General features: G+C 42.3%; 199 protein-coding genes, 1 tRNA gene and 3 pseudogenes (2 of these 203 running past the window's edge). 99 read left to right on the top strand and 104 right to left on the bottom strand.

Going from position 1 to position 230,686, the window contains the following annotated elements; all coding sequences use genetic code 11:
- Positions 1–554, top strand: partial view of a 3-deoxy-8-phosphooctulonate synthase gene (kdsA, locus tag K6V26_RS05715; protein WP_007652920.1) — the 3' portion only. Its footprint begins 250 nt before the window's first position; 554 of the gene's 804 nt are visible here — the last part of the coding sequence; its start codon lies off the left edge, out of view; the stop codon is at positions 552–554.
- An 80-nt stretch (positions 555–634) separates the two neighbouring features.
- Here kdsA and K6V26_RS05710 read toward each other — a convergent pair whose 3' ends face one another.
- Positions 635–1,273, bottom strand: a complete 639-nt coding sequence (locus K6V26_RS05710) for a Crp/Fnr family transcriptional regulator (protein WP_154278289.1) — start codon at positions 1,271–1,273, stop codon at positions 635–637.
- Between the two features lie 123 nt (positions 1,274–1,396).
- Between K6V26_RS05710 and K6V26_RS05705 the strand changes: the two genes are divergently transcribed.
- A complete protein-coding gene (locus tag K6V26_RS05705) occupies positions 1,397–3,676 on the top strand; it encodes a DUF5686 family protein (RefSeq protein WP_224264821.1) in 2,280 nt (759 codons plus the stop codon).
- Here the strand turns inward: K6V26_RS05705 and K6V26_RS05700 are convergent.
- From K6V26_RS05700 to K6V26_RS05670, 7 genes are all read right to left on the bottom strand, one after another.
- The gene (locus K6V26_RS05700; protein WP_122329250.1) at positions 3,673–4,524 is read right to left on the bottom strand and encodes an N-acetylmuramoyl-L-alanine amidase-like domain-containing protein; all 852 of its coding nucleotides are present in this window, start codon (positions 4,522–4,524) and stop codon (positions 3,673–3,675) included. The two genes, K6V26_RS05705 and K6V26_RS05700, sit on opposite strands and share 4 nt — an antisense overlap.
- A 61-nt stretch (positions 4,525–4,585) precedes the next feature.
- On the bottom strand, positions 4,586–6,613 hold the full coding sequence (gene uvrB, locus K6V26_RS05695) for an excinuclease ABC subunit UvrB (protein ID WP_007652915.1): 2,028 nt from the start codon (positions 6,611–6,613) through the stop codon (positions 4,586–4,588).
- Complete coding sequence (locus tag K6V26_RS05690) at positions 6,613–6,819, bottom strand: PspC domain-containing protein (RefSeq protein ID WP_007652914.1); 207 nt, start codon at positions 6,817–6,819, stop codon at positions 6,613–6,615. Before K6V26_RS05690 ends, uvrB begins: the two co-directional genes overlap by 1 nt.
- A gap of 61 nt (positions 6,820–6,880) precedes the next feature.
- Complete coding sequence (locus K6V26_RS05685) at positions 6,881–9,538, bottom strand: DUF5916 domain-containing protein (protein ID WP_224264820.1); 2,658 nt, start codon at positions 9,536–9,538, stop codon at positions 6,881–6,883.
- Positions 9,539–9,546: 8 nt separating this feature from the next.
- A complete protein-coding gene (locus K6V26_RS05680) occupies positions 9,547–10,284 on the bottom strand; it encodes a copper homeostasis protein CutC (RefSeq protein ID WP_224264819.1) in 738 nt (245 codons plus the stop codon).
- Between the two features lie 19 nt (positions 10,285–10,303).
- Positions 10,304–11,776, bottom strand: coding sequence for a Fic family protein (locus K6V26_RS05675; protein ID WP_010799870.1), 1,473 nt, complete (start codon positions 11,774–11,776; stop codon positions 10,304–10,306).
- Between the two features lie 253 nt (positions 11,777–12,029).
- The gene (locus K6V26_RS05670; protein WP_224264818.1) at positions 12,030–12,803 is read right to left on the bottom strand and encodes a DNA-binding domain-containing protein; all 774 of its coding nucleotides are present in this window, start codon (positions 12,801–12,803) and stop codon (positions 12,030–12,032) included.
- Between the two features lie 390 nt (positions 12,804–13,193).
- On the opposite strand from K6V26_RS05670, the gene K6V26_RS05665 reads away from it, so the two are divergent.
- The 6 genes from K6V26_RS05665 to thrC all read left to right on the top strand — a co-directional run bounded on the left by K6V26_RS05665 (position 13,194) and on the right by thrC (position 22,121).
- The gene (locus tag K6V26_RS05665) at positions 13,194–14,114 is read left to right on the top strand and encodes a DMT family transporter (protein WP_224264817.1); all 921 of its coding nucleotides are present in this window, start codon (positions 13,194–13,196) and stop codon (positions 14,112–14,114) included.
- 133 nt (positions 14,115–14,247) lie between these two features.
- Entirely contained in the window at positions 14,248–15,225 is a 978-nt protein-coding gene (locus K6V26_RS05660) for an HlyD family secretion protein (RefSeq protein WP_224264816.1), read from the top strand.
- Positions 15,225–16,787 (top strand): DHA2 family efflux MFS transporter permease subunit, encoded by a 1,563-nt coding sequence (locus tag K6V26_RS05655; protein ID WP_007652898.1) that lies wholly within the window; start codon positions 15,225–15,227, stop codon positions 16,785–16,787. Before K6V26_RS05660 ends, K6V26_RS05655 begins: the two co-directional genes overlap by 1 nt.
- A gap of 351 nt (positions 16,788–17,138) precedes the next feature.
- On the top strand, positions 17,139–19,580 hold the full coding sequence (thrA, locus tag K6V26_RS05650) for a bifunctional aspartate kinase/homoserine dehydrogenase I (protein WP_007652897.1): 2,442 nt from the start codon (positions 17,139–17,141) through the stop codon (positions 19,578–19,580).
- Positions 19,581–19,608: 28 nt separating this feature from the next.
- Complete coding sequence (locus K6V26_RS05645; RefSeq protein WP_224264815.1) at positions 19,609–20,811, top strand: cofactor-independent phosphoglycerate mutase; 1,203 nt, start codon at positions 19,609–19,611, stop codon at positions 20,809–20,811.
- A complete protein-coding gene (thrC, locus tag K6V26_RS05640) occupies positions 20,808–22,121 on the top strand; it encodes a threonine synthase (protein ID WP_007652894.1) in 1,314 nt (437 codons plus the stop codon). Before K6V26_RS05645 ends, thrC begins: the two co-directional genes overlap by 4 nt.
- Before the next feature lie 166 nt (positions 22,122–22,287).
- Here thrC and K6V26_RS05635 read toward each other — a convergent pair whose 3' ends face one another.
- Positions 22,288–22,656, bottom strand: coding sequence for a DUF488 domain-containing protein (locus K6V26_RS05635; RefSeq protein WP_007652892.1), 369 nt, complete (start codon positions 22,654–22,656; stop codon positions 22,288–22,290).
- 144 nt (positions 22,657–22,800) lie between these two features.
- On the opposite strand from K6V26_RS05635, the gene K6V26_RS05630 reads away from it, so the two are divergent.
- Both K6V26_RS05630 and K6V26_RS05625 read left to right on the top strand, forming a co-directional pair.
- Complete coding sequence (locus K6V26_RS05630) at positions 22,801–23,214, top strand: DUF5856 family protein (RefSeq protein WP_007652890.1); 414 nt, start codon at positions 22,801–22,803, stop codon at positions 23,212–23,214.
- Positions 23,215–23,349: 135 nt separating this feature from the next.
- Positions 23,350–24,663, top strand: coding sequence for a MutS-related protein (locus tag K6V26_RS05625; protein WP_224264814.1), 1,314 nt, complete (start codon positions 23,350–23,352; stop codon positions 24,661–24,663).
- Here the strand turns inward: K6V26_RS05625 and K6V26_RS05620 are convergent.
- The 5 genes from K6V26_RS05620 to K6V26_RS05600 form a co-directional block, all read right to left on the bottom strand.
- A complete protein-coding gene (locus K6V26_RS05620; protein ID WP_046146749.1) occupies positions 24,660–25,097 on the bottom strand; it encodes a DUF695 domain-containing protein in 438 nt (145 codons plus the stop codon). The genes K6V26_RS05625 and K6V26_RS05620 overlap by 4 nt on opposite strands.
- A gap of 19 nt (positions 25,098–25,116) precedes the next feature.
- Positions 25,117–26,070, bottom strand: a complete 954-nt coding sequence (locus K6V26_RS05615) for a hypothetical protein (protein WP_007652882.1) — start codon at positions 26,068–26,070, stop codon at positions 25,117–25,119.
- 93 nt (positions 26,071–26,163) lie between these two features.
- A complete protein-coding gene (gcvT, locus tag K6V26_RS05610) occupies positions 26,164–27,249 on the bottom strand; it encodes a glycine cleavage system aminomethyltransferase GcvT (protein WP_010799876.1) in 1,086 nt (361 codons plus the stop codon).
- A 13-nt stretch (positions 27,250–27,262) separates the two neighbouring features.
- Positions 27,263–28,483, bottom strand: a complete 1,221-nt coding sequence (gene pepT / locus K6V26_RS05605) for a peptidase T (RefSeq protein WP_048315901.1) — start codon at positions 28,481–28,483, stop codon at positions 27,263–27,265.
- Between the two features lie 262 nt (positions 28,484–28,745).
- Positions 28,746–30,149 (bottom strand): amidophosphoribosyltransferase, encoded by a 1,404-nt coding sequence (locus tag K6V26_RS05600; RefSeq protein WP_010799878.1) that lies wholly within the window; start codon positions 30,147–30,149, stop codon positions 28,746–28,748.
- 527 nt (positions 30,150–30,676) lie between these two features.
- On the opposite strand from K6V26_RS05600, the gene K6V26_RS05595 reads away from it, so the two are divergent.
- The 4 genes from K6V26_RS05595 to K6V26_RS05580 all read left to right on the top strand — a co-directional run bounded on the left by K6V26_RS05595 (position 30,677) and on the right by K6V26_RS05580 (position 32,999).
- A tRNA-Thr gene (locus K6V26_RS05595) sits at positions 30,677–30,750 on the top strand.
- Positions 30,751–30,906: 156 nt separating this feature from the next.
- Positions 30,907–31,437: a DUF4199 domain-containing protein gene (locus K6V26_RS05590; RefSeq protein WP_010799879.1), complete on the top strand. Its 531-nt coding sequence runs from the start codon at positions 30,907–30,909 to the stop codon at positions 31,435–31,437.
- 18 nt (positions 31,438–31,455) lie between these two features.
- Positions 31,456–32,406, top strand: a complete 951-nt coding sequence (locus tag K6V26_RS05585) for a glycosyltransferase family 2 protein (RefSeq protein WP_007652876.1) — start codon at positions 31,456–31,458, stop codon at positions 32,404–32,406.
- A gap of 29 nt (positions 32,407–32,435) precedes the next feature.
- On the top strand, positions 32,436–32,999 hold the full coding sequence (locus K6V26_RS05580) for a manganese efflux pump MntP (RefSeq protein ID WP_122329263.1): 564 nt from the start codon (positions 32,436–32,438) through the stop codon (positions 32,997–32,999).
- Positions 33,000–33,113: 114 nt separating this feature from the next.
- Here the strand turns inward: K6V26_RS05580 and K6V26_RS05575 are convergent, their stop codons facing one another.
- Entirely contained in the window at positions 33,114–33,305 is a 192-nt protein-coding gene (locus K6V26_RS05575; protein ID WP_195439808.1) for a hypothetical protein, read from the bottom strand.
- Between the two features lies 1 nt (position 33,306).
- Positions 33,307–34,221, bottom strand: a complete 915-nt coding sequence (locus K6V26_RS05570; protein WP_195439810.1) for an IS1595 family transposase — start codon at positions 34,219–34,221, stop codon at positions 33,307–33,309.
- Between the two features lie 165 nt (positions 34,222–34,386).
- Between K6V26_RS05570 and K6V26_RS05565 the strand changes: the two genes are divergently transcribed.
- Complete coding sequence (locus K6V26_RS05565; protein ID WP_224264813.1) at positions 34,387–34,659, top strand: hypothetical protein; 273 nt, start codon at positions 34,387–34,389, stop codon at positions 34,657–34,659.
- A 23-nt stretch (positions 34,660–34,682) separates the two neighbouring features.
- Here the strand turns inward: K6V26_RS05565 and K6V26_RS05560 are convergent, their stop codons facing one another.
- The 3 genes from K6V26_RS05560 to K6V26_RS05550 form a co-directional block, all read right to left on the bottom strand.
- The gene (locus K6V26_RS05560; protein WP_224264812.1) at positions 34,683–34,868 is read right to left on the bottom strand and encodes a hypothetical protein; all 186 of its coding nucleotides are present in this window, start codon (positions 34,866–34,868) and stop codon (positions 34,683–34,685) included.
- Positions 34,869–34,969: 101 nt separating this feature from the next.
- Positions 34,970–35,356, bottom strand: a complete 387-nt coding sequence (locus K6V26_RS05555) for a hypothetical protein (RefSeq protein ID WP_224264811.1) — start codon at positions 35,354–35,356, stop codon at positions 34,970–34,972.
- A gap of 756 nt (positions 35,357–36,112) precedes the next feature.
- On the bottom strand, positions 36,113–36,460 hold the full coding sequence (locus K6V26_RS05550) for a hypothetical protein (protein ID WP_224264810.1): 348 nt from the start codon (positions 36,458–36,460) through the stop codon (positions 36,113–36,115).
- Between the two features lie 125 nt (positions 36,461–36,585).
- Here K6V26_RS05550 and ilvD point away from each other — a divergent pair, with 125 nt between their 5' ends.
- The 3 genes from ilvD to K6V26_RS05535 all read left to right on the top strand — a co-directional run bounded on the left by ilvD (position 36,586) and on the right by K6V26_RS05535 (position 39,788).
- Complete coding sequence (ilvD, locus tag K6V26_RS05545; protein ID WP_224264809.1) at positions 36,586–38,313, top strand: dihydroxy-acid dehydratase; 1,728 nt, start codon at positions 36,586–36,588, stop codon at positions 38,311–38,313.
- A gap of 62 nt (positions 38,314–38,375) precedes the next feature.
- Positions 38,376–39,401 carry an FAD:protein FMN transferase gene (locus K6V26_RS05540; RefSeq protein WP_046146746.1) on the top strand — a complete coding sequence of 342 codons (1,026 nt, stop codon included), beginning with the start codon at positions 38,376–38,378 and terminating at the stop codon, positions 39,399–39,401.
- Between the two features lie 9 nt (positions 39,402–39,410).
- Positions 39,411–39,788 carry a cyclic nucleotide-binding domain-containing protein gene (locus K6V26_RS05535; RefSeq protein WP_007652871.1) on the top strand — a complete coding sequence of 126 codons (378 nt, stop codon included), beginning with the start codon at positions 39,411–39,413 and terminating at the stop codon, positions 39,786–39,788.
- A gap of 30 nt (positions 39,789–39,818) precedes the next feature.
- On the opposite strand, the gene K6V26_RS05530 is transcribed toward K6V26_RS05535, so the two are convergent.
- Positions 39,819–41,072, bottom strand: coding sequence for a hypothetical protein (locus K6V26_RS05530; RefSeq protein WP_224264808.1), 1,254 nt, complete (start codon positions 41,070–41,072; stop codon positions 39,819–39,821).
- 106 nt (positions 41,073–41,178) lie between these two features.
- The gene (locus K6V26_RS05525; RefSeq protein ID WP_007652869.1) at positions 41,179–41,424 is read right to left on the bottom strand and encodes an RNA recognition motif domain-containing protein; all 246 of its coding nucleotides are present in this window, start codon (positions 41,422–41,424) and stop codon (positions 41,179–41,181) included.
- A 432-nt stretch (positions 41,425–41,856) separates the two neighbouring features.
- Here K6V26_RS05525 and K6V26_RS05520 point away from each other — a divergent pair, with 432 nt between their 5' ends.
- From K6V26_RS05520 to K6V26_RS05360, 33 genes are all read left to right on the top strand, one after another.
- Positions 41,857–43,149 (top strand): inositol-3-phosphate synthase, encoded by a 1,293-nt coding sequence (locus K6V26_RS05520; protein WP_007652868.1) that lies wholly within the window; start codon positions 41,857–41,859, stop codon positions 43,147–43,149.
- A 112-nt stretch (positions 43,150–43,261) separates the two neighbouring features.
- Positions 43,262–43,963, top strand: coding sequence for a nucleotidyltransferase family protein (locus tag K6V26_RS05515; RefSeq protein WP_224264807.1), 702 nt, complete (start codon positions 43,262–43,264; stop codon positions 43,961–43,963).
- Between the two features lie 32 nt (positions 43,964–43,995).
- Positions 43,996–44,853, top strand: a complete 858-nt coding sequence (locus tag K6V26_RS05510; RefSeq protein ID WP_046146743.1) for an ATP-grasp domain-containing protein — start codon at positions 43,996–43,998, stop codon at positions 44,851–44,853.
- Positions 44,853–45,770 (top strand): CDP-alcohol phosphatidyltransferase family protein, encoded by a 918-nt coding sequence (locus tag K6V26_RS05505; protein WP_046146742.1) that lies wholly within the window; start codon positions 44,853–44,855, stop codon positions 45,768–45,770. Before K6V26_RS05510 ends, K6V26_RS05505 begins: the two co-directional genes overlap by 1 nt.
- Before the next feature lie 4 nt (positions 45,771–45,774).
- A complete protein-coding gene (locus tag K6V26_RS05500) occupies positions 45,775–46,497 on the top strand; it encodes an HAD family hydrolase (RefSeq protein ID WP_007652863.1) in 723 nt (240 codons plus the stop codon).
- A gap of 87 nt (positions 46,498–46,584) precedes the next feature.
- Positions 46,585–47,415, top strand: a complete 831-nt coding sequence (locus K6V26_RS05495) for a metallophosphoesterase family protein (protein WP_046146741.1) — start codon at positions 46,585–46,587, stop codon at positions 47,413–47,415.
- Positions 47,396–48,067, top strand: coding sequence for a hypothetical protein (locus tag K6V26_RS05490; RefSeq protein ID WP_046146740.1), 672 nt, complete (start codon positions 47,396–47,398; stop codon positions 48,065–48,067). The genes K6V26_RS05495 and K6V26_RS05490 overlap by 20 nt, the downstream gene beginning before the upstream one ends.
- A 471-nt stretch (positions 48,068–48,538) precedes the next feature.
- Positions 48,539–49,669 carry an MraY family glycosyltransferase gene (locus K6V26_RS05485; protein ID WP_046146739.1) on the top strand — a complete coding sequence of 377 codons (1,131 nt, stop codon included), beginning with the start codon at positions 48,539–48,541 and terminating at the stop codon, positions 49,667–49,669.
- A 229-nt stretch (positions 49,670–49,898) separates the two neighbouring features.
- The gene (locus K6V26_RS05480; RefSeq protein ID WP_224264806.1) at positions 49,899–50,309 is read left to right on the top strand and encodes a sugar 3,4-ketoisomerase; all 411 of its coding nucleotides are present in this window, start codon (positions 49,899–49,901) and stop codon (positions 50,307–50,309) included.
- Positions 50,302–50,718 carry a sugar 3,4-ketoisomerase gene (locus K6V26_RS05475; RefSeq protein ID WP_046146737.1) on the top strand — a complete coding sequence of 139 codons (417 nt, stop codon included), beginning with the start codon at positions 50,302–50,304 and terminating at the stop codon, positions 50,716–50,718. The genes K6V26_RS05480 and K6V26_RS05475 overlap by 8 nt, the downstream gene beginning before the upstream one ends.
- The gene (locus K6V26_RS05470) at positions 50,715–51,242 is read left to right on the top strand and encodes a hypothetical protein (RefSeq protein WP_046146736.1); all 528 of its coding nucleotides are present in this window, start codon (positions 50,715–50,717) and stop codon (positions 51,240–51,242) included. Before K6V26_RS05475 ends, K6V26_RS05470 begins: the two co-directional genes overlap by 4 nt.
- A complete protein-coding gene (locus K6V26_RS05465; RefSeq protein WP_046146735.1) occupies positions 51,242–52,237 on the top strand; it encodes a beta-ketoacyl-ACP synthase III in 996 nt (331 codons plus the stop codon). Before K6V26_RS05470 ends, K6V26_RS05465 begins: the two co-directional genes overlap by 1 nt.
- Positions 52,228–52,962 (top strand): 3-oxoacyl-ACP reductase FabG, encoded by a 735-nt coding sequence (fabG, locus tag K6V26_RS05460; RefSeq protein ID WP_082207548.1) that lies wholly within the window; start codon positions 52,228–52,230, stop codon positions 52,960–52,962. The genes K6V26_RS05465 and fabG overlap by 10 nt, the downstream gene beginning before the upstream one ends.
- 2 nt (positions 52,963–52,964) lie before the next feature.
- On the top strand, positions 52,965–53,660 hold the full coding sequence (locus K6V26_RS05455) for an enoyl-CoA hydratase/isomerase family protein (RefSeq protein ID WP_046146733.1): 696 nt from the start codon (positions 52,965–52,967) through the stop codon (positions 53,658–53,660).
- The gene (locus K6V26_RS05450) at positions 53,660–54,760 is read left to right on the top strand and encodes a DegT/DnrJ/EryC1/StrS family aminotransferase (protein ID WP_046147566.1); all 1,101 of its coding nucleotides are present in this window, start codon (positions 53,660–53,662) and stop codon (positions 54,758–54,760) included. The genes K6V26_RS05455 and K6V26_RS05450 overlap by 1 nt, the downstream gene beginning before the upstream one ends.
- A 5-nt stretch (positions 54,761–54,765) precedes the next feature.
- Complete coding sequence (locus K6V26_RS05445) at positions 54,766–55,746, top strand: glycosyltransferase family 2 protein (RefSeq protein ID WP_046146732.1); 981 nt, start codon at positions 54,766–54,768, stop codon at positions 55,744–55,746.
- Positions 55,747–55,749: 3 nt separating this feature from the next.
- Positions 55,750–57,060, top strand: coding sequence for an O-antigen translocase (locus tag K6V26_RS05440; protein WP_046146731.1), 1,311 nt, complete (start codon positions 55,750–55,752; stop codon positions 57,058–57,060).
- Positions 57,057–57,998, top strand: coding sequence for a glycosyltransferase family 2 protein (locus K6V26_RS05435; protein ID WP_046146730.1), 942 nt, complete (start codon positions 57,057–57,059; stop codon positions 57,996–57,998). Before K6V26_RS05440 ends, K6V26_RS05435 begins: the two co-directional genes overlap by 4 nt.
- Entirely contained in the window at positions 57,998–59,230 is a 1,233-nt protein-coding gene (locus K6V26_RS05430) for a glycosyltransferase (RefSeq protein ID WP_224264805.1), read from the top strand. The genes K6V26_RS05435 and K6V26_RS05430 overlap by 1 nt, the downstream gene beginning before the upstream one ends.
- On the top strand, positions 59,227–60,348 hold the full coding sequence (gene wecB / locus K6V26_RS05425; protein ID WP_046146729.1) for a non-hydrolyzing UDP-N-acetylglucosamine 2-epimerase: 1,122 nt from the start codon (positions 59,227–59,229) through the stop codon (positions 60,346–60,348). Before K6V26_RS05430 ends, wecB begins: the two co-directional genes overlap by 4 nt.
- Positions 60,349–60,351: 3 nt before the next feature.
- Positions 60,352–61,605: an O-antigen ligase family protein gene (locus tag K6V26_RS05420; protein WP_046146728.1), complete on the top strand. Its 1,254-nt coding sequence runs from the start codon at positions 60,352–60,354 to the stop codon at positions 61,603–61,605.
- A 208-nt stretch (positions 61,606–61,813) separates the two neighbouring features.
- Positions 61,814–62,914, top strand: coding sequence for a glycosyltransferase family 4 protein (locus tag K6V26_RS05415; RefSeq protein ID WP_046146727.1), 1,101 nt, complete (start codon positions 61,814–61,816; stop codon positions 62,912–62,914).
- The gene (locus K6V26_RS05410; protein ID WP_224264804.1) at positions 62,898–63,995 is read left to right on the top strand and encodes a DUF1972 domain-containing protein; all 1,098 of its coding nucleotides are present in this window, start codon (positions 62,898–62,900) and stop codon (positions 63,993–63,995) included. The genes K6V26_RS05415 and K6V26_RS05410 overlap by 17 nt, the downstream gene beginning before the upstream one ends.
- A 36-nt stretch (positions 63,996–64,031) precedes the next feature.
- Positions 64,032–64,919, top strand: a complete 888-nt coding sequence (rfbA, locus tag K6V26_RS05405) for a glucose-1-phosphate thymidylyltransferase RfbA (RefSeq protein WP_046146725.1) — start codon at positions 64,032–64,034, stop codon at positions 64,917–64,919.
- Entirely contained in the window at positions 64,919–65,491 is a 573-nt protein-coding gene (gene rfbC, locus K6V26_RS05400; protein WP_046146724.1) for a dTDP-4-dehydrorhamnose 3,5-epimerase, read from the top strand. The genes rfbA and rfbC overlap by 1 nt, the downstream gene beginning before the upstream one ends.
- Positions 65,484–66,344, top strand: coding sequence for a dTDP-4-dehydrorhamnose reductase (gene rfbD, locus K6V26_RS05395; RefSeq protein ID WP_046146723.1), 861 nt, complete (start codon positions 65,484–65,486; stop codon positions 66,342–66,344). Before rfbC ends, rfbD begins: the two co-directional genes overlap by 8 nt.
- 6 nt (positions 66,345–66,350) lie before the next feature.
- On the top strand, positions 66,351–67,412 hold the full coding sequence (rfbB, locus tag K6V26_RS05390) for a dTDP-glucose 4,6-dehydratase (RefSeq protein ID WP_046146722.1): 1,062 nt from the start codon (positions 66,351–66,353) through the stop codon (positions 67,410–67,412).
- Positions 67,413–67,745: 333 nt separating this feature from the next.
- Positions 67,746–68,177, top strand: a complete 432-nt coding sequence (locus tag K6V26_RS05385; protein ID WP_010799906.1) for a hypothetical protein — start codon at positions 67,746–67,748, stop codon at positions 68,175–68,177.
- 460 nt (positions 68,178–68,637) lie between these two features.
- Positions 68,638–70,101 (top strand): capsule assembly Wzi family protein, encoded by a 1,464-nt coding sequence (locus K6V26_RS05380; RefSeq protein WP_046147563.1) that lies wholly within the window; start codon positions 68,638–68,640, stop codon positions 70,099–70,101.
- Positions 70,089–70,478, top strand: coding sequence for a lipocalin-like domain-containing protein (locus K6V26_RS05375; RefSeq protein WP_052716719.1), 390 nt, complete (start codon positions 70,089–70,091; stop codon positions 70,476–70,478). Before K6V26_RS05380 ends, K6V26_RS05375 begins: the two co-directional genes overlap by 13 nt.
- Before the next feature lie 43 nt (positions 70,479–70,521).
- Positions 70,522–72,918 (top strand): SLBB domain-containing protein, encoded by a 2,397-nt coding sequence (locus tag K6V26_RS05370; RefSeq protein WP_224264803.1) that lies wholly within the window; start codon positions 70,522–70,524, stop codon positions 72,916–72,918.
- A gap of 42 nt (positions 72,919–72,960) precedes the next feature.
- Positions 72,961–74,067, top strand: coding sequence for a Wzz/FepE/Etk N-terminal domain-containing protein (locus tag K6V26_RS05365; RefSeq protein ID WP_082207547.1), 1,107 nt, complete (start codon positions 72,961–72,963; stop codon positions 74,065–74,067).
- Between the two features lie 25 nt (positions 74,068–74,092).
- Positions 74,093–76,354 carry a Helicase associated domain protein gene (locus K6V26_RS05360; RefSeq protein ID WP_224264802.1) on the top strand — a complete coding sequence of 754 codons (2,262 nt, stop codon included), beginning with the start codon at positions 74,093–74,095 and terminating at the stop codon, positions 76,352–76,354.
- A gap of 76 nt (positions 76,355–76,430) precedes the next feature.
- Here K6V26_RS05360 and K6V26_RS05355 read toward each other — a convergent pair whose 3' ends face one another.
- The 6 genes from K6V26_RS05355 to clpB all read right to left on the bottom strand — a co-directional run bounded on the left by K6V26_RS05355 (position 76,431) and on the right by clpB (position 82,132).
- Positions 76,431–77,060 carry an outer membrane beta-barrel protein gene (locus tag K6V26_RS05355; protein ID WP_007652833.1) on the bottom strand — a complete coding sequence of 210 codons (630 nt, stop codon included), beginning with the start codon at positions 77,058–77,060 and terminating at the stop codon, positions 76,431–76,433.
- A gap of 30 nt (positions 77,061–77,090) precedes the next feature.
- Positions 77,091–77,756 (bottom strand): DUF4136 domain-containing protein, encoded by a 666-nt coding sequence (locus tag K6V26_RS05350; protein ID WP_224264801.1) that lies wholly within the window; start codon positions 77,754–77,756, stop codon positions 77,091–77,093.
- Between the two features lie 224 nt (positions 77,757–77,980).
- Positions 77,981–78,661: an OmpA family protein gene (locus K6V26_RS05345; protein WP_224264800.1), complete on the bottom strand. Its 681-nt coding sequence runs from the start codon at positions 78,659–78,661 to the stop codon at positions 77,981–77,983.
- 42 nt (positions 78,662–78,703) lie between these two features.
- Positions 78,704–79,030 (bottom strand): hypothetical protein, encoded by a 327-nt coding sequence (locus K6V26_RS05340; RefSeq protein ID WP_007652830.1) that lies wholly within the window; start codon positions 79,028–79,030, stop codon positions 78,704–78,706.
- Between the two features lie 74 nt (positions 79,031–79,104).
- A complete protein-coding gene (locus tag K6V26_RS05335) occupies positions 79,105–79,446 on the bottom strand; it encodes a DUF6565 domain-containing protein (RefSeq protein WP_224264799.1) in 342 nt (113 codons plus the stop codon).
- Between the two features lie 97 nt (positions 79,447–79,543).
- Positions 79,544–82,132, bottom strand: a complete 2,589-nt coding sequence (gene clpB, locus K6V26_RS05330; protein WP_224264798.1) for an ATP-dependent chaperone ClpB — start codon at positions 82,130–82,132, stop codon at positions 79,544–79,546.
- A gap of 297 nt (positions 82,133–82,429) precedes the next feature.
- Between clpB and K6V26_RS05325 the strand changes: the two genes are divergently transcribed.
- Positions 82,430–82,930: an RNA polymerase sigma factor gene (locus K6V26_RS05325; RefSeq protein WP_046147561.1), complete on the top strand. Its 501-nt coding sequence runs from the start codon at positions 82,430–82,432 to the stop codon at positions 82,928–82,930.
- 6 nt (positions 82,931–82,936) lie between these two features.
- The gene (locus tag K6V26_RS05320; RefSeq protein WP_224264797.1) at positions 82,937–83,530 is read left to right on the top strand and encodes a hypothetical protein; all 594 of its coding nucleotides are present in this window, start codon (positions 82,937–82,939) and stop codon (positions 83,528–83,530) included.
- A 21-nt stretch (positions 83,531–83,551) separates the two neighbouring features.
- Here K6V26_RS05320 and K6V26_RS05315 read toward each other — a convergent pair whose 3' ends face one another.
- The gene (locus K6V26_RS05315; protein WP_449590473.1) at positions 83,552–85,480 is read right to left on the bottom strand and encodes an endonuclease MutS2; all 1,929 of its coding nucleotides are present in this window, start codon (positions 85,478–85,480) and stop codon (positions 83,552–83,554) included.
- A gap of 450 nt (positions 85,481–85,930) precedes the next feature.
- Here K6V26_RS05315 and K6V26_RS05310 point away from each other — a divergent pair, with 450 nt between their 5' ends.
- Positions 85,931–86,722 carry a hypothetical protein gene (locus tag K6V26_RS05310; protein ID WP_224264795.1) on the top strand — a complete coding sequence of 264 codons (792 nt, stop codon included), beginning with the start codon at positions 85,931–85,933 and terminating at the stop codon, positions 86,720–86,722.
- A gap of 56 nt (positions 86,723–86,778) precedes the next feature.
- On the opposite strand, the gene K6V26_RS05305 is transcribed toward K6V26_RS05310, so the two are convergent.
- From K6V26_RS05305 to K6V26_RS05275, 7 genes are all read right to left on the bottom strand, one after another.
- Complete coding sequence (locus tag K6V26_RS05305; protein WP_224264794.1) at positions 86,779–87,312, bottom strand: GNAT family N-acetyltransferase; 534 nt, start codon at positions 87,310–87,312, stop codon at positions 86,779–86,781.
- A 4-nt stretch (positions 87,313–87,316) separates the two neighbouring features.
- Positions 87,317–87,475: a hypothetical protein gene (locus K6V26_RS05300; RefSeq protein ID WP_158579651.1), complete on the bottom strand. Its 159-nt coding sequence runs from the start codon at positions 87,473–87,475 to the stop codon at positions 87,317–87,319.
- 27 nt (positions 87,476–87,502) lie between these two features.
- Positions 87,503–88,282, bottom strand: a complete 780-nt coding sequence (locus K6V26_RS05295; protein WP_224264793.1) for an ADP-ribosylglycohydrolase family protein — start codon at positions 88,280–88,282, stop codon at positions 87,503–87,505.
- Between the two features lie 30 nt (positions 88,283–88,312).
- Positions 88,313–88,831: a phospholipase D-like domain-containing protein gene (locus K6V26_RS05290; protein WP_010799918.1), complete on the bottom strand. Its 519-nt coding sequence runs from the start codon at positions 88,829–88,831 to the stop codon at positions 88,313–88,315.
- Positions 88,832–89,019: 188 nt separating this feature from the next.
- Positions 89,020–90,351, bottom strand: a complete 1,332-nt coding sequence (locus K6V26_RS05285) for a PL29 family lyase N-terminal domain-containing protein (RefSeq protein ID WP_224264792.1) — start codon at positions 90,349–90,351, stop codon at positions 89,020–89,022.
- A gap of 371 nt (positions 90,352–90,722) precedes the next feature.
- Entirely contained in the window at positions 90,723–91,361 is a 639-nt protein-coding gene (locus tag K6V26_RS05280; RefSeq protein ID WP_129698942.1) for an HU family DNA-binding protein, read from the bottom strand.
- A 223-nt stretch (positions 91,362–91,584) separates the two neighbouring features.
- Positions 91,585–92,943, bottom strand: a complete 1,359-nt coding sequence (locus K6V26_RS05275) for a DUF4886 domain-containing protein (protein WP_224264791.1) — start codon at positions 92,941–92,943, stop codon at positions 91,585–91,587.
- Positions 92,944–93,101: 158 nt separating this feature from the next.
- Between K6V26_RS05275 and yaaA the strand changes: the two genes are divergently transcribed.
- From yaaA to K6V26_RS05255, 4 genes are all read left to right on the top strand, one after another.
- Entirely contained in the window at positions 93,102–93,866 is a 765-nt protein-coding gene (gene yaaA, locus K6V26_RS05270; protein WP_007652812.1) for a peroxide stress protein YaaA, read from the top strand.
- 80 nt (positions 93,867–93,946) lie between these two features.
- The gene (locus K6V26_RS05265; protein ID WP_007652808.1) at positions 93,947–94,993 is read left to right on the top strand and encodes a 6-bladed beta-propeller; all 1,047 of its coding nucleotides are present in this window, start codon (positions 93,947–93,949) and stop codon (positions 94,991–94,993) included.
- Between the two features lie 115 nt (positions 94,994–95,108).
- Positions 95,109–95,306, top strand: a complete 198-nt coding sequence (locus tag K6V26_RS05260) for a hypothetical protein (RefSeq protein WP_007652805.1) — start codon at positions 95,109–95,111, stop codon at positions 95,304–95,306.
- Positions 95,294–95,575 carry a virulence protein gene (locus K6V26_RS05255; RefSeq protein ID WP_007652803.1) on the top strand — a complete coding sequence of 94 codons (282 nt, stop codon included), beginning with the start codon at positions 95,294–95,296 and terminating at the stop codon, positions 95,573–95,575. Before K6V26_RS05260 ends, K6V26_RS05255 begins: the two co-directional genes overlap by 13 nt.
- Positions 95,576–95,655: 80 nt before the next feature.
- On the opposite strand, the pseudogene K6V26_RS28695 reads toward K6V26_RS05255, so the two are convergent.
- From K6V26_RS28695 to pheT, 3 genes and pseudogenes are all read right to left on the bottom strand, one after another.
- Positions 95,656–96,396, bottom strand: a pseudogene (locus K6V26_RS28695) (hypothetical protein).
- Positions 96,397–96,527: 131 nt separating this feature from the next.
- A complete protein-coding gene (locus tag K6V26_RS05240) occupies positions 96,528–97,259 on the bottom strand; it encodes a YebC/PmpR family DNA-binding transcriptional regulator (RefSeq protein WP_007652801.1) in 732 nt (243 codons plus the stop codon).
- Positions 97,260–97,294: 35 nt separating this feature from the next.
- The gene (pheT, locus tag K6V26_RS05235; protein ID WP_224264788.1) at positions 97,295–99,757 is read right to left on the bottom strand and encodes a phenylalanine--tRNA ligase subunit beta; all 2,463 of its coding nucleotides are present in this window, start codon (positions 99,755–99,757) and stop codon (positions 97,295–97,297) included.
- A 280-nt stretch (positions 99,758–100,037) separates the two neighbouring features.
- Between pheT and K6V26_RS05230 the strand changes: the two genes are divergently transcribed.
- Positions 100,038–102,320 carry a sensor histidine kinase gene (locus tag K6V26_RS05230; protein WP_224264787.1) on the top strand — a complete coding sequence of 761 codons (2,283 nt, stop codon included), beginning with the start codon at positions 100,038–100,040 and terminating at the stop codon, positions 102,318–102,320.
- Here the strand turns inward: K6V26_RS05230 and nrfA are convergent.
- The gene (nrfA, locus tag K6V26_RS05225) at positions 102,292–103,779 is read right to left on the bottom strand and encodes an ammonia-forming cytochrome c nitrite reductase (RefSeq protein ID WP_224264786.1); all 1,488 of its coding nucleotides are present in this window, start codon (positions 103,777–103,779) and stop codon (positions 102,292–102,294) included. The two genes, K6V26_RS05230 and nrfA, sit on opposite strands and share 29 nt — an antisense overlap.
- Positions 103,780–103,949: 170 nt before the next feature.
- Here nrfA and trmD point away from each other — a divergent pair, with 170 nt between their 5' ends.
- On the top strand, positions 103,950–104,630 hold the full coding sequence (gene trmD / locus K6V26_RS05220; RefSeq protein ID WP_007652796.1) for a tRNA (guanosine(37)-N1)-methyltransferase TrmD: 681 nt from the start codon (positions 103,950–103,952) through the stop codon (positions 104,628–104,630).
- 150 nt (positions 104,631–104,780) lie between these two features.
- Here the strand turns inward: trmD and K6V26_RS05215 are convergent, their stop codons facing one another.
- The 11 genes from K6V26_RS05215 to K6V26_RS05170 form a co-directional block, all read right to left on the bottom strand.
- The gene (locus tag K6V26_RS05215; protein WP_224264785.1) at positions 104,781–106,337 is read right to left on the bottom strand and encodes a hypothetical protein; all 1,557 of its coding nucleotides are present in this window, start codon (positions 106,335–106,337) and stop codon (positions 104,781–104,783) included.
- Positions 106,338–106,344: 7 nt separating this feature from the next.
- The gene (locus tag K6V26_RS05210) at positions 106,345–110,334 is read right to left on the bottom strand and encodes an SUMF1/EgtB/PvdO family nonheme iron enzyme (protein ID WP_224264784.1); all 3,990 of its coding nucleotides are present in this window, start codon (positions 110,332–110,334) and stop codon (positions 106,345–106,347) included.
- Positions 110,335–110,555: 221 nt separating this feature from the next.
- A complete protein-coding gene (locus K6V26_RS05205) occupies positions 110,556–112,031 on the bottom strand; it encodes a RagB/SusD family nutrient uptake outer membrane protein (protein ID WP_129698934.1) in 1,476 nt (491 codons plus the stop codon).
- Between the two features lie 24 nt (positions 112,032–112,055).
- Positions 112,056–115,193, bottom strand: a complete 3,138-nt coding sequence (locus tag K6V26_RS05200; protein ID WP_010799929.1) for a SusC/RagA family TonB-linked outer membrane protein — start codon at positions 115,191–115,193, stop codon at positions 112,056–112,058.
- Positions 115,194–115,352: 159 nt separating this feature from the next.
- The gene (locus K6V26_RS05195; RefSeq protein ID WP_317197528.1) at positions 115,353–118,952 is read right to left on the bottom strand and encodes a hybrid sensor histidine kinase/response regulator transcription factor; all 3,600 of its coding nucleotides are present in this window, start codon (positions 118,950–118,952) and stop codon (positions 115,353–115,355) included.
- Positions 118,953–119,027: 75 nt separating this feature from the next.
- Entirely contained in the window at positions 119,028–119,468 is a 441-nt protein-coding gene (locus tag K6V26_RS28635; RefSeq protein WP_317197527.1) for a ligand-binding sensor domain-containing protein, read from the bottom strand.
- A gap of 83 nt (positions 119,469–119,551) precedes the next feature.
- On the bottom strand, positions 119,552–122,020 hold the full coding sequence (locus tag K6V26_RS05190) for a glycoside hydrolase family 2 TIM barrel-domain containing protein (protein ID WP_224264783.1): 2,469 nt from the start codon (positions 122,018–122,020) through the stop codon (positions 119,552–119,554).
- 26 nt (positions 122,021–122,046) lie between these two features.
- A complete protein-coding gene (locus K6V26_RS05185) occupies positions 122,047–123,291 on the bottom strand; it encodes a glycoside hydrolase family protein (protein WP_224264782.1) in 1,245 nt (414 codons plus the stop codon).
- A 48-nt stretch (positions 123,292–123,339) separates the two neighbouring features.
- Positions 123,340–124,506 (bottom strand): alginate lyase family protein, encoded by a 1,167-nt coding sequence (locus K6V26_RS05180; protein ID WP_224264781.1) that lies wholly within the window; start codon positions 124,504–124,506, stop codon positions 123,340–123,342.
- Between the two features lie 149 nt (positions 124,507–124,655).
- The gene (locus K6V26_RS05175) at positions 124,656–125,495 is read right to left on the bottom strand and encodes a DUF5032 domain-containing protein (RefSeq protein ID WP_007652781.1); all 840 of its coding nucleotides are present in this window, start codon (positions 125,493–125,495) and stop codon (positions 124,656–124,658) included.
- Between the two features lie 103 nt (positions 125,496–125,598).
- Positions 125,599–127,860 (bottom strand): cation:proton antiporter domain-containing protein, encoded by a 2,262-nt coding sequence (locus K6V26_RS05170; RefSeq protein ID WP_224264780.1) that lies wholly within the window; start codon positions 127,858–127,860, stop codon positions 125,599–125,601.
- A gap of 137 nt (positions 127,861–127,997) precedes the next feature.
- On the opposite strand from K6V26_RS05170, the gene K6V26_RS05165 reads away from it, so the two are divergent.
- Positions 127,998–128,861, top strand: coding sequence for an alpha/beta hydrolase (locus tag K6V26_RS05165; RefSeq protein ID WP_224264779.1), 864 nt, complete (start codon positions 127,998–128,000; stop codon positions 128,859–128,861).
- 293 nt (positions 128,862–129,154) lie between these two features.
- Here the strand turns inward: K6V26_RS05165 and K6V26_RS05160 are convergent, their stop codons facing one another.
- From K6V26_RS05160 to K6V26_RS05150, 3 genes are all read right to left on the bottom strand, one after another.
- Positions 129,155–131,371, bottom strand: coding sequence for a GH92 family glycosyl hydrolase (locus K6V26_RS05160; protein WP_224264778.1), 2,217 nt, complete (start codon positions 131,369–131,371; stop codon positions 129,155–129,157).
- A 103-nt stretch (positions 131,372–131,474) separates the two neighbouring features.
- Positions 131,475–132,332, bottom strand: coding sequence for a twin-arginine translocase subunit TatC (gene tatC, locus K6V26_RS05155; protein ID WP_010799940.1), 858 nt, complete (start codon positions 132,330–132,332; stop codon positions 131,475–131,477).
- A 5-nt stretch (positions 132,333–132,337) separates the two neighbouring features.
- Complete coding sequence (locus K6V26_RS05150; protein WP_007652767.1) at positions 132,338–132,532, bottom strand: Sec-independent protein translocase subunit TatA/TatB; 195 nt, start codon at positions 132,530–132,532, stop codon at positions 132,338–132,340.
- A 140-nt stretch (positions 132,533–132,672) separates the two neighbouring features.
- Between K6V26_RS05150 and fabD the strand changes: the two genes are divergently transcribed.
- Positions 132,673–133,554: an ACP S-malonyltransferase gene (gene fabD / locus K6V26_RS05145; RefSeq protein WP_224264777.1), complete on the top strand. Its 882-nt coding sequence runs from the start codon at positions 132,673–132,675 to the stop codon at positions 133,552–133,554.
- Positions 133,555–133,625: 71 nt separating this feature from the next.
- Here the strand turns inward: fabD and K6V26_RS05140 are convergent, their stop codons facing one another.
- The 8 genes from K6V26_RS05140 to K6V26_RS05105 all read right to left on the bottom strand — a co-directional run bounded on the left by K6V26_RS05140 (position 133,626) and on the right by K6V26_RS05105 (position 136,997).
- Positions 133,626–134,033: a type II toxin-antitoxin system VapC family toxin gene (locus K6V26_RS05140; protein WP_007652764.1), complete on the bottom strand. Its 408-nt coding sequence runs from the start codon at positions 134,031–134,033 to the stop codon at positions 133,626–133,628.
- The gene (locus K6V26_RS05135) at positions 134,030–134,281 is read right to left on the bottom strand and encodes a DUF6364 family protein (RefSeq protein ID WP_007652757.1); all 252 of its coding nucleotides are present in this window, start codon (positions 134,279–134,281) and stop codon (positions 134,030–134,032) included. Before K6V26_RS05135 ends, K6V26_RS05140 begins: the two co-directional genes overlap by 4 nt.
- Before the next feature lie 40 nt (positions 134,282–134,321).
- Positions 134,322–134,798 (bottom strand): hypothetical protein, encoded by a 477-nt coding sequence (locus tag K6V26_RS05130; RefSeq protein ID WP_224264776.1) that lies wholly within the window; start codon positions 134,796–134,798, stop codon positions 134,322–134,324.
- Complete coding sequence (locus K6V26_RS05125) at positions 134,782–135,015, bottom strand: hypothetical protein (RefSeq protein ID WP_086004272.1); 234 nt, start codon at positions 135,013–135,015, stop codon at positions 134,782–134,784. Before K6V26_RS05125 ends, K6V26_RS05130 begins: the two co-directional genes overlap by 17 nt.
- Positions 135,002–135,451 carry an N-acetylmuramoyl-L-alanine amidase gene (locus K6V26_RS05120; protein WP_224264775.1) on the bottom strand — a complete coding sequence of 150 codons (450 nt, stop codon included), beginning with the start codon at positions 135,449–135,451 and terminating at the stop codon, positions 135,002–135,004. The genes K6V26_RS05125 and K6V26_RS05120 overlap by 14 nt, the downstream gene beginning before the upstream one ends.
- A gap of 188 nt (positions 135,452–135,639) precedes the next feature.
- Complete coding sequence (locus K6V26_RS05115) at positions 135,640–135,867, bottom strand: DUF4248 domain-containing protein (protein ID WP_128135553.1); 228 nt, start codon at positions 135,865–135,867, stop codon at positions 135,640–135,642.
- Entirely contained in the window at positions 135,860–136,474 is a 615-nt protein-coding gene (locus K6V26_RS05110) for a DUF6633 family protein (RefSeq protein WP_224264774.1), read from the bottom strand. Before K6V26_RS05110 ends, K6V26_RS05115 begins: the two co-directional genes overlap by 8 nt.
- Positions 136,386–136,997 (bottom strand): DUF4373 domain-containing protein, encoded by a 612-nt coding sequence (locus K6V26_RS05105; RefSeq protein ID WP_048315280.1) that lies wholly within the window; start codon positions 136,995–136,997, stop codon positions 136,386–136,388. The genes K6V26_RS05110 and K6V26_RS05105 overlap by 89 nt, the downstream gene beginning before the upstream one ends.
- Before the next feature lie 281 nt (positions 136,998–137,278).
- Here K6V26_RS05105 and K6V26_RS05100 point away from each other — a divergent pair.
- Together K6V26_RS05100 and K6V26_RS05095 are read left to right on the top strand one after the other, a co-directional pair.
- Positions 137,279–137,617: pseudogene (locus tag K6V26_RS05100) on the top strand (PD-(D/E)XK nuclease family transposase); the annotation flags it as partial.
- A gap of 118 nt (positions 137,618–137,735) precedes the next feature.
- Complete coding sequence (locus tag K6V26_RS05095) at positions 137,736–138,581, top strand: toll/interleukin-1 receptor domain-containing protein (protein WP_224264773.1); 846 nt, start codon at positions 137,736–137,738, stop codon at positions 138,579–138,581.
- A gap of 84 nt (positions 138,582–138,665) precedes the next feature.
- Here the strand turns inward: K6V26_RS05095 and K6V26_RS05090 are convergent, their stop codons facing one another.
- The 13 genes from K6V26_RS05090 to K6V26_RS05030 form a co-directional block, all read right to left on the bottom strand.
- Positions 138,666–139,142, bottom strand: a complete 477-nt coding sequence (locus tag K6V26_RS05090; protein ID WP_224264772.1) for a hypothetical protein — start codon at positions 139,140–139,142, stop codon at positions 138,666–138,668.
- Positions 139,143–139,163: 21 nt separating this feature from the next.
- Positions 139,164–142,973, bottom strand: a complete 3,810-nt coding sequence (locus K6V26_RS05085; RefSeq protein WP_224264771.1) for a coiled-coil domain-containing protein — start codon at positions 142,971–142,973, stop codon at positions 139,164–139,166.
- On the bottom strand, positions 142,957–150,153 hold the full coding sequence (locus K6V26_RS05080; protein ID WP_224264770.1) for a LamG-like jellyroll fold domain-containing protein: 7,197 nt from the start codon (positions 150,151–150,153) through the stop codon (positions 142,957–142,959). Before K6V26_RS05080 ends, K6V26_RS05085 begins: the two co-directional genes overlap by 17 nt.
- Positions 150,150–151,073 carry a hypothetical protein gene (locus K6V26_RS05075; RefSeq protein WP_224264769.1) on the bottom strand — a complete coding sequence of 308 codons (924 nt, stop codon included), beginning with the start codon at positions 151,071–151,073 and terminating at the stop codon, positions 150,150–150,152. Before K6V26_RS05075 ends, K6V26_RS05080 begins: the two co-directional genes overlap by 4 nt.
- On the bottom strand, positions 151,070–155,044 hold the full coding sequence (locus K6V26_RS05070; RefSeq protein ID WP_224264768.1) for a hypothetical protein: 3,975 nt from the start codon (positions 155,042–155,044) through the stop codon (positions 151,070–151,072). Before K6V26_RS05070 ends, K6V26_RS05075 begins: the two co-directional genes overlap by 4 nt.
- Positions 155,044–155,193, bottom strand: a complete 150-nt coding sequence (locus tag K6V26_RS05065) for a hypothetical protein (RefSeq protein WP_224264767.1) — start codon at positions 155,191–155,193, stop codon at positions 155,044–155,046. The genes K6V26_RS05070 and K6V26_RS05065 overlap by 1 nt, the downstream gene beginning before the upstream one ends.
- A gap of 71 nt (positions 155,194–155,264) precedes the next feature.
- On the bottom strand, positions 155,265–155,744 hold the full coding sequence (locus K6V26_RS05060) for a hypothetical protein (RefSeq protein ID WP_224264766.1): 480 nt from the start codon (positions 155,742–155,744) through the stop codon (positions 155,265–155,267).
- Positions 155,741–156,301 (bottom strand): hypothetical protein, encoded by a 561-nt coding sequence (locus K6V26_RS05055; RefSeq protein ID WP_224264765.1) that lies wholly within the window; start codon positions 156,299–156,301, stop codon positions 155,741–155,743. Before K6V26_RS05055 ends, K6V26_RS05060 begins: the two co-directional genes overlap by 4 nt.
- Positions 156,285–156,812 carry a hypothetical protein gene (locus tag K6V26_RS05050; protein WP_224264764.1) on the bottom strand — a complete coding sequence of 176 codons (528 nt, stop codon included), beginning with the start codon at positions 156,810–156,812 and terminating at the stop codon, positions 156,285–156,287. The genes K6V26_RS05055 and K6V26_RS05050 overlap by 17 nt, the downstream gene beginning before the upstream one ends.
- 180 nt (positions 156,813–156,992) lie before the next feature.
- Complete coding sequence (locus K6V26_RS05045) at positions 156,993–157,418, bottom strand: lysozyme (RefSeq protein ID WP_224264763.1); 426 nt, start codon at positions 157,416–157,418, stop codon at positions 156,993–156,995.
- Positions 157,415–157,750 carry a hypothetical protein gene (locus K6V26_RS05040; RefSeq protein WP_224264762.1) on the bottom strand — a complete coding sequence of 112 codons (336 nt, stop codon included), beginning with the start codon at positions 157,748–157,750 and terminating at the stop codon, positions 157,415–157,417. Before K6V26_RS05040 ends, K6V26_RS05045 begins: the two co-directional genes overlap by 4 nt.
- A 36-nt stretch (positions 157,751–157,786) precedes the next feature.
- Entirely contained in the window at positions 157,787–158,812 is a 1,026-nt protein-coding gene (locus K6V26_RS05035) for a hypothetical protein (RefSeq protein WP_224264761.1), read from the bottom strand.
- Between the two features lie 25 nt (positions 158,813–158,837).
- Positions 158,838–159,839, bottom strand: a complete 1,002-nt coding sequence (locus K6V26_RS05030; protein ID WP_224264760.1) for a peptidase — start codon at positions 159,837–159,839, stop codon at positions 158,838–158,840.
- A gap of 175 nt (positions 159,840–160,014) precedes the next feature.
- Between K6V26_RS05030 and K6V26_RS05025 the strand changes: the two genes are divergently transcribed.
- The 6 genes from K6V26_RS05025 (at position 160,015) to K6V26_RS05000 (ending at position 166,320) form a co-directional block, all read left to right on the top strand.
- Entirely contained in the window at positions 160,015–160,464 is a 450-nt protein-coding gene (locus tag K6V26_RS05025) for a DDE transposase family protein (RefSeq protein ID WP_224264759.1), read from the top strand.
- Positions 160,461–162,077 carry a hypothetical protein gene (locus K6V26_RS05020; RefSeq protein WP_224264758.1) on the top strand — a complete coding sequence of 539 codons (1,617 nt, stop codon included), beginning with the start codon at positions 160,461–160,463 and terminating at the stop codon, positions 162,075–162,077. The genes K6V26_RS05025 and K6V26_RS05020 overlap by 4 nt, the downstream gene beginning before the upstream one ends.
- Before the next feature lie 16 nt (positions 162,078–162,093).
- Positions 162,094–162,522, top strand: coding sequence for a phage protein Gp36 family protein (locus tag K6V26_RS05015; protein WP_224264757.1), 429 nt, complete (start codon positions 162,094–162,096; stop codon positions 162,520–162,522).
- Between the two features lie 60 nt (positions 162,523–162,582).
- Positions 162,583–165,171 carry a phage portal protein family protein gene (locus tag K6V26_RS05010; RefSeq protein ID WP_224264756.1) on the top strand — a complete coding sequence of 863 codons (2,589 nt, stop codon included), beginning with the start codon at positions 162,583–162,585 and terminating at the stop codon, positions 165,169–165,171.
- A 228-nt stretch (positions 165,172–165,399) separates the two neighbouring features.
- On the top strand, positions 165,400–165,873 hold the full coding sequence (locus K6V26_RS05005; protein WP_224264755.1) for a phage virion morphogenesis protein: 474 nt from the start codon (positions 165,400–165,402) through the stop codon (positions 165,871–165,873).
- A 6-nt stretch (positions 165,874–165,879) separates the two neighbouring features.
- The gene (locus K6V26_RS05000) at positions 165,880–166,320 is read left to right on the top strand and encodes a hypothetical protein (protein WP_224264754.1); all 441 of its coding nucleotides are present in this window, start codon (positions 165,880–165,882) and stop codon (positions 166,318–166,320) included.
- Between the two features lie 25 nt (positions 166,321–166,345).
- On the opposite strand, the gene K6V26_RS04995 is transcribed toward K6V26_RS05000, so the two are convergent.
- From K6V26_RS04995 to K6V26_RS04920, 16 genes are all read right to left on the bottom strand, one after another.
- Entirely contained in the window at positions 166,346–166,705 is a 360-nt protein-coding gene (locus tag K6V26_RS04995; RefSeq protein ID WP_394373132.1) for a hypothetical protein, read from the bottom strand.
- A gap of 521 nt (positions 166,706–167,226) precedes the next feature.
- Positions 167,227–167,556, bottom strand: coding sequence for a hypothetical protein (locus tag K6V26_RS04990; protein WP_224264753.1), 330 nt, complete (start codon positions 167,554–167,556; stop codon positions 167,227–167,229).
- Positions 167,557–167,561: 5 nt separating this feature from the next.
- Positions 167,562–167,897 carry a hypothetical protein gene (locus tag K6V26_RS04985; protein WP_224264752.1) on the bottom strand — a complete coding sequence of 112 codons (336 nt, stop codon included), beginning with the start codon at positions 167,895–167,897 and terminating at the stop codon, positions 167,562–167,564.
- Positions 167,863–168,576, bottom strand: coding sequence for a hypothetical protein (locus tag K6V26_RS04980; RefSeq protein ID WP_224264751.1), 714 nt, complete (start codon positions 168,574–168,576; stop codon positions 167,863–167,865). The genes K6V26_RS04985 and K6V26_RS04980 overlap by 35 nt, the downstream gene beginning before the upstream one ends.
- Positions 168,566–168,793, bottom strand: coding sequence for a hypothetical protein (locus K6V26_RS04975; protein ID WP_224264750.1), 228 nt, complete (start codon positions 168,791–168,793; stop codon positions 168,566–168,568). The genes K6V26_RS04980 and K6V26_RS04975 overlap by 11 nt, the downstream gene beginning before the upstream one ends.
- Before the next feature lie 155 nt (positions 168,794–168,948).
- The gene (locus K6V26_RS04970; protein WP_224264749.1) at positions 168,949–169,422 is read right to left on the bottom strand and encodes a DUF4494 domain-containing protein; all 474 of its coding nucleotides are present in this window, start codon (positions 169,420–169,422) and stop codon (positions 168,949–168,951) included.
- A gap of 3 nt (positions 169,423–169,425) precedes the next feature.
- On the bottom strand, positions 169,426–169,830 hold the full coding sequence (locus K6V26_RS04965; RefSeq protein ID WP_224264748.1) for an ASCH domain-containing protein: 405 nt from the start codon (positions 169,828–169,830) through the stop codon (positions 169,426–169,428).
- A 105-nt stretch (positions 169,831–169,935) separates the two neighbouring features.
- Positions 169,936–170,097, bottom strand: coding sequence for a hypothetical protein (locus tag K6V26_RS04960; RefSeq protein WP_224264747.1), 162 nt, complete (start codon positions 170,095–170,097; stop codon positions 169,936–169,938).
- Positions 170,094–170,618 carry a host-nuclease inhibitor Gam family protein gene (locus K6V26_RS04955; protein ID WP_224264746.1) on the bottom strand — a complete coding sequence of 175 codons (525 nt, stop codon included), beginning with the start codon at positions 170,616–170,618 and terminating at the stop codon, positions 170,094–170,096. The genes K6V26_RS04960 and K6V26_RS04955 overlap by 4 nt, the downstream gene beginning before the upstream one ends.
- A gap of 18 nt (positions 170,619–170,636) precedes the next feature.
- Entirely contained in the window at positions 170,637–170,840 is a 204-nt protein-coding gene (locus K6V26_RS04950) for a hypothetical protein (RefSeq protein WP_224264745.1), read from the bottom strand.
- Between the two features lie 2 nt (positions 170,841–170,842).
- Positions 170,843–171,421 carry a hypothetical protein gene (locus tag K6V26_RS04945; protein ID WP_224264744.1) on the bottom strand — a complete coding sequence of 193 codons (579 nt, stop codon included), beginning with the start codon at positions 171,419–171,421 and terminating at the stop codon, positions 170,843–170,845.
- Complete coding sequence (locus K6V26_RS04940) at positions 171,384–172,031, bottom strand: P-loop NTPase family protein (protein ID WP_224264743.1); 648 nt, start codon at positions 172,029–172,031, stop codon at positions 171,384–171,386. The genes K6V26_RS04945 and K6V26_RS04940 overlap by 38 nt, the downstream gene beginning before the upstream one ends.
- A gap of 3 nt (positions 172,032–172,034) precedes the next feature.
- Positions 172,035–172,934: an ATP-binding protein gene (locus K6V26_RS04935; protein ID WP_224264742.1), complete on the bottom strand. Its 900-nt coding sequence runs from the start codon at positions 172,932–172,934 to the stop codon at positions 172,035–172,037.
- A gap of 20 nt (positions 172,935–172,954) precedes the next feature.
- Complete coding sequence (locus tag K6V26_RS04930) at positions 172,955–175,015, bottom strand: hypothetical protein (RefSeq protein ID WP_224264741.1); 2,061 nt, start codon at positions 175,013–175,015, stop codon at positions 172,955–172,957.
- 132 nt (positions 175,016–175,147) lie between these two features.
- A complete protein-coding gene (locus tag K6V26_RS04925; protein ID WP_224264740.1) occupies positions 175,148–175,369 on the bottom strand; it encodes a hypothetical protein in 222 nt (73 codons plus the stop codon).
- Between the two features lie 11 nt (positions 175,370–175,380).
- Positions 175,381–175,605: a hypothetical protein gene (locus K6V26_RS04920; protein ID WP_224264739.1), complete on the bottom strand. Its 225-nt coding sequence runs from the start codon at positions 175,603–175,605 to the stop codon at positions 175,381–175,383.
- Between the two features lie 144 nt (positions 175,606–175,749).
- On the opposite strand from K6V26_RS04920, the gene K6V26_RS04915 reads away from it, so the two are divergent.
- Positions 175,750–176,247: an XRE family transcriptional regulator gene (locus K6V26_RS04915; RefSeq protein WP_224264738.1), complete on the top strand. Its 498-nt coding sequence runs from the start codon at positions 175,750–175,752 to the stop codon at positions 176,245–176,247.
- 50 nt (positions 176,248–176,297) lie between these two features.
- Positions 176,298–176,714 (top strand): hypothetical protein, encoded by a 417-nt coding sequence (locus K6V26_RS04910; protein WP_224264737.1) that lies wholly within the window; start codon positions 176,298–176,300, stop codon positions 176,712–176,714.
- Between the two features lie 38 nt (positions 176,715–176,752).
- Here the strand turns inward: K6V26_RS04910 and K6V26_RS04905 are convergent, their stop codons facing one another.
- On the bottom strand, positions 176,753–176,953 hold the full coding sequence (locus tag K6V26_RS04905; RefSeq protein ID WP_224264736.1) for a hypothetical protein: 201 nt from the start codon (positions 176,951–176,953) through the stop codon (positions 176,753–176,755).
- A 662-nt stretch (positions 176,954–177,615) separates the two neighbouring features.
- On the opposite strand from K6V26_RS04905, the pseudogene K6V26_RS04900 reads away from it, so the two are divergent.
- Positions 177,616–178,215 (top strand): annotated as a pseudogene (locus K6V26_RS04900) (hypothetical protein); the annotation flags it as partial.
- Between the two features lie 172 nt (positions 178,216–178,387).
- On the opposite strand, the gene K6V26_RS04895 reads toward K6V26_RS04900, so the two are convergent.
- A complete protein-coding gene (locus K6V26_RS04895; protein WP_048318006.1) occupies positions 178,388–179,638 on the bottom strand; it encodes a hypothetical protein in 1,251 nt (416 codons plus the stop codon).
- Between the two features lie 213 nt (positions 179,639–179,851).
- Between K6V26_RS04895 and K6V26_RS04890 the strand changes: the two genes are divergently transcribed.
- The 13 genes from K6V26_RS04890 to K6V26_RS04830 all read left to right on the top strand — a co-directional run bounded on the left by K6V26_RS04890 (position 179,852) and on the right by K6V26_RS04830 (position 194,988).
- Positions 179,852–180,088 carry an NVEALA domain-containing protein gene (locus K6V26_RS04890; RefSeq protein ID WP_048318004.1) on the top strand — a complete coding sequence of 79 codons (237 nt, stop codon included), beginning with the start codon at positions 179,852–179,854 and terminating at the stop codon, positions 180,086–180,088.
- Positions 180,089–180,091: 3 nt separating this feature from the next.
- Positions 180,092–181,150, top strand: a complete 1,059-nt coding sequence (locus K6V26_RS04885; RefSeq protein WP_048318003.1) for a BF3164 family lipoprotein — start codon at positions 180,092–180,094, stop codon at positions 181,148–181,150.
- A gap of 8 nt (positions 181,151–181,158) precedes the next feature.
- The gene (locus tag K6V26_RS04880; RefSeq protein WP_048318001.1) at positions 181,159–182,040 is read left to right on the top strand and encodes a DUF1573 domain-containing protein; all 882 of its coding nucleotides are present in this window, start codon (positions 181,159–181,161) and stop codon (positions 182,038–182,040) included.
- A 207-nt stretch (positions 182,041–182,247) separates the two neighbouring features.
- A complete protein-coding gene (locus tag K6V26_RS04875) occupies positions 182,248–182,502 on the top strand; it encodes an NVEALA domain-containing protein (RefSeq protein ID WP_048317999.1) in 255 nt (84 codons plus the stop codon).
- Positions 182,503–182,641: 139 nt separating this feature from the next.
- Positions 182,642–183,655: a BF3164 family lipoprotein gene (locus K6V26_RS04870; RefSeq protein WP_048317998.1), complete on the top strand. Its 1,014-nt coding sequence runs from the start codon at positions 182,642–182,644 to the stop codon at positions 183,653–183,655.
- Between the two features lie 14 nt (positions 183,656–183,669).
- Positions 183,670–184,764, top strand: coding sequence for a 6-bladed beta-propeller (locus K6V26_RS04865; RefSeq protein ID WP_048317996.1), 1,095 nt, complete (start codon positions 183,670–183,672; stop codon positions 184,762–184,764).
- Between the two features lie 24 nt (positions 184,765–184,788).
- Positions 184,789–186,285 (top strand): transglutaminase-like domain-containing protein, encoded by a 1,497-nt coding sequence (locus K6V26_RS04860; protein WP_224264735.1) that lies wholly within the window; start codon positions 184,789–184,791, stop codon positions 186,283–186,285.
- A 7-nt stretch (positions 186,286–186,292) separates the two neighbouring features.
- Positions 186,293–187,162, top strand: coding sequence for a signal peptidase I (lepB, locus tag K6V26_RS04855; RefSeq protein ID WP_224264734.1), 870 nt, complete (start codon positions 186,293–186,295; stop codon positions 187,160–187,162).
- A gap of 52 nt (positions 187,163–187,214) precedes the next feature.
- The gene (locus K6V26_RS04850; RefSeq protein WP_224264733.1) at positions 187,215–189,173 is read left to right on the top strand and encodes a transglutaminase-like domain-containing protein; all 1,959 of its coding nucleotides are present in this window, start codon (positions 187,215–187,217) and stop codon (positions 189,171–189,173) included.
- A 115-nt stretch (positions 189,174–189,288) separates the two neighbouring features.
- On the top strand, positions 189,289–191,211 hold the full coding sequence (locus tag K6V26_RS04845; RefSeq protein ID WP_224265809.1) for a discoidin domain-containing protein: 1,923 nt from the start codon (positions 189,289–189,291) through the stop codon (positions 191,209–191,211).
- Positions 191,208–193,058 carry an O-antigen ligase family protein gene (locus tag K6V26_RS04840; RefSeq protein WP_224264732.1) on the top strand — a complete coding sequence of 617 codons (1,851 nt, stop codon included), beginning with the start codon at positions 191,208–191,210 and terminating at the stop codon, positions 193,056–193,058. Before K6V26_RS04845 ends, K6V26_RS04840 begins: the two co-directional genes overlap by 4 nt.
- A gap of 152 nt (positions 193,059–193,210) precedes the next feature.
- Complete coding sequence (locus tag K6V26_RS04835) at positions 193,211–194,404, top strand: 6-bladed beta-propeller (RefSeq protein ID WP_449590464.1); 1,194 nt, start codon at positions 193,211–193,213, stop codon at positions 194,402–194,404.
- A gap of 137 nt (positions 194,405–194,541) precedes the next feature.
- Positions 194,542–194,988 carry an HU family DNA-binding protein gene (locus tag K6V26_RS04830; RefSeq protein ID WP_007652717.1) on the top strand — a complete coding sequence of 149 codons (447 nt, stop codon included), beginning with the start codon at positions 194,542–194,544 and terminating at the stop codon, positions 194,986–194,988.
- 68 nt (positions 194,989–195,056) lie between these two features.
- Here K6V26_RS04830 and K6V26_RS04825 read toward each other — a convergent pair whose 3' ends face one another.
- The gene (locus tag K6V26_RS04825; RefSeq protein ID WP_224264730.1) at positions 195,057–195,827 is read right to left on the bottom strand and encodes a hypothetical protein; all 771 of its coding nucleotides are present in this window, start codon (positions 195,825–195,827) and stop codon (positions 195,057–195,059) included.
- A 177-nt stretch (positions 195,828–196,004) separates the two neighbouring features.
- On the opposite strand from K6V26_RS04825, the gene K6V26_RS04820 reads away from it, so the two are divergent.
- From K6V26_RS04820 to K6V26_RS04805, 4 genes are all read left to right on the top strand, one after another.
- Positions 196,005–197,957 (top strand): hypothetical protein, encoded by a 1,953-nt coding sequence (locus K6V26_RS04820; RefSeq protein WP_224264729.1) that lies wholly within the window; start codon positions 196,005–196,007, stop codon positions 197,955–197,957.
- Positions 197,958–197,989: 32 nt separating this feature from the next.
- Entirely contained in the window at positions 197,990–199,528 is a 1,539-nt protein-coding gene (locus K6V26_RS04815) for an alpha-N-arabinofuranosidase (protein ID WP_224264728.1), read from the top strand.
- 133 nt (positions 199,529–199,661) lie between these two features.
- The gene (locus K6V26_RS04810) at positions 199,662–200,573 is read left to right on the top strand and encodes a glycosyltransferase family protein (protein ID WP_224264727.1); all 912 of its coding nucleotides are present in this window, start codon (positions 199,662–199,664) and stop codon (positions 200,571–200,573) included.
- 119 nt (positions 200,574–200,692) lie between these two features.
- Complete coding sequence (locus K6V26_RS04805) at positions 200,693–201,289, top strand: RNA polymerase sigma-70 factor (protein WP_007652692.1); 597 nt, start codon at positions 200,693–200,695, stop codon at positions 201,287–201,289.
- A gap of 3 nt (positions 201,290–201,292) precedes the next feature.
- On the opposite strand, the gene K6V26_RS04800 is transcribed toward K6V26_RS04805, so the two are convergent.
- From K6V26_RS04800 to K6V26_RS04765, 8 genes are all read right to left on the bottom strand, one after another.
- Positions 201,293–202,633 (bottom strand): sulfatase family protein, encoded by a 1,341-nt coding sequence (locus K6V26_RS04800; protein WP_224264726.1) that lies wholly within the window; start codon positions 202,631–202,633, stop codon positions 201,293–201,295.
- A 34-nt stretch (positions 202,634–202,667) separates the two neighbouring features.
- On the bottom strand, positions 202,668–203,570 hold the full coding sequence (locus tag K6V26_RS04795) for an alkaline phosphatase (RefSeq protein ID WP_224264725.1): 903 nt from the start codon (positions 203,568–203,570) through the stop codon (positions 202,668–202,670).
- An 80-nt stretch (positions 203,571–203,650) separates the two neighbouring features.
- The gene (locus tag K6V26_RS04790) at positions 203,651–205,471 is read right to left on the bottom strand and encodes a RagB/SusD family nutrient uptake outer membrane protein (protein ID WP_122327580.1); all 1,821 of its coding nucleotides are present in this window, start codon (positions 205,469–205,471) and stop codon (positions 203,651–203,653) included.
- 36 nt (positions 205,472–205,507) lie between these two features.
- Positions 205,508–208,969 carry a TonB-dependent receptor gene (locus tag K6V26_RS04785; RefSeq protein ID WP_122327581.1) on the bottom strand — a complete coding sequence of 1,154 codons (3,462 nt, stop codon included), beginning with the start codon at positions 208,967–208,969 and terminating at the stop codon, positions 205,508–205,510.
- 194 nt (positions 208,970–209,163) lie between these two features.
- Entirely contained in the window at positions 209,164–210,183 is a 1,020-nt protein-coding gene (locus tag K6V26_RS04780) for a FecR family protein (RefSeq protein ID WP_046146674.1), read from the bottom strand.
- A gap of 105 nt (positions 210,184–210,288) precedes the next feature.
- A complete protein-coding gene (locus K6V26_RS04775) occupies positions 210,289–211,890 on the bottom strand; it encodes a SusD/RagB family nutrient-binding outer membrane lipoprotein (protein ID WP_048315987.1) in 1,602 nt (533 codons plus the stop codon).
- A 15-nt stretch (positions 211,891–211,905) separates the two neighbouring features.
- Entirely contained in the window at positions 211,906–215,010 is a 3,105-nt protein-coding gene (locus K6V26_RS04770; protein WP_224264724.1) for a SusC/RagA family TonB-linked outer membrane protein, read from the bottom strand.
- Between the two features lie 96 nt (positions 215,011–215,106).
- Positions 215,107–216,390, bottom strand: coding sequence for a DcaP family trimeric outer membrane transporter (locus K6V26_RS04765; RefSeq protein ID WP_224264723.1), 1,284 nt, complete (start codon positions 216,388–216,390; stop codon positions 215,107–215,109).
- Between the two features lie 126 nt (positions 216,391–216,516).
- On the opposite strand from K6V26_RS04765, the gene K6V26_RS04760 reads away from it, so the two are divergent.
- The 3 genes from K6V26_RS04760 to K6V26_RS04750 all read left to right on the top strand — a co-directional run bounded on the left by K6V26_RS04760 (position 216,517) and on the right by K6V26_RS04750 (position 219,503).
- The gene (locus tag K6V26_RS04760; RefSeq protein ID WP_007652665.1) at positions 216,517–217,188 is read left to right on the top strand and encodes a peptidylprolyl isomerase; all 672 of its coding nucleotides are present in this window, start codon (positions 216,517–216,519) and stop codon (positions 217,186–217,188) included.
- Between the two features lie 19 nt (positions 217,189–217,207).
- Positions 217,208–217,966, top strand: coding sequence for a peptidylprolyl isomerase (locus K6V26_RS04755; protein ID WP_048315960.1), 759 nt, complete (start codon positions 217,208–217,210; stop codon positions 217,964–217,966).
- Between the two features lie 202 nt (positions 217,967–218,168).
- Positions 218,169–219,503: an MATE family efflux transporter gene (locus tag K6V26_RS04750; RefSeq protein ID WP_224264722.1), complete on the top strand. Its 1,335-nt coding sequence runs from the start codon at positions 218,169–218,171 to the stop codon at positions 219,501–219,503.
- 83 nt (positions 219,504–219,586) lie between these two features.
- Here the strand turns inward: K6V26_RS04750 and K6V26_RS04745 are convergent, their stop codons facing one another.
- Positions 219,587–221,692 (bottom strand): dipeptidyl-peptidase 5, encoded by a 2,106-nt coding sequence (locus tag K6V26_RS04745; protein ID WP_195584669.1) that lies wholly within the window; start codon positions 221,690–221,692, stop codon positions 219,587–219,589.
- Positions 221,693–221,777: 85 nt separating this feature from the next.
- Between K6V26_RS04745 and K6V26_RS04740 the strand changes: the two genes are divergently transcribed.
- Complete coding sequence (locus tag K6V26_RS04740) at positions 221,778–222,269, top strand: SPOR domain-containing protein (protein ID WP_007652658.1); 492 nt, start codon at positions 221,778–221,780, stop codon at positions 222,267–222,269.
- Between the two features lie 234 nt (positions 222,270–222,503).
- On the opposite strand, the gene K6V26_RS04735 is transcribed toward K6V26_RS04740, so the two are convergent.
- Positions 222,504–223,382, bottom strand: coding sequence for a carbohydrate kinase family protein (locus K6V26_RS04735; RefSeq protein ID WP_007652657.1), 879 nt, complete (start codon positions 223,380–223,382; stop codon positions 222,504–222,506).
- A 172-nt stretch (positions 223,383–223,554) separates the two neighbouring features.
- Positions 223,555–226,287: a hybrid sensor histidine kinase/response regulator transcription factor gene (locus tag K6V26_RS04730; protein ID WP_224264721.1), complete on the bottom strand. Its 2,733-nt coding sequence runs from the start codon at positions 226,285–226,287 to the stop codon at positions 223,555–223,557.
- A 101-nt stretch (positions 226,288–226,388) separates the two neighbouring features.
- Here K6V26_RS04730 and K6V26_RS04725 point away from each other — a divergent pair, with 101 nt between their 5' ends.
- The 5 genes from K6V26_RS04725 to K6V26_RS04705 all read left to right on the top strand — a co-directional run.
- Positions 226,389–226,856, top strand: coding sequence for a WbuC family cupin fold metalloprotein (locus tag K6V26_RS04725; protein ID WP_224264720.1), 468 nt, complete (start codon positions 226,389–226,391; stop codon positions 226,854–226,856).
- Positions 226,857–226,859: 3 nt separating this feature from the next.
- Positions 226,860–227,372, top strand: a complete 513-nt coding sequence (locus K6V26_RS04720) for a DUF4833 domain-containing protein (protein WP_007652654.1) — start codon at positions 226,860–226,862, stop codon at positions 227,370–227,372.
- Positions 227,373–227,512: 140 nt separating this feature from the next.
- The gene (locus K6V26_RS04715; protein WP_224264719.1) at positions 227,513–229,132 is read left to right on the top strand and encodes an ATP-binding protein; all 1,620 of its coding nucleotides are present in this window, start codon (positions 227,513–227,515) and stop codon (positions 229,130–229,132) included.
- A gap of 232 nt (positions 229,133–229,364) precedes the next feature.
- Positions 229,365–230,114 carry a DNA-binding domain-containing protein gene (locus K6V26_RS04710; protein ID WP_224264718.1) on the top strand — a complete coding sequence of 250 codons (750 nt, stop codon included), beginning with the start codon at positions 229,365–229,367 and terminating at the stop codon, positions 230,112–230,114.
- Between the two features lie 133 nt (positions 230,115–230,247).
- Positions 230,248–230,686, top strand: the 5' end (the start) of a protein-coding gene (locus tag K6V26_RS04705; protein WP_224264717.1) for an InlB B-repeat-containing protein. The gene runs 3,134 nt beyond the window's last position; the window shows 439 of its 3,573 coding nt (coding positions 1–439); the start codon lies at positions 230,248–230,250; its stop codon lies off the right edge, out of view.

The raw sequence follows: 230,686 nt of genomic DNA, 5'->3' as shown, positions 1-230,686 counted from the left end.
TCCCGACCGTTACGGATATACACGAAACCCATGAAGCCGCCATGGCTGCCGAATATGTAGATGTCCTGCAAATCCCGGCTTTCCTTTGCCGTCAAACGGACCTGCTTGTCGCCGCCGCACAAACCGGAAAGATCGTCAACATCAAGAAAGGACAGTTCCTTTCTCCCGGAGCCATGCAATTCGCCGTACAAAAGGTTGCCGATGCAGGGAATGACAACGTCATGATCACCGAGCGGGGAACTACATTCGGTTATACAGACCTGGTTGTCGATTACCGGGGCATCCCGCAAATGCAGGATTTCGGCTATCCGGTCATCATGGATGTAACCCACTCATTACAACAGCCCAACCAGACATCCGGCGTAACAGGCGGTCTGCCGGCATTGATAGAAACAATAGCCAAAGCCGCTATTGCTGTCGGCACCGACGGTCTCTTCATCGAAACCCATCCGGAACCTTCCAAAGCGAAATCCGACGGAGCCAATATGCTACAATTAGATTTGCTCGAAGGCTTATTGACACGTTTAGTCCGCATCCGTGAAGCAATCAAATAAATGTCATGACTTTTGAAAACAAAAGAAGGGACCTTCGCAAATGAAAGTCCCTTCTTTTGTTTTCAAAAGTCATATCTTCGTTATCCCATCTTACTTATCTTTCTCAGCTTATCCTCATCTATCAACTTGATCTTTCTACCGTCGATAGCGATGATACGCTCAGTTACAAATGTCGATAAGGTACGGATAGCATTGGAAGTAGTCATATTCGACAAGTTTGCCAAATCTTCACGAGACAGGTAAATACTCAATGTAGCCCCGTCTTCTTCCAGACCGTAACTATCTTTCAGGAATAATAAAGATTCCGCCAGACGACCCCGGATATGTTTCTGGGTAAGATTAACGGTACGTTCATCCGCCACTCCCAAATCAAACGATAACTGACGAATAAAAAACATTGCCAGATTAGGATTACCCATCAGCAAGTCCGTAACTATTGTCATCGGTATCAGACAAACAACAGATGCTTCAAACGCCGAGGCATTTGTCAGGTAATTTTCCTGAGCGAAATTAGCACGGTAACCAAAATACTGCACGGGTTTGATCATGCGGATGATTTGGCTGCGACCGCCGACACCTTCCTTAAAAATCTTTACCTTACCTCTCAGCAAACACATCATGTCCCTTGGTTCGTCGCCCTCGCAATAGATCAACTCGTTACGTTTGAAATGCTGGATCGTCGAATTATTACGGAGAACTTCCCGCTCTTTGTCGGTCAGTACTCTCCATACTTCTGCTAAACTGGCCGATAGATCGACCTCTTCTTTTTGTTGCTTAACCACGACTGTTTTATAACATACTTATGAAGCACAAATGTACAACTTTTCTTTTGAAATAATAAAATGTTTAATACGATAAATTGTATTTATAATTACATTTTACTTTCTTTTACTACTAATTTGAATTTTATTCGTTACGTTTGTAGCAAAAGGGGTGATATTTTGTTGAAAAGGTACGTTTTGATATTTGCTCTGATTTTATTGACTATAAATGCTGCCGCCAAACAGGAAAGCACTTATAGAAGTAAAGTGTTGCCTGATTTAAAAGAAAAAACAGAATCGTCCGTAAAGGCCGATTCCATTATGAAAGAGGTAATTAAAAACGCCGAAAAATACCAGCATGTCCTTTCAAAGTACGAAGCGGAAATATATATAAAAGGGCGTACGGAAATACTGAAACAGAACTTTCTGATACGTTTCGCACATCATCTCTTCCCGGTCGACAGGAAAAACAAGGATATGATCTTCGAAATGGTAAGTGAGTCGAAATTCAATGCTCCCAACAATTTCCTGCACAACTTCCAGGCCGTAAACGGAAATAGTATCCCCAACAACAAGAAACAGCAGGAAGCATTGAGTTTTCTGAACCTCAATGTCTATTCTTCTACCATATATAATGAAGGTATCATCACTCCTATGACCAACCAGGCTTCCAAATTCTATACATTCGACCTGGAAAGTGTCAATGACACCAGCGGGCTCAAGATCTATAAGATACGGTTCATGCCCAAATTATGGAGCCAGAAGCTAATCTGCGGCGACCTGTATATCCGAGACCAATCGTGGATCATCGACAAGATAGATGTGAACGGACGTTTCGATTTTGCAGAATTCAACCTGATCATGACTTTCGGACGCGATTACCGCCGCTTTATCCTTCCGGATAAAGCCAGCCTGTATCTGCGCTACCATGTCCTGGGGAATGCCATTGCCACCAGCTACCATTCTTCTTTCAAATACAAAGCGGTGGAATGGGTGGAAGAAGATAACGAAACGCAAAGAAAAAGATCACTGGACCTGACCGGATATTATAAATTATCCTCAGATACGGTTCCCATCATTTCAGACACGACATTCTGGAACAAAAAACGCGATATTCCTTTGACAAAAGAAGAAGAGAAGTTATATCATGTCGCCAACAATACGAATGAACAGAAAATAGATTCTGCGAATATCACCAAATACCTGAAACTGACAGAAAAGTTCACGAATACCATCAGCATGGACTATAAAACGACCCGCCTCAAATATTCGGGAATATTCAACCCGTTCCAACTGGGATATTCAGGGCATAACGGAATAACGTACAGGCAACGTCTGCGCATCAGCAAAACTTTCGACAAAGATCGCCAGCTCCGTTTCCGTCCGGACGTCGGTTTTGTATTTAAGCGGAAAGAAATCTTTTTCACCGTGTCCGGAGACTGGGAATATCTGCCGGAGAAAAAAGGCATATTGAGCCTCTCGATCGGTAATGGTAACCAGAGTTATTCTTCAGCCATTATGAAAGAGATAAACGAGCAGTTGAAAGACTCTACATTTAATTTCGATGACCTAAATCTGGAATATTTCAAACACTACTATGCTGAAATACGCAACAACATCGAACTGTTCAACGGATTCCAACTATGGACCGGCGTTTCCTACCACCGCCGGATACCGGTAAAAAAGAAAAGTGATATTTCAAATCCCGGAGAAGGGATAGAAGAAATCATCAATGATAACTATCATGACTTTACTCCCGTCGTCGGCTTTTCCTATACGCCGCGCCAGTATTACTGGATGGACGGATATCGCAAAGAATATCTGTATTCCTATTATCCGACCATTTCAGTCGAATTTGCCCGTGCAATCCCCGGAGTAGGTAAAAGTTCCGGTGATTACGGACGAATCGAAGCGGATATTCACCAAAGCATCGCACTCGGTTTGTCCAGAAAACTCAATTATCACATCAGCGGAGGCATTTACCTGAATCCCAAATCTATTTACTTTGCCGATTTCCGTTATTTCTCACGCCGCCAGTTCCCTGAATCGTGGGGAGATGAATTCGGAGGAGTCTTCAACCAACTAAGGAGTTTCTGGTTCAATGCATCCGACAAATATGTGCAAGGACATATTATGTACGAAAGTCCCTTCATCCTGTCACAACTTTTCAAGAAGAAAACATCTAAGTACATTCTGTCTGAACGCTTTTATTTCAGTCAACTGTGGACACCCGTTTTGCCGAGTTACACAGAGGTAGGATATGGTTTCGGTAACCATATTTTCAATGTTGCCGCCTTTGCCGGATTCGATAGATGGAAATACCAGAATATCGGCCTCAAGTTTGCCTTCGAACTATTTTAATAGGACATTTGTGGGCGAACGATCATTATACCGCTGTTACGCTTGATACTTTCCACATATTCCTGTAAAGGAGCTTCGTTGACTATCACTTTCTTTTGCGTAGTAGAGGCATGGATAAAAGTCAGTTTATCCCCTACCCGGCAAACGACACCGACATGAGATATATCCAGACCTTTGATTGTTGTGACAAAACAAACGATATCTCCGTCTTTTATGCCTGTTGCGTTCCGGTTTATCTCGGTTTCCGGTATATAATAATAAGGACGGGCGTTGATCTCTTTCTCTTTCGCGGCAATCCGGGCTGTCAATTCCGGATTTTCTTTCAATGGCTTATAACTATCGGGATGCGTCGACATAAAAGAGACATTCACCGGCAGGGAGATGCCTCCGGCCGCTGAAGTAACATCCTCCACTATTCCTTTGCGCTGGTTCTCGAAAATCCAGTCGGTGGTATAATGCAAGCGATCGGTATAGTCATGAATCTCTCCATTCCGGTAACGAAGTGCCTGTAAATTCTTACAAAAGGTTTCAAACGAAGGGTTCTCACTTTGAATTGTCCGTGTCAGGGCAACTACATTCTCCACCAATGTCATGCAATCCATCTCACGCAGGTTGACAACCAACCTTTCCGGCTCCATCTCTAATGTTGCAGCCACATAAGGAGTGCCTAAAAAGAAACGTGCCGTTTTAACCATCAATTCACCGGTGGGCAAAGATTTATTTGCTTTCATCTCTGAAACATACTGGTCAAAGACAACCCGGTCAGCCTCTGTATAAGAAACCTTATCCGCCGCTTGCCCACAGAAACAAATTAAACAGACTAAGAATGTCAAGAAAATCGTTTTCATAAATTCAATATTTATCAGATTTGAATATTACTTTTCTCTTGATAGAAAAGTAACCAAAAGATCAAGGTTGCACTTTCGTTTTCAACAATTCCTCCAACTTAATCAACTCGTCCCTGAACTGAGCGGCCTCAATAAAGTCTAACTTCTTGGCAGCTTCCGTCATTTGCTTTTTGGTACGTTCGATTGCTTTTTCCAGCTGCGGACGAGTCATATACTTAACAACAGGATCGGCAACCAGACTTGGTTCCGGTTCGACATAAGCATACGGTTCGGCTGTAGCCGGCTGTTTCTCACCCAGAAGAGAGACGCTGGTCTTGACAACCTGCCGGGGAGTAATGCCATGCTTTTCGTTATAGGCAAGCTGCTTTTCTCTGCGACGGGTCGTTTCGTCCATTGTCAGTTGCATACTGGCGGTTATCTTATCTGCATAGAAAATAACCTTTCCATTCACATTACGGGCAGCACGTCCGGCAGTCTGCGTCAGGGAACGGTGAGAACGAAGGAAGCCTTCTTTGTCTGCATCCAGAATAGCCACCAGAGAGACTTCCGGTAAATCCAGTCCCTCACGAAGCAAGTTTACCCCAATCAGCACATCAAACAAACCTTTCCGCAAATCATCCATAATCTGGATACGTTCCAGAGTATCCACATCACTATGGATATAATTACAACGTATTCCCATCCGGGTCAGATAAGCGGTCAACTCTTCCGCCATACGTTTAGTCAGCGTCGTGACCAGGACACGTTCATCTTTAGCCGAACGCTGCGTTATCTCTTCCATCAGGTCATCGATCTGATTCAATGTCGGACGAACCTCGATAACCGGATCGAGCAATCCGGTCGGACGAATCACCTGGTCGACAACAATCCCCTCGCTCTTCTCCAGTTCGTAATCGGCCGGAGTCGCACTGACATAAATAGCTAACGGGGTCATCGATTCAAATTCATCAAACATTAGCGGACGATTATCCATCGCCGCCGGCAGACGGAAACCATATTCTACCAGGTTCTTTTTACGGGAATAATCTCCCCCGTACATGGCCCGTATCTGTGGGATCGTGACATGGCTTTCATCGACTACCAACATAAAATCTTTCGGGAAATAATCGAGCAGGCAGTAAGGACGTTCACCGGCCATCCGGCCGTCAAAATAACGGGAATAGTTTTCTATACCCGAGCAATGTCCCAACTCGCGAATCATCTCCAGGTCGAAGGTTACACGTTCATACAAACGCTTCGCCTCATAATGCTTGCCAATCTCTTTCAGGAAATTCACCTGCGTACCGAGGTCGACATCGATCTGGCCGATAGCCATATTTATACGTTCCTGGGTGGTGACAAATAAATTGGTCGGATAAATATTCAGTTCATCCTGCTCGTCAATCTCCTGTCCGGTCTTCGGGTCGAAAGAAGACAGACGGTCTATTTCATCGCCCCAGAACTCGATACGGTAAGCCACTCCGTCAAACGATTCGATTGCCGGAAATATATCGACCGTATCTCCGTTTACCCGGAAACATCCACTGTTAAACTCTAACTTATTGTTTACATATAAAGCATCGACAAAGCGGCGTAACAACTTGTCGCGGTCAATCTGCATTCCTTTTTCCAGATGGGTCACCTTTTCGGCAAACGCCGTCGGATCGGCCATACCATACAGGCAGGATACGGAAGAAACAACAATCACATCCCTTCTCCCCGACAACAAAGAAGCTGTCGTACGAAGACGGAGTTTATCTATCTCTTCATTAATCTGCAAATCCTTCTCGATATAGGTATCCGTAGTAGGCAGATAAGCCTCCGGCTGATAATAATCGTAATAGGAAACGAAATATTCTACGGCATTATTCGGAAAAAAGGCTTTGAACTCGCTATACAACTGCGCAGCCAGCGTTTTGTTATGACTTAATATTAAAGTAGGACGTTGTACCTCCTTAATCACATTGGCAATAGTAAACGTCTTTCCCGAACCTGTTACTCCGAGGAGCGTCTGGAAAGGCACACCACTCTGAATGCCCTCCGAAAGAGCCGCTATTGCTTCCGGCTGATCTCCCGTTGGGCTGAATGGTGATGATAACTCAAAATTCATTATTCGTATAGTCCTTTTTTAGGTATAACTATCCAGAGTATCAAATAAGCTATAACCCCGGAAAACACAGTAAATATACTCAACAGTATATAGCCGACACGTACCAGCGTCGGGTCCCAACCAAAGTAATCCGCAATACCGCCGCATACTCCGGCAATCATTCCATTATTCGAACGATAAAGTCTTCTTGGTGCTTCTTCTTCCATGATGTCTTATTTTTTGTTTCGTAAAGATAGTATATATATCTATATGGCAGAAGTAATCCGGTTACAAATTGAACCAGTAATTCATCTTCAGCATAAAAGTATTCGTTGCCGGAAGGCCGAACATACGGTCCAGGTTATTCCCCCAGCCTGTCACCCGGTGGTTGTCCTGGTTGGACATGCGATGTTCCCAGACAAAATAGATCGTAGAACCCGGCAAATATTCCCAACGGGCCACCAGGTTGGAACGGAACTCATTAAAACTAAAGTCCGGATTCCTGAAGGATGCTTCCCGTCCCCCACTTTTTAGATGATAGCTTCCGTCCGAATAACCGATTTCATCTCCGGAAAAGACATGGAAACGTTTGTCATATGTACGGGATTCCGTATCCGCGGCCTCTTTAAAATCAGAGAACTTCGCGGTCGAGGTAAACGGGGAACCATAGAACTGTATGGAGATATCCGGAGTGAGATTGACCTGCAAACGCATTGTCAGGCCATACGTTTTCTGGTCCATGTGCCCCATCAGATAGATAAGCGAAGGGTCTGTCTGGGCGGGAGATGCCGATGCCGTTAATGTTCCGACATACTGCATATTGTCCGTATTCCAGGCATAATCCACCTGCCCAGACAAATACACATGATTTCCCAAACGGAAAGTCAGGCTGGGCGACAATGTATTAAAACGGTTATACCCGTCCAGATTATGATTTCCTTCATATTTCAACATGAACATCATCCGCTTTGCCTTATCCGTATTCACTTTAACCGAAGTCTGGAAATAAGGATTCAACCGCATATCCCAGCCTCCGCGAAGCAAACGGCTATCCAACCGGTTCCAGACGAAAGTTTCCTTCATATCCATTTCATAACGGCTCATTGTCATACTCTGCCAGCGAAGAGCGACATCGTTGCTGAAAGGAGTTCCCCCATAATCCCACTGGTTTTTCTGGGTAAGCGTAAAGGCATTATAACGGAATAACTTCCAGATATCCGTTTGGCGGTACACCACTTCCGTTTCATTCGTCCGGTTATCCGCTTCTTTCATATACCCCATGTCATTCAAGTCGAAACCGGGAGACGACCAGCTAAAAGTTTCCGAGAAAGCCCACTTGGCATTTCCCTTCCGTCCGACTTTCACATAACCACCGGTTCCGTTCAGAGAACGACGATCAGGGTCCACTCCCAGATAACCGGATGCCGATGCACGCTGATAATAATGAACCGGACTGGTTTGCCGGACAACTATCGCCTCTTTGCTTCCGTTCAGGGAACTGACCATTCCCTTTACATCTATATAATAAAGACGGTTCTTGAAATACTGGGTAAAATCTATTCCTGCCGTAAAAGCGTTACGAACCATAAAATCTTCCAGATAAGGCTGGTCCAATGCCCGGTTGACGGATGTGACCATTCCTCCAAGCAGGCTATTTCCTTTCCAGTTTTTCTGTACGCGGGCTACTGTATAATTTGTCAGCGGCTCCACGACTTCAACATCTTCAACCCCGTTACGGGTCACGTTGGCGGAAGAACGAGCCGTTACGCTCTGCACCACGCCTACTGTCACTCCGCGTCTGTTTGTCCCGGTCAGCTTCAGGGCACCGATGATAGGAACATTGTCTTTGCTGTCTGCAAAACTGTTGATATTGTCGATTCCCTGTGGAGTATATGAGGGAGCGGCACCGATACGACGGGTATAAAACATCATGTCACTGCCATTGGCAAAATCAAGGATATGTTTTCCCTCCAGGAAGAAAGGACGTTTCTCGTCATAAAATGTTTCGTAAGCCGTAAGATTCATTACCGAAGGGTCCAGCTCCACCTGACCGTAGTCCGGATTGACCGTCAGGTCCAGCGTAAAATCCGAAAGGGCGAACTTCGCATCCAGGCCGACATTTCCACCCCAGCTATGTCCTTTCTGATAAGGACTTCCGGCAACCTTCGGTTCATTCCGGTATTTTCCCATCACATACGGAAGAAATTCAATGCCACGAGGTTTCGGCAAATCGTCCATCCCGTGCATCTCTCCGAAAGAAAAGACATGTCCGTTATTCTTCAGAGGAATCATGCTCCAGTTCTGAACCTCATTATTCTGACGTCTGATACGGCGGACATGAAGTCCCCAGATGCCATCACCGGAATGCTGGTTATATCGTAATTGGCTGAACGGGATACGCAATTCCGCCGTCCAACAGGAATCGGCCATGTCGATATAGGTCTTTCCTTCCCATACGGCATTCCAGCTTAAATTGACATTCAGCTTATCGGTCACGACCAGGTCAGTCTTGTTTCCCCCCAGATTGATATTAAACTCCGGAGCGGCCCGGTAATCATGATACGTATCAAAGGCAACACTGATAAGGTCGCCCATGCTGTTATCGTCGCGGTTGCCGATAAAGCGGTTCATCTTTTCCGGATGGCTTTCCTTACAATAGACACCGACATAGATATACTTATTGTCATAGAATAGTTTCACACGGGTAGGCGCATCCGGCATTTGCCGTTCATAAGGAATAATCTGAACAAAACGGTCGGACCACTCGCCCTGCTTCGTCCAGAAATCTTCATCCAGGCGCCCATCCATAACCGGCTTCGCCCCTGTCACTTTCGTTATATTATAAACACGTTTGTATGCCGCTTCAAAAGGGACAATAGAATCTTGTTGCGCCTTACCCAGGGCACAAGACAACAACAAGGCAACAAAGGACAATCGGTATTTCATCTCATCAGTTACAAATAAGCAGCCACTTTATTCCGGTCGGTTTCTACCGTTTCAAACTCCGAAGAGACAATACTGCTTCCCATCGGCACATTTTCATTCCGGTACTCCATTTTACTGTAAACGATGCTACGGGCGGAAGTATGAAACTCCTTCGCTCCTGTTTCCGCTTCGAGTTTCGCGATATTGCTTTCACGGACACCGCATCCCGGCATGATAATGATGCGTCCGTCAGCACGCCTCACCAATTCGGCAATCAGAGGAATACCTTTAACGGCATCCGATTGCTGGCCGGAAGTCAGGATACGGTCGCATCCGAGTTCAATCAGTTGTTCCAGTGCCGCAAACGGGTCACGGCAGACATCAAATGCCCGGTGGCAGGTTACCGACAACGGTTTGGCAGCCTCCATCAGTCTGCGCATCAACGGAACATCCATATCTCCCTCTTTAGTGAGGCATCCGAAAACGACGCCGTGTACTTTCAGTTGTTTACATAATTCAATATCCAGCAGCATAGCATCTATCTCCGCCGGAGTATACAGAAAATCGCCGCCACGCGGACGGATAATGACATTTATATCAATGGTAGAAGTCAATGCCTGCGCTGTTTTAATCTCACCATAACTGGGAGTCGTTCCCCCTTCAGGGATACCGGCACAAAGTTCCACACGCTTAGCTCCTCCGGCTTCGGCCTCTACACAACTTTGTGCCGAGTTGGCACATATCTCGATTATACGGGTTGGTTTCATATCTATTTCTCTATGTTTGTTATTTTACTAATAATTTACCTTTCTCTGTAAGCCGATATTTCTGTGTCGGGCTATTCGGACTATCCGGTTGTGTCATTTCAATAACGCCTAATTCTAGTGCCTTTCGAATATATTCGGTTTTAAAGTGAGCTTTATTTTTTAAATTAAGAATATTCATCAGTTCCGTTCTAGACATTTCACCTTGAAACACTCCTAACAGTTCTTCCACAGGCATAGTTAGTGGTACGGTTACTGGTACGGTTACTGGTATGGTTACCTGTTCGGTCGTTTCCGAATTTGCAGCCTTACATTCATTAACTACAACTTCAAACACTGTTAATTTATTTACATCAAACTGTGCTTGCGGACTGCCATTATCCAATAACATACGCTGTACACGATCTATTCCACGATTAAACTTATTGACATACCCCATTACTTTCATTGCTTCAGAAATAATCGGATTACGATAGTCATTTACCGTCGGAAAGTTTTCCGGGCGCGCCTTGCCATACAAGCCTCCTGGGTTCATTATTTCAATCCTATCATTATACTGGTATAATCTCACCGGCATATTCGTTTGAAAGTCCCGGTGCATCAGAGCATTCATCATCAATTCACGAATAGCCCAGTAAGGATAGTTCGACACCATTTTCTCCCTAAGTACAGACACCGGAACCGGACGCTTCTTTACTATGGAGTATTCAATAAAAACATCCAACTGCGGCAACAACTCGGCAAAACATTTATTGAAAGCTCGTTCATCCTCTATTTCAGCCGCTTTATCCAGTCCTTTAAACTTGACAAATTGAATATAATCACCCGGCAAAAAACGTTTCGGAGTTTTACCAAACAATACGATAGCCGCATAGGTCGGACAATCATGTTCTATATCATAGAGGCATAAAGAAGCCATCTGCTCTTTAATATCTCTTGTGTCTGAAGCCAGAATTTCTGCATCTATGGCTTTGGGAAGATAGTCTTGCTTTATTTTATCAACAAGAATATCCTCTATGGAAGCCTGAATACAAGGTGTAATATCAAAAGTCGCCATATTGGCAGTACGTCTTTCTGTCAATATACGTTCCTCGGCTTCAGAGGCTATATCTTTCCGGGGGCCGATCCTGATAAATGTCCTGCCACGGTATCTGACAGGCGGAAAAAAAGAAGGCTGCACTTCAGCGACCAACAAGTCGCCTCCGGGAAATTCGAAACGATCTACATTCATCACAGGCAACGGTAATATATTTCCATCAGAACGAATAGCAGCAATCTTCTTTAATAAAGCATCGTCTACTTTGAGCCCTGATAAAGAACCATCATCATTCGCTCCAAGAATGAGATAACCATTTTGCCTGGAATCAGGGATATCATTGGAGAAAGCGCAAATAGCTTCGCAGAATTTATCCATATTGTTTGTTGACACAGTCCGCTCCACCCGAAAAGTTTCGGTACTCATCAACAATTGTTGCAATTCTTCTTTAGTAATCATATTCCTCTTTGATTTCAGAATCTTTTTTAAGTCTCACAAAATTATAAAATAATACGGCATCACCAAACCCTACTGTGCGCTTGTTACCTCTTTGGTTTCGCCTGCGGGAGTTGCTTTTTTTCACAAGGTCGTTGTGACGCCTTGCACAACGCCCTTTTGACGCCCGTCACAACGATCTTGTGACGTACAGCACAAAGGCCTTGTGACGGGCGCCACAAAGCCTTTGTGCAAATTTTCTCATAAAGAGAGGACGCTATTCTATTTCGGGCCTGTCGCCGCCTCCCCCGTCGCCGGAAGTAGTAAGCGGGCGTTCGAATTCGATGGTACGGGGTTCTTTCAGCAGGCCGGTACCCGTAGTGTACTGTGTCACAATGCGCAACGTATATTGCGTGCCTTTCGACAGGGTGGCGGGAACCTGTATCTGTACGAATTTCGGATCGTTGCGGCGCAGGCGTCCGGTGGCCTGTGTAACGGCGCCGGAAACGTCGATAAAGAAAACGCCTACTCCTTCCGCATCACCGGCTATGCGAACTTTATCTCCTTCGATATCGATCGTGTCGCCGATAGTGATCGTGCTGTCTACTGCGCCTGTCGCACCGTCGGTAACGCGGTTGATACCGGCTCCGCTGTCTTTTACGCCCAGCACTTCGACGCCGACTTTTGTCAACGCTTCGCGCATCTGGCTGGAAAGCGTTATGTCGAGCGTTATTTTATGGCGGGCCGGGTCGAACTGGTCTTTTGCCGTGATCCAGCTGCCAGCGACGCGGGGAGTGAACTGGCAGGTTTCGGTCAGTACGCTGTAGCCTTGCTGTACCTTTTCGCGGATAATACGGTCGTGTTGATTGATGATCGACAACATGGTGTCGAATTTGATTTCACTGCCTTCCACAACGATGGCACGGGCGATGTCTTCGTTGCGAAAGGTGTTTTTCATGGTGGAAACTTCGGCTGTATAGTCGTTATCCACATCTTTGGTAAGAAGATTGAGCCGTAGCCAGATCTTCCAGAAAAATTCGTAAACTGCCATTCTGATTTAAGTTTAAATATTAATAATAGTATGCTACTGCTAAAAAACAGTCAGCAGAAACAAAGATATTCAAATCTTCGGTTCCGCTGCTATGTATTGCCGTTTATTTTACTTGGCAGGGAGGTCTTTGATGCAACGGGCACCATATTTGGATTGCGGGCAACCTGTTTCCATGGCCGGCTGCGGTGTACTGTAACTTGTGGTATTTGCATTATCCGGCCAACCCTATTGTTTTACTTATGTATTCCCGGTTTTATCAATTTCCTTGATAAGATAAAAAAACATATAGCCACATAATTTAAAAACTGGCTTGTTTTACATATGTATGTCCAATAATAATGGCTGTGTAAGTATTATGATTACATTTGCGTTCAGTAAAGCAGCAAGACGATGAACTCAGAAAAACTAAAGGGCCATATACTGATTTTGATAACAAATATATTGTTTGCTATCAATATGCCCATATCCAAATATCTGTTACCTTCCCATGTGCAACCCGAGGCGCTTACCATCATGCGGATGGGATCTGCCTGCCTGTTGTTTTGGTTAACTTCGTTATTTATCAAACGGGAAAAGGTGACGATAAAAGACCTGGGACTGCTTTTTATCTGCGCCATGTGCGGGGTAGGCATCAATCAGGGACTATTTATTGTAGGGTTGAACCGGACCTCGCCGGTAGATGCTTCCATCATCGCAACAGGCGTCCCTATCTTCGTCATGCTACTGGCAGCCGTTATCCTGAAAGAGCCGATCACCAAGATGAAAGCCTTCGGCGTATTGATGGGATGCACCGGGGGGATTTCTTTGATCTTGGCATCCACACATGCTACGGGGCAAGCCAGCAGTCTGGAAGGTAATCTGATGATCATCGTCAGTGCTTTCGTATATTCCATCTACCTCGTTTTATCCAAACCGTTGAGTTTACGTTATTCAGCGGTAACGATGATGAAATGGATGTTTCTTTTTTCCACGTTGGTATTATTGCCTTTTACTTATCGACATGTTCTCGATACCCCTGCTTTCCAGCGGGAAACACTCAATATGCAAGAGCTTGGAGCCATCAGTTTCGTACTGATCGGTGCGACATTCATTCCTTATTTATTAATACCTATGTCGCTGAAACGCATCCGTCCGACAACGGTGAGCATGTATAATTATATACAACCGATTATCGCTTCACTGATTGCGGTCATGATCGGGCAAGACACATTCTCTTTACAAAAAGTATTATCGGCAGTCCTTGTTTTTACCGGGGTTTATCTGGTTACTCAAAGTAAGAGCCGGGCAGATTTGGAAAAGGAAAGCCGTTGAAAAAGCTTTTGTACAAACTTGTTAATCACCTTTATAGCCAGAACCTTTATATATTTTATTTGTTTTAAGCAGAAAAATATACGTCACAACTATGGATAGTGTAAGTACTTCTAACAAAACACCCAACAAAAGTATGATATGGCTTATTGCCATATTGGTTATCGCCGTCATTATCGCCTTTCTATGGTGGTGGAACTATCGCAAATATATTTCGACTGATGACGCCAACCTTGACAGTTACCGGGTAAGCGTCGCATCACAGGTCATGGGACCGATGGTCAGGCAATATGCCTGGGAAGGCGATACGGTCAAAGCCGGCATGCTCCTTGCCGAACTTGACAGCAGTGGTATCGTTGCAGAGTTACAGGAAACCATTGCCCGCCGTGAACAGACGATAGCCAACCTGAAACTGGAAAAAGAGAATCTCAACACTGCCATCAAGAACCTCCAACTGGCAGAAATCGCTTACCATCAGGCAGAAGTGAACTACCAACGCGACAAAAAACTATACAGCACCAATGCCGTTTCGCAGGAAACATTCCAGGATGCGGAAGACTCCTGGAAAAGTACAGGCATAAAAGTAGAAGTAGCCAAAGATCAGATCAAGGTCTCACGGGCACAGATCACATCCGGTGAAGCTGCAATCGCCTCAGCTGATGCAGCGATAGAATCCACCCGTGTTTCATTGGGATATTATCGCATCACAGCTCCGGTCGACGGCGTGATTGCCAAACGGTGGTCGCTTCCGGGTGACATGGTTCAGCCCGGGCAGACACTCTTTACAATCAATGAAGGGAAAGACCTTTGGGTAGCCGTTTATCTGGAGGAGACCAAGTTCCGGACGCTCCGCCTCGGACAGAAAGCCGATTTCACGCTGGACGCCTACCCCGGACTCACCTTTTCCGGAAAGATATTCTATATAGGTACAAACACAGCTTCGGAGTTTTCATTGATCCCTCCTAATAATGCTTCCGGCAATTATACCAAAGTTGCCCAGCGCATCCCGATAAAAGTCTCCGTCGACCAGGTAAAAAAAGGAAAAGAAAATACCCGGATGCCGAAACTGGTATCAGGCATGTCTGCAACCGTTAAGATTATCAAGAAGCAATAATGGGTAAGAACGGAAATACAAATGATAATGCCTACAAATGGCTGGTGTTGGGCAACATCATGATCGGGACATTTATGGCCGTGCTCGACTCCACCGTCGTGAACACCGGACTTCCGGCTATCATGGGGACGCTCGGTGCCAGTATCAACACTGCCGAATGGGTTCTGACAGGATATATGCTGGCTATTGCGAGCATCCTTCCCGCAGCCGCCTGGCTGTCCGACCGGTTCGGATACAAACGGATTTATTTCCTTTCTTTATTGGTATTTACTTTCGGTTCGTTCATGTGCGGAAACTCCACCTCGATCGAAGAACTTATTTTCTGGCGTGTAATCGAAGGCCTTGGATGCGGAGCAATCATGCCTGTCGGAATGGCGATTGTCAGCAATGTTTTTCCTCCGGAGCAGCGGGGAACGGCACTCGGTTTCTGGGCCATCGCTTCGGCAGCATCCGTCTCGTTCGGTCCTTCCATCGGCGGTTATCTGGTCGACAATCTGAACTGGAACTATATATTTTATGTAAATGTACCGGTCGGGGCTCTCGCTCTCTTTGTAACAGCCATCCTGCAAAAAGAATATAAGGCGGAGACAGTACAGCCTTTCGATATTCCGGGATTCATCACTTCCGGCATCTTCCTGCCTCTGTTCATGTACGGGTTATCGGAAGTCAATTCGTCTACCAACACACAAGGCTGGAACAGTCCTGTCGTATTAGGCTCGATGTGGATTTCCGCACTTATGTTCATACTCTTTATTTATATCGAACTGACGGTGAAGCATCCGTTAATCAACCTGCGTATATTCAAAGACCGCAATTTCACCCTGGCAAACGTGATGATGTTCATCTTCGGGGTCGGCATGTTCGGAAGCACTTTCCTGATCCCCCTTTATTTGCAGAACAATCTGGGATATTCAGCCCTCCAGGCCGGCATGTTCTTTATTCCCGTAGGAATCATCCAGGGATTTTGTTCTCCCACTGCCGGAGCATTGGGGCAGAAGATAAACCCTAAAATACTGATTGCAGGCGGACTGATCCTGATGGCACTCAGTTTCTATCTCAACATCTTCCTCTCCTTCCTGACCGAAAAATGGTATATCATGATGAGCCTCTATCTTCGCGGCATCGGCATGGGAATACTTTTCACCCCATTATTAACTTTATCATTAGCCCGTATCAGTGTCGTACAAATGGCACAAGCATCGAGTATCACCAATATCGTCCGCCAAATGGGCGGCAGTTTCGGTGTCGCCATCTTCAGCCATATGCTTACCCAACGCACCAGTTACCATACCCAACGCTACAGCGAAGCATTAAATTATACTGGTGAGATATATCACCAGACAATAGATAAACTGAGTTTCTTCGCCTTACAGACAACCGGCACCACCGAAGAGACAGCCAAATCACTCGCCGAACAGCTAATAATCAAACGTCTCGAACTAGAAGCATACATAGGCGGCATCAACGATGATTTCTATATCGCATTCATCGTCACCTTGCTTTGTCTGCTCCCGGTGTTCTGGTTACGGCAGGTGAAAAAGGGCAAAATAAATAAACAATAGTAATCATCATACCCTCTTTTCCTATCAACTTTCCACTATTTTATCACTTTCTACTGAAAAAATGCTTGCATTTGAAAAATAATGTGTAATATTGCCCCTGCAATAAGATATGAAAACTAGAAAAGTAAAAGAATGATTGCAGGTATAGCATATTATACATGGGCATTGATGACCCCTTGGGGGGTTAGAATTTACAAATAAACAAAAGCAGCGGCCACGTCCTGCATTGTTGCAATCATTTGTATTGCATCCTTTATGCCGGTTCTTTCCGGTTCTTTTTATCAATTAATTTAGTTACAAATATATTGTCAGTTGTCAACCGTCAGCTGTCAATTAAAATAATACATACCGATGAAAGTATTGAAATTCGGCGGAACATCCGTAGGTTCCGTGAATAGTATTTTGAGTGTTAAGAAGATAGTAGAGGCTATTGAAGAGCCTGTAATCGTTGTCGTATCTGCATTGGGCGGCATCACGGATAAGTTGCTGGCAACCTCATCCATGGCTGCCAAAGGGGATGTCGGATACGAAAGGGAGTTCTCCGAAATCATAACACGTCACCTGGATGTGATTCAGGGTGTTATCCCCGACAAGATGCAGCGCATCGAAGTGCAGAAAAAGGTCATGAGCCTGCTGGACGAACTGGGTAATATCTTCAAAGGTGTGTACCTTATCAACGACCTGTCTGCCAAGACTTCCGACACAATCGTCAGTTACGGCGAACGCATTTCTTCACTCATCGTGTCGAATGTCATCGAAGATGCCAAGCTGTTCGATTCCCGTAAGTTTATCAAAACGCTCAAGCAGTTCAACAAACATATCGTTGATTTCGAACAGACAAACCAGCTCATTAAAGAGACTTTCAACCCGCTACCTAAAGTATCGCTGGTTCCCGGCTTTATCTCTTCCAGTACGGAAAACGGAGAAGTAACGAACCTGGGACGTGGCGGTTCCGACTATACTGCCTCTATCCTGGCTACTGCGCTTGATGCCAACGTTTTGGAAATATGGACGGACGTAGACGGTTTCATGACTGCCGACCCGCGCGTCATCAGTTCAGCCTATGTAATCGACCGGCTGACGTTTACCGAAGCGATGGAGTTATGTAACTTCGGAGCCAAGGTCATCTATCCGCCGACAATTTATCCGGTATATCATAAGAATATTCCGATCCGTATCCTGAACACATTCAATCCGGAAGCGCCGGGTACTTATATTTCCAAGGAAAAGGTAAAAGAAGAAGGGAAAGCCATCATCAAAGGTATTTCCTCTATCAACGACACCTGCCTGATTACCGTTCAGGGACTGGGCATGGTTGGTGTGATCGGTGTAAACTACCGTATCTTTAAGACATTGGCAAAAAGCGGTATCAGCGTATTTATGGTATCACAGGCCAGTTCCGAAAACAATACGACTTTCGCTGTCCGCAATGCCGATGCCGACCTGGCCGTGCAGGTGCTGGATGAAGAGTTCGCATTGGAACGCGCCCAGGGTGATATGAACGATACGGTGGCCGAAAAAGACCTGGCAACAGTCGCCATCGTCGGTGAAAACATGAAACGTACGCCAGGTATTGCCGGTAAGCTGTTCGGTACGCTGGGCAGTGCCGGTATCAGCGTGATTGCCTGTGCACAAGGTGCTTCCGAAACAAACATATCATTTGTTATCAAGCACAAATATCTGCGCAAGGCACTGAACTCTATCCATGATTCATTTTTTCTGTCACAATATAAGGTGTTGAACCTGTTCATTGCAGGTGTCGGAACGGTAGGCGGTAACTTACTGGAACAAATCCGTATCCAGCAACCTAAACTGATGGAACAAAACGGCCTGAAACTAAATGTTGTCGGTATCGCCAACAGTAAACGTGCCCTTTTCCTGCGTGAAGGACTAAACCTGGAAAACTGTATCGACGAACTGAAAAAGAACGGCGAAGAGAGTTCTCCCGAACATCTGAAAGAAGAGATTCTGAAAATGAATATCTTCAACTCCGTATTTGTGGATTGTACGGCAACCCCGGCTGTCTCCGACCTGTATGAAACGCTGCTCAACAACAACGTTTCAGTGGTAGCCGCCAATAAAGTAGCCGCCTCGTCCTCTTACAGCAATTATATCAAACTGAAAGAAACGGCCCGCCACCGTGGCGTCAAGTTCCTGTTCGAAACGAACGTCGGAGCCGGACTGCCTATCATCAATACGATGAACGACCTGAGAAACAGTGGCGATCATATCCTGAAACTGGAAGCTGTTCTTTCCGGTACATTAAATTATATATTCAATACGCTCAGTGCCGATATACCTTTCAGCAAGGCAATCCTGATGGCAAAAGAGGAAGGTTACTCGGAACCCGACCCCCGCATCGACCTGAGTGGAAAAGACGTATTGCGTAAACTCGTCATCCTGGCACGTGAAGCCGGTTACAAAGTGGAGCAGGAAGATGTAAAACGCAACTTGTTCGTGCCGGATAAATATTTCGAAGGTTCGCTCGACGATTTCTGGTGCAAAGTGAAAGAACTGGATGCCGAATTTGAAAACAAACGCCAGCAACTGGAAGCCGAAGGCAAACGTTTCCGCTTCGTTGCCAAAATGGATAAAGGCGTTTGCGAAATCGGCCTGCAAACAGTCGACAGCCACCATCCGTTCTACGAACTGGAAGGCAGCAACAACATCATCATGATTTCCACCGAAAGATACCACGAGTATCCCATGATAATAAAAGGCTACGGAGCCGGAGCCGATGTAACGGCTGCTGGTGTATTCGCAGATATAATCTCTATAGCCAATATTCGGTAAAAAAAGGAATGAATTAAGTTAATACGAAATGAAAAGTATAATAATCCTAGGCGACGGCATGGCCGATGAACCCATTGAGGCACTTGGAGGTAAGACTCCCATGCAATATGCAGATACTCCTTATATGGATAAGCTGGCTGCATTGGGTGTTACCGGACAAATGAAAACGGTTGCCGACGGGTTCCATCCGGGCAGCGAAGTTGCCAACATGGCCGTATTAGGATACGACCTGCCGAAAGTATACGAAGGACGTGGCGTACTGGAAGCTGCAAGCATCGGTGTCACCCTTCAACCGGGTGAAATGGCGATGCGCTGCAACCTTATTTGTGTTGAAGGAGATATCCTGAAAAACCATTCGGCCGGCCATATATCCACCGAAGAAGCCGACGAGTTAATACAATTCCTCAACGAGAAATTAGGCTCCGACAAAGTAAAATTCTACACTGGTGTCTCCTACCGTCACCTTTTGGTTATCAAAGGAGGCGACAAACAGCTGGATTGCACGCCGCCCCACGATGTTCCCCTCCACCCCTTCCGCCCGCTGATGATCAAACCGGAAGTGCCGGAAGCACAAGAGACTGCCGACTTATTGAATGACTTGATTCTGAAATCCCAGGAAATATTGAAAGACCATCCCGTCAACCGCAAACGTATGGCAGCCGGAAAGGACTCGGCAAACAGTATCTGGCCCTGGTCGCCCGGTTATCGTCCTGCCATGCAGACCATGCAGGAGATGTACGGTTTCAATAAAGGGGCCGTTATTTCGGCCGTCGACCTGATTCGCGGCATCGGCGTTTATGCCGGTCTTGAAGTTATCAGCGTGGAAGGCGCCACCGGATTATATGATACCAACTACGAAGGCAAAGCGCATGCCGCCCTCGAAGCACTGAAAACAAATGATTTCGTCTACCTCCACGTCGAAGCCAGTGATGAAGCCGGACACGAAGGAGACGTAGACCTCAAAATAAAAACAATCGAATATCTGGATAAACGGGCCATTCGCATTATCTATGAAGAGTTGCAGACATGGGACGAACCGGTTGCCATTGCCGTACTTCCCGACCACCCGACTCCCTGTTCGATTCGTACACACACCAATACCCCCGTCCCCTTCCTGATCTACAAACCCGGACAGGAGCCTGATGCAGTGACCTGCTTCGACGAATTCAGTGTCCTGAACGGTAAATATGGAGTATTGGAAAAAGATGAATTTATAAAAGAATTATTATGAAATATTACAGCACAAACAAACAAGCTCCCCTCGCCACCCTGGAAGAAGCCGTAGTAAAAGGCCTTGCCGGTGACAAGGGATTGTATATGCCCGAACGTATCGTCCGTCTGGATGAGGGCACAATCAACAATATGAAAAATCAGTCTTTCCACGAAATAGCTTGTACGGTTGCACAGGCTTTTTTCGGTGAAGACATCGAAACGGAAACGTTGAATGAAATCGTAAAAGATACTTTATCGTTCGATACCCCTGTGGTAAACGTCTCTGAAAATATTTACAGCCTTGAACTTTTCCACGGTCCGACACTGGCCTTTAAGGATGTCGGCGGACGCTTCATGGCTCGCCTGCTGGGATATTTCATCCAAAAAGAAGGACTGAAACAGGTTAACGTACTGGTTGCCACTTCGGGAGATACGGGAAGTGCCGTTGCCAACGGTTTTCTAGGTGTACCGGGTATCCACGTGTATGTTCTTTATCCCAAGGGAAAAGTCAGTCCTATCCAGGAATGCCAGTTCACAACACTGGGACAGAATATCACCGCCCTTGAGATAGACGGGACTTTCGACGATTGCCAGGCGTTGGTAAAATCGGCTTTCATGGATGACGAACTGAACCGCCACATGAAACTGACATCAGCCAATTCCATCAACGTGGCCCGCTTCCTCCCGCAATCATTCTATTATTTCAATGCCTACGCACAACTGGATAAGCTCGGCAAAGCCGATAACCTGGTCATCTCCGTTCCCAGCGGGAACTTCGGAAATATCACCGCCGGTCTTTTTGCCAACTGGATGGGACTGCCCGTTAAACGCTTCATCGCTGCCAACAACCGCAACGACGTATTCCTTGAATATCTGAGAACAGGCGTTTACACCCCGCGTCCTTCCGTAGCCACGATAGCTAACGCGATGGATGTCGGCGACCCAAGCAACTTTGCCCGCATCATGGATTTATTCGATATCTACGGCGACAAACATCATGAAATATGCCAACACATCACCGGCTACCGTTTCACCGACGAAGAAATCGAATACACCATCAGATATGTATATGAAAACGATGGCTATCTACTTGACCCGCACGGTGCCTGCGGCTATCAGGCTTTGATACAATATGCACTCGAATCTGACGAAACCGGCCTCTTCCTTGAAACTGCCCATCCGGCGAAGTTCAAAGGAACCGTCGACCGTATCCTCGATGCAGACATTGAAATTCCGGCCAAGTTACAATCCTTTATGAAAGGGACGAAACAAAGTGTCGAACTCAGCAAAGACTTCAAAGCGTTCAAGGCTTACCTGATCACACAGTAATCATAGCCTATTCCGTCCGGTATAGAGATTGTCCCTAGCGGTAGGTACGTTGCGTCCCTATCCCTAGGGACAACCTGTACTTACCGCTAGGTATGATCTGTCCCTACTGGTAGGGAGCATCCCGATGTAGCACGCTTCCTACCCTCCGTACAGTACAGATGACACATTACCTATCGCCAACCATCAGTTCCCCCAGGTACTTTTTCAAAATAAGTGCATGATTATGGTCCGGACTCTTAGAAGCATATAGCAACGTGACGACCGGATATTGCCTGATCTTCTCCACAAATACCCTTGCTGCCTCCGAACCGTTCAGCTCTTTGCTATACAATGCGGCAAACTCATTCCACCTTTCATCGGGTGCCTGATGAAACCACTTTCGAAGTTCTGGAGAGGGAGTTACATCTTTTTCCCACAAATCGAAATGTGCCGCTTCCTTTTTCATACCTCTGGGCCATAGCCGATCCACAAAGACCCTGTAACCATCCGTTGGCTCCGGATCTTCATATATCCGTTTCAATTTTATCTGTGTCATAATTATTTATCCATATTCCATTTATAAACAGCTTTTATAACCTTATTGTTACCATAAATCATCTTCAAATATTTTCTAATATTCCCGTAAACTTTCCTGTTGCCTATGATGTTTATTAAGTACAAAACATAAATAAACAAAATTATGAGTACAACAGTAAAATCAGAACAAAAAGAAAAAGCGACCCGCACTTCCAATAAAGAGATCGCAACATTTATCGGAGAACTTTTCTCATTCAACAGTAGTCTCAAACTTTTTCACTGGAGCGTAACCGGAACCGGCAGTTATGCTAAACATATGGCATTAGATGAAGCCATCGCCTCCTTGCTGGACGTGATCGACAGAATCACCGAAACAACATTCGCCTTGGTAGGCGACCTCCAGATTGCCATCCCGGAAACCAAAACTCCGAAAGACATCGTAAAACATGCATCAGATTTCTACAACTACGTAGAAAAACACAGAGATTTGTTCCCTGAAGCATTCTCACAATCCATTATCGACGACTATCAGGAAGCAATCCAGCAATTGCTTTACAGATTAGTCAGATTGCAATAGCATTACCTGGTGATCTGCCAGTTATTTTTTAGAGTTTATATATTTACACGGAGGAGTTGTTTTCAAAGACAACTCCTTTTGTATTTTTTTACCCCGGAGTATCTTTAGTTTCATAAACAAAACTATCTTTGTCCAATGGGACAGACAGGAACAAAGAAACTCGAAACAGATATACAGACCCGTAATGACTTATGCGTTACGCAAAATCCCTACGGAGAATTTGATCTGACCGGTATTTATACCGAGACTCAGTCTAAAGGCGGCCGTAACGTACTCCAAAACTGGGTTACCCATCCTGTTAACAATATCCAAACACTCCACTACCGCATCGAATCCATTCGCGCCGGTGGAATACCCAGCTTCGAAATAGACGGGAACACCCTGGACTTCATCGAATATTACCTGAATTATAATGAGCCGTCCCCCACAACCGTATTAGGCGTCCTCTCCTACTACCAATGGTTAAAAAACAAATTGCAGAAAAATCCGTGGAACTATATTAAAAGCCGTGGATGCTTATATTTATGTGAATTGATCCGGGAATTACGCCAGATCTCATCTCCCATAGAAGAGTCCGCACAACCGGACATTATCAAACAAACGCTCCGGATGATACGTTCCTATGTGGACAGCAATGTTTTTGCTTCAATCCCGAACAGGGAAACCAGATTAACTTGTTACGAAATCGACCAGTTCGACTACATTTTCCGCAATAGGGGAAAAATCGCTGTACGAGGGATACTTGATATTGTATACGAATTGGACGCCTTTCGTTCCGCGCATCAAATAGCTAAAGAGAAAGGATTTTGTTACCCGGAATTACACTCCGGCGACACAGAGCTGGTCATACACAACTTTTTCCATCCGGCTTTGCCGCAAGCCGTACGTAATGACTGGCATTTGGAGGAAAAACATATCAATATTTTCACTGGTTCCAATATGGCTGGCAAATCGACGACTCTGAAAGCGTTATCGTCGGTTATTTGGTTGGCTCACGCCGGATTACCGGTACCGGCAACTTATATGCGTTGCCCGGTATACAAGGGTATTTTTACTTCCATCAATTTACCGGATTCTTTAAAAAGAGGAGAAAGCCATTTCTATGCGGAAGTATTACGTATCAAAAGCATACTGGAAAAAGTCAAGGAAGAAGATGCTTATTTCATCGTGTTCGACGAACTCTTCCGGGGAACAAATGCCCGCGATGCTTATGAGGCTTCGGTCATCGTTCTCAATCTGCTGAAAAAATATCCGCAAAGCAAATTCCTTATCTCCACCCATATCATAGAACTTGCGGAAGCCTTTTATACAGAAAAAACATGTCAGTTCAACTACATGGAATCTGAAATAAAAGACGACCGTTTCATTTGTAGCTATCGGTTGAAAGAAGGAATTTCCGAATCGCGCATCGGCAGCTGGTTAGTCAGAAAAGAGCTAAACACGCCTTAATCGAGTGCCCACTGCTTCATCTCATACATATCCAGATACTCTTCCCATTCGGGATCGACTTCCGTATAAATAGAAATAGGTAACAGATCGAACGGAGCGAGTGCCTCATTCAGACGTTCGCCGAAAACGCGGACTGTACGGGTGTAGAAAACCCATATCTTCTCTCCTGCCCCGGTATAAACAGCGGTAAGGATGGAGAGTTTATCTTTTTCCATGGCTTTGCGTAAAGTTTCCTGTACATTCTCCATCTGTTCGGCAAGTACGTCTATGGGCATTCCTTTCTCATCCCCTTCATATTTCCAGGTTATTTCAACACGTTCCTTGAATTTACCGGACTGGATAAATTCCGTCAGTTCATCGCGTCCGCTTACTGTTACCAAATGCCCGTCTTCGTCTTCCGACAAAGCTGTGAACCATTCATTACTTAATCTCATATATTTTATTCTTTGTTATTTACATTTTAGAATCATTTTTCCGTTTCTTCCACAGCTGCCAGCTATTAAATATATTCTGCCACAACACATAAGAACCCGGACCGACCGAAGAAACCGGGTCGAGATAAGTATAAGACATCCAGATGGCGAGCACCGTGTTCTTTTGTCCCAGGGCCTGACCGGCACTGATGCGGTCTTTATAAATAGTTCCGATCCGTTTTCCGAGAAAGAATTGAAGGGCGCAAGTGACAAAACCGGCCAATGCGATCAATATCTCGACCTCTACCGGAATCGTACTGTGGGCAAGCGATTTCACGGTCTGAGCCGTTACGATGGCCAGCGCCATCCCCCACATATAAAAAGCCAGGTCATGGAAACCTAACAAAAAATGATGTATCTTCGGAAGACAATACCGGAAGAACAATGCCAGAAAAAACGGGAAAAGCAACAACGGAAATACTTTACTCAAAATCTTCAGAAAAGCGGTGAAGAAAGTAACGTCCGTATGAGGCTCGACCAAAGGAAATATCAACGGCACAGCTACCGCCGCCAGAATATTCGATAACAGGGTATAAGTAGTCAGACTGGAAGCACTCCCGCCCAACTTACCCGTAATAACTGCCGCCGCTGTCGCCGTCGGACAGATCAGACAAACCATCGCTGCTTCAAAAACCTCCCGATAGGAACCTCCCATAGGTACAAAAATCAACAAAGCTGCCAGGGCACATGAAGAAACAATCTGAAACAGCAACAACCATCCGTGCCACGGAGACGGCATCAACTCCCGCCAATCCACTTTACAAAAAGTAAGTAATAACTGACCAAAGATCAATAAAGGAGTAAGATACGCAATAAGCGTGTTCATAAACGGTTTTGTCGGCTCCAGAAAGGTGAAGTTGGCAAACATCAAATAACCCAATACACCGGTCAGCATTGCAACAGGCAATGTCCAGTTCTTCAGAAAGTTCAACATGAGACCTATCTTTATATTTTCGGCGCAAAGATATATAAAAAAGCCCCATCCGGTAACGAATGAGGCTTCTTATTTACATATGCCTGTTTTTCATTATTTTCTGAACGGCGCTTTGACCACCTGTGCTTTTAGATTACGGTTACGTACTTTCACAAAGAATTCTGAACCGGCTTTTGCATATTCAGGCTTCACATATCCCATACCGATACCTTTCTTCAACACCGGCGACATCGTTCCGGATGTTACAACACCGATAACCTGATCCTCTGCATCCACAATTTCATAACCATGACGGGGAATACCCTTGTCTACCAATTCAAACGCACACAATTTACGGGTAACGCCTTCTTTCTTCTGGCGTTCCAGTTCTGCCCGGTTTGTAAATTCTTTCCCGTCCGCGAACTTAGTGATCCAACCCAGTCCGGCTTCGATCGGAGAAGTCGTATCATCCAGATCATTGCCATACAGGCAGAATCCCATTTCCAGACGAAGTGTGTCGCGGGCACCTAAACCAATCGGCTTGATACCTTCCGGCTTGCCGGCTTCAAAGATTGCATTCCAGATAGTCATTGCATCATCCGGATAGAAATACAATTCAAAACCACCCGCACCGGTATAGCCCGTATTGGAAATGATTACATTCTTACAACCGGCAAACTCTCCGGTCACAAAAGAATAATAAGGGATAGACGAAAGATCGACCGGAGTCAGGCGTTGCAACACTTCAGTTGCTTTCGGTCCCTGGATAGCCAGCTGGGCAGTACGGTCGGAAGAGTTTTCAAGCTCTGCCCCCACTGTGTTGTGACTGACACACCAATCCCAGTCTTTTGCAATATTTCCTGCATTTACGACCAACAGATATTTTTCCGGTTCATAGTGATAAACCAGCAGGTCATCCACAATACCACCTTTATCATTCGGGAAGCAAGTATATTGCGCCTTACCCAATGGCAAAACAGATGCATCATTGGAAGTGATACTCTGGATAAAAGCCAGCGCATTCGGGCCTTTTACCCAAAACTCTCCCATATGAGATACATCGAATACACCTACACCATTCACAACGGTCATGTGTTCATCGATTATGCCGGTATATTCGATCGGCATATTATAACCTGCAAATTCATGCATTTTTGCTCCCAATGCGATATGTACATCGGTAAACGGAGTCGTTTTCATGTTATTATTACGTTTAAGATTTTTGAGCCAGAAGCTCGGTTATTTTTATAATTGTTTGCATACTCTTTTCCAATGAGTTGACCGGAAGGAACTCATAACGTCCATGGAAATTCAACCCGCCGGCAAATATATTCGGGCAGGGCAATCCCATAAATGACAAACGGGCACCGTCCGTTCCGCCGCGAATCGGTTTAACCAGCGGTTTAACACCGACAGACTCCATGGCTTCAAAGGCCAGGTCTACGATATATTTCTTCGGTTCAACCACTTCACGCATATTATAATATTGGTCGCGAAGTTCCAGCGTCGTACTGCCCGGATGGATTTCGTTCATACGTTTTACCCACATCTTCAACTGTGCTTTCTTTTCTTCAAACAAAGTGCGCACATGGTCGCGGATGATATAGGACAAGGAGGCTTCCTCTACCGTACCCGACATATTGGTCAGATGATAGAAACCTTCGTACCCCTGCGTATGTTCCGGACGTTGTGAAGCCGGCAGCCACGAAGCGAACTCGATAGCCAGCAACGAAGCATTCAGCATCTTGTTCTTCGCATAACCCGGATGAACGTTCAAACCTTTAAAAGTTATTTTGGCAGCTGCCGCATTGAAGTTTTCATATTCCAGTTCGCCAATCTGCCCGCCGTCGATCGTATAAGCCCATTCACAACCGAATTTCTCCACGTCAAAATGGTTGGCCCCTTCCCCGATCTCCTCGTCCGGAGTAAAACCGATACGTATCTTGCCATGTTCGATTTCCGGGTGATCCTTCAGATATTTCATAGCAGCGATGATGGCTGCCACACCGCCTTTATCGTCGGCTCCCAGCAAGGTCTTACCGTTGGTTACAATAATATCCTGGTCTTTATAATCATTCAGTTCAGGAAACATCTGAGGAGAAAGAACTACATTCTCTTCGGCGCACAGGACGATATCTCCTCCTTTATAATTTACAATCCGTGGAGTCACATCTTTTCCCGACATATCCGGACTGGTATCCAGATGGGCGATAAAGCCGATAGCCGGAATCTTCTTATCGGTATTTGCCGGAAGTGTTGCCATCAGATAGCTGTTTTCATCCAGCGTGATGTCTTCCAGACCTATTTCTTCCAGTTCCTTTACCAATTCTTCTGCAAACACCCGCTGTCCCGGAGTACTTGGTGTCGTCCCGGTCTCTTCACTCGATTGTGTTTCAAACGTTACATACTTTAAAAATCTATCTAATACTGTCATAAGGTATACTTTTATATTTAAAGCATAAAAGTAGGTAAAGAGCGACGAATAACAAAATAATAAAGAGAAATAATTACCCAACGATTGTTTTGTAATTATTTCTCTTTTTATCTGGTTTGAACTATCTTGTCCCCGTGCTTGACACGGGGACGCAAGAGAACTGGCGGTATCAAAAGATATTATAGGATACGGTCTGTGCCTTTGCGATCCCGTGTCAAGCACGGGAACGGGATAGTTCAATTCTTTCTATAATTAACCCCTCTTAAAAACAGCCATTGCCATTATAACAATGTGTACAAACACATTCCTTCGGCAGGCCGATCGAAGCGATCAGGTCTTCTACTGTATTGAATTTAAGTGTAGTGATATTCAGCTGCTCACGGATACGTTCCACCAACATATTATATTGCTCGGTACCTGTTGTAGCATATTTATCCAGATCTTTTGCATCATCCCCTTCCAGTTCCTTGACAATCCGGCGGGCAATCAGTTCCAGGTGGGACTTGGAAGCAGAAAAACCGACAAACGGACAAGCATGCAGGATCGGAGGACATCCGATTCTCATATGCACCTCTTTCGCTCCATATCCATATAATATATTTACATTATCGCGAAGCTGTGTTCCGCGAACAATCGAGTCGTCACAGAAAATCACCCGTTTCCCTTTCAGAAGGGCACGGTTCGGGATCAGTTTCATTTTAGCAACCAGGTCACGTACGGACTGGTTGGCCGGGGTAAAGCTACGGGGCCATGTCGGTGTATATTTAACGATAGCACGACGGTAAGGAATCCCTTTACCTTCAGCATATCCCAGCGCCATACCAATACCGGAGTCAGGGATACCCGATACAAAATCAGCATCCACCTCATCCTTCTTCGCCATAGCCAGACCGCTGGCATAGCGGGAAGCATCTACGTTCACCCCTTCATATTCAGAGACCGGATAACCATAGTACACCCATAAGAAAGAGCAAACCTGCATTTTCTTATTCGGCTTACGCAACTGCGTCATCTTGTCTGCCGTAAGCATAACCACTTCGCCTGGGCCTACATTATAATCTATTTCATATCCCAGATTCGGGAAGCTACAAGGTTCGCTTGATGCCGCATAGGCACCTTCTTTCTTACCGATCAGGATCGGAGTACGCCCCCATTTGTCGCGTGCGGCAATAATGCCTTCCTCTGTCAGAATAAGCATCGAGCAGGAACCTTTAATCTTTTCGAAAACAATTTCCACACCTTCAACAAACGTCTTACCCTGAGAGATCAGTAATGAAATCAATTCAGTCTGATTGATCTGGCCGGAACTCATTTCTGAAAAGTGACATCCCTTATCCAGCAATTCATTCTGTAGTTCCTCCAGATTGTTCACCTTGGCTACGGTCACAACGGCATATTTACCTAAGTGAGAATTAATGAAGATTGGTTGAGGATCTGTATCACTGATGATACCTATACCTGAATTCCCCTGGAATTTCTCCAGTTCACTTTCAAAACGAGTACGGAAATAAGAATTTTCCAGATTATGGATAGAGCGTTTGAAGACGCCTTCGTGTAGGGTTGCCATACCGCCTCTGCGGGTTCCCAGGTGAGAATTGTAGTCTGTGCCGTAAAATAAGTCAGTTGCACAAGACGAATTAGAAATAGTTCCGAAAAAACCACCCATTGTTCTTAGTGTTTTTGATTTTTGAATTAGGGTACAAATGTACAAGAATATTTATACATATACCAAATGTAAAGTTGAATCTATAGAAAAAAAGATAACCGCCGAAACAATTGATAAAATACCTCCTTCCGAAAATCTGTTTCATCCTATTGAAACATTTGTTTCATTAGGTAGAAACACTTGTTTCATTACAATGAAACACTATCTATACTGTGTTAATGTTTTTAGTTGATTACTTTCAGCCTCATCTATAATAGAGGTTGACTCGATATAGAGTTTACCGGTAAGACAAATCAAGCCGGCAACAAAGAATAAACACTTTTTAACCACAACTAAAATAAAAGGTTTACAGCCACTTAGAAACAAATATCACCTGTAATGCATAAAAACGCTTGCATTGTAAAAAATAATATCTACTTTTGCACCCGGGTAAGTCCTACACGGCATGCTCCCTCGGAATCCCCCAGGGCTTGACCGCAGCAAGGGTACTTGGTTGTAGCGGCGCGATGTAGTAAGCTTACCCACCTGCCTCTTTAGCTCAGTTGGCCAGAGCACGTGATTTGTAATCTCGGGGTCGTTGGTTCGAATCCGACAAGAGGCTCAGAAGAATTGAAAATTGATAATTAACAATTGAAAATTCAAAAATTTGGAAGAGGAGGTTTATGACAATAAACTTCCTCTTTTTTTATTGTTATACATTGCATATTATAACAAAAGGATTAATTTTGCTGATAGAAACTTTAAAACAGCAGCACAAATGGAAGAAAATAAAGGTCTACTATTAAAAAGCGCGATGACTTATGGTTTAGCCATGGGAATTTTCTGGGTGATCAAGTACCTGTTCTTTATTTTCAGCAATACGGTTCCTGCCCTAAACATTATATATATAGTGCTTACACTGACAGTACCGTTCATCGCTTATTATCTGACAAAACGATACAAACAGGACATCGGCGGAAAGATCAGTTTCTTTCATGCCTGGCGCTTCGGCACAATGCTTTACTTTTTTGCCGCATTGATCTTCGCCCTCGAACATTTCGTGTTCTTCCAGTTTATCGCTCCGGCCGATTTTCTGGCAAACTCCGTAAACCAGATGATCGAAGTGCTGAAAGACTCACAGGTAAGCACCGAAGTCATAGAAGCAATCGGAAAAACCAATTTCACTCCTATCCATATGGCTATTCAGGGTGTTTTCAATAATATATTTTATGGTATTATACTTTCGATACCGGTAGCAGCCATTCTGTGCAGGAACAATGAAACCGGTGCGATCAGACAAGAACAATAAGGAGAAACAATACAAATAATGGATATATCAGTAGTTATTCCGTTGTACAACGAAGCCGAGTCTCTACCGGAACTGGAAGCATGGATAGAGCGGGTGATGAAAGAACATAACTTTACTTACGAAATTATATTTGTAAACGACGGCAGTACGGACAATTCATGGGAAGTGATCGAGGGTTTACAGCAAAAGAATCCTTGTATCAGAGCCATCAAGTTCCGTCGCAATTACGGCAAATCACCCGGACTGCATTGCGGTTTCGAGCGTGCCCAGGGAGATGTAGTCATCACCATGGACGCCGACCTCCAGGACAGTCCGGACGAAATCCCGGAACTCTTCCGCATGATCACGGAAGACGGATACGACCTCGTTTCAGGATGGAAAAAGAAACGGTACGACCCGTTATCCAAGACGATCCCTACGAAACTATTCAATGCCACGGCCCGCAAATTCTCCGGCATAAACAACCTGCACGATTTCAATTGCGGCCTGAAGGCTTACAAAAATGTCGTTATCAAAAATATCGAAGTGTACAACGATATGCACCGGTATATTCCGTACCTGGCAAAGATTGCCGGTTTCCATAAGATCGGTGAAAAAGTCGTACAGCATCAGGCACGCAAATACGGAACAACCAAATTCGGGCTAAACCGTTTTGTCAACGGCTATCTGGATTTGATCACGTTATGGTTTACTTCCAAATTCGGAAAAAAGCCGATGCATTTCTTCGGTCTGTGGGGAAGCGTGATGTTCTTTATCGGTTTTATCGCATTGGTATTCGTATTAAGCATGAAACTGATCTCCATGTTCTCCGGCGATTTACGTCCGTTGGTAACAAACTCTCCATATTTCTATATATCGCTTACTGCGATGATCCTCGGAACGCAAATGTTCTTAGCCGGATTCATCGGCGAGTTGATTTCCAGGAATTCATCCAATAGAAACAACTATAAGATAGAATCAGAAATATGAGTACACCCGGGGTGGAAACTTTTTAATTTATGTCAATTATAGAAATAGTGTTACTAGCCATCGGATTATCGATGGATAGTTTGGCCGTGTCCGTAACCGGCGGAGCAGTAATCCGGAATTGCACTGTGTGCAATATGGTTAAGATCGGCTCTTTTATGGGTATCACACAGGCCACAATGACAGTTCTGGGCTATCTGGCCGGTGTCGGATTCCAGAAATACATTACAGCCTTCGACCACTGGATCGCTTTCATCCTGTTGCTTTACCTGGGAGGTAAAATGATATACGACAGTACGCAGGAAGAAGATGAAGACTGCAAAACAAATCCGCTCTGCAACAAAACATTGTTCGGACTGTCCATAGCAACAAGCATCGACGCACTGGCTATCGGTATCTCGCTGGCTATCCTGAAATCGGATATCATCATCCAGGCTTCCCTGATCGGAATCATCACATTCCTTATGTCTGTTTCAGGCGTTTATTTCGGAAGTCGTTTCGGACGTAAGGTGGATTTGAAACTCGACCTGATCGGCGGACTGATACTAATCGGTATCGGAGCAAAAATATTGATAGAGCACCTGTTCTTCTGCTAATAAAATAAATGTAGGTAATTATATACAATACTACACCACTGTTGTAAAAAATAATAAGAGGTACAATGAATATTATCATTTATACCTCTTATTATATCTTTTTCTTTGGTGTAGTCATTTTTCTTTTTTTTTAATTAATTTACTACCAGCTATTTTTCTTAGAGCATCTGTCATATTGACTTCTTTGTAATCTTTATGTTCTTGGATGATTATATCATCTTTGAATCGTGACGATACTGAGCTTCTCATATGAGCTTTTACTTTTATTCCAAACTGTTTTCTATTTTCTTTCTTATTTATATTCATATTAACTAGCTATTAAATCTTTGTATGTGAATGTATGATAGACATTCTGCAAAAATACATCGAATCTTTTACAATCGGAAAGATGTTTGGTATTATATCTAAAAGTTTCTGCATCGACATACCCTTGTAAGTGTTTTGGAGATACCCAATGGTAGGTGCTTTTTAATACCCGTTTAAGATGTCCCCAGAAGCCCTCTATTGTGTTTGTTGATGTTTTACCTATTACATAAGCACCTTTTTTATGATAAACAATACTATGATTATATCTTTGCTTGTCTAGCTTTTTATATGCTCTCCATTCGTCTGAATATATTGCAGATCCAGGACAAACAGTGTCATTTATTATAGGTAGCAATGTTTTTGACTTAGTATCTTCTACTACGAAAGCCAAAATGAAACCGCCTCTTTGAACCATACCAAAAACAGGCGTCTTGCCTTTAGTACTTCTTCCTTTCGCGTTTTTGATTTTCTTATTGCTGTGTTTAAACCTTTCTGTACCTCCTATATATGTTTCGTCAACTTCAACTTCTCCTTCTAATGCTTGCGATGTATTAAAATCTAAACAACTGTGTATTTTTTGTATCATTTTCCAAGCTGTTTTTTGAGTTACGCCAATGTTTCTAGCAAGCTGGCAAGAAGATATCCCCTTTTTGTTTCCTAAAATAACATAGATTGCGTAAAACCATTTACGCAAAGATAATTTAGAACCTTCAAAGATTGTACCAGTTCGAGCATTAAAATACTTCCCTGTATTCTTACATTTGTATTTGTTGTTTCCACACTTATACACTTTTGATTGGGGATCATATGGAGACACAACATTACCGTTCCATCTTACCTCTTCCCAATAATCAATGCAAGATTGTTCATCACGGAAGTAATCTAAAAATTGATCTATTGACCTAAACGAAAACATATCTTTATATCTTTAGTTATGTAAATATACAAAAATACTCTTACATAACCAACTGAAAAACAATCAAATTCGTTGAATCTCGGATTCTATAGGATTTTTTTGTTGTTGTATTTCCCATATTTATTGCTATTTTTGGGTATTGTCTAACTTAATTTTAATAATATCATGGAAGCAACACCTATCCCTCAAGATTGCACTTTGGATACATACCTTGAGATTATGAATAAAGATATGACTGATTTTCAAAATGAATTAAGGCAAGAAAGAAAAAAGTTATCTAAAAACCAATTTTTTATTTGGTTTTTAGATAATAATAATATTCTTAGAACTTATATCATTGCAGAAGATACACTGGTGTTAAAAACTGAAGAAGAAACTCGTAAGGCAAAAATTTCTACATACAATAAACATGTGGAAACAATGATTCTTTTTTTATGAATTATGGTTTGGATATAATCCATTCAAATAACACCAATATCTTTTAGATATTCTTCAGAAAATCCTTTATCTTTTGAAACCATCTGTATTTCAAAAGGTAAATTGATAGCTAAAAGATTAAGATCAAAAACAATTTCATGTAAAAGTCTAATTTGTGCTTCTACTGGAATCATAGGAGGATAACCCGGTTTTAATTCTTCTTTTTTCATAACTGTAATTTTTAAAAGTGAATAATTAATTGATTTATAAAAAGAAAGCGGTGATAAACTAAGTTACCACCGCTTTCGTGTATTTTATTGATGTACTTTACTTACTGTCTAAATAGAACAAAGGTTTCATTGTTTCTTTTGTTTGTTAGTATCAACATATTTTCTGATAGCTTTACAGAGAAAACTCTATATCCTATAAAAACATCTTCATGTCCTATATGTTCATAGTCAGCTATATCAGTTGTTATTTCCATTTTGTCTTTATTAAAACTGTATGTGAAATGATCTACATGACCACTTTCTTGCTCGAGAAAATAGATAGCTGTGTTGTCATCAAAAAAAGTAAAAACAAATGTTTCATATTTATCTGGCTTTTGACTCCAAGTTCCAATTAATAGATCATTATCGTTTTCGCTGTCTTCTTTGTTGCAGCTTGTAAATAAAGAAATGATTGTTAGAAACAGTAGTGTGTTAATAATATGCTTCATAATGATTTACTATTTTTTTCTTACACATCTTACTGAATACGAATCGTTATCTTTACCTTCGTTCTCGTAGTTCTTTACCATTGCTTCTACATATGTTTTCTCACCGCATATAGGAATTATGTCAGGAGTATTCCAATTCTCGTATGTTATGGTACATTCATAACACATGTTACCATCATCACCATCATCGTCTTTGCCACAAGATAGACATACAGAACACATACACATAATGATAAAAACTTTAGCAATTTGTTTCATAATACTAATGTTTGCCCTCCCTGTCTCCTTCGTTCGGTGTTCTTAAATAAAAAGAAGCGTGGAGACTATTGGATATTATTGACATTGAGGCTCTGGACTGCCCACTACACAATAACAAACAATAGTCCCACGCCTTATGTTGGTATATGACTTGCCCTCTTGTATAATCAGAACGGGTATACAACAACATAGGCGCAGAAACTGTATGTCTATTATCCGTGTAGTCGAAATTGTCCAGATTTCAATGTCGGATAATATCTTAACGCTTCTACGTCTTTATTCTAATACGTGAGGGCAAAGATAGTTATTCTATCTAATATTTTAAAACGGCTTAAAAGGATTTAATTTGATGTAAAATGAATATTGGGAATTTTAACAGTTCGTATTTTTGCATAAACAACAAAATATCTAAGATCATGAACAAATGCAAAAAGCCATCAAGAAAAACAGCCAGTAAAGCAGGCAAGTTATTAAGAAAGAAGATATCTTCCAAAGATGTTAAAACTCTTGCAGGTTACACTTTACAAGCCGCTTCCCGTCGTGGAAAAAGTAAGAGTGGTTGCCAAAAGAAAGGAAAATAAGTTCTTTAATACAAGCTTTTGGTATGGTCATTATACCAGAAGCTTGTTCTAATGTATTGGAATTACCAACAGCATAATGACCAGCTACAGATATAGATCTTTCATTTTCATGTACAACAATACCATAGCTCTCTATTTCTGATATATCTGTTTCGTAATCCTCCAGATCTACCCATGTTCTTTCTGATAGGTTGGAATCTATCCATTTGACTAATATCCGCTTATTTAAAAGTGATTCTTTTCTTTTATGTCTATTCTTTTTCATAACTTATTATATTGATTTTATTTAATAAACTAAAAAGGTTACATCAAAATAATGACATAACCTTTTTATATAGGAATAATACTATAAGGTGGGGTGTAAAGTGGTATATAATTACCTAAATGTATATGAAAAGTCAGGAATTACGTAAATTGGCACCGGAACTCGATTCACTCCGCCTCGGTAGTGGTTGGAGCATTGAAGATCTCAGCAAACCGCAAATCATCGTTGAGAGCAGTTACGGACACAGCCATCCCGGAAGTGCCCATCTGAACAAGCTGGTGGAAGAAGCCGGCAAAGGTATCAGCGATGCCGGAGGACGGGCTGCCAATTACTACGTCACTGACATTTGCGACGGCGAAGCACAGGGCCACGACGGAATGAACTATTCGCTCGTATCCCGCGATATCATGGCAGCCATGATGGAGATACACGTAAAAGCAACGCCTTTCGATGCGGGAATATTCATTACCAGTTGCGACAAATCGGTACCTGCCCACCTGATGGCGATCGCCCGGCTGAATATGCCGGCCCTGCTCCTGCCGGGAGGTATTATGAAAGCCGGCCCCAACCTGCTGACTTTAGAACAAATCGGAACATACAGTGCACAATACGAACGGAAAGAAATAAGCGAAGAGCAATTCCTCGCTTATAAAAAAGATGCCTGCCCGACTTGCGGAGCCTGTTCATTTATGGGAACAGCCTCCACAATGCAGGTAATGGCCGAAGCGCTGGGTATCGCACTGCCGGGTTCGGCCTTAATCCCTACGCACGTACATTATATAAAAGAGATATCCCGGTACGCCGGACAGCGTTCCGTCGAATTAGGAAAAGAAGAGTTACTGCCTTCCGATATCCTGACAATCGACGCTTTCAGAAATGCTATCATAGTGCACGCCGCGATAGCTGGCTCCAGCAACAGCCTGCTACATCTGCCGGCCATTGCGCATGAACTAGGCATCGACCTGCCGCCTGAATTATTTGATGAAATCCATCGCCAAATTCCTTTTTTACTGAATATCCGTCCAAGCGGATTCTGGCCGGGCGAATATTTCTGGTATGCCGGCGGCGTTCCCGCCATTCTGGAAGAACTGAAAGACGTACTTAACCTGGACGTCCGGACAGTAACAGGCAAAAGCCTGGGAGAAAATCTTGAAACACTCCGCACAAACGGATTTTATGAAGGATGCCGCAAATACTTGTCCCCGCTTGGAGTAAAAGTCAGCGACATTATCAAACCTTTTAAAAGTCCGATCCGGAAACAAGGAGCGATTGCCATATTAAAAGGGAATCTCGCCCCGGAAGGAGCCGTTGTCAAACATGCCGCCATCTCCCCCAACCTGATGCAGGCAACATTAACGGCCCGTGTATTCGATAGCGAAGAAGAAGCATTGCAAGCTGTATTGCAGAAAAATATCCATCCGGGAGAAGCCGTCTTTATCCGTTACGAAGGCCCGAAAGGCAGCGGAATGCCGGAAATGTTTTACACGACCGAAGCCATCGCCTCCGACCCGGAACTGGCAGAAAGCATTGCCCTCATTACCGACGGACGTTTTTCCGGAGCCACCCGCGGCCCGGCCGTCGGACACGTCTCGCCGGAAGCATACGACGGCGGTCCTATCGCCCTGGTTGAAGACAATGACCTGATCCGTATCGACATTCCTGCCCGTAAGCTCGAGATCATCGGAACCAACGGCTTCCAACAATCACCGGAGGAAATAGACCGGATTCTGTCGGAGCGTCGTAAACAATGGACACAGCCTGTATCCCGCCATAGCCGCGGTATCCTGGATATTTTTACACGCAACTGCGCATCTCCCATGAAAGGGGCTTATATGGAAAACAAAAAGGCTTGACAACTGACATTGATTGAATTACAATAAATTTTAGTATCTTTGCTGCGCTAAAATTTAAAGAGATGTACAAGAAGATCATTCTGGCGGCCGGTTTATGGATACTTATGTTCACTGCCTGTACAAAACAGAAACAATATTTCGAAGAAAGCGGTTCCGTTTTTCATACTATCTATCATATTAAATATGAAGGTTCTGAAATACTGACAGAAAAGATTGATGCCGAATTTCAAAAGTTCAATCTTTCGTTAAATCCGTTCAATCCGAACTCTATCATATCAAAAGTGAACCGGAATGAGGCGGTCGAAGCAGATGACTGGTTTATCGAGGTGTTCAACAAAGCAAAAGAGGTATCCGACCATTCGGAAGGCATTTTCGATATCACCTGTGCTCCTCTGGTCAATCTTTGGGGATTCGGATTCAGTAAAATGGACAGTGTGACTCCCCAAATGATCGACAGTATCAAACAATTCGTCGGTTATCAGAAAGTCAGACTGGACGGACGGAAAGTAGTAAAAGATGATTCCCGTATCCTGTTGAATTGCTCCGCGATTGCCAAAGGATATGCAAGCGATATCATAGCACGTCTGCTCGAACGTGAAGGCATTGAAAATTATATGGTCGAAATTGGTGGCGAAGTAACGATGAAAGGCGTCAACCAGAACGGGAAATGCTGGCGTATAGGAATCAATAAACCGGAAGACGATTCAACCGGAGTAAAAAACGATATAGAAGAAGTAGTCCAGTTATGCAAAAAAGGAGGCGTTGCCACATCCGGCAACTACCGTAACTACTACGTCAAAGATGGAAAAAAGTACGCCCATACGATTGACCCGCGTACCGGATACCCATCCGAACAAAGCATATTAAGCGCAACAATTGTAGCTGAAGATTGTATCACCGCCGATGCTTATGCGACAGCCTTCATGGCAATGGGGCTGGAAAAAGCACGTGAAGCGGCAAAAAATATTCCCGGTATTGAATATTATGTAATCTACTCCGATGAAAACGGTAAACATCAGATAGAATACTCTACCGGTATGCTTCAATATCTGCCAAACAGGCCGATTGAAGCAATGCTGAACGAGTAGCAATTTTTTATGAAGAATTTTATTAATCAATTTGAATGCAAAGAAGTAAAAGCCGGTGAAGTAGTATATGACACAGAACAAATGGGAAACATATTACTTTTTGTCACTACAGGCAAACTTCTCATCTGTTCGAAAACGGCAACCCCGGTAGTAGAAGTCGATGAAGGGTATTTCGTTTTATTGCCTACGGAAAAACGTCATATCATAACGGCTATCACAGATGCACAGACAGTACTCATGCATGCGGGAACTTTATCCACAATGATCACGGAAGATCCGGAGTGGAATCCGGAACGCCCGGTCGTTCTACCGACTTTCCCGTCATTAGCAAAAACACTATTTTTGCTTGAATCCTATCAGAAAGAAAAAAGGTCTAATATAAATTAGACCTTTATTTACTTTCATTATTTTCTCCTTTTAAAACTTCTTGATCAGGAACGATGGATTGATCCGGAAATAAATCCCTGCCGAAAAACTGGTAGCACTGCCGGATTTACCGACTTCACCAGCCCCCGGTCCAAACTTATCGACAGACAGATGCTGATATACATCCACATCTACCCCCAGGGAAAAACCTTTCCCGAAACTCTTTGAGTATTCCAACCCCAGATAAACCATATTTTGCCCGTCAAAAGAAACACCTTCATCCGATGTCGATACCGCTCCATAAAACGGACTGCCGAACATGGAGATGAATTTATTACTGTTCCAATAAGATGTTTTCACCCGAAAATCGTAAATATCCGCAGATGCCCGGACATAAAAACCGGAGCCGCTACCATATGGCCATAACTTACCGGCCTGCTGATAATAACCAGCGACATCAAATTCAAGATTTACATTCCGGAATATCGGATTACCTGTGTTCCAAACCGTACCGACTCCCACAGCGCCATTCATCAATGTCTGTACAGAGTTAGTAAATATCGTATCGATCTCCCCTCCCCGATGTTGGGCCAATCCCTGCACCGGTGCATAAAAATGAAAACGCGCATCCGGATCATTCAGTTTATAACGCCCCGACAACCCGACAGTAAAAGCCTCCTGATGCGTATCTTCCCGGAAAATAAAACTTTCCCAGTTCACCCAGACATCCAGGTCAAATCTGCGGGAGTCATACAACAACTGAAGTCCGGCTTCCGGATCAGCCGTCAGGTTCAACTCCGGATTATATAAAGGTTCGATCAGGTTATGATTAGCACCGCCATAAATATCGCCAAGAACAATATTCACATGATCGGACAAAGCCATCTGCGCCCGAAAAAAAGGAAGGACATGGAAGCCATGCTGGTACTGGTCGCCTTTCCATTCGGCAATATCCTGATAAGCCAGGCTCGGATATTTCTTTGCACCCCAATAACGGAGCATATGCACCCCCAACTCAAGTTTTATATTACCCAGCGGATAAAAAACAGCCTTCGGTTGTATCCAGAATCCCGGCAAAGAATATCCTTTCATAATCGAACCGGTATATTCATTATCTTTAAAGAAACTTATATTATCCAACTCGACAGATAATTGCCCTTTCTTTTCCGGATCGATCCGGTGGTCCGACTTAAACACCCGGTCGGAAATTTGTGCCTGGGCCGAACATACAACAAATAGATTTGCAATCAGAAAGCAAATACCCGGCAAAAGCAGACGGGTAGATTTCAAGGGAAGAGTTTTCATTTATTTCAAAATTTGCAACAAACGTAAGAAATTATCAGCAATAAAAAAAGGGATACGGATGTTTAGCTTCCGTACCCCTTCTCTTATACTATTTGTTAAAACTAACTCAACGTCTTGGAGTAGCTTCTTTAACAACCATCTGACGGCCTTCGTATTCAGCACCGTTCAATTCATTGATTGCATTTCTTGCTTCGCTTTCATTTGTAAATTCTGCGAATGCAAAACCTTTTGATCTGTTAGTGTCGCGATCAATGATTAACTTTACTGATTCTACAACTCCATACTCTTCTAAAACCTGCTGTAAGTCAGATTCTCTAACCCGATAGTTCAGGTTACCAATGTAAATATTCATACAAAAATGATATAAAATAATTAATAAAAAAACTGTAACAAATAATCTTGGAAAGGTCCATTACTACAAAATAAATTCACTTGTTGAATATTACATCGGAGATAAAAGAGCAATTTCTGAAAACTATGTTGTTCACATGCCACAAAGGAAAGTATTTTTATTCGATAAACAACTATATTCGTCAAAATTATTTGTGAAACCAATCTATTTTTATAGTTTTGTAACAAAATAGTTCAAGAGATAGATATTTTTTATCTTACGTACAACTCAAAAAACAAGCCTTTAGTACGAAGAGAATAGTACTTTTGTACAGAAAGACTGGCAAGTTATTGGAAATTATAGTATTTTTGACCAATTATATCGCATATTTATCCTTTTTAATTCAATTAAGAAGGCCTAAATTTGCACAATTATTTTTGAACTTAAATTGACATGGAAAAAATCGAAGTAAAAGAAGCTAAAGGGAAACTTGGCATTCTCGTTGTGGGTGTAGGTGGAGCAGTATCAACCACCATGATTACAGGTACTCTGGCTGCTCGTAAAGGAGTAGCGAAACCAATCGGCTCAATCGCCCAGATGGCGACTATGCGATTGGAAAGCGGAGAAGAGAAAGCAATCAAAGACATTGTGCCTTTGGCTGATCTGAACGATATTGTATTCGGCGGTTGGGATATATTCCCTGATAATGCATACGAAGCTGCCATGTATGCTGAAGTATTAAAGGAAAAAGACCTGAACAATGTGAAAGAAGAATTGCAGGCCATCAAACCGATGCCGGCTGCATTCGATCACAACTGGGCTAAACGCTTAAACGGAACGCACATCAAACAGGCTGCCACCCGTTGGGAAATGGTAGAACAACTGCGCCAGGACATCCGCGATTTCAAGGCTGCCAACAACTGCGAACGTATCGCTGTTTTATGGGCTGCAAGTACTGAAATCTACATTCCTCTGTCAGATGAACACATGTCGCTTGCCGCATTGGAAAAAGCGATGAAGGAAAACAATACGGAAGCTGTTTCCCCGAGTATGTGTTATGCTTACGCTGCTATCGCAGAAGGTGCTCCGTTCATTATGGGTGCTCCTAACCTGTGCGTAGACACGCCGGCTATGTGGGAATTCTCCAAACAGATGAATGTTCCTATCTCCGGAAAGGACTTCAAGAGCGGACAGACATTGATGAAGACTGTATTGGCTCCGATGTTCAAAACACGTATGCTGGGTGTAAGCGGCTGGTTCTCCACCAACATCTTAGGAAACCGCGACGGCGAAGTATTGGATGATCCTGCAAACTTCAAGACAAAAGAAGTTAGTAAACTGTCTGTGATCGACAATATCTTTGAACCTGAAAAATATCCGGACCTTTATGGTGACGTATATCATAAGGTACGTATCAACTATTATCCTCCCCGCAAGGATAACAAGGAAGCATGGGACAACATCGACATCTTCGGATGGATGGGCTATCCGATGGAAATCAAGGTAAACTTCCTTTGCCGTGACTCTATCCTCGCCGCTCCTATCGCTCTCGACCTGGTATTGTTCAGCGACTTGGCTATGCGTGCCGGTATGTCCGGTATCCAGACTTGGTTGTCATTCTTCTGCAAGAGCCCGATGCACGATTTCGAACACCAGCCTGTTCACGACCTGTTCCAGCAGTGGAGAATGGTTAAACAGACTTTGCGTGATATGATCGGAGAAAAAGCACCTAGCTATCTGGATTAATACACACATATAAAAAGACTTCTTCTATCCGTCCAAAAACGATTTTTTCCTCGGATAGAAGAATTTCTTTTTCATATATCAATCATCTTAATTCAATTAGTTTCTGACAAATATGGATTATGCAATCATTGCAGCTGGCGAGGGTTCCCGCTTGGTGCAAGAAGGAGTAAAATGGCCCAAACCACTGGTACAACTAAACGGTACGGCGTTAATTGATCGTTTGATCAATGTTTTTCTGAAAAACGATGCGTCATCTATCAGTATTATTGTAAATGAAGAAATGACGGAAGTGCAGGAGCACTTGCGAAAACTGGAACTACCTGTTCCTTTTTATCTGCTGGTTAAATCCACGCCCAGTTCCATGCATAGCTTTTATGAGCTCAGCCATCATCTGGACAGCGATCATATCTGCCTGACAACCGTCGACACGATTTTCAAAGAAGAAGAGTTCGGCGGATACATCCAGGCGTTCCTGAAAGATAGTCAATTGGACGGGTTAATGGCAGTAACCGATTTTATAGATGACGAAAAACCTTTATACGTAGATACAGACAACGATTTAGTAATCCGGGGCTTTCTGGATAAACAAGGAGAACCGCCATGTTCTTATATCTCTGGCGGTATTTACTGCCTGCGACGTTCCGGACTGAAAGTTCTGAATAATGCAATCGGACAAGGCATGTCACGTATGCGCAACTACCAACGTCAGCTTATTGCTGAAGGATTAAAGCTGAAAGCTTATCCATTCAGCAAAATCGTAGACGTCGATCATGCCGAAGATATCAAAAAGGCCGAAGATTTTTTAAACAGTTGATAGTTGACAAGTGACAACTAAATAAAAAAGTAATGAGTAAACTAACAATAGCAGGCATCCGCCGGGAAAATCAATTTTCCCCCAACCATATTGGTAACGATGCCGCCATCTTCTCTCTGACCGTCCAACATCTGCGCGATCTGGGATGTGAAGTAAACGAATACATAGAGTCAGATCTGATAATCCATCACTTTGAAGAGACAGCCATCTTCAATATGGTCAGAAACTGGACTTCTATCCATAAACTACAGCAGATGGAAGATCAGGGTTATACCGTTATCAACTCCGGCTATGGAATAGAAAACTGTACACGCGAGAAAATGACCCGCCTGTTAATGTCGAACAACATCTCCCATCCGGCCAGCTTGATCCTTCCCACCGATGAAGACCCGACAGCCGCACTGGAAAAAGCCGGATTTTATAACTGCTGGATCAAACGAGGCGACTTTCACGCCATCCACCGGGAAGATGTCACCTACGTCAGGAATCCGGAAGAAGCCAAAACAATCCTGAAAGAATACGCCATCCGCGGAATCAAGACTGCCGTAGTCAACGAACATCTGGTTGGCGACCTGGTTAAGTTCTATGGCGTGACCGGAACTGATTTCTTTTATTGGTTCTACCCCTCCAACCAACATCACAGTAAATTCGGGTTAGAACAGATAAACGGAACGGCCAAAGGCATTCCGTTTGACGATTCAAAGTTGCAGCAACTTTGCAGCCAGGCGGCAGAAGTACTGAACATTCATATTTACGGTGGTGACTGTATTATTTCAGATGACGGATCGATCCGGCTGATCGATTTCAATGACTGGCCCAGTTTTGCTCCCTGCCGGAACGAAGCTGCTCCCCAAATTGCCCGCCGCATCTATAATTTAATCAGCAAGTAATGGAAGAAACAAAAAAGAAACCCGATATAGAGTCTACACTCAAATCCCTGGATACCGAAGAGTTCATCGATATCCACTTCTATCGCCCGATCGGTTATCGTTGGGCTTTATTCTTCAATAAGCTGGGAGTATCCCCCAATGCAATTACCGTAGCCAGTATATTTATAGGTATTGCAGCCGGTATTTGTTTCTATTACCAGAGCCTGACAATAAATATCATCGGTATGTTATTGCTTATCTGGGCAAACTCATACGACAGTGCCGACGGACAGCTGGCCCGCATGACCGGTAAGAAAACGCCATTGGGCCGTATTCTGGACGGAACAGCCGGCGACTGCTGGTTTATTGCTATCTATGCCGCCATCTGCCTCCGGTTGACACCGGAATGGGGTATCTGGATCTGGATATTTGCCGCTATCACCGGATTTTTCCACAGCAAACAAGCCGCCATGGCTGATTATTACCGGAATATCCACCTGTTATTCCTGAAAGGAAAAGCCGGAAGCGAACTCTCCCACTCTCCCGCCCTGAAAGAGAAATATAAGACGATGAGTTGGAAAAAAGATTTTATCTACAAACTTTTTGAAACATTTTATATCAACTATACCGTCGGGCAGGAAGCATTGTCGCCGAAGTTTCAGAAAATGATGAACATCATCCGGACCAAGTATCACGATGAAGCTCCGGAATGGTTCCGGAAAGCCTTCCGTGAAAAGAGCCTTCCGATGATGAAATACACGAATATGCTGTCATTCAACACACGTGTCATTGCTTTATTCGTCAGTCTTTTCATCGATATGCCCTGGTTGTATTTCGTATTTGAAATGACAGTATTGAATATCATGCTGGCATATATGATCGTAACACACGAACGTTTCTGTGCTCAATTCACTAAAGAACTCGAATCAAAATCATAAATATATGTTCGAATCAGACAAGATAAAAGGAATCATATTCGATTATGGCGGTACCATCGACAGCAATGGCATGCACTGGGCCGAAGTGATTTGGATGGCTTATCAGGCCGAAGAAGTACCGGTGAGCAAAGAGATCTTCCGGAATGCCTATGTGCACGGCGAACGGACGTTAGGTAAAAATCCGATCGTAAAGCCCCATCACACTTTCCTCGACATGCTGCGCCTGAAGACAGACATACAGATCGAATGGCTCAAAGCCGGCGATTTTATCCCCGAAGCGTATGCCACTCCCGGATTAAAACAGCGGCTGGCCGACTGGTGCTATGCTTATGCACGGAAGTCGATCGACACAGCCCGTCCCATACTGGAGGCATTGTCTCAAAAATACCCGCTGGTACTGGTCTCCAATTTCTATGGGAACATCGAATCCGTACTAAAAGATTTTCATCTGGATACTTATTTTAAATCGATTGTCGAATCAGCAGTTGTCGGTATCCGCAAACCCGATCCGGCTATATTCGGGTTAGGTGTAAAAGAATTATCATTACCGGCAGAAACGATCGTCGTAATCGGAGATTCTCACGATAAAGACATTATCCCCGCTACGTCTATCGGCTGCAAAACAATCTGGCTGAAAAGTATCGGCTGGAGCGATTACCGGGGGGATGAATCGGCCGACCTGGTTATTACCGATTTCACAGAACTGGAACAGGCATTCAGCCTATAGACTTTCTGACCATCAATAATTCAATAGAAACCTTTCCAATCATAAAAGTAGTCCTATCTTTGTTACCAAAAAGACAGGACTACTTTTATGATAAAAAAATATGCACTAGTACTATTCGTACTACTCACATCATGTGACCTGATAGACTACCATCCATACGACGGCAGAATCACGTACAAGGAAGACAAAGATATCAATGAAATGAATATTTTTAAAATCCGGAACGCCTGCCAGGATAAAGACACCATCCGTTTTATCTTTACAGGCGACACTCAGCGCTGGCTGGATGAAACGAATGACTTCGTGAAGCATGTCAACCAACAGGACTCTATCGATTTTGTCATTCACGGAGGTGACCTGACCGATTTTGGTATCAAAAAAGAATATATCTGGCAACATTCAATTTTATCCAAGCTAAAAATACCTTATGTTGCCCTGATCGGCAATCATGACATTATCGGCAACGGGGAATTGGTATACGAGGATATGTACGGTCCTAAAAACTTCTCATTCAGCGTCGGCCCCTCACAGTATTATGGTGGAGGTGGTGCAATCCGTTTCATCTGCCTGAATACGAATGCGCTTGAATACGATTACTCTATTCCTGTACCCGATTTCTCCTTTATAAAGGGCATACTGAACAGTACAACAGAAGATGATAAATGCACGATCTTTGTTATGCATGTGCCGCCCGGAAGCGAGCAATTCAATAACAATGTGGCAGATATCTTCCAAGAAAAGATACGGGAATTTCCCAATCCTCTTTTCTGCTTGCATGCCCACGATCATAACATTGCCGCCCGCGACCTGTTCGATGACGGGATCATTTATTATTGCTGCGACAATATCGGCAAACGTACTTATTTACTCTTTACCGTAACACCTGATGACTACTCATATGAAATCGTTAAATTTTAAATTACTACTGCTCTTAACCTTGCTTTTTCCGTTTTATACAAATGCTCAGGACAGTATCCCTGCCCCGACTTTGTATGACAGACATATAGAAAGATATACCTCACTATGGGAAAATCTTATCCCCCGGTACAGTAAAATACAATTTGCCGGTTCCATGGGCATGTTCTCTTTCGGCATCGGATGGGACTACTACCGCCATCACTGGGAAACAGACCTTCTCTTCGGATTTGTTCCCAAAACCACCCGTAACCTGAAAGCTGAAAGTTCAAAAAAACGTCACACCATGGCAACATTCACGATAAAGCAAAATTATATCCCCTGGAGAGTCCCTTTGCATAAAAACATTGATTTTGAACCGTTAACAACAGGGTTATACATTAACACCCTGCTTGACAGAGATTTTTGGGTACAAAGCCCTGATAAATACCCTAAAGGTTATTACTTCTTTTCAACAAGAATACGAACCCATATTTTTCTTGGTGAACGTGTCACCTTTAAATTCAATAATCCGGGAAGATGGCATAAATCAGTCACGCTGTTTTACGAACTCAGCTCATGCGATCTGTATATCCTTAACAAATTTGGAAACAAATATCTGAAGCCGAAAGACTATCTCAGCCTGTCATTTGGCCTGAAGTTTCAGATATTGTGATAAGAAATATTATACTTCCATAAGAGATTACTCATCACTACATTATAATAAATACAAATATTTGTATATGCCACAGACTATATTTATTATTTTTAACCAGCAACCGCACACTGCTTATTGTACAGTTTAACACATAAAAACAATCTTCGAAAAAACTGCAAGACAAGAGGCTGAACCACCTTTCACAACACATAATAACAAGCTATAACCCACAGACATACCATAAAAAGTAATGACTAAAAAAAACGATCGTTTTAAGTAGTCATTATTTTGTCTATTTTAACAATTGAAGCAATTTCTATATAAGTTTTGAAAATTAAAATCTAAATATTTTTTCTTTGTTGTAGATATGAATAAAATGCATACCTTTGCGGTGACTAAAAAAAACGATCGTTTTAGCTAGTCATTGTTTTTCGTGAGCTCACTTCTGTGACTGACGAACTTTGTTGTGTCAATACCTTATAGTTTGTTATGATTTATATATTCATTGCTATTTCTCTATTTATATCAATAGTTCTATCAGCGCTTATTATTCCAAGGATTCTCGTCGTAGCTTTCCGAAAAAAGTTATTCGACATCCCCGACGAACGAAAAGTCCATAGCGGAATAATTCCCCGTCTGGGCGGCATATCATTTGTCCCCACCATCCTATTTTCATTGGCTTTCACCACCGGATTAAGGTATCTTATCGGTTATGAAATCGCCATTGACAGCCTTCATTTCATAGTTCCTGAATTTTATTTCTTAGTCTGTGGCTTAACGTTATTGTATTTATCAGGCATAAAAGATGACTTGGTCGGACTGCGTTACCGAAGCAAATTCGTTATACAGATCATAGCAGCCTCCCTTATCCCCCTGTCCGGCCTATGGATCAACAATTTATATGGTCTTTTCGGTATTGAAGAACTGACTCCCTGGCTAGGAATTCCTTTTACAATCCTATTAACAGTATTCATTGTCAATGCGATCAATCTGATAGATGGCATTGACGGATTAGCATCCGGGTTAAGTAGTATATCACTGTTAACTCTCGGCAGCTTATATATCTATTATGGCCAGTGGATTTATGCCATGCTCGCTTTTTCTACACTGGGAGTACTACTTCCCTTCTTCTATTATAATGTTTTTGGTAATGTAGATCGCTGTAAAAAGATATTTATGGGGGATACTGGGAGTTTGACACTAGGATATATATTAGCTTTTTTGGCCATTTCCTACACCAATAATAATCCAGAAAGAGCTCCATATTCAGAGGGGGCTATCGTTATTGCCTTTTCTACTTTAATAGTTCCTATGTTTGATGTGATCCGGGTTATATTGGTGCGTGCCCGAAATCACAAAGGGTTATTTGACGCAGACAGAAATCATATACATCACAAATTTTTGGATATGGGTTTCAGTTCTCGTAAAACTATGATCTGTATATTGGCAATGGCGTTGTCTTTTAGTATTGTCAATATTATATTAGCATCTGTCATAAATAACAATATATTGCTTTTGGCTGATATAACTATTTGGATTGGACTGAATTTATGGTTTGATAAAATTCGTGATCGTAAAAAGAAAAAAATATACGCAAAGAGTACTATTGACAGAGGCTAATTGGAATGAAATTGTCTCTATCCTCGAAAGTCAGCTGTAAAAGAGCTCTAAATGAAGGAGAAGAATGATTGAATATTGTATTAAGTTATTATTAATGGATTAAACAAATATATTTCAATTTATCTCACACATGCAAACGTAAAAAAAGAAGTGTTTTCCAAATTACGAACGTCCAAATAAGACGCAAACAACTAAAAGAAATAAAAATATTAATCTATAATTAGATTAAATGAATAAAATGCAAAGTAAAATTATCAATTTGCCTAAAATATTCGACAGACGAGGTAATCTTTCTTTTATTGAGGTTAATAATCATATTCCATTTGGAATAAAAAGAACTTACTGGATTTACGATGTACCTGGTGGAGAAACACGTGGAGGACATGCTTACCGAGAAAATGAAGAATTCATTGTTGCCTTAAGCGGTAGCTTTGATGTTGTATTAAATGATGGGACACATGAACAGCATTATCATTTAAATCGCTCTTACAATGGAATTTACGTACCCAAAATGATATGGCGATCTATGGAAAATTTTTCAACTAATTCATTGGCGCTTGTTTTGTCTTCAAAAGATTATTCCATAAATGATTATATACGTGATTTCGATCAGTTTAAAAAGGAGGTTCGTCATGTCTAAATCTTCAACGGCTTATGATTGCACGTTAGTCTATTTTGATAAGCATCATAGTGAAAAAGGAAATATAAGCGTAGCCCAGAATATGAAAGATATTCCTTTTGAAGTTAAACGGGTTTATTATTTGTATGATGTTCCGGGAGGAGAGAGCCGGGGAGGACACGCTCATTATGAATTAAAACAATTGATTATTGCTGCGAGCGGTAGTTTCGATGTTATGATAGATGACGGTAATGTTAAACGTACATTTACTTTAAATCGTCCTTACCAGGGGTTGCTTATTTCTCCGGGATTATGGCGGGAACTGAATAATTTCAGTAGTGGTTCGGTATGTCTGGTGCTTGCTTCAATGGAATATGACGAAGCGGATTACATACGTAATTATGAAGAATTTATAGCGTATAAGAAATGAAAGAAAAGAAATTAAGATCAATAGAGATAAGTGAGCCCTGGCAGGTTGAAATAATGCGGCATATTTATAATGATAATTTGGATATGTTATCAACCAGACCGCTTCAAGCGAATGATTATTATACCCAGCAAAAATGGTGGAATGAAAATAAAGATAAATTATGTGGGTATTTGTATGAACCTCTTGATCGGCCGGGAAAATTCGTAGCCTTCTTGGTTTTGACCGATAGGGGCAATTTCGATACGCCGATCATTGCAATTCAAAAAGAAGAATGGGGAGCGGGGTATGGTCAAGAAATTATTAATGATTACATAGAGAAAGCCAATAGACCATTAGCTGGATCACAGTTGCAGTCTAATGGGGCAATATGTCATATAAATAAAAAAGTAGGATGGCAAATTGTAGGACATAGAATACTTGAAAATGGACAAATTGTTGATTTGTTGTATCATAAAGGAATAAATCCTTCCATTGAAAATCCAGAGAAAATATATCAAGAAATTATTAAATACCATTCGTTATAATGAGACAGGTTGTAAAAAATGTAAAAATAATAGGGACGGGATCATACATTCCTGAAACAATCTACACGAATCAATATCTTGAAACAATAATCCCGACTAACGATGCCTGGATTCGTGAGAATCTTGGAATTAAAGAACGGCATATTGTTGCTGATAATGAAACAACGAGTGACCTGGCTGCACAAGCTGCAATACGTGCTGTTCAGGATGCCAGATTGACTGTTGACGATATCGATTTGATAATCGTCGCTACTGCGACTCCTGACAGAAAAGCTCCTTCAACTGCGGCAATTGTTCAGGATAAAATAAAGGCATATAATGCCGCTGCATTTGATATTTCTGCTGTGTGCAGCGGTTTTTTATTTGCTATGTCGGTTGGTTCGCAATATATAGCAAGCGGTGTGTATAATCATGTATTGGTGATCGGTGCCGATACGTTTTCTCGAATTATTGATTGGGAAAGACGTGATGCTGTGTTCTTTGGTGATGGGGCGGGTGCTGCTGTTCTGTCTGCTGCTAATGTGACGGAAGGTTTTCTGGCATATCGGTTATATACGGATAGCAGCAATAAAAAATTTGGTTTTACAGTTCCGGCAGGAGGTTCCGAGATGCCTATAAATGAAGAGGCGCTTGCTAAAAGGTTACAGTATTTTCAAATGGATGGTAGAGCTGTTTTTGATTCGGCCGTTTCTGTATTGCCTAAAGCTATTTCACAGGTTCTTGCCGATACTGGATTATCGATTGAGGATATTGACTTGATGATTCCTCACCAGCCCAGTATAAAAATTCTTCGAAAAACTGCGGAAATAATAGGTTTGCCTTTTGAGAAGGTGATGACAAATATGGATAAGTATGCCAATACTTCCGGTGGAACCATTCCTATATTATTGGATGAAGTTAGAAAGTCCGGTAAAATAAAATCAGGAAACATTATATTGTTTGCAGCTGTTGGTAGTGGTTGGACATATGGAGCTGCAATAATTAAATGGGAATGATGGAAAATAAAATAGTTTTTATAACAGGTGGCGATAAGGGCATCGGTAAGGCAATCGTATGCCGTTTTGCTGAACTTTATAAAACGGTTATTTTTACATATAATAAAAATGTAGAGGGGGCGAAGGAAGTTGGCGAGGCTTTTTCTAATGTATTTTTTTATCAATGTGATCTTGCTAATGCCGGTCAGTGTGAAAATCTTGCTAAAGATATAATCCGGACTTATGGGAAAGTAGATATTCTAATTAATAATGCCGGATATGATAATGATTCCACTTTTCTAAAAATGGAGAAAGATCAATGGGATACTGTTATTGATATAAATTTACGCTCTATATATTATTTTACACAGTCTTTTAGCCGCATTATGTCTGAGTGTAAGTGGGGAAGGATTATTAATCTTACGTCTATTGCGGGGTTTACCGGCGCATTTGGAAAATCGAATTATGCAGCAGCAAAAGCTGGAGTGGTCGGGTTTACAAAATCTTTGGCAATGGAGTTGGGTAAAAAAGGAGTGACGGTGAATGCAATAGCTCCCGGTGCGATTAAGACTGAAATGCTCATGCGTATTCCGGAAAAATACAGAGAGGGAATTATTGGAAATATTCCTGCCGGAAGATTTGGCGAACCGGAGGAAGTTGCTGATTTAGCGGAATTTTTAGTTAGTGATAAAGCTAAATATATTAATGGACAGACCATCCATATCAATGGGGGATCTTATTTATAGGAATGATACATTCTAACCTTATAGATCATATTAAGTATATAAAATTATCATCTGGAAAGGGTAATTTGCTCACTTCTTCCGACGTTGAAGTTTTACGTGAAATTTTGCGTGAAAGTGCTCAGAATAAAGACATTTCAGGATTGGTCATTTCCGGAGAAAGGCATTGTTTTTGTACAGGTTTTAATGTGGGTGGTACTGGAAATACAGATTTGCATTTTTCTAATTTCGATGGCTTTTTAATCGAACTATTCTCTTTTCCGAAACCGGTTGTGGTTGCCATTGACGGTCATTCGATAGGAGGTGGGCTATTACTGCAATGCTGTGCGGATTACGTTGTTGCATCAGATAGTAAAATGACAAAAATAGGTCTTCCGGAACTGAAGCTCGGTCTTACTGTTGATAAATTAATGATAAGTCTTTTAAATTATAATTTAAGGAGGCCGAGGCTATTGCAGAAACTGTTATATAGTGGAGACTATATAACGATACAACAGGCAAAAGAAATGGATATTGTAGATGACATTATAGAGGGAAGCGTTCTTGAAACGGAAGCCCGGAAGGCTTGTTTGAAACTCTGTGAATATGCCCCGGTAGCTTTTGGAATAACAAAATTGAAGCTGCGTGAACATACGCTTCAACAAATGCAGGCTTCGTTAAATGATAAATGTTATAAGGTATTTAATGATTTGATGAAATGATGATAAAATTTTTAGACCTACAAAAGATAAATGCTCAATATGCGGAAGAATTAAAGTCTGCTGCTGCTGACGTGATAGATTCCGGTTGGTATTTACAGGGAAAACAGAATGAAGAATTTGAAAAAAATATCTGTCATTTAACGGGTTCTCCGTATGCTGTTGCAGTTGCCAACGGGCTTGATGCTTTAAGGTTGGTTTTACGTGCCTATATAGAAAAGGGTGTAATGAAAGAAGGGGATGAAGTTATTGTTCCTGCGAATACATATATTGCGACTATTTTGGCGATCACAGATAATAAATTGAAACCTGTTTTAGTAGAGCCTTTAATTGAAACCTATAATATCGATATCAATAAAATAGAAAGTGCCATAACCTCCCGTACGCGGGCGATAATGGTTGTGCATTTATATGGGCGGGTGGTTTGGAGTAAAAAGCTGGAATCGATAGCTCAAAAATATAATTTGAAAGTAATTGAGGATAATGCACAGGCTATAGGGGCAGAATATGAAGGAGTGAGGACAGGACACCTCGGGGATGCTGCAGGTTTTAGTTTTTATCCTGGTAAAAATTTGGGAGCATTAGGAGATAGTGGTGCGGTGACTACGAAAGATCCGGAAGTTGCCAGAATTGTTCGTGCTGTTGCAAATTATGGATCTGAAAAGAAATATGTCAATACATATATGGGTTTAAATAGTCGAATGGATGAAATTCAGGCTGCATTTCTTAATGTTAAAATAAAACATGTTTTACAAGAGAATGCTTGTCGTCGGGAGATTGCAAATTATTATTGTAGTCACATAAAGAATTCTAAGATTATTTTACCCGAACAACCAGTCGATCCCATGGAAAATGTGTATCATATTTTTGCTGTGCGTACGGCAGATCGTGATGCGCTACAGAGTTATCTTGCAGAGAATGGAATTCAAACATTAATCCATTATCCATTGCCTCCACATAAACAGATTTGTTATAAAGATTGGAATAATCGATCTTATCCTATTACTGAAAAAATACATAGGGAAGTATTATCGCTGCCAATGAGTGCAGTACTGACAGAGGATGAGGTTAAAGCCGTCGTGGAGATTATTAATAAATTTTGACCCGTATGCCGAGGATTTCTGTGGTTATGCCAGTCTATAACGGAGAATCCTATCTTGAAGAGACTCTCGATTCCTTGTTAGCTCAAAGTTTTCAGGATTATGAGGTTGTGTGTGTGAATGATTCATCGACAGATCGTTCCCTTCAAATTCTTGAACGGTATGCCCAACTTGATTTACGTATTAAAGTTTATACAAAACCGAATCAAGGATTAGCTTCTTTTTCTGTAGCTTACGGATTAGAACGTGCGAGAGGTCAATATTATATGTATTCCTCGCAAGACGATCTTTATGATGTAGATTTGTTAAAAAAGGGGATTGAGCTTGCAGATAAAATGAAAGCAGATGTGGTGATCCCTAATTTAGTATGTTATTCTGGCAATAAAGATGATATTTCAATAAGGACTTTTTGGCGGGAAACAGTCCCCGATTTTGAACATGTGACCCCACATGATGCGTTTGTTTTAAGTCTTGATTGGAGAATTCATGGATTTGGTTTATATCGTACGGAAATAGTTAAGCGTGTAGGGATCGAAACATTTAATTATAATAGTGACGAATATACTACACGTAAATTATTACTTAATTGTTCTAAGATTGTATTTAGCGATGCAATTTTTTATTATAGAATAAATAATCCCAATGCGATTACTAAAAAAATGTCATTTAAACTATTTGATGTTTTTTATACAAATCAAAAATTAGAGGAATTAGCCCTTGAACAAAAGGTTCCTATGGAGGCAATCATAAAATTGAGAGAATTAGCTCTTAATGATGTTGCAATCAGGCAAAAGCTTTTATTTATCTATGGAGATAGCCTTTCTGGATATGAACGTCGCGAAGCTGCCTTGAAAGTGAAAAACGCCTATCGGAACATCCGGGATAAAAAAGAATTGTATAAAAATGATAAATTCAGGCGTCTGCTGTTTACTCATGGTTTTAAATTATTGAAGTTCTCAATGAGAGTACGTGCTTTTATCAGTAAATAAGCTATGAGAGAAAAGATAAAAAAAATATTTTTTTCAGCTTTAAAAAATGATTTGATAAAAGTATTTTCACTCACAGCGTTATCGACTTCAGTAAAAATGGTAACGGCTTTGATTACAACCAAAGTTGTAGCTATTATTGTTGGTCCTTCCGGAGTGGCTTTGTTAGGTCAGCTTACCAATTTTGTAACCATAATATTGAATCTTGCTTCAGGCGGTATTAATAATGCTATTACTAAATATATAGCAGAATATAAAGAATCCGATTCGAAGATTACAGCATTATTATCTACGGCATTTCGTATCATCGCTGTTTGTTCTGTTGTAACAGCAGTTATTATGGTGTTGTTTAACGAACGTATAAGTCGGTGGATCCTGTTTTCTGAAGAATATGGTTTTGTATTTGTTGTTTTTGGCTTGACTGTAATCTTTTATGCAATAAATAATATGTTGATTTCTGCAGTAAATGGTTTTAAATGTTTTCGTTTATATACCATTCTAAATATTGCAGGAAGCATATTAGGGGTGATTTTTTCTGTGATTTTTGTTTTAACGATGGGGCTTAGTGGGGCGATGATTGCAACTGTTACGTATCAAAGTATTGTATTGGGGGTTACCTTTGTTTTATTGCGTAAAGAATTATGGTTTAAAATTAGCCGTTTTACAGATAAATTAAACAAAAAAATATTTTGGCAGTTTTTAAAGTTTTCGTTGGCTTCTATTGTATTTATTGTTTCGGCACCTATTTCTCAGATGTTACTTAGAGGTTATGTTATTGCAGATATATCAGAATCTCAAGCTGGGATATGGGAAGGGATGAACCGAATTTCAATGATGTATATGATGGTTATAAGCATGTCTCTAACGGTGTATTACATCCCCCGATTGTCGGAATTACAAACAAAGGAAGAAATCAGAGAAGAAATTATAAAAGCTTATAAATTTCTTGTTCCTCTTCTTTTGGTTGGTTTTATTTTAGTCTATTTCTTGCGTCATATTATTATCTGGATTTTATATACTCCTGATTTTGTATCGATGGAAAGGTTGTTTGGGTGGCAATTGCTTCTCGATATGGTAAAGGCTGTCAGTTTTGTTGTTGCTTATTTACTTATAGCTAAAGCTAAAGTATTTATATATACTGTCACAACCCTTGTTTTTTCTGCATTGTATTTATCTGTAGGTTATATTTTATTGAGAATTCAAAACGATGTAGTTGGAATAATACAGGGGGAGTTATTAACACAAACACTTTACTTCGTAACTATTGTTTTTATATTGCGCAAAACGTTGTTTAGACGTTATTATAAATTTTCATGATGAATCCCCGGCATACTATATTACTAATTACTTACCGTCAAGCTTCTACCATCGAAGCATGTTTGGATTCTATTTTTTCACAATCCGTTGCTCCTTACGAGGTTGTGATTGCTGATGATTGTTCTCCTGACAATACATGGGATATCATTCAACACTATGCCTCTAAATTTCCGACTATAATAAAAGCTATTAGACATCCTCAGAATCTTGGTGTTTTCGGGAATTTTAATGAATTGATAAAATGTGTTTCTGGAGATTTTGTAAATATTGTGGCTGGGGATGATCTTTTACCTCAGGGTATTCTTGAAAAATATAATTATTTTATAGAAAAACATCATTTGAATTGTAATGATTCATTTGTAATTTATACGAATAGCCTTGTTCTTAAACCTGATGGAGAAATGATTTTTAAAAATAATAGAATCAATTTTAAAGAAGATATGTTTGAGGCCGGAGTGGAACAAGGTATGTGGAGTTGGGATACAGGAATGAGTGCAGGGCTTATGCGTAGGATGCAGGAAGGTATTCGTACAGATTTGGGATATCAGGCGGATTTACTATGGCATTTAAAAAAGGCCGTAAATAGCGATAATAGTTATTTTATGGATGAGATCGGATATATTTACCGGGCTAATATTGGTGTTTCTGTCGGTACAAAATATCAAAAACATTTGGAAAGTAAGCGTCTTGTCGTTGCTGAAATTATGAGGCAATTTCCAGACCGAATTACCCCTAAAGTAAAACGGTATTTTGAATTTGATGATTCATGGATGCTTTATAATGCTCAACCTTCGTTTAGAACTTATTGTAATTTTGTCAAACATTACTTCAATTATGGACGATTTCCTCAGGGGAATATTCATCATAATCCCTTCAAAGTCTTGTTGCCTATATGGGCAAAAAACATAATTAAAAAATTGATTAGACGTAGTTATTAATGCATATTGCTATTGTGACTCCACAGATGATCGTCGGTGGAGCTGAAACTTATATTATTATTAAAAGTCGTTGGCTGATTGCTCATGGTCATCAGGTAACTGTCGTATCTGCTGGGGGATGTAATGTGAGTAATTTACCATCACAGGTTGAACATGTTGAATTTATTACAGAAATTTCTCCCGGTGCTTTTAGTTGTAATGAATATGAGGATTATTTAAAAAAACTGGCAAATATATTGATCGCTCGGAAGATCGAGGTTATTGAAGCGCATAATACTTCTCCTGCAATTCATGTCGCTCAGGCTTATAAATATCATAAAATTCCATTTTTAATTAATATCCTCAATGAGCGGACTTATTTGTATAACCCTTTTCTTAAGATATTGACAAAACGACTTGCAATGACAGGAGTATTATATACTCTCACGAAACAAATGGTCGTTTTTATTGAATCTCAGTTGAAAAGAAAGATAAAGGCTAATATAATACCGATTCCCGTAGAGAGGGTTCCGCTCATGGAACAAATGGAAGGGAAAGAACAGAAAGAAATGTATATTTTGTCTGTATGTCGGATGGAGGCTGATAAAATGTATGTTAAATATCTTATACAGGAATTTGGGGTATTATTACAAACTCGACGTTTACCTATAACTTGTAAACTCCATCTTGTGGGAGAAGGGAAATTACTTGATACTGTAAAAAAACTGGTTCAAAGGGTGAATGAGAATGTAGGTGCTGAAGTTATTACGATGTTAGGAACTTTAGTAGGGGAAAAGTTATGGCAGGAGTATCGTGGAGCGAGCCTATATGTAGGGACAGGTACTTCATTGCTTTTGGCTGCATCCTGTGGAAAGCCTGCATTGATACCGGGATATACCATAAAGTCTATGCCTTATGCATGGGGGGTATGGGGAGAACGTGAGAGCGATGTAGAAGTTTTAGCGACAACAGAAAAACAAAATAATCCCCGAAGTAAATATTGCGACATTATTGAAGAATTATTGGTGAAATGTCCGTCGAGGGCAATTGAGGCTGGTCGTAATGCCCATAGAATTTATAATGCTTATTATAGTATAGAACCTATAATGGAGCGCTGGCAAAAAGAATATGGAAACATTGTTATGATTTTTTCTAAAAAAGCAGTTGAAATAGAGAAAGCTATAGATATCACGTTCCATGTGAAACTATACCGTATTGTCTGGAAATGTTATAATATAATTCGCAAACGATGAAAAAAATATTACTTGTTTTTGGTACACGTCCGGAAGCAATAAAAATGGCTCCGTTAGTTAAAGCTTTTAAAGCAGATACTGACTTATTTGACTGTAGGGTTTGCGTTACAGCTCAGCATCGGGAAATGTTAGATCAAGTGTTGGAATTTTTTGATATACATCCTGATTATGATTTAAATTTGATGAAGCCTAATCAGACATTAAATGGTATTTGGGCTGATATTTTACTTCATATGAAGCCTATTTTGGATACTTGGCGACCTGATTGGGTGCTTGTTCATGGTGATACAGCTACTTCGACTGCGGGGGCATTGGCCGCTTATTTTAGTGGTTGCAAGGTTGGACATGTTGAGGCGGGGTTAAGAACGTTTGATAAATGGTCTCCTTTCCCTGAAGAAATGAATCGCCAATTGACAGGAAGGTTGGCAGATATACATTTTGCTCCAACTTTACAATCTAAATGTAACTTGCTTAGAGAGGCTATAGATGAAAATAACATTGTGGTTACTGGAAATACGGTAATAGATGCTTTACATCAGAGTGTTGATAAAGTCAATTCATTGAACTATACCAATTCTGAAATTGATAATTTGAAAAAAATTCTCGATCCCCAGAAAGATTTTGTTTTAGTTACAGGACACCGCCGGGAAAATTTTGGGCAAGGATTTATCAATATATGTAATGCACTGAAAGATATAGTTGAAAAACGTCCTGCTACACAGATCGTTTATCCGGTACATCTTAATCCGAATGTAAAAGATGTAGTCAATAGTATTTTAATGGATGTTCCCAATATTCATTTAATCTTACCACTGAGTTATCCGAGTTTTGTATGGGCGATGGATAAAACGAAACTTGTAATAACCGATAGTGGAGGGGTACAGGAAGAGGCTCCTTCGCTTGGAAAACCGGTTCTTGTTATGCGCGATACAACTGAACGTCCTGAAGCTGTCGAGGCTGGTACTGTGGTATTGGTTGGAACGAATCGGGATAAAATTGTGAGTGAAGCTCTTGATCTATTGAATAATACTTTACGATATGAAACCATGAGTCGTATAGCTAACCCTTATGGTGATGGAAATGCCGCAAATAGAATAGTTGAAAAACTAAAATATTAAAAGTTGAAAATTACTATTGTGCGTCGATGGGCGTTATGGCTATTGACAGTATGGTTGATTTTTTTTATTAACCCTTTTGTCGATGCAATAACAGGATATATTGTTATGTCTGACAGTAGCGAAGTCGGAGGTATCGGATCTCCTTCTCAAATGTTTCGGTTGCTATTGTCAGGTCTTATGTTGGTGCAAATTCATAATTCCCGTCATTTGATTTTTATTTTGTTGTTTGTCTTTTATCTTGTTGTTCTGGAGTTATTTAATTTTATTTTCCACACAGACTTGATGGGGTTGACAATAGGAATAACTTATTCTTATAAGTTAGCCTTTGGGATACTGATGTATTTCGTAATAGATAAATATATCCAGAAAGGATGGTTAGAATTTAATAGATTGCTGGATTATACAATTTATTCTGGAGTTATCTATTGTGGATTGGTTTTGTTTGCCGATTTGTTAGGAATAAGCTATCCTTCATATAGTGGAGTAAATTTAGGTTCCCGGGGAATTTTTGCTTCTGCTAACGGGCTTGGTATATATGTAGGGGTATGTTCTTTATTGGTAATTTATAAGTATTATAAATCACCTCAAAAAATATATTTATTCTTTTATTTATTGATGGCTTATGTATTACTGGGATTAATGACTCGTGCTGCAATTGGTATTTTGCTTGTGGGAGTGACATTATGGTTTATCAATATGCCTTGGAAATATAAGCTCATGAGTTTAGGAGTTGGTTTTATTTTAATTGGGATATTTATAGAGCCTGTCTCTAAGGTGGTTCGTTCATCAACAGAAATGATCGTTTACCGTTTACAGGATGCAGATATATCATTTCAAGGTTTAGTCATAGGAGGACGGCAGGAATTATTTGATCGGGCGACGAAAAACTTTACAATAGAGAATGGATTGTGGTATAGGCTTGTTGTCGGTGGAGGATATTTTCTTTCTTACCGGAACCCGTTTAGTATGGCTTCTGAATACTCTCCAATACTGGAGGCGGATCTATGGGATGTCTTCTATATGTTTGGGATTGTTGGATTACTTGTATATGGTAGGCTATTTATCTATGGTTTGTGTATAAGTAAGCATGCAACATTATCTTATATATTAAAAATTGCCTGGATAATGCTTTTTTTCCATTCTGCTTTTGCCGGACATGTTATACAAAATGGAATGTCTGTAATGGTAATGGTGTGTTTGATGATATTATTGAAATACATCGGGTCGGAGAAAGTTCAAGGTCAATTGTGTTCTTGATGATTATAATTCCTTTCTAAATATTTTTTCATAATAAAGTAATGATAGGGAAACTTAGCTCTGTTGGCTTTATTAAACTTTTTATGTCAGTGTATATTCCTGTGTTTCTCAGGATGTTTTATGATGTAGGTTTTTACTCTATTATATATATCAGAAAATGATATTGTTTGTGTGTTATTTCTGATTATCCATAAAAGGAAAATTCAAAATGAAAGTTTTATTTCAGTCTAGAAAGACTCTTTTTTCTGCTCCTGGCGGAGATACAACGCAATTGTTAAAAACGAAAGAGTATCTTGAGAAATTAGGGATAGAAGTGGATATCTCACTTGAACTTGAACCGGATTTAAGAGAATATGATATTATACATGTCTTTAACCTAATGAGACCCCAAGACTTGTTTCTACAGGTTCGTAACGCTAAACGTCAGGGTAAGAAAATTGCATTGTCGACAATTTATGGTCCTTATACAGAATATGAAAAAAAAGCACGGGGTGGTATGCTGCAAGTCATGAATCAAGTGTTGAGTATCACTCAGATCGAATATCTTAAAGTAATTGCCCGGGCGATTTTGAACCGTGAGTTTAGCAAAGGAACATGTATTTATTTATTGAATGGACATAAAAGATTACAACGGAAAATCATAAAAATGGTGGATGTCTTCCTGCCAAATTCTCATTCAGAAATGAGACGTGTTGAAAATGATTTCCACTTGACTAATTTAAAATATGTTGCAATCCCTAATGCTGTGGATGTTAATAAATTTGATTATGATACAGTGGAAATTGCATCTGAAAATGAAAAATACCGGGATTGTGTTTTATGTGTGTCTAGAATAGAAGGGCGTAAAAATCAACTTAACGTAGTGCGAGCGGCAAAGCAATTACCTTACAAATTTGTTTTTATTGGTAAGGCCGGGGCTAATTTTATGAAGTATAGGAAGCAATGTGAAGAAGAAGGAGGAACAAATTGTGAGTTTATAGGACCTGTAGACCATGAACAATTACCTCAATTTTATAAGCTTTGTAAAGTTCATGTTTTAGCTTCATGGATGGAAACTCCTGGACTTTCGTCTTTGGAAGCGGCTGTTATGCGGAGCAATATTGTTGTGACCAAGAAGGGCGATACTGAAGATTATTTTGGGGATAGGGCATTTTATTGTGACCCTGATAATATTGATTCTATTCGAGAGGCCATTAATCGGGCTTATGATACTCCTTTTGTTGAGTCGTTAGAACAAAAAATAAAAATGGAGTATAAATGGGAAGATACTGCGCGTGAAACACTAAAAGGTTATGAAGCAATCATATAAGAGAGTTGCAATTATTGGAATTGTCGGAGTTCCTGCTTCTTATGGAGGATTTGAATCCTTAGTTGAGAATATTATTGGAGAAAATTCATCACAATTTATAGAATATACAATTTGTTGTAGTTCATTGAGCTATTCTCAAAAAAAAGATGTCTATAAAGGAGCTAAATTGAAGTATATACCTTTAAAAGCTAATGGTGTTCAAAGTATTTTTTATGATATAATATCAATTTTCAGAACTATCCTAAAAGTAGATGTATTGCTTATTTTAGGTGTTTCCGGATGTATTATTTTACCTGTCATTAAGTTGTTTTCTGCGAAGAAAATTATTGTTAATATTGATGGACTGGAGCATAAGCGCGACAAATGGAAACCTTTAGTAAGGCGTTTTCTAAAATGGTCGGAAAAACTTGCTGTAAATTATGCAGATGTTATAATTTCAGATAATAAAGCCATTCAGGATTATGTAAAGGCCCAATATAATAAGGATTCTGAATTAATAGAATATGGTGGGGATCATGTGTTATGTGATGTATCTGCAATAGAATCTACAGTATTGGAACAATATGGGCTTGAAAAAATGAATTATAGTTTTTCTGTGTGCCGTATTGAGCCTGAAAATAATATTAAAATAACCCTTGATGCTTTTTCCAGAATAAATGAAAATATAGTGTTTGTGGGTAATTGGCAAAATAGTAATTATGGGCAAATGCTGAGGAAAGAATATTCTCAGTATAAAAACATAATGTTACTCGATCCAATATACGATATTAAGGTTTTAAATGTATTACGTCAAAATTGTAAATTTTATTTGCATGGTCATAGTGCCGGAGGTACCAATCCTTCTCTTGTTGAAGCGATGTTTTTTGGGAAACCCGTTTTGACCTATGATGTTGAGTATAACAGGGAAACTACAGAAAATAAAGCATATTACTATAATGATGCACAGAGTTTAATCAATCTGATTTATATGCCATATACTGATTTTATGGATAGTGGTCGGGTTATGGCTAAGATTGCTTATCGCCGATATCTTTGGAAATATATAGCACAAAAATATGAAGCTTTGTATTTAGAAGATTAAAGTATTTATTAGAATTAAAATAGAAATATAGTCATAATGAAAGGAATTGTTCTTGCCGGAGGTTCAGGCACACGTTTATATCCTATCACTAAGGGAGTTTCTAAACAGTTGCTTCCGATTTTTGATAAGCCGATGATTTATTATCCGGTTTCGGTGTTGATGTTGGCAGGGATTCGGGAGATACTCATTATTTCAACGCCACAGGATTTGCCGGGATTCCGGCGGTTACTGGGAGACGGTTCTGATTATGGTGTGAAATTTGAGTATGCGGAACAGCCCAGCCCTGACGGCTTGGCACAGGCTTTTATTATCGGGGAGCAATTTATCGGAGATGATTCTGTTTGTTTGGTATTAGGGGATAATATTTTCTATGGGCAGAGTTTTACCCGGATGTTGAAAGAGGCTGTACAGACTGCTGTACTGGAAAACAAGGCTACGGTTTTCGGGTATTGGGTAAGTGATCCGGAACGGTATGGGGTGGCTGAGTTTGACCGGGAGGGAAATGTACTGAGTATCGAAGAGAAGCCTGCGCAGCCTAAATCCAATTATGCTGTGGTAGGGCTTTATTTTTATCCTAATAAAGTCGTTGAAGTGGCAAAAAATATAAAGCCTTCGGATAGGGGGGAATTGGAGATTACTACCGTAAATCAACAATTCTTGCAGGATCAGGAGTTGAAAGTGCAGTTATTGGGGCGGGGTTTCGCGTGGCTGGATACAGGAACACATGATTCATTAAGCGAAGCTTCTACTTTTGTAGAAGTTATTGAAAAGCGACAGGGGTTGAAGGTTGCTTGCCTGGAAGGAATTGCTTTGCGACAAGGGTGGATTACTTCCGGTAAAATGAGAGAGTTGGCACAACCTATGATTAAAAATCAATATGGGCAATATCTGTTGAAAGTAATTCAAGAACTGGAGGGAAAATAATGGAAGTAATTCGAACTGATATAGAAGGCGTCTTCATATTACAACCTCGCGTTTTTGGAGATGAACGTGGTTATTTTTTTGAGTCGTTTTCACAACGGGACTTTGAAAATCAGGTCTGTAAAACCATTTTTGTACAGGACAATGAATCGAAATCATGTTATGGCGTATTGAGAGGATTGCATTTCCAGAAACCACCTTATGCACAATCTAAGTTAGTGCGGGTGGTAAAAGGTAAGGTTTTGGATATTGCAGTAGATATACGAAAAGGTTCACCGACGTTTGGAAAGTATGTCGCTATTGAATTGAGTGAAGAGAATAAGCGGCAATTTTTTATTCCGCGTGGGTTTGCTCATGGGTTTGTGGTATTAAGCCAGGAGGCTATATTTCAATATAAGTGTGATAATTTTTACGCGCCGGATTGCGAGGGGGCTTTGGCCTGGAATGATCCTGATCTGGGAATAGATTGGCAAATATCTGTAGAAAAGGTTATGCTTTCTGAAAAAGATAAGCATCATCCTTGTTTGAAAGATTCCGAGTGGCTATTTGATTATAAAGAGAATCTTTATGAATAATATATTAGTTACAGGAGCGAACGGGCAGTTGGGGAGTGAGATGCGCCGTCTGGCCGGGAGGGCTACTCCGGATCATTATGTTTTTACTGACGTTGCAGAGTTGGATATTACCGATTTGCAGGCATTGCGGCAATGTATGACAGAGAATCGGATAACGATAGTGGTGAATTGTGCGGCTTATACGAATGTCGATAAAGCGGAGGATGATTTTGAAACGGCCGACCTGATTAATCATAAAGCTGTGGAGAATCTGGCCGTTGCCTGTAAAGAGGCTGGGGCTACCTTGATTCATGTGTCTACGGATTATGTATTTCAGGGAAGTGGTAATTTGCCCTGCCGGGAAGATGAGCAGACAAATCCGCTGGGCGTTTATGGAAAAACGAAATTGGCCGGTGAGCAGTCGATCGAGAAAATCGGTTGCAGATATTTGATTTTTAGGACAGCTTGGTTATATTCTTCTTTTGGAAATAATTTTGTGAAAACCATGAGACGCTTAACTTCAGAACGCCAACAGTTGTCTGTTGTATTTGATCAGGTAGGTACTCCTACCTATGCAGGTGACCTGGCAGCTTTGATTGGGTATATTATTAAGGAAGGAAAATATAAACAGCAGCAAGGTATTTATCATTTTTCCAATGAAGGGGTATGCTCCTGGTATGATTTTGCCAAAGAGATTGCTGTGTTGTCTGGGAATGTATGCGATATCCGGCCCTGTCATTCGGACGAATTTCCGAGTAAGGTAAAACGTCCTGCTTTTTCTGTGCTGGATAAAACAAAGGTGAAAAATGATTTTGATTATGTGATTCCTTATTGGAAAGATTCTTTGGTGAAATGTATTAATGAATTAAATTAATAGGTTATGGAGTTTAAAAAAAATATTTTAATCACCGGAGGTGCCGGGTTCATTGGCTCTCACGTCGTGCGGCTGTTTGTGAACAAGTATCCTGAATATCGTATTATTAATTTGGATAAACTGACTTATGCGGGGAATCTTGCCAACTTGACAGATATTGAAAATATGCCTAACTATACGTTTGTGAAGGCTGATATTTGTGATTTTGAGAAGATTGTGGAGATTTTTAAGCAATATCGAATTGATGGTGTTATTCATTTGGCTGCGGAAAGCCATGTGGATCGTTCAATCAGGGATCCTTTCACATTTGCGAATACGAATGTTATGGGAACTCTTTCTTTGCTGCAGGCGGCGAAGGTATGCTGGGACGGGAATTATGAAGACAAACGTTTCTATCATATTTCGACGGACGAAGTGTACGGTGCTTTGCCGTTTGACGGTACTTTCTTTACGGAAACAACCAAATATGATCCTCATTCTCCCTATTCTGCTTCCAAAGCATCTTCGGATCATTTTGTACGGGCATTTCATGATACTTACGGATTACCCATCGTTATAACGAATTGCAGTAATAATTATGGTCCTTATCAGTTTCCTGAAAAATTGATACCGTTGTTTATTAATAATATCTGTCATGGCAAACCTCTTCCGGTGTATGGAAAAGGGGGAAATGTTAGAGATTGGCTTTATGTGGTAGACCATGCAAGAGCTATAGATATCATATTCCATAAAGGGAAAATAGCCGAAACATATAATATCGGAGGTTTCAATGAATGGAAGAATATAGACCTGATCAAAGTGATTATAAAAACCGTAGATAAGTTGCTTGGTAACCCGGAAGGGACCAGCGAACAATTGATAACTTATGTGACCGATCGGGCCGGACATGATTTACGATACGCCATTGATTCAACAAAGTTGAAACATGAATTGGGTTGGGAACCCAGCCTTCAATTTGAAGAAGGGATAGAAAAAACAGTTCGTTGGTATTTGGATAATCAGGAATGGATGGACAATGTTACGTCAGGTGATTACCAAAAATACTATGAGTTGATGTATAAATACTAACTTTTATTCCCTTCTAGTTAATCCGAATCAAATCTGTGTATAATAAGCTGCTGCGTCTTTATGCATGTCGAGATGTTTTACCAAGTAGAAACTTAAGGTCATAATTTTAATTGAAAATTTGAAGGTCCCTTATTTTGGAGATAAAAGATATATGTTTTGAAGATAAAATAAGGGACTTTTGAATGCAAAAGATATATGTTTTTTAGAGGGAAAGGAGATTCTTACTGTTGACAGGAAACATCTGTTGTACAGCATCAACTTAAAAGTTATGCTGACAGAAGAATTAAAACGCTATAAAAAAAAATTGGTGGAATTGTAGGAAAAAATTTGGCTTTGGATAAATTGGAAGCCTATATTGGAGAGTGCCCGGACCGACGGACCGAAATAATGAAACTGGCCTGGCTGTTGGGGAGTGATGAGTGTCACCAAAAAAAGGGTTGGACTGATTTGGCAAATAAGTTTTTTGACAAATTCCGACCGGAAATATTGACTTGGTGTGGTTTTGACCTGGTAGACCCGTGGAAGGAGAGAGTACCGGTGAACGACCGGAAATTTTTGAGTGACCTGCTGGGGCAAATGAAGGTATATTATTTCAATGATGTGTCTTTCGACTTCCTGGCTGAGCACTTTTATCTCTGTTTTCGTCTGGAGGGAACGGTCGGTTCTTTTTGTACCGAAATGAAAGTACATGACTCCGATTATTCGGATTGTATCAAACATTTTTTGAATGAAATAAATAGGATTAATAACAAAAATAAGAAATAATAATTGATTAATACGCTGTATAACAGGTTTTTCTGTGCTTGTTTTTGCTGCGATTTTAGTAATTGCCGTCTGGTGCATACCCTCTACCTTTGCAGGGTGAAAGTGAATGATACCGGATGTTGTTAATCTTTGAAATCTGAAAAAAATGGCCGTAGGCCCTTATTTAGTTATAAATATTTATATTCTATATTAAAAGAGGAATTTCAGGACATTCCCGGGCGACTTGAAAAGTCTTCTATTAATAGGCTCAATATCAGAGATGTATAGACACGAAGCAAATTCATTTTCATCTTGATATCAATTTCAAACTTAATTTGTATAGGGCATGAAAGATTATTGTACTGAAAATGAGAAGAATACGTCCGATATTTTTGGAAGTGCATTCCTGAATGTTCTTAGGATCATCCTGAACCAATTACAGGCAAATCTCATCACTATCATTGATTCAAATTTTTCAGAAATGAAACTTATATCTAAATTAATCATTTGGGGAAGTATTTTATTGCTCCCCTTGAACTCTTACGCTCAGATCACGAAAGGACTGAGTTATCAGGCAGAGACTGGAATCAGTTTTAGCGGAGGGGAACATACTCCTTTCTGGCTGACAGCAAATAAACAAGGACTTTCGTCCATTGAGAAGAATAACGGATATCTGCGTGCCGGAATCTTCCGGGAGTTGGAAAACGATAAACGCTTCTCATATGCTTTCGGGGCGGATTTGGCTGTAGCCTATAATTTTACATCGACTTTTGTGGTGCAACAATTGTATGCGGATCTGAAATATCGTTGCCTGGGAGTTAGTATAGGTAGTAAAGAAAGACACAGTGAATTCAATAATCCGCTTTTAAGTAGCGGGGGATTGACATTTTCGGGTAATGCTCGTCCAATCCCGCAGGTTCGTATCGGCATTCCGGAATATACCGTTGTACCGGGAACAAAAGGATGGATGGCTTTCAAAGGACATATCGCTTATGGCATGTTTACAGACGATAGCTGGCAGAAAGATTTCGTGGTTCCGGGGAATAAATATACGGAACATGTACTCTATCATTCCAAAGATTTGTATGTGAAAATCGGTAATCAAGAGAAATTTCCACTGATTTTGGAAGGAGGTTTGGAAATGGCAGCCCAATTCGGAGGAAATGCATTTATTGGAGACCAAAAGATTGATATGCCGAATGGGATAAAGGATTTCTTTAAAGTGTTTATTCCGAGCGGAGGTGGCAGTGAAACTCCAACAGGGGAACAAACAAATGTTTACGGAAACCATTTAGGTAGCTGGAATTTTTCGTTAACCTGGTATGCTCCACAAAATTGGACAATTCGCCCTTATTACGAACATTATTTTGAAGATCATTCACAGATGTTCGGGGAATATGGATGGAAAGATTGCCTGGCGGGAATAGAAATAACATTTCCCAAAAATCCTGTCGTTAGCAGTTTCGTTTACGAATATATTTCAACAAAAGATCAGACTAGTCCCGTTTATTGGGATCATACACCGGAAATACCGGAACAGATAAGCGGAGCAGATAATTATTATAACCACTATATCTATAGCGGATGGCAACATTGGGGAATGGGAATCGGAAACCCTCTTGTCATGTCTCCCATCTATAATAACGACGGAGATATTGTTTTTAAAAGCAATCGGATGCAGGGACATCATTTTGGAATAATGGGTAACCCTTGTGCCGATCTGCAATACCGTATCCTTTTATCTGTTACCCGCAATTGGGGAACCTATGCGTTACCTTTTTATGAGATCAAAAAAAACGGCAATGCTCTAGCCGAGTTAAAATATACGCCTCATCAATTGAAAGGTTGGGATTTTACAGCTTCACTAGGGATAGACAGGGGAGCTATGTTGGGTAAAAGTGCCGGTGGTATGTTAACAATCAGAAAAACAGGATGGATACGATGAAAAGATATATAATAGCTACGCTGCTGGTACTGATAGTTAGTGCTTGTGGAAAAACACCTATCAACGGAGACCTGGATGGGCGTTGGCAAATAATGAAAATAGAATATACTTCCGGAGAAGAAGAAACACCGGAGCGAGCTTACTACAGTGTGGCTTTGCATACAATCAACCTGATGCAAGTCGGAGGAACCAGTCAAACTGGAAATATGGAATATACCGGAGATTCACTATTTGTAGTCATGCCGATCAGTACAGTTGAAAACTTATTACCATTTGGCATGAACGGGACGGAACAACGTTTCGGTGTCAAAGAATTAACATCGAAACATCTGGTTTTACAATCAGATTATGCGCGGTTGGAATTCAGAAAGTTTTGATACTACTCTCTCCTAAATCGAAATAATAAAAACAAATAACAATATGAATATCATAATCAGAAATGTATTATTGGGGGGATTGCTATGGCTGGCAGTACCATTGGCGGCACAGGTTCCCCAGGATTTGATTGATAAGGCAAAAGCTGCGGGAATGACAGATGATCAGATACAGCAGGAAATTGCTAAGAGAATGGGACAATCAGGCGCAAGCCAAACAACTTCCAGGGCCTCCGATGCAGTAATTTCTGACCGGGTTATTGCTACTACTCCGGGCGAGGATAGTATCTCTCCGGAAGAACAACGCAAAAGGAATCTGCCGGAAAACGATTTGAAAGAAACTGTTTTCGGACGAGAGATATTTTCTAATAAGAATCTATCTTTTGAACCGGATCTGAATATTCCGACTCCTAAAAACTATATCCTGTCAGCCGGAGATGAATTGCTGATCAATGTCTGGGGAGATTCAGAACTGAATCTGAAACTGAAAGTTTCTCCCGAAGGAACAATTCTTATCCCTAATCTAGGTCCGGTATCTGTCAGCGGACTGACTATCGAAACTGCCGAAAACCGTATCCGACAGGAATTGGGACGGATCATGTCTACCCTATCGGAAAATACCGATGGAGCCAATACATTTGTATCTGTCAGTCTAAGTCAGATACGCAGCATCAAAGTCAATATTGTAGGTGAAGTCGTTGCTCCGGGAACCTATACCCTACCCTCTTTTGCCACTCTGTTTAATGCTTTGTATGCGGCAGGTGGAGTGAATGAGATCGGTTCGCTTCGCGGAATCAAAGTATACCGCAACAGTAAGGAAGTTGCAAAATTAGATGTATATGATTATCTCCTGAATGGCAAATACAATACGAATATCCGTTTGGAAGAGAATGATATGGTGATCGTTTCACCTTACGATCAGTTGGCTGTGGTTCGTGGAAAAGTAAAACGTAACCGCATTTTCGAAATGAAAAAAGGGGAAACTTTACAACAACTGTTGAACATGGCCGGAGGTTTTACCGGGGATGCCTACAAAAAAGATGTCCGTATTAAGCGAAAAGCCGATAGCCGTTATCAAATAGCGACTGTTACGGAAGATAAATATCCGACCTTTGCGATGATGGATGGCGATTCTTTGTTGGTAGACTCAGTGATCCCTTTTTACGAAAACCGTCTGACAGTGACAGGAGCAGTCTGGCGTCCGGGAGAATATGAGTTGAATGGTGCAGTACATACCGTAAAAGGATTGATCAACCAGGCAGCCGGCCTGAAAGGTGATGAATTTACCGGCCGTGCCCAGATTACCCGTTTGAATCCGGATTTCACAACAACAGTTATAGCCCTAGATATCCGTGGAATCCTGAATGGTACATCTCCGGATATAGAACTCAAACCGGAAGACATACTAAACATTCCATCCCTGTTTGATCTCCGCGAGCCTTATACGATCAAAATAAGTGGAGCAGTGAATTATGTAGATACAGTCCTGCCCTACCAAAACAATCTGACGGTTGAAGATGCCATTATGATGGCCGGAGGTTTGAAGGAATCGGCAGCAACGGTCAATGTGGAAGTAGCCCGAAGAATTAAGGATACAAAAACTTACGAAAACAGTAATCGTACAGCCGAAGTGTTCAACTTTGAGTTGAATGACAATTTGGGACTGATATCCGTTGATGGAAAAAACAGCAATTCAGTCTTTACCCTTGAACCTTTCGATGAGGTGTATGTGCGTTTCTCACCAGGATATCAGGAACAGCAAGTAGTAAAGGTTGATGGTGAAATTACTTTCTCCGGTGATTACGTATTGGCAGAAAAGAATTCCCGTTTGAGTAATATCATAGCCAAAGCCGGAGGGATAACCCCTGATGCCTATGTAAAAGGAGCAAGTCTGAAACGCCAGTTGACAGAAGATGAGATGCGCCGCCTGGAAACTCTGCTGCAACTAAGTTCCAATAAGCAAAGCCGTGACTCGGTGGCTTTGTCACTGAAAAATATCAAAAATTATTCAGTCGGTATTGATTTGGAAAAAGCATTGGCTAATCCGGGAAGTGCCCACGACGTGGTATTGCGTGACGGGGATGAACTTTATATTCCTCAATTACAAAGTACAGTTAAGATAAATGGAGCCGTAACCTATCCGAACAGTGTGACCTATACTGAAGGAATGTCTGTCGGAAATTGTCTTTCACAAGCCGGTGGATACAATGATATTGCCCGCAAATATCCGATCGTAATCTATATGAACGGCAAGGTTGCTACAACGAAAAAATGCTTTATCTTCTTCAAACGATATCCAAAGGTAGAACCGGGATGCGAAATCGTCGTTCCGACTAAGACGCAGCGCGATCGTAAAACCAGTCTGGCAGAAGTTCTGAGCATAGCCAGTTCAACCACTTCGATGGCAGCCATGGTCACCTCTATTATTAATACAATGAAATAATTTTCAATTTTCAATCTTTAATTTTCAATTAACAAGGTGGATATGATTCAAATGAACACTCCTGACATAGATAATGCACAGGAGATCGATTTAATAGAATTGGCTAAGCGGTTGTGGGGGGAACGTAAATTTATTTTTAAATGTTGCGGAATTGCAGTTGTTGTCGGTCTTGTCGTAGCTTTCAGCATACCGAAAGAATATAGTACAACCGTAAAACTGGCACCCGAAACTTCCGACCCATCCAAAAAGATGGGAAATCTGGGAGGATTGGCTGCTATGGCAGGGATTAACCTGAACAGTACTTCAGGAGCGGATGCCATCTCTCCGGACCTGTATCCGGATGTAGTCAGCAGTATTCCTTTTTTACTGGAGTTATTCCCCGTACAAGTAACAAATGAGAAAGGTGATTATTCTGCATCCTTATATGATTATATGAATGATCATCAGAAAAGTGCGTGGTGGAGTTATGTGGTACAGACTCCGTTCAAGTTGTTGGGTGTTGTGAAAGATTTGTTCTCAAAAGAAGAACCGGTAAGTAATGGAGAATTGACTTCTTTTAGACTAACCAATAAACAAGCCGGCGTTATCAATGCGTTACAACAACGCATCTCCGCTTCTGTGGATAAAAAGACATCGGTAATCACCGTATCCGTTCAGATGCAAGACCCGTTGATCTCGGCGAATATCACTCAAATTGTTTTGGAAAAACTTCAGGGATACATCACAAATTACCGTACCCAGAAGGTAAAACAGGACCTGGAATTCACAGAGAAAGTATTTAGTGAAGCCAGGGAATCCTATTATAAGGCACAACGTGCCTATGCGGCTTTTGAGGATGCCAACAAGAATATTATCTCTGCCAGCTACCGTACGGAACAGGAACGTTTAAAGAATGAAATGACATTGACCTTCAATGTTTACAATACGCTGGCCCAGAAATTGGAACAGGATAAACTCCGGGTACAGGAACAGACACCGGTGTATACAATAATACAACCTGCCACAGTTCCTTTAAAAGCATCCTCTCCCAAGAAGCCGCTGATCCTGATTGGGTTTGTATTCCTTGCCATATTCGGAGGAATCGGTTATCTGTTTATCAAAGACCTTTTCAAACCCAAAGAGGAAACTGAGGTTTTAGATATTGAATGATTTCTAGTATTGACATATTTTCTGAATGTCACTCTGCGATCTTTATCATTCTTATCATTATTTTGTCACTGAAGAATCCGGCTGTCTGCTGGTAGGCTTCAGGGAGGACTCCGTTACTTTCATTGTGAAAGAGGTATGGAATAAGGAACCTGTCGGCTTGCCGGAAGTAGACAGGTTGTATACTGAAATGCAGCGTATCGGGGAAATGTCCGGCTGCAACCAGTTCCGTATTCTGGCTCATGGCGGTTATCTGCCGGAGGCACTTTCCTTTGAACTGCATGGACTGACTGTTTCGGATGAAAGCTATCTGAAAAGCTTGGAAACGGGAAAGCATATTGAACTGTTTTCACATAATGAAGCGGCTTACCGGGCCATCGAGGAAGGATTCAAAACAAACAGGATCGGAGCCGTTGTACAGGCTACCGGTACAGGGAAATCCTACCTGATTGCCCGCTATATTGTCAATCATTCGGAAGATGATATAGTGGTTATCGCTCCCAACGTTACGATCATTGCCGAGATCAAAAAAGCAATCGGCAGGACAATGCCACATGTCGCCTACCGGACTTTCCAGGCATTAGTCCTGAATCGCGGTACAGTCGGTGAACTCAAAGCGGATCATATCATTATTGATGAGTTCCATCATTTCGGAGCGGAGGTATGGGGACAGGCTGTACAGGAAGTAATAGATAACAATCCGGAGGCGCGTGTACTGGGAATGTCGGCCACTCCGATACGTCCAGAAGAGATGCTCGATACGGTAGAGGTCTATTTCAAGGGGAACCTGTTCCATGAACTGTCTTTGTCTATGGCCTGGTATTATAAGATTCTGCCTGTCCCTGTCCTGGTGCAGAGCGTATTCGATCTGAATAACCAGCTGGATAAGGTACAGCGAATGTTGAACAGGAGCGACTGTACTTTAAAAAGGCGCAAGCATATTCAGGACAAGATAGACTTTGCCCGACTGGATTTTCGCGGCTCGTTGAGTGCATCGGAACTGATCCGGCGTTATCTTCCGAAAGAGGTAAAGAAAATGCTTGTCTTCTGTAAAGACAAGGAAGATCTTCAGCATATGATTCCCGAAGTCTCGAACTGGCTCGGGCAGGCTGGCTTTGAAACGGAAACATTTGAGATCCATAACGGACTCAGTAATCGGGAGAATGAAAAGACATTGCGTCGTTTTCGTAAGGAAACGGGAAAACTGCATGTCCTTTTCTCTATAAATATGTTGATCGAAGGATTGCATGTGGAAGGAGTGGATGCTGCCATGTTCCTGCGTCGGACGGAATCGTATGTGGTAGCTTTGCAGCAGTTGGGGCGTTGCCTGAAAGCGGGGTCGGACCGTCATCCGGTAGTACTTGATTTTGTCAATAACCTTTCGGGGCGTTCTGTTTATGAGGCTATGTCAAGGGAGTTGGTTTATCATCCGGCGATCCGTGCTCCAAAGAGCTTTAAAGGCTTTATGGAGTTTGAGGTAACTGGATTTCTGTCTGATATCCGTGCCCGTGTGGATGATATGCTCGCGGAGTTGGATGCGTGGCCAGTCATGTATGAACGTTTGATCGAATATAAGGAGCGTGAAGGACGCTGGCCGCAGGCAGCCGAAGGGAAGCTGGGAAACTGGTGCAACACCCAGCGGATTGCCCGGAAGAAAGGGACGTTGTCGGAAGATTATATCTCGCAGTTGGATCGGATCAGTTTTGAATGGGAAGTACAGGACAGTCGTTGGATGAACTGCTTTGAAGAACTGAAAGCATTTATGGCCGTAGAACACCGTTGTCCCAAACGTGGTGAAAACAAACTGAATACCTGGTGCAACACCCAACGGCAGGCACGAAAGAAAGGTCTCCTTTCCAATGAAAGAATCCGGTTGCTCGATTCGATCGGATTCTGGTGGGAACAGGATCTGGATTCGCTCTGGACGGAAAACTGGCAGCAGGTACTTACTTACTACCAAAAACACAACCGCTGGCCCAAAAGCAATGAAGGCAAAGCCGGCAGCTGGTGTAACACCCAGCGTAAGAACCGGAAACAAGGTTTACTTTCGGCTGAACGCATCGCTCGGATGGATACCGAAGGTTTTATCTGGACTATCGATGATGTCTGGATGGAAAACTATGAAAAACTACAACAATTCTTCTCTGAAAACAACCGCTGGCCAACCGCCCGTGAGAACAAACTCGGCAGTTGGTGCTTCGTACAGCGCAGAGCCTTGAAAAAAGGCGAACTCCCTCCTACCCGTAAAAATCTTCTGGATAAGATCGCATTCCCTTGGAATTTAAAATAAAAAACGGGAAACCGCCGCTGCAGTCTCCCGCTTTCTAATAAACTACATAAAACACTTAAAAGAACAAACTTCTATTTTAGAACGCAACACCGAAGCGCACTCCCCAGTTGTTTATTCCATCCATGGAATAAGTCAGGACTTTACTTTTGTTTGTTGCATAATTATAGTAAGCAGCTACGTGCAAACCGAATTTCTTTTCAGGAGTAAAGAAAATATTCATACCAACTTCAGGAGCTACATAGAATCCCCATTGACGGTCGTACACTTTCATTACATTCATATAAGTCGACATTTCACTGTATTCTGCACCTAATTTAGCTGAAACATAAGGTTCAAACTGTCCTTCGCGGGTAAAGCTATAACGGAATGCAGCACCAAAAGGCAACTGGAATAAAGAATGTTGCTGATCAGAAGTGATAGCAGATGTTTCGCTTACGTTGAGTGTCTGACGGTCAATATATTTATTGTTCGTGTGGTAAGAAATAAATGCACCTACTGCAAAATTAGGAACCACATAATAACCGGCTTCACCATGAGCACCCCAACCGCTTGTCTTGTCGGCAAAGTTATTGCCGAACGGAGAGTTGATATCCCAGTCGATATTGAAATACATATTGTTTACAACCTGGGCGCCAGCCAGTGAAGGAATCGCTAAACAGGCGATAAGTAAAGCGACTAATTTTATTGATTTATTTATCTTTTTCATAAGACTCAAATTTTACTGATTCGCGTTTAATTATTTCCTGATATATGGTGATTGAACAAATGCCTGATCAATTGCACGGATGGATAGCTGAGTATCGATCTTATTTGAACCGGACAATAAACCTGCCATATATGAAGTCCAGATAACCGGTAACTTTGCATCAGCAGTCTTTGGTGTCGGAGATTTCAGGTCGACCATTTCAGCAAGCAGTGAACCTACGCTGTAGCTGTAAACAACAGGGTACGGATAATACCAATCGTGCCAGTCATAACCCCATGTCGGTCCCCATCCCGGTCTCCAGTAATTAGGTGCCCAATAGCCTGGGTAACCCCACCACCAGTTATTGTTATCATACCAATTTGTAAAATAATTTACATTTTCAACATAAGAAACCTGCAAACCCAGGTCTGCTTCTTCTTTGTCCATTGTGCGAGTGTAACCACGGCTTTCCATGTTACTGATAATTGTGGAAGTGATATCGTCTGCTTCAGTTGCTGTCCAGTACTGAGGCTTCTCGCTGTTGCCAATTACCAGTACACTATCAGGAATGTAGAATGTGGTGAAAAACTTGAAATCGGTCTTACTATCATGATTTGTGTACACCACGAAATCATTATCCAGCTTTGACATATCCGGATCTTTCTGACAAGATGCCAGTAAAAGGATCAACAAGAAAAAAGGAATAATCTTTTTCATCTCATTTTAACGTTTAAAACAGTTTATACTATTATTTGTGCTTATATATAAGTTACTCATGAAACAACAAGAAATTAAAAAAGGTTCTCTTCGATGTTATTTTGACTGTGTTAATTAACTTGTTGTAAGACTTCAAAACGCTCGTAAACGATAGTTAAAACGAGAAAAGGCCCGGAATAACTTACGCTATTCCAGGCCTTTCGATTATCTTTTAAAATAAAGATTTATCTCAATGTTCCCTGTTGAGCATCCTGTATCATCTTTTCGTTGGCAAGGATCAGGATTTCCACACGGCGGTTCAGTGCACGTCCTTCCGGAGTGTCATTGCTGGCAACAGGATCGTGAACGCCTTTGCCTTCATATTCCATGCGGCGACCGCTTACACCCTGGTCGACCATCATATAGTCGTATACGCTTTTAGCACGTTTTTCCGACAAAGTCTGGTTGTAGTCCACCTTACCGGTGTTATCGGTATAACCAACGATCTTGATGTCGGTATCTGGATTTTCGTTCAGGCTGACAGCCAGTTTACGCAATGCGCTACGTGAAGCATCGCTCAGTGTACTTGAATTAGTCGCAAACAGGATACCTGAATCGAAAGTAACTTTCAAAGCTTCACCATTATTGATGGTCTCAACGGTTGTTTCGGGAGGAAGGGTTGCTTCCAGTTCCTTCTTCTGTTTATCCATCTTCTTACCGATCAAAGCACCGGCCGTACCACCGACAGCGGCTCCGATAACTGCTCCTAATGCTGTATTACCGGCCAATGCACCGATACCAGCTCCGGCTGCTGCACCACCACCTACTCCGATAGCGGTTCCTTTACCGGTATTTGTCCATGTTCCGCAACTCGTAAATACTACTGCCATACATAGCAGTACAGATAATAGTTTTAAATGTTTCATCTTTTTGCTCTTTTATAAACTTTATATGAATATAACAGTTTATCAATCGAACATGTTGATAGAATCGCAATATTCAAGCTCGCCCTGCACAATAAAGCCTATTGCTTCGGGATCGAATTTGCCAACGCCATCCTTCTGCGCATTCTTTACTACATATTCAATCAATTCATCCTCATCTATTTCAATGTCGGCATCATCGTCAGCATCGTCGTTCAGATAACCGCGTGATTCGTAGAAATCGTAGATCAGGTCTACAATATAATTGATATCGTCATTGCTGAATTTGCCTTTCAATTCCTGGGGAAGATAGTTCTGAATAAATTTTACAGATTCGTCTTCATCGTAAATCAAATCGTCTTTGTCGCTCATAACTTTTTCAGTTTAATTGGTTACATACTTATGCAAAGATATTGCTTTAATTGAGATTTAAAAAGAATTATATGCTATTTGATCAAATTGTCCAAAGCATTGTTTCCTTCCTTCAATATGTTGTCGATGATACCATGCTTTGTCTGGATTGTCAGATAAGTGGCTTTCAACTTTGTGATGCCTATCATTTCATCTGTAGAAAGTTCGGAACTATACTTATCATATTTTGTTTCGGCAAATTCGATATATTTCTTTTCCACTTCTTCCCAATCCGCCTTAGAATACTTATCGGCACCAGCCTGTACTTTTTCTACGAACTTCGTGAAGTCCTTTACATACGATTCTTTAGATTCCCCGCAACCGCTTAATGTAAAGAGAGCCATCACAGCAACCATCATCATTAAAAACCTTTTCATATTCTTTTCCTTTTTAGATTAATGTTGCAAATGTAAACAAAAAAAGACCCGGATTTACAACAAACCCGAGTCTTAATCAATTTTCAATTTTTAATTTTCAATTCTTAAACACCAGCCCATCCCCTTCGCGATCGATCGTGATCGGACGGTTCTTGTCGATCTTCATGCCCAGAATTTCCTTCGACAATTCGTTGAGGACATACTTCTGGATGGCACGTTTCACCGGACGGGCACCGAACTGGGAATCGTAACCAGCATCCGAGATAAAGTCGAGAGCGGCATCAGTAAAGTTCAAAGCGATACCGTTGTTTGCCAGCATCTTTTTCACACTGTTCAACTGTAAAGTGACAATCTTGCGGATCTCTTCCTCGTTCAACGGAGTGAACATGATGATCTCGTCGATACGGTTCAGGAATTCCGGACGGATGTTCTTCTTCAACAGTTCCAGCACCTGGATACGGGTTTCATCGATCACCTTTTCACGGTTGTCGGGTGTAATCTTCTCGAAACTTTCACGGATCAGCGATGAACCCATATTGCTGGTCATGATGATGATGGTATTCTTGAAGTTTACGACACGACCCTTGTTGTCCGTCAGACGCCCGTCATCCAATACCTGCAAGAGAATATTGAATACATCCGGATGCGCCTTTTCGATCTCGTCGAAGAGGACAACGGAGTATGGCTTACGACGGATAGCTTCCGTCAACTGGCCGCCTTCATCGTAACCGACATATCCCGGAGGCGCACCGATCAAACGGGTCGCACTGAATTTTTCCTGATATTCGCTCATATCAATACGCGTCATCATATTTTCATCGTCAAACAGATATTCTGCCAACGCTTTGGCCAGCTCTGTCTTACCGACACCTGTCGTACCGAGGAAGATAAAGGAACCAATCGGACGTTTCGGGTCCTGCAATCCGGCACGGCTACGACGTACGGCATCGGCTATCGCACTGATTGCCTCATCCTGACCGATCACACGGGTATGCAGTTCATCTTCCAAACGAAGCAGTTTGTCCCTTTCGCTCTGCAACATCTTATTAACAGGGATACCTGTCCAACGGGATACTACATCGGCAATATCTTCGCTGTCGACTTCCTCCTTGATCATGGCAGCAGCACCTTGCATCGTATGCAATTTGGCCTGTACTTCCTTGATCTCTTCTTCTTTGGCTTTTACTTTGCCGTAACGGATTTCGGCCACTTTACCGTAGTCGCCTTCGCGTTCGGCTTTGTCGGCTTCGAATTTCAGGTTCTCGATATCTATCTTGTTCTGCTGAATCTTGTTGATCAATTCTTTTTCGCTTTCCCATTGAGCTTTCTGTTTTCTCTCTTCTTCTTTGAGGTTGGCGATTTCCTTGTTCAACTGCTCCAGCTTGCCTTTGTCGTTCTCACGTTTGATCGCTTCGCGTTCGATTTCCAACTGTTTGATACGACGGGTTACTTCGTCCAATGATTCCGGTACGGAGTCTACTTGCAAACGCAGACGGGCGGCAGCCTCATCCATCAAGTCGATTGCCTTATCCGGCAAAAAACGGTCGGTGATATAACGGCTTGAAAGCTGTACGGCCGAAATGATCGCATCGTCTTTGATACGAACCTTATGGTGGTTTTCATATTTCTCCTTCAAACCACGCAGGATAGAAATAGTATCCAGTTCATCCGGCTCTTCGACCATGACCACCTGAAAACGACGCTCCAAGGCTTTATCCTTTTCAAAATATTTTTGATACTCATCCAGGGTAGTCGCACCAATGGAACGCAATTCGCCACGTGCCAGTGCCGGCTTCAGGATATTGGCGGCATCCATAGCACCGTCGCCCTTTCCGGCCCCTACCAATGTATGTATTTCATCAATAAAGAGGATAATCTCACCTTCCGATTTGGTTACTTCATTAACAACCGACTTCAGACGTTCCTCAAATTCACCTTTATATTTGGCACCGGCAATCAAAGCTCCCATATCCAAAGAAAAAATCTGTTTCGATTTCAAATTCTCCGGAACGTCGCCACGTATAATACGATGTGCCAAACCTTCGGCGATAGCGGTCTTACCGACACCCGGCTCACCGATCAGGATCGGGTTGTTCTTTGTACGACGGCTCAGAATCTGCAATACACGACGGATTTCATCGTCACGACCAATCACCGGGTCGAGCTTGCCGCTACGGGCACGTTCGTTCAGGTTGATAGCGTATTTGCTCAATGAGTCGTATGTATCTTCTGCGGACTGACTGGTTACCTTATTACCTTTACGCAATTCTTCGATCGCTTTTTTCAGTTCATTTTCCGTCACACCTGCATCTTTCAAGATCTGTGAAGCAGTACTCTTTACGGTGAATAAAGCGAGGATGATATGTTCCAGGGAAACATACTGGTCGCCCATCTTACCGAAATAGTCGATTGCTTTCTGCAAAACGGCATTCGATTCGCTTGACAGATAAGGTTCACCGCCGGATACTTTCGGATAGGATTCTATCTGACGATCCAGCACCATGTTCAGATTCTGGATATTCACACCCAGTTTCTGGAAAAGGAAGTTCGTTACGCTCTCGCCCGTCATAATGACAGCCTTAAGCAAATGAACAGGCTCAATCACTTGCTGGTTGTTCTTCTGAACCAACTGAACGGCCTGCTGAACAGCTTCCTGTGATTTAATTGTAAAATTGTTTAAATTCATATGCTATATTGTTTTCTTGTTGTCTTTATTATTTTCAAATTCCACTGATATATCTACAAAAGAAATACCAGAATAAAAACAAGACATTTTGTCATATTTATATAAAAATCAGAGAAAGACACCCTGTCGTTCAGTCGGAAGTAACGACACATTACGTACTTTCGAAGAGAAAACAACAAGAAAGCAAAAAAGGTTTGCCGGATAGTGTTATATTCGTTCCAAGATAAAAAAACTACATATTGTGACTTTTTCATCTGTCGGGTTACTAATCCAATACAAACTAAAAGAGAAAAGAATATGATAAAACGTGAAACAGACTTCCTTTCCGCCCTGGAATCGAATATAAGCATCCTCATCAAGATCGCCCGGGTGTATGCTTATACCACACAGGACCGGAAAGACCTGGTCAACGATATCATCCTCGAATTGTGGAAGTCGTACCCCAAATTCAAAGGCGACTCCAAAATATCGACCTGGATATATCGTGTCTCGCTGAACGTGGCACTGAATGTCAAACGAAAGCGGGACAACAGCAAAGTATTGTTTTTCGATGAGTTGAAAGTATTGGACGGCAGCGATATCCTCGATATCCCCAACGACAACTCCTCGGAAATAGGACTACTCTATCAGTGCATAGAACTTTTATCAGAACAGAACAAAGCGATTATTCTGCTTTACCTGGATGATAAATCGTACGAAGAGATCTCTCAAATCCTCGGTATATCCCGGACAAACGTAAGTACCCGCCTGAACCGGATAAAAGAGCAATTAAGAAAACAAATGAATCCTCAAAAATGAATTAGTATGGAACTCGACGCTATAAAAAACAGTTGGAAGCAGGAAAACCTGCAAATTGCAGCAAACGTGCAATTGAATAAAAGTGCTTTAATGGAGAAGATCAACAAGGAAACAAGCTGGATGAAGAAAAAGAATCTCCTGATCCTCCTGTTCAGAATTCCTTTTCCGGTGATAATCCTCATTCTGCTTTTTACGAATATACAGATTCGGAATATATTCAATTTTTATGTTGGACTGGGGTTATTCCTGGGGTTTGCCTGCTTTACCTTATGGGGACTGATCGGTTATTACCTGAAGCTCCGGAAACTAGACCTGACGGAATCATATCTTGAGAACAAGAAGAAAATCAGCGAACTCGAATTATTCAAATTGAAAATGACGAAAAGGAATTATTGCAGCAGCCCGGTAGGCATAGCCGGTATCTTCCTGATGATCAACATGCCTTTATTCACAACAACCGAAGGGGCCATCATGCTACTCCTTATTATGACGATCATGGCAATCTCTATCTTTGTAAATCTGAGATATATTTTACCTGCACAGTTCAAACGACTAAATAAAGAGGTGGAGGAAATACGGAAGTTGGAAGAAGAGGGATAAGATCCCCTCTTCTTCCGATTTCTATTTTCTCTTTTTACTTACCAGCGTTAACCGTTTCAGGGCAACAGTGCTTCTCATCATGCCGAATGCAACGGTGGCCTGTTTTCCCTGCAACTCCAGGATAACGCCGACTGTCGGTTGACCGTCCAGTTTCACGCTATCTCCTTTTTCGATAACGGCATTTTCCAAAGATTGCTTCTTTACAGGATTTTCCGCTTTATCTTTTGATGATTCAAGAAACCCGGCAGCCTCTATCTCCCTACCTTCAACCGCTTTACGTTCAATGGCTGTTATCTCTTTCCGCTTATCTTCCCAATACAATTTATCCCGTGCGATAGATTGCAGGAAGTTATCCATATGGATAAAATCCTCACCCATTTTAGCAGACGAATCGACAATAATATCTTCCGGAAGGCCGATCCTGCGGGCTACTTCAACAGCAAACGAACTTCCCGGACTGCCGATGGAAAGTCGGTATAACGGCTGCATGCGTTCAGCATCGTAAAGCATGGCTCCGTTCACAACCCCGTCGGTCTCATAGGCAAAATGCTTCAGGTTCTGGAAATGAGTTGTTATTACCCCGAAGCTATGCTTCCGGTTAAAACGGTCGAGTATGGTTTCAGCGATAGCACCTCCGATTTGTGGTTCTGTCCCACTACCGAATTCATCTATCAGGATAAGCGTTTTATTATCACAGTTTTCTACAAAAAACTTCATATTGGTCAGATGCGAAGTATAGGTACTAAGACTGTTTTCTATACTCTGCCCGTCTCCTATATCGACAAAGATATGATCGAAAATACCTGTCCGCGAACTTTCATCCACAGGGATAAGCAGTCCGCACTGCAACATATATTGCAGCAAGGCAACCGTTTTCAGACAGAGGGACTTACCTCCTGCGTTTGCTCCGGAAACAATCAGTAACCTGTCCTTCCTGTTCAACCTGATATCCAAAGGGAATGCTTCCTTATTCTGTTGACGCAACTGTATATTCAGCAGCGGATGCACAGCCTGTATCCATTCCACCTGTTGTTCATTTTCAAAGACCGGTTTGATCCCATTGATACGCAGGGCAAATGAAGCCTTGGCACGGATAAAGTCCATTTCGCCCATAAAGAGATAGGAACGCATCAGATCAGCAAGATGCGGACGTACCAGATTTGTAAATTCGATCAGTATCCTTGCAACCTCACGGCGTTCATCGTTCTCCAATTCACGAAGACGGCTACTGGCTGCTGCCACTGCTTCCGGTTCGATAAATACCGTTTTACCACTGCCTGAATCGGCGTGTACCACGCCTTTGATCTTTCGTTTATTGGCTGCATTGACCGGAATCAACATATGGCCTTCACGCAGACTGGGTTGTGCATCCCTGCCGATAAGTCCTGCCGCCTGTGCCTCCCGTATCGCTATCTGCATATGACGGGTAATGGCTTTTGCCGCTTCGGCCTTGTCCCTGCGTATATCCGCAAGCCGACGCGAAGCATTATCTTTCACCTGGCAAGATTTATCCAATATGGAATTGGCTTTATCAATCAACAAGGGGAAAACGGTTATCTGACCGGCCATAAATGTCAATGAAGGATACTTCATTCTTCCGGTATCCGTCCTGGCATTATGTAAAAAGGCTACTATATTACTGATAGTCTGAAGAGAATTCATCAGCCCGGCTATTTCTTCTTCCGAAAGCCATGCTGTTATATCCTCTCCTATCCGTTGCAGGGTATCGCGGACATCCAAAAAGAAATCGACCGGGAAATCTTCTTTATTACGCAAGATTTGTAAAAACTCCCCTGTTTGCTCCAACCATCTGGCAATGGTGGCATAGTCTGTCGAAAAGTCCATCGCTGCGACCTTTTCTTCTCCCAGAGTACTTAAACATTTTTCTGTAACAAACTGACGAATTGTATCTATACCTATTCTTTGTTCAAAATTATTCGGGTAAATCATGTTCTCATTACTATATAACATTGGCCGTCCATCAAATTAATAGACCAATATCTGTTTATAAAATAGTTTATTTAGAAAATGAGATTATCCATATTCCGACAGAATACCAACAAAACGATTGATCCGCCTCTCGCAAATACGCGAAGCTGACCGTTAGTATAATGACATCTCAAAGACCGGAGATGTGAACTCGAAATACGGATTTATACCGATGCACTAAACATAAAAAGGTTATTATATTGTTTTATTTACTCTGTTCGTACCGCAAAGATAGTTTGTTTTTTTAGATTTACAAGAGGCTTTCTGCCTTTGAGTCATTTTTTTAATACCTTTGCGCTCAGACATTTCCAGTTTGAACGCATTATCTATTATGCAATTATGATGAAAAAAAGTATATCCGTCTTATTATTATTCTGTACATTCATATGCTTGTCATGTAACAAGTACCTCTTGAATGAAAAAGACAAGGAAGAAGAAAAAGAGGATATTTTTATTGAAACATTCGACGGCTTTACAGACGTAGACCTATCCAAACGGAGCAATTGGATATTGGCAATGAATTATTCTTACATATATGATTACACTATAGACGGGAAAATGATTAAATCTTTTCCCAAAGATGAACCCTGTTATATTCCAGGCTTATTTATAGGAACAAACAACAATGGCGAAGACTGGCTTGCTCCGGGAGCTGGTCCGTTTATACTCTTTGCCTCACCTAGTTTTTACTCCAATTTCATATACGGAACTTCCGATACTGCCTCTATAAAGATTTTTGATCAAACAACCGAAGAAAAGTTATTAGCAGCCGATTGTCTATATTGTCAATATTCAGGAAAAGCATCTATAAGCATTTCCGGTACTCTGGTTCATTACAATGCTTTATTGGATTTTGAATTGAAGAATGTTCCGGCCTCCGCTACTGTCATGCTGGACAACCAGATGTCAATCAAACCATTCAGGGACAAAAAGAACCCACAACATTATAAAGCGATTGTATTTGCTTATTGGGGAGAGGAATATTCACAAGTACATATAACAATGAACAACAAGACTTACATTGTCAAATTAATTCCTCATATTAACTTGCCCGATGAAAATAGTTATGCAACCCCAAGTATATCCCGCCACATAAAAAGTGATACATATTACAAATTCACCTTGTCTTTTGATAAAGATAAGGATACATTTACTATTGGGGATATACAGAATGAGGTATGGAGTAAAGTTTCTATTTTATAGGTTATACCCCATATTATAAAACTCAACAAGCGATGCCTCTCATTTGCAGCATATTATTATAAAGTTAACGAATATAAATCATAAAATAAAAGGACTGTTTTATCGGCTTCTTCCAGTATATCTTCTTTTCTTAGGTACTCGAAACCATTCTTTAAGTAAAAAGGAAGGGCTATCCGCAAGGCATCAACAGTAATAAAACCACATCCCGTTCTATTATCGGTAACAAACATTTTCTTGATAAAGAAGAGTATATCAGAACCCAAATGTTCATGTTGATACTTTTTACTTACAGCAAGTCTACCTATTTTCACTGCTGGATAATCATTTCTATGCTTTGCATGAGGAAAACGTTTTTTTATTCTGCGCCACGTAGCTTTATCACTCTCCGGGATAGATATTTTATCATTAGACAAACTAAAATAGGCAACAATATCATCATCTGAAACCATTAGATAAGTAACAGAAAGCAAGCGTTGTTTATAAGGTAACGCATCTTCTACCAGAAAATTATTCAGATCATTATCTCCACAGTCAAAAGGTCTTAGCTGATAATTTTCCGATAACTTAATTATTCGGAAATTGGATCTCATACTTCTAAAATTTAAATGTCATCATTTTATTTATTCGTTGAAATCCTTCGTTCATTCGTTCCAGTTCTTCTTTACTGGCCTTTTTGCGCTGTTCTATTTTATAAATAAAATTGACAGCATCTTCGCCCTTTAGGACAGGTGTTGGTTTAATTTGTCGTGCCATAATATTTAATATTTTAATCGTATAAAGTTAACAAGAAATTTCTTTTGCAACAATCAATCGACCTATTATTTCATTAAACTTTTCCGGTATTCGTTTTTTGATTTCCCGCTTTATATCTACCGGCATACCATAATAAGCCTCTGCAATCCCTCCTGTTATGCAAGCCAGCGTATCGCTATCGCCACCCAGCGAAACAGCCAGGCGGATGGCATGCTCGAAATCCGAACTATCCAGAAAGGCAATGATCGCTTCGGGAACGGTTCCCTGGCAACTAACATCAAAAGAATAGTCCGGACGAATGTCATCGCAGGAACGGTCCAGGTCGTAAGAAAAGGCGGTTTCTATATATTGCTTGATCTCCTGTTTGCTCTTTCCGCTTCGTGCCAGGTAAATAGCGGCAGCAGTGGCTTGTGCTCCTTTTATCCCTTCGGGGTGATTATGAGAGACAATAGCCGTTTCCTTAGCCACTTCCAATGTCTTTTCCAATGAATCGAATTTCCATCCGACAGCACTTACCCGCATCGCCGAACCATTTCCCCAACTATTATAAGGTAACGGATTCTCTTCCATAAGCCAGTAACTGAAACGGCCACCATAACCGCCCATCGGACAAGGATATTCAGCTGAATACCGCTGCATAACCTTCACCAGGTCTCCCCCATTCAGCAACCAGTCCGCAACGGCTACTGTCATGATTGTATCGTCGGTATAATCGCTTTCGTCCGTAAACAGCGGGAAGTCCGTTGTCTTTATATTATCAAACTCATAAACGGAGCCAATGATGTCTCCAGCTATTGCACCTGTCATAATTCTATACTTTTACAAAGTTTCAATTTATTATTCACTAACAATCCTATCCAAACAAAACTTTTTCCGTTTACAGGTCTTACAGGGAATCCCCATCCACAAACAGTCAAATTGGTCGACAGCCTCTTTCACCAGTTCTTCCACCGAAGTAAATATTCCTGCTTCAAAGTTGCGGTTATCTTTTCCTTTCATGCCCAAAGCGGCTCCCGTTAAGTTTGCCGACCCAATATAGGCCTGCTTCAAATCAAATATCAACAGCTTGAAATGGACACGCGGACACAATACACGTTCCATCCGGCTCCAAAGCAAAGGATATTTATCGAAGTCGTCCCGAAAGTTCTGTCCCGGTTCTTTGGCATGGATCAGACGGACCTCCACACCTTCCTTCACCTTCTGTTCCAAAAGCTTCAGCAAGGGGACAGCATCTTTTCCTTCCTTAATATACAGATCTTTAATATCGGCAGTCCCGATCCAGATCGTCCGCCTGGCTTGCCGGATAGCTTCGATAAAGAAGGTATAATGTTGTTCGTTTTTGATGTACTGTAGCATAAATAGTAACTTCTCTGATGAAACATTGAAGCCATATCATATGGCACGCGCTTGACCACACCCAGCAGTCAAGTGCACAACAAGTATACAAAATATAATCTACATACCCTAAAGTTTATCTACTTAACCAGAAACTTTTTTGTCTGATCTTTGCAGTTCAGCAAATAAAGACTTCTAAGTGATTGCCATCATTCAACAATACCAGTAGTTATAACACCGCTAGCAATCTCCACATCAGGTACAGTTAATTTCCTTCCATGAATCGTTATATCAAAATTCAAATACAACTTCGAATTATTAAGCATCTCCGATTTATAGTCAAATGAAGATTTAAGAGTCTCCCTACCACCATCTTCATACGAAACCATCTGCCAATCGTTTCCCACTATATTCTCTCCCCGATAGGTATAAGAGTTTCCCAATGATTTTTCTCCTTGATAACGAAGGTAAGGAGTCACAACAACTACTGCATCCTTATTAAACCATCTTTTTTCAAAAGTAATATTAATCGTTACAGGGACTTTTCCACCAATGGCTTCCAATTCTTCCGGATTAGCTGTAATATTCTCTGCTTTCAATGGCTGACAAATCAAAGTTGTTTTTACAAAAAATCTAAATTGTGAAATAAGCCTGTTATCACGCATAACAGAGGCTATTATACATCCATCTTCATTGGAAGCAGCAAAAGGTTTCAACAGAATAGATTGTTCATTCGGAATATGTTCGACAATCCAGCCATTAGTCGCTTCAAAATAAACAGAGGCTTGCGGATCAGGATTCTCTACATAATAAGATATCCTCCTTTCCTCGTTTAAGTACACCACATCAGATATAAGGTTTTCCGCATTTACATCAAACACGACCCTCATCCTCTTTTCTTCCCACTTTTGCAACTTTAATACAGTTCCGGTGGTTAATTTTATTTCGACATAATCCCCTTGATCCGTCACACTTCTAAACGGAGAATATCCGTCGAGCCCATCTTTTCCCCTGGCAGGAACAGGCTTACCATTTACTTTTATTTCCTGGACACCCTCTCCATAATCGACTGTCCAATTACCATTCTTATTAACACCTATAATCGGTGTTGTGCCGTTCACTCCGGTTGCCTGTACTTTATTTCCTTCAGAATCTAATATCCAGGATGGCGAATTATCTCCTATCTTCTGTGTCCAATAAAAAATATCTTCAAACTCTTCCACCCCGATTACAGGGCAATCACCATCTGTTCCATGTTTGATAACGATTGTATTACCTTTCAGGAAATTTATGGCATATCCGCTCTTATCGGCTAGTTCATTTACACTTGTGATGTAGTCGTTTGCTTCCAGTACAGATACGATTTGTTTCAAACCTGTAATATCCGAATTGATTTGTTCACATATCTTTTCCAGTTTGGAGACTCTATCCAATAAATCGTCCACATCATCTCTTAAATCTTTCTGGCAACCAGCCAAAACCACAATAAACCCGATTAACAAAACGATAGGAATAATCCACTTGTGTAACATGTGTTTCATAATACTAGCAGTTGTAACACTGAGGCCCGGAGTGTTTTTTAAGAAAAGAAGTGTGAGCCTGTTAGTTTATCCAGTAAAGAGGCTCTGGACTGCCCTGTTAGGAGATAAAAAAACAGCTCACACCTTTATCATATATGAAATACATATACAACAAGGATGAGCGTCTCAATTTATTCCACCTAACGAGAAATTGTCCAGATTTCTTTACGTCGGAATAAGCTAAACGCTTCTATAAATATTTATGTCAGCCCAGGAAATAAATCCTTTGCCGCAACAAATATATGAAATGTTTAGCACAGAAACGCCCTGTGAGCTGTTTATTTTTCTTTCTGAGTAGTAATGAAACTTTAACGTGATCGATTCAGAAAAGCTTACTCTTTGCTTTCTTCCTCTTTCCGCATCCCTTTTTGCCAGTTTTCCGCTAACACATAATACTTCTGTTTTCCCCTTCCCAATCGGGTCAGCTTACCTTGTTCGTAGAGCTTTTTCAAGTCTTTCAGGGCTTGATAGCGGCTACATTGATTAAAACCCATACAGTCGGAAGAAGAAATGAGGTGGTTGGTTTTCAGTTTGGTGAGGATGCGTTGCAGGCGCTCCTCTTCGGCCTGTTCCTTACGTTTGGGGAGGATGGCACGTTCAAGGGGCATTACTTTCAATTGCTGTTTAAGTTGGGGAGAAGAACGGTAGACAACATTATTGAAACTGATCGACTCGGCACGGATTTGCTTCGGACTGGTGATACCTTTTGGTGTTTTTAAGGTAACGGAGAAGTTACCTATACCATCCAGATCAACGGTTTCGCCATATTTCAAATGAAAGGCCAGCCTGTCCGACAAAGCACGGATCACTCCCTTTACATCACCGGGACTGAACGAACAGATATCAGCTATCTCATCAGCCAACTCATCGGTCGTGACCTTTCCGTCGGAGACAACTTTCGCATACAATGAACCTGTTTCACCCGTCTCCCGGTTCGGCGGATTTTTATAGAAGGTATATCTAGCACACATAAGCAATAGATTTAAGTTTAAAGTCCTTGTTATTTAATGCGAAAGATAGCAATAATTTTTCTGTTCAGCAAGCATAAAATCAATTTTCAGCATGCTAAAAATTAAATTCAGGCAAGCTAAAAATTAATTTTGCGCATGCTCAAAAGCAAAAAAATAAGGGAGGAAAATATTAATTTATAATATGTTTTAAATTAAAAGACAGGGAGGAACGAACTAATGCCACTTAATCGGTTGGTGGCGTTACGGTAAAAGGTGTATTACAGGCATTTATAGCTGCCTGTTGGCATATTCTAAAATTCTTTTCCGTAACAGGGACATCTCCATACGCATCAAGGAAAGGAGTATCAGAAAGTTCGACCTTGTAAACAGAAGCTATTAATGCTTGAAACAGCGTGCAAGAGGCAGTGTACCGGCCTATACCGCAATCAAGATGACGATAATCTCTCGTTATATCCAACGGAGAATTATTCAGGCTCGTATTTCTTAAGTTCTGGATTGCGGTACCGACCGGCACCAGTATATCCACCTCAGATTGGCTCATCATTACTTTCGTCGCATTGGTGATGGCTTTGTACATCTTCTGTTGATTATATCCGTACTTACCAAAATACTCTTCCTGACATCCGGTTCCATATGCCCAGGGCATTTGCCAGGCAATAACAGGTTTGGATTTACGGCATTCATTTTTTGCAATATCGATCAAACTGGAAAAAACAGGCTGATAAGTTTGATACCTTCCCGCATCATAAGAAACTTGTTGAAAGGTTATGATATTCCAATCAGCATATTGTAATGCTTGCTTCAATGTAAAATTATCCGATATAGTCGTCCACTCCATTTGATCATTTGTAACTTGATATATACCGATGGGAGAATTCTCCATATAACCTTCATAAAACTTTCTTAGAGAAGCTCCTCCCGCAATGAGGTGACCGATACAAATATGACTCAAACCAACTGATTTAATAATCCTGGGCAGCCCACTTGTCGCATCTTCCGTAAAACTATTTCCAATACATAATATTTTCAACGAGGCAGGACGGGCAGGAAGATGTTGCTTCTTATCAGACAAATGATTATTACTATTCTGCCTCATAAACCGGAGGATCGTTCTGTCAGAATAATAAAAATAGAAGAAATGCCTTGACTCTATTATATTTTTAAGGACAGGGATGTCAGGCATATCCAAAGGCATAGCAGCCTGTATAGTCGTACTTTTTTCGTTTATCGACCAATTTCCTCTGCCATCGACATCTATAGACTGAAGGTTTGATTCGGAATTTGGTATGTTCGATAGGGCCTTTATATCGGTATTGACTCCATTGATCAACCAATTATTATTGTTTCCGATGGTTGTATAAAAGACTTTCTTTCCGCCGGGAAAAGAGATGACACTATTATCGCTGAACAAAATCTCGAAGGAACCGGACGTTTGCTTAATTTCCCGAATGGACAAATCATTTTGCAAAGCCTGAAATAACAGCTCCTGGGAGACCCCAACCCAATCATCGCCTTCCTCTTTTTCCGCACATGAAATATTCAAAAGGAAAAACAAGCAAGCGAACAAAACATGTATCCTCATACCCACATTCATTTTATGCAGGCAAATATATAATATAACTTGATTTAACGGATTTCTGAATAAATAAAATAAATTAAACGCATAAAGATTTAACAACAGCACCAAGTTGTATTTGTTATTGTTACTTTTACCTGTTGAAACAGATAAATAAATTAAGTATGCTGATTATATTGACCTCGGCCAAAACAATGACCGGTACATCCAAAATAAAAGCTCCTGCCGGGACGATGCCCCGTTTCGCACAGGAAGCGAATGAGATAGCCCTGAATATGGCACAGTTCTCTACCGACGACCTGAAAAAGATTCTGAAACTGAATCCCAAACTGGCATTGGAGAATTACAACCGGTTTCAGGAATTCCATACCGCAGAGGTACACTCCTTACAGGCATTACTGGCTTATACCGGAGTGGTTTTCAAGAATATCAACCCCAAAGATTTCACGGAAGATGATTTCTTGTATGCAAACGACCATCTGAGGATTGCCTCCATCTGCTACGGACTGCTTCGTCCGCTCGACCTGATCAAGCCTTACCGGATGGAATATGAGGTGAAGCTGCCGGAGTTGGGAGAAGGAAATATGTATAACTATTGGCGTCCGCGTCAGACAGAACTGCTGATCGACGAAGTAAAAAAGAGCGATAACATCCTGATAAACCTTGCCAGCCAGGAAATACAGGGGGCATACGACTGGAAGAAAGTCGGGAGCACCGTCCGCATCATCACACCGGAGTTCAAGGTATGGAAAGACGGAAAAGCGCAGACTATCGTGATCTACATGAAGATGGCCCGCGGACAGATGACACGGTATATACTGAAAAACAGGATCACTGATCCGGAAGCTCTCAAAAACTTCTCTTGGGAAGGATTTACCTACGACGAGAGTCTGTCGAACGGGGATAACTGGGTTTTCCTGCAAAGCTAAATGAAAAGAAATTGCCGCTTTGTTCAATAATCCGGAGATAAAAGCGTTATATGTATGTTCCTTTTTAAATGAATGATGAAATGAAAAAAACCTGTTTGCTATTACTTTTGCTCGTTGGAATAATCTATATAAACGAAGGTTACAAGATTATAAGTGAAGATATGCCGGTGAAAAGCACCACCGAAGGCTCCCTCTCAGACGTTGCCGACGAAGTGATCGCCATTCCGCTGGAAACAACATCCGACTGCCGGCTGAAACATGCCACACAGATCAAGCGCGACAGGAATGAATTGTTCCTGGTAAGCAACGGCCAGCTTTTTCATTTCGACTGCTCCGGCAAATTCCTTAGCCGGATCACCAGTAATAAGCATTTCCTGGTTACCGATTACGTCATCGATCCGCTCGAAAAGCAACTGATCGTCATGGACGACCGGGAAAACGTTTATTATTATGATTACGACGGGACGTTGCTGGAAAGGAAAAGCCTTGCCGGAATCAATCCATTGAATACCCCTACCCGCCTGATGTACCATAACCGCCATATATGGATGACGGCACAATCGTTGTCGCCCTCCGAAGAGGGGACCGGCAAACAATGTGTCAACCAGTGGCTCTATAAATTCGATACGACATTCAACCTCCAGGATGCCCGCAAACTGACGGCTGCCGACCTGGGACGGTTCTATCTGGGTGCCTGCTTCTCTACCGAACTGTCCGTTACCAACGGGAATGTCTACGCCTATTCGCCTTCCACCCAGCCGGACGAGTTACTGGCGGATACGCTTTACCTGATCAGACGGAACAAACTGAATATACATGAGGAATATTCCTCAATCTTACCCCTCTGCATAGCCGGACGTTATCTGGTTTCCACTTACTCGGACGCAACTGATACGGATAAGAATTACACGTTCTGTTACGATCGCCGGGAAGACTATGCCTATAATGTAACAGGAGGCTTCGAAGATAATTTCTACCATACGGGAAGGGTTCCCGACCTGAAATCACTGGATATTTATAACAATTCTTTCTGTTATTGCCGTTCAGGAGAAGAAGTAAAGAAAGCATTCCCGGATCGTACGGAAGAAGATAATCCGGTGCTGTTTATTGTTAGGATGAAGGCTTGACGCGAACCTTGATTGTTTTTTGCATAAACCAACATTACATTAAAAAACATTCTTTGAGATACAGGAAACAGGAATAATAATTATCTTTGCTTGTATTATTAAAACGATTAAAGAGATGAAAAAAGGAGATGTAGCAAAAGCAGATCCCCGGCTCACCGGGTTAAATGAGTGGGTAGAAGGAACAGTGATTGATGTGGAACACAATCCTTTTAAGGGAATAGTTATTGCCATCAAGGATAAATTAGGCCGTATCTTTTTCGGTGAACAGAAATATTTCATACCATCAAAACCAGATACTGTATGTATGCAATAGCATTCGACATGATGATTGCCGACCTTCGTTTGCATTACGGTGAACCTTACAATAATGCATATTTCGAGATCAATCAAATACTCAGGAAATATAATTTCTATAATACCCAAGGAAGCGTCTATATGACAGAGAATACAGATATGTCTAATCTGTTTAGGGCGATTGACGCATTAAAGCATATTGATTGGTTTAAAAATTCAGTCAGAGATATACGTGCTTTCCGTGTAGAAGACTGGTCAAACTTTACAGACTTTGTACAAGAAAAATAGGGTAACAGAATACAGGTATATCTAAATCAGTTTGCGCCGAGGCTTAACTGATATCAGACATACCTGCAAATAAAAAGTTATCAGAACAATCTGCCGCAAAAGCGCAGTTTCATAACCGGATAAACAGTCAGTTTATCTATGATTTTTGTGAAACTGTCGTCTCCGTCGGTTGAAGTACTACCCAGGATTCCGGCATCCGTATACACTTTGGGAGTTCCGTGGAACTGAACACCTAATTCAAACTGTACGCCGATACGCTTTTTAGGAACTGCACGTCCGAAACCTACTCCCAGATAAGGACGGAATCCGGCTGCTTTAAGACCGCCGGCGATATTACCATCCTTGTCTACCGGAATCGTCTGATCACCGATAACAATACCGGCCTTTCCACCTTCGTTCACATATTCCTTCAACTCATCGCTGTGGCCAGTGATCTTCACTAACTTGGAACCGCCGAAATAAGCACCGGCCGTCACAAAGAAAGAAGAACTCAGGAACGGATAGTAGTTCACCAATAATTCTCCGGAAGCACGGCTCATACTACCTTTAAGGTCAAGCGTACTCGGATAGCTTCCCAGATCGGGATCATTCAGTCCACATCCACATCTGTGCTGATTTTAATACCCGGCATAAACGAAACACCTCCACGGATGACAAAATGGGGAGTGACCGGAGTCGCTACATCAACGCCAATACCTGTTGTTCCGGCACTTACACCAACTGAGAGAGAATTAAAAAATCCCCAGCTCTTTCTGAGCGGAGACATAAGAAGAAATTACACTCATAGCTATGAGTGCACACATAAAAATTACCCTTTTCATAATCCAATAGAGTTATTATTAATACTAGCGGCTGCAAAAGTAATGAAATAAATATAACTTACATAAAAAAAGAAGTGGTACCGAAATTAATCCGATACCACTTCTTTTTTCTTATAAGGTCAAAGCGAATGTTATTCTTCTCCGCTTTCGTCTTCCTTCATATTATGGAATACATTCTGTACATCGTCATCTTCTTCCAGCTTTTCAATCAGCTTATCCAATGTTTCACGCTGTTCGGCTGTCACTTCTTTCAGATCGTTCGGGATACGAACAAACTCGCTGCTTGTGATTTCGTAACCGTTCTCTTCCAAATATTTCTGGATAGCGGAGTTCTGAGCAAATTCACCGTAGATAACAACTTCTTCTTCGTCTTCGTCTACTTCATCCACTCCATAATCGATCAGTTCCAGTTCCAGGTCTTCCAACGAAATACCATCTTTCTTGTTGATATGGAATACACATTTATGATCGAACAGGAATTCAAGGCTGCCGCTTGTACCCAGTGAGCCGCCATGTTTATTGAAATAACTGCGCACATTGGCAACCGTACGGGTTGTATTATCGGTCGCTGTTTCCACGAAGATAGCAATACCGAACGGACCGTAACCTTCATAAGTCATCTCCTTATAGCCGGAGAAATCTTTTTCTACAGCACGCTTAATGGCACGTTCCACATTTTCTTTCGGCATATTCTCCTTCTTTGCATTCTGCATCAAAGCACGCAAATGGGGGTTATTCTCCGGATCAGGACCGCCTGCTTTCGCAGCAATAGTGATTTCCTTACCCAGTTTTGTGAATACGCGGGCCATATTACCCCAACGTTTAAATTTTCTTGCTTTACGGAACTCAAACGCTCTTCCCATATTATATCTGTATTATATTATTATAAACTTTTGTCTTATCTCAATGATGCACCCAGTTTGCTTTCCAGATTCTTGCGAATCTTCTGCATGATCGCGTCGATCTGTTTGTCGTTCAATGTCTTCGTTTCATCTTGCAGGTAGAAACTTACGGCATACGATTTCTTTCCGTCCGGCAGGTTCTTGCCTTCGTAAACGTCGAACAGGGAAACCTCCTTCAACAGTTTGCGTTCGCTTTCTTCGGCGATCTTTTCGATCTCAGCAAACTGAACGGACTTGTCCAGCAACAAAGCCAGGTCACGTTTTACTGCCGGGAATTTAGAGATCTCGGAGAATGTCACCTTATTCTTCTTTGTCTCCTTCATCAGCAATGTCCAGGACAACTCAGCATAATATACCTCGAAATCAATATCCATAGCCTTGCAGATCTTACGGTTTACGATACCGAACGTACCCAGTTCGCGGCCCGAAGTTGTTGTAATACTTACGCCTGTTGAATACATATCATTGCTCAGGTTTCCGAAGACAACCTTCTTCAGATTCACGCCCAGACGGATAAGGATATTTTCCACATAGGCTTTCAGTTCATACACGGTAGCCTTTTCATCTGCATGCGCCCAACTGTTTTCCACACGGTCGCCGCAAACCCATAATCCCAGGCGATAGTCTTCCGAGAATTCGGCCAGTGTAGCGTCTTCACGCTTCTTCTCTACATTATAATCGTAGCAGTTGCCAAATTCAAAGAAACGGATATTGCCGTTTTTACGTTTCACATTATATTCGATACTTTCCAGACCGCCGAACAACAATGTCTGACGCATACCGTTCAGGTCTGCACTCAGTGGGTTCATCAGCATAACGCAATGAGAAACCGGATAAGTAGTCAGTTCATCGTAATAAGCGGAACGTGTCAGCGAATTGTTCATAATCTCATTGAAACCTGAACCGCAAAGCTGTTCAGAGATCAGGTTCTGCAGATCATAACTACGATCGGTAGCTGTCTTGTAGCTCAGGTTTGATTTTACGCTGTCGCTGAACTCTATATTATTATATCCGTAGATACGGAGGATATCTTCAATTACATCGACATCACGCTGTACGTCGATACGGTAAACCGGCACATGGATGGTCAGACCTTCGGTTGTTTCCGAAACGATTTCCATCTCCAGGCTAGCCAAAATACTCTTAACGGTCTCTACCGGAATGTCCTTACCGATCAGACTGTTGATCTTGTTGTAAGTCAGTTCTACGGTATAAGGCTGTACCGGATTCGGATAAACATCCTGGATAGATCCGGTAATCTTACCACCGGCTACTTCCTGGATCAACAGAGCGGCACGTTTCAATACATAGATCGTATTGTTCGCATCCAGACCGCGTTCGAAGCGGAAAGAAGCATCGGTGTTCAAACCGAAGCGACGGGCTGTCTTACGAATCCATGTCGGATGGAAACAAGCCGATTCAAGGAATACATCCGTAGTCTGCTCCGTCACACCTGAATCCAGGCCGCCGAACACACCACCGATACACATGGCTTCTTCCGTATTGCAGATCATCAGGTCACGATCGGTCAACGTACGTTCAACACCATCCAGGGTGACGAACTTGGTACCTTCCGGCATCGTCTTCACGATCACTTTATCGCCTGTCACCTTGCCTGCATCGAATGAATGCAGAGGCTGTCCCATTTCATGCAATACATAGTTGGTTACGTCCACTACGTTATTAATAGGACGCAAACCGATTATATTCAGACGGTTTTTCAACCATTCCGGACTTTCTTTCACTGTTACGCCCTTGATAGTAACACCGGAGTAACGGGGACATGCCTCCGTATTTTCAACGATCACTTCGATAGCCGGAGTTTCATCGTCGATCTTGAAAGCGTCGACAGACGGACGTTTCAGTTCTGTCGGCTTACCGTTCTGTTTCAGGTAAGCAGCCAGGTCGCGGGCAACACCGAAATGGGAAGTTCCGTCCACACGGTTCGGAGTGATATCCACTTCCAGCACATAGTCGCTCTTTACATTATAATATTCCTTGGCAGGAGTTCCTACAACCGCATCAGCCGGAAGCACGATAATGCCGGCATGGTCTGTTCCGATACCGATCTCATCTTCCGCACAGATCATACCGTTCGACTCAACGCCACGGATTTTTGATCTTTTAATGGTAAAGACTTCGTCACCGTCATAGAGTTTCGTACCGTTCACAGCGACAACCACTTTCTGGCCTGCTGCGACATTGGGCGCACCGCAAACGATTTGCAAAGGTTCTTCCCCACCGACATTCACCGTCGTGATATGCAAGTGGTCAGAATTCGGGTGTTCCACACAAGTCAGAACTTCGCCGATAACCAGTCCTTCCAGTCCACCTTTGATCGTTTGAACTTCTTCTACTCCCCCGGTTTCCAAACCGATAGAGGTTAGTGCTGCTGATACTTCTTCGGGCTGCAAGTCGAAATCAAGATACTCTTTCAGCCAGTTGTAAGATATATTCATTGTTCTAAAATTTATTCAATCAAGTTTCTATGCGTCTGCGAGATTCCCCGCTTGCGGCAATTTGACTGGCAAAAGTACAAATAATAGAATAATTATTCAACGAGTGTACGGACTTTATTCTTACCACAAGCCAAAAAATCTTATTAATCAACGGTTATTTCATTTCCAAATCTTTGTCCAATATAAAAATTCAGCCTAATTTAGAGGCGTAATTCTTACTGAATATCAAAAAATACAAACACACTAGGGATAAAATATTTACTTAATCATTCATAATGTAATGTCTAACAGGATTCTATCAGTGCAATATATACTCATACTTGTCCTATTTTTTATTCTAAATAGCTCATGCAACCAGACAACGCCTCATAAACACATATTAATCATCCAGTCTTACGAAGCCGGTCTCCCGGCATATAAGAAAATGAAAAATATCTTTGCCGAACAATTACGGAAAAGAGACATACATGCAGAGGTCCATACCCTTTATCTGGACGGAACCAAGAAAACGGAGAAAAAACAAAAACTGACTATATATGAGGAACTGAACAGGTTATCATCCTGGAATCCGGATATCATCCTGACCTGTGACGATCCGGCCCTGAATGCCTTACTGACCTGCGACCATCCTTCCGTTAAAACGACTCCGATCGTCTTTACCGGAGCGAACTACCCGAACGTGCCATTCATTCAAAAACAGTCCAACATAACAGGCTTCCGTGACAAACCGGATTACAGAACCAATATAGAACTGATAGAACAACTCATAGGAAAATGTATTGTTGTGCGGGTTACCGACGATATCTATGCAGACAAAATCATCCTGGCAGACATGGATGAACAGATCAAAGATATCTGCAAAACAAACAATATCTTCTCCCCGGACAAAATACGCTTATCCGGAAAACGCGGTACCTCCATCTCCAAAAACAAAAAAATAATACCGGACGCCATGTACATAAGCACGATCAACGGAAAATCGACCCGTTCGTTGATCAAAGGGTTAGGCGAGAACTATTATAACAAGGCCTATCTGGCAATCAAAAGAGATTATCTGACTCTCTCTCTGGGACGTTTCAGTTCTTTCCCCGGTTTTTCGGTCCTCAACGAAATGGTCGGTTATAATTATGGTGTAATCGGAGGATATGTCACGACACAGCAAGAACAAACAACCCTGGCCGCCAACCGTATTGCCGATATACTGAACGGGGCTCCGGTAAGCAACTTTCCACAAATTACGGAGGCAGGCAAAAAGTACATATTCGATTATAAAATACTCGACCAATGGGGAATCAGTCTCAACAAACTGCCGATAGACAGCGAGATCGTAAATATCCCCTTTTATATCCGTTACCAGTTCTATATTATATGTATAGCAGTTTTGCTGGGAATTATACTGATAATTATTATCATTTACCAGCGAATGTTGTATAAGAGAGAGGCTGCCCATAAAAAAGAGGTGCAGGAAAATCTGAAACATGAGAAGGAATTTCTCTCTTTCGCTTTGGAGAGCGGTAACATTTTCACATTCCGGTATAAAAACGGAACCTTCTATTTCGACAAAGAGTTTTATCATTATCTGAATATGCCAGAAGAGCCCATCAGTGCGGAACGTTTCAGCAAGGCTATCCACCAGGACGAACAGGCTGATTTCCAATTAAACAGGTATAAGCTGGATCATGGTTTCCCCTCCCGTCAGATAACCAGAAGAAGATATGATTTTAACGGACAAGGTCATCAGTGGTGGGAATTCCGGTATGCCCAGAACACCAACATAAAGACTGCCGGCAATGATTATTCCGTCGAAGTAAACGGCCTCTGCCTTAATATCCAGCAAATCAAGGAAACAGAGATTAATCTGACCAAGGCCCTGAAGAAGGCGGAAGAATCCGATAAGATGAAATCGGCCTTCCTGGCCAATATGAGCCATGAGATACGTACACCGCTCAACGCCATCGTCGGCTTCTCCCAACTGCTGAGTTCGGATATGGAACTGGAGCAGGATGAAAAAAATGAGTTTATCGGCCTGATAAACACGAATAACGACTTGCTTCTCAAACTGATCAGCGACATTCTGGACCTGTCGCGCATCGAGTCCGGACAAATATCCTTTACCTATGCAGACTGCGATCTGAATCAATTGGTGGAAGATATCTTCAATACACATCGCGTACTGATGCCTCAGGGAGTAGAATTGCTCAAAGAAGTTCCGGAGATTCCGGCCATTATCAACACAGACCGCTTCAGACTGACCCAGGTAGTTACTAATTTCATTAACAATGCGACAAAATTTACTACTCACGGATATATCAAAGTCAAATACGAATACGACACCGAACATATCCTGCTGTCGGTCGAAGATACGGGAAAAGGTATTCCCAAAGATAAGATAAAGCAGGTATTCGAACGTTTCCAGAAACTGGATGAGTTTGCCAAAGGAACTGGTCTCGGACTGGCAATCAGCCTGAGCATTATAAAAACGTTTAAAGGAACCATCCTGTTGGATTCGGAAGAAGGAAAAGGCAGCAAGTTTACTATCTCGCTACCTTATACTCCTCAATAAAACGCTTATTGGCTTTTGCCTCTTTAGTCCATTCCGGTATAACGGTTTTCAGAAATTCATTTTTGGCAGCCAGTTCTGATTTCATATCCAGACCTATATATTTCTGCGCCTTCTTCTTGGTTGAGATATCGGGCATGGGTACTTCTTGATTATAACCGTGTTTGTTCAGTACATCTTTTATGACCAGGCGTGCCTGCATCGTTTTATACAGGCCGTCACCTAAAATACGTTGTACTTCCTGGGGAGCATGGAAGGCAGCGCCATGGGAAGCGATAGCAAAATCCCAACGCCACTGGGCCTGGCGAAGCAGTTTGAGCACGGGCTCCATCTGGTTATCCGACACACCCCTGTCCCAGGCAAACTGCGCTTCGATATGTGCTTTCGCCAATTCCTTTTCCAATTTATTACGTAATTCCATGGCTTTGTTCTGCCGGGTATATACGTCCTGACGAAGCACTTCCGCACTTTCATGATGACAGGTCTGGCATGTTTTTTCGATCATCGCCAACGGGCTTTGGATATGATGATTATTATATGACCGGAGCTCTTCCTCGACATACGGCATATGGCACTCACCGCAGGAAACGCCCCGGCGGGCATGGATCCCCATCTGAGCCAGTTCAAAATCCGGATGCTGGGCTTTCAACATGGGAGTTCTACTCAGTTTATTGACATAATCGGAAAAACCTATTTTATCGTAGTAGTTCTCAATAGCTTCGACAGTATACCCGGAATCCCAGGGAAGAACAACCTCTTTATTCTCCCCTTTTAAATAATACTCCGCATGGCACTGAGCACAAACAAGCGAACGCATCCTTCGGTCAGAAGCATCTTCAATGGGATCGCCTTCCCGTTTCAGAGCGTCGATCAGGAACTGACGCGGAACACGCAAATCCATACTCTCCGGATCATGACAATCGCCGCAACCGACAGGATTGACCACTTCCGATCCCCAGTCATACCATTTCTTTTTATAGAACCCATCCGAACCCACTTCGTCTATCAGCCGTGGAACATCCAGGCTTTTACAGGCCCAACAGGAAGCGGGCTGAGGACCATCATTCGCTTTTCGCGGAGCTCCGGTACGCAAACTATGATAAAGATCTTCAATAGCATACATATGTCCTCTCGGAGACAAATAACTTTTTGAAAAACCATAACCCGCCCACAAGATTACCATTTCGGGACGCATAGCCAGAATGTCTTCGGCCTGATTACCGTTATACAAACTTTTGAAAGTCGTATCCGCCGTATTCTTCCAGCTCTTATATTCATAGGAATTCGAAAGATTCAGTTCATTGGCTTGAAGGGGGTCTTCGGTTCCCCCGTTTTCCACCTCGTCGATAAATATGATTTCTCCCCTATTTACAAAAGAATACCCTGTAGTCACGATCAAAATGGCTATAACAGTTGCGGGCAGCAACACTTTTAAATACCCTACACCTAGTGTTTTTTTCATCAGATATAATTTGCTTATATAAAATCCATATGTAAATAGCTTTAATAAGCTTTGATTTTTGAGCTGTTTGATTTAGATTACAAATGTAGTAAAAAGATATTATGGACCAAGAGAATTTTGATAACTATAAAATAAAGCTGTATTTTTGCAGCATAAATAAATGAACCTCTATGCGTATCGACATACTGACCGTACTTCCGGAAATGATCGATGGAATGATTAATTGCTCCATCGTCAAAAGAGCACAGGACAAGGGACTGGCTGAAATTCATTTACATAACCTGCGTGATTACACGACTAACAAATGGCGCCGTGTAGACGATTACCCTTTCGGCGGTGAGGCCGGGATGGTGATGCAGATCGAACCGATCGACCGGGCTATCTCCGCTTTGAAAAGCGAACGGGAGTATGACGAGGTTATTTACACCTCTCCCGACGGGGAAACATTCAACCAACCGATAGCAAACAGCATGTCCCTGCTCAATAACATGATCATTCTGTGCGGTCATTATAAGGGGATCGACTACCGTATCCGTGAACATCTGATCACCCGGGAAATATCCGTAGGCGACTATGTCCTGACAGGCGGTGAACTGGCTGCCGCTATTATTACCGATGCGGTTGTCCGCCTGATACCCGGAGCCATCGGTGACGAACAGAGCGCCCTCTCCGATTCTTTCCAGGATAACCTGCTGGCTCCGCCGGTTTATACACGCCCGGCAGATTATAACGGTTGGAAAGTTCCGGATGTGCTTCTCTCCGGCCACCAGCGCAAGATCGACGAATGGCGTTTGCAGCAGGCACAGGAACGGACGGCACGGCTACGACCGGATTTGCTGAAAGGGGAATAAATCGAAACTTCCTTTTTGACATAATAACACCCTACCAGGTATTTTATAAACATATTGATATGTTAAAAAATATTACCTGGTAGGGTATTTTCATTTACCCGGTATATTAATTCGATTTAGCCGGTAGAGTAGTTACATTTTGATAGTTGCCTATTTTACCAGAATATTCAAATCACTATTCTTTTGTCGCGCCATCAATTGCGCTATATATAAGGAACGGGGAAATAGATTGATCTCATTCTGTCCTTCCCAGATGCCATCCGGGCGATCGGTAAAATGGCCGGGATACTTCTCACCTTTCAGTCCTATGCAATAATTATGCCCCGAAGTCCACGGGTTCTGTACGGCAGCACGGTTCACCCGGCAATTCCACAATACCTGCGTCACGCCTGCCCAACCATGTCCGCTTCCCATCTGGCCGCGGTCCTGTACGTTTATTTCGCCATCGGTGACGATATTATCATACAACGTGCCGACAGACCAACGGTGGTGCGGACCTATATCGGCAAACGTCTGCGAAGCCGTGCAATTATAAAAGACATTCGGACCGCATACCTGTGCACCGGTTACATAATCATGACGACCTTCCGTCGCCTGACAGTTCATAAAGAGATTCTGCTGCCCCCAGTTATTGAAAGAATAACGGTAGCCTCCGGTAATAAGGGACTTTGCTTCCAGGCAACGACAATCCACAACAGAGACGTTTTTAGCAAAACGTTCGCAACTGACAGCCGAGTAGCCGAAATAACGGGCCGTGATGTTCCGCACCCAACAGTTTTCCGCCTTATCCAGTCCGACGGCAATCCAACCGTGTTCCAGGTCTTCATAATCTTCAAACTCGGATTCAAAGCAGATATCCGATATACCGACCTCACTGATACGTCCGTCGAATGTATATTTATAGACTTCGCCACCTCCAAACTTCTTATCCATCTGCATCACGACAGGGTTGTCGATAAAAAGATGGTTGCCTTCGATCTTCGTGATCTGACGCTCGAAAGCCAGGTTATATTCCTGCGGCGTCCATTGGCGTGTACCTTTCCGTTCCACGATCTGATCCATCTTAATGGCATGGATCCATTCCTGGGTACCGGGACGGTAAACGATCACCCGGTCGCCCACCTTAAAACCTTTTGTCGACGAGACCCGGAATGAATGGGTACCGACCGGTACGAAATCGTCTGTTATCTTCACCCGTGTATCCGGTATTTCCTTCATCGAACCGGTTCCTTCCACCCGGATCAAAGTACGACGCTCTTTACCGGTAGCGATCAGACGGGTTTCATTGATATTATCGCCTTCTCCCATCAACACGATACCACCGGTGTTTATCACGACAGAACCGGCAATCCTGTAAACGCCCCGTTTTAAAAGGATCGTCCCCCGATGGCCGTTTTCATCCGGCTGCCTGCGGGATATTTCATCGATAGCCTCTTGTATCAAGGCTCCGCTATCCCCTTCTTTTACCGGAGAAACGACTTTAACGACCGGATATCGAGGAATACTTTTATCGCCATGATGATAGCCTACCCGGCTGAAATCAGGTATGGTATTGCCGTCTTTATCGGGAATATAAGTCAAAACACCTTCCTCACTGATCCTGACCAGCGAGGACTGCCAGGCCGGCGGCAGCTTCGTCTGTGCATGGCTACAAACGAAAGCTGCTCCGGCCACTAGTCCGATTATGATCTGTTTAAATGCGCTCATTCGATACTTAATCTTCAATGATTACACGGAAACCTACATTATGCACTTTCTGCCAGGGCAGATAAGATTTACGGTAATAGGCTGTCGAAGTTTTCGGATGATCGGTCCAGGAACCGCCGCGTACCACTTTTTCGGTTCCGTTACCTTGTGCCTTCTCGTTATAAGGATAAGGCAGATAGTCGGAACGTGTCCATTCGGCGATGTTACCCTGCATATCATACAATCCCCAGGGGTTAGCCTGATAACCGCCGCCTTTCACCATCAACATATTGCCGTCGTCGACATTATTGTCTTTCGGCTGGTATGTGTAGTATTTGTACCAGGGATCACCCGGGCTCATCGGTTGCGGGTTCACACCTCTTACCGCCAGCTTGTTCAGTTGTTTGTCACCCATATTTTCATAGGCGGCAAAATCGGTATTCAGCGCCCCGTACCAGAAATCGGATTCACTACCGGCACGACAGGCCCACTCCCACTGCACTTCGGTCGGCAAAGTCACTTTCAAGCCGGTTTTCTCACTCAGCTTCTCACAGAAGGCCATCGCCTCTTCCCAACTGACACGGATGGCTGGTTGTTCCGGATTGTTGGCCGGATAACCCTGATGCACATGATCCTTCCAAAGTTGGTTCACGAAACGGCTGTTATGATCGGGGAAAATTGTACGGAATTGTTCGTTACTCACTTCTATCTCCGCCATCCAGAATGCCTTTTTCACCTCCTGTTTGTTGGCCGGAGAGTAATCGGAATGTCCCTTGTTACTTCCCATCACGAACTTACCGGCCGGGATGCGTACAAAGTTCATTACGATGCCCGGAGCCAGCTCGATACTCTTCTTTGTCTCCTGTTCCTTTGCCAGCATGCTCTTAGCGATTGTTGCATCAAACGGCCAGCCTTTCACATTCACTTCTTTATCTTTATATTCCCTGCGTTCCGGTTTTACGGGAAACGGCTTCGGTTGTTTGCCCAGATAATCGGCATAGGCACGGATTTCCGACTGCCAGTCTACACCGGAACCGGCATATTTCTCGGTCAACTCCGTACGACGGCTGATCTGTTCCACTCCCTTAAAGATATTTGCTTTAAATTTACTATGATAAGGAGCATTAAAGTCAATCCAGTTATAAAGCGTTTTCCATTCCTTATCGGTCAGTTCAACACCATGATGTCCGGTTTTCAACATTTTAATCAGCTGGCTGGTCGAGGCATGATATTCGTACGGATTCAAGACTTCGATCTCCGCTTCCGGTCCCTGACGGTGGATATACGGATGAAGATTCAGATAACTTTTGCCAAATCCGGTAAAATCATCGATACGCCCACCGGTAAAATCGGCCAGTTTATTGGAACCGTCATGGCAGGCGATGCAGGCACGATCCAGCACCGACTGTACTTCGAGTTCGAACGTGAACGGACGCTGTCCGCCTTCCGGCAATGCGATCGCATGCGGTTTGATAGTCGAAGCGACCACACGTTTCGGGATAGGTATCTGGTTCTGGTCTTCGTGGCAACCGATACAGGAGACGGTTTCTCCCGGCATTCCGGTCAACCAGCTACGCATCCACTGCACGGCACGTCCGCACGAATCCAGCGGCTGAAGCGAGATCGGCGTATTGGCAGGGATAGTGAACAAAGCGGACCCATCCTCTTCGACCGGCACCGTACCTAACAGGCGTTTGATATCCCATCCGCTCTGAACACCCTGTGCCCAATGGTCGGACGGAGTTTTATTATAAGCATATTCGTAAGACAACACACGGAATGCTTTCACCGTACCACGGGGTACGCCCTTCAAACCTTCACCTTCGTAAATATCCTGGATAAAGACAGTAGCTTCCTTCGTGTCCGGTTTCGTACGGTCGGGAATAATGGGGGGAACCGGAGTTTTCTTTACCGGTATCGGGTGGATCAATCCTTCACCTTCATACTCGGCAATCAGCGTCAGGTTATCATACACGTCTACTAGATAAATGCCCCATAAAGCGTTCGAGTTCAATTTGGCAGCAACCAGATAATATTTATCGTTCAACGGATAAGGCTTGATAAACTGAGGCCAGACACCATCCACCAACCGGTCTTTCACGATCGGTTCGATCTTGCGGTCGCGGAATGGCAGTTCCTGCACCATTCCCAGTTCCGACTTGCGGTCTTTGGAGGGATCGAACAGGATCAGACGGCCGGAACGGGCAACGCCATGGTGTCCGGAGATGATTCCGACAAAACCGGATGCCTGTCCGGGTATCGGCTTCGCATCGAATGTGCTGTTCGGAAAATAAGAGCCACTGCCGTAAAGTGCTTTCTGCTCGGTTCCGTCGGGATTCATATGCATCACGAAGCGGGAGAAATAATGTGTCAGGTCGGTGTACTCCCAACGGGTGTACATCACCTTTCCATTGTGCATGATGACCGGCGACCAGTTGGCATCCTGGTCGAACGTCAGACGACGCAGGGAACGGTCTTCCGGATTATAAAGCACCATATTACCGACCTCATCATTCCCGTTTACGCAAGGAACACCGTTGTAACCGATATTGGATACGGCAATGATCTTTCCCGAAGGCAACCAGGTCGCATCAAAGAACTCGAGGTCTTTTTCGGGTGATTCAATCAGTTTTTTCAAACCTTTCCCATCCAGTCCCACTTCGAAAACCTGCCAGCGCTTATCGGTGTCGATCATGGAAAACATCACACGGTCGGCATCCCAATGCAGTTTCAGGTCGGGAACGGACGAACCGTTATCCGGCTTGAAGATGGTACGTGACTGAATGTCGCCGCGAAGATTCGATAGTTCGACGATCTCCGCATCGAATCCGCCACGCGGGGCGGAAGTCTGGTTCGACCAGTTATTATTCTGTGTTCCCAGCGAACGGGGATTGACCTGGCGGGCAGAGGTACCGATATGGTAACGGCCCACGATCAGTTTATCCATATCCAGTTCTGGATTGGCCAGCAGTATTTCCCGTTTTAACTGTAAAGCCTGCCGGGCATCTTTCAGTGTATTTTCATCGTTTGAATAGATACCGGCAAAACCTTTGCCTACCAATCCTTTTAAGGTAGACAATCTGGATTGGTTTACGGCCTGGTCAAACGACTTACTGCGTTTCATATCATTGAAAGCCTCTTCAATGGCCCGCATATTAAGCCAGCTCAGCGACTCCTGCAATTCGTATACCTTCATGGCATCCTGCGCAATATTCAGGTATGTCACCACTTGTTTATCCAGCTCCTTCTCCTGACCGGCAGCAGCGATACGGGCTGTAAAATATTTTTTATCCGCCAGCAGGTCTACGACCGATTCGGCGATATGTTTTTCTATGGTAGCATCATAGGTTGTAACCAAGGCTTTCATGTCGCTTCCGGCAAACGGAAGGAATTGTGCCGATTCAGCCGGATAGCCGGCAATAATATCTTCGGATAACTCTTTGCCCGTTATCCCCTGCAAGCGAAAAATAGCGGTCCCTGCGGAGGAACGGTTTTCCAATCCGATTTCCGCTTCAAAACGGACATATTTTTTATCCAGCGGAACGACGATCTGTGAGTTGGCATTCGCCATAATCGTCCGTTCGTATGTTTTTCCTTTCATAATGACCGGAACACCTTTGGCATTGGCGTTAAAGACCAGGCGGCCTGTACCGGTATCCTTAAAAGTATCTTTCAGATCGTTCAGCCAGACGGAAGAGCCGTCGGTCGCGATCAATCGGGCATTTGCCCATACAGCCTGGTCGTCGGCAGTTCCGTCGACCGTACCCCAGGTATAAAGTACCATTTCATCCAGTCCGGTCACATCGGCGGTAAACTTCTCGGCAGCTTGTTTCGCCTTGATAACCTTTGAAGAAACCGGAAGGCTGTTCTTTTTCATCTGTTCGTAAGCATTCTGTTTGGCAACGGCAATTTTCTCAGACCAGGAAGCAGGCGTGTTGCCCTGCTTTTTCTGCTTTTGAGAAAAAGCGGAAAGCGAAAAGGCCAGGCAGGCTGATAAAACAATTAAACTCTTTTTCATGATATCTGTCTCTTATATTTTACGATGATCTGCGCTACCGGTTTATGAAATCCGGTCCCTTTTGTTAGTGGGGGTATCCCACTAACGTTAGCAGAGGTGCCCCACTAACGTTAGCAGAGATGTGCCACTAACGCTAGCGGCGGTGTCCCACTAAAATCGGAAAGGAAGCCCCGCCTTTAACAACGGAGCTTCTCACCCATACTTAAATTATTATCGAACGATTAATAGTTCGGATTCTGGATCAATACGCCGTTAGAGAAGTCGATCTGCGACTGCGGCAACGGGAAATACTCATGCGCCTTCGACCAGGCAGTCACATGTCCGGACAAGAGAGGATCGAGTTCAAGGCCATTCAGTTTATCCATGATTTTCCAACGTTTCATATCATAGTAACGGATCAACTCAAACGGAGTTTCTACGCGGCGTTCATGGCGGATCTTTTCACGCAACTGATCCTGTGTCAGATTGGTTGCCAGGTCAGCCAATCCTGCACGCTTACGCACCTGATTTACCATATCGGCAGCACCACCGATACCTAATTCATTGGCAGCTTCAGCTTTTAAAAGTAGCAATTCACCCCAACGCAGATAGATGAAATCCGTTTCACTACGGAAACTTGCTCCCCATGAATCGCCTTCTTTCATTAACGGGGTCAGATATTTAACCATTGCCTTCTTCAAATCACTTTTAGGTAATGATAGCAATTCACCACCGGGCCACTGATATTTATCATCAAAAGCAACAATCTGACCTAATCGGTTATCACCTTCTTCATAATCATTTGTCAAATTTGCGACAGGGCGAACCGCAGCATAGTCACCATATATACGGTCAAAATCCGTATAATTATTCGGAGCAAGATATTTTATAGAGAAAACAATTTCATTGCTGCCTTCTTGAGTATCGTAAGTGAAATTATCTGCATAACGATCGGTCAGTGAATATCCATTGATTTCATTCAATAAATTATATGCTTCCTGTACCTCGTCCCGATTAGCCACTTTACCATCTTCACCATAAGCATGGTACATCAGGAGACGCGCTTTTAGCCCTTTGGCAGCACCTTTGGTTGCATGCCCACCAGCACCTTTAAAAGTCTTGTCATCCATTTTATCGATAGCCGTCTGCAAATCAGTAATCAAATTTTTGTAAACTGTTTCCAAAGGCTCCTTCGCCATATTCTGAGTTACAAGATCCAGCGGTTCGGTTGGATAAGGCACTTCCCCATAGCACAAATAAAGCAGATAATAACAGTAGGAACGAAGAAATAACACTTCACCTTCGTACTGATTACGTACACTATTCATATCCGCTCCTTCATAGTTTTTCAACTGATAGAGGAATATATTCATACGGGCAATGGCAGAATAGGCCTCGTTGTAAAGGTCAGGAATAAAACCGGTCATCGACGGATCTATATTGTCTGCCTGAATCATATAGGACAAATAGACATAAGAAGACCCGGAACTTCCGTAAGCATTATCCGTTAAACAGTCGAAAACAATCGACCGATGCGACAATGTATTTTGTTGCATTCCTTGATAACAACCGGTCAATGCAGAATCAAAATCAGACTTGGATTGCCAGAAGATACTTTCCGACGGAGTTGTCGTCGGAGGGGTATCCAGAATATCTGAACAGGAAGACATTGTCATCATACCGGCAACCAACAGGGATATATATGATAATTTATTCATTTTCATAATTGCTTTACGATTTAATTAGAATTCAAGATTTACACCAAATGAAATAATACGGTTCTGCGGATAATAGACCAGACGCGTACCTTTTGTCGAATTATAGTTACGTTCCGGGTCACCTCCCTGCGGGAATTTAGTAAATGTCAGCAGATTATCACCGGAGAAGTAGAAACGCAGACGTTCGATCTTCGCTTTGCTTGTCAATGCTTTCGGTAAGGTGTAACCGAATGTCAGGTTCTTCAAACGGAAGTAAGAAGCATTGTATAACCAATAAGTACTTTCACGTTGATTCTTTGCGCCTCCCAGATCGGCAAAATACAGGCGGGGATATTTAGCATCCGTATGCTCTTCTGTCCACATATTGTCTATATAATCCTGAGAGATCGGTGAACCCTGGTAGAAAGGACGTAATCCCCAACCACTGGCATAATGTTTGACTCCCTGCACACCTTGTCCCATCAAAGAAAGATCAAATCCTTTCCAACTGGCAGCCAGGTTCACTGTATATTCGAAGTCCGGTAAACGGCCGTCCAAAACCTTACGGTCATTTTCATCGACTACACCGTCAGGAACCCCATTCGGACCACTGATATCGGCATATTTGATATCACCCGGCAAAGTCTTGTCATTAAATTGCTTAGGAGAATTAGCAACATCTGCTTCATCCTTGAAAATACCGATTGCTTCATATCCGTAATACGACTCGTAAGGTAAGCCCTCCTTATAGATTAAACCTTTAGAAGAGTCAATATAATCAGTACCATATTTTGTCAATTCGTTTCTCGTACGATCAAAGAAGACACCGGCATTATAACTCAACCCTTTAAATACACCTTCCTGAATATATCCGTTATAAGCCAATGACACTTCAATACCTTTATTGACCATTTCACCTGCGTTGATATAAGGAGCTTTCAAACCTAATAATGAATTACTCTGTGCTTCACGCAAAATATCATATGTTCTTTTCTTATACCAATCGAAAGTTACATTGAAACCATTAAAAGCTGTAATATCGATACCAAAGTCACCAATAGAAGTAGATTCCCATTTCAGGTCACGATTAGTAAGAGCTGTCTGAGCCACACCGGCATTCAGGTTTGAATTATCAAAGCTGTAATCCTTACCGGTTGTAACCGAGGCATAATAAGAATAAAGATCTATATTCTGGTTACCCAGGATACCCCATGACCCACGCAACTTCAGGCTGTTCAACCATTCCCAGTTCAGTTCTTTCATCCACTCTTCTTCTGTCACACGCCATCCCAAAGAGAAAGAAGGGAATATCCCCCAGCGAGAATCGGAAGAAATACGGGAAGAACCGTCATAACGAGCATTTACTTCCAACAAATAGCGTTGTTTGAATGCATAGTTTGCACGGAAGAATGCGGACATAATTCCCCACTCCTCTGATTTACCAGAATTAGTCTGTACGGAAGCAATACCGGTATTCAACTCATGCAATGGGAAATCGTAGTTCTGGCGATAGCCGGAAAGGTTGTCCAGTTTATAATATTCCAGATTATAACCGGCCATTACAGAGAAATCATGTTCTTTATTTGGAGTTGCCCAGTCATATTTCAAATAAGTATACAAGTTATAATAAGAACTATTATTCATCGTACTGGTTAATCCTGTACCTCCGGTATTCAGCGTTCCATTCTGTTTGCCATCGTGATAATAATAGATCGGTGTAGCCATAGCTCCCCAAATTTTTTCATGTTGCTGTTTGTAACGCATGGCACCTTTTGTATACCACGTCAAACCTTTGATCGGATTTACTTCCAACCAGGCCTGTGCATTTACATCCGTATTGACATTCGTCTTAAAATTTTCAGTTTCTACAATGGCAACCATATTCTTATTGTTAGACTCAAAAGAAAATGCCTTTGAAGCATAACGTTTAATTCCTGTACCATCATCCGGGAGCCAAGGCATATAAGTTGGAGCCTGCGAAATTGTAGACAGGTAAGCATCCGTATCACCCTGGCGTGTTTCCTGACGATTGCTGCGGCTACCGGTAAAATACATTCCAAATTTTACCCAATCATTTACTCGTGAAGTAAGATCAAGTGTTGCATTGTAACGTTTAAACTCCGAACCTTTCAATGTTCCGGGCTGATTGACCATACTTAAAGATGCATTATAAGATGTTTTACCAGTTGTACCTGCAATACTCAGATTATGCTGTTGTACAAATGCCGGATTAAACATATAGTCAAGCCAGTTGAAACTCGGGTACTTGGTTGGATCAGACGGATTAGTATAATTAGCAATCATTTCATCCGAATAACGGTCGGTAGCCGGAGCACCGGAATTATCTTTAGCCATATTAAAATACTTCATATAGGTAGGAGAATCCCAAATCAGATCTAACAAAGTAGTCGGATTGTAAACAGCAAAGTTTCCGTTATAGCGGATAGAAACACGTTCTTTCACCTCCGAACCATTCTTTGTAGTAATCAAAATTACACCGTTTGCAGCACGCGAACCATAAATAGAAGCCGAAGCAGCATCCTTCAACACAGAAACACTTTCAATAATGTTCGGGTCGAGGGAGGCGAGGTCTCCCTCGACACCGTTAATCAGGATTAACGGATCGGAACCGGTACCGGAATAAGTACCCTGACCACGTACACGGATCTGAACTGATTCGCTACCTGGCTGACCTTTATCGGAAGTGATACGCAAACCCGGCATCTGGCCTTGCAACATAGTAGATGTATTGGCTACCGGACGTTTGGCAATTTCTTCTCCCGTCACGGCAGAAACGGCACCGGTCAGGTTCACCTTTTTCTGCGTACCGTAACCTACTACGACTACTTCATCCAGATTCTGGGTATCTTCATGGAGAGTAATTTTCAGGCGGGCATCACTTGTTACTTTTATTTCCTGGTCTTTGTAACCAAGATACTTTACTAATAAAACATCGCCGGTTTTAGCCGGGACAGTGAAGTTCCCTTCTACATCTGTAATAATACCTGTGGTTGTTCCTTTCACTAGTACAGATACCCCGATCATCGGCTCTCCGAATTCATCCAGAACGATTCCGGAGATAGTCTGTGTTTGCGCGAACAAACTTAGACTTGAGTTAAACGCCACCATTAATAATAATAATCGCCAAAACGATTGAGTGGCCCTTTTGATTTCTTTTTTCATTTAATCATGGATTTAATTAGACTTAAAATTTCAACAAATTCAATAACACAAAGAAACATATTCTCTTTTTTACAAAAGAAAACATGCTTCCAATTTAGTATTAAATTATTCTATATGAATAGATTGATACAAAAGTGACAGAAAAGTGATACGATTTTATCAGCAGCCCTGTTCCTGATTGTTTTTCATCTGCACAAATTCAGTGGGAGTGCATCCATAAAAAGCCTTAAAGGAATTGGAGAAGTAAGAGTGACTGTTAAATCCAAGATGTGACGCAATTTCAGAAACATTCATTTCGGATTCTTTCAACAATTTTGCCGCCATCTCGAGGCGTTTGTTACGGATCAATTCCATCGGTGAAAGTTCGGTGATGGATTTGAGTTTACGATAGAGATTTGCACGACTGATACCGATTTCCGTGCATAATAATTCGACATCCAGCTTTTCATTGGATATGTTTTTCTCGATCACATCAAACAGTTTCTGGGAGAAACGTTCGTCGGCCGACTTCACCTCGATCCCCATCACATCCGGGGAGAAACGTTTTCCATAGAGTTTTTTCAATTGCTCCCTCGAGGCCAGCAGGCTGCGGATACGTGTCTGCAACACGTCCATATTGAATGGTTTCACAATATAATCGTCCGCTCCCGCCTGGAATCCTTCCTTGATATGGACTACCATCGAACGGGCAGTCATCAGAATAACCGGGATATGTCCGATGCGGATGTCATTCTTGATCATCGTACACAGTTCCAGTCCGTCGCGCTTCGGCATCATGATATCGCTAAGTACCAGGTCTGGGAAATCCTGCACTACTTTTTCGTAAGCCCTCACCCCATCGGCTGCTTCAATGACAATATATTCGGCTTCCAGGCTTTTCTTCAGATAATCACGCACATCCTTATCATCCTCGACCAGCAAAATCTTATATTTAGGTTGATCTTTATTCTCCGTCACCGGCAACGAGACCAATATATCCTCCGTATTCGTTATTTCCGCAATTTTATCTATTTCCCTGCTCTCTATCTGTTCTTCGGAGAATGCCGAACGGGATACCGGAAGGATAACGACAAAGCAAGCACCTTTTGTTTCCGTATGATCCACATAAATTACCCCACGATGGAGTTGTACAATCGTATAAACAAGACTCAGGCCGATACCTGTCCCCGACAAATTTATACCGGACGTTTCAGGAATCTGATAGAAAGGAGTGAATATCTTATCCGCCTCTCCTTCTTCAATCCCTTTACCGGAATCTTTGACTTTCAGGATTACGTAATGAATGTTTTCATCTTTATACAATCCGTCAGTCCGTTTCGGGTCCAGTTCTTTCAGGGTTACTTCCGACACCTCCATAAGAACAGATTCACCGGAAGCCGTATATTTGAAGGCATTCGACAAGAGGTTAAAGACAACTTTTTCCAAGAGGGATTTATCAAACCAGCCATTGATCGTTTTAGGAGTACAATTCAGGGTGAATTTGACTTCATTGGTCAAAGCAATCTGATTGAACGCATAATAGATTTCTTTGATATATTCGCAGATATCTCCTTCACTTACCTTCAGGTCCATGCTACCCGCCTGGTTCTTATGCAGGTCCATCAGCTGATTGACAAGAAGCAAAAGTTTTTGAGCGTTCTTATAAATAATGGATAGCTTGTCATGCAACTCTGCCGGAATATCCACCCGTTTGACCAGTTCTTCAAACGGAGTGATAATCAGCATTAAAGGGGTACGCAACTCATGAGAGAAGTTTGTGAACAGGCGTATCTTTGCCTGATGAAATTCTTCCTGTTTTTGTTTCTCCAGTTGTTTCATCTTCAGCCCGGCTTCCAGGTTACGTTTGATATTTACATAATAAAGAATTCCGTAAATAATAGCCGCTAAAGCAATAACATAAAACAGATAAGCATACCAGGTCCTCCACAGAGGCGGCTGCACGATAATAATCAATGAACGTCCTTCCTCATTCCAGACACCGTCATTATTAGAGGCTTTTACGAGAAAAACATATTTGCCGGGACTCAGGTTGGTATAAAATGCGGAATTACGTTCTCCTACATAGTTCCAATCCGTATCATATCCTTCCAGTTTATAAGCATACTGATTTTGCGTCGCATAAATATAATTCAAGGCCTGGTAAGTGATTGAAAAGTTATTTTCATTATAAGCCAGGCGGATCGTTTCCATGCCGTCCAATACCTTATCCAGGATAGCAGATTCATCGCCGACTTTCACCGGATGGTTGTTAACAGATAATTGCTCCAGCACCACAGGCGGAATATTATTATTTTTATCCATCGCCTCCACATGGAATGTCACAAAACCGTTGCTTCCGGCAAAACAAAGACTTCCATCCGGCAAGGCGATGCCACTATGCAATGTAAATTCACGAATATCTATTCCGTTATGACGATGATAATTCCTGACTTCATCTTTCGCCGGATCAAACATGATCAGGCCGTTTACCGTACTCATCCATAACCGCTGATCGCTACTTTCCACCAACGTACAGATATTATTGTCCAGCAAACCTTCCCTGACAGTCATTATCCGCCGGATCGCTTTCGATTCATCCAGTTGAAAAATACCACCTCCGTAGGTTGATCCCCATATCTCACCGGATTGAGTCCGGACAATCGCCGATATATAATTATTGGAAATCCTGTATTTCTCAACAGAAGCCTCATTGGAATATTTTGTCAGCTGTTTTTTATGCGTATCGAAGCGGAGCAATCCTTCGGCCGTACTTCCCAGCAAAAAGACACCGTCTTCTTCTTCCAGAATACAACGTACATTTGAAAAATAGATCGGTTCATCTACATTATTATAAAAGGTAGTAACCAGGGAATCATTCACAAAACAGGTCAGTCCAAATTCGGTCGATGCGCCACCCACCCACAAAACACCATTATGATCGCGAATGATAGAATAGATGGAATATTCAATCGGATACTGATGATACAAAGAGAACTTTTTGGTTTTGATATTAAACTTGTAGATTTCTCCTTTAGTCGTTCCGCACCAGACATAGCCGTCTTCGTAAAAAACGGATTTAATGATATTCGTATTAAATGCGAACCGGACGGAAGGATCGATCAGGTAATAATGTGACTCATTCGTCCGCTTGTTATAATTCAATAACCCGTACCCTTCTGTCGCTATCCATAAATCTTCAGGAGATTCATACGTAATCGCTCCGTAAATACCGGTCCTGATATTCAATTCTTCCTGCGGTTTATGAAGGACAAAGCGGTTTGTGAATTTATTCAGATAATTAACCCCTCCGGCAAATGTCCCGACCCACAGCGTTTTATCCCGGTCTACACAAAAACAATAAACCGAATAATGGCTCAACGACTTGTTTATATCATCGTAACCGGCCACCTTTACAATCCGTTCGGTCGCTTTATCCAAATCAAAAATGCCATCAAACGTACCGATCAGCAACTTCCCCTGCCATTCGATTATACAACGCACCGAGTTATTGCTCAATCCGCTGTTTAAATTAGTATATGAGGTCACCTCGTTATCACGCAGATTGATTTTATTCAATCCGCTATTCTTACAGCCAACCCATATCTGCTTCTTATCATCTTCATAAATGGAAGTAATATTATTGTTATTCAATGGCATATTTTTAGATTCACTCGTAAACTGACTGATCAGATTCATCTGATGGTCACATAGGAGCAATCCTTTGTTTCTTGTACCGATCCAAAATCTGCCTGAGCTATCTTCCACCAAAGTCACTATCATTGCTCTTTCAGTATCATCTTCTATAGGGATATATTCAAAATGGTCTCCCTCCCTGTTATAGCAATTCAACCCCTCCTAGGTTCCAACCCACAGACAACCCGAACGGTCGGTGTATACCGTAGAAATACTATTGGCAACCAATCCGTTTGTCTCCAGGTTATAGCGTTTAATCTCATTTGTGTTCAGATCTATCCGGTTCAGTCCATTATTGGTTCCTACCCAGAGGTAACCTTCTTGATCTTCGGTAATGGAGGTGACGGAGTTATTCGACAGGCTCTGCTCATTTCCGTCTTCCCGATGATAGATTTTATATTCTTTTCCATTAAAACGGTTCAGTCCGTTCTTGGTGGCAAACCACAAATATCCTCTCGAATCCTGATAAATAGTCATCACAGAGAGTTGGGAAATCCCTTCATTCAGATCTGAATTAAAAGAATACAGATAGTTTGTCTTTTCTGCATACAGTGTTAGTACGGAAAGGATTAGAAATAGTATAGATAAAGATTTCCTGATCATACTTGTTGTATCTGATTTATGTAGAACAAAAATAGTAAAAGTTTTGGTTAATGATCAAGAGAAAAGTAACATTCAAATCAGATTTACTGTATTTCCATAAATACAGTCGGTATCCCCTCTGACTTAACGGCTACTATGCTCTTTCCTTTATTCAGATTTACTTTGATGCGGGCCCTGCCGTTATAGGCCTGAACCTTACGGCTGCCGGTAGATGTTCCCTGATTCTGAATCAATGTTCCATCACCTACCAGTTCAAATTCAATATACTTTTTTGAATCGAGGCAGCGAACGCCTTCCTTATCGTAAAGCTGAGCTTCCAACAACGCCATATCGCCTTCACGTGATACGATATGTACTGTAACAGAGGCTTCTTCTCCCCATTTTGCCGTCTGATATTCCTGGCTGATCTCATCCGTAATCTTTGTCTTTCCTTTTACGGCCACAGCACGGATCTCGTTCTTTCCTTCTTCATATACACAATTCCAACGCAGTCCGGCCGCCGGATAATCCTGACTGTTGCGTTTCTTCACACCCTGGCTGACACCGTTCATGAACAACTCCACCTCGTCGCAGTTTGAATAGACCAATATTTCTTTGCGGTCTCCCTGGTTACCCCAGCGCACCGGCCAGCTATGCCCGTAAATATGTACCATAGGCTCAGTCGTCCAGTATGACTGAAAGACATAATAACTTTCTTTCGGAGTGAAATCACGCTCTATTACCCCTTTCTGATTCACATACGGGACCGGATTTTCGGGACGTACAGGAGTTGAGAAATCCTTGAACGGCCAGTAAGCAGCCCCAGTCAGCCACGGCATTGTTTCCTGCTCTTTCAGATGCCAGTCGATCAGGCGGACAATATAACTTTCCGACCAGTCACCATCCTTCGATGCACGGGCGGCACCACCGTATAAAGAAGCATCCCCGGCACGTTCGTCGGCACCATTACCAGACTCAATACCTTTCAGATTGGCAAACACATTCTCTGAATGACGGCGGGCATGGCTGTCTCCCCCCCACTCCACATGCAGGAAACGTTTTACCTTCTGCATCTCCTGTTCCGAAACGGATTTATAATCGGTAAATACCCCACGATACCATCCCGCCCAGATAGAAGGAGAATAAACATCCACTATATCACTACAAAACTCGCAACGACGGATAGCCGTCATACGGGTATCATCCAAGCGATGAGCCAGATCATGCAATTCCTTCATAAAAGTACGGATAGCCCCTTTATCGAACTCACTGAAATCGTTGGGCCAATCGTTTTCGTTGCCCAGTCCCCAGATAATAACGGCCGGGTGATTATGATGCTGATCGATCATATTAGTCAGCATACGGCGGGCCTGTTCCTTATATACCGGGCCTCCCAGGCCTCCGCGGCACCAGGGGATTTCTTCCCAGACAAGGATACCCAATGAATCACAAAGTTGAAGGATAATATCTGATTGCTGGTAATGTCCGAGACGGATAAAGTTTACACCCATATCCTTCATCAGCTGCATTTCCGTACGCATCATATCTTCAGTCATTGCCTGAGCTACTCCGGCATGATCTTCATGGCGGTGCGTTCCCTGAAGCAAAAGACGCCGGCCATTCAGGAAGAACGGGCCTTTTTCCTGAAATTCGAATTGGCGGAAACCGAAGCGTTCTTCCGCTGTCAATGTCTGTCCGTCAGCATTTATAGTCAATTCGCAAGTATAAAGGTTGGGAGAATCCACGTCCCACAAGAGGGGGGTCTTCACCTTTACTTCCGTCAGGAATTGATTGCCAAGAGGCTGAACATTTTCTATCGTTTGAGTAAATATCTGTTTGCGATTTGCATCATACACAGAAACAGTTACATCCGCCTTCCGTATATCCATCGGATTATAGAAAGAGGCTTTGACTTTTACAGAACCTTCTTTCCGGTTTGCCGAAAGTTCCGGTTCCAGGCGAATCTGTTCAAAAGAGGCTTTCGGTAGATAAACCAGGTTCAGGTAACGATACAGACCTCCGTAGAGATTAAAATCAGACAAATCGGACGGGATCATTTCCAGATCGCGCGAGTTATCGCAACGGATAGACAGAGGTATTTTTCCTTTGAAACGCTTCACCAGCTTATCATCCGCCATAAATGACTTCACGGCTTCCGTAATATCGACACTCCAACCGTCGTAACCACCTGTATGTTCTCCGACTAATGTGGTGTAAACATATACTTTTGTCTTCTGTCCGGCTCCTTCAAAATCCAATACGACACGGCCATCCGCATACGGATTATCAATTGTCAGCAGTGTTTTATACCAACCCGGTCCCTGATAATAATTCACATCGGGATCTACGGCATCTTCGGCATTAAAACAGTGGGGAAGAGTGACCTTTTGCCAAATAGGAACTGTCTCCGGACTTCCCGGTGAAGCAGGACGCACTACTTCCCAGATTCCGCCCAGATCACCTTTCAGGTATTCCCAGTTATCCGTTAATCGTATTTTTTGTTTAGATGGTACTTTCCCTGCCATCGAAAAGCAACAAAACAGGAAAAGACAGGAAAAAAGAATGTTTCTCATTATTTATTCGTTTTATATTAGTTAATTTACAATATTGCCGTTCCTTCTTTTTCCAGTTTCTGTTTCCGGAGGAGGGCTTCCAGATAATAATAATCAGCATATACAATCGGGACATCCACCTCCACATTGTGCATTTTAGAACCTGTGCTATGCAACAACAGGAAGCCTCTGTCTTTGCCGGCTGCCGCACGGTAATTTGCTGACAGGTTCTCTAAGATTGTATTTGCTTTTGTAATATAATCCTGACGTTTAGCCGGATCATACATGCTTAATTCATATAAAGCAGAAGCTGTAACAGTTGCAGCAGAAGCATCGCGAGGCTCATTGGGTATACCCGGAGCATTGAAATCCCAATAAGGAACAAGGTCTTCGGGCAATGTCGGACTGGAAAAGATATAATTCTCTATATGCTTCGCCTGTTCCAGAAACTCAGGCAAACCCGTTTCACGGTAACACACGGTATATCCGTAAAGTCCCCAGGCCTGTCCGCGCGACCAGGCCGATTCATGTGCATATCCCTGATGCGTATGTTTATGCAGCACTGCTCCGGTAATCGTATCATAGTCAACCACATGGTAAGAACTGTAATCATCGCGGAAATGATTCTTCATTGTCGTACGGGCATGATTTACGGCTACATTATAAAACAGAGAATCACCGCTTGTCCTGAACGCCCAGAAAAGAAGTTCCAGGTTCATCATATTATCGATAATAACCGGACAATCCCATTTATCCCGGCTATGGTCCCATGAGCGGATTATCCCCGCACCCTCTTTATAACGGGTAGTCAAGGTATAAGCAGCCTGCAACAGAACATCCTTATAAGCCACATCCCCCGTCAACCGGTAACCGTTTCCGAAACTACAATAGACCTTAAAGCCCATATCGTGCGTTCCGCCGTTCATCTTCTCACGTTCGATCAAGGCCGTTTGCTGCTGCGCCTTTTCTTTCCAGAAATCATCCCTGGTATATTCATACATGTACCAAAGTTCCCCCGGGAAAAATCCACTCGTCCAGTCGCGGGAAATAACCATATGCAACGTACCGTCCGGTTCGACATTACGCGGACTGGCCAACGGGCCCAGGTTTTGTTTATCACGTAATTCCTGCTTTTGTCTCGGTTCCGCACAACGGGCAGCATCCATCTCGACAAAAGCCAGCTTGAATTGTGTTCCGGCAAAAGCAAAGTTATCCTGAACCAGATCGGGTTTCTCGATTCCACAGGAAGCCATAGCAGCCAGTAACAGAAAAATAGGAGTTTTGAATTTCATATTTCTTCAACTAAATAAGATAAATCAATAATAACTAAAACAGAATAATCACAACCACAACAGCGGATGACGAAGGGGAAAATTCCGTATCACCTCATCATTCTCCGGAAAATGTTCCAGCTCCGACCAAAGGGAGAAATAATCTTCATCAGGCGTATCGCAGACGCTGAACAGCAAAGCGGTATGCGCCACCGGCCATTCATCCCAATACATCACATCTTTTTCAAACGGCCACGCAGACTTATCCTTTATATAGGGGCACAGCCAAGCCACCCCTTTCTGCATATTCCGTCCGTCTTTCGTTGTATATTGCCAGAGATTATTTGTATCATCGGAAAGGATATGGCACACTGTTGCCATAGTATCCAGATTGAAGAGGGAATATCCGTACGGTTTGGTTCTCGCCAATTCCAACGGAAAACTGCCATCCGTATCCATCTGTCCCGGTAACAGAACTGTTTGATAACGTTCACGACAGAAGTCCAGCACCTCTCTATTCCCGGTATACTTTGCAAACTGGGCCGCCTGCATCACCCAGCAGGTACCATGGTTGTTTTTGGCATTCATCTCATCCTTTCCGTAAGGATGGTTCGTCAGCCAGTATAAATAGTTGGAAAACCAGTCTTTGGTAGCAACGGCATCCTCATTGGAAAGCAAACCGGCCTGTTCCATTACGATCAGTGACTGCACGACTTCCAGCAGATGAATAGTATCGATTATTCCTATTCCACGGCCCGTAACAATTCCTTTTATTGCCTGGGCGTATTGAAGATCGGGATTCATCCGTGTCTCCGGATCAATGAACCAGGCACGGATATGTTTTAATGCCTGTACAATATATTTCTCATCTTTCGTCACGATCCAAGCAGAAGTCAGGTCTCCTACAATCGAACTGAAACGGATCATTGCATGGCGATGGGCAACAAAATTATCCGGATTCGTTTCCCCGTCACGCCGGATATAGGCACTGTCAGGATTAACCGGATCAGGCCACCAGTAATCACCTTCCGAATAAAAATCGTGTACCCCTCCGGCACTTCTCTCAGCGACAAAAGAAGTAATGGTGACAGGTTCTTGCGTTAAAGCCAGGTCTCCCCGGGTTATAATTTCCGTATGCAACAAATCTGATACCCGCTTTTGCAATCGCGTTCCGTCAGAACAACGACAGCATACAAGTATTGTTGCAGAAATCAATAATAACAATTTTAAATTCATGGCATAGACAGATTATTTTCTGTCCAAAATTACGCCAAGCATCTCTTTCCGGTTTTTAATATTATCGCAAAAGCTTGCAGATTTGTTACAAAAATGACATTTGATGAGATAATTATACAATACCGACAGATAATACTATCCGATCTTATTTAGTTTGTTTCATAATTATAAACAAAAGAATATTCATACGTATTCTGTCCGGCATCCAGACCTTCTACTGATTTTATATCTTCTGTAATAACCATGCCAGTGATATAGTCACCGACTGTCTGATAACGAAAAGTATATTCAGCACCATTTTTACTCTCGCCCAACGAATAACGGCTGGCCGATTCCGGTAAATTGCGGTTAGAGGTCCCGTATAACGAATTCAAAGGATTTACTAAATCCGGTGTTATCGGTCTCAATGTATTTAGCACACGGAACGGGAAATTGGCTGGGCACAACTGGCTACCATAGCTATAACTCACCTCATCACGCGGAAGATACTGATAAACAGTTACATTCCCGTTAGTCCACGTATATTTATCCAAAGATACCGGATCATTTTTCTTATATCCTCCTTCTTCCAACGGACGTTGAAAAATCCAATCAGCTTCAGTCAGATTGCTACGATCATATTTATATCGATATTCATTCTTCACATATTCCGCATTCGGGACATATTCATTGATAGCCCATTCCTGCTTATTTACGACCACATTTCCACTCATCTGAAAATCTTCCGTATGCACATTTGAAGCATCGATCACAGATATCTTATTTCCAGTATAAATCAAGTTAAAAGTACCTTTGGAAGTCGTTATCTTACTAACATTACCATCCTGATTGTAAATTATATCCAAAGAATATTCAGGGAAATCGGCCCCATTCTTTTTACAGGTAATCTTTGTTAACTTATTCAACTTCGGAAGAGAAGGTTTATCATCATCTCCGCAAGAGATCAAACCAATCACTAAAATCAACATCAAGCATACACACTTTTTCATAAGTTCTACTTTTATAATTCAACATCACAAAAGTAAAACATTTGGCAAAATAAAGGCGGAAGTAACCAATTTTAAGTAATCTCTACATTTTAATAACATGGATTCACTCCCCTTTTATCAGCTGCTGTATTTTATTTTTATCGCCCACTACCCAGACCAGGTCGTCCGGTTCGAACACCGTATCGTTATCCGGTGTCATCAGCGAATCCCCGTTACGTTCGATCGCAACAATCAGGCAGTTGTACCGCCGTCCTACATTCGACTGCAAAATACTCTGTCCGAGGAACGGGAAACTGTCATCGACTACAAACGAATTGACCGTAATCTCTTTCGGCTGCCCAGCCGAACAATCGGAACCATTCTCCTGATCTTCCAGCTTAGCCTGGAAGGCTTTCAACTGTTCGTCGGTCCCTACTACGACCACCTTATCCTGCGGATAAATATGATCGGAACCACCGGGGATATAGATTTTATGATCGCCACGGATGATCTCTACGATACTTACTCCAAAATCTTTTCTGAGCGGTATGTCCGACAGCGCTTTCCCTGCATAAGGAGAACAAGGGGAAACCGGTACTACGGCCAGGTGTATATCTTTATCACTTAACTGATTATTAAAACTGGTCTTCAACGGATTACGTTTCCGGTCGACCTCTTCCCTACGGTTCAGGTTAGTAAGAAAATGGGCTTCCAGCCTGGAATACTGGTTCAGGTCACGGCGGAACAGAATGATAAGGATCAAGACTCCTACTGCTATAATCGCCCCCACACCATATTGCACATGATAATATTTAATCAGTACGATCGAAACAAACAAAATGGCGACAAACACCCTGAACAACACTAACGCCACCAGTTTCCCATGATTATATTTATTATCCTTCCAAAGGCTCATAAACAACTCCGGCGAATTATTCTTGTTCGCCACCAATCCGGCCAGAAACGGTACCATCAGGAGAAGCGTCAGTACACTCATAATAATATTTCCCCACATATCCATCGCCGGAAACTTTTCTACAAGCAACGGATGAATAACCTGGGTGGAAAGTAACAAGATAGCCGTCAGTAACACCGAATGAATCAATACTTTTCCTACATAAATCTTTAATAGCTTACGCCAGTCGCTTTCATGGTTGATCGTTTTCGTTCCGGAAGAATAGCGGTCCAGAAAATCGCGTGTCTTATCCGGCAACACCTTGTACAGCCACTCCGCAAACGGTCCCGACAAACGGATAAAATAAGGAGTCGTAAAAGTCGTTATCACCGACACGGCAACGATAATCGGATAAACATACTCGTCGAGTACCTTCAACGACACCCCTAAAGCCGCAATGATAAAGGCAAATTCACCGATCTGAGCCAGACTGAAACCTGACTGAATAGATGTTTTCAGCGGTTGTCCGGACAGAAGTACACCGAAAGACGAAAAGAAAGCCTTCCCCACGATCGTCACCAAAGTGATCAGAATGACAGGCCATGCATATTGAACCAGGACAGCCGGATCGACCAGCATACCTACCGACACAAAAAAGATGGCGCCAAACAAATCCTTGACAGGCTTGATAATATGTTCGATGCGCTCTGCCTCTATCGTTTCGGCGAGGATAGACCCCATGATAAAGGCCCCCAAAGCAGCCGAGAAACCCGTTTTCGTCGCTACCACCACCATTCCCAGACACAAGCCCAGTGCAATAACCAGCAACGTTTCATCATTCATCAGTTTCTTCACCTTTTTCAGGAAAGCCGGAATAATAAATATACCTACCAGAAACCAAAGAATCAGGAAAAAGGCGACCTTCAGGATACTGCCGATCATTTCCTCCCCGGCAAACTCCTGGCTCACCGCCATCGTTGAAAGCAAGACCATCATAATAATGGCAACCAGGTCCTCGACGACCAACGTCCCGAACACAATCCCCGTAAACCGCTGGCTCCGCAACCCCAGATCATCAAAAGCCTTTATAATGATCGTTGTCGACGACATCGACAGCATCCCGCCCAGAAATATGGAATTCATCGTAGACCATCCCAGCAGATGCCCGACCAGATAACCGACGATCAGCATCGTTATCACCTCGGTCATCGCCGTAATAAAAGCGGTAGAACCGACATTCATCAACTTTTTGAAACTAAACTCAAGTCCCAGGGCAAACAGCAGGAAGACGACTCCCATCTCCGCCCACAAATTAATATTTTCAACGTCTACTACCGTAGGAAAAATCTGTACATAAGGCCCGGCCAGTAAACCGGCGACGATATACCCCAGTACCAGGGGTTGTTTCAGCCATTTAAATAATAAAGTTATTATCCCTGCGGATATAAGAATCAATGCAAGATCGGAAATCAAATCTGGTAAATGCGACATACAATATATTATTGATTAATCTGTTAGCTAACAAAAATAACATTTTTCCGTATTTTATCAAGTACAGCCGATGCTTTTTTATAACTTTGCTAGAAATAAATAAAAACATCTATCTATTTACTTAAATCTGTTAGTATATGAAAAACAAGATTATTCTCTTTCTTGTTCTGTGTTTCTGTTTTAATTTAGCAGGATTCGCACAAAGTACCGTTCATGAATCGGTCAAGTTCCAAAGTAAAAAGTTAGGAAAAGAAGTCTCCTACTCAATCTATCTCCCGGACGGATACAACAGCTCCGAACGTTATTATCCGGTGCTTTACCTGCTGCACGGTTATACCGATAATGAAACCATGTGGATACAAACCGGGCAGATGCAGGAAATTACCGACTGTGCCATCTGTAGCGACCAGGCCGTGCCTATGATCGTTGTCATGCCGGATGCCTGGGATACCTGGTATATCAACCAATACGACGGAAAGGTACCCTACGAAGACATGTTTTTTGAAGAGTTGATCCCCCATATCGAAAAGACCTACCGCGCCCGCAGTAACAAAGAGTTCCGTGCCATCGCCGGACTGTCGATGGGAGGTTACGGTTCGTTCCTTTACACCCTGCATCATCCGGATATGTTTTCCGCCTGTGCCCCGCTTAGTGCCGCTATTTTCGACGACAGCGTGATGGAACGTCGCCAGGCTGAATCACACAAAGACCTCTTCGGCCGCCTGTTCGGTCCCGGACTGGATTACTGGCACAAAAACAGCGTCTTAAAAATGCTTTCCGAACTGGATAAAGAGAATCTGCCCCGCATCCGTTATTACATTGACTGCGGAGACCAGGACGGTCTGCTGGATGGTAATTTCCAGGCCCATAAGATCATGCGGGAGAAAGGGATGAAACATGAATTTCGTGTCAGAGGCGGCGGACATACCTGGTTATACTGGCGCACGGCATTGCCCAACGTCCTGGAATTTGTCAGCGGAGCATTCCGGAGAAATCAATAGTAATCAGTACCAAGATCCTCCGAAACATACCGGTGCGCCCCACTATGCACAACAATTACATACTCACATTCCTGCGCCTGAAGACACGCTACTGCTTAGCTTCACAATGACACGCAGATGACGCATATTGGACAGATGAGCACAGATTTTAATTTTAAACATTGATCTGTGCTCATCTGCTTTATCTGTGTCATCTGTGGACCATATAGAAACTTGATACATTAAGTTCAATTATTTCTAAATTGGCATATTGGCTCATGTTTTCTATAATGAAACTATTGCCCATCAACTCATCATTTCTTATACCAAACCGGACCTGGCTGATTTCCCATTTCAAACTCAAGCGTTGCGCCGCTCATGATCTGGTCGTGGGTGATATAACTCTTGTCGTAAGGCTGGCCATTCAGTTTGACTGACTGGATATAGATATTCTCCGCATTTACTCCCGGAGCTAAAATCTTGAATACTTTACCATCCGCCAAATGCATTTTTACTTCCGGGAACAAAGGTGTTCCTATCTCATACTGTCCGCTTACCGGATCGACAGGATAAAATCCCATCGCACTGAAAACGAACCAGGCCGACATCTGTCCGCAATCCTCATTGCCACAGATACCATCCGGAGCATTCAGATACAAATCATGCAAAACCTGAGCCACATACTTCTGCGTCTTCCAGGGTTGTCCCACCTTATTATACAGATAAATAACATGATGGCTCGGTTCGTTGCCATGCGCATATTGTCCGATCATACCTGTACTGAAAATTGGCAGGTCTTCTTTCGCATCCGGAGCATACGTAAACATGCTATCCAGCTTTTCCGTGAAACGCTCCTTGCTGCCCAGCAAACCGATCAAGCCGTCCAGATCCTGCGGAACATACCAGAAATACTGCCATGCATTACTTTCGCAGATATCTTCCGTATAATCTTTCGCATTGAACGGAGTTACGAAATTCCCCTTTTCATCACGCGGCTGCATAAAGGTCGTTTCAGGATTATAGACATTGCGATAGTTCTGTGAACGTTTATAGAATTCATCCGCAATCGCTTTCTTTCCCATCTTTTCCGCCATACGGGCAATACAATAGTCATCGTAAGCATATTCCATTGTTTTGGATAACGACCAGTTCTCCCATTTTTCCGGATCACTGTTAGCCGGTACATATCCCAACTTCTTATACTCCCCGATACCCCGGTAATCATCCCGGTTAGCCGTAGCAACACATGCCTGTAAAGCCAGTTCCGGATTAAAAGTGCTGATTCCCTTCAGGTAAGCATCCACAATCACAGGAACAGCGTGATAACCGATCATCATATTCGTTTCATGTCCATACAGGTTCCACAAAGGAAGGGCGCCATTCTGTTCGTAGAATTTCAGGAAACCCTGAATCATATCGTTCACACGTTTCGGGTCCGTATACGTATACAACGGATGGGCTGCCCGGTAAGTATCCCACAAAGAGAAGGTCGAATAATTATTCCAACCGTCAGCCTTATGTATCTGATTATCCGGACCATAATACGAACCGTCCACATCACTGAAAATAGTCGGGGCGATCATCGTATGATACATGGCGGTATAGAACTTAACCAGGTCATCCGTATTATTGCCGTTCACTTCAATCTTCGACAATTCTTTGTTCCAGCGGGCAACAGCCTCCGTATGATAACGGTCGAAATCGTTGACCGGCACTTCTGCCTGAAGGTTCTTTGCCGCACCTTCCATGCTCACACCCGAAATAGCCGTATTCACCAGAATCTCTTCGTCCTTTTCCGTATTGAAATCGAAACGGGCTACATAGGCTGTACCGATACGCCCTTTATCCTTCGTCACAATCGCCGTTGTATCCATATGGTAAGCAACAAACGGTTTGGAGAAACGGGTCTGGAAATAGACATGCTGGTCGGGCGACCATCCCTGTGAAAAACGGTAACCGCGGATAGTAACGGAATCGACCACCTCGATATAAGAATCAAGCGTAAAATCCCAGTTCATCGCTTTCTTCAGATTCAGGAAAACGGAGGCTTCTGCCTTCGGGAACGTATAACGCTGGATACCGCAGCGTTCGGTAGCTGTCAACTCGACATTAATATTATAGTCTTTCAGCAACACCCGATAATAACCGGCCGAAGCTGCCTCGTCATTATGTGAAAAAGTAGAATAAATACCCAGCGGTGCTTCAGCCTCTTTATACGGGCGGGTCACCGGCATAAAGGAGATATCATATAAATCCCCTGCCCCGGTACCGGAAAGATGCGTATGGCTGAAACCAGCAATCGTCGTATCCGGATAAAAATAACCTGAGATACGGTCCCATCCGGGCAACCCGTTATCAGGACTTAACTGCACCATACCGAAAGGAGCCTGTGCTCCCGGGTAAGTATTCCCGGTAAAATCAGTACCGATCATAGGATTAACATACTGCGCATAATCCGCCTCCTGTTGTTTCTCCGGCGTGCAGGCCATCAAAGCCAGCAAGGAGACCGCCAATAAAGTGATGTGCCTCATTTGTTTATAAATTGTTTAAGTCTTGACAAATATACAAAAAGAGACGTAACATTTAAACAATGTACGTCTCTTTCTATAACTAAATTCCAATGTCTATGGTTTATTAACCTTCATTTTCTTCTTCGTCCTCTTCATCCGGTTCTTCTACCGGCGGTTTTCTTACAAAGAATGCACTTAATTCGTACAAACCGTAAAGCGGGAAGAACACGACACTCAGTGTAAACGGATCGCTACTTGGTGTTATAAATGCTGCGGCAACAAGCAATCCCACAATGGCATGGCGCCTGTACTTATGGAAAAATCCTCTGTGCAGCAATCCCAGCTTCGACAACAACCACGATACCAACGGCATTTCGAAAACAATCCCCATCACAAAGATCAGCATCAGGAAGTTATCCATATACGAATCCAGGGAAACCTGTTCCTTAATGTCAGGACTCAGCTGATAGGTTGCCAAAAAGCGGAGCGTCATCGGGAATACCATAAAATATCCCACTGCACATCCGAAGAAAAACATAATTGTTCCGAAAAAGAATACCCAACGAATATTCCTTTTTTCATTCTCATACAAAGCCGGGCTGATAAACTTCCATACTTCATACATCAAGTAAGGAAAAGTCAGAACCAAAGCCAGCCAGAAAGAAGTTGTCATGTGAGTGAAGAACTGGGATGCCAGTTTGATATTGATGATCTCCACATGAAAATCATCATTACAGAAATCCGGCAATACATCCAACCAGGGACTTACATTGATCATCCATTGGTTTAATTCACACAACCACTGATAAAGAATAAAATCGGAACGACAAGGTGCCGTGATAACGTGATTAAAGATATCACGCATAAAAGCAAAACTACCGATAGCAAAAACAAAGAGCGCCAGAATAGAACGGAATAAAGTCCAACGAAGTTCTTCCAGGTGGTCCCAGAAGGACATTTCATCTTGTTCCAATTCTTCCATTTCGTCTACTTCTTATCGTTGTCGTCCAGCTTAATGTCGTCTTCTAATCCTTTTACACCGTCTTTAAAGTTCTTCACACCTTTACCGATACCTTTCATCAGTTCAGGGATTTTCTTTCCACCGAAAAGTAACAACACAACAATGGCGATGATAACGATTTCGCCTGTACCTAAATTTCCTAAAAATAGTAATTCGTTCATGATATTATAAATATTAGTCGTTAATATTCTCCTTTTAATAGGGGCAAAGATACTATTTGTAACGAATAGTCACTCCATTATTCTAAATTTATTACCTTTGCACCGTCTTAAAAAACTGAAATTAGAAAAAGATTAGAAAGATGAAAGCTTATGTATTTCCCGGTCAGGGTGCACAGTTTGTCGGAATGGGAAAAGACCTTTACGATAACAATCCCCTTGCAAAAGAGATGTTTGAGAAAGCAAACGAAATTCTCGGTTTCCGCATTACAGATCTGATGTTCGCAGGAACAGACGAAGATCTGAGACAAACCAAGGTTACACAGCCTGCCATATTCTTACACTCGGTTATCCTCGCTAAAACTTTAGGCGACCAGTTCCAACCGGATATGACAGCCGGCCACTCCCTGGGTGAGTTCTCTGCACTTGTTGCAGCCGGAGCACTGTCTTTTGAAGATGGTCTGGTATTGGTTTCCAAACGTGCCATGGCTATGCAGAAAGCTTGCGAAGCCACTCCTTCCACGATGGCAGCCGTACTGGCTTTGCCGGATGCAACAGTTGAAGAAATCTGCGCAAGTATTACAGACGAAGTCGTTGTTTGTGCAAACTACAACTGTCCGGGTCAGCTGGTTATCTCCGGTTCAATCCCCGGTATCGACGCTGCCTGCGAAAAGATGCTGGCTGCCGGTGCAAAACGTGCATTGAAGTTGAAGGTGGGCGGTGCATTCCACTCTCCACTGATGGAGCCGGCCCGTGCCGAACTAGCTGCCGCTATCGAAGCAACTCCGATCCACAAACCTTCTTGCCCTGTTTACCAGAACGTAAGCACAAAAGGCGAAACCGACCCAGAAACAATCAAGGCCAACCTGATCGCCCAGCTGACAGCTCCGGTTCGTTGGACTCAGAGCGTTCAGAACATGATCGTCGACGGTGCCGACCATTTCATCGAATTAGGCCCAGGTGCAGTTCTGCAAGGATTAGTCAAGAAAATCAATAAAGAAATGACTACGGAAGGTATGCAATAATGAGCAATATATTATAAAAAAGGAGGTAAACAGTAATAATTTACCTCCTTTTTTATTTACAAACATACCAATTATAACTGAGATAAATATTCACCTGGAGTTAAAACTGATATTTTTGAATATTGAAAATCTTTTACATTCCTTGTTAAAATAACATCGACATTCTTGCTTAATGCAGAATAATATTGCAAAGCATCTTCATAATCCAGAAAAGAAGAAGCTAAAGCATCGTCTACAACCTTCTCATCTGCAATAGTCACCCTCGATAGCTGGCGAAAGTTTCGAAGTAATAATCTCATCTGCTCCTGTCCGTGTTTTCGTAAAAGATAGGAGGCTGTAGCATAAGTCATTGGAGAAACAAATAGAGTTATCTTTTTCTTATAAGCCAACGTGAAAATTGCAACTGCATCCTTATAAAAAGGCTCACGTTTATCTAAAAGATCAATAACGACATTGGTATCCAGAAAAACTTTTTTCATCGATATTTTTCCTCCAAGTATTTATGATAAGCTTTTCTGCCATTTAAATCATCATCGTCATCAATCTTTCCAGCCCCTAATAAACTCAATACAATATCAGGTATAGGTTCTTCGCTAACTTTTGGTTGCTGCACAAGACGATCCAAATAATTTTCTATGATAGAAGACAAATCCAGTCCTCTTTGCCGTGCATAAGCAACAGCTTTATCAACAACATTTTTATTTAATTTTATCTGTGTTGTTTCCATACATCATCTTTTTTGTCAAAGATAATCATTATTCCGTTTCCTATCCATTCAAATGCCATCTTTTTCTTCTATTACACCACCTAACTCCCAAAAACAACACACCTCCCCCACCCAGCACCCACCAAACCGGCAAGCGCCCCAGCGACCAGCCGCTTTCTTTCTGCTCCGTAGCCACTGTTTCCCGCAACCGGCGGCCTTCCTGCCGCGAAAGTGAGAGCAAGGTATCCTGACTGACAGATACCTGCCGGCAGTCCGCGACAGCACGCCTTATTTGCCCTACATGCTGCCTGCCATTGCTGTCAGGAGCCGAAAACGAGACCTCCTCCCACCGGAGTGTCGTTTGCATATCAGACTTCCATACACGTTCCGCCCACAAGCTGTCGTACCGTTCCACAATCAACGAATCCCTCTCCCCGAACGTCCGCTCCGCCACCGTTTTCCTCCCCGCAACACAGCCACTGCCAGCCACCAGCATACACAAACAGCTCCCGATCAATCCTTTACTCTCCATTCTCATCCCTTCTGATCTTATATTTATAACTATAATCCACCCCGAACAACGCCCCTGAAAACGTCGACACCTCACCGAATCCCACCAACACCGAGTTATGTATCTCCCCTGCCGGACTGCACCAAAACCCCATAAACAACAAGACAACACCTGCCAGCGACAACAAAACCGCCACCCATAACTGGCAACCAAGCGACCAACCCCTTCTTTTACAATATCCCATACTCCTCCTCCGCATCAAAACAAGGACACTCTTTCAACCATTCATCCCGCGTGATCTTCCCGTCGCCATTCCGGTCGGGCGACAAATCACGGTGCCCGCAGATCCGGCATCCCGGATACTGCACCAGCAGCAACAACAACAATCCCCTGATAGACAATTTCTGCCTCTCCGTACGCGTATCTTTCGGATGCCCACCGGTATCCAGCCCGCCTTCGTAACAAATCCCCAAACTGAACGCATTATGCCCTTTCACATGTGCCGGAATCTGCTCCGGCGGACGCATCGGTACGACCTCACCCGAACGGCGGATATAATAGTTATAACCGGCCGAAAAGAAACCACGCGCCTTATGGTCACGTTCCAGCTGTTCCGGCGTATACTCCATCGTCTCGCGGGTAGCCGAACAATGCAAAACAATCAGATTAATTTTTCTCATGATTCAATTCTGTTTATCGTTAATGTGAAAGCAAATGTACAGGAAGGGAAAAGTATGGAATCGGTTTAAATGGGAATAGCAGGGAATAAGAAGGAATAAGACAGATTTTACCGGGAACCGGAGTATTCAGGCAAAGAGACAAGGATTGAACCCGAACACGTTCACCGTCCCGCTTCGTTTATTTATTATCAAATATTCCAGGTCTCAGGATCGCCCAGATGATCCACCAGGATCTCCACCTGGCGCGGCGTAAACATACGCTGTCCCTTGCGGTAACCCGCTTTCTTCAGATCATCCAGCAACTCTTCATCCCGTCTGATCCACAACGACAACTGTGCAGAAGCCGATTTCGGTAAAATACCCGGGAAATACAACCGGGCCAGTTCCGTATGCCCCCATACCTTGCTCTTATCCATGATCATTTTGTTTTTGTTGTTTTTCTTTCAGTTGCAAATATTCCTCGTAAGTGATACCGCCGGACGACACATTCTCCGGTTTCTCCTCCTTCTTTCGTGCCGCCTTATAACGGTTTGTCTCCGTCAGGCGTTCGCCCATAAACTGCATCAGCGCACTGGTGACAGTCAACGCATCCACCATCCCGTAAAAACGGCCGTAACGTCCGCATTTCAGCCGATGGAAAAACAACAGCAATTCCGTCACTTTCAAATAAGGATATTCCGCCAACACCAGACGCGACAACTCGCGCTGGCGGTTGACCGGCATTTTCTCTTTCACCCCGACAAACAGGTTGATATCTTCCAGCAGAGCGCATATAAACACCATGACCACCAACTCGCCATACCCCAGGCAAACCGTTTCCAGCATGGGAGCCGTACCGAAATAAGCACGCTCGGTATAACGGGCGGCCATTACCTGCATATCCGGTTTAAACGTATTCAGGAATTTCTCCGCATTCCCGTAACGAGCTGTCATATCAGCAACATCTTGTTGCTTCTTCAGCCATGCGGAGGAGTTCTTCCCGTCGGGCAGCTTCTCCGTTATCGTCTGAAAATCGAGTTTCATTTGATTTTCCATATTGTGTAGATTGATTTACATTTACATTTTGATTTCCATTTCCATTTTCCGGGGTTTTCGTTACAGAAACCGGAGTTTCTGTTGCAATAACCGGGGTTTCTGCAACAATAACCCCTTCATTCGCCCAATTATCCGGTATTTCGAGATCCGGATCGATCTTTATTCCGAGTCTTTTACTGATCTCCCGGAAGCGTCTCTGTATCGCCAGCGAAGAAAGTACCTGCCGGTATTCCAACAGTTCCCTGTCGAACAACTGAAGATCTATACAATAAAGGACCGCCTCACTGACCGTAGCCTCGTCCAGCCCCAGGATAACAGAGATATCGAAACAGAAATCACTGTCATAAGAAATATAATACCCCTTCTCCCGGTAAATTTCACAAAGGATCGCTAAATAAATACAGATGCCCTTACACCCGTACTTTCGGAGCAGGCGTTGTATTTTCCTGTCCGAATACAGGTCCGTATCCAGCGGAAAATAGCCCAGTCCTTTTTTTAATGGTCTAGCCATAATTTTAATTTTTTAAATGTTGATTACCTGAAGCACCAACGGTTAACAAATCCGGTGCGAAAGAAAGGAAGTGATTTACAATAAAAGTCTTTGGCGTGTACAAAAACAGTAAAAGTTGAACTCCAAACTCCCGTTTAAAATTCAACCCTTAGACTCTTTATGCGGTAAACATAGACAAATATATTTTTAAAACCTATTTTTCCGGTAAAAATCAGGATAATATGCTTTTAGATGAAAAAAAAGCATATCTTTGTATCGTAACAATTTAAATATGAACAACTATGAAAAATGATTCTGCTTTGGTCCGTTTCGATTGGGCCGTAAAGCGCCTTTTACGTAATAAATCAAACTTTGTTGTGTTGGAAGGCTTTTTGTCCACTTTACTTGGGCAAGAAATACGTATTGTCAAAATGCTGGAAAGCGAAAGCAACAAGGATAGTGTCGATGATAAGTTCAACCGGGTAGATATGCTGGCAGAAGACAGTAAAGGGGAACTCATCATCATTGAGGTACAGAACAACCGTGAACTGGATTATTTCCATCGTATGTTATACGGAGCATCCAAAGCCATTACCGATTATATCAATGAAGGCCAGGAATATGGTGTTATTCGTAAAGTATAATTGGCAAAACGACGAGTACAGATTTATAAAACAAAAAGTAAAATATCTTTAAGATACCTCTTTGTATAAAAATTATAGCTATAATTGTATTCATTTAATATTAAATGCAAATTATATGGGATATGATTATGATGTAGCCCTATCTTTCGCAGGTGAAGATAGAAATTATGTGGATAAAGTTGCAGAGGTTTTGAAAAGCCAAGGAATAAAAGTCTTTTACGATAAATTCGAAGAAGTTTCACTTTGGGGAAAAGATCTAGGAGTCCATTTTGATTTAGTCTATAGACGAAGTGCAAAATATTGTATACCTTTTATTTCAAAGAATTATAAAGAAAAGATTTGGACCAATCATGAAATAAAAACGGCTATAGCAAGGTCTATAGAAACCAAAGAAGATTATATTTTACCAGCACGATTGGATGAAACAGAAATAGATGGGATACGTTCTACCATTGGATTTATTGACCTGACAAAATATTCCCCTGAAGAATTTGCATCTCTAATTATAGCGAAAATAAAGGATGAAAGCCCTGCTAATATTGAATCAACAAAAATTATTTCAAAAAATGTTGTAGATGTTTACTTATCACAAAAAATAATGACAGGGGTCTCTGATTTTTCTAAAGCTAGAATAATCGGAGCGTCAATTGGAGTCCTAATAACGAACAAGAGTTCTAATTATAAATATTTTAACCAGCCTTTTTTTAAGCTGTCCCATCCTTTTGAGGGAGGAAATGATACTTTCTATTTGATAGAAACCATAAAAACTGTGTTATTTCCTAAAAAAACAGAACCGGGAGAACCTGTAGAAGTTCTATATAAATTAGCACCTAAAGGTATAGAACTATTACGTTCATTACCGGAAGACACTACAATGCAAGCAATTGTAACAACAACTTTAGACGAAAAATTTGAGTCAAATGAAATTCTTATAAAAAATTTACTTGTTCTTCTGAAATAAAAGCAATCACCTAGAAAGTAAATATATTTTTATTATTATTGAAAAGATCGGGGGCTTTTTACCTGCCCCCGAAAGGTCTAATAATTAAATAGTACCGTAATACTTGAACCATTCAAATGAATGATGTATCCGTCTGTCTTTACAAGGTTTACGCCATTCTTCTTGAAGGTCATAGGCTTCCATTTCCATGGCACTAGCACAATAGGCATTGTCATTAGCCATAACAAGATTCTTGTGTTTGAATGACCTGTAGACAAAGCTGATTAGATACTCTGTCCCATATACTACATAATATAGGAATATGGGAAGAAGAACAAGCAGGAGCATCCAAAGCGATTGAATCCCGAAAGCAAACAGGGTAAACATGGTTATGATTGCCAATGCTAACCCGGCTCCGAAACAATCTTGGTATTGTCCTTGATGAACTTTTTCGTGTGCCAGAACTGTTTTTGACAGAGATTGATGCTCTGTGAACACTAGCCCAAACAACATGATTGTTTTGAAATTTGGAATGAAAGTGAATAGCTTAGCTATTCGGCTTTCGTAGAATACTGTTTTCATACTTTGATTTTTTAATTGTGATTATTTTAAGACTACCCATCTGATACATTGGACAAAAGTTGTTTCACTTACACCGAGTACCGCAATAAGTCTGACAACTCCAGTACTTACACAAATGCGTTCTACAAAATCATTCTCTGAAGCTAATTCTGTGTATGATCTTGGTACAAAAATCTTTTGTCCATTTTGTGTCTCGACATAAGTTCCTGAAAAAGTCTTTGTATAAGGAGGCCAAACATTGTTGTAAATTGAAACTATAGAGCCATTGTATTTAATATCTGTTGGTAAAATTATTCGGTTGGAATAAGTTGTTACAGACAGATTACCATTCAGCCTATATGTACCATTACTATATATTGCATCTGAATCTTCAATGTCTATAAATGGTAACTGAATACCTCTAGCTTTGATTATACCATCGAACTCGGCATTCCATAGACCATTTTGTTTATACCATTTTATTGCACCCCCAGCCAATTGTCCGGAACCGTCCAAACGGAAAACGATAGCCGCTGTATCATTGATTGCCTGGCTAAGAGTACCCCCAAACCAGGCTATAACGTCATTAGATTTTTTGGCTGTTCCGTTGATACCGGCCGTATCTATCCAGGTTGATCCGCTTCTGACTCCCAGTTTTAGGAGGCTGGTTAACAGCAGACCTCCGATACTGGCTGTCTCGTTGGCTATTGCTTCTTTTAGATATTCTAACTCTTGCAGTCCAGCCGTTGCACCAGACATACTGTTTGCTAAATCATCTACATACTTTTTGGCCGCGACCGCGATCGCCTCCAGTATGGTTTTACGACGTGTATAGTAGGCTGCTATGTTATTATAGTCACTCTGTACCGGTATATCGGACGGGGTACTGGCTGTATATTTATTTAGAGCATTGACCGCAGATAAATAGGCGCTGTAGTAATTACTCCATGCGGTTGTATTGGTTAAGTTATATCGGGTAGCTTGGCCAGCGATCTCCTGGTATTCGGCTTGTATGTCACTTAATTGCTGTTTCAGGCCGGTTTTTTCCATCGGTGAAATTATGCTGTCACTAGCCCAATCATTTAAGACTCCAGTGATAACTTCCGCTTCTGCATTCGCATCGTCGGCGGCTTGTTGAGCGGCATCAGCGGCATTTTTTGCATTATGCGCCTGATCCAGGGCTGTATCTGAAAAACCTTTAAGTTTATCCTGAATCGCTACATTAGCCTCCTGGATACGGGTTGAAAGATTGGCTAAGGCAGAAGCATAGAGGGTAAAGGCAGCATCGACAGCATTCTTTTCTTCAACGGTCGTCTCTCTGTCCTCAATGGCTGTGTTGATCGCATTGATTAAATCCTGATGTGCACCGGCAAAAGTGATTTTAGCGTTTAACAGGTTTGTTTTGGCCACACCTGACAGATAAGCGTTTGCAAATAATTTGGCATATTGTGCATCAATATCAGACCGTTCTTTATTTAGTGTATTAATATACTTTTCAATGGCCACGGCTTCAGCTTCGCTGATTATGCCGTCGGCAAAGGCACCGTCTACATAATCACCTAAGTCGTTGAGAGCCTCATTGGTGTCGGCAATTTCGTCCAGGGCGTCATCGGCAGTCTTTTGGGCGTCTTTGATTTCCTTATCTACGCCTGTCCATTCGGCTAGTTCTTTGAGGCCGGAGGAACCTGCTTTTAAAACAAGTTTTCCGCCGATCTCGCCCATCGCCACATTGAAATAGGTTTTGCCATCAGGTGAGATTATTTGTTTAACGCGCATCCAACCGGGACCGATCTCTGTAAAGCCGTACAGCGTAGCAAAACTACGAACGTTATCGACGTCAGCGCCTAATGTGCCGGTCAGGAAATAATAGTTACCATCTCCGGGATCAAGTCTGTGAGCCTCTTTGCTTAACTTGAAATATCCGGTTGTACCTTCTTTCTGGCAGATCAAATACAAGTAATAAGGGGACGCGTCTGTAAGAGGCGGAGATGTATAAGAGGTGATATCCCAATACTTAAAATCGGATGGTTCCAGTGAAGAAGACAATTTGTCGATACCCAGCGTTAGATGCTGAATAATACCGGCAGGCGTTTCAAAAACCTTACTTTCATTGTTATAATAGAAAGGATGATCAACCTCTTTCGGTGCCGTCTTGTTATCTACGAATTGAAACTGAAGGCTTTCCTCCCCGACTAGCAGAGACATGGTTTGTACCCATATAGGATTGACACCAGCAGAGAAGTCAAGGAATGCCTTTTCAAGCATATCCTGCATCTCTTTTGCATCCCGGAAGCGACGCTGGGTAAAGGCTAATCCTTCTTTATGTAATTCATCCGTTATAACCTCGTTTTCCTCGATCTTACCAATTTCATTTGATATATATCCGGACACAGGTGCGTTGGATAACTCCAACACCGGACTATGTGGATTATTGATATAATCCCGAACGCCTGTCGTACGGATCAGGACGCCTTCAGGCTGGAACTGTGTGTCGGAAAATTGGACGTATCCGCCTGGGCGTATTTTCCCACCGATCTCCAGCCATTTTTGTTTTGCCCAGATTCCGTCCAGGTCACCTTTGAAAACAAAGCCGTCATCTTCCGCCCCATACATGTACTGGACAGCTTCGCGGAACATATCCCAACTGGCTCCGCTTTGGCTTGCATTATCACAGACATAGGCGTTTGGTAAGGATATATGAAAAACTGCATATTCGTCGCCGGGAGACGGTTTAAATGTCTCGTTTGGCATAACCATACCATCTATTTTTCTCGATACTAATTTGAATCGGCGTTCACTGTGTACATATCCAGTTATGGCCTTATCTGTCTGTACTATATCGAACTCTTTGTCTTTTAATATGCCCGATTGAAATATGATCGTAGCTGTCTCTCCCGAAATCCGGAACTGTGAGTAATCAAGGGATTCTGGAATACTATCGTCAATTATATCATATAAGGTATATTCATCATCCTTTCCTTCGTTCTTTATGATTGTTTCTATACGGCTGACAGTTCCGACTCGACTGGGGTAATACTTTGATCCGTCATAACTGTCCTCGTTGTAGTCCGTCAGTTCACGATCGGCCCGGACAATATACGTGCCGTCGGCGTCAGTCTTATAACGTCGTCCCTGGTATTCCAATTCCTGATTGCGCGGGAGCAATAGCGTTTTACTGCCATATAACGAATAGTCTATATTTCTTTCTCCGCCCTGAACATATAAGATCGTGACAGGTTGTTTTTCTTTCTGGCTGGTTCGACCTACACCGGTTTTGAAGCCGTTACCCTTACCATACGAAAGAGTCAAAGGTTCGTCTTTGAAATATTCGACTTTGCCTAAATTCAAAGTTTTATTGGATATTTCATACTCCGTCTTACATTCATCGGCCAGGCGAGTAAAAACCTCCAAGCAATTCTCATGATTGAAAGCCAGGTATATTTCCTTTGATTCAATACATTTTCCGACTTGCCAGCCTGAATCGTGTAGATTCAGGTTATCAACAATGAGTTGAAGGAATACGCGCGGCTTAGCTGTCAAAGGGAACTTTAGCTTATATGGACGTTCTGACAGTAGTTTGAATTTACATTTTTTTAAATATTCCTTGTATGAAAGTAATGTAACCTTATACTCAAAATTCCGGGTCCCGTGTTTCACAAAGTCTTCCGGATACCAAAGTCGGTATTGTTCACCTTGGTAATAGATGTATGATCCGGTCGGGATTTCGATGTGTTCCGACAGGGAATAATATAGGACAACATCATTCTTCCCCATGATGGCCCGGTAACGATATGATTTATCATCAACGTCGATATCCAGAATCAGCTTGTTTTGTTTATTGTATATCTGCATGATCGTCATTGTTAAGGTTCAACATTCGTTCAACACGTGCTAAACGCTGTTCTAATGCCATTGATGTATCATTTGAAATCAGAGACGTTGGAACATACTCTGGACCACTACCTCCCCAACTAACGGGAACATCTTTCCAGTTCATAGCTGCTGAACTGTCATAAAAGCAATAATCATGGTCGGTTAATAAGTTTGAGTTATAAAATAGTATCCATAATGTAGGTAAAGAGGATTTTACACTAGAACAGGAACGAAAGCACGAATTAAGACTGGTCACTTTTGTATTGTTGTCAAATATGTTTTCTGGAATATTTCCCAAATAGATGCAATGAAAAAAACAATAATAAAAGTTTTTTGCTTCAGTATTATTTTTTAATAATCCGGAAGGAATATTTTTTAATCCACAATCACGAAAACAGCTTGAAAAACTTTCAGCCAATATATTATTATCAAATAAACCATCAGGTATTTTATACAATAAACGACAGCCTTCAAAACAAGAACTAAAATCTGTTCTATCGAGATCATACCTAAACACATCTGGAGCTATATACTTTAAATACTTCTCGCCTTTAAATGTTAAATTTTGCACTATGCTATTTCCCATATTCCAGAATGCAATAATAAATGATCCCGTGAAATCAATACCTGATATACGTTCACAGTTATCAATTTCAATTTGTAACAACCCTTTATTTTCTTTTGTATATATCCGCATACCTAATCCTGTTGCTTTAGTGCTAGTGCCATCACCCCAGTATATATTATATTCATCAGAGTCTGAAGTTATTGATATTTTTGAAGATGAGTCATTGGTACTACAACGCAAAAGAAATTGAAGATTATTGTTTTTTTCTGGTTTACAATAATCCGTATCCAGTTCTAAAGAATAAGAGGTTGAATAATTATCAGTGTAGTTTTCATATATGGTTAAATCTATTTGCCTATCCTTATATCCAACACAACTAATTTGAAATATATAGCTACCTACATTTAATATAAGAGTGCATTTCCCATTTTCGTCAGTAATCAATTCTTGATTATTATATTTTAATATAACCCCTTCAAGGTACAAGTTAAATTCATCTCTTATTATAATCGTATATTTTATAGATGTCTTTACATTGATTGTAATATCCGAAGTCTCAACAGTAATAGTTCCTGTCTTTAATAGATAATCAGGATGAGAAAAGGTATAATCATAACTACCTCTCCCAATTAGTAATACACATTCACCATATATATTAGTCTCTCCAGATAAACCATTACATGTAATTGTTGCCCCCTGTACTAATTCTCCAGAACCATTTTTGACTATGAATTTTACATTAACAACAGGATAAACATATACCGTATATATTTGATCTGAGCTTGTCGAGGGAAAGGAAAATTCACTTCCTGAATATCCAGATAAAGCGACAGTACCACTAATAGCTGAATCACTACGTATAAAAACATATCCATCTTTATCCGTAAAATAGCTATTTTCACCAATAGAAATTACAGCCCCTTCTGGATAAACATTTTGATTATAGACCCTAGCACGTATTTTTATAAGAGGAATATAAATCACCTCATAGTTCTGCGTTCTAGTCCCTGCTACTAAATAATTATTCTGCAGGTCTTTATGATTGTCACATTTGAATGTAAAGTTGACAACCTCATTATCTGAAGCATATATTTCGTACTTTGTCTCCGTTATTTTTTTATATGGGGAGGAACAAATCAAAGATGAATTAGAAATTTCTTTATTTCTTGATGAAGCAAATACAAACGTTGTGACGGGTGCCCCTCCCCACGCTAGCGGTATTTCTTTGAAATCATCCAAACTAGCACACCCTTCAAAACAGTGTGCATAAGAACTTATAGTATTATAACCATCTCTAGCCTCCCACCAACGTTTACCACTTATATTAGGGGATTTTCCTGTCACATTGCGACAACCGCTGTAACAGCTTGTTACATTACTTAGTTTAGTTGATCCAATAAAATGATCAGCAATATTCCCGCACAGTGCACTTCCTGCAAATGTACTATTTGCAGATAACAATGCAGGGAAAGCATTAGTAAAGAAACCAACTGGATAACTTTCTATATTAGTATTTTGGAATACACCGTCAAGGAACTTGATCGTTGCTTTACACCCTTCTAGGAAGTTTTCAGGCAATTCGGTTATAACTTTGTTTCCATTTAATAGATTACTTATATTGACCAATTGGGGGCAATTTCGTATATCAACTGTTTGTAGTCGAGTAAACCCTTTTTCCGGGGCTATGGCAGTGATCTGGCTGTTATCTACGACAATCAAAGAGGTAAGGTTTACGCAACCCTGAACATCTACATTCGCAGAACAATTACTTATGTTCAACTGCTCAATGTTTTCCGGAGAGAACTGTATGCTCTGTACCCTCTTCAATCCTTCCAGATTCAGGATCGACACATTCGGGCATTCGCGGACATCTATATCGGCCAGATACGGGTTATGTGTAAAATCACCTGTACGGACAGTTGAGTTATGTGCCAGGAACTTACGAAGGAACACACAGTTTGATATATCAACTCCGAAACCGGTAGACAGGTTACAACCTGACAGATTCAGTTCTTCCAGGTTACGACAGCCAGATAGTTCCAATTCGTTCAGTGCCGGATTGTTTGACAGATCAATGGCACGTAAAGAACTAGCTGTCGATAGTTTTGCTTTAGTCAAGTCCTTACCTGAAAAACCTTCGAGCAGAACGATCGGAGCGGCATTGTAGATACGTAAAATCTTTTCGCTGGCATCACCACCGACAGACTGGTAGGTATAACTAACCTTTGCCGGAAGCTTGCCATCACAATAGACATACGATGATTGATTTTGCGCGAATGACACACGAATAAAAGCTGGAACTTCCGTTTTCATTGTGATCTCGAACGTGCCGTTATAGCGATGCTGGAAGTAGATCATCTCGCTGACTGCTGATCCCTGTGGTTCGTAACGGAATAAGGAATCTACATAGGATAGGCGATCTAGTAAGAACTGGTTAATGAACATCAGCTTATTTCCACGGGCATTGATCAGGTACTTACGTTTGGCATCGATCGCGTCCTGGCTTTCGTAATCCATACCGATGTACTTGTACTCCGCATCCATATTGTAGAACCGTTCGCCAATGCGGGAAATGATTTCCTTGCAGAACGTACTGATGATGAAGTTATGCGTCAACACACCGTCATAGGCTTTACCATCCTGACCGGTTACACCTGACCGGAGGTCACGGTAACGGCGGATGATCGTATCACCATACAGCGCGCTGATACGACGCCAAAAGCGGTTCTCACCACAGTTATAATTTTGAAAATCGCTCTCCTTAGGCTGGTAATACTTCGCATTATCATTGATATTCCCGATTGGATACTGCCAGCCCAGGAAAGCGTCCTCTGTCAATGTGCCTTGTACGTTTGTACCCAGAGCCGTATCCATATCGTACATTGTAGGATAGAACACAGGCGGATTACCTTTTAATGCCCGGTTGGCCATATCAATTTCACGGGTGTCCCACTGTACGAATGTCAGGTTACGTCCTAACTGGTCGGACAGATACAGGACAATGCATATGATAACATAATCAATGCACGATTGCAAATGGAAATACTTGCCAAATATCTCCGGGTTGGCGAAACATTCGTCCGGGGCGGTGTCAACCCATTTCATTGCCGATATAAAATCGGCGTGTTGCTGTGCCGCCAGTTCTCCCAGCGTTTTGTCAATCTTACCAATCCCGCCGGTTTCCGATCCCAGGAACGGGACGGTTTCAGCGGTCAACATGTCCTCAAAGTAATTGACCGAAGATGTTCCTTTCGTCCGGAGAGGACAGTTGTTTTCATTGTCCCATTCATCCCATACCCAACGTTTCTGACGGTCTTTAGCCTTACTGTTAAGATCAAGATCGTGCGGATCGATCAGGTTCGTGGTACGTGACCAGGTATAACCGTTTGTCGACGTTTCCCAGTGACCACGGCCAAGGCTTTTTGGATTTCGACACTCAAAATCCATGACAGTTTCAGCCCCAACACGCCAGCGCATCTGTTCGGCACGCATCACAATACGTTCGGGTTTATCCAGGTCATAGTAGTCTTTGCCTTCGACTAGTCCCATTTGATCAATGTAGGTCTGCGTAAGCGGACGATCTAATAAGTCAACTTTCAGCGGCATGGAAGACAGGTCAAACAAACCATAAGACCCAGCCCTCAGTTGCGGGTGTACACTATCTCCATTACTTTCTGAGCGCCATACTGTATTCTTATGCCATTTGTCGGCTTTATAGTCCGGCATGCTATATAATTCCTCCTGTTGTTTCAGGCCCCATGTAAGTAGACCGCCAAACTCGTTTGCACGTAGGTTTCCGGAGGCATCCAAATGCTGACGGTTGAACCAAACCGGCACAGCGTCGATCGCCAAACGTGCCGGCTTAATGGGGTATTTACTGTAATGATCCCCGTCAACATTGTAATACGGAAATGGATTGGTACTGCCATTACAATAGGCTGGATAATCAGCAGCAGGCCACGGCCAAGGTAAGCGATAAACATAGTCAGCTAGTTTGGCTATACCCTGATTGTTACAACTGGAACTGTCTATATAATTGGCCTTGCACTGATAAACTTTTGTATAATACCAGGGGCGTGTCCCGTCAGCATGGCGGACCATGTTAAAGGCTTTTGTCTCATATTTGCCGGTAGCGGCCAACTTCTCCGGATCGTAAAATTCAAATTCCCAGTTCTTGATCGGGTAAGCCAGGGATGAGTTACCTTGCCAGGATACCGTTAACGGGTGACGTTGAGATAGGTCGGCATAACGCTGATCTTCCACATTCTTTGACAGGGGAGAGAAAATATACTTATCGAACAACGTTTCTTCCTGCCCCGGCGTCATGGTACATTCAGCAAATACAGCATCATCTTTGGTCGCCCCGTAGATATTGCCAAACACGCTGAATGTGGTCAACATCGGTTTATTCGGGTTGTTGATCGTTTCAGCGTGGATACGATCCTGATCATAATAGATGGAGGCGATATAGTTGTTCAGGACTTCATCGAACCCTAAACATTTCTGATAGACACGAAGGAACTTAACATTACAGTCTGAGAAACCGGATATTGTACCGTCTTCTGCCTGATGGCCATTGATCACTATCGGGGCATCTGTATCCAAGTATCCGGCATCCGGAAATGTAGTAGCCGCGCTGATCACACCGTTACAATACACAAGGATCAACTTCGCGGAACGGTCATAAGTGATTGTTACATGTACGTATTCGTCCGAATTGGCAATAAAGTCACCCAGTTTGGTCATATAGTTTTTCCCTGTTCTAACCGGGATACTCAGACTATCTGAGGGGCTGTAATAGATAAGCATTCTTTGTGTATCAATTGCCAGTCCCTTTTTTTGAGTTGCGCCAGGATCGCCGATACTGAAAGTATGGCTATCTTCCTTATATAAGTCAGAATTGTGCAACATCAGTTCGATTGTCATACCTTCACCTTTACGGTCAGCCTTTGAAGCAAAACCGACAAAAGGCGAATAGTTAACCAGACAATAGGCCTCACCGTTGGCGTGTAGGCAATCCCCTTCAGGCGGGCGCTGATCCGTGCCGTCCTGATGCTCTACCCAGCCGTTTATTTCCTTTAAGAAACCATGTAATACACCTTTGTAGTCCTGATTCAGGTAATACTTATTTTTCCATATTTCCCAATCCGGTAGGCTATTAGATAATCCATTAGCCGACAGATATAGTTCCAGGTTATATTCCGAAGCCGTTAGGACTGAATAATCAGATACGGACCGGACATTCAAAGCTAACTCTTTGGTATTGGTGGCATACACTAGACCTGTAGGTGTGATAACAGTTGTCCGGAGACAGATCGTGTATGTATTCGGTTCGTCTGGCAAGGCAAACGGGATTTCAAGCCTCTTGACAGCGGATTCAGCCGTTTCGGTTGATATAGATTCAATATTTTGCACCCACGCATGGACTTTATAAGTACAACCGTCTTGGCTATGATAGATGTTTACCGGCAGGATCACTGTATTGTTGATCCGGTAGTCGGCGTTAGTATCCAGCGTGCTGGTAGTATAAACGATACCGTCCTGTAAAACAACAATACGTTTGGTCAGGAGCGGACTTTTCAAGGACGGATCATCTTTTGCCCAGGCTTGTATCTGTACAACGTATTCCCCCGGTTCCGCGAAGGCAGGAGTCGTAAATGTCTGTGGATATGATTGAGTTGGGTTAAAAGCCTCTTCCCCGGCAAGGACAACATCAAATTCACTGGTTTCGGCAGCATAAGTACTATATGTCAGTTCAGTACCAGCCTTACGCATGATTTGACCGCCGATCGTGACCTGGACGACAACCTCGCGGGCGACAGATGTAATACGGTAATCCAGGCTAATAGTTGACCCTGTACCAAACTGGCGGCTATCATCAAAACTGGACGTAACATTGACTGAGCCAACGACAAAGGTAATAGACTGAGCGGCCTCACTACGGCGGCCGAAGGCATCAACCAAGAAGATATCTTCTATCCGGTAAGTTCCGATTCCAAATGTCTCCGTTGAACCTTTCCCGAAGATAGCCTCTTTTAGATTCAACTGAGCCGATCCAGAACCTAATCCGGTCACCTCAAAACTATCGTTACTTCCGGTATAAGTTCCGGCTGGTTTCTTACCGATCAGCTTCAATTCGCCACCTTCTTTATCGTAGTAAGTGACCGGAATGGTATACGTATCTTCCGGACGGAAAACATAATAATTTTTATCCAGGTACAAGATCGGCGGAGTATTGGTAGCAGGATAACCGATGCCGTACTGCTGAAAATAAGTGATCAAGTCCTCTATCGTATTGATCTTAACACCGTTCAACTCGCCTGTTTTCAACCATTCGGCTTTCGCTGATTTCCATTTCTCGCCAACCTTTTTCAGGATATCACCTTCGGCAGCTTCGGCCGCATCAACGTCACTGAGATCGGCCAGGTTCCCGCTAAAGTCTCCGCCACCACCGCCGGAAACTTTAAGTTTACTGGCATCAACTTTTACAGACTTCGGACCTTCGGCTTTCATACCATATAGGTATACGCCTTTCAGGTCAGTTTCTTCGTCCAGTTCGATTATTGTCTTTTTTTCGTTTATTCCGCTCATAACATCATATCTATTAAAAATCCATCTTCAGTTACTATAAAGGCCCCGGTCTCATCCGCTAGGACGTATTCGATCTTTCCAAGACGGAACCGGGTAAATACAAGAGTGAGGCTAAATTCGACTACTACCTTTCCGGTCAGACTCCATATTTTCCAGCCGGAGGTCTTTTTGTAGTAGCATGGATATTCGCCCAGGGTGCGATCATAATACAGTGATCTCTCACCCGGCTTTATCAGATCATTGAAAAAAGCATCGTAACATTCCCAAAATCGTTCGACCGATGATGCGATTAAACAGCATTTAAGCGTTACTTCTTTACTGTTTAAATGGAGGGTTTCAACATCGTATTTTTGTCCGTCCATTAAAGAGTTGGAACGGGTCAAGTTCTGTTTGACAGTCGGTGTTTTAATTATCTCATCGTGCGCTTTCGTGACCAATATACCGTAACGCTCCAGTCGAATACCATCCAAGGCAAACGGTGATCCTGATAAATGTGTTCCACCGCCTGCCGGTATTGGATAATAATCGGAACGTGTTGGAAAATCATCAATAAAGTTCAATGAAAAAGAGGTTGCACCTGTATATGTTGTATTGCTTTGATGTTTGGATAGTCTTAAAGCCCAGCTATGTTGTAGCGAAGGAATTACAAAAACCTTATATCCCGGTTGGCACATAAAATCAATAAACATCGACACATCAATTGTTGGATTGCTTGCCAGGAATGATATGGTTACTTCCTTTTCTTTCAGAGTCGGGGTTTCAAGATCGACCTCAATACCATCTTCCTCCGGCCAGTCATTTTTCTCCGGATCACGAAGATCGGGGAAAGATATAAGATTATTATACCCTCCTTTCGTGATCCATACGCCATATTCGGCGTATATATCCACATTGTTAATATAGCAACGACGTAGTTTCATGGGGTACGTAGTATTGTGCCATTATCAGTTATATCCTGTACATATCCTTTAATGGCATCGACATGTTTTTCTATCGCTTCCAGCTTCTTGCAATAGCTTGTATTATCCCTAATTTCCGCTAAGACAGAAAGACCAAGAACTAGCATTTCATTGATACTAATCACCCCCGAACTTGTCTTGTCCGCGTAGATCAATAAGGTATGGACTATACCTAATCCTTCATCAAAACTGTCCTGGCTCACAGATGTAATCCCTTTTGCGACTGCTGTACGGCTATCTTCTTTATCTTCCGGCTTATATGTCTCGAATCCATGCTTACGCATTTCCTCATTATATGACTCTAAAAATTTATTACCTTGTTCGATCGCAGAAAGCGCACCCCCGAAAAAATTTTCAGCAGCTTGTCCTAATTCTTTATTGAATTGTTGTTCGGCTGTGGAAGAATTATTGTTTTTGTTTTTTGCATAATTCTTATAGACATCTTCGAGTTCCTTTTCGTATTCTTCAACGGCTTTTTTCACGAATAAATTTTTAACCATTTGATTGCCTACATCATTGAGTATATCGGTTATATTCTCTCGAAATGTTTTTGCTGCATCAGTCCCATTACGAAAAGCATCCACGATCGCGTCAGATAAACTATCACCCAGCGAACCGAAGGTGTCACTTATATAACTGCGCATAGCTTCTTCCGCTTCGCGTATCGTCTTTTCCATCTCAATGAGAGATTCAAGCGATTCCTTCGTTTGTCCGGCCAATCGGTCACCACTACCATCAACCAGGCTCATGGCGATTTCCAGATTTAACCGCCCATCCTCATAGAACAACTCGGCAGGAGTGCCGTCAGGATTCTTTAGGTTCTCTCGAACCCAGTCCTCCAGGTTCATTGTTTTTGTATGGTTCCCGCCAATACCTAAAAAGCCTTTACTTGACTTTTTGGTTATATAACGCAGGTTGTCTTTCAAATCAGCCGTCCCCGGTCCCTTATCTTCAACCCCAAGTAATTGACCGGGTTTCATACCGGCCCATCCCATTATCGTACCATACTTATACAGCTTCGTCCAGAAATTACCTGTCGGGTCTTTCCATGCTTCTTGCTGTTCTACCAGTTTGTTATTATAATTATCCATTGATTGCCCCAGCATATCAATGGCATTAATCATATTTCCTATATTATCCGTGCCCCAAATATCATCTTGTAATAAACCTGTTTTGATTAACTTATTATTATATTCTTCCTGCAAGGATATAAGTATTCTCATGTACTCCTCATGATCACGTTCCGCATCTTTGAGACCGGAGAAAGCACTTGCTATTTTACTGATGATCTGTATTGCTGCTGATATTACTGCCAGGATTACAGACGCTTTTTCAACAGCAATAATAGCTTCTGTGGCACCTTCGGCGGCCATCTTTGTAGCCTCTACACTCCAGTTTGCGAGTGTAGTTATAGATGAGATCATTGAGAGCGTGGACGTGGTAATGCTTGAAGCCGCTTTTATTATCTCCCCGAAAGAACCTCCTGCATTATCACCAATATCATTCAATTCTTTATTGACCGATCCTAACACATCATAGACCTTTTTCCAGTCTTTATAACTGGTAGATGTACCTTTACTGGTATTGGCCGTTAATTCTTTGATACGGTTCTGTAATTCTATGATCTGAGCGCGATATTTAGCCGTCTCTCCATTTTCTCCCAGTTCCCCGTTTTGTCCGGCTTGCATCCGGGCAAGGTTCAAAGCCTTTTCAGCCTGCTCTAGCATAGACATGAGTTGTTTCAGGCTGAAATTTGTTATATTATTTGCCCAGGACTGAAATGTAGCTTCACGTTCTCCGAACAGGTTGTCTATGTCTACTAACGAATCTTTCTCATTCAATAGAGATTTACCGTAAGCCTCAGTTCTGGCTTTAATAGCATCTTCAATACGTTTCTTTTCCTCATTGGTTGATTTATCAGTCACTTGTGATCTGAGAAAAGATATATCTTTCTGGTAATCTTTTTCTAATGTAGATAGACGCTGAAAACCTGATTGATAGGTATTCAACAATTCTTTAAATTTTGTTTGAGCATCCTTATCGGCCTCTTTCAGGGCATCCTTGATAACTGTACTCTTTTGTGCCCCGGTTTCAGAATTATCCCCCTTATTCAAGGTTTGGAGATTCAATAGCTTTTCCTTCAATTTTAACAGATCATCACTGTATAACGTTTTTAGCTTTGTGATCTCTTCTTTCAACAGATCGACAGCCGATTTCTTACCTTCTACCTGGCTTTTCTCATAATAGAGAAAGGACAGAACATCATTATCCTTTTTTGTCCGGTTATCTTTTTTCTCCAGGCCGTTAATTTGGTTTTGGAGATATTCGCGGTAACTGGCACCCTGTTTGATCAAACCGGCATAGGCCTGATCAGCCGAATGCTTACCTAGTTGTTCGACTTGCTGATAATATAAAGCATACTCTTCCTTCTTTTTATCAAGTTCCTTTTTTAATAGTTCTGTAGCCGTTTTAGCTTCTTCTTTGGCCAATTGGCTGTTAAGGGTATTGGTCTGACGCATCATCATGCGACGAGCGGAATAACGCTGACCGCTCAAACGGCTTATTTCTGCTTCCGCTTCCTTTTCTGCACGAAGATCGGCCTTATTTGAATTTGCCAGTGAATTTTGTACCTTGATAATTTCATGTTTTTCTTTGGCAATAGCAATGTCTTTGTCATATATCTGGTCATTGATACTTAACGCCTCTTTCAATGCAGCAAGGCGTTTAGCCTCCGGGATACTCATATCATAGGCTTTATCGCGCAATTCATTAACACGAGTCTCCAGGTTGGCACGCTCAACGAGCCAGTTACGTTCCTGTTCGTCCAGGGCATTCCGGCGTTTTTGCAGTTCAATAGACTGTTGTGTTTTTTTATAGGTATCTTCCGCAAAGGCCGTAACCTTTTTTCCATAATCTTCTACACCGGTACTCATCTGCATAACAGCATTCCCCAAATCGGCAAATCCTTCTTTCCAATCTTTTGAGAATATCTTAACAATGGCCTGTCCGATTTTAGGTATCGCTTTCAGGCGGTTTGTCACAAGAATGTCTACCACGTCTCCAAGTGCTTCTATGGCCCCTTTAGGGGAAGTGAATGCTTTGTACAGCCATTCGCCAACCTTGTCAACAACGTCCAGTAAACTGGCAAGAACCTGGCCGAATGTAGCCGAGGCAACAGCCAGGGCATTTTCCCCCTCTTCTGTCCTTCGGAACCAGGAAGTAACAGCCGCCAAAGCCGCCGCAATAGCCGCTAGTATCATGCCAAGAGGTGTGGCGATAAAGGCCCAGGCTGCTTTGGTAGCCTTACCTATAGCGGACGTCATTGATCCGATCGGGCCGGGCGTGGATTGAATAACTTGTAGCAGGCTTTGAGTTCCGCCTGTGGCTTCTTCATAAGCGGTATCCAGATCACTTACCTCTTTCTTTAACTCTTTTATTTTAGATAGCATTTCAGTCCCTGTCGCCGATTCACGTTCAGCGGCAGAAAGTTTCTTATATGCTTCTTCCAGGCGACTGAGTGACGCCTGTTTTTCTTCATAAGAACCGACAGCTTCCTTTTCTTTCTGTATCTCTTCGTTCAGAAGATTCATGTTTTCCTGTATCCCCTGCCGAAGATCAGCTTCCTGTACAGCTAAACGGGCTTTAACTTCGGCGTATTCGGTAGCTGTAATAGTCCCGTTTTTTAAAGCCTCGTTTGTCGAATCCTGTATGGCCGTAAGTTGACGAAGGGAATTAATGTCTTCCTGGATGGATACAGCCAGCGCCTTATTATTGGTAGACATAGCAGCAAAAGCCTCATTGCTATCCGCTATAAGGCGCTTATAGGTCCCAGCAGATTCATCACGCAGTCCCTGGATACCCAGTTTGACCTTTGTCACTTCCTCTTCCAGATTACCCCGAAACTCAAATGTTACATAGATTGGATCATCCATTATCCTAGTCCTAAAAAACTTAATTCTTCTTCTTCGTTATCAATCACATCTTCCTCCTCTGGCGGAGTCTCTTTCTTCCTGGTTTTGCCCTGATCGTTGATCATGGCCAGCACAACACACCAGGGTATCCGGTTCATCACTTCGTCCATCGTGAAAGCTCCCTGGGATATAAGGGAGAATATTTGTCCGAAAGGGCTATGGGGAGGTTCGTAATCCTCCTTTAACTCCCTGTCTTTTTCGGTTGGCTCAGTATCGGTTCCGTTACTCTCATCCTGGCGACCGATCTGATAATACTGACAAAATCCTCACCGGTGCTAAGTACGACCATCACCTTCGTAAGTTCCGCTAACGTTCTTGCATCCATGTGACACCTGAGATACCAGGCTAAAGGACGATTTAACAGCCAGGAGGCAAACACACCCCGGATCATACTGTGGGCTATAATTCGGGAAGCTGTTACACCGTGCTTGGCTATTTCGGTGAATAGTATGGAACTGTCCCCATCATCCAGCTTTATCAGGTCTATATCCATTTGGGCAAAGAGTTTGCTCATCCTTAACAAGTTCTGGAAAAGAGGTCGTTTTATCCAGAGAGATATTGTTTTTTTACCCAATAAACGGAGTAATGCAGGAGCCGGAACATTCATCTTAAGCCGCTGATCCAGTAATGAACCAGCGGCATTTATTTCTACAATGTTCATGCTTTGGGTTCACCTAACTTGTAAATTTCATAAGATCCGTCATCTTCTCCTATCGGAGCCATTGCCTTCGCTGTAATTTCAATTTGCGCAATTTCAGTTTGTGTCATATTCCACACAAAACGGGCAATGATCTGGGCGCGTGGAATGTCGATAACCACATTATAACGGCTTATCGCCCGTACTGATAACTCGACTTTAACCACATTTTTAGTGGACACATACTTTTCTACTTCGTAAGTTTTACCGTCAATGGTCACATCTACTGTCTTGGTCGATCCTCCAAAAACTTTAATAAGTCCCTGGTTATCCCATTCCATCAGATTCCATTTCAATTGTTTCAGGCCCGCTTCAGTGATAACCGACTCTTCCGGTGCTGTTGGCTCTTCCTCCGAGTAAAAATCTTGTGTCGTATCAGCTTCGGTGTTGAATGAGGCAGTCCCTTTGGCTGTTTTTCCAATTTGTTCCAGAAGTGCGGCCATTCCTCCGGCAGGATTGACGCTCCCGACTAAGACTTTTTTCAGACCGATTGATCTTGTTTTTTTAGCTATTTCTGTCATGTTTTATATATTGAAAGATTATTAGTAATACTATGCCGAATAATGCACCTGTCAGGTAACATTTGATATCCATCCAGAATGAGAATATATCGGACTTTTGTTCCTTATTGCCCTGTCTCAGTTGATCTCTGATACGGATCAGTTCTTCTTCCAGGATAATGTTTCTCTGCTGAATGCTATCACACTGTGCAGAAACCTTTATATCATTACCTTCGCGTTTAGCCGTTACTGTGGCCTGTCCGTTTTTAGCTGTATATACAGCCCCGGTAGTGAGGTTACGGAGGCTGTCCGCCGGGATCGTCAGTTCCGCCAGACTCGTCGGGATGGTCGCGAGGGTAACGGAAACCTTTCTGTTCCATGCGAGACTGTCCAGAACGTGTATTGAAGTATTTTTTTTTGTAGTCTTGCAACTCGTAACGAGCAGGGCACTGAGTATAATACTTGCAATCCACCATCTTGATAACAAGCCTTTTGAGATCGTGTATTTCTTGAAATAGTTGTTCATTTTCATAACTGAGTTTTACTGTTGCTTCTTTGGTGGACTCATACATCTCTTTCCAAATGCCCTCTCGATCCCGAACAGCCTTTGCCTTGTAGAGTTCTCTGTTGCATAACCAAGTAATGAATGAGGCTAAGCCTCCGGAACCTAAAGCGGTTGTAAGAATGTATGTCCAGTCCATCGTTATTCTTATTATGAAAAATACAAATCAGCTTCAGCCTTACGCCGACGAATCAATCCGGCCAGGATCATGCCTTTTGATTTGTTCCAACGGCTGAACTCATAGCGGATATTTACATTCTCAGGATTAGCCTTTACACATTTCAAAAGGGTTGACTTCAGGAAGTTTCCTATGCCACAGTTGAAAGTAAAAGAGACAAGAGAATCAAACTGATTCTGTGAAACACAAGGACATTCACGATTTACTACCGCTTCGGCTTCTTTGAGGTCTTCTGCCAAAAAATATTCGGCACGGGTTTCGTTTATCACATCTCCAGGCTTTACATCTTTCGTGTGACCGTAACCTATTGTCCATACTCCGGCAGGACATTTGTAAGCATTCAGGCGAAGAGTCTCAAATTCTTTGATCAGCGTTATTCCTTTTCTACCTGTCTTCATGCGGTGATCTCAGATGATGCAAGTTCAACATAGGTGTTACCGTCAAACATCAAGGTTGTAACCTTAGAGGCTGCACAGTTCACGCCACCGATCGTCGCCACGGCAGTACCTTCATTATGAACAATCATCAGGGAACCGGGTTGTACCATTGTTTCCACATCAATTGTTTTCTCAGCAGTTGGGGAAACAGCTACTAATACAGGATTGGCATCATGCACAATACCTATTTCGGACACTTCGCGTTTTACGGCTACCGGGAACGGGATTGTAACCACCCGTTCGCCTTCTTCATTGTAAGGGGCGAAGAAGTCAAAACTTCTCCGCGATTTCATATTAATATAACTCATTACTATAAAATGGATTGAATGTTAAACACTAGCTTTAGGAGAATAAATAGCCCCCAGATATTTACCTGTTACAGGGGTAGCCACACCACGCATGTTGAAGCCGATCACATCACCTCGGTATTCGGGATCATTCAGGCGGGAATACATATCTACCGTACCACGTGCTTTGGCTACAGCTTCTTTGCTGTAGAATAAGGAAGAAGGGGCATCGGTCGCAGAAACAGGAGCGGTCCAGGCTAATTTCTTTCCTGTTGCACCGTTATACCGTGGATTCAAAGATGAACGCACCACATTGAAAGAGAACAATTTTTTCTCGTTATAAAATGCCTTGTACATATCCAAATCCTGAAGACGAAGGTCCATTGCATGGAGAGGGTTCAATACCAGGATACGATCTTCTCCAGGGATTTCCATTTCGTCAAAAGCCAGTTCCATATCCATGACCATCTCGTATGTCATGCCCTTGTAACCTCGTTTGTTCTTTTTTCCGTCTGTAGCTTTGACTGGAGTATAAGCCCCATCTTCGGCAGGAGCCCAGTTAAAAGCTGCCAGACGTGCAAATTTCTGACGCAAGGAGTTACGATGTCCTTCGGTAACGCTTTGGCGTTTTCCTGCTGATTCTTCAACCTCAATGGCATTGACGTGGACGGTGTTTTCCGTGTCAAAACGCTTTAAAAGGATTTCATGAGGAATATCGGTACGAACAGCAATGGGGATCGGATACAGTTCATTGTCAACATACACAGCCGGATCGACACCTGCTTCCTGCAAATTAAGTTTATTGTTATCTACCCAAGCATCCAAACTTTTGGAATAGGTCAAAAACGAATCATCCGGATAAAATTTCTCTATGATTTCAGGAATCCAGATTTCTCTGTTCAAACCTTCACACAGACAACCGGACATATTCATTGGAATAAAGGACAGCCCCATCTGAAAGGCAAACATTGCTCCGTGACTTACACCTAAGACAGAGGCAAACACACCACTTGTAAGCGAGTTAAACAACAGCGCCATGATCAGCGCAATAACAAATTTTGATTTCATTCTTTACTTTATTAATAGTTGATAATTAAGCCGGATATTTACCGTAAGCCTCGTAAAATTTCTTTTTGTAGAGGTCACTGTCTTTCTTCAAATCCTTTAGGCGATCTGCCTTAACGATCTGATCGAACGACATATCAGAGAGTTCGATTTTACCAGTATTGGAAGTACCGGTCTGTATCTGAGGTGCAATCGGTTTGTGGGCTGGAATAGCCGCCAGTTGCGCCTTGGCAACATCAAAATCGGCATCAAACATTTTCAGCCAGCTTTCCTTCCCCTGAGCGTTCAGGCGGCAATCTTTGATAGCAGCATCGACCAGTTGGATCGCAGTATTTTTGCGTGTCTCTTTTTCTTTGCCATCATAGAGCTCTACCTTTGCTTTCAAAGATGCGTTTTCCGTTTTGAGTGTACCATTTTCCGTATGGAGGTTGTCACGCATCTGGATGATCTTTTTCACTTCTTCTGCCTGGGCCTGTTCGCTGGCACTGTCAGACAGGTTCAATAATCCTGTTAGAATACTCATTTTATTATTTGATTTTATAGGTGATACACCGTTTCCGGTGTCGAATAATTTGATCAGTACATTTTTATCGTCAAGGTCAATAAGTTTATTATCCTTATCATATAAGGCCAGGGCATTATGATTACTACCGATCGTACAGATGGAAGCCTCGCGGGCAGTCCAGGTAACAAAAGTTGGATACGTTTGTCCCGGTAACATTAATGCCGGATCGTTGGAGGTCTCCCCCGGCCATGCTCCAATACTGGCAGCTTTTAAAAAACCTCTGTCTACTTTACCTTTTATAGCCAAAGCATTTTCGTCTTCCTCATCAAATACCGCATCGGCCAAAACCTTGGTTCCTTCTACACGGATATTCTCCCAGCGGCCGATCGGAAGTTCCCAATCATTATGATTAAGAAGCATAACCGGATTATTTTCGAATACCGAAAAGTCCCCTCCTGATGTCAGCATCCGAAAGCCTTTTGTGTTGACTGTTTCGTCGTGTAATATGAATGTGAATTTTGTCATTTTTCGCCTGTTTGTTACCCCAAAGTTGCAGGCTAAAAATGAGGTAAAAAAATCAGTTTGTAATGGTTGCACTCGTTATGTAATTTGATGGTACACTACTGTATAACAATACAATACGATTATTTTAAGAAATGAATAGCGCGTACTTTTGAGGTGTAAAACTCAAACGATTGATATGGCAAAAGAGTTATCGAACAAGCAAAAAAAAGACTGGGCTAAAATGCTTTTTGTCAAGGAGCATCTTACGCAAAAAGAAATAGCCGAACGGGTAGGGATCAGCACGGTTACAATGACTAAATGGGTAAAAGTTGAAAAGTGGGAAGTTTTGAAAACCTCTTTATCGGTAACCCGTGAGGAACAACTAGCAAACTTCTATCGACAGATAGCTGAAATAAATAACAATATAGCAAACAGGGAGCCTGGATTGCGTTATGCCAGTGCCGAAGAAGCTAATATGATCAATAAACTTGCTACAGCCATCGAAAAGATGGAAAAGGAAACAGGTATATCAGATATTATCAGTGTATCAAAAGACTTGCTGGATTGGCTTCGGAAAACTGACATCGACAAGGCAAAAGAACTGAGTAATTATTTTGACGCATATATAAAAGACCGGCTCAAATGAAAACTCTTAAAGCAGTAGATAAACAAGCCATCGAAGACTGGGAAGGCTATCTGAAAGCACTCCAAAAAGATACGGCAGTAGATTTCGATATGCCCTATGAGGAAAGGCAAAAGAAACTGACTTATCTGGAAGATCATCCATTACTTTGGATCAAAGAGATGTTCCCGAACTATGCTAAATATGAATTTGCATCTTTCCACAAAAAAGCCATAAAACGACTGATATACAGTCCTAAAAACTGGTACGAAGTTTTATCTTGGGCGCGAGAGTTGGCGAAAAGTACGATCGTTATGTTCGTTGTGCTGTTCTTGGTCCTGACTGGCAAAAAACGCAATATTGTCCTGTGTTCCAACAGCAGTGACAACGCCATCAAACTGTTGAATCACTATCGTGCCCAGTTGGAAGCTAACCAACGCATACAGTTTTATTATGGTGATCAAAAAGGATTCAAATGGACGGAAGATAATTTTATCACAAAAGGCGGAGTCTCCTTTATGGCGGTGGGTGCCCGGCAAAGTCCGCGTGGGGTGAAGATAGAAGAAGTCCGTCCGGATACGATCCTGGTAGACGACTATGATACTGATGAAGAATGCCGCAATCCTGACATTATTAATGATAAGTGGAATTGGTTTGAACAGGCGCTTTATTTTACCCGTTCCTTTTCAGAACCTCTGTTAACGATCTTTTGTGGCAATCTTATTGCAAAGGATTGTTGTGTCGCTCGTGCCGGGAAAAAGGCACTAGAGTTATCCAAGCGAGAAAGGCCAATTGGAAACTGGGACATTATCAATCTTCGTATGGTGGATATCAACCATCCTGATCCGAAAAATGACTTTGCCTATGGAACATCTGTTTGGCCGGAAAAGAATGACGAAGAAACAATTGATGATGTACTGGCTCAAGTCAGTGCCGCCAGTGCTCAAAAGGAATGCTTTAATAATCCTGTCGTAGAAGGTTTATATTTTAAAGAAATTAAATGGGGAGCGATTCCCCCGCTACACAAATTTCCGTTCTTGGTCAGTTATGGAGACCCTGCGCCCTCCAATAAAGTCACGAACAAAAAAGGCGTTAAAAAACTGGGATCGTACAAAGCAAACTTCCTGATGGGCGTATTAGATGGTAATCTGTATGTTATCACCGGTTATTTGGATCACGTAAAAAATGAAGAGTTTGTAAACTGGTATTACTACCAACGCGATTATGTAAAAGACAAAACGCAGGTGTATAACTCCATTGAAAACAACAAACTACAGGACCCGTTTTATGAGCAGGTTTTCGTCCCCCTGTTCCAACAGAAATGGCAGGAAACCGGCTATATCATACCGATCTCTCCCGACTTACGCAATAAGCCGGATAAATTTGCCCGTATTGAGGGCAACCTGGAACCGTTGAACCGCGCCGGGCGCATGATCCTGAATATTGCCGAAAAAGACAATCCGAATATGACGCGCCTGGAAGAGCAATTTCTATTGTTTGATGACGGCCTACCTGCACCGGCTGACGGCCCTGACGCAATCGAAGGTGGCTTTTTTATCTGTCAACAAAAGATGGTGGCTGTTAAAACCGATAGCTATTCAGTCGGTACCCGGCATAGAAACAATAAAAGAATGTAACAAAACATATTATATTATGGCATACATCACAATAGAAGAACTGCATACTCATCTCCATGATGAATATGTTGAAACAATCACCAGGGGGGACGAAACGATCGCCCAGGCAGCTATTGACGCCGCCATTGCCGAGGCTCGCGGTTATCTAACCCGTTTTGATACGGATAAGATATTCCAGGCATCAGGATCACGTCGAAACCAGTTACTACTCATCTTTGTAAAAGATATTGCAGTCTGGCATCTGATCAACCTATGCAATGCCGGTACTGAATTGGAACTTCGGGAAAAGCGATATGACCGGGCTGTAGACTGGTTAACGGCTGTACAAAAAGGAAACGTTTCTCCTGATCTTCCCGGACGGGAACCTGATGCCGGGAAGCCAGACAATGATCCGATCGGTACCATAGCCTATGGTAGCAATCCCAAACGAATACAACACTATTGAGGAAGCGTTTAAACAGTGTTTAAACGGCCTTTCAATTTCACCTAAACAGTATTATGTATCATGGCAAAGAATAAAACAAAAATACCAGTAAAGTCCTCAAATAAAACGGATAAAAAACAACCTCCGTTAGTACATACTGAGATACTTGTACGCCCCATGCACCGAGGCGTTAACGATATTGGGACCTGGCGCGGTGCACTTCGTGTGGCTGATTTGGGTAACCGAACGAAGTTATATGACCTATATACCGATCTGTTAATAGATGGCTATTTGTCTGACGCCATTGATAAGCGCATCGATGCCGTTACCGACGCTGATCTTTCGTTTACCATCAAAGGGAAACAGGTGGATGCCATCACCGACCTGATGGATACACCTGAGTTCGAAAACCTCCTCCGGGAAATAATGCTATCCCGCTTCTGGGGTGTTAGTCTTACAGAATGCTACTTTACGGATGGTTTTAATTTTAAATCCATCCCCCGCAAACATATCCGGGTAAAAACAAAAGAAATAGCCCTGCGGGAAGAGGACGAACACGGAGAAGACTATTCAAGTAAAGATTGGATCATCCAGTTCGGTTCAGACGACGACTTCGGTATTTTACTCCGGGCTGCCCCCTATGTCATCTATAAACGTGGTGGATTCGGAGACTGGGCGCAATTCGTAGAATTGTTCGGTATGCCTCAGAGAATTGGTAAATACAGTTCTATGGACGAACAAAGCCGCCGGGCACTTATTCAGGCATTCGAGGAAGCCGGATCAGCACCCTATTTGGTTATCCCCAAAGAAACGGAAGCTACCCAGACAACCCTTAGCAGTTCCGGCAATGGCGCTCTTTATAATGACTTCCGTAATGCCTGTAATGAAGAAATACTGATCACTATTCTGGGACAAACTATGACCACGCAGGACGGTAGTTCACTCGCCCAGGGACAGGTACATCTAGCCGTACAGGAAAAGAAACATCGCAGTGACCGACGTTTTGTCGAACGAATGCTAAACAAATACCTTGTTCCACTCCTGGAAAACAGGGGGTATCCGGTGAAAGGTGGTAAATTCAAGTTCCTGGACAAAGCGCAGGAACTGACTGTTACAGACACAGTACAGTTATCAGGCATATTGCCTATACCGCAATCATTTTTGTATAATAAGTATAATATACCTATGCCGGAAGGAGATGAGCCTATTGCCGGGCACGAACCTGAACCGGAACAGATAACCATCCCGGAAGATGATGAGCAGGACAATCCGGAAGACGATCAAAAGAAAGATGCTCAGAAATTTAAAAAGAATGAAAAGAAGGAGATAAAGAACAAAGATCGTAACTGGTTTATCCGTTTATGGGATTTTTTCGCAAAAGCCCCGCAGGACGGGGCGATCATTGGAAATGCCCACATTCGGTTGAGTGACGATACCCTGGATAACAAGATCATCAATCAGGTTGTAGACCATGACGGAGACGCTTTGTTTAATCCGGAATTGTTTGATTTCTTTTCAGGAGAGTTTTTAAAGGCTATCCAGGCAGGAGGACGCCGTAAGGTGAAGCTGGCAGATACAGGTTTCGTTTATGGGGCACCAGATGACGCCTTTGTTACCGCAATGGAAATGAATGTATTCCATTTCTCAGCGGCAAAGACATTGGCAGAACTACAAGAACTGAACAATCTGTTCCGGGAGAGTAAAAATTTTGAGGACTTTTATAAGAAAGCAACGGAGACTACGGACGTATTCAATAAACAGTGGCAGAAAACAGAATATGAAACAGCCGTACTGACCGCAGAATCAGCCAGCAATTACAATCGGTTGGCACAAAATACAAAGCTATTTCCTTACTGGGAATATAAAACAGTCGGGGACGACCACGTTAGGCCGGAACATGCCGAACTGGATGGTCTGATCCTTCCGGCCAACGATCCCCGGTGGGATAAAATATTTCCTCCGAATGGCTGGAAATGCCGTTGTTATGTTGTACCACGTATGGCGCATGAAGTAGATGGTATAGACATACAAACTATGCAGGCCCGCTGTGACGCCTATTTTGATACAAAAGAATGGAAGATGAACCAGGCACAACATTGGGACGTGAACCGGGGTAAAACGGCGGAGGTATTTACCCGTAATCAAATGTATATTCAGAAGTTTCCGGAAAAGGCATCTAAGTTGGTCGGTGATCTTTATTACAATGACTACGGGCTGGACTCTTTTAGTAAACGTTTGGGGGCGGCTGATACTGATATTCCATTGTATACCGGGGATGCAAAGGACTGGTACCAGTCCCATCAGACTTTGAAAGATTACAAAGGTCGGGTAGTAACTTTACCGGAAAAGGTTTTCACAAAACATACATCTGGTAAATATACAGAGGTCAGGGTTCCATTGCTGGAAAGCCTGGCCGACGCCTTGCGTAATCCTGATGAGATTTGGATCAATGATTATATAAAAGGGAAAGAGTTCAGGAATATGAACTTTATAAAATATTATCGGGGAAAGGTGATCAATGTTGTATGTGACGTGACGGACAGTAAGGTTTACCAGGTGGCAACCTGGTTCGAAATAGAACAAAATCCAAAATTAAAGGAGGGAGGCAGGAAAAGCAGAAGGATTGATCCCAGATGGAGATACCGCAGAGGTCTACTTATAAAAAAATAGCGCAGAAATAAGTCTTTGCGTCCGTCCGCTTCTTATTAGATACGCTACACGTAGCGTTTCCGCTTCATCGGATTGGATAGCCAGTGTCTTACTTCTGCTTCGGGTTAACACGTTGCCCCGCTGTATGAAGCCCAGCCTTCATAATGCCCCCATCACCCGCGAGGGTAGCGATCGTCGATTCACCCCCGGTGCACCGTGCTTGGTTACAAATGTATAAAACTTTTTGATATGGATTTCAATGATTTGATTAATTATTTTACGTCTTTGCCGGATCAGGTACTGGATGACACATCTAAGATCGTTGCTGAAACAGCGACAGAGTACTATAAAGAGCGTTTTAAGGCAAAGGAATTTGATGGAAACCCCTGGGCCCCGACAAGGGCTCCTAGGGCAAACGGATCACTGTTGATAAATAGCGGTAACCTGCTTAACAGTATTCGTCCTGCTTATGTCGGGCATGACAAAGTAATCATTTCAGCCGGAAATGAAAAGGTTAATTATGCCCAGGTACATAACGAAGGATATACAGGTCCGGTTAATGTTCCCGCTCATATTCGCCATACAAAAAAATGGGGAGATGTGAATGTAAAAGATCATACACGAAATACAGACATACCCCAGCGTCAATTTATGGGACAATCTAATGAACTGGCTGATAAAATACATGCCCGACTACAAGGTTATATCAACACTTTAAAATAATGATTTATGAACAAAGAAATATTTATTGCTTTATGTGACCATCTTGAAAAAGAAGTTCCGGAAATACGCTGGATTGACGAAGATAGCGGTCAGTTAAATACACAGACGGAACGTCCGGCAGTCGATTTTCCATGCTGTTTGATAGATATTCAGTACCCGGATTGCAAAGATATGAGTGAGACGGAGCAGTTGATCAGAGCAACGATCACCCTTAAACTGGCTTTCCAGCCATCAGGCGATACAAACAACAAGGTTCCGGATGATGTTCGTTCAAAGGCATTACAACGTTTTTCCATCATAGAAAAGGTACAAAGTTGTATGCAGGGATGGACCGCTGACGAAATGATTTCTCCGGTAAGCCGTAAGAGTGCTAAAGGCATGAATACAGGTAAGATTAAACCTTATACGATCGTATATACAACAACATTTACAGAGCTACAGACATAAAAAAGGCGGATTGTCAGTCCGCCTTCTAATTTACTTCCCAGTTCCAGTTCGGGTATTCTTTTTTCAATTCCCGTAGGTCTTTTTTCTTATCATATAGTTCATCCAAATAGTCAGACAGATCAAGTATAGCATTACTGATCGTTCGTTCTTCGATAAAAAATTCTTGCTCCGAAAGAATAGACATTACGTCATCAAATCGGCGACGGCGGATTTCCGTCCAATAATAATACCGTGCTATCATCACTCTATTACGATCATTAACCCGCATTTTCCGTTTTGAAATACTTTCTTCTCCCGGTATAGCCGAGGCAGGTCTGGTCCTCCTTCTGCGCCTGGCAGGGGCAGATGTTTGTACATTCAGATCAAGTTCGTATTGCTCACTCATAATTTCAACCGTTATGACACAAATATAAAGGCGTAGGCAATAGCCTCCAAAAATTCAAATAAAAAAACCGGATAATATTTATTATCCGGTATATACTTTTTTTATCGAATAGCTGTGTTTCGTGAATTTATAATTACTTTTGCACTCCCCTGTTAAAGATTAATTCGAGAGGAAATCCAAAACCTGGTACTTTGTTAATCCAGGTTATTTACTAACCAAAAATCTTTACAGTTATGATAAAGACCATATTTAGACTAAAGGTGGTGTTTGTTCATGCGTATTTGAGAACTCGTTTTGGACGAGTAGAATATGTAAGACAGCACTATCGTTCATTGCCTAGTAGATAGAAGTCGTAATCTATCGCAAGGTGGTGGACGGGGCTGGAGGGGGGCGTTCTCATACTCTTTAGATATATAGTAATACGTTTTTCTTATGAATAAAGAGTAGATCATCAAGGGATTGAACAAAGAAAATTGTTCAATCCCTTTTTTATAAATCTTGATCTATTGAATTAGGAGTAATCAAACAAACCCTAATAGTTTTTTATATTTTTCCAGGACTTCAATTATTCGATCTTCATCAAGTTCATCTACACTTTTGCGAATACAAAACTCTCCATCGGAATCATCGTAAAATAACCCACGTATTTCTTTTATAAAATTCCAACAATCTTTACGTTCATTCATTGCCTTATATTGAATAAGATAAGCCGTTTTAATTTCTTGTTCCATTTCAGGGATGAGAAGACGGACAAGCTCATCATATTCTTGTTTATACAGATGAATGGAAACTCCATCTGTCATATCAATGTCAATACTTCGATCTGATAAATCATTGTTTCTTACCTTCATAACTTTTATTCAATTAGTTTTATACCATAATTCTGGCCTCTTTTAACAAATACCCACGTTCCACTGACAATACCATTTACTGCACAATTAATAACAGCGATAGAATCAATAAGAAAAACCTCATAATCATGTACCTTTGAAGTTAATCCTTCACCATATTTTTTTACGTCCTTCACCCGTCGAAGGTGCATTTTAGCGGAGGAACAACCACGTGAAAAACATCTGATTTTGAAAGTTTCTTTAAATGGCATATTTTCTCGTTCTTCATCGTGCCCCTCATAGCACCACCATACAGGGTGACCATTCTTATATGGTATCAGTAATTGTTTCTTTTCTTTCATGACTTTTTAATTTGAACATATACAAATCTAAACCCTTATTATCAACAATATAATAATCAGGCTGTACTAACTGTATCCAAGACTCCACAGACATTAAACGTTCGTCGCCATAAGAAGGAGCCTCATATTTTGAAGTAGGTACGTAGTGGGCCTGAAACAAGACGTTTTCGTTATCGTACGTTTGGACTATCTGCTGTATATCAGTATCCTGAAAATGTTCCAAAACGCCATGAGTCACAACAACTGTGTTTGGTTCATAATATTTTGGTAGTAATATATTTTCCCTGGCATAAAAACAAGGCTTATTTGCAAGGTAGGAACCCATAGATAACATTCTCGTATTTAACAGGCAGAGATCAAGCATATCATTATTTGTATCTGTGAAAACAACCTTGTCTATCTCGTCATAGCTTTCCGATTCCGACATACCGATAGATTTTAAAAGCAAAGGTTCTACTTTTGATATACACTTTGATACTGTACCTATACCACAACCTTCTTCTTTTAATACAATCGAAGTTATATCAGGTTCAGCAAACGATTTTATTTTCAGAATGATCTCTGTAATAAAGCGGTTGTATTTCTGAATAAATGCTTTATCATAATCTCTGTTACAAACCCTGTCTTTATAATATTCAGACCAAGTAATAGAATGAACTTCATTTTCTTTAGTTATCATAGTCCGGCCTCCATTTTATTTCGACATCAGCTTTTACTTTGCCTGTTCCATCGCAGTAATCGCATTGCTCTGTTTTCCACTCATTATGTCCGGTTTGTTCAGAGAAGGAACCTTTGCCATTACAAACAGGACAGGTATAGTTTCTAAAAGTCATATTCTCGCGGATTCTCTGATAATCAGGAGGTGTGACGTTAATAATGTGTTGTTGTTTGCTCATTTTTATTTTGTTTTAATGTTACATATTCGCTATTGACCCATACAAGGCCGCTCTGATCTTCAAAGGCAATTGTACGGTCTTTAAAATCGACCGAGACAACATCTGTATGGATTTCTCCGATGGCGATCCGTATACCGGACCGCCATTTTATTGCATCAAACTCCTGCCTTGTCATCAGTCTTCTCTTCTTCAGTTTCCTTCTCTGTCAAATAAGGAAAGACGTCCATGATCATCGTTTCTGTAACCGACACAATTCTGTAATCGGCCATTGTACCTTTCATCCCTTCTTCCAATACGGCAATAGCTTCTTTCAAAGTGCTTGCCTGGGCCATCATCTTAGCAGACGTTCTTTTCTCCGCTCCGCTTTTTTCGTCAAGCGTTATAAAATTGACTTTGACGATATAAAAACGATCACCGTTTTCGTTGAAGAACAACTCTGAAATACGTTTACGGCCTACATTTTTCACTGTAAACTCACCGGAGATAAACGGTCTGATATTTTCTATAATCCTGGCTTCGGCCTCTGTGAAAGACAAAGCATCTACCAAATAAGGTTCTGTTACTTTCTTTTGCATTCCGTTCTCCAGTACTTTTTCAAAGGAGACTTTACATTCAAACCAACTGTGCATAATTCAAAAATTTAATTTAGGTTCTTTACTTTCTTTCATATATTCCAATAGACAAAGGTCTATCAGTTGAGTATCCCAGTTCATGCCGGGGCGATTCTTGTACATTGTTCGGATTACCTGGCGGCAATCATCAGTATCCAGGCCTGTATCTAACTTAGCAGTAAACTGGTTTATCTCACTAAGATGAATACGCCGTATCTCTATGATCTTGGCGTTACCTTTCCAGACACCTTTCAAATAAATTTGTTTGATAGCCCCAACGCAGTACTTAACAGGGTTGTGCAACCTCATAGTAGTAAAGCTATTGCAGTTCAGTTTCCCGTTCCAATTTTGTGTAAATTCAATTCTTTCAGTCATTACTTTGTAGTATTTACCGATCTGTTGTTTGCATTTAAAGCAGTAGATCATGTGTTTACCGCTTTTGCGAACAACCCTGGATACCGAATACTAAAGCCACATGGACAAACATATATCCAGTACCCTGGGGTGAGAGTGACAGATTTGACTTTGATGTTAGACACATTCTGCATTTTGATTTAACTCGGATGCAAGTGCAAACATCTTAGCTACTTTTTTACGTTCCCAGGGGAATGCGGACTGTCCGTCCATCTTTGTCCCTTTTGGATCATACAGATAGTACTTAGCGCCTCGACGTTCAACACTGTATTGATTCATGACAAAGCCTCCTCTTTTTTCGGATCAACAAAAAATGTTTCCTGCTGATCCACATAGAAGCCGCATTTTTCAAATTTGGTAATGACTTCTTTATTCTCATCATCACGTGCAGCAGCAAGTAATAAATCCTTTGCAGGTTCTTCTTTTACTCTGACATAATCCGGAAGAAATTCTTTCAACAGATTTGTTACAGAGGCCCATGTGAAACCCTTCATTGTTTTAAGGGCCGGAGTTCCCATGCGGAAACCGAATATCCCGTGTGCTGTTTCAAGACTGCGTTTTTTGTTGAACAACTCTTTATTCTCCATAGCAAATGCCTGCATGATTTCCATAGCTTTACTTTTTGCATCTGCACATTCCTGTAAAAGAGGCTGATTCTTTTCGCGAATCTTGGTGATCTGTTCGTCCATACTGGCGGTCAACTTTTGCTCTCTCGCGTCTGCTGTTGCATACTCTGCGAATGCTGAATCAGCCTGTTCGCGTGTTACTCCGCTTAATACTGTTTTCTTTGCTCTTGCCATAACTGTTTGTTTTTGAAATTAATAATGATATATTTCGTTTCCTTTCATAATCTCTGTTTGTGAGGCCAGGTAATTGAGACGACTTATGTTTTCTTCCGTACACATTGACGGGAAATCAAACATCAGTTCCGCTAGTTCATCGTGCTCTGCTTCATATTTAGCAATCAGTTCCTCACGACTGAAGGCTACGGTATTATTATAGTTCCTATCTGTCCGTATCATACTTAGTTTTTAAATGCCTGGGATTGTTCTTTCCTCTGCTTTTTCTGGATATTGTCACAGTATGAGCAAACGGCTTTGAAGACATCCGGCATTTCCTTTACTGGAATAGCCGGCAAGATGCGTCCGCGGCTGATAGGTAAACTTTTGATGTGACGGTTAACATCTTCATAGCCGTTTATTGTACTCACTCCAATACGTGACAATTGTTTTAATATCTGATGACACCATTTGGTATGAATCGCCTTCTCATTTAGCGTTGTTTTCAACTGTTCCGGATCAGTACTGACATTAACCTGTCCTTTGAGGTCATCCAGTAATTCTTCATATTCTATGTCCGTCAGGCTGGAAAGGCTTACCCTTCTGCCATGACTGGAGCCGTGTTTACCGATCAGATAACTATCAATTACGCCTCCGGCAATATCGTCTTTTTCAGAGTCTCTATACCCGGTCAAGCATTTTAGATATCCATAAAACAGACCGGTATTCCGGCCTTTGAAGACGCGTTTTTTCTTTGGTTTTACTGTTTGTTTTGCAGACATGATATCATTCCTCCATATTTTGTTTAATAATTTTGTCTCCATGTATCAAGGCCGCTTTTTCCGGATCAATGATAATTGTTCCTCCTTTGCCGCCACGGGCTGTCACAGTAGCCGCGAGCCCTTCTACAAAAAAATATACCTTCGACAATTTCCGGCACATAACTCCAGGCGCTGTAGCCGGATCTTTCCCTTCCGCATGGGCAATAAAGATGAAAAGCGTATCAGGATATTGATCCATCAGTTCTTTTATAGCCAGGTCAGTCAGCTCATTTTTGTATACCGTAATATTGTCAATGAACACAATTTTCTCACACTTGCGGTTGTTGAGTACTTCTTCCTTCAGCTCCTCTATCGGCAAATATCCCAGATAATGTATATTCCGGTTTTCTGCTCTTATTCCAGCGCGTACACATGCCTGAGTAAACGTATCATAAGTGCCTTCCTCTCCACTGACATACAATACACTGTCTATTGTGGATAAGTAATTTGCCAACATCAGAGCCAATGAGGTTTTACCGTTTTTCTCATCTCCATAAATGAGCCAGCAACCTCTACGGGTCTGTTCCCCCAATACCTCCTCCCATATACCGGTTAATGGCATATATTTAAATACTTGGCTATACAGGTTGCTTGTCGACAATTTTCGAATCATAACTTACTGTAAAAGGATTAATAGACTTTCAGCACGACGAAGGCCGGTAGCTTCACCTTCCTGAATGTCCGTACTAAGACATTTATTCACAATTGTGGGTAATTTTGACTTATTGGTCATATTCACAGAAAGAACGTCCGTTATCAGTTGCCTGTAAAATGCAATACGCTCTTTTCCCCCGGTAGGAACTGCAGATGAAAACTTATCACTGAACCGGCTAAACAACTCCCGGTAACTACCTTTCTTACTGCGAATGCCTTTTTCAATCGTAGTACGAAGCCCGTCAGCCCCCATCAGGTACCAACCACAAATACCGTCTGTTGCGTTCCAGAATTCTTTCAGATCAACAAGGCTTTCATAATCCAAATCACCGGCTTCGTCAATTATCACAATCGGGTTCGAGATGGCCTTCAGGTAATATTTAATATTCTCTTTTGTCTCTGCGAATGTGCAGGAGCTATCGGCTCCCACACATTTGGCCAACGCGCGTGCGAATAATATTTTTGTCTTACACTGGCTTGCATCCACATAGAAACAATTTTTTAGGGTACGAGAAAGATACTTGGCAGAATATGTCTTACCGATGGCACATGCATCCACAAACACTTTTGATTTATGAAAAGCCTGACAGAACAATATTTCTTCTTCGATTATATTGAATACCTCTGTACGAACCATATTCCAACGGCGTTCTGTAGGAGACACGTCCAGTAGGCGTCCCAGGTTTAACCACTGCTCAGGTCTGATGACCTTTTCGCGCTCTCCTTTTTTGATACGACTATAAATGGAGGCATTTATACTATGCTTCTTTGCGAAGTTAGCATCTGAACCGTCATAGTTGTTACGGGCTGCAAATAGTGCCTCTGCTACTCTGTCTTTGAAATTTTCAGTAATCTCTAACATGGTATAATGTTTTTAATTTATTAAAATCTATCCGCCATTGAAGGCCGTTTATATCCTGTTTCAACGTTATTTAAAACGTCATTAAATTCTTTGAGCTCAACTTCTTCCAATACCTCTGCTTCCCTCGTTTCAGGTTCGTCATTGTAGACAGGCGTACTGATCCCGTCTATCCAGGTAATATTGAAGCCGTTGTTTAATGTGCGCTTACGATTGTCCACAATGAGCAGTTTTTCCATTTCGTTCTTATGCTGTTTGGCCCATCCACGGACAGTGTTTGCATACCGCTGAACGATTTCCATAGCTTCTGCCGCTTGAATGTCGCCTTTGGCTTCCAATGAGGAACGTTTGGCGATCGGTTTGGGTAACGCTTCGCAGATGCAACGACCATTCATATACACCAATGCTTTCAATACCTGACCATGGTGTCCGCGTAACCAATAGACATTCACATCTTTCCCTTCTATCAGTGAAAGGGTGTCCAGTAAAGGTTGTCCGGTAAATATTTTATCGTTATCACCCAAAAGGAACCACTGATTATTTAGCCGGATGTGCCCCACCTTGCAACTAGTTTGGGTATGCTCACCCAGTTCCGGGAGAAAGCCGCGCCAGTTGGTCGGTTTCAGGTCGGGATGTTGCTTTTCGCAGAATACCTCCCAGCGTGTTTTATCCGGATGTTTGCTGTGTGGGCTGTTATTCCATTCTATAATGTCCTCAATGCAGTTGCGAACCAATGTATCGTAAGGTATATATTCCGGTTTTTCTCCGTTCCGCTGGTAGGCTTCGTTCAACGCGAAAGGGCGGCCGATCCATCCGGAACGCTTCTTTTCATATTCGTATCGTAAGTTTCCAAAATAACGTTCAATACGTTTGCTTCGCGCGGAATTAGCCAATATCCTGACACGTGAGAACATGGCCCCTTCACGTAACAATGTATCTTTAAATGTGGCATTCAGGTTGCTTTCGCATTCTATCTCATAAGGCATGTATTTGCCCCATTCGGTCATGCATCTGGCTAGTTCTTTATAAAACTGCTCCATTAGCCAACGGTCTTTTTCTTTACCGTAAACAAAGGCTATGATACATTCGCTGCCCAGGTCAATTGCATTATAAAACCATAAGCGTTGCCCTTTCGCATACTCAAACGGCGGCTGGCGGTCATCAATACTGATGATACTCCCGGCGTATTCCGGTTGTTCCAGCGATGTCCATACATCAAATTTGGATAAATATTGCTGGCGATCTGCCGCACGCTTCATGTGCGTAGCAACTTTTTCCTTCCATGAGGCAAGGAAGGCGGTTACTGTCCGGGCACTGAGTTTGCCGTATTCCTTCGGATTATACACTTCACCTGTTTCCGGATTGATAACCTTTACATATCCATTCAGAAAGCCATCGTACAAACGGAAAACTTCTATCTGTGTCGGTTTTTCCTTATGAATATACATAGCATTCAAGAGGTTCATTATCTTTTCTGTTTTGCGGGAAGCATTATTGTTGTCATAACGGCTCAAAAGAGAAGAGTAACCCTCATTCTCAAACTTCTCTATCTTACGTTTCAAGGAGATGTGGTTTGTCGGAAGGTTATGTTCCGGCAGCTTCTTAATTCTACGGAATTCGTTAAAGGCATTAACGGCGTCAGAGATGTATTTATCTGTGTTTTTGACAGGACGTCCACGAGATACGCACTCCGAGTAGTGTGCTGAGCGTAATCGTATAGCTGCCATCAGTACACTTGCATCCAGGACGTATTCCCTTTGGCGTTCCACTTCCAATCCACCGCGTTTGCCGGGAGTGACACCGGAGAAATAGGTAACGGCTTCACTGTCTTCCCAGAAAAACTTATCCAGTATGCAATCCACTCTCCGGGGATCGCCCAGGATATCCCGCCATTCTTTAGGAAGCGTGTCGAAATTGATCAAGACGTCATTTCCTAAACCTTTACCTTGGCGAGCTCGACGGATGCCGTAAGGTTTCTTTGTTTCACGCCACAGTTTTTGTAGCAAAGCCTTTTCTGAAGGGAAAAAGTCCGGTATCAACTCTTCCTTCGTCACCACAATCATATTATTCCATTCGTGAGGCATATCGTTATAATTTTTTATTATCATTGTGCCCGGGGTGGAATCGAACCACCTGAAACCATTCCGGGACCACCCTCGTAACCGTGGGCCGCGTACCGCTAAAATCAATCCGTTTTATCTTGATTGTTTATCTTCCTATTCGCCTGTTAGTCTATCAAATAACCGGTTCACTTTATGCCAGTCCTCTTTAGTCACCCCGATGGCGGCAACGCACCATATTGCAACACAAACCAGCAACGCATATACTTGCCACGGAATCTCTATGCCATTCTCTAGGCACCATTCTATTGTCTGTATCCCGCCCAGGGTGAACATCATCATTACCGGAGCTATCAGGAGTATTATGAGAGCCTTCATAACTTAAATGATTAAAGATTAATAGCTTCTTTGTAAGGATTTTCTACTTTACGTTTAGTAATCTCATATATTTCTCCTCCATTATTAAGCGCATAAGCACGGAACATGCGGGCGGATGGGCTGTTCGTTATGTACTGTAAGGCTGACTGTACTGTTCTTTTTGTCACCTGATTGTCCTTGATGATCTTGTTAATCACCTCATCACTTACTTCAATAACTTTTCTTTTTTCTTCCATAATGCTATAATTCTTAATTGTGAATACTTATCTTTGAAGCCTCTTCCAATTGGAAGACTTTGCAAATATATACTCATTTGTGAATACAGGCAAGCTTTTTGGGTGCAAAATATTCACAAATGCGAATATTTAACAATTGATTGTATGATTAACGAAAGAATAAACAGGCTAATAAAAGAGATGAGCAATGGAAATAAGCGTTCATTCTCAATGAAGATAGGTGTTTCGGCAACCGTCATAGAAAATATTGTAGGGAAAAGAGGTAGTAAGCCTAGTTTTGATATTCTAGAGAAAATTATGTTTTCAATTGAGAATATAAATGCAGACTGGCTTCTAACTGGTCGTGGCTCCATGCTACGAGAAGAGCAGTATAGCAATCAGGCTTCATCATCGACATCAGTTGTAGATAATAGTGAAGCGGCTGTGTACTATAAAATGTATAAAGAAAGGGATGAAGAAAACAAAATGCTGATTGAGCAGATCGGACAGTTGAAAGAACGTCTTCGTATGCAGGAGGAAAAGATAATGGGGTTGCGGCAAGCAGGGGATACACCATCCCGAACGGACTCCACTGGATCAGCTCAGACCCGAAAAAAAGGTGCTGCGGGATCGGAAAGTGTCCAATTTGTGGAGCACCAATAGAGTGTATGGTTTGAATGACATACGGGCGAAAGCCATAACAACACATAGTTATGAAGAATATTGACATTTTAAAAGACTTCGTTAATACACAGTATAACGATATGCAGGGTGTTATTTCCATTGATGATCATGGAATTAATCCTTCGTTTTTGGGTTTGTGCAAAGCACACGGAATAGACACAAAGAAGTATTTTTTATTAGGGTTTGGGATTTCTGTCTATAATATTATAGCTCCGACATCAGAGAATGCTTCTGTTACATGCAAAGTACTTTTACTGGAGAAAGAAAAATATGGCTCCAACTTCGATGAAATTGAAGCCAATGTTAGAAGCGAAGAAACAACAGATGTTGTTGAAAAAACATTTTCTGTTACATACAAGGAGTTAGGAGAATACATTAAACGTCTTGACTTTATGGCTGTGACAGATATGTGTAAAAACATTTCAAAAATGAATATAATGGAATAATAAACAAGGCTGCCAGTACCTCATAAAAGAATGGCAGCCTATTGTTTTTTTATACCATCTATGATACATTCCAGCACATTGCTAATATCAGTAAGAACTGAAGCACGCATTTTATCCTCTAACTCATAAGCAGTCTTTGTTAATTCACCTAGCATGATAGAATATCGCTTTATGACCTGCTTCTTCCCCTGTTGATCAATCTGATTTTTCAGTACACCATCAATAATACTTTTTTCCATACTGTATACCTATTAAATTGTTATATATCCACCCAAATATACAACTTTATTACATGTAATGATCTGATTTAAAGGTTAAATATTTAATAATGAACGGATTAGGATGTTGTGAAATAAGAATTATATGTCTATAAGGGTATGCGAAACCGAGTAAATACACCAAAACACGCCCTTTTTTTGTCCACAAGGGGGTGTGAACAGCTACTATTTTGATAGGCATGTGTAGATGTAAGTGTAGTCCTAAGTGTAGATGTAAACCTTTAAAATACTTCTTTTCTCATCATTTGAAATGGCAAAGATGGAAGGTGCTTTTAAAACTTCAATTGATGTTTCAGGATGGTTTGAAACCTGTACAAGGGCAAAAGAAATGCCATAGGCAACCATTGTCCAAATCGGAATAAAAAGGCGCTGTAGTGGCTTGTTTGAGGCTTAATGCAATTATCTGGCTGATTTCTTATCTTCGATTAAAGAAGCGGGGCATAAATAAAACTTCAATTAAACTACCTCTCTATTTTCGCCGCTTTTTAGAGGGATTTATTAAACCAAAATTAAAGCAAATTAAAGTAGCCGTGTATGTTTGGTTATTTCTTTTATACTTGTAAGATGCTGTTTACCAGTTATATATAATCATTGTTATTTTATCTTTGGTTTAACCATTCATAAAAGTATATTCAATCAACATCGTTTATTTTGAATTAGGGCAAGGCAAAGACTATGTCTATCATGGTCGTACCAGCTTTAAAGGAATCCATTACAATGACATTCTTCAGTTGTCCGTACGCCAACGTGAACAGTTTGTACGACACGAAGCCGGAGATATTTTCCCTGAATATTACGTATTACGAGTAGACGGTTTTAACCAACAGGCGAAAACGCCTTTGGACGAATGGATTGCTTTCCTGAAAACCGGCGAGATCGATAAAAACAGTACGGTTCACGGTTTACAAGAAGCACGCGAACGATTGCGGATAGACCAGTTAGACGAGAAAGACAGACGACAATATTATGCAGATATGGAAGCTATACGTTATCAACGCAGTGTGATCAAAACCGGATGGATTGAAGGCCGGGCCGAAGGAGTAGCGGAAGGGAAAGCGGAAGGAATAGTTGAAGGGAGAGCAGAAGGGAGAGCTGAAGGGAAAGCTGAAGGGAAAGCAGAGCAACAACGACTTATAGCTATAAACCTGAAGCAGAACGGAGTCGACCCTCTCATTATTGCACGATCTACCGGCTTGTCGATAGAAGAAATAGAACAGCTCTAAAGACCTGACACGGCATAAAACATATTCCCGGGGAGGCTCTTCTCGCCGGGATTTTTATAGCAATACATACAAAATCCCAAATTGCCATTTTGATAGTGAATAGCGATTTTCAAAATCGCTTTGATACGTTAAAAAATATTACCCGGTAGGGTATTTTATTTTACCCGGTATATTAATCCGATTTACCCGGTTGGGTAGTGTCATTTTGATAGTTGGAGAAAACTATCTGATAACCGAAATCTCTCAGTACTTTGATTTGAATACAAGGAAACGGTTTCAGACACTTCTTTAAACGGTATATTGCCGTAGATACATTTTCCCGATCCGACTGATCTGCCCCATTTTTAATAGGTCGTGCCAAAACATTGACACAAATATCTTCGTAAGACAATTTATAATCCTCCGCATTAACAAAAGCCAAAAATAATCTCAACGGATTATTTTTCAAGCAAATATCCACCCCCTTATCATTACGTAATATTCCTTCTTTTTCAGCAAAGAAGAAACCATATGGCAAAGCAATCCAAACCTTTTTTTGCTCCGGTTTCAAAGGTATTATCTCATTTTGCAATGCGAATAATTCAGCCTGTTTTTGTTCAATCGACTCAGCTTGTTGTTTATTAACAAACTCTGTATTTTTAATCTTAACCTGTAACTCGGCCAATTCAGCCTGTTTTTGTTCGATTAACTCAGCTTGTTGTTTACTAATTAATTCAGTCTTTTGTTTTTGGGTTTGCAATTCAGTCAGTTTGATCTTTTGTTGTTCAATTAATTCGTAACTAGTCTGCCTTGATGTCCTTAATAATCTGATAATCTTTTCTATCTTCTTCTTTATATTCTCAAAATAAAATCCACAATAGCAAATCAATATAATGAAAAAAGAATAAGAAAGCACCCAAAACCACCCAATCTGCCCCAACACCGTCTGAACAGGAACATCCACATAAGCCTGAAGCGTTATGTTCCTTTCCTTATTTTCATCTATTCTGTAAACAATAGGTTTTAAAGAACTCGCTTTTTTATAAAACAGACTGTCGGTTGAAGAATTAATTACTTTCCCATTCCGTATACAGCGTATAGCTGTTTCTACTTCTATATGCTCTTTTTGTAGTATATCCCGAAAGAGGCTATCCAACAGATACCGACTCGAATCGTACTTAGTAAGATAATCTTGAACACACCAAGTATGTTTCTCTTCTCCAGGGATATCATTCGGAGAATTTTGAGGATCATAATGTCTTTTTTGTTTTCCGATTTGTTGCTCTTTTTCTTCTTGTACTACTTCTGTAAACAACATAAAAAGCTCAGAATGCAGTTTTTCTTCTTGATTCAGATAAACACTCACAAATCGGAATACCAATAAAATGATGATCCCAACACTAATCACTTCGCCTGTTCCTATTTTACATATTCGTCTTTTCATATCTATTTCTTAATATTTTTTCTAACAGAAATCTCACAATTACTAACAAATTCTCACAAGCATACTGTGTATCAATCTGTTTAAAAAAAGACTCAAGACAGGCTATTTTTTATTTAGCCATAATACACTATATTTGCGCTGCAAGCCATAAAGACCAACAGAAGTCTTTATGCAGGTAAAGATAATAAAAATCATAATTAAAATAATATCAACATGAAAAAAACTATTAAAACAGGACTTATCCTTTTATCATTATTCAGTGCATGGTATTTTGGGCACACTACATCGGATAAAAATCCAATGAACGAGTTAATGTTTAAAAACGTCGAAGCATTAGCTAATAATGAAAATGGTCAATCTGATAAAAACTATTCGTGTTTTGGTACAGGTGAAATAGACTGTTACGGTGACAAAGTCGATACAAAATACGAAGGATACAGTTTAGACTAACGTATGAAATCTCTCCCCTCCATATTATTAATAGGTATTAGTACCCTTGCCGCCTGTTCCGGAAATCAGCAACCCCCTTTCCCCCGGTACGCTGACTTTCCGGAAACAAAGGCGATCAAGGCACAGGTCGCAGACCTGGATACTGTCCTGCTCCGTTACCCATTCCGGGTAGCGGTCAGGGATAGTATTGCAGTGGTGATGGACCTGCACAATATGGATCATTTCCTGCATGCTTTTACCTATCCCGGATGGAAGCATCTCGCCTCCTTCGGCAAACGCGGGGAAGGACCGGAAGAAATGCTTTCTGCTGAAAATATCCAATTCAACTCCTTAGACTCTTTATGGGCGATCGACGCCAATAAGATGGAGATTACACGTTGGAAAATATCTCCTTCTACCCGCTCAGCGGAGCGCGTCGAAGAGATCAAGCTGGATAAGGAATTAGTACGTTCACTGGACTTTCATACGATGGAATCGGGGTTTTTCATTCCGGATTACATGGGAGAGTTCCGGTATTGGGAAGTCGACAGCAACGGTAAGCCGGTCAAAAGCATCGGAGAAATCCCAGGCGAAACGATCGATGAAAACACCGTTCGTCCGGCACTCGCTCAGGCATGGAGAAGTTTTATGGATTACAATCCCGACAACGGCATCCTGGCAATAGCTACCCAACTGGGAGAAGTATTTGAAATCTTCAATCTGAAAGATAACACTCATAAAGTCCTTTATGGTCCCGCAGGTGAACCGCAATACAAAACGGCAAAAGATGGCACAGGCGTTCCCACCGGAATTATGGGGTTTAGCGATATAAAGGTGACAAGCAAATACATCTACGCTGTTTTTCAGGGTATTAAGTTCGACGATAAAATTGCCGCTATCAAACAAGGGAAAGAACCTGAAAACGGAGCAAAGTATATCTATGTATTCGATCTGGAAGGTAATCCGGTACGTAGATACGAACTGGACCGGCGTATCAACAGTATAGATATCAACGAAGAAACAAATACGATCGTCGCCACCGAGGCGAAAAGTGACGATCCGATTATAGAATTTAAGATTTAGCAAACGATATGAAAGCCTTTTATCTTTACATATTATTAATAGCAACCACCTTCTTCTCCTGTCACAACGAACAGAAAGAGAAGGAAAATAAGATTGCGCATCTGGTCAGCGAATGGCAAGGGAAACAAATACAGTTCCCTGAAAACCTGACCTTCACACGCTATCTGAAAGATACTACGGATTTCCAAATCCCACAAGCCGAATACAAGGTATTAATATATGTAGACTCTATCGGTTGCACCAGTTGTAAACTGCAACTTCATAAATGGAAGGAACTGATCGAATACACTGATTCAGTAACACAAGGAAAAGTTCCTTTCCTCTTCTTCATGCATCCAAAAGATGCGAAGGAAATACGCTACCTCCTGAAACGAGACGCATTCGATCGTCCTGTCTGCATCGACATAGACGACCAGCTAAACAAACTAAACAAGTTTCCGACAAATATAACTTTCCAGACATTCTTGTTGGATAAAGACAATAAAGTCACTGTATTAGGAAATCCGGTACATAACACGGCTGTGAAAGACCTGTATCTGAAACAGATCACAGGCAAAGACAGTCCGAACAAAAATATACCGAAAACAACAGCCGAAACAACAAAGACAGAAATCGACTTCAGAACTTTCGACAAATCGGAAGTAAAGGAGACGGCCATAGAAATAAAAAACACCGGGGACAATCCCCTTGTGATAGTGGACGTAAGTACCACCTGTGGCTGCACAGCAGCCACCTATGATAAACGACCTGCAAAACCCGGAGAATCTCTTCGGGTAGGAATTAAGATGACACCAAAAGACACAGGTTTCTTCGATGAAGTCGTTACGATCAAGTACAATAGTATTAACAATCAACCTGTCAAAGTAAAGATAAAGGGGAATGTTCGGTGATCGAACGAATGGGAGTTTGCTGCACGACAGCAAATAGTACAAGCAAACTCCCGGAGACCCCGAAAAGGAGGTGTATCAAGGTAATATAACCGACAAAATAGAATGATACAGGTGTCATTCGACTATCTAATCCGAAGAATAGTAGGCAAAGATAGAAAATAGCTTGATTAAATAAGAAATAAAATAAATAATTTAATATATACAAATATGAGAAAATTATTTGGTATTATAGCTATGGCTGCGATAGCTGCTGTAGCTGGCTGGAATTTCAGCCAAAGTCAAAACGAAGTTGAACTGTCAGACTTGGCACTGGCTAATGTTGAGGCATTGGCCAGAATTGAAGGTCAAAATGATGCTTGTGCAAACCTCACTAACTCAACATGTATATCTGTTGTTGTAGACCAATGGGGTAACAATTCTGCTCATGAGTATGATAACATGTATCCTTCTGACGCATGCTAAGAATCTATAAAGCTACATGACAAAATCAATATATGTAGCTATAAAGAGTTGCAAAAGATTTATTCTGTAGTTTACTCAATGTTAATTACAGATGACTCTTTTGCAACATCTTATCACTTTTAACAAAAAAAATTGCACAATGAAAAATACGATCTTATTGCTACTACTATTCTGTCTTTCTTGCAATAAACAGGAATCACAGTTATTAGTTCTACCAGAAGAAACCCCCATTAAAGGTATTGATTACTCGAATGAGATTGTTATGAATTATCCTTTATACATTGAAATCATAAATAATAAATTGTTTCTGCTTATGCCAAAAGGAGAAGATGTCATAAAAATAGTAGATATTGAAAATGGCAAAGAAATCAAACAAACTGGTAAATTCGGGAATGCACCTGAAGAGTTTTTACAACCACGCTATTGGGGTACTGATAAAAACAACAATATACTTTTATATGACTTAATGCTAAAAAAACTTAGAAAATACAACTGGGAAGACATAGTTAATACGCCGGAGTTACATGCTACAGAAGAAATTCCACTAAAAAGTATCAATGCACATATTAGCACCGGAAAAATATTAAATGACAACTATTTTGTAGGTTCTGTGCCTTTTGGAATATCCGAACCTTTAATAGTCCTTGATAATAATTTAAGCATTGTAGATAGTTTAGGAGAAGTTCCTGACAATAATCACAAAAGCACCAATATGACATCTTATATAGGTAACATTGATACCTATAACGATAAATTTGTATTTGTTATGGCTGCATTAGGATACATAGCCTATTATCAACAACAAAAAGGAGGTTGTGGATTACTTTGGGATCATTATATAGAGAGACCTATTTATAAAGGGGATCAATTAGATCGGAAACAATTAAAATTAAGTTTTGTTGATGCAAAAATAACCCAGAATTATATTTTCTGTAGTTATTTTGGTGAGATCTTAACCAGAGAAAAACTCAAAACACTTAAACCTCGTAACATTCTGGTGTTTGATCACAAAGGAAATTTATTAAAAAATCTACGGTCGGAAAGAAGCGTGGGTAGAATTGCCGTTTCAGAAGACGAAAAAACATTATATGCAGTGACGGAAGAGCCTGAAATCGCAATCATCCGATTCGACATCAGTAATTTATTCAACTAAAAAATCATATAATCATGAACAAATGCGCATTATTAGTAGTATGTGGTTTATTTCTTGCATGCAATCAACCACAAGCAAAAACAGTCAACGAGAATCCGGTTAAAATCGAACTAGCCTCTTTGATTGAAAGAGGACCGGCAGAAACGATCAGTTTAAATAATTGGAGTAAGAGTATCAAATTTGTTCCATTAGAAACAGAAAAGTTACCAGCCGTTAAAGGTATATCCAAAATTATACAGAAAAATGACAAGCTACTGATCGTACACGCTCAAAAAGCCTCTGTCTTTGATTTAGAAGGCAAATACTTATATGATATTGGTCAACAAGGAAACAAGCCGGAAAATTTTACGAATTTACAAAACTTGTCAGTCAGAAATGATACAATCTTCATTAAAGATAAAAACAACCAAATAAAACTATATAACTGGCAAGGTAAATTTATAGGGCAAATCTCTACTCCCGAACTGCCTATTCTTGATTTATACCCGGTTCTGAATACAGATGTCTTTTTAGGGCATATTCCCAACCGGACCGGAGAAAATAAAAACAGATTAGCTATTTTCCGCGATGCAACTGTATTAAATCTAATACCAACCTATTCAAAATTTGAACGGGCAGACGGAAATACAGTCATTACACTCACTTCAGAGATGAGAACTTTTGACGGTAATGTTTCAGCCTTCAAAGAACTTTTTAACGATACAATTTTTCAAATTAAACCGGATTATTCATTACATCCGTATGCTATAATTAATTTGGGTAAAAATAAAGCTACAGAAGAACATCGTTATACCCTTACACCGGGTATGTTTACTCAAAAGAACTTTGATATGTTTGATAACAAAATAGCGCTTTCTGCTATTGGAGAAAAAGATGATATTATTTACATGGTTCCCTATAACAAAAATATCAAGCCCTATACCTTCAGTTTCAATAAAAAAAACGGAAAAGCTTATTATCAGAAAATAACATATCCGGAAAGTCAATTTGATTTGACAGATAACAGTATTTTCACTCCTTCTTTCATCTCTACCGATGGGAAGTTCTTAATTGATCTCGAGTTTACAAAAAACGACAACAAACCTGTAATCGTACTGGTCGAACGTTAATAATGAACTATAAATTGAATGATCATGAAAACTTATATTCCTTTCTTTGTTTTGTGTATCCTTATCTCTTGTTCTACGCCTCATCAAAAGAAAATCAGCTTGGAACAGGCGCTTTCCTTTGCCGGAGAGAACAGAATAGAATTGGAAAAAGTTTTCGAACATTACAAAAATGATTCTCTGAAATTGAAAGCAGCAGAATATCTAATCACAAATATGCCGCTGCATTTTTCCAGAGTCGAATATTTCATATCACCGGAAGGCAAACAATATATACCGGATATTGCTTGCTTTCCGAATAAGGAAGCTGTAAAAAGACATTGTGATTCGCTACAGAGTAGAGGATACAATATCCAGGGAGATAATATATATGACAGTAAAACACTTAAAAGCGATTTTCTGATCCGTAATATCGATCTGGCCTTTCAGGTCCGGCAAAAGCCATGGGCAAAAGATATTCCTTTCGAGGATTTTTGCCGGTATATCCTCCCTTACAGGACCCAAGTAGAACCCGTTTCCAACATGCGTCGGGAATTCATGGAAAAATATTTACCTCTGATTGATTCGGGAAAAGTTAACAATGCCATTGATGCCTGCAAAATAATCAATTCACAATTAATGAAAGAGTTGGTTTACAAAGATACAGGTTCTCCTCTCTATCCTACCGTCGAAAGCACATATCACTCCGGCAGAGGCAGTTGTGAAGATTTGTGTAACTTGGCCACATTATTAATGCGTGCTGTAGGCATTCCTGTTGCCGTACAACTTACCACCTGGACCAAAATGGATTTAGCGCATAGTTGGGGTGTTGTATTGCATGATGGAAAGTTTTATAATTTCAGCCCAGTCTACGGTCAACCTGACACATATAGAGAAAAACTTGAAACTACCAGCTATCTGAAACCCGCCAAGGTATATCGGTTGTTATTTGATCCCGAATTTAAGGAAACCGATATTAAAGACGACGGTTATATCACTAATCTGAAAAATCCACTATTAAGAGATGTGACAAAGGAGGAAGGATATCAGGTTCTGGATATTTGTATTGAGGCAGACAAACCTGTATCTTCTTCCATAAAACAGATTTACCTCTGTACATACAATGATTATGATTGGAAACCACTTGCCATAGGTAACCGAAAAGGTTCTACATGCAGATTTAAAGATATTGTAGGCAATAATATCTTTATTATTGCCGAAGCCTCAAACACACAGTCTTTACATTATATTACCGCTCCTTTCATCTTAAAAAAAGATGGCGACATTCATAAATTAATTCCTCAAAAAGAATTAAGTCAATCCTTCACGTTCAACAAACGTAAAAATAAATTAAATCAAAAACATACGTTACATTACTGGGACGCAGACAAAAATGGGTTTATCTCTTTAGAAGAGATGAGTTCGACAGATACAACACAGACGTACAATCAAATACCGAAAAATGCTCTATTATGGTTTACTGTTCCGGAAAGAATACTGAATCAAAGGGTATTTTATATTGAAAACGACAGTATAAAATATTAGTCACCATATGAAAAAGCATCCCCATAAACTGATCAATAAAGTCATCGACATTGTCTTCTGGCTATGCATGACAGTTGTCTTGTGGTTTGTTGTGCAGGTATTCATATTTGCCTCATTCAAAATCCCCAGCGATTCGATGGAACCGGGATTAATTACAGGAGACAATATACTTGTCTGGAAACCAACCATTGGACCTCGCATATTCAACCTGTTTGCCTCCATGAGAAACGAACAAACAGAGATTTATCGCATTCCCGGTTTCAAAAAGATAAAACGCAATGATATTCTGGTTTTCAATTTTCCGCATCCAAACAGTTGGGATAAAATTGAAATGCATATACTCAAATATTACATCAAACGGTGTGTCGGAATACCGGGAGATACCTTATCCATCCGAAACGGATTCTTTCATGTGGAAGGCGTACAAACGCCTCTCGGCAATATGGAGTCACAAAAAGGAATAGCAGCAACTGAGAAATTTCAAGACGGTATATTCCAGAGTTTCCCATTCGACAGCATCATCGGTTGGAACATCAAAGATTTCGGACCGCTCTATATACCGGCAAAAGGTGATTCCGTTACTTTAGATCGTACAAACTTCCGATTATATAAAAAACTGATCGAATGGGAACAACAGGGTAGTCTTCAATACAAGGATTCTACGACTTTTCTTAACGGAAAGCCGATCTACGGATATCGTTTCCAAGAAAACTATTATTTCATGGCAGGCGACAAAGGCATAAACTCACAGGATTCACGTTATTGGGGATTACTACCTGAAGAATATATCGTCGGGAAAGCATGGATTATATGGAAATCGGTAGACCCATATACGGATAAATTCAGATGGGACAGATTTTTGAAAATTATTCACTAATAGAATTGATTATAAAGCAATTCCACCATATATGTATCAAAATTACAGTAATATGAAATTAAATCTGTTTGCTACAATTGTACTTGGGCTGTATCTGTTTCTTTTATCGGGATGCAGCAACACCAACAATAGACAATTGGAATTAGCCTTACAAACCGCAGGAAATAACCGGCAGCAACTTGAAAAAGTTATACAACATTATCAAGGAGATAAACAGAAAGAAGATGCTGCAAGATTTCTGATACGGAATATGTTGGGAAAATACTATCTGGAGGGGAATCGAATTGATAAATTCCACCAGTTCATCGACTCTACATACCGGATAGAACAAGAAGAATACGACCAACAGACTATAAATAACACTTATAGGACAAACAACAAACACCAACAAGACGACGCTAAGCAACAAGCAGACTTGCAACAACTAAATGCAAATTTCCTGATTACACAGATAGATGCAGCTTTTCAAGTATGGCAAAGACCCTGGAACAAACATCTTTCTTTTGATGAGTTTTGCGAATGGATACTCCCCTACCGGATCGGAAACGAATTGCCGGAGATATGGAGTGAAGAATACTATAATGCCTTTTCCGGATTATTAACGGACAGCATATTGACTGCCCGTGATGCCTGTATTGCCATCAACAATGAACTGATTAAATTACCGATCCATGTCTTTAACGATTTCCCAAAACCGGCGGACATAAAACCCAGTAGCCTTATCCATATAAAATTCGGTTTATGCGGGGACTATACCAACCTGGCAATATATGCCATGCGATCTGTAGGGATACCTGTTACAACAGGAAGTATTCCGCATTGGGGACATAGCAATAATAGCCACGCGTTCAATCTTCTAAATGGCGAAGACGGAAACTATTATGATTTTGCTGGAGGTGAGCACCATCCAGGGGATCATCTCAAACGTTTTGATGGCATACCGAAAGTCTATCAGAAAACATTTTCCGTACAACAGACTTCTTTAGTGATGACAAATACATCTAAAGAAGAAATTCCTGCATTCTTCAAAAATCCTTTCATGAAAGATATTACAGACCATTTTCCTGCTATTCATCCGCAGACCGTATCCATTCCATTGAATAGAACCTGCCACAATAAATATGCCTATCTATGCGTATTTGATCCGCAAGGGTGGTTCCCGGTAGATTGGGGAAAGATATCCGATAAGAAAGTGACATTCAACCATATCGGTCCTGATATTATCTATCAGGTCAACAGTTATGAGGATAACTCTTTGCAACCGTTAAGTTCTCCCTTTGTCGTCGATTCCACCGGAAAGGTTACTCTTTTCGAATGCCGGAGAGAAAAAGAAGACCTGTACCTCGAACGCAAATACCGCGAACCCAAACATCTCGAAGCCATACCTCCGGCATTCGTTGGTGGCAGATTCCAGGGATCGGATTATGCGGATTTCCGGATAGCGGAAGATTTATATACGTTCACAGAAGCTCCAAGTTTCAAGTATACCACTATCAAGGTGAATCCTAAAAAGAGTTACAAATATTACAGATACCAGTCTTCTCCCAATCTACGGGGAAATATGGCTGAACTGGAATTTTACGATACAAATAGTCAGCAAATACTAAAAGGGGAAATTATCGGAACAGACAACACCAGCATCTACAACCCGCATGCGACCAAATATAATGTATTCGACGGAGACCCTCTCACCTTCTTCCACACACGTGACAGCATGAGTTGGGCAGGTCTGGCATTATCCAAGCCGGCACATATTAACAAAATACGCTATATCATCCGGAATGATGACAACGGAATACGAAAAGGAAATCTCTATGAACTTTTCTATATAGATGAATCGGGTGCATGGGCCTCTGCCGGAAAACAAACGGCAGAACAGGATGAATTATTAATATATAAACAGATCCCCCAAGGTACTTTATACTGGCTACGCAATCATACCAGAGGAAAAGAGGAACGGATTTTACGTATGAGAAGGGGAAACAGGTTTGGTGGTAAAAATAAGTCATAATTATTCAACACAATATTTTCAAAACTAACAAAATATGAACTCACAGGATTCGCGCTATTGGAGATTACTACCCGAAGAGTATATTGTCGGTAAAACCTGGATTATCCGGAAAACAATGAAAAAAGTATTTATAACAGGAATAAACATACTATTAGCCGTTTTTCTCATCGCTTGCGCTTCATCGGATAGCAAACGTCTGGAGCAGGCACTCTTGTTTGCCGGGGATAACCGGGGCGAACTGGAAAAGGTATTAAGCCATTATGAGAATAATCAGGAAAAACTGGAAGCCGCCCGTTTCCTGATTCGTAATATGCCCCGATGGTACGGATATGAAGGATGGCAACTGGATTCTATCAAACCGGTATTGATACAAAAAGATAAAGGAGAAGCCGTTCCTAAAGAGGTGATAGCAAAATGGCAACGGGTTTCTTTCTATTCACTGCCGAAAGTATATGACGCCAAAGTGATCACGGCTGATTACCTGATCGAGAATATCGACCTGGCCTTCGATGTGTGGAAAAGGTATCCGTGGAACCGGAATCTGGGATTCGATGATTTTTGCGAACTGATCCTTCCTTACCGGATCGGAGACGAACCGCTGTCATCCTGGCGAAAGCTGTACCATGATTATTATACGGCCATACTCGACTCGGCTTATCAGGGGAATGATGTGATTGAGGCTTGCAAAGCCGTCGATAAAGATCTGAAAAGAGTTTATTACCGTTGGAACACGGATTTTAACATACCTCATCAAAGTGCGGACTTCCTGTTCTATCATCGCGTCGGTTTCTGTAGGGAGGCGTGCGATGTCACACTTTATGCCATGCGTGCCTGCGGTATTCCTGTCGCCAGTGAATATTTCGTTTATTCTCCAGAATACCAACATCCTCACTTCTGGACTGTGTTACGCGATACGACCGGAAAGTTCATCCAGTTCGGTTTCAATGAGTTTGAAGCATCCCGCATAAATCCGGGTACCGACGGCAGAAAAAAAGGGAAAGTCTACCGCTACTGCTTCGGAGCACAGGATGAACTGTTTTCCGGAATTACAAAAGACAATAAAGTGCCGGCTTTATTCAGGGATCGCTTTATCAAAGATGTGACTGCCAATTATTTCGGTGAGAATGAAGTATCCGTCTCCGTGCAGTCTGCATACGAAGATTATATCTATCTGGGCGTTTTCAGTCCGGGCGGATGGATTCCGGTCGATATCGCACACAACAACAAGGGGAATGTGACTTTCCGGAATCTGGAACCGGATGTTATTTACCAGCCTTTGATCTCGGACGGGCAAAACCACCGGGCAGCAGGTTATCCGTTTATTTATAAGAATGAAACAGTTCATTTGCTAAAACCGGATACGACCTCCATGAAAAAAGTTATACTGAAAAGAAAAATGTCGCTTATGCCAACTATTGCTGAATTTCTTTATCGGGCCATTATCGGATCAAAAATAGAAGTGAGTGCAGATCTTTCTTTTACCCGACCGGATCTGGTATATCAGTTCAATGATACATTGGATTACAATTATTACGAACTGACTCCACCGGATATTAACAAAAAATACAGATACATAAAATATATCGCTCCATCAGGAAAACGAATGGAACTCAGTGAGCTTTCTGTTTTCAAGGATTCCTTATGCAAAGAACAGATTCCATTAAAACGAATGAACGATATAGAACCTGTACGGGCATTGGATCATATAACAGACGGAGACATACTCAGCTATTTTCAGGCAAGAGATACTTCTTGTTTTATCACATATGATCTGGGAAAAATGACAACGATTGGAAAAGTTGTTTTCTCACCACGAAACGATGACAATTATGTCTGGCCGGGAGATGAATACGAGCTCTTCTATCAGGACGGAGTAAACGGGTGGAAATCGCTCGGGGTTCAAACGGCTACCGGGTGGGAACTGGAATACCGTGTTCCGGACAATGCGTTGTTATGGCTGCGCGACCGGACCAAAGGACGGGAGGAACAGGTGTTTATTTACAAAGAGGGGAAACAGTATTTTACGGTTGATTTATGAAATACAGACAACATATAAGTTACTCACTGCTCGCTATCAGCGGAATCTTTCTGCTGTGCACCGTTTTTGCTACAGACACAGGACTGGCTAACGGGCTGGTCATAGGGAAAGTTCTTTGGTTTCATCTGGCGATGTTGCTGCTGGCTGCATGCAGTTTGGTGGCGGCTGTTCTGACGAAACCGGCAAAACCGTTTGTCTTTTCGATTGCAGACGGATTGGTGCTGGTTTTGGCGGCTATTGTTGCACTTACTTATAACCGGCAGCTGGATCCCGAACCGGAGAAAATGCTGTTTGGCGGGCAATTAGTCGTATTGTGGTTTCTGCTGCGGTTCATATTGACAGGATGGCCGCAGTTACAGCTATTTTTCCTGGCAGTGGTTGTTGCGACCGGAGGGATTGAAGCCGTGTCGGGAATGCGACAGTTACATGGATTCGAGGGATCTAACCATTCCTTGTTCAAGCTAACCGGGGATTTTTATAATCCGGGACCTTATTCGGGGTATCTCGCAATCGTATTGCCGGTTTGTCTGTGGATGATTTTGGAATGGGGGAAAGAGAAGAGAGTGCACAGCCACGCGTCTCTACGGTATTTGGGATGGATCGGTTTGCTGGCGATCATCGTCGTGCTTCCTGCCGGGATGAGCCGGACGGCATGGATAGCGGCTGCCGTTTCATGCGGATGGGTGTATTGGGTACAACGGATCGGATGGGAAAAGACTAAAAGATACATGAATGGAAACCGGACCTTGACTATCGTATCTTCTATTTTGATACTGATCTCTATAGCCGGTGCATTGGCAGGTATTTATCTGCTAAAGAAAGATTCTGCCAATGGCCGGCTACTTTTATGGAAAGTGACGGGGCAAGCTATCAGGGAACAGCCCTGGACAGGAACCGGGACAGGTAGTTTTCCGGCTGCTTATGCAGAAGCACAGGCGGAGTATTTTACTTCGGGAAAGGCTTCGGAGACAGAGATGCTGGTTGCCGGATGTCCGGAATACGGATTTAATGAATTCTTACAAATTGGTTTGGAACAGGGGCTGGTGGGTTTAATGGTTTTTGTATTGTTGTTAAGCTATTCTTTGTTCCGGAGGGTGAAAAACAGACAGGCGGGAGCAGCCGGAGGAATATTGGCGCTGATGGTGTTCAGCCTGGCATCGTATCCGTTGCAGTTGCCGGAGTTCTGGGTGGTGTTGGTGGTGTTGATGGGGGTGGCTAATAGTAATACTCCGGTTGACGCTGATATTTCGGTTGACGCTAACACACCCCCTACCCCCTCTCGAGAGGGGAGGAAGATACTTTCTGTCGCTATGATAGGGGTGCTGGCTATATGTTGCGGGTGGATTTTCCGGCAGCAAAAAGGGTATTATGAAGGATATAAAAAATGGAATACGTTGAAGATGTTGTATAATAGTAAGGCTTATGAGGCGGCAGGTGAAGGATATGAGGAACTGGTGCCGTTGATGGGACATAAACCGGAGTTGCTGTTCGAGGCAGCACAGTGCCTCAGCAAATCGGAACGGTTTGAAGAAGCGAACCGGTTGTTGGAACGGGCAATGAAGTTGAGCGGTGATCCGATGATACATTATATGGCGGCAAAAAATGAGCAGTCGATGGGAAACTATCAAAAAGCGGAAAATTTATTGCTGCACGCGATCGACATGTTACCGGAACGGATCTATCCGTATTACCTGCTTACCAAACTTTACTCAGAACCAGGATTCTTTCAAAAAGACAAGTTCCTCAAAGCGGCAAATGCCGTACTGGAAAAAGAACCAAAAGTAAAGAGCACGGCTATCCGGGAAATGCGGGAAGAGGTCAAGATATTAATTCAAAACAGAAAATAAATTTCATTCGGCATAATATTTTCAATAGGTAAGAAGTTTTTTATATCTTTACAAGCAAGGTGATTAAGCAAAAATACCTGAATTAAAATCTATCAGTGAAAATATAAATGAAGAATACAATCCGGTTACATGTTTGATGAAATTAAAGTAATATGAAATGCATTTATACAATCTTAGTTATACTCCTGACAATAATGGCAGGATGCGGTGGTAACAAAAAATCTGACTGTCAAAAGGAAGACTCTGATACTATTGCTATACCGGATACTTTTATTACGATTGACGTTAGTAAAAAATATCCTCTAAAAGAGTTAATTCTTCAGGATATTATGGATGTGGAATATATTGCATTAGAATCCACGGACGAATTTCTTTGTCAAGGCATCGTACAAGCCATAGGTAAAGAAATCATATTAGTGAAAAATGTCATCAACGATGGCGATATCTTTATCTTCGACCGAAATGGCAAAGGTTTGAGAAAGTTTAACCGGAAAGGGCAAGGTTCTGAGGAATATATATTCAACCTAAGTGCTTTCGTAGATGATAACAGCGGTGAAATATACATTGATGAAATAATAAGAAACGTCCTGGTATATGATTTTCAGGGAAAATTTTTAAAAAGTATCCCCAGAGGCGATAACAAATGGATTAATGCTACGAATTACAACCAGGATTATTTGATTGCCAGGGAATCACCTTCCATCCAGATACAAAATAAAACGAATAACCAACGTTTTGTTATCATTTCCAAACAAGACGGGAACATTGCTAAAGATTTTCGAATCTATTTTAAGAAGAAAGTAGAATGGGGAATAACCAACCACGCAGGAAATGCAGGAGGTGCCCCTCGTCTTTATCCTATCGTTCCTTACGATGATAGTTGGTTGCTAACGGAACCCTCGTCCGATACAATATTCAAACTCTCACCGGATTACAGTCTGACTCCTTTCATAGCCAGAACACCATCTGTACAATCGATGAAACCAGCCGTATTCCTTTTACCATGTATATTTACCGATCGCTACTATTTTATGGAAACAGTAACGATGGATGACGACATTTTAAGAAATGAGAAATTCCCAAAGACACATTTAATGTATGACAGAATAGATAATACATTATTCGAATATACTGTATTCAATGATGATTTTTCTGAAAAAGTCCCCGTGAACTTAACTATGCAGGAAACTACAAATAGTGAAATCGCCTTTTGTCAAAAATTAGAACCTCACGAACTTATTGAGGCTTACGAAAAAGGGCAATTAAAAGGGAAGTTGAAAGAAATTGCTGCGGAGTTGGAAGAAGATTCAAATCCTGTAATTATGCTGGTAAAATATAAAAAATAACTTCTATACCCTCTTATTCCCTTTTAAACCTATCTATCTCCATCTAAACCGTTTTTGTGTTTCGGCTGGAAGTTACTTTTGTAATGTTTTCGAAAACAGATGAAGTAATTTCTATTAACACTTAAAAAATTAAAATTATGTCAGTAAAGTATCGTTTAGTCGAACGTAACAACATGGGGAAAGACAAAGAAGAAACCCCGAAAAAGTTATATGCACAACCGGTTTATTCGGATTTGGTAGGATTTGAAGAATTATTGGGTGAGATCAGTGAAGCCGGTATTCCTTCCAACCAGGTAAAAGGGGTTATGGACCGTATGAACTACCTGATCAAAAAACATTTGGCAGCCGGACGACGGGTACAGTTCGGTGAATTCGGAAACTTCCGTTACGGGGTTGGTTCTACCGGAGCTGCTGAAAAAGAGGAATTTCAAACCAATATGATAAAAATTCCACGAATCATTTTCAGTCCGGGAGCGACCTTGCGTAAAGCCCGTAAGGATGCCAATTTCGAGAGAAAGGAAGAGATTGTTACCAAAAATGACGGCGGTGGCAACGGTGGCGGCGACAGACCGGAAATTGAATAGACGATCTGATTTCAAGTTGCTGTAATGTAAAAGGGAGTGCTTCTACGTTTTGAGGCACTCCCTTATCTTTATTCTTTTAATTGTGCCATAACCTTTTCCATCTCTATACCCAGTTTATCTAATTCCTCCGAATAAGCATCCGTATCTTCGTTGAGCGATTTGGCTATCACCTCGTACATTCGGATACGTAGTTGGCAATACTCAATCAGTAATTTGTTGGATTTCACATACTCGGAAGGGATATCCGGAATTTCATTTGTTTCTTTTACCAAATCGATATTTTCTTTCCATTTGGGAATACCGGTTTCTTCTATAAATTCAACAACCTCCTTTACCGGTTTCTCTTCTATCATATCATAAAGCCTGATTGCCAAAGATTCATTTAGTTCAAACCGTTCCATCTTTGCATTATACCGGTCACTGTCCCAGTCCTTTGTACCCAGCCAAAGACCTCCCAATAAGACCGCAACAAGTATTAGACAACAAACAGCCCCTACCCCGGTAGCCCGCCAATTTGAATAAAACAGGCCATTCCCTGCCTTATGAGCTTTCAGCTCCTTCCCCTGCAATTTGTCTACAATCACATAAATAATGGCTGTATAAATTGTCGGAATCAAAGCATTCGGTACTTTTTCCATAGCAGACTCCGGCATCATTAAAATTCCGCCAAAAAGCAGAAATGTTGCAATAATACCGATTACCAGGGCATTGAATCCCTGTCTTTCATTGCCCAAAGCAATACAATTCTTCCGTATCAGGATACCAGCAGCAAAAGGACCACCGAAAAAGGTCGCCACAGCAATAGCATTCTGTGAGTAGAGTTTTTTGTTTTCTTCCATAATCCATTAAAATCAATGAGTAGCATTCGTTTTCAAAGGCAAAGATAAATTAATTTACTCAATTACACTCTTTCTGTCAAAATAAGAATCATTTCCTTTGGCTTTATCCTGATATTTACATACATTTGTTGGCATTAACCTTGTTAGAATGAAGACTTTAGACAAAATCACATATTTATGAGACTACACTTATTCTATTTCGTTCTATGCTTCATCCTTTTGTCCTGCCAGTCTGATAAATATCACTGGAAAAACCAGGATGACAGAATGGTTCTCATGTCCGGAAAAACGGTTGTCGGAGAGTTGAACCCTTCCGTAACAAAAGGAATGAATCGTACAGATCAGATTGAAATGCTCAATTCCTGTACGTTTAAGATCACCTGCCAATACACAGCATTGGAAGACATGGAGACGGCCAGGATCAACCTGGATTTCGTACACAAATCTGCCTCCGATTACTGGATGATACCTTCCGTCTCTTACAACGGAAACAACTGGGGACGCGGAAAAGAACCCAAAGGTGCACAGCAAAACGGGAAATGGCGAACTTATTCCTACCGCAGCACACCTATTCCCGGAGCAACCTACTCGGAAGGGACACGGTTTGCCGTTGCCATGTGGAGCGATGTCCCCCAGAATGAAAAAGAGAGTATCTCCTGTTCCCTGATGCCGGACAGGGAGACCACTACCCACCGGCTTATCTGGCCGGAAGAAGAAATGCCGGTCATGTATGCAGCCAGGGACCGCTACAAACCGGGATATCAGAAACAGGAAAAATTATCCAAAGGGGAAACAGTTACATTGACCGCTTATCTCTCCGTCTGCGACGTGCTGCCCCATCATTATGCCATGCATAACTTCTTGCACGAAGCCTGGGAGCGTGCCGACAAACAAGGGACAGCTATTTATCCACCCGCCAAAATATGGGAACTGGGCCTCCGATATGCTAAAGAATATCTTTGGACGAAAGAGGGTGCTTTCAGTGGATTTACAATCGGTTTCTCGCCGGATAAAAGCGGGGAATGGAGTAAACGGAAAGGATACGAAATAGGTTGGTGCGGACAAAATGCGTCTTTTGCCAATTCACTGCTTTTCGATTATATCAAACATAAAAACAAAGAATCTCTGGACAAAGGGGTAGCCACCCTCGATGCATGGGCCAAACTCTGCCGGCTGCCTAACGGACTTTTTATCACGAACTATGACCGTATCTCCGGCCAGAGAAGCCAGATCGACAATGTCGTCATAGATGCCTGTAACCTGGGAACGGCCGCCCTGAATTATTTCGAAGCGACTGAACTGGTGAAAGCCTGCGGACTGGAAAGACCTGATTATGAAAGCCTGGCTTTCGGTATCTGCGATTTCGTCAGAAACGACCAGCAGGACAACGGAGTATATGGCCGCGGCTGGTATCCGAACGGAGAATGTTTCTACCGGGAAGGAACTATCGGTTGTTTCATGGTTCCCCCCATGCTCGAAGCATTCACGCGTTCGAAAGACTCCGCCTATTTATCTTCCGCAACCCGGGCTTACGATCATTATGTGAGCGAACTGAAAACAAAAGGATATTCTACGGCTGGGGCTTTGGATACCTGGTGTATCGACAAGGAGTCATCCATATCCCTCCTGCGCTCGGCTTTGAAGCTGTATAACCTGACAAGCAACAAAGAATACCTCGATGATGCCGTTGCCGTCTCCTACTATCTGTCTACCTGGTTGTGGCATTATAACGGCGTTTATCCGGAAAACGACAACTTCACCCAATACAACTATAAGACCTTCGGTGCGACTTCTGTTTCCGTGCAGCATCATCACCTGGACCCGTACGCTTTGTTCTGGGTGCCGGAATGGTTTGAGCTGACGAAACTGACGGGAGACAGCCAGTGGAAAGAAAAAGCGATTGCCATCTGGAATAACGGTTGCCAACTGATATCCGACGGTACACTGGTGATAAACGGACGTGTCCGCCCTGTCGGTTCCCAGAATGAAGCCTATCTGCAAAGTCACTGGAACTGGGATGCCGCACCTCATTTCGACCGGATCAATTCATGGCTGGTGGCCTGGCCCGGTGCTTTCAGGCTGGAAACTTTGAGGAAGCTGGATGCCATCGATGCACCACAAATACAGTAAAAAGTTGTATGTGAACATTTAAAAATAATATCATGAGAAAGTTATTCATCAGTGCCCTTGCTTTTCTGGCACTCCCCCTGTTTGCCCAAAAAGAGGCAAGCATCCGTGTGTATCCCCAGCAAGGAACACAACAAATCAGCAAACACATCTACGGGCAGTTTGCCGAGCATCTCGGTACTTGTATTTATGGCGGCCTTTGGGTGGGTCCTGACTCTGACATACCTAATACACAAGGGTATCGCAACGATGTACTCAACGCCCTGAAAGAGTTGCAAATTCCCAACCTCCGCTGGCCGGGTGGCTGCTTTGCCGACGAGTATCACTGGATGGACGGTATAGGCCCGAAAGAGAACCGTCCGAAAATGGTCAACAACAACTGGGGCGGAACGATCGAAGATAACAGTTTCGGAACCCATGAGTTCCTCAACCTCTGCGAATTGCTGGGATGCGAACCTTATATCAGTGCCAATGTCGGAAGCGGTACCGTGGAAGAAATGGCCAAATGGATTGAATATATGACTTCGGAAGGTGACAGCCCGATGGCACGCCTGCGCCGTCAGAACGGCCGCGACAAAGCCTGGAACGTAAAATTCATCGGGGTCGGTAATGAAAGTTGGGGCTGCGGAGGCAGCATGCGCCCGGAATATTATGCTGACCTGTACCGCCGCTACTCTACCTACTGCCGCAACTACGACGGAAACCGTTTATTCAAAATTGCGAGCGGTGCCAGCGACTACGATTATAACTGGACGGAGGTGCTGATGAAAAACGTTGGCGGCCGCATGGACGGGCTTTCCCTGCATTATTACACCGTTTCCGGTTGGAACGGAAGCAAAGGCTCGGCAACAAATTTCAACAAAGACGATTATTACTGGACAATGGGGAAATGCCTGGAAATAGAAGATGTGATAAAAAAACATATCACGATCATGGATAAGTACGACCCTAAAAAGAACGTAGCCCTGATGCTTGACGAATGGGGTACCTGGTGGGACGAAGAACCCGGAACCATCAACGGTCATCTTTACCAGCAGAATACCATGCGCGACGCTTTCGTTGCCGCCTTGTCCCTGAACGTATTCCATAAATACACCGACCGTCTGAAAATGACCAACATCGCCCAGATCGTCAACGTACTCCAATCCATGATCCTGACCAACGGCCCGAAGATGTTACTGACACCTACTTATCATGTATTTGAAATGTACAAAGTGCATCAGGATGCTACATTCCTGCCGATGGACCTGATCTGTGACAAAGCCCGGGTACGCGACAACCGCGAAGTCCCGATGCTGAGCGCATCCGCTTCCAAAGATAAAAACGGTCTGATCCACATCACACTGGCAAACGTAGACATCGACAATACGCAAAACATCACGCTTGACCTGCAAGGCCAGAAAATATCGGGCGTAAATGGCCGCATCCTGACCTCCGCCTCCATCAACGATCATAATACGTTCGAAAAACCGGACGCAGTAAAACCGGTGGCTTTCAACGGTGCCAAAGTGGAGAAAGGGCAGCTGAAAATCAATATTCCGGCCAAATCCATCGTTGTACTGGAAGTGAAGTGAATTTTTCAGGGTAAGGATATTTTATTTCGGCCGACATCTCAAATCAGAAGAATATTATCTTGCCGTTCGTAAATAGTTTTCTACCTTTGTCAGCAAAATGAAAAATACACTATCTAATTAAAATAAAAGAATTATGAAACCTACATTATTTCTATTGGCAGCCGGTATGGGCAGCCGCTATGGAGGATTAAAACAATTGGACGGACTAGGTCCTAACGGAGAAACAATTATGGATTATTCAATCTATGATGCTATTCAGGCTGGTTTCGGAAAGCTTGTCTTTGTTATCCGTAAAGATTTTGAACAGGATTTTCGTGATAAGATCATCTCAAAATATGAAGGTCATATTCCTTGTGAATTAGTATTCCAGGCATTGGATAATCTCCCCGAAGGATTTACCTGCCCGCCGGAACGTACAAAACCGTGGGGAACAAACCATGCTGTAATGATGGGTGACGGTGTGATCAACGAACCGTTCGCTGTAATCAACTGCGACGACTTCTACGGCCGCGACTCTTTCCAGGTAATGGGTAAGTATCTGGCTGCACTGCCTGACGGTTCCAAAAACACCTATGCAATGGTAGGTTTCCGTGTAGGAAATACATTGAGCGAAAGCGGAACCGTTTCACGCGGTATTTGCGGTACGGACGAAAACCAACTGCTGACATCAGTCGTTGAGCGTACCAAAATCCAGCGTATAGATGGCGAAGTAAAATATATCGACGACAACGGCGAATGGACGGCAACTCCCGACACCACTCCGGTCAGCATGAATTTCTGGGGCTTTACTCCTGATTATTTCGCTTACAGCAATGAATTCTTCAAAACATTCCTGAGTGATCCGAAAAACATGGAAAACCTGAAGAGCGAATTCTTCATCCCGCTGATGGTTGATAAACTGATTAGTGACAAGACTGCCACTGTAAAAGTTTTGGATACAAACAGTAAATGGTTCGGTGTCACATATCCGGAAGACCGCCAGGAAGTAGTCGACAAGATTCAGGCGCTGGTTAATGCTGGTGAATATCCTGAAAAGTTGTTCTGATAAAACAGAAACACTACATAAAATTCCCGGTGGAACTACTATTTCTCAGTTATTCTGCCGGGAATTTCTTTTATTCTAGAAAAAAACGTAATATTGTCTCAAATTAGGAATTTGTGTACATGAACTTCAAAGAAAAGACAGACACAGAATTAGCCACACTACTCATTCGGGACAATGAAGCGGCTTTCAGTGAGTTATATGTGCGCTATAAAGATAAGTTATACTATTTTTGCCTCCATCTGCTCAAATCGAAAGAAGAAGCGAACGACATTGTACAGGAAATATTTATCCGCTTGTGGGAATCGCGCTCCTTTATCAATCCTGAGTTGTCCTTTTCTTCTTTCCTTTATACGATGGCCCGGAACCGCATACTCAATTATTTCCGGGATATCGATATTGATGAGAAAGTGAAACAAATACTGTCTGCACAAAAAATTACGGAAGAAGAAGCGATTGACTCCAAAATCATCTATACTGAATATCAGATGATTCTCCAGAATGCAATCAGTCAACTCCCCCCGCAACGTCAAAAGATTTTTAATATGAGCCGTATCGAAAGTATGTCTCATAAAGAAATTGCTGCCGAATTAGGTATTTCAGTCAACACCGTACAGGAACATATTTCTGAGGCGCTCAAATTCATAAAAGTCTATTTCAGCAAGCACGCAGACATTTCTATAAGCCTGTTGCTGGCAGCTTTTATCCTATACAAATAATACTCAGTTTTTACTGAAAAAATCACCGGTCGTTTTCACTTCCTCCAGCTTTTCTTCTATCAGGGAAGTCAATTCCTTCACGACCTCCGGATATTTGGTTGCCAGATTATATTTCTCAGAAGGATCGGCATTAATGTTAAACAGTAACGGTAATTCTCCTTTAAAATAATCCAGTCCCAATTGGCTGTATGTTTTCACATGCAGCTTCCATTGTCCTTTACGTACCGCCATCAGCTGATGGTCGATACCAAAATAGAAGTATGGAGTTTCCGGTTTCGGAGCCACATTTTCGTATCCGAGATAAGAGGCTATATTCTTTCCGTCAATAACACGGTCGGTTGGAATCGCTGCCCCTCCCATCCATACGGAAGTAGCAAAAACATCCATGGAAGTAATGACTTCTTCATTCACCTGCCCGTTCAAATGGTCGGGCCAGCTAACAAAACAAGGTACGCGGACCCCTCCTTCCCAGGTACTGCCTTTACCGTCACGGAAGATACCGGCCGAATCGCCTTCCTCGTTCCGGGGCAACCAGGGACCGTTATCACTCATAAACCAAACAATCGTATTCTTGTCTATTCCTTCTTTTTTAAGAGCAGACAAAATTTCTCCCACTCCCCAGTCGATTTCTTCCACAGCATCGCCGTAAGTACCTCTCTTAGATTTGCCTATAAAAGCTTTTCCGGGATATAACGGGACATGGGGCATTGCATAAGGAACATATACAAAAAAGTTTTCTTTCTTATGTTTCTTAATGAACGATATAGCTTTTTCCGTGTAAAGAGCCGTCAGTTCCGACTGGTCCGGATTCATTCTAAGCGTATCATTCCCACACATCAAAGCAATATCCGGATATTTCGGGGGAATCATATCATTGCTATACGGAAGGCCGACATATTCATCAAAACCATTCTGCAAAGGCAGATATTCTTTCTTCGTACTACCTAAATGCCATTTACCATAAATAGCCGTAGCATAACCTTGTTCCTTCAGAAGTTCGGCTATTGTCAATTCCCGGGGATGAATACCTCTCTCCGCATCCGGACTCAAGACCCACCGGAAACCGGCACGAACCGGATAACGTCCCGTCAACAAAGAATAACGGCTTGCCGTTGAAGCCGGTGATGCACTGTAATAATTCGTGAAACGCATACCGTCCAGAGCCATTCGGTCCAGATTGGGTGTTTTTATATCCGGATGTCCGGTCACTCCTATATCACCATACCCCATATCGTCACAATAGATAATAACGATATTCGGACGGTCATTCTTATTTTCTTTAGCTGCAGCCTGACACAAAGGTACCGACAGCAAAGCCAAACTTATTTTTATATGATTATTCATTCGTACTTTTATTTTTAGACGCGAGCTTCTCATGTTATTTGAAAACCTGTAACATCGGGCGGCCAATCCATACCTGCGGTTGTTTCAGGTTAAAAATATGAGCGATAGTAGCAGCCGTATCAAACTGCATCATACTTTCTGTAAATTCATACCCTTTCTTGATTCCTTTTCCGGAAATAATGAAAGCTGTTTCCATTTCCTGCATAGTCTTACCACCATGTCCTTTTTTGATTCCTCCGTGGTCGGATGTAACAATAAAGATCGTATCATCCAATATTCCGGCTTCTTTAACAGCTTCTACTATCTGGGCGATATAGCCATCCAGAACTTTCAACATATTATAGTATTCAGGAGTATCATGTCCGTCTGCATGCCCCACATGATCCGGATTATCAAAGATAACCGCACACAAGTTCGGTTTGGCCGATTTGATATAATCGACTGCATAACGAGCTGTTGCATCCGGTTCTTTCGATGCTTCCGCTACATGTTTGTCATAGCTCAATGCCAGTGTATCTATCACATAACGAATACCTTTCCATTCGCAAACGCAACCGATCTCCGCTTTGGCGTCCGATTCACGTAAAAGGCCGAATACTGTTGGAAATATGCCATCTTTACTCAATACACGCGACGGCAGTTCAGGAGTCCGTGAACCCCACTCCGTATATCCGTGTAGCTCAGGACCAGCCCCCATAAACATAGAAGCCCAGTTCACAGCGCTGGAAGAAGGCAGCACGCTTCTTTTTTTCAAAGTATAGGAACCTTCAGCCATTAATTTCTTCACGGTGGGCATTTCAGCTTTTTCCACACTATAAGCCCCCCAACCATCGAGACCGATCAACACTACATGTTTAGCTTTCCATTTAGCAGCAAATGAAACATTGGCAAATAGAAAAACAAAAGCAACGATATATAAATATTTTCTAGTGTTCATATTTATTATATTAAAAAATAAAGGTTGTCCCTATGAGAACATTGTCCGCAGAAACAACCTTTAAAAGTAATTGATGTTAATTATTCAGCGGTTTCCCAACCGGGGTTTTGTTTCAGTTTAGGATTCAAGGCAATTTCCTGTGTCGGAATCGGTTCCAGATAATATTTTTCCAACCAACCCGATGGTTTGGCAAACAAGATGGAATAGCCTTCATCGGCACCTCCGAGAATATTGAGTTTACTACCATAGTCACTGCTTTTTACCCATGCACCTAATGGTTGTTTATTCACATATTCTCCTTTTTTCCAACGTTTTAAATCACGGAAACGGAAACCGTCGCCCATCAATTCGATACGACGTTCACGACGAATTTCCCACAAAACAGGATCTACGCTCTGGTCTCTATTCAAATCGAAAGAAGCATCTATTTCCGATACATTCATAGCAGGAATAACCGCACGAACACGAAGTTTATTAATAGTGGCATCAGCTACAGATTGAGAGAATTCGCCCAATTCAAATTTAGCTTCTGCATAATTCAACATTACTTCTTCTATACCGAAAAGCAAATAATCGACGGTAGAGGAACGCAACGCCATATTATCGACGTGACGGTTATAATATTTCCAGAAATAGAAACCTAAGTGAGTAACCAAGAATCCCTGCCCGTTCGGATAGTTACGGAAGTGCGGAAAACCGGAAACCTGATAGCCGACGAAGTTAGAAACCGGCAAACTCTTACCCGTTGCCGAACCACCTATTTCTTCCATAAAGTCAATATATTCACGATCGCTGGCCACTCCGGTATGCTCCCAACCGAATGATGTACCGGCAGCACCAGTCAATTTTACTTTATACGGAGGAACTACCGTCCAATATAAACGACGGTCACGATGACGGAACTGAGCATTCAAATCCTTATCACCTTCATATACCTTACTGGTAGAAACCGGACGTCCGTCTGAACACAAATAGCTGTCAACTGCATCTTTTGTCAGATCGACATACCAGGCAGAAGAACGGATAACACGTGTAATACTATGTGTTACCATATCCGTTTCATATTGTTTTGCCAGGATCACACCTGCTTTTCCGACCAATTCTTCCGAGTTGTAAAGGTCATCATAATTAGGCATGATAGAAGGATAAGCACTCATCAACTTTTCTGAAGCATTAGCACAAGCTCTCAAATACGTTTCGCTATCATTCAATCCATGATATTTACGCCAGGTACCTTCAAATAATCCGAAACGTGAAATTAGAGCTCTGACCACATGAACATTAATTGTATTTGTTCCTGTACCACCTTCTTTGATGTGTTCTTCCGCCCATTGCAGATCTTCCAGGATATGCTTAGCGACTTCATCTCGCGGAGTACGTTCACAATAAAGATCCTCCGTATCCGTATCACTCAGCACTTTGTCGATCCAAGGCACATCGCCATAAGCAGCCATCATATCGAAATAACGTAACGCTCTGAAAAAGTAGCCGACACTTCTCCAGTGGTCTTTATCGACATCACTCATGGAAGAACCATCAATATTCTGCAACATTATATTAACACGACGGATATACGTAAAACTCCAGGAATCGCTGGTTGCCGGTAATTTCTTTAACTGATATGCATAATCAGACTCTCCTCCGGAATTAGCATAAATGATATTATCCGTATCATACTCACTCGATATATTAGCCGGAGTATATCCCCCATCGGTTGGAAATCCGTTGAAATATTCATATAATCCCCAGGCATACGTTTTGAAGTTATCACTCGTTTTAAATGCAGTAGCTTCAGTCTGCTGGTCCAAAGGGATTTTATCCAAAAAGTCACTTGAACATCCCGTCAATCCCAAACCGGTTAAAGCAATAACCGGTAATACGATATATTTTTTCAAATTCATATTCTCTCTTTTTAATAGTTTCATAATAATACAGAATTACAAGCTTACGCTGAAGCCAAAAGCATACGAACTCATAAACGGATAACCCAATCCGTTCGCTTTACTTTCAACTGCCGGATCCAATCCCTTAGGCATATGATCGAACGTAAACGGATTTTCTGCAGAAACATACACTCTCAGGTTATTGATACCAATTTTAGAAATAACACTCTGAGGAATCGTATATCCCAGTGTCAAATTCTTCACCCGCAGATAAGCACCGTTAGTCAAATACTTTGTCTGGGCACGCACATTCGCTGCATAGTTCGTATTTCTCATTCCTGTTTCATACAAACGCGGGAAGAAGGCCCCTGTATTTTCCGAAGTCCAGTAATCCAGTTGGTGTTCATAAATTGTACCGAATTCATAATAATACGGGAAGATCAAATCGTTGGTCAACCATTTATCACATTTTCCGACTCCTTGCAAAAGGAAGGAGAAACTGAAATTATTCCATGACAAGCCGCCATTAATACCATATTGAAAACGTAATGAATTGTTTCCGATAATTTTACGGTCACCCGGATCATAAATCGTTTCATTTCCTGAATTAATGATACCATTACCATCCAAATCTTTATACATCATATCTCCCGGATTCGGTTTCACACCTTCCACGTGAGGAATACCGTCTTTCAGGGTACCATTTTTCAGGTTGGCATCCAAAGTTCCTTCGACAAAGTCATCGACCGTATACAGTCGATCAGTTACATATCCCCATATTTCCCCAAGCTGTTGTCCTTCTACATACGTTTTGTTATCAGAAGTACGAATCACACCAGCTACATTATTTTTAAACTTTGTGATATAGGCTTTGTAATCATACAAATTGAAACCTATATTATAATGCACTTTACCGATCTGGTCACGCCATGCCAATTCCAGCTCGAAACCGGTAGATTTCAAATCAGCAACATTCTGTAAAGGAGCTGTTGCACCCAAAGTTGCAGGTAACTGTGATCCGCTAGTCAACATATCTTTCGTATCACGACGAAAAAGATCGAAGTTGGCAGAAAGACGATTCTTCAAGGCACTGATATCGAAACCGAGATTTAAAGTACGAACTGTTTCCCAAGTGAAATTTCCACTCACCAAACCCGGTTGCTTCAGAGTAATAGGCTGTGTATTATTATCTAGCCATTTTGACTTTTCAGATTCCATACTTGGCACAAACTGGTAAGGATCGATATTCTGATTACCAACCGTACCGATTGATCCTCTAATCTTAAATTCCGGAATATAATCGCGCAACGGCTCCATAAAACTTTCTTCCATCACTCTCCAGCCCACAGACAGAGAAGGGAAGAAGCCCCAGCGGCTACCCGACGGAAATTTAGAAGAAGCGTCATAACGCCCGTTCAGTTCAAGCAAATAACGATTTGCAAAATCATAATTCAAACGTCCGAAAAATCCCATCACCGTATATTCAGTAAACTTATCATACGCTTTCTGTACACCCACAGACTGAGATATCGAAGGCATATCATCATTGATCATATTTGAAGTTTCAGCCTTCAAATAATCATAATGATTGGATTCCTGATTGTATCCCAACAATAAAGAGAAATTATTATTGGCAAAACTTTTAGCGTATGAACCGTAAATGTTCAAAGCCGTATAATTTGTAATAGCACGTTGACGGCTATATGTTGAATAATCAGATGTGTATTCTTCCGAGAACTTATCAGAATTAGCAAACCGGGTACGTTTTGAATACTTTGTCTCGGTTTCATTCAGATTATCGTATGTAAACTCTGCATTAAGAACCATATCCTTAATCGGCGTTGCTATCAATTTGGCAAAAACACGCGTATCAGAGATCGCATTCGTGTTCTGTCCTCCCAGACGAGTCAGGTTACCTGCCGTACCAGAATACAATTCCTCATCATTGATTGTAATCATACCTGTCGGATTGTAAGACGGTGCCCATACAGCTTTGGCATAATTTGCACCGCTAGGCATACCTTTATCCGACTTATAGAAACTAAGATCCAACTGTCCAGTCAACCAATTTGTTATTTTCGAACTGATAAAACCTTTCGCATTATAACGTTTATAACTATCCATATCGGTTGTCATAATACCATCGGAACCCGTATATCCCAAAGAAATACGGTATGAAGAACGCTCGGTCCCCCCACTCACAGAGAAATCATGTTTCTGTTGGAAACCTGTTTCCGATAAGAAATCCTTCATTATATCCGTTTGTGCCAACTGATAACGCATACCACCGATCTCAGCATATCCATTCGCATAAGCAGACGGATTAGAGCCGTATTCATGAAGTAAATCCAGCCATGTATCGACTGTCTGACCGGAATAATAAGTAATATAACCCATATCGGAATATGCCTGAACGGTCTGAAGCGGAGTTGCTTTTACCGGCAAATTCGTTGGTTTTGAAAAAGAAAAATTATTACTGTATGTCAGCTGCACCTTCTGTTCTTTCTGAGCTCCTTTGGTTGTAATCAGGATAACACCAAAAGCAGAACGGGCTCCGTAGATAGAGGCTGATGCTGCATCTTTCAGGACTGTAACCGATTCGATATCATTCGGATTGAGTAAGTTCAACGAACCGGAGAACGGGACATTATCGACAAGTATAAGAGGCTCACCTTCATTGATACTCGTTGTACCACGAATATTAAAATCCAAACCGCCACCAGGTTCACCGCTACCGGAAGTAACCTGTAAACCCGGAACCGCTCCCTGTAATAAAGCACCTGTAGTCGGAACCGGACGGTCTCCCATCACCTCATCCATTTTAACACTACTTACGGAACCGGTCAGATTAGCCTTCTTCTGTTTCGCAAAACCGACAACTACGACTTCATCTAAAGCTTGAGTGTCTTCAATCAATGCAACTTCCACATTTTGTTGTCCTTTTCCTATCGGCATTTCTTTTGTCAGATAACCAATATATGAGACAACTAAAGTACCCTGCTCCGGAACTTCCAGAGAGAAATTACCATCCATATCCGTCACTGTACCACTTGTTGTACCTTTTACAAACACATTCGCACCAATAATGGGTTCACCATGATTATCGCGAATAGTACCTGTTACTTTCTTCACTTTCTGTTCAACAGCCGGAAAAGAAGTGTTAGCTTGTCCCCTGCTGACCGATATGGTATTATTGATCTTTTTAAAAGACAATCCCGTCTGACGGGATAATTCGTGTAAAATAGTATCTATCGTACCTTCTTTAATTTGTACGCTTACATTTTTTAATCCTTTTAAGACAGATTCGTCATAAAAGAAATTAAAACCGGTGATTTTACTTAACTGTTCAAAAGCGTCACTGACAGACGTTTGTTTCACCACATACGTGATATCGTTTTCTTTAAGACTTTGCCCTAAAGCTCCTTCCGCACAGAGTAACTGAGACGACAGAGCGATAGCACAAACGGTTAACGAAGTTCGCATAAGAGTCTTGTTATAGATTAGATTATAATTCATACATTTGTAATGTTTTAATAAATGATGTTTGTTAAGACAGGCAGAAACACCTTACAACCCAGTGGCTCAATACTGTTTTAAAGGTTTCTGCTGAAATTTAGTGAAGGCAGTAGTGTAGCAGCACTACTGCTTTTTTCATATACGTTACTATCAAATGTTTATCATAGGCATTCTATTTTTTTTAGTGTTAGACTTTAATGTTTCTCATATAATATAATATTACCTCCTTCACGTTTACTTCGAAGTCCTGTTGTAAAACAGATAGCTTCAATAACAGCCTCAATGCTCTTGTTATCATGAGTACCAGTTATGCGATAATCACAATTTTTACATTGCAGAATCACTTTCCGGTTATATGTACGATTGATTGTTTTGATTACTTCACGGATCGGTTCTTTGTTAAAATATAAAGAACCATGTATCCATTTTATATAGTTATTTTCCTCTATGCTTTCCTTACGGACATTTCCATCTATTTTATTGATTGAAAGATGTTCATTCGGTGAAACGGCCAGTTGGAGATCTTGGTCGGCAACATTTACTCTGACTTTTCCTGTCGACACCGTCAGTTTAATGAATTCATCTTCTTTATAAGATTTAAAATCGAAAGAGGTACCCAATACTTTTACCCGGGCTTCTCCACTTCTTATAATGAAAGGTTTATCCGGATTAGGAGTCACATCGAAGAATCCCTCTCCTTCCATCTCTATAATACGTTCCTCTTTATTAAAATTGCTGGGAATTATTAGTTTTGTATCAGAGTTAAGGATTACTTTAGTACCATCTGCCAGAAGTAAACTTTTCTTTTCACCTTTCGCAGACATTTTTTCCGCATAAGTAACAACCGGCTGCGGACGATCAAGGACTTTCAGTAAACCTAACGTCACACTGAAAGCTAGAATTAAAATAGCTGCAACCCTGTAAAAACCGTTTAAACGGTTTTTACTTCTAACTCTGGAGTTAGAAGTAAACTTATTCTTTTGTTTTATTTCAGATAACAAAGAAGAAACTTCCCGGCGCAGTTCATTTTCTCTTTCTTCATTCGGATGAGACATATCCTTATCTATTGCATCCCAAAGCGGTTGTACAACCAAATCGAGATCAATATGGTTATCCGGAGACTTCAACCATTGAAGTAAAGTACGCAACTCCTGCTCCGTACATTGATCTTTTATGTACTTCTGAAGAAGAGATATGATTACTGTGTCTTGCATATGTTTCCTTAATAATAGTACCTTTTTCAGGTTCGTTTATAAAGGATACACACAACACTTTCCTATCTAGGGGTGCCTCGCTCTTATTTAACACATATTAATACTTTAGAAGTTTCTCCCCTTATCCCACCATATTCTTGTCCCGGCATGATCGGGACCATCCAAAGCCTTCACAAGCGAGTTGTAAAGCGGGATATCCGTATCTATCAGATCGGCAGGAAAGTTTAGACGCCGGATCATAATTTCCGTATCGATACAACCGTTTTTACTGTTATTTATTTTCACAGGGAAAAGACGGGGATAGCCGGTACGCCTCTGTTCCGACCAAGCTTCACAACCCTCCGGGAAAACCGCCAGCCATTTCTGGGTGATGATTTTCTCCAGTTTGATTTCATTTGGGGCCGTTTCAATCCATTTGGGAGAGACTTTGCAACGGGCTTCTATATTGTTGGAAGTGTCAAAAGCATCTATATAATCTGCACCGGTGCATTCAGACTGAAGATAATCCTCCAGACCGCCTGCTCCCCACTGGATAAATGAAGTCGATATTCCCTGGCGATAGTTATCCCCTGCATTCTCCGTCGTCCAGCCTCTCAATGCAGCTTCGGCACGTAAAAACCAAACTTCGGCGGCAGTCATCAATATGGGTTCGGTCGATTTATTCACATATATCTTCGAATGAGAAGCATATAATAAATGAGAGAAACAGGTACCTTGCCGTATTCCTTTGTATTTTCCATGCAGAACCGTTTCTCCGGTGTCTTCCGCACAGGGCTCAAAAAAGAATTCACGGCGAGGGTCTTCGTAACCATTCAAAACAGATTCCATGGATGCGTTCATATAGACTTCATTCCATATCCGGTTTATTTCTCCCAACGGATTCTGATAACCGTTCCGGATTGAAACGACCAACCGGTCTTTTACCGTTTCGAAAACTCCGTAAGGATTATGGAATGCTTTCAGAAATTCACTGCGGGCCTTTTCAGGATCGGCCATTGCTATCCGTATCGCCAGGCGCATCCGTAATGAATTGGCAAACTTCAGCCAGGAAATATAATTTCCGTCCAGCAGAATATCAAAATCCGAAAGGTCGGGAGCAATCGTTTTGCTCCGGAGATGTTCGGTTATCAACCCGACCGCTATATCCAGATCCCGGAAGAAAGCATCATATGCCTCTTTTTGTGTATCGGCAGAATAAACACCGTTGTCGTTTCCGAATGTAGAATATATGACAGGACCATACATATCGGATATTCTGTGCATGACCTCCACTTTCAGAATCTTCGTTATTGCGTAGACTTCCGGGTAATTGACACGGGTAGAGTCTTCCAGTTTATCTATCTGCGGAAGGATATAAGCGTAGGTGTATCCCCAGTTCGTACCATTCCAACCGTCCTGCAAGTTATAATCGGAATTGCTGCTTCCACCGTTATGGGGTTTATAATCGTGCATATACCCGCTGAACATATCTGCATTCAGATTCTGCATAATCTGGTAAGGCCAGTTCTTTCCCTTTCCGAAATCATAATTAAAATAGATTCCCTGCTGAATGATTCCCAACGGAATACCCAGATTATTGAAATCGACAGTCATATCCTCATCGGTGATTCCGGACTGGTCTGTATTCATCTCCTGGAAATGTCCCGTACAGGATGGGAAAACCAGGAAAAGAATAAAAAGGAAGGTTGCTATCTTTCTGTTTATCATCTGCATACTCCTGAATTAAAAATCACATTTTATACTGAAACCAAAACTTCTGGTGGTCGGCATACCGTAGACCTCTATTCCCTGATTATCATTTCCCGTTGAAAGAATCAAATCAGGGTCGAAAGGGGCTTTCTTATAAAGGAAAAAGAGATTACGGGCAGTGAAAGCCAGGTGAACCTGCCTGATAGCTTTCGTCGCCTCCAACCATTTCCCGGGCAAGGCATAGCCGAGCGAACATTCACGCAGACGGATATTGGTCGCATCGTACATATAATATTCGGTTACTCCCGCACGTCCTCCCACTACATTTTTATAAAAGCTTTTTACATCTTCTATCCTGTTTCCTTCCAGCATGACAAAGCCGGCATTACGGGCATCAGCCGTAATCTGAGTCACGCCGAACATATCCATATCGGCCTGCGTCTGCGACAAGACTTCACCACCAAAACGGCTGTCTATCAGAAATGAAAGAGACAGGTTCCTGTAAGTAAACGTGTTGTTCCAGCTCATTGTGAATTTGGGATTTGCATTTCCTACCTTAATCAGGTTTCCTTCGCCTTCCACCTGGGGCAGACCTTTTTTGCCACCTTCCGTTTCATAAAGGATATGCCCGTTCTCATCACGGCGAAATGCTTTCCCATAGATATCCCCGAAAGAACCGCCCTCCACCAGCTTCATTGCATAACTGGAAGAGAAGCCTCTCGGACCATAAATAAAGACTGGCAATTCTTCATGCAGCCTGACTACTTTATTTTTATTGGTCGAATAGTTCAGCGACGATTTCCATTCGAAATCTTTACCGACAACCGGCAATGCGGAGGCACTGACCTCCCAACCGATATTTTGGATATCTCCTGCATTGACATAACGATAAGCATATTTGTCTCCCGACTTGGCGGGGAGTTTGAAGAACTGGTTACGGGTATTCGTCTTATAATACGTCCCGCTAAAACTGATACGGTCGTTCAGGAAACGCCATTCCGTACCCAGCTCCACCGAGGTTGTCATTTCGGGTTTCATATTTTCAAACGGGGCGGAATCGGCATATTCTATTTCACCACCGGCTCCCACATGCGAAACTGGGTTTGTTATATATAAAGGTATGTCGTTACCGACCTTGCTCCATACGGTTCTCAACTTGCCAAAAGAAATAAATTCCGGCAACCGGAACATCTTGCTCATCACCCAGGCCCCGCCTACCGACGGATAGAAAAAGCCTTTCTTTTCATTCGGAGTAAAGGCCAGCGTACTCGACCAGTCGTTCCGGGCTGTCAGGTCTAGGAAGAAAATATCCTTGTAACCGACCTGCGCAGTAGCAAACAGCGACTGCAACTGACGGTGGGCATCGATCTGCTGGTCGATATAAGCTGAACCGTCCATAATGATATTCGCCACATTAAACACATTGGCATATTTCAATGATGCGGTTTTCGAATCATAACGCAGGGAGTTCACCAGCTTGTCGTTGATGCTCCCTCCTATCACACCGTTCAGGGAAAACTGTCCGAATTTCTTTTCAAAGGAACCGATAATATCCCCGTACAAAAGCGTTTCCTGATAATCCGCCTCGATATACCTGCCGTTCTGACCGGACAAAGCCGGGGCTGTAGAGGCATAAAACATCTGACGCACCTTATCCGACAGATAGTCGAGACTGCCGCGTGCCTGTATCTTAAACCAGTCCGTCACTTTGAGTCCGGCATTCAGCGACAGGATCGTACGGGTACGGGAATCTTTGCTCCGGATACGGTTTGTAACCCAATACGGGTTCTGTTCAAAATCCTGGGTATCAGAATGCCAGTTCTGCTCGTTAAGGTTCCGGGACGGGTTCCATACTTCAAAGTTCTCCTTGTATTCGGATATATCCACACCTCGCGGGAAACGATAAAGTCCCACCAGCGAATTCATATAGAAGCCACCGCTGGGATTACGATTCTTCGTTGTTTGCCGCAGGAATGAAGCACTTCCGTCCAGCTTCAGACGGTCTTCAAACAGGAAAGCCGTCTCTCTGAGAGATATATTATGTTTTGACAGATGGTTATGTTCGATGATACCTTTTCCCGTTGTATTGGCATAGGAGAAATAAGTCTGGTATTTCTTGTTACCTGCACTTACGGAAAAAGAAGAGATAGAGGTCAGACCAGTCTTGAAGAATCCGCCCGCATTATCATATACCGGCAAGTCGGCTTTCTTTCCCCAGCTTTCCACGTTGTCGGACACTCCGTATTCGTTCTGGAACTCCGGCAGGCAAAAGGCTTTATCAAACATCAGGCTGGTTGAAAAGGATATCTTACGGATATCCGGATTGCCTTTCTTCGTTGTAATCAGGATAACACCATTAGCCGCCTGGCTGCCATACAAGGCGGCTGCCGGCGAGCCTTTCAGGATACTGATACTTTCAACGTCTTCGGGATTCAGATTAGAGATACCGTCACCGCCATCACGGTTTCCGGCATCGGCAGTACCGCCAATAGCGGAAAAAGCCTGTTCATTGGCAGAATTAAGAATAGGGACACCGTCTATGACATACAAAGGCTGGTTGTTACCTACCACCGAGCGGATGCCACGCATCAGGACTTTAGAAGAACTGCCCAGGCCGGAAGCAGCCTTGTTTATTTGTACCCCCGCTACTTTTCCGGCAAGCGTATTAATCATATTCGGGTCTTTCACCCGGTTCAGTTCCTCGCCATCAACCTGTTCGACGGAATAGGTCAGCGAGGCTTCTTTTCTTTTTATACCCAGGGCGGTTACGACAACATTATCCAGAAACAATACATCTTCTTCCAACACGACTTCCAGATATTGCTGTTCGCGGACAGGAATATGTTTGGTTTTATAACCGATAAAAGAGAAGATCAATGTAGCCTCTTCTCCCACTGACAGCGAGTAATTACCTCCCGCATCCGCTACGACACCGTTTGTCGTGCCTTCTTCCACCACATTTGTTCCCGCTAACGGCTTACCGCCGGAATCAACAACCCGTCCGGTAACTTTCTTTTCAAAAGGGAATGCTCCGGCCGCATCCCGAGCAGATACAACCGGAGTATTCTCTCCTTTCGCATATATTGATAATAACAATAGCAGCGATAGAATCGCAAGCTGCCTCATCTGAAAATTCATATTGCCTCTTTAATTATCCCTCAATAGCCACAAAGGTATACAAAAAAGCAACACGACAAAGAGGCGCTTTGACTTTTAACGGTTTTGTCGGTTCAACTAGAAACTATACTGTACTGCCAGATTCAGACGATTGGCATGGCGAGTCTGATCATTAAAGTCCGTGCGCCATCCCCTCAGATATTCGGCACCGACCTGCAAGTCGGGAGTGATATTCCAGAACAGGTTGGCTACCAGATATTGTCCGTAGCGGTATTGTTCGGAAGAAGTCGACGGGTAATCGTTTTCACTATATAAACGTGACTGGCTGTAAGTACTCGAAACAAACACATTCGGAGTAATATTGTATTGCAGGCCGGCATACCATCCCATCATCGGAAGAACCTGCATACGTCCGGCTTTGTCGGGATCGGGAACAATATCCACATTCAGATTACTCAGGTCGTTCATGTACTGGCTGATACCCCGACCGTAAACACCTTGTCCGTACACCTGTACTTTGCTGCAAAGGTTGAATGTGGTGGAGAGCAACACGCCCCAACCTGTTTCCGATTCGGCTTTATTAGCAACCAGGTTATCATATGTCATACTTCTGACGATAGCGGCGGCACGCAGATGGCTCTTAGAGTTCCAGCCATATTGCAGATAGGCGGGGAAGTTCGGCATGCGTTGCGAACCGATACTCAGGTTATCATTGATCAGTCCGTCCACCACCGGCATTTCCACACCGACACCGGCTTTCCATCCTTTCCCGAACGAACGTTCGTAACGGAACTGGGTAGCATGATAAATCGCCATCCCGTTCGGACCGGCAAAGTCGATCGTCGGAGGAATAGCCGCCAGGTCCATAAACGAACCATAGTCATATCCGAGTGTGAATCCCAGCAAGGAAGCATACGCATTTCTCAGTTCAAAGCCCTTACCGTTTCCACGGAAATTACCGGCCGTATAGACAACGAAGTCGCCCAGATGTTTGGTGTGTCCCACCAGTTTAAGGAAGACCGTGCTGGTTGTTGCGTCCATCTGGAACTGGTTTCTGACATGCGACGCACCTTTGTTGGGGATCAGTGCGGGATAGAAATCAATATCTTTGGAGATACCGCCAAAATCATATTCGGCTGTTGCCTTCACGTATCCTCCGATACCGAGAGCGAAACGCCCCTTACGGTCGGTCAGCAGAAAACGGGGAATGCCCGGTTCATGGAAACGCTGATTCTGGGTTTCGTTCAGTATCCGGATAATTTCATCACCCGCCTTATCACGGGAAATAAACAGGATTGAATTCGGCTCCTCATCCTTAATGATCACTTTCTGAGCCTGGGCATGGGTGGATAACAGTCCGACCCCGAGCAACAAAGCTGCTCCTTTAACAAATGCTTTCATAAATGTGTTTTGTTTAGACGTTTTACCAGTAAGGAACAAGCATTGCATGAAAAGGTTGTGTTAAAAGGTTGCGTTAACGACTAAAAGTAACTATTTTTGTTGCCTTAATAACAAAATAAAACGAAGATGAAAAAGCTGTTTGCTATAGGTTTACTCCTAATCGGATTATTGTCATCCCTTCATTTGCAAGCGCAGGAAGTTGAGACCCTTGTTCAGATCGATACCGACATGGGAAAGATCAAAGTGAAGTTATTTAACGACACGCCCCAGCACAGGGATAATTTTATCAAAAATGTGAAAGAGAAGCGCTACGACGGCCTCCTGTTCCACCGTGTCATCAAACAATTCATGGTACAAGGCGGAGACATCAACTCGAAAGATGCACCTATCGAACAGCATCTGGGGGACGGCGACCCGGGTTACACCATCCCGGCAGAGATCGTCTATCCGAAATATTTCCACAAACGCGGTATGCTCTGTGCCGCCCGTACCAGTGACGACGAGAATCCGGAACGCGCCTCATCGGGTACACAGTTCTACATCGTTACCGGAAAATTCTATACGGAAATGGAACTGGACAAGATGGAGGAAAAAGATAATAAAACCTTTACTCCTGAACAACGGGAAGCCTATATGCTTGAAGGGGGCGCTCCCCACCTGGACGGGACCTACACCATCTTCGGCGAAGTAATAAAAGGCATGAAAGTTGTCGATAAAATCCAGTTTGTCGAAACAAATGAGGACGACAGGCCGTTAAAGAATATAAAGATAAAGACAATGACGATTGTCGATAAATAATCATTAAACGAAACGAAAAATGGAAACAAACGAAACACAGGTTCTGATGAAGACCAGCCTGGGTAACATCAAACTAAAATTATACAACGAAACACCGCAACACCGCGACAACTTTATCAAACTGGTAAAGGAAGGCACTTACAACGGCCTGCTTTTCCACCGTGTCATCAAGGATTTCATGATCCAGGGTGGTGATGTCACCTCTAAAGATGCTCCGATGAGCAAACAACTGGGTGCCGGCGATCTGGGATATACGGTCCCTGCCGAGTTCGTTTATCCGAAATATTTCCACAAAAAAGGAGCACTCTCAGCAGCCCGTACTAGCGATGAAGTGAATCCGGAAAGAGAATCTTCCGCTTCCCAGTTCTATATCGTAACCGGAAAAGTTTATTCCGACAGCGAACTGGCCCAGATGGAAAAACAGAAAGAAGGCCGCCTGAAACAGTCTATTTTCGCCCGTCTGCAAAAAGAAAATGCAGCGAAGATCAAAGCTGCCTACCAAAGTGGCGACAAAGCCGAACTGGCCATCATCCGCGATACCTTGATCGGAAAAACAGAACTGGAAGCTGAAAAGCGCAAAGAGGAAGCCAAACTGACTCCGGAACAGCGCGAAGCTTACAAAACAATCGGCGGTGTTCCTTTTCTGGATAACGAATATACGGTATACGGCGAAGTGGTAGAAGGACTGGACGTAGTGGACGCCATCCAGAACGTAAAGACCAACCGCCAGGACCGCCCGTTGGAAAATGTGGTTATCGAATCAGTGGAAATAATTTAATACGATCCTTTTCCGGAAAATACACAACATCTTTCTGGAGAATATCCAATGTTTTTATATTTAGAGGTAGGTCTAAATCAATTTAGAGGTACGTGTAATTCAATTTAGACCTACCTCTAAATTAAATTAGACCTACCTCTTTCTGAAAACTCATCAGATACTTACCACTCTTTTATGCTGATGAACCGACTAAAAGAATGCAATGATACAACTCTCTGCTTACAAAGAACATTATAAAGAAACAATCCGCTTGGGTGTCCCGATCATGTTGGGGCAGCTGGGCATTATTATTGTCGGTTTTGCCGACAACATCATGGTGGGACATCACAGCACAGCTGAACTGGCCGCCGCTTCTTTTGTCAATAACTTCTTTAACCTGGCTTTTATCTTCGGGATGGGTTTCTCATACGGCCTCACTCCCATTATCGGCGGTTTGCATGCCAACAAAGAATATCACAAAGCCGGAGAGACATTGAAGAACAGTCTTTTTATCAACTTCATCGTCGGGGTATTGTTAAGTACTTTGATGCTCCTGCTCCTGTTGAACATCGATATTTTAAAACAGCCGGAAGAGTTGATGCCATATATCGTTCCCTACTATATCTTACAGCTTTTCTCGGTGATATTCGCCATGCTGTTCAATTCGTTTAAGCAGTTCAGCGACGGTACGACCGATACGGTTACTCCGATGTGGATCATGCTCGGGGCGAACGTGTTGAATATTATAGGGAACTATTTTCTTATCTATGGAAAATGCGGCGTTCCGGAGATGGGACTGACTGGGGCAGGTATCTCCACACTTGTCAGTCGTATCCTTACATTTATCGTTTTCTGCGTTTTATTTGCCCGAAGGGAAAAATATAAAGAGTTCCTGACCGGATTCAAAAACGGAGTCGTTAACCGCCTGAACCTCTCCAACCTGATACGTTTAGGCTTTCCGGTGGGATTGTTAATGGGGGTTGAAACGGGTTCATTCAGTCTGAGTGTTATTATGATGGGATGGATCGGGAGCACCGCACTGGCCGCCCATCAGGTGTTAGGCGTAATCACGACACTCGGATTCATGGTCTATTACGGGATAGCTGCCGCCGTTACAATTCGCGTAAGTGTATTCAAAGGATACAGTGACTGGCTGAATATCCGTCAGGCTTCTTTTGCCGGACTACATCTGATTATGGGAGTGGCCGTATTATTCGTATTCTTTATTATACTGTTCCATAAGAATATGGGATACTTATTTACCCCCGAACATGAGGTCGTGGCTATGGTAGCCCTCCTATCCTGGTCAGTCGTGTTGTATCAGTTCGGCGACGGATTACAAATCTTATTTGCCAATGCACTACGAGGGATAGCCGATGTGAAGTATATGGCTTACTGCGCATTTGCCTGCCATTTCGGACTGGCACTGCCAATCGGTTATGTCTGCGGATTTATCTTCGATTGGGGAGCCATCGGGATTTGGTGCGGATTCCCGATAAGCCTGACAACGTTAGGCATATTGCTTTGGAGGCGGTTCGATAAACTGACGATAAGATAGCCGGATAAGATTTATTATTCAGATATTACAAAAAAGGGGAGCCCGACTACCGGAACTCCCCTTTTGCTATATAAAAGCAATTCTTATTTCTTCACCCACCGATCGAGCCATTCAAAGAATGTGCGCTGCCAGAGCACGCCGTTCTGCGGTTTCAATACCCAATGGTTTTCATCCGGATAGATTAACAATTCAGCAGGAACACCGCGTAGCACGGCTGCATTGAAGGCTGCCATTCCCTGACCGGCAAGGATACGATAGTCTTTTTCTCCGTGAATACACAAGATTGGCGTATCCCATTTGTCTACGAATAAATGCGGAGAGTTGGCAAATGTGCGTTGTGCCACCGGATTGTTCTTTTCCCAGTAAGCGCCGCCCATATCCCAGTTGGCAAACCACATTTCTTCCGTTTCCAGATATTGCATTTCCATATTGAAGATACCGTCATGGGCAATAAATGCTTTGAAACGTTTGTCATGATGACCGGCTAACCAGTAAACGGAGAAACCGCCGAAGCTGGCTCCGACACAACCCAAACGATCGTTATCCACATACGGTTCTTTCGCCATTTCATCAATAGCCGTGAAATAGTCTTTCATACACTGACCACCGTAATCACCGCTGATCTGTTCGTTCCACTCCATGCCGAAGCCCGGAAGACCGCGACGGTTCGGAGCGACAATGATATAATCGTTAGCCGCCATAATCTGGAAGTTCCAACGATAAGACCAGAACTGGCTGACCGGACTTTGCGGACCACCTTCGCAGAACAGCAAAGTCGGATATTTCTTGTTCGGATCGAAATCAGGCGGATAGATTACCCAAGTCAACATCTGCTTACCATCGGTTGTCTTCATCCAGCGTCCTTCTACCTTACCCATGGTCAGCTGGTCGTAAATCTGCTTGTTTTCGGTAGTCAGCTGAGCTACCTTATTATTATCAGCCAGGTCGATAGAATAGATTTCATCGCCCATGCTCATAGAGTGGCGCTTAACAATCAACTTGTTTTCTCCCAGCAAGTGCACGGAATCGTAATCATAGGTACCGGAAGTAAGCTGAGTCAGTTTATTACCGTTGTCCAGTTCAATCTTATATACCTGCGATTCACCATGCCATACTCCCGTAAAATAAAGCGTACGGGCATCGGCACTCCAACAGAAACCGTCTACATTTGAATCGAAGTCCTTGCTGACAAATGTCTTTTCACCCGTCTCCAGGTTCATAACCATCAGGCGATTCTGATCCGATTCATACCCGTCGCGTTCCATACTCTGCCAGGCAATATATTTACCGTCAGGCGAATACTGCGGATTGGTATCGTATCCCATAATACCTTCGCTGATATTTACAGTCTGCTTGGTATTCAGGTCATATACATAAATATCCGAATTAGTGGAAAGAGCATATTCCTTACCGGTCTTCTTACGGGAAGTGTATGCAATCTTATCGGAGGTCGTATTCCAGGCTAGCTGCTCGATACCACCGAAAGGTTTCATCGGTGATTCGTACGGTTCACCTTCCAACACATCAATCGGACTGCCGACCTTATTTCCATCAAAATCAGCAATAAACGGATGGGGAGCTGTCGTTACCCATTCATCCCAATGCTTATACATCAAATCCGTCACAATGATACCGCTGGCTTTATCCAAATCCGGATACTTGTCTTTTGTGCTCGGAACCGTCTTTACCTGCGAAATAAACAGGACCTTCTTTTCATCCGGAGAGAAAGCGAAGCCTTCGATATCGCTGTCATAATTGGATAACTGTTTCCGTCCGGTTCCGTCCGGATTCATTTCCCAAAGCTGGCTGCTTCCGCTTTCGCCGGAAAGGAAAGCAATCTTTGTGCCCCCTTTAATCCAGGTTGCTTCATTTTCAGAAAATGAAGTGTGGGTAATCTGTTTGTTATCAGAACCATCGGCGTTCATGACGAACACTTCACGGTTGCTGCTGTTGAGAGGAACACTGTAGTAAGCTACCGTGTAAACTACTTTCTGTCCGTCGGGCGAAACATTCATGCCGCCGATACGTCCCATGGCCCAAAGCGCCTCGGGCGTCATCCGGCCGTCGGCAATCTTGATTTCCGAACGTCCGATAACTGGCTTTGTGTCTTCTGCTTTCTTAGCTTCCTGATTACAAGCACCTAGTAATACGGATGTTGCCATAACCATTGTTGCAATAGATTTATTCATGTACATTATAATATATTATATTCTGTGTGCGAAATTAGTAAATATAATTTATATCTTTGCACAAGTAATTTAAGAACTGAACAGTATGAATAAGATTTGGTTATTTGGAGCCGCTATAAGTATGGTATTAGCATTCGGCTCATGTAAACCTAAACAGAGTGCTTATAAGGCTGCTTACGAACAAGCCAAAGAAAAAGAGTCTACAGCTCCTGTTGAGGTAGTAGAACAAGAAGAAGAGATTGTTGAAGAGGTTGCCCCGGTTTCCAAACCCAGAACATCTACAGCAACGACTCGCTCGGAAAGAATCAGCGCTGCACAGGGTGAAGACGCCAGCCGTCTGAAACGTTACAGTGTAGTTATCGGTAGCTTCAAGAACAAGACAAATGCTTACTCTTTGAAAGAGCGTATGCAGAATGCAGGCTACAATGCGGTATTAGGTGAAAACGAACAAGGTATGCTGCGTGTAATCGTTGCCAGCTTCGATGATAAAGCTGATGCAGCCGACAGCCGCGATGCTATCAAAGCTAAATATGCACCTGATTTCCAGGATGCTTGGTTGCTGGAAAGACAATACTAATAAGGCGTCTGCAAGTAAAACAGGCAAACATTATTATCGATACATGGAAAGGGATATCCTTCGGGATAATCCCTTTTCGTGCGTTTGGAGTTATCCCTTCAGTACAAACGTTTTTAAAAACATAAAAGGCCCGGTAATACCGGACCTTTTAACCAACCTAAATTAAAAACCTAAAACTAACCATCTTTTTGCCTTAAACAATTAACCTATACATATATAAGTATCTTCTATTTCTTATTCGTAAACCGGCCATGCTCCTTTATGGGAACAAACAAAAGCCGATATTTTTACAGCACATTCGTGGGCTTCTCTCAATGTCTGCCCTTTCAATAACGACATCACCAAGGCTGCCGAAAAAGCATCTCCTGCTCCTACCGTATCCACTACATCCACTTTTGGAGTAGCTAAGGTAGATACTTCGTCGGGCGTATAAACCGTACTGTAATCAGCACCCGCCGTCAGAACAACCATTCGCAGGTTATAGTTCTCCATAAACCAGTTAGCCACCTCTTCTTCGGTTCCTTTCAAACCGAACAGGTTTTTCAGCTCCGACATTTCATCATCATTCATTTTCAGCACGTTCGCCAGGTACAAAGATTCTTCAATCAATACCTTATTATAATAATGTTGCCGCAGGTTAATATCAAACAACCGGTACGCCGAATCGGGAGCAAACGAAAGAATAGCCTGAATCGTTTCACGGGATTGTTGACAACGCTGTCCCAAAGCACCGAAGCAGATAGCATCCGCACGTTCTGCCAGGTCTACCGCATCGGAGGTAGGCGACATATGATCCCAGGCTACACGTTCCGTTATTGTGTAATGGGGAATACCGTCATCCTCTATATCCACATGTACCGTTCCTGTAGGATACGGTAACTTTTCTATTAAATACTGAATTTTGTACTTATCCAGTTCGCTCAATATATCCCTTCCGTTATCATCATCACCAATGGCACTGATAGCATACCCTTCGGCTCCCAAACGGGAAGCATGGTAAACAAAATTAATCGGTGCGCCGCCTGCCGTCTTACCTGTGGGAAGCAAATCCCAAAGAAGTTCGCCAATACCGACCACTACCGGTTTTTTATTTTGTTGCTTCATCTGTTCCATGATGTAGTAATTCTTTGTAATACGAGATTTTTGTTCCTTATGTTTGATGATGCAAAACTAAGGAACGGAACAGAAGCAGACGATAACGGATGCTACAAAAAGGATAACATTCGTTACATAAAAGGTTTATTTTCAACAGGCTTATAGTATCGTTACATAAATGTAACGAGTGTTATCCTTTCTCCTGATATTCGGTTGGTGTAATATTGTACACCGCCTTAAAGCATTTGGAGAAATAAGGAGGGGAACTGAAACCGGTTGCATAAGCAGCTTCATTGACATTACAGTCTTTCTGACGCAACAAGGCAGCGGCTTGCTTCAAACGGTAGTTACGGAGGAAATCTGTAGGCGTCACTCCTGTCAGTTCTTTTACTTTCCGGTAGAGATGCACACGCGACAGGCCAAGCATTTCGCTCGCTTTTTCGATACTGAAGTTTGAATCAGGATAAGATTCCTCGATCAATGCCATGAACTTACGCATAAACAATTCGTCCATACTTTCCGCCTTATCCGTTTTCAATCCGGAAGCGGCAGGTGATTGAAGTTCCTGGGCGAATGCATTCCTCAGCCGGGCACGTTCTTCCAGCAGACGGACGATCCGGAGTTTTACTTCTTCAATATTAAACGGTTTTTGGATAAACTCATCGGCACCGCTGGCAATACCATACATCCGCTGTTTATCATCGGAAAGGGCGGTGAGCAATATAACCGGTATATGGCTGAAAACAATATCCGATTTAATCCGCTTACACAATTCATAGCCATTCATTTCGGGCATCATCACGTCACTGATTACCAGCGACACATTTTCTTTTGCCAGTATATCCACGGCTACCAAACCATTCTCTGCTGTCAGGATACGGAAATTCGGTTTCAGTTCTTTTTGCAGATACGCATTAATATCCGGATCGTCTTCAACAATCAGGATCGTATAATCGTAGGTACGGTTCACAATCTCATCCATTTCACGGGTATCCAGATTGGCTACGCCGCTCGACAATTCTGTTACGGAAGGAGCAAACACACAAGATTCATCAAAGTGAGATTTTCCTTTGGGCAACTCGACAAAAAAGACGGTACGTTTCCCCGGTTCACTTTCCACACGGATACTTCCTTTATGCATACCGACAAACTCATGAGTCAGATGCAGACCAATCCCCGTTCCGGTAAGATGGTCGGCGGTAAAAAACTGATCGAAAACGGAAGACAGGTTCTGCGGCTGGATTCCTTTCCCGTTATCTTCTACCGAAAGGATAACATATCCCGCATGATCCTGCAAACGGATTGTAACGGTCCCTCCGTCGGGTGTAAACTTAAAGGCATTCGACAACAGATTGGCCAGTATCTTTTCCATCTTATCCGTATCCACCCACAACATTACGGAAGAGACATCATGTTGAAACGAGTATTGTATCTGTTTGCTCTGTGCCATATTATCAAAATAGGAACTGACATCTTCGATAAAGGTAACCAGATCTATTTCCGCCACCCGCATATCCATCTTGTTACTTTCTACCTTACGGAAGTCGAGCAGCTGGCTGACAACACGTTTCAGGCGGTCGGCATTCTTCTTTATGATATGTATGTCGTCGGCAAGCGGAGAATCGGGAGGCAATTCTTTCGATAGCTTATTCAACGGCCCGAGTATCAGTGTTAGCGGTGTTTTGATCTCATGGGATACATTTGTGAAGAACTGTAATTTGCGGGTAGTAGCCTGTTCGATCTTCCGGTTGGCAACAGCCAGTTCTTCGCGTTGCTGTTCCACCTGTATATTAGTTCGCTTCAGTTCATGGTTCTTACGCTGTACCTTGCGGAAGATATGTATTACATAAAGAGCCAGTAGGCCCACTACTCCCAGCAACAATAGGATCAAACCGACTGAATTTTGTAAAAAACGATATTCCGAAAGCATCTCTTCCAGATTATTCCGCTGTTTCTCGATCTGTTCCTGATAATCAGCCAACTGTTCGGTCTGCAAATATAAAGTACCTGCATTATCTTTGTCAATCAGGGCCGATGTCAATGCGTATTGTTTGGAAACAGGCTGCCCGTTCAGTATCTGCCAGGCAACCTTTATCGCAGTAGTTCCTCCGGTTGGATAAACGAACGAGGCAGTCAGATGACCGTTACTTACCGCTTCGATCCCTTTACCCTTACCCGGCAAAGCATCTATGCCGATAAACTTTATCCTTTTTACCGCCAGCGAATCTATCTCCATAATAGCCTCCCGCGCAGCCAATGCCATCACATCATTATGAGCATACACGATATCAATATCATCAAAGAGACCAAGTGTTGCTATATTTTCTTTTGTTTCTTTCGCATGCCAACGCCCGTACACAGTTTTCAGAATCACATTATCATTATGGATAAGAGCATCACTAAAACCGTTATGCCTGTCGCGGGCAGAAGAAGAACCTTCGCGCCCCCACACTTCGACAATCGTTGTTTTCTTTTTCTTCAGCAATGAATTGATAAACAATCCGGCTGCACGGCCAATCTCATAATTGTCCGCACCGATAAAAGTCGTATATTCTTCCGAATAAATCTTCCGATCTATTATAATAGTAGGAATCCCCGCCCGGAAAGCCTCTACGGCTGCGGTTGTGACAGGTTCCGATTCGTTGGCAGATATAATGACTAGGTCTACCCGTTGTTTGATAAACTCACGTATCTGTTTGATCTGAGTGTCATTGTCTTCACCGGCATCTTTTATTTGCAGAGTCAGTCCGGGATACTCAGAAGCTTTTACCTGCATATCCAGCACCATCGCTTTCCGCCAGCTATCATTAATAGAACTATGGGAAACGCCCACAACAAATTTCTTTTCTCCTTCCCGTTTACAGGAAATTGTTAGAGACAAGATACATATCAACAGACAAAAGCGGTATATAATAGGTTTCATGAAGCAGCCGATTTTCAGGGTTTCGTACAAAAGTACGGATTATCGGCATAACAGACAAAATTTATTTTGTACATTCGTCCCTCAAATAATTGTTGCATAACATGAAAATAATAAATAAACAACTACTCGACGAGACCAGCGAACGTGCCAAACAGTCACCTCGCTTGCGTATGAATTACAACTTCCATGAACAACTGGACGATCCTGTAAACCGCCTGCTGAATGCCATGGAGCCGGACACTTATATCCGCCCTCACCGCCATCTGAATCCGGATAAAGACGAAATTTTCCTGCTACTCCGTGGGAAAGCCATGCTATTTATTTTTGATAATGACGGAAATATCACAGAGAAACTTCTGCTCGACCCGCTTGCCGGATCGTATGGCGCAGAAATCAAACCAGGCATATGGCATAGCCTGCTCGTATTGGAGCCGGGAACAGTTATTTATGAAGTGAAGCCAGGACCTTTCGCGCCTTTACATCCTGAGAATATGGCTCCATGGAGTCCGGAACCGGATGATGAAAAAGGAATCGACGAATATTTAACTTATCTTACTTCCAACTTATAAGCGATGAAAACGATTTATTTAACCCTGTTCCTTTCACTCATTACAGTGATGCATGCCTCCAATCCGGATGACAGTACCTACCCGACTGCCGAACGGCTTTTCCATATCGCCCGAAGCCTTAACAAAAATCTGGTATGTTACGATGTGAATCTGGAGAACGGCAAACTGAATACGAAAGTCCCCCTAAACATCTACTGGGTAAACCGGGAAGAACGAGTGGGAGAAACCAACGAACTAAGCTATTTTCAGCGTAAGATGGCTTACGGCTATAAACTGGTTTCGGAAGGCAACGACACCAGCGAAGTGACCCTGACCGCCTACTCCGGCAAGAAGCTGACAATCTGCAAAAGAGATTCCAGATATGTCTGCATGACAACGATCGACAACCAACCGGCCATACTCGAATCACTCTACGTAAAAGGCAAGCCCAATAATCCGTTAGGCGTTGAATACGTAGAATTGCAGGGAACGGCAATCGAGACAGGGGCAAAGGTGACGGAGAGAGTCAGTAAATAACGATATTCAAAACAACATGACGAACGCGACGAAGAAATGAAACATCCGGACACAGAAAACCTTCGCTGTATGTTTGGCATCAGCCGATAAAAAGGTATATTTGCGTTCGGATGGTTCCGTTTTAATAAAAGACAAGTATCATGAGTAAATTATATCCTATTGGTATTCAGAATTTTGAGAAGCTTCGCAAAGACGGTTACTTCTACGTAGATAAGACAGCGCTGCTATACCGGCTGGTAAAAACAGGCAGTTACTACTTCCTCAGTCGCCCGCGCCGCTTCGGTAAGAGTCTGATGATCTCCACCCTTCAAGCTTACTTTGAAGGGAAGAAAGAACTGTTTGAAGGTCTGGCCATCGAACAGCTTGAAAAAGATTGGGTGAAACGGCCCGTGCTACATCTCGATCTGAATATAGAGAAGTATAACACACCGGAGAGTCTAGATAAAATTCTCAACGACACACTGGAACAGTGGGAGGAACTTTATGGAACCCGCCCTTCGGAAACCTCTTTCTCCCTACGGTTTGCCGGAATTATCCGCCGTGCCTGCGAAAAAAGCGGTGAACGTGTTGCCATCCTTGTCGACGAGTACGACAAGCCGATGCTTCAGGCTATCGGCGACGTAGAACTGCAAAAGGCTTTTCGTACTACGCTGAAGCCTTTCTACGGCGTACTCAAATCCATGGACGGCTACATCAAATTCGCATTGCTGACAGGAGTCACCAAATTTGGTAAAGTAAGCGTATTCAGCGACCTGAACAACCTGAATGATATCTCGATGGACGACCTTTATGTCGAGCTCTGTGGCATCACCGAAAAGGAAATACATACCAACTTTGAGGATGAGCTTCACAAACTGGCCGATGCGCAGAAGATATCTTACGAGGATGTCTGCCGCGAGTTGAAAGCATGCTATGACGGCTACCACTTCGTGGAAAACTCAATCGGTATCTACAACCCTTTCAGTCTGTTAAACACCTTCCTGAAGATGAAGTTCGGCAGCTACTGGTTCGAGACGGGAACACCCTCCTACCTGGTAGAATTACTCAAACGCCATAATTACGATCTATACCGTATGGCACACGAGGAAACAAATGCAGACATACTGAACAGCATTGACTCGGAGTCGACCAACCCTATCCCCGTGATCTATCAGAGCGGATACCTTACCATCAAGGGGTACGACCCTCGTTTTGGAATGTATCGCCTGGGCTTTCCCAACCGGGAGGTGGAAGAGGGATTTCTCAAGTATTTGATGCCCTTCTATGCAAATGCTGATAAAGTAGACTCGCCCTTCCAGATACAAAAGTTTGTAAACGAAGTGGAAACAGGCCAAGTCGACGCCTTCTTCCACCGCCTTTCCTCTCTGATGGCCGATACACCTTATGAGTTGGTGCGCGATCTGGAGCTTCATTATCAGAACATACTCTTTATCGTCTTTAAGCTGGTGGGCTTCTACGTCAAAGCGGAATATCATACCAGTGAAGGCCGCGTAGACCTGGTGTTGCAAACGGACAAATACACCTATGTGATGGAGTTTAAGTTCGACAGCACGGCCGAAGAAGCTCTTCGACAGATCAATGAGAAACATTACGCCCGTCCTTTTGAAGCCGATACGACACGTACGCTCTATAAAATAGGCATCAACTTCAGTTCTAAGACCCGTAATATCGAGAAATGGCTGGTGGAAACAGTCGATCCGGTAGTTAACGGCAATCGAGACAGGGGCAAAAGTAACGGAGAGAGTGAAGAAATAAGATAAAAAGAATATTCACATTATTTAAGGGGGAGTATGACTACGATAGATCAGTTCTTGTAGAACTATGTTAATAATGCTGTCAAAGATAATGATAATAACCGAATTTACATGGGGTAAAATGTAATTTAATAAAAAACCTAAAACAATACAATAATCAGTCCTATATTACTTTTTACTTAATTTTCAAAGCCTAGAATTGCCATAGTTCTACAAGAACTAATATCAATTCAAGCCTATGCAAAACGTATTAAAAGGTTGGCTCATCGACAATACGGTGACCACAGATGATCTGAATGACAAGATCTTACAACTTGAATCGGCAGGTAAAGCAGACTTCGACGACATCATCGACGAGATGTTAAAGGAAGACACCGGACTGCGTATCGAAACACTTCGACACTCTGTTTCACTCTACAACCGCGTTGTCGCCCGCCTTATCCTAAGCGGATACAGCGTGAACACCGGACTCTTCCGTGCCGTAGCAAAATTCCTCGGTGTCGTGGAAGGTGGCGTATGGAATAAGGAGAAAAACTCTATTTATGTCTCTGTCACACAAGACAAAGGACTGCGCGAAGAAATTGCTCAAACGTCAGTCAGCATCCTGGGTACGAAATCAAATGTGATGTACATTCTTGAAACAGAGGACCGCAAGACCGGACTCAAAGACGGTACGGCTACATCCGGACGTAACCTGATCGTGCGCGGTGCCATGCTAAAGGTAGTTGGTAGCGATGCTGCAGTAGGCGTATCGCTGACCAACAGCGAAGGAGTCGTTACAAAGCTCGACGACGACATGATTGCTTCCAACAAACCGTCGGAACTGATGCTTCTGGTCCCTACCGGACTTGCCGATGGCGAATATACGCTAACAGTAACTACGCAATATTCTACAGGCACAACTTTAAAAGCTCCCCGCAGTACCACCATTCCCCTTTGGATAGGCGGTAAATCGGGCGGTGGTGGCGATCGTCCTGAGATAGAATAACAAGGACAGCCAAAGGATCGACACCCTATTCCGATCGGGATGAAGTGTCGATCGCGACCAGGATAAGGTGCCAATCGCGACCGGGATGACCTGGCGATCGGATAATAATAACAACACTAATATTAATATGCATATGAAAAAAAATTTACTAAAACGTATGGTAACCCGGCTGACAGGCTTGTCGGTCGCTTTTTTTATGATGGTAGCTGTGCAAGGAATGGCACAGAAAAACAATTCGTCGGGAGGTTCGTCTGCTACTTTTAAGCAAATAAAGTTACCTGAGCTTGCAACAGATTATCATCCTGCGACAAGTAGCACAAAAGTGAATCCATTCACTAAAACGACTTCCGGAAATATTATACAGGTAGCTCATGGCGGGAATACGACTAATTATCAATCATGGAATGATGCAGTAGAGGCTTTGCAGGAAAATGATGTTATCACATTGTTGCAAGATGTGGAACTTGTGTATGGAGATGAGCTTGGAAAGCCGGCGTTTAAAATACCGAAAGTATCTTGTACAATTCAAGGAACAGCAACAACAACGGTTTTTAAATCGACAAGTACGATAG

Source organism: Parabacteroides goldsteinii (assembly GCF_020091425.1).
Taxonomy (GTDB): Bacteria; Bacteroidota; Bacteroidia; order Bacteroidales; family Tannerellaceae; genus Parabacteroides; species Parabacteroides goldsteinii.
The sequence above is the reverse complement of the archived record's forward strand: the minus strand, read 5'-3'. Positions and strand labels throughout refer to the sequence as shown.

Bases quoted from the DNA above. Each gene is read 5' to 3' on its own strand.
- rfbD (WP_046146723.1), top strand. From the start codon at position 65,484: ATGAATAATATATTAGTTACAGGAGCGAACGGGCAGTTGGGGAGTGAG.
- K6V26_RS05440 (WP_046146731.1), top strand. From the start codon at position 55,750: ATGAGAGAAAAGATAAAAAAAATATTTTTTTCAGCTTTAAAAAATGAT.
- K6V26_RS05585 (WP_007652876.1), top strand. From the start codon at position 31,456: ATGGATATATCAGTAGTTATTCCGTTGTACAACGAAGCCGAGTCTCTA.
- K6V26_RS04885 (WP_048318003.1), top strand. From the start codon at position 180,092: ATGAAATCTCTCCCCTCCATATTATTAATAGGTATTAGTACCCTTGCC.
- K6V26_RS05300 (WP_158579651.1), bottom strand. From the start codon at position 87,475: ATGGCACGACAAATTAAACCAACACCTGTCCTAAAGGGCGAAGATGCT.
- pepT (WP_048315901.1), bottom strand. From the start codon at position 28,483: ATGACAGTATTAGATAGATTTTTAAAGTATGTAACGTTTGAAACACAA.
- K6V26_RS05280 (WP_129698942.1), bottom strand. From the start codon at position 91,361: ATGTGTGCTAGATATACCTTCTATAAAAATCCGCCGAACCGGGAGACG.
- K6V26_RS04760 (WP_007652665.1), top strand. From the start codon at position 216,517: ATGAAAAAGCTGTTTGCTATAGGTTTACTCCTAATCGGATTATTGTCA.
- K6V26_RS05510 (WP_046146743.1), top strand. From the start codon at position 43,996: ATGAGTAAACTAACAATAGCAGGCATCCGCCGGGAAAATCAATTTTCC.
- K6V26_RS05480 (WP_224264806.1), top strand. From the start codon at position 49,899: ATGAATAAAATGCAAAGTAAAATTATCAATTTGCCTAAAATATTCGAC.
- uvrB (WP_007652915.1), bottom strand. From the start codon at position 6,613: ATGAATTTTGAGTTATCATCACCATTCAGCCCAACGGGAGATCAGCCG.
- K6V26_RS05630 (WP_007652890.1), top strand. From the start codon at position 22,801: ATGAGTACAACAGTAAAATCAGAACAAAAAGAAAAAGCGACCCGCACT.
- thrC (WP_007652894.1), top strand. From the start codon at position 20,808: ATGAAATATTACAGCACAAACAAACAAGCTCCCCTCGCCACCCTGGAA.
- K6V26_RS05110 (WP_224264774.1), bottom strand. From the start codon at position 136,474: ATGAAACTCGATTTTCAGACGATAACGGAGAAGCTGCCCGACGGGAAG.
- K6V26_RS04940 (WP_224264743.1), bottom strand. From the start codon at position 172,031: ATGATTCGAAAATTGTCGACAAGCAACCTGTATAGCCAAGTATTTAAA.
- K6V26_RS05005 (WP_224264755.1), top strand. From the start codon at position 165,400: ATGGATTTCAATGATTTGATTAATTATTTTACGTCTTTGCCGGATCAG.
- K6V26_RS05305 (WP_224264794.1), bottom strand. From the start codon at position 87,312: ATGAGATCCAATTTCCGAATAATTAAGTTATCGGAAAATTATCAGCTA.
- K6V26_RS05090 (WP_224264772.1), bottom strand. From the start codon at position 139,142: ATGAAAACAGTATTCTACGAAAGCCGAATAGCTAAGCTATTCACTTTC.
- K6V26_RS05655 (WP_007652898.1), top strand. From the start codon at position 15,225: ATGGGTAAGAACGGAAATACAAATGATAATGCCTACAAATGGCTGGTG.
- K6V26_RS04895 (WP_048318006.1), bottom strand. From the start codon at position 179,638: ATGAAAAGACGAATATGTAAAATAGGAACAGGCGAAGTGATTAGTGTT.
- K6V26_RS05690 (WP_007652914.1), bottom strand. From the start codon at position 6,819: ATGGAAGAAGAAGCACCAAGAAGACTTTATCGTTCGAATAATGGAATG.
- K6V26_RS04710 (WP_224264718.1), top strand. From the start codon at position 229,365: ATGCAAAACGTATTAAAAGGTTGGCTCATCGACAATACGGTGACCACA.
- K6V26_RS05045 (WP_224264763.1), bottom strand. From the start codon at position 157,418: ATGAAGACAGGTAGAAAAGGAATAACGCTGATCAAAGAATTTGAGACT.
- K6V26_RS05065 (WP_224264767.1), bottom strand. From the start codon at position 155,193: ATGGACGAAGTGATGAACCGGATACCCTGGTGTGTTGTGCTGGCCATG.
- K6V26_RS04815 (WP_224264728.1), top strand. From the start codon at position 197,990: ATGAGAAAGTTATTCATCAGTGCCCTTGCTTTTCTGGCACTCCCCCTG.
- K6V26_RS05470 (WP_046146736.1), top strand. From the start codon at position 50,715: ATGAAAGAAAAGAAATTAAGATCAATAGAGATAAGTGAGCCCTGGCAG.
- K6V26_RS05505 (WP_046146742.1), top strand. From the start codon at position 44,853: ATGGAAGAAACAAAAAAGAAACCCGATATAGAGTCTACACTCAAATCC.
- K6V26_RS05485 (WP_046146739.1), top strand. From the start codon at position 48,539: ATGATTTATATATTCATTGCTATTTCTCTATTTATATCAATAGTTCTA.
- K6V26_RS05575 (WP_195439808.1), bottom strand. From the start codon at position 33,305: ATGAATATAAATAAGAAAGAAAATAGAAAACAGTTTGGAATAAAAGTA.
- K6V26_RS05080 (WP_224264770.1), bottom strand. From the start codon at position 150,153: ATGAGCGGAATAAACGAAAAAAAGACAATAATCGAACTGGACGAAGAA.
- K6V26_RS04840 (WP_224264732.1), top strand. From the start codon at position 191,208: ATGAAATACAGACAACATATAAGTTACTCACTGCTCGCTATCAGCGGA.
- K6V26_RS05020 (WP_224264758.1), top strand. From the start codon at position 160,461: ATGAAAACTCTTAAAGCAGTAGATAAACAAGCCATCGAAGACTGGGAA.
- K6V26_RS04880 (WP_048318001.1), top strand. From the start codon at position 181,159: ATGAAAGCCTTTTATCTTTACATATTATTAATAGCAACCACCTTCTTC.
- K6V26_RS04905 (WP_224264736.1), bottom strand. From the start codon at position 176,953: ATGGAAAAAAGTATTATTGATGGTGTACTGAAAAATCAGATTGATCAA.
- fabG (WP_082207548.1), top strand. From the start codon at position 52,228: ATGGGAATGATGGAAAATAAAATAGTTTTTATAACAGGTGGCGATAAG.
- K6V26_RS04965 (WP_224264748.1), bottom strand. From the start codon at position 169,830: ATGATCTACTGCTTTAAATGCAAACAACAGATCGGTAAATACTACAAA.
- K6V26_RS05465 (WP_046146735.1), top strand. From the start codon at position 51,242: ATGAGACAGGTTGTAAAAAATGTAAAAATAATAGGGACGGGATCATAC.
- K6V26_RS05490 (WP_046146740.1), top strand. From the start codon at position 47,396: ATGAAATCGTTAAATTTTAAATTACTACTGCTCTTAACCTTGCTTTTT.
- K6V26_RS04970 (WP_224264749.1), bottom strand. From the start codon at position 169,422: ATGCACAGTTGGTTTGAATGTAAAGTCTCCTTTGAAAAAGTACTGGAG.
- K6V26_RS05705 (WP_224264821.1), top strand. From the start codon at position 1,397: ATGTTTAATACGATAAATTGTATTTATAATTACATTTTACTTTCTTTT.
- K6V26_RS05035 (WP_224264761.1), bottom strand. From the start codon at position 158,812: ATGAAATCAAAATTTGTTATTGCGCTGATCATGGCGCTGTTGTTTAAC.
- K6V26_RS05345 (WP_224264800.1), bottom strand. From the start codon at position 78,661: ATGAAACATTTAAAACTATTATCTGTACTGCTATGTATGGCAGTAGTA.
- K6V26_RS05170 (WP_224264780.1), bottom strand. From the start codon at position 127,860: ATGTCGCATTTACCAGATTTGATTTCCGATCTTGCATTGATTCTTATA.
- K6V26_RS05030 (WP_224264760.1), bottom strand. From the start codon at position 159,839: ATGACAAAATTCACATTCATATTACACGACGAAACAGTCAACACAAAA.
- K6V26_RS05060 (WP_224264766.1), bottom strand. From the start codon at position 155,744: ATGAACATTGTAGAAATAAATGCCGCTGGTTCATTACTGGATCAGCGG.
- K6V26_RS05160 (WP_224264778.1), bottom strand. From the start codon at position 131,371: ATGAGGCACATCACTTTATTGGCGGTCTCCTTGCTGGCTTTGATGGCC.
- K6V26_RS05120 (WP_224264775.1), bottom strand. From the start codon at position 135,451: ATGAGAAAAATTAATCTGATTGTTTTGCATTGTTCGGCTACCCGCGAG.
- K6V26_RS05150 (WP_007652767.1), bottom strand. From the start codon at position 132,532: ATGAACGAATTACTATTTTTAGGAAATTTAGGTACAGGCGAAATCGTT.
- pheT (WP_224264788.1), bottom strand. From the start codon at position 99,757: ATGAATATATCTTACAACTGGCTGAAAGAGTATCTTGATTTCGACTTG.
- K6V26_RS04725 (WP_224264720.1), top strand. From the start codon at position 226,389: ATGAAAATAATAAATAAACAACTACTCGACGAGACCAGCGAACGTGCC.
- K6V26_RS05530 (WP_224264808.1), bottom strand. From the start codon at position 41,072: ATGAAAACTCTTCCCTTGAAATCTACCCGTCTGCTTTTGCCGGGTATT.
- K6V26_RS05360 (WP_224264802.1), top strand. From the start codon at position 74,093: ATGTCACTCTGCGATCTTTATCATTCTTATCATTATTTTGTCACTGAA.
- K6V26_RS05380 (WP_046147563.1), top strand. From the start codon at position 68,638: ATGAAACTTATATCTAAATTAATCATTTGGGGAAGTATTTTATTGCTC.
- K6V26_RS05055 (WP_224264765.1), bottom strand. From the start codon at position 156,301: ATGACAGAAATAGCTAAAAAAACAAGATCAATCGGTCTGAAAAAAGTC.
- K6V26_RS05070 (WP_224264768.1), bottom strand. From the start codon at position 155,044: ATGGATGATCCAATCTATGTAACATTTGAGTTTCGGGGTAATCTGGAA.
- K6V26_RS04990 (WP_224264753.1), bottom strand. From the start codon at position 167,556: ATGAAGGTAAGAAACAATGATTTATCAGATCGAAGTATTGACATTGAT.
- K6V26_RS05040 (WP_224264762.1), bottom strand. From the start codon at position 157,750: ATGAAATCGCGGAGAAGTTTTGACTTCTTCGCCCCTTACAATGAAGAA.
- K6V26_RS05180 (WP_224264781.1), bottom strand. From the start codon at position 124,506: ATGAATTTAAAATTGTTATTATTGATTTCTGCAACAATACTTGTATGC.
- K6V26_RS05140 (WP_007652764.1), bottom strand. From the start codon at position 134,033: ATGAAAAAAGTTTTTCTGGATACCAATGTCGTTATTGATCTTTTAGAT.
- K6V26_RS05535 (WP_007652871.1), top strand. From the start codon at position 39,411: ATGAAGAATTTTATTAATCAATTTGAATGCAAAGAAGTAAAAGCCGGT.
- K6V26_RS05550 (WP_224264810.1), bottom strand. From the start codon at position 36,460: ATGAAAAAGAATAGACATAAAAGAAAAGAATCACTTTTAAATAAGCGG.
- K6V26_RS04745 (WP_195584669.1), bottom strand. From the start codon at position 221,692: ATGAATAAATCTATTGCAACAATGGTTATGGCAACATCCGTATTACTA.
- K6V26_RS04765 (WP_224264723.1), bottom strand. From the start codon at position 216,390: ATGAAAGCATTTGTTAAAGGAGCAGCTTTGTTGCTCGGGGTCGGACTG.
- K6V26_RS05430 (WP_224264805.1), top strand. From the start codon at position 57,998: ATGCATATTGCTATTGTGACTCCACAGATGATCGTCGGTGGAGCTGAA.
- K6V26_RS04995 (WP_394373132.1), bottom strand. From the start codon at position 166,705: ATGAGTGAGCAATACGAACTTGATCTGAATGTACAAACATCTGCCCCT.
- K6V26_RS05520 (WP_007652868.1), top strand. From the start codon at position 41,857: ATGGAAAAAATCGAAGTAAAAGAAGCTAAAGGGAAACTTGGCATTCTC.
- K6V26_RS05025 (WP_224264759.1), top strand. From the start codon at position 160,015: ATGGCAAAAGAGTTATCGAACAAGCAAAAAAAAGACTGGGCTAAAATG.
- K6V26_RS05085 (WP_224264771.1), bottom strand. From the start codon at position 142,973: ATGCAGATATACAATAAACAAAACAAGCTGATTCTGGATATCGACGTT.
- K6V26_RS05560 (WP_224264812.1), bottom strand. From the start codon at position 34,868: ATGAAAAAAGAAGAATTAAAACCGGGTTATCCTCCTATGATTCCAGTA.
- trmD (WP_007652796.1), top strand. From the start codon at position 103,950: ATGCGTATCGACATACTGACCGTACTTCCGGAAATGATCGATGGAATG.
- clpB (WP_224264798.1), bottom strand. From the start codon at position 82,132: ATGAATTTAAACAATTTTACAATTAAATCACAGGAAGCTGTTCAGCAG.
- K6V26_RS05295 (WP_224264793.1), bottom strand. From the start codon at position 88,282: ATGACAGGTGCAATAGCTGGAGACATCATTGGCTCCGTTTATGAGTTT.
- K6V26_RS04955 (WP_224264746.1), bottom strand. From the start codon at position 170,618: ATGGCAAGAGCAAAGAAAACAGTATTAAGCGGAGTAACACGCGAACAG.
- K6V26_RS05095 (WP_224264773.1), top strand. From the start codon at position 137,736: ATGGGATATGATTATGATGTAGCCCTATCTTTCGCAGGTGAAGATAGA.
- K6V26_RS04850 (WP_224264733.1), top strand. From the start codon at position 187,215: ATGAAATTAAATCTGTTTGCTACAATTGTACTTGGGCTGTATCTGTTT.
- K6V26_RS05260 (WP_007652805.1), top strand. From the start codon at position 95,109: ATGAAAAAAGGAGATGTAGCAAAAGCAGATCCCCGGCTCACCGGGTTA.
- K6V26_RS05115 (WP_128135553.1), bottom strand. From the start codon at position 135,867: ATGGATAAGAGCAAGGTATGGGGGCATACGGAACTGGCCCGGTTGTAT.
- K6V26_RS05450 (WP_046147566.1), top strand. From the start codon at position 53,660: ATGATAAAATTTTTAGACCTACAAAAGATAAATGCTCAATATGCGGAA.
- K6V26_RS05200 (WP_010799929.1), bottom strand. From the start codon at position 115,193: ATGAAAAAAGAAATCAAAAGGGCCACTCAATCGTTTTGGCGATTATTA.
- K6V26_RS05195 (WP_317197528.1), bottom strand. From the start codon at position 118,952: ATGATAGTGACTTTGGTGGAAGATAGCTCAGGCAGATTTTGGATCGGT.
- K6V26_RS04775 (WP_048315987.1), bottom strand. From the start codon at position 211,890: ATGATAAACAGAAAGATAGCAACCTTCCTTTTTATTCTTTTCCTGGTT.
- K6V26_RS05435 (WP_046146730.1), top strand. From the start codon at position 57,057: ATGATGAATCCCCGGCATACTATATTACTAATTACTTACCGTCAAGCT.
- rfbA (WP_046146725.1), top strand. From the start codon at position 64,032: ATGAAAGGAATTGTTCTTGCCGGAGGTTCAGGCACACGTTTATATCCT.
- K6V26_RS05670 (WP_224264818.1), bottom strand. From the start codon at position 12,803: ATGGCAGTTTACGAATTTTTCTGGAAGATCTGGCTACGGCTCAATCTT.
- K6V26_RS04785 (WP_122327581.1), bottom strand. From the start codon at position 208,969: ATGAATTATAATCTAATCTATAACAAGACTCTTATGCGAACTTCGTTA.
- K6V26_RS05515 (WP_224264807.1), top strand. From the start codon at position 43,262: ATGGATTATGCAATCATTGCAGCTGGCGAGGGTTCCCGCTTGGTGCAA.
- K6V26_RS05015 (WP_224264757.1), top strand. From the start codon at position 162,094: ATGGCATACATCACAATAGAAGAACTGCATACTCATCTCCATGATGAA.
- K6V26_RS05675 (WP_010799870.1), bottom strand. From the start codon at position 11,776: ATGATTACTAAAGAAGAATTGCAACAATTGTTGATGAGTACCGAAACT.
- K6V26_RS04915 (WP_224264738.1), top strand. From the start codon at position 175,750: ATGATTAACGAAAGAATAAACAGGCTAATAAAAGAGATGAGCAATGGA.
- K6V26_RS04790 (WP_122327580.1), bottom strand. From the start codon at position 205,471: ATGAATTTGAAAAAATATATCGTATTACCGGTTATTGCTTTAACCGGT.
- fabD (WP_224264777.1), top strand. From the start codon at position 132,673: ATGAAAGCTTATGTATTTCCCGGTCAGGGTGCACAGTTTGTCGGAATG.
- K6V26_RS04800 (WP_224264726.1), bottom strand. From the start codon at position 202,633: ATGAATAATCATATAAAAATAAGTTTGGCTTTGCTGTCGGTACCTTTG.
- nrfA (WP_224264786.1), bottom strand. From the start codon at position 103,779: ATGAAAAAAACACTAGGTGTAGGGTATTTAAAAGTGTTGCTGCCCGCA.
- K6V26_RS05215 (WP_224264785.1), bottom strand. From the start codon at position 106,337: ATGAGCGCATTTAAACAGATCATAATCGGACTAGTGGCCGGAGCAGCT.
- K6V26_RS05500 (WP_007652863.1), top strand. From the start codon at position 45,775: ATGTTCGAATCAGACAAGATAAAAGGAATCATATTCGATTATGGCGGT.
- K6V26_RS04925 (WP_224264740.1), bottom strand. From the start codon at position 175,369: ATGAAGGCTCTCATAATACTCCTGATAGCTCCGGTAATGATGATGTTC.
- wecB (WP_046146729.1), top strand. From the start codon at position 59,227: ATGAAAAAAATATTACTTGTTTTTGGTACACGTCCGGAAGCAATAAAA.
- K6V26_RS05685 (WP_224264820.1), bottom strand. From the start codon at position 9,538: ATGAAATACCGATTGTCCTTTGTTGCCTTGTTGTTGTCTTGTGCCCTG.
- K6V26_RS04890 (WP_048318004.1), top strand. From the start codon at position 179,852: ATGAAAAAAACTATTAAAACAGGACTTATCCTTTTATCATTATTCAGT.
- K6V26_RS04935 (WP_224264742.1), bottom strand. From the start codon at position 172,934: ATGTTAGAGATTACTGAAAATTTCAAAGACAGAGTAGCAGAGGCACTA.
- K6V26_RS04810 (WP_224264727.1), top strand. From the start codon at position 199,662: ATGAAACCTACATTATTTCTATTGGCAGCCGGTATGGGCAGCCGCTAT.
- K6V26_RS05565 (WP_224264813.1), top strand. From the start codon at position 34,387: ATGGAAGCAACACCTATCCCTCAAGATTGCACTTTGGATACATACCTT.
- K6V26_RS05475 (WP_046146737.1), top strand. From the start codon at position 50,302: ATGTCTAAATCTTCAACGGCTTATGATTGCACGTTAGTCTATTTTGAT.
- K6V26_RS04715 (WP_224264719.1), top strand. From the start codon at position 227,513: ATGAGTAAATTATATCCTATTGGTATTCAGAATTTTGAGAAGCTTCGC.
- K6V26_RS04730 (WP_224264721.1), bottom strand. From the start codon at position 226,287: ATGAAACCTATTATATACCGCTTTTGTCTGTTGATATGTATCTTGTCT.
- K6V26_RS05290 (WP_010799918.1), bottom strand. From the start codon at position 88,831: ATGCTACAGTACATCAAAAACGAACAACATTATACCTTCTTTATCGAA.
- K6V26_RS05555 (WP_224264811.1), bottom strand. From the start codon at position 35,356: ATGAAGCATATTATTAACACACTACTGTTTCTAACAATCATTTCTTTA.
- K6V26_RS05230 (WP_224264787.1), top strand. From the start codon at position 100,038: ATGTCTAACAGGATTCTATCAGTGCAATATATACTCATACTTGTCCTA.
- K6V26_RS05205 (WP_129698934.1), bottom strand. From the start codon at position 112,031: ATGAATAAATTATCATATATATCCCTGTTGGTTGCCGGTATGATGACA.
- K6V26_RS05320 (WP_224264797.1), top strand. From the start codon at position 82,937: ATGGAACTCGACGCTATAAAAAACAGTTGGAAGCAGGAAAACCTGCAA.
- lepB (WP_224264734.1), top strand. From the start codon at position 186,293: ATGAAAAAGCATCCCCATAAACTGATCAATAAAGTCATCGACATTGTC.
- K6V26_RS04860 (WP_224264735.1), top strand. From the start codon at position 184,789: ATGAAAACTTATATTCCTTTCTTTGTTTTGTGTATCCTTATCTCTTGT.
- K6V26_RS05410 (WP_224264804.1), top strand. From the start codon at position 62,898: ATGAAGCAATCATATAAGAGAGTTGCAATTATTGGAATTGTCGGAGTT.
- K6V26_RS04865 (WP_048317996.1), top strand. From the start codon at position 183,670: ATGAACAAATGCGCATTATTAGTAGTATGTGGTTTATTTCTTGCATGC.
- K6V26_RS04835 (WP_449590464.1), top strand. From the start codon at position 193,211: ATGAAATGCATTTATACAATCTTAGTTATACTCCTGACAATAATGGCA.
- gcvT (WP_010799876.1), bottom strand. From the start codon at position 27,249: ATGAAAACGACTCCGTTTACCGATGTACATATCGCATTGGGAGCAAAA.
- K6V26_RS04920 (WP_224264739.1), bottom strand. From the start codon at position 175,605: ATGGAAGAAAAAAGAAAAGTTATTGAAGTAAGTGATGAGGTGATTAAC.
- K6V26_RS04985 (WP_224264752.1), bottom strand. From the start codon at position 167,897: ATGAAAGAAAAGAAACAATTACTGATACCATATAAGAATGGTCACCCT.
- K6V26_RS04795 (WP_224264725.1), bottom strand. From the start codon at position 203,570: ATGAACACTAGAAAATATTTATATATCGTTGCTTTTGTTTTTCTATTT.
- K6V26_RS05600 (WP_010799878.1), bottom strand. From the start codon at position 30,149: ATGGGTGGTTTTTTCGGAACTATTTCTAATTCGTCTTGTGCAACTGAC.
- K6V26_RS04950 (WP_224264745.1), bottom strand. From the start codon at position 170,840: ATGATACGGACAGATAGGAACTATAATAATACCGTAGCCTTCAGTCGT.
- K6V26_RS05370 (WP_224264803.1), top strand. From the start codon at position 70,522: ATGAATATCATAATCAGAAATGTATTATTGGGGGGATTGCTATGGCTG.
- K6V26_RS05315 (WP_449590473.1), bottom strand. From the start codon at position 85,480: ATGATTTACCCGAATAATTTTGAACAAAGAATAGGTATAGATACAATT.
- K6V26_RS05210 (WP_224264784.1), bottom strand. From the start codon at position 110,334: ATGAAAAAGAGTTTAATTGTTTTATCAGCCTGCCTGGCCTTTTCGCTT.
- K6V26_RS04755 (WP_048315960.1), top strand. From the start codon at position 217,208: ATGGAAACAAACGAAACACAGGTTCTGATGAAGACCAGCCTGGGTAAC.
- K6V26_RS05540 (WP_046146746.1), top strand. From the start codon at position 38,376: ATGTACAAGAAGATCATTCTGGCGGCCGGTTTATGGATACTTATGTTC.
- K6V26_RS05285 (WP_224264792.1), bottom strand. From the start codon at position 90,351: ATGAAACACATGTTACACAAGTGGATTATTCCTATCGTTTTGTTAATC.
- K6V26_RS04870 (WP_048317998.1), top strand. From the start codon at position 182,642: ATGAAAAATACGATCTTATTGCTACTACTATTCTGTCTTTCTTGCAAT.
- K6V26_RS04735 (WP_007652657.1), bottom strand. From the start codon at position 223,382: ATGGAACAGATGAAGCAACAAAATAAAAAACCGGTAGTGGTCGGTATT.
- K6V26_RS05590 (WP_010799879.1), top strand. From the start codon at position 30,907: ATGGAAGAAAATAAAGGTCTACTATTAAAAAGCGCGATGACTTATGGT.
- K6V26_RS05175 (WP_007652781.1), bottom strand. From the start codon at position 125,495: ATGAAAAAGTGTGTATGCTTGATGTTGATTTTAGTGATTGGTTTGATC.
- K6V26_RS05625 (WP_224264814.1), top strand. From the start codon at position 23,350: ATGGGACAGACAGGAACAAAGAAACTCGAAACAGATATACAGACCCGT.
- K6V26_RS04780 (WP_046146674.1), bottom strand. From the start codon at position 210,183: ATGCAAGACACAGTAATCATATCTCTTCTTCAGAAGTACATAAAAGAT.
- K6V26_RS04930 (WP_224264741.1), bottom strand. From the start codon at position 175,015: ATGCCTCACGAATGGAATAATATGATTGTGGTGACGAAGGAAGAGTTG.
- K6V26_RS05165 (WP_224264779.1), top strand. From the start codon at position 127,998: ATGAAAAACAAGATTATTCTCTTTCTTGTTCTGTGTTTCTGTTTTAAT.
- K6V26_RS05700 (WP_122329250.1), bottom strand. From the start codon at position 4,524: ATGAAAACGATTTTCTTGACATTCTTAGTCTGTTTAATTTGTTTCTGT.
- thrA (WP_007652897.1), top strand. From the start codon at position 17,139: ATGAAAGTATTGAAATTCGGCGGAACATCCGTAGGTTCCGTGAATAGT.
- K6V26_RS05445 (WP_046146732.1), top strand. From the start codon at position 54,766: ATGCCGAGGATTTCTGTGGTTATGCCAGTCTATAACGGAGAATCCTAT.
- K6V26_RS05365 (WP_082207547.1), top strand. From the start codon at position 72,961: ATGATTCAAATGAACACTCCTGACATAGATAATGCACAGGAGATCGAT.
- K6V26_RS05255 (WP_007652803.1), top strand. From the start codon at position 95,294: ATGTATGCAATAGCATTCGACATGATGATTGCCGACCTTCGTTTGCAT.
- rfbC (WP_046146724.1), top strand. From the start codon at position 64,919: ATGGAAGTAATTCGAACTGATATAGAAGGCGTCTTCATATTACAACCT.
- K6V26_RS05570 (WP_195439810.1), bottom strand. From the start codon at position 34,221: ATGTTTTCGTTTAGGTCAATAGATCAATTTTTAGATTACTTCCGTGAT.
- K6V26_RS04910 (WP_224264737.1), top strand. From the start codon at position 176,298: ATGAAGAATATTGACATTTTAAAAGACTTCGTTAATACACAGTATAAC.
- K6V26_RS05000 (WP_224264754.1), top strand. From the start codon at position 165,880: ATGAACAAAGAAATATTTATTGCTTTATGTGACCATCTTGAAAAAGAA.
- K6V26_RS05125 (WP_086004272.1), bottom strand. From the start codon at position 135,015: ATGGGATATTGTAAAAGAAGGGGTTGGTCGCTTGGTTGCCAGTTATGG.
- K6V26_RS05185 (WP_224264782.1), bottom strand. From the start codon at position 123,291: ATGAAATTCAAAACTCCTATTTTTCTGTTACTGGCTGCTATGGCTTCC.
- K6V26_RS05190 (WP_224264783.1), bottom strand. From the start codon at position 122,020: ATGAGAAACATTCTTTTTTCCTGTCTTTTCCTGTTTTGTTGCTTTTCG.
- K6V26_RS04740 (WP_007652658.1), top strand. From the start codon at position 221,778: ATGAATAAGATTTGGTTATTTGGAGCCGCTATAAGTATGGTATTAGCA.
- K6V26_RS05135 (WP_007652757.1), bottom strand. From the start codon at position 134,281: ATGGAAACAACACAGATAAAATTAAATAAAAATGTTGTTGATAAAGCT.
- K6V26_RS05665 (WP_224264817.1), top strand. From the start codon at position 13,194: ATGAACTCAGAAAAACTAAAGGGCCATATACTGATTTTGATAACAAAT.
- K6V26_RS05455 (WP_046146733.1), top strand. From the start codon at position 52,965: ATGATACATTCTAACCTTATAGATCATATTAAGTATATAAAATTATCA.
- K6V26_RS28635 (WP_317197527.1), bottom strand. From the start codon at position 119,468: ATGATCAGGAAATCTTTATCTATACTATTTCTAATCCTTTCCGTACTA.
- K6V26_RS05265 (WP_007652808.1), top strand. From the start codon at position 93,947: ATGAAAAAAACCTGTTTGCTATTACTTTTGCTCGTTGGAATAATCTAT.
- K6V26_RS04975 (WP_224264750.1), bottom strand. From the start codon at position 168,793: ATGAGCAAACAACAACACATTATTAACGTCACACCTCCTGATTATCAG.
- rfbB (WP_046146722.1), top strand. From the start codon at position 66,351: ATGGAGTTTAAAAAAAATATTTTAATCACCGGAGGTGCCGGGTTCATT.
- K6V26_RS05635 (WP_007652892.1), bottom strand. From the start codon at position 22,656: ATGACACAGATAAAATTGAAACGGATATATGAAGATCCGGAGCCAACG.
- K6V26_RS05620 (WP_046146749.1), bottom strand. From the start codon at position 25,097: ATGAGATTAAGTAATGAATGGTTCACAGCTTTGTCGGAAGACGAAGAC.
- K6V26_RS04960 (WP_224264747.1), bottom strand. From the start codon at position 170,097: ATGAATCAATACAGTGTTGAACGTCGAGGCGCTAAGTACTATCTGTAT.
- K6V26_RS05340 (WP_007652830.1), bottom strand. From the start codon at position 79,030: ATGAGCGACAAAGACGATTTGATTTACGATGAAGACGAATCTGTAAAA.
- K6V26_RS05010 (WP_224264756.1), top strand. From the start codon at position 162,583: ATGGCAAAGAATAAAACAAAAATACCAGTAAAGTCCTCAAATAAAACG.
- K6V26_RS04945 (WP_224264744.1), bottom strand. From the start codon at position 171,421: ATGGAGACAAAATTATTAAACAAAATATGGAGGAATGATATCATGTCT.
- K6V26_RS04825 (WP_224264730.1), bottom strand. From the start codon at position 195,827: ATGGAAGAAAACAAAAAACTCTACTCACAGAATGCTATTGCTGTGGCG.
- K6V26_RS05660 (WP_224264816.1), top strand. From the start codon at position 14,248: ATGATATGGCTTATTGCCATATTGGTTATCGCCGTCATTATCGCCTTT.
- K6V26_RS05645 (WP_224264815.1), top strand. From the start codon at position 19,609: ATGAAAAGTATAATAATCCTAGGCGACGGCATGGCCGATGAACCCATT.
- K6V26_RS04750 (WP_224264722.1), top strand. From the start codon at position 218,169: ATGATACAACTCTCTGCTTACAAAGAACATTATAAAGAAACAATCCGC.
- K6V26_RS05495 (WP_046146741.1), top strand. From the start codon at position 46,585: ATGATAAAAAAATATGCACTAGTACTATTCGTACTACTCACATCATGT.
- K6V26_RS05240 (WP_007652801.1), bottom strand. From the start codon at position 97,259: ATGGGAAGAGCGTTTGAGTTCCGTAAAGCAAGAAAATTTAAACGTTGG.
- K6V26_RS04770 (WP_224264724.1), bottom strand. From the start codon at position 215,010: ATGAATTTTCAGATGAGGCAGCTTGCGATTCTATCGCTGCTATTGTTA.
- K6V26_RS04805 (WP_007652692.1), top strand. From the start codon at position 200,693: ATGAACTTCAAAGAAAAGACAGACACAGAATTAGCCACACTACTCATT.
- K6V26_RS04980 (WP_224264751.1), bottom strand. From the start codon at position 168,576: ATGATAACTAAAGAAAATGAAGTTCATTCTATTACTTGGTCTGAATAT.
- K6V26_RS05525 (WP_007652869.1), bottom strand. From the start codon at position 41,424: ATGAATATTTACATTGGTAACCTGAACTATCGGGTTAGAGAATCTGAC.
- K6V26_RS05680 (WP_224264819.1), bottom strand. From the start codon at position 10,284: ATGAAACCAACCCGTATAATCGAGATATGTGCCAACTCGGCACAAAGT.
- K6V26_RS05615 (WP_007652882.1), bottom strand. From the start codon at position 26,070: ATGTTGAACTTTCTGAAGAACTGGACATTGCCTGTTGCAATGCTGACC.
- K6V26_RS05335 (WP_224264799.1), bottom strand. From the start codon at position 79,446: ATGAAAAGGTTTTTAATGATGATGGTTGCTGTGATGGCTCTCTTTACA.
- K6V26_RS05355 (WP_007652833.1), bottom strand. From the start codon at position 77,060: ATGAAAAAGATAAATAAATCAATAAAATTAGTCGCTTTACTTATCGCC.
- K6V26_RS04875 (WP_048317999.1), top strand. From the start codon at position 182,248: ATGAGAAAATTATTTGGTATTATAGCTATGGCTGCGATAGCTGCTGTA.
- yaaA (WP_007652812.1), top strand. From the start codon at position 93,102: ATGCTGATTATATTGACCTCGGCCAAAACAATGACCGGTACATCCAAA.
- ilvD (WP_224264809.1), top strand. From the start codon at position 36,586: ATGAAAAGTCAGGAATTACGTAAATTGGCACCGGAACTCGATTCACTC.
- K6V26_RS05580 (WP_122329263.1), top strand. From the start codon at position 32,436: ATGTCAATTATAGAAATAGTGTTACTAGCCATCGGATTATCGATGGAT.
- K6V26_RS05050 (WP_224264764.1), bottom strand. From the start codon at position 156,812: ATGAAAATGAACAACTATTTCAAGAAATACACGATCTCAAAAGGCTTG.
- tatC (WP_010799940.1), bottom strand. From the start codon at position 132,332: ATGGAAGAATTGGAACAAGATGAAATGTCCTTCTGGGACCACCTGGAA.
- K6V26_RS05105 (WP_048315280.1), bottom strand. From the start codon at position 136,997: ATGGCTAGACCATTAAAAAAAGGACTGGGCTATTTTCCGCTGGATACG.
- K6V26_RS04845 (WP_224265809.1), top strand. From the start codon at position 189,289: ATGAAAAAAGTATTTATAACAGGAATAAACATACTATTAGCCGTTTTT.
- K6V26_RS05325 (WP_046147561.1), top strand. From the start codon at position 82,430: ATGATAAAACGTGAAACAGACTTCCTTTCCGCCCTGGAATCGAATATA.
- K6V26_RS04720 (WP_007652654.1), top strand. From the start codon at position 226,860: ATGAAAACGATTTATTTAACCCTGTTCCTTTCACTCATTACAGTGATG.
- K6V26_RS05130 (WP_224264776.1), bottom strand. From the start codon at position 134,798: ATGAGAATGGAGAGTAAAGGATTGATCGGGAGCTGTTTGTGTATGCTG.
- K6V26_RS04820 (WP_224264729.1), top strand. From the start codon at position 196,005: ATGAGACTACACTTATTCTATTTCGTTCTATGCTTCATCCTTTTGTCC.
- K6V26_RS05075 (WP_224264769.1), bottom strand. From the start codon at position 151,073: ATGAAACTACGTCGTTGCTATATTAACAATGTGGATATATACGCCGAA.
- K6V26_RS05275 (WP_224264791.1), bottom strand. From the start codon at position 92,943: ATGAGGATACATGTTTTGTTCGCTTGCTTGTTTTTCCTTTTGAATATT.
- K6V26_RS04830 (WP_007652717.1), top strand. From the start codon at position 194,542: ATGTCAGTAAAGTATCGTTTAGTCGAACGTAACAACATGGGGAAAGAC.
- K6V26_RS05415 (WP_046146727.1), top strand. From the start codon at position 61,814: ATGAAAGTTTTATTTCAGTCTAGAAAGACTCTTTTTTCTGCTCCTGGC.
- K6V26_RS05350 (WP_224264801.1), bottom strand. From the start codon at position 77,756: ATGAAAAAGATTATTCCTTTTTTCTTGTTGATCCTTTTACTGGCATCT.
- K6V26_RS05375 (WP_052716719.1), top strand. From the start codon at position 70,089: ATGGATACGATGAAAAGATATATAATAGCTACGCTGCTGGTACTGATA.